Annotated in this window: 174 protein-coding genes and 1 pseudogene; 96 read left to right on the forward strand and 79 right to left on the reverse strand. The window is 70.8% G+C overall.

Features of this window, described 5'->3' with window-relative positions:
• The 12 genes from ACFSCV_RS00005 to ACFSCV_RS00060 form a co-directional block, all read left to right on the forward strand.
• The coding region (locus ACFSCV_RS00005) for an SPOR domain-containing protein (protein ID WP_378795769.1) at positions 1-355 on the forward strand (355 nt) is incomplete at its 5' end.
• A gap of 73 nt (positions 356-428) precedes the next feature.
• Positions 429-1,448 carry a beta-N-acetylhexosaminidase gene (nagZ, locus tag ACFSCV_RS00010; protein ID WP_378795771.1) on the forward strand — a complete coding sequence of 340 codons (1,020 nt, stop codon included), beginning with the start codon at positions 429-431 and terminating at the stop codon, positions 1,446-1,448.
• 21 nt (positions 1,449-1,469) lie between these two features.
• The gene (locus ACFSCV_RS00015) at positions 1,470-2,291 is read left to right on the forward strand and encodes a segregation and condensation protein A (RefSeq protein ID WP_378795773.1); all 822 of its coding nucleotides are present in this window, start codon (positions 1,470-1,472) and stop codon (positions 2,289-2,291) included.
• Positions 2,288-3,016: an SMC-Scp complex subunit ScpB gene (scpB, locus tag ACFSCV_RS00020; RefSeq protein ID WP_378795775.1), complete on the forward strand. Its 729-nt coding sequence runs from the start codon at positions 2,288-2,290 to the stop codon at positions 3,014-3,016. Before ACFSCV_RS00015 ends, scpB begins: the two co-directional genes overlap by 4 nt.
• The gene (locus ACFSCV_RS00025; RefSeq protein WP_378795777.1) at positions 3,013-4,110 is read left to right on the forward strand and encodes an ABC transporter ATP-binding protein; all 1,098 of its coding nucleotides are present in this window, start codon (positions 3,013-3,015) and stop codon (positions 4,108-4,110) included. The genes scpB and ACFSCV_RS00025 overlap by 4 nt, the downstream gene beginning before the upstream one ends.
• Before the next feature lie 78 nt (positions 4,111-4,188).
• Positions 4,189-4,428 (forward strand): twin-arginine translocase TatA/TatE family subunit, encoded by a 240-nt coding sequence (locus ACFSCV_RS00030; RefSeq protein WP_271201137.1) that lies wholly within the window; start codon positions 4,189-4,191, stop codon positions 4,426-4,428.
• 80 nt (positions 4,429-4,508) lie between these two features.
• The gene (tatB, locus tag ACFSCV_RS00035; RefSeq protein ID WP_378795780.1) at positions 4,509-4,997 is read left to right on the forward strand and encodes a Sec-independent protein translocase protein TatB; all 489 of its coding nucleotides are present in this window, start codon (positions 4,509-4,511) and stop codon (positions 4,995-4,997) included.
• A complete protein-coding gene (gene tatC / locus ACFSCV_RS00040; protein WP_378795781.1) occupies positions 4,994-5,788 on the forward strand; it encodes a twin-arginine translocase subunit TatC in 795 nt (264 codons plus the stop codon). The genes tatB and tatC overlap by 4 nt, the downstream gene beginning before the upstream one ends.
• Positions 5,789-5,851: 63 nt before the next feature.
• Positions 5,852-7,285, forward strand: coding sequence for a serine--tRNA ligase (serS, locus tag ACFSCV_RS00045; protein ID WP_378795783.1), 1,434 nt, complete (start codon positions 5,852-5,854; stop codon positions 7,283-7,285).
• 166 nt (positions 7,286-7,451) lie between these two features.
• Positions 7,452-8,219 (forward strand): 5'/3'-nucleotidase SurE, encoded by a 768-nt coding sequence (gene surE / locus ACFSCV_RS00050; RefSeq protein ID WP_378795785.1) that lies wholly within the window; start codon positions 7,452-7,454, stop codon positions 8,217-8,219.
• 11 nt (positions 8,220-8,230) lie between these two features.
• Complete coding sequence (locus ACFSCV_RS00055) at positions 8,231-8,893, forward strand: protein-L-isoaspartate(D-aspartate) O-methyltransferase (RefSeq protein ID WP_378795787.1); 663 nt, start codon at positions 8,231-8,233, stop codon at positions 8,891-8,893.
• Between the two features lie 129 nt (positions 8,894-9,022).
• Positions 9,023-10,537, forward strand: coding sequence for a peptidoglycan DD-metalloendopeptidase family protein (locus tag ACFSCV_RS00060; RefSeq protein WP_378795789.1), 1,515 nt, complete (start codon positions 9,023-9,025; stop codon positions 10,535-10,537).
• Between the two features lie 82 nt (positions 10,538-10,619).
• Here the strand turns inward: ACFSCV_RS00060 and ACFSCV_RS00065 are convergent, their stop codons facing one another.
• Complete coding sequence (locus ACFSCV_RS00065; RefSeq protein ID WP_378795791.1) at positions 10,620-11,504, reverse strand: ATP-binding protein; 885 nt, start codon at positions 11,502-11,504, stop codon at positions 10,620-10,622.
• Between the two features lie 285 nt (positions 11,505-11,789).
• Here ACFSCV_RS00065 and yajC point away from each other — a divergent pair, with 285 nt between their 5' ends.
• Genes yajC through ACFSCV_RS00090 form a run of 5 tightly spaced genes read left to right on the forward strand, consistent with a single transcriptional unit; the run spans position 11,790 to position 16,019 of the window.
• Positions 11,790-12,131, forward strand: a complete 342-nt coding sequence (gene yajC / locus ACFSCV_RS00070) for a preprotein translocase subunit YajC (protein ID WP_378795793.1) — start codon at positions 11,790-11,792, stop codon at positions 12,129-12,131.
• A gap of 52 nt (positions 12,132-12,183) precedes the next feature.
• Positions 12,184-13,794 (forward strand): protein translocase subunit SecD, encoded by a 1,611-nt coding sequence (secD, locus tag ACFSCV_RS00075; RefSeq protein WP_378795795.1) that lies wholly within the window; start codon positions 12,184-12,186, stop codon positions 13,792-13,794.
• A 15-nt stretch (positions 13,795-13,809) separates the two neighbouring features.
• Complete coding sequence (secF, locus tag ACFSCV_RS00080; protein ID WP_378795797.1) at positions 13,810-14,766, forward strand: protein translocase subunit SecF; 957 nt, start codon at positions 13,810-13,812, stop codon at positions 14,764-14,766.
• A 7-nt stretch (positions 14,767-14,773) separates the two neighbouring features.
• On the forward strand, positions 14,774-15,151 hold the full coding sequence (locus ACFSCV_RS00085; protein ID WP_378795799.1) for an Mth938-like domain-containing protein: 378 nt from the start codon (positions 14,774-14,776) through the stop codon (positions 15,149-15,151).
• Between the two features lie 25 nt (positions 15,152-15,176).
• Complete coding sequence (locus tag ACFSCV_RS00090; protein ID WP_378795801.1) at positions 15,177-16,019, forward strand: phytoene/squalene synthase family protein; 843 nt, start codon at positions 15,177-15,179, stop codon at positions 16,017-16,019.
• A 5-nt stretch (positions 16,020-16,024) separates the two neighbouring features.
• Here the strand turns inward: ACFSCV_RS00090 and ACFSCV_RS00095 are convergent, their stop codons facing one another.
• On the reverse strand, positions 16,025-16,630 hold the full coding sequence (locus ACFSCV_RS00095) for an LOG family protein (protein ID WP_378795803.1): 606 nt from the start codon (positions 16,628-16,630) through the stop codon (positions 16,025-16,027).
• A gap of 167 nt (positions 16,631-16,797) precedes the next feature.
• Between ACFSCV_RS00095 and ACFSCV_RS00100 the strand changes: the two genes are divergently transcribed.
• The 4 genes from ACFSCV_RS00100 (at position 16,798) to ACFSCV_RS00115 (ending at position 21,793) form a co-directional block, all read left to right on the forward strand.
• Positions 16,798-18,186, forward strand: a complete 1,389-nt coding sequence (locus tag ACFSCV_RS00100) for a LysM peptidoglycan-binding domain-containing protein (protein ID WP_378795805.1) — start codon at positions 16,798-16,800, stop codon at positions 18,184-18,186.
• Between the two features lie 61 nt (positions 18,187-18,247).
• Complete coding sequence (locus tag ACFSCV_RS00105) at positions 18,248-20,206, forward strand: ABCB family ABC transporter ATP-binding protein/permease (protein ID WP_378795807.1); 1,959 nt, start codon at positions 18,248-18,250, stop codon at positions 20,204-20,206.
• 44 nt (positions 20,207-20,250) lie between these two features.
• The gene (locus ACFSCV_RS00110) at positions 20,251-20,955 is read left to right on the forward strand and encodes a phosphatidylserine decarboxylase (protein ID WP_378795809.1); all 705 of its coding nucleotides are present in this window, start codon (positions 20,251-20,253) and stop codon (positions 20,953-20,955) included.
• Between the two features lie 22 nt (positions 20,956-20,977).
• A complete protein-coding gene (locus ACFSCV_RS00115) occupies positions 20,978-21,793 on the forward strand; it encodes a CDP-alcohol phosphatidyltransferase family protein (RefSeq protein ID WP_378795811.1) in 816 nt (271 codons plus the stop codon).
• 10 nt (positions 21,794-21,803) lie between these two features.
• Here ACFSCV_RS00115 and ACFSCV_RS00120 read toward each other — a convergent pair whose 3' ends face one another.
• Positions 21,804-21,995 (reverse strand): hypothetical protein, encoded by a 192-nt coding sequence (locus ACFSCV_RS00120; protein WP_271201154.1) that lies wholly within the window; start codon positions 21,993-21,995, stop codon positions 21,804-21,806.
• Between the two features lie 147 nt (positions 21,996-22,142).
• Here ACFSCV_RS00120 and ACFSCV_RS00125 point away from each other — a divergent pair, with 147 nt between their 5' ends.
• From ACFSCV_RS00125 to ACFSCV_RS00180, 12 genes are all read left to right on the forward strand, one after another.
• The gene (locus ACFSCV_RS00125) at positions 22,143-22,994 is read left to right on the forward strand and encodes an urease accessory protein UreD (RefSeq protein WP_378795813.1); all 852 of its coding nucleotides are present in this window, start codon (positions 22,143-22,145) and stop codon (positions 22,992-22,994) included.
• 16 nt (positions 22,995-23,010) lie between these two features.
• Positions 23,011-23,313 carry an urease subunit gamma gene (locus ACFSCV_RS00130; protein WP_378795815.1) on the forward strand — a complete coding sequence of 101 codons (303 nt, stop codon included), beginning with the start codon at positions 23,011-23,013 and terminating at the stop codon, positions 23,311-23,313.
• An 11-nt stretch (positions 23,314-23,324) separates the two neighbouring features.
• Positions 23,325-23,630, forward strand: a complete 306-nt coding sequence (locus ACFSCV_RS00135; RefSeq protein ID WP_378795817.1) for an urease subunit beta — start codon at positions 23,325-23,327, stop codon at positions 23,628-23,630.
• A 54-nt stretch (positions 23,631-23,684) separates the two neighbouring features.
• A complete protein-coding gene (locus ACFSCV_RS00140; RefSeq protein WP_378795819.1) occupies positions 23,685-23,942 on the forward strand; it encodes an AbrB/MazE/SpoVT family DNA-binding domain-containing protein in 258 nt (85 codons plus the stop codon).
• Positions 23,939-24,337 (forward strand): PIN domain-containing protein, encoded by a 399-nt coding sequence (locus tag ACFSCV_RS00145; RefSeq protein WP_378795821.1) that lies wholly within the window; start codon positions 23,939-23,941, stop codon positions 24,335-24,337. The genes ACFSCV_RS00140 and ACFSCV_RS00145 overlap by 4 nt, the downstream gene beginning before the upstream one ends.
• Before the next feature lie 17 nt (positions 24,338-24,354).
• Complete coding sequence (gene ureC, locus ACFSCV_RS00150; RefSeq protein ID WP_378795823.1) at positions 24,355-26,067, forward strand: urease subunit alpha; 1,713 nt, start codon at positions 24,355-24,357, stop codon at positions 26,065-26,067.
• 140 nt (positions 26,068-26,207) lie between these two features.
• Complete coding sequence (locus tag ACFSCV_RS00155) at positions 26,208-27,443, forward strand: lytic murein transglycosylase (protein ID WP_378795825.1); 1,236 nt, start codon at positions 26,208-26,210, stop codon at positions 27,441-27,443.
• 155 nt (positions 27,444-27,598) lie between these two features.
• Entirely contained in the window at positions 27,599-28,603 is a 1,005-nt protein-coding gene (locus ACFSCV_RS00160) for a Bug family tripartite tricarboxylate transporter substrate binding protein (protein ID WP_378795827.1), read from the forward strand.
• A 172-nt stretch (positions 28,604-28,775) separates the two neighbouring features.
• Positions 28,776-29,600 carry a serine O-acetyltransferase gene (gene cysE / locus ACFSCV_RS00165; RefSeq protein ID WP_378795829.1) on the forward strand — a complete coding sequence of 275 codons (825 nt, stop codon included), beginning with the start codon at positions 28,776-28,778 and terminating at the stop codon, positions 29,598-29,600.
• A gap of 120 nt (positions 29,601-29,720) precedes the next feature.
• Positions 29,721-29,930 (forward strand): DUF3126 family protein, encoded by a 210-nt coding sequence (locus ACFSCV_RS00170; protein WP_271201164.1) that lies wholly within the window; start codon positions 29,721-29,723, stop codon positions 29,928-29,930.
• 74 nt (positions 29,931-30,004) lie between these two features.
• Complete coding sequence (locus ACFSCV_RS00175; protein ID WP_271201165.1) at positions 30,005-30,310, forward strand: DUF6949 family protein; 306 nt, start codon at positions 30,005-30,007, stop codon at positions 30,308-30,310.
• Positions 30,311-30,365: 55 nt separating this feature from the next.
• A complete protein-coding gene (locus tag ACFSCV_RS00180; RefSeq protein WP_378795831.1) occupies positions 30,366-30,896 on the forward strand; it encodes a gamma carbonic anhydrase family protein in 531 nt (176 codons plus the stop codon).
• 287 nt (positions 30,897-31,183) lie between these two features.
• On the opposite strand, the gene folK is transcribed toward ACFSCV_RS00180, so the two are convergent.
• The 4 genes from folK to ACFSCV_RS00200 are packed head-to-tail and all read right to left on the reverse strand — an operon-like array spanning position 31,184 to position 34,086.
• The gene (folK, locus tag ACFSCV_RS00185; protein ID WP_378795833.1) at positions 31,184-31,693 is read right to left on the reverse strand and encodes a 2-amino-4-hydroxy-6-hydroxymethyldihydropteridine diphosphokinase; all 510 of its coding nucleotides are present in this window, start codon (positions 31,691-31,693) and stop codon (positions 31,184-31,186) included.
• A gap of 2 nt (positions 31,694-31,695) precedes the next feature.
• On the reverse strand, positions 31,696-32,067 hold the full coding sequence (gene folB, locus ACFSCV_RS00190) for a dihydroneopterin aldolase (RefSeq protein WP_378795835.1): 372 nt from the start codon (positions 32,065-32,067) through the stop codon (positions 31,696-31,698).
• A 1-nt stretch (position 32,068) separates the two neighbouring features.
• Positions 32,069-33,130 carry a hydantoinase/oxoprolinase family protein gene (locus ACFSCV_RS00195; protein ID WP_378795837.1) on the reverse strand — a complete coding sequence of 354 codons (1,062 nt, stop codon included), beginning with the start codon at positions 33,128-33,130 and terminating at the stop codon, positions 32,069-32,071.
• The gene (locus tag ACFSCV_RS00200; RefSeq protein WP_378795839.1) at positions 33,127-34,086 is read right to left on the reverse strand and encodes an ATP-grasp domain-containing protein; all 960 of its coding nucleotides are present in this window, start codon (positions 34,084-34,086) and stop codon (positions 33,127-33,129) included. Before ACFSCV_RS00200 ends, ACFSCV_RS00195 begins: the two co-directional genes overlap by 4 nt.
• 111 nt (positions 34,087-34,197) lie before the next feature.
• Here ACFSCV_RS00200 and ACFSCV_RS00205 point away from each other — a divergent pair, with 111 nt between their 5' ends.
• On the forward strand, positions 34,198-34,908 hold the full coding sequence (locus ACFSCV_RS00205; protein WP_378795841.1) for a HisA/HisF-related TIM barrel protein: 711 nt from the start codon (positions 34,198-34,200) through the stop codon (positions 34,906-34,908).
• On the opposite strand, the gene ACFSCV_RS00210 is transcribed toward ACFSCV_RS00205, so the two are convergent.
• Genes ACFSCV_RS00210 through ACFSCV_RS00235 form a run of 6 tightly spaced genes read right to left on the reverse strand, consistent with a single transcriptional unit; the run spans position 34,880 to position 40,744 of the window.
• Positions 34,880-35,710: a triphosphoribosyl-dephospho-CoA synthase gene (locus ACFSCV_RS00210; RefSeq protein ID WP_378795843.1), complete on the reverse strand. Its 831-nt coding sequence runs from the start codon at positions 35,708-35,710 to the stop codon at positions 34,880-34,882. The genes ACFSCV_RS00205 and ACFSCV_RS00210 overlap by 29 nt on opposite strands.
• Positions 35,700-36,638, reverse strand: coding sequence for an ATP-grasp domain-containing protein (locus ACFSCV_RS00215; protein ID WP_378795845.1), 939 nt, complete (start codon positions 36,636-36,638; stop codon positions 35,700-35,702). Before ACFSCV_RS00215 ends, ACFSCV_RS00210 begins: the two co-directional genes overlap by 11 nt.
• Before the next feature lie 34 nt (positions 36,639-36,672).
• Positions 36,673-37,632: a methenyltetrahydromethanopterin cyclohydrolase gene (gene mch / locus ACFSCV_RS00220; protein ID WP_378795847.1), complete on the reverse strand. Its 960-nt coding sequence runs from the start codon at positions 37,630-37,632 to the stop codon at positions 36,673-36,675.
• A complete protein-coding gene (locus tag ACFSCV_RS00225) occupies positions 37,629-38,837 on the reverse strand; it encodes an ATP-grasp domain-containing protein (protein WP_378795849.1) in 1,209 nt (402 codons plus the stop codon). The genes mch and ACFSCV_RS00225 overlap by 4 nt, the downstream gene beginning before the upstream one ends.
• The gene (locus tag ACFSCV_RS00230; protein ID WP_378795851.1) at positions 38,809-39,702 is read right to left on the reverse strand and encodes an NAD(P)-dependent methylenetetrahydromethanopterin dehydrogenase; all 894 of its coding nucleotides are present in this window, start codon (positions 39,700-39,702) and stop codon (positions 38,809-38,811) included. Before ACFSCV_RS00230 ends, ACFSCV_RS00225 begins: the two co-directional genes overlap by 29 nt.
• Positions 39,689-40,744: a beta-ribofuranosylaminobenzene 5'-phosphate synthase family protein gene (locus tag ACFSCV_RS00235; protein ID WP_378795854.1), complete on the reverse strand. Its 1,056-nt coding sequence runs from the start codon at positions 40,742-40,744 to the stop codon at positions 39,689-39,691. The genes ACFSCV_RS00230 and ACFSCV_RS00235 overlap by 14 nt, the downstream gene beginning before the upstream one ends.
• A 153-nt stretch (positions 40,745-40,897) precedes the next feature.
• Here ACFSCV_RS00235 and ACFSCV_RS00240 point away from each other — a divergent pair, with 153 nt between their 5' ends.
• From ACFSCV_RS00240 to ACFSCV_RS00260, 5 genes are read left to right on the forward strand one after another with little or no spacing between them, the layout of a single operon-like run.
• Positions 40,898-41,269 carry a 4a-hydroxytetrahydrobiopterin dehydratase gene (locus ACFSCV_RS00240; RefSeq protein ID WP_378795856.1) on the forward strand — a complete coding sequence of 124 codons (372 nt, stop codon included), beginning with the start codon at positions 40,898-40,900 and terminating at the stop codon, positions 41,267-41,269.
• Entirely contained in the window at positions 41,262-42,506 is a 1,245-nt protein-coding gene (locus ACFSCV_RS00245) for a hypothetical protein (RefSeq protein ID WP_378795857.1), read from the forward strand. Before ACFSCV_RS00240 ends, ACFSCV_RS00245 begins: the two co-directional genes overlap by 8 nt.
• Positions 42,503-44,161: a formylmethanofuran dehydrogenase subunit A gene (locus tag ACFSCV_RS00250; RefSeq protein WP_378795859.1), complete on the forward strand. Its 1,659-nt coding sequence runs from the start codon at positions 42,503-42,505 to the stop codon at positions 44,159-44,161. Before ACFSCV_RS00245 ends, ACFSCV_RS00250 begins: the two co-directional genes overlap by 4 nt.
• Positions 44,158-45,054, forward strand: a complete 897-nt coding sequence (gene fhcD, locus ACFSCV_RS00255) for a formylmethanofuran--tetrahydromethanopterin N-formyltransferase (protein WP_378795861.1) — start codon at positions 44,158-44,160, stop codon at positions 45,052-45,054. The genes ACFSCV_RS00250 and fhcD overlap by 4 nt, the downstream gene beginning before the upstream one ends.
• Positions 45,051-45,836, forward strand: coding sequence for a formylmethanofuran dehydrogenase subunit C (locus ACFSCV_RS00260; RefSeq protein WP_378795863.1), 786 nt, complete (start codon positions 45,051-45,053; stop codon positions 45,834-45,836). Before fhcD ends, ACFSCV_RS00260 begins: the two co-directional genes overlap by 4 nt.
• Here the strand turns inward: ACFSCV_RS00260 and ACFSCV_RS00265 are convergent.
• Positions 45,826-46,281 (reverse strand): hypothetical protein, encoded by a 456-nt coding sequence (locus ACFSCV_RS00265; protein WP_378795865.1) that lies wholly within the window; start codon positions 46,279-46,281, stop codon positions 45,826-45,828. The two genes, ACFSCV_RS00260 and ACFSCV_RS00265, sit on opposite strands and share 11 nt — an antisense overlap.
• A 94-nt stretch (positions 46,282-46,375) precedes the next feature.
• On the opposite strand from ACFSCV_RS00265, the gene ACFSCV_RS00270 reads away from it, so the two are divergent.
• On the forward strand, positions 46,376-47,488 hold the full coding sequence (locus ACFSCV_RS00270) for a PQQ-dependent sugar dehydrogenase (RefSeq protein WP_378795867.1): 1,113 nt from the start codon (positions 46,376-46,378) through the stop codon (positions 47,486-47,488).
• Between the two features lie 2 nt (positions 47,489-47,490).
• On the opposite strand, the gene ACFSCV_RS00275 is transcribed toward ACFSCV_RS00270, so the two are convergent.
• From ACFSCV_RS00275 to ACFSCV_RS00300, 6 genes are all read right to left on the reverse strand, one after another.
• The gene (locus ACFSCV_RS00275) at positions 47,491-48,108 is read right to left on the reverse strand and encodes a Uma2 family endonuclease (protein WP_378795869.1); all 618 of its coding nucleotides are present in this window, start codon (positions 48,106-48,108) and stop codon (positions 47,491-47,493) included.
• A 38-nt stretch (positions 48,109-48,146) separates the two neighbouring features.
• Positions 48,147-48,845, reverse strand: coding sequence for a (5-formylfuran-3-yl)methyl phosphate synthase (locus ACFSCV_RS00280; RefSeq protein ID WP_378795871.1), 699 nt, complete (start codon positions 48,843-48,845; stop codon positions 48,147-48,149).
• Positions 48,842-49,411, reverse strand: a complete 570-nt coding sequence (locus ACFSCV_RS00285; RefSeq protein WP_378795873.1) for a DUF447 domain-containing protein — start codon at positions 49,409-49,411, stop codon at positions 48,842-48,844. The genes ACFSCV_RS00280 and ACFSCV_RS00285 overlap by 4 nt, the downstream gene beginning before the upstream one ends.
• Positions 49,408-50,877, reverse strand: a complete 1,470-nt coding sequence (locus tag ACFSCV_RS00290) for a DUF6513 domain-containing protein (protein WP_378795875.1) — start codon at positions 50,875-50,877, stop codon at positions 49,408-49,410. The genes ACFSCV_RS00285 and ACFSCV_RS00290 overlap by 4 nt, the downstream gene beginning before the upstream one ends.
• Positions 50,874-51,470: an amino acid kinase family protein gene (locus ACFSCV_RS00295; RefSeq protein WP_378795877.1), complete on the reverse strand. Its 597-nt coding sequence runs from the start codon at positions 51,468-51,470 to the stop codon at positions 50,874-50,876. Before ACFSCV_RS00295 ends, ACFSCV_RS00290 begins: the two co-directional genes overlap by 4 nt.
• Before the next feature lie 132 nt (positions 51,471-51,602).
• Entirely contained in the window at positions 51,603-52,052 is a 450-nt protein-coding gene (locus ACFSCV_RS00300; RefSeq protein WP_378795879.1) for a GNAT family N-acetyltransferase, read from the reverse strand.
• A 223-nt stretch (positions 52,053-52,275) separates the two neighbouring features.
• On the opposite strand from ACFSCV_RS00300, the gene ACFSCV_RS00305 reads away from it, so the two are divergent.
• From ACFSCV_RS00305 to ACFSCV_RS00325, 5 genes are all read left to right on the forward strand, one after another.
• A complete protein-coding gene (locus ACFSCV_RS00305) occupies positions 52,276-52,674 on the forward strand; it encodes a c-type cytochrome (RefSeq protein ID WP_378795881.1) in 399 nt (132 codons plus the stop codon).
• Between the two features lie 48 nt (positions 52,675-52,722).
• Entirely contained in the window at positions 52,723-53,667 is a 945-nt protein-coding gene (locus ACFSCV_RS00310) for a quinoprotein relay system zinc metallohydrolase 2 (RefSeq protein WP_378795883.1), read from the forward strand.
• A 305-nt stretch (positions 53,668-53,972) separates the two neighbouring features.
• Entirely contained in the window at positions 53,973-55,781 is a 1,809-nt protein-coding gene (xoxF5, locus tag ACFSCV_RS00315; protein ID WP_378795885.1) for a lanthanide-dependent methanol dehydrogenase XoxF5, read from the forward strand.
• Between the two features lie 151 nt (positions 55,782-55,932).
• Positions 55,933-56,787: a substrate-binding domain-containing protein gene (locus ACFSCV_RS00320; protein ID WP_378795887.1), complete on the forward strand. Its 855-nt coding sequence runs from the start codon at positions 55,933-55,935 to the stop codon at positions 56,785-56,787.
• On the forward strand, positions 56,750-57,358 hold the full coding sequence (locus ACFSCV_RS00325) for a PQQ-dependent catabolism-associated CXXCW motif protein (RefSeq protein WP_378795889.1): 609 nt from the start codon (positions 56,750-56,752) through the stop codon (positions 57,356-57,358). Before ACFSCV_RS00320 ends, ACFSCV_RS00325 begins: the two co-directional genes overlap by 38 nt.
• 42 nt (positions 57,359-57,400) lie before the next feature.
• On the opposite strand, the gene ACFSCV_RS00330 is transcribed toward ACFSCV_RS00325, so the two are convergent.
• The 5 genes from ACFSCV_RS00330 to ACFSCV_RS00350 form a co-directional block, all read right to left on the reverse strand.
• Complete coding sequence (locus tag ACFSCV_RS00330) at positions 57,401-58,174, reverse strand: hypothetical protein (RefSeq protein WP_378795891.1); 774 nt, start codon at positions 58,172-58,174, stop codon at positions 57,401-57,403.
• Positions 58,175-58,263: 89 nt separating this feature from the next.
• Positions 58,264-59,136 (reverse strand): ABC transporter permease, encoded by an 873-nt coding sequence (locus ACFSCV_RS00335; RefSeq protein ID WP_378795893.1) that lies wholly within the window; start codon positions 59,134-59,136, stop codon positions 58,264-58,266.
• Positions 59,133-59,918 (reverse strand): ATP-binding cassette domain-containing protein, encoded by a 786-nt coding sequence (locus ACFSCV_RS00340; RefSeq protein ID WP_378795894.1) that lies wholly within the window; start codon positions 59,916-59,918, stop codon positions 59,133-59,135. Before ACFSCV_RS00340 ends, ACFSCV_RS00335 begins: the two co-directional genes overlap by 4 nt.
• Before the next feature lie 22 nt (positions 59,919-59,940).
• Complete coding sequence (locus ACFSCV_RS00345) at positions 59,941-60,912, reverse strand: PQQ-dependent catabolism-associated beta-propeller protein (RefSeq protein ID WP_378796723.1); 972 nt, start codon at positions 60,910-60,912, stop codon at positions 59,941-59,943.
• Between the two features lie 122 nt (positions 60,913-61,034).
• The gene (locus tag ACFSCV_RS00350; protein ID WP_378795896.1) at positions 61,035-62,252 is read right to left on the reverse strand and encodes an ABC transporter substrate-binding protein; all 1,218 of its coding nucleotides are present in this window, start codon (positions 62,250-62,252) and stop codon (positions 61,035-61,037) included.
• Positions 62,253-62,577: 325 nt separating this feature from the next.
• Between ACFSCV_RS00350 and ACFSCV_RS00355 the strand changes: the two genes are divergently transcribed.
• The 3 genes from ACFSCV_RS00355 to ACFSCV_RS00365 are packed head-to-tail and all read left to right on the forward strand — an operon-like array spanning position 62,578 to position 65,087.
• Entirely contained in the window at positions 62,578-63,603 is a 1,026-nt protein-coding gene (locus tag ACFSCV_RS00355; RefSeq protein ID WP_378795898.1) for an ABC transporter substrate-binding protein, read from the forward strand.
• 3 nt (positions 63,604-63,606) lie between these two features.
• The gene (locus ACFSCV_RS00360) at positions 63,607-64,356 is read left to right on the forward strand and encodes an ABC transporter permease (protein WP_378795899.1); all 750 of its coding nucleotides are present in this window, start codon (positions 63,607-63,609) and stop codon (positions 64,354-64,356) included.
• A complete protein-coding gene (locus tag ACFSCV_RS00365) occupies positions 64,344-65,087 on the forward strand; it encodes an ABC transporter ATP-binding protein (protein WP_378795901.1) in 744 nt (247 codons plus the stop codon). The genes ACFSCV_RS00360 and ACFSCV_RS00365 overlap by 13 nt, the downstream gene beginning before the upstream one ends.
• 16 nt (positions 65,088-65,103) lie before the next feature.
• Here the strand turns inward: ACFSCV_RS00365 and nadC are convergent, their stop codons facing one another.
• The 3 genes from nadC to nadA all read right to left on the reverse strand — a co-directional run bounded on the left by nadC (position 65,104) and on the right by nadA (position 68,904).
• Complete coding sequence (gene nadC, locus ACFSCV_RS00370) at positions 65,104-65,967, reverse strand: carboxylating nicotinate-nucleotide diphosphorylase (RefSeq protein WP_378796725.1); 864 nt, start codon at positions 65,965-65,967, stop codon at positions 65,104-65,106.
• Positions 65,968-65,969: 2 nt separating this feature from the next.
• Positions 65,970-67,577 (reverse strand): L-aspartate oxidase, encoded by a 1,608-nt coding sequence (locus tag ACFSCV_RS00375; RefSeq protein WP_378795903.1) that lies wholly within the window; start codon positions 67,575-67,577, stop codon positions 65,970-65,972.
• A 250-nt stretch (positions 67,578-67,827) separates the two neighbouring features.
• Positions 67,828-68,904, reverse strand: coding sequence for a quinolinate synthase NadA (gene nadA / locus ACFSCV_RS00380; RefSeq protein WP_378795904.1), 1,077 nt, complete (start codon positions 68,902-68,904; stop codon positions 67,828-67,830).
• Between the two features lie 427 nt (positions 68,905-69,331).
• Here nadA and ACFSCV_RS00385 point away from each other — a divergent pair, with 427 nt between their 5' ends.
• From ACFSCV_RS00385 to argC, 3 genes are all read left to right on the forward strand, one after another.
• Positions 69,332-70,552, forward strand: coding sequence for an MFS transporter (locus tag ACFSCV_RS00385; RefSeq protein WP_378795906.1), 1,221 nt, complete (start codon positions 69,332-69,334; stop codon positions 70,550-70,552).
• 93 nt (positions 70,553-70,645) lie between these two features.
• On the forward strand, positions 70,646-71,629 hold the full coding sequence (gene acuI, locus ACFSCV_RS00390) for an acrylyl-CoA reductase (NADPH) (RefSeq protein ID WP_378795908.1): 984 nt from the start codon (positions 70,646-70,648) through the stop codon (positions 71,627-71,629).
• A 157-nt stretch (positions 71,630-71,786) separates the two neighbouring features.
• Positions 71,787-72,839 carry an N-acetyl-gamma-glutamyl-phosphate reductase gene (gene argC / locus ACFSCV_RS00395; RefSeq protein ID WP_378795910.1) on the forward strand — a complete coding sequence of 351 codons (1,053 nt, stop codon included), beginning with the start codon at positions 71,787-71,789 and terminating at the stop codon, positions 72,837-72,839.
• Between the two features lie 130 nt (positions 72,840-72,969).
• Here the strand turns inward: argC and ACFSCV_RS00400 are convergent, their stop codons facing one another.
• The 3 genes from ACFSCV_RS00400 to ACFSCV_RS00410 all read right to left on the reverse strand — a co-directional run bounded on the left by ACFSCV_RS00400 (position 72,970) and on the right by ACFSCV_RS00410 (position 77,028).
• Positions 72,970-73,629 (reverse strand): DsbA family oxidoreductase, encoded by a 660-nt coding sequence (locus ACFSCV_RS00400; protein WP_378795912.1) that lies wholly within the window; start codon positions 73,627-73,629, stop codon positions 72,970-72,972.
• 68 nt (positions 73,630-73,697) lie between these two features.
• A complete protein-coding gene (locus ACFSCV_RS00405) occupies positions 73,698-75,206 on the reverse strand; it encodes an AMP-binding protein (protein WP_378795914.1) in 1,509 nt (502 codons plus the stop codon).
• A gap of 16 nt (positions 75,207-75,222) precedes the next feature.
• Complete coding sequence (locus ACFSCV_RS00410; protein WP_378795917.1) at positions 75,223-77,028, reverse strand: extracellular solute-binding protein; 1,806 nt, start codon at positions 77,026-77,028, stop codon at positions 75,223-75,225.
• 299 nt (positions 77,029-77,327) lie between these two features.
• On the opposite strand from ACFSCV_RS00410, the gene ACFSCV_RS00415 reads away from it, so the two are divergent.
• Positions 77,328-78,053, forward strand: coding sequence for an invasion associated locus B family protein (locus ACFSCV_RS00415; RefSeq protein WP_378795919.1), 726 nt, complete (start codon positions 77,328-77,330; stop codon positions 78,051-78,053).
• Between the two features lie 205 nt (positions 78,054-78,258).
• Here the strand turns inward: ACFSCV_RS00415 and hspQ are convergent, their stop codons facing one another.
• The 3 genes from hspQ to ACFSCV_RS00430 form a co-directional block, all read right to left on the reverse strand.
• Positions 78,259-78,600, reverse strand: coding sequence for a heat shock protein HspQ (hspQ, locus tag ACFSCV_RS00420; RefSeq protein WP_378795921.1), 342 nt, complete (start codon positions 78,598-78,600; stop codon positions 78,259-78,261).
• A 136-nt stretch (positions 78,601-78,736) separates the two neighbouring features.
• A complete protein-coding gene (locus ACFSCV_RS00425) occupies positions 78,737-79,777 on the reverse strand; it encodes an HpcH/HpaI aldolase/citrate lyase family protein (protein WP_378795923.1) in 1,041 nt (346 codons plus the stop codon).
• 100 nt (positions 79,778-79,877) lie between these two features.
• Positions 79,878-80,738, reverse strand: coding sequence for a lysophospholipid acyltransferase family protein (locus ACFSCV_RS00430; RefSeq protein ID WP_378795925.1), 861 nt, complete (start codon positions 80,736-80,738; stop codon positions 79,878-79,880).
• A gap of 209 nt (positions 80,739-80,947) precedes the next feature.
• Here ACFSCV_RS00430 and ACFSCV_RS00435 point away from each other — a divergent pair, with 209 nt between their 5' ends.
• Complete coding sequence (locus ACFSCV_RS00435; RefSeq protein WP_378795927.1) at positions 80,948-81,892, forward strand: AEC family transporter; 945 nt, start codon at positions 80,948-80,950, stop codon at positions 81,890-81,892.
• Here the strand turns inward: ACFSCV_RS00435 and ACFSCV_RS00440 are convergent, their stop codons facing one another.
• On the reverse strand, positions 81,893-83,044 hold the full coding sequence (locus tag ACFSCV_RS00440; protein WP_378795929.1) for an FAD-dependent monooxygenase: 1,152 nt from the start codon (positions 83,042-83,044) through the stop codon (positions 81,893-81,895).
• 305 nt (positions 83,045-83,349) lie between these two features.
• On the opposite strand from ACFSCV_RS00440, the gene ACFSCV_RS00445 reads away from it, so the two are divergent.
• The 5 genes from ACFSCV_RS00445 (at position 83,350) to ACFSCV_RS00465 (ending at position 87,982) form a co-directional block, all read left to right on the forward strand.
• Entirely contained in the window at positions 83,350-84,309 is a 960-nt protein-coding gene (locus tag ACFSCV_RS00445) for a hypothetical protein (protein WP_378795931.1), read from the forward strand.
• Between the two features lie 92 nt (positions 84,310-84,401).
• Positions 84,402-85,376: a quinone oxidoreductase family protein gene (locus ACFSCV_RS00450; protein WP_378795933.1), complete on the forward strand. Its 975-nt coding sequence runs from the start codon at positions 84,402-84,404 to the stop codon at positions 85,374-85,376.
• An 89-nt stretch (positions 85,377-85,465) separates the two neighbouring features.
• On the forward strand, positions 85,466-85,930 hold the full coding sequence (locus ACFSCV_RS00455; RefSeq protein WP_378795935.1) for a type II toxin-antitoxin system RatA family toxin: 465 nt from the start codon (positions 85,466-85,468) through the stop codon (positions 85,928-85,930).
• Positions 85,927-86,925: a thiamine-phosphate kinase gene (thiL, locus tag ACFSCV_RS00460; RefSeq protein WP_378795937.1), complete on the forward strand. Its 999-nt coding sequence runs from the start codon at positions 85,927-85,929 to the stop codon at positions 86,923-86,925. The genes ACFSCV_RS00455 and thiL overlap by 4 nt, the downstream gene beginning before the upstream one ends.
• Before the next feature lie 211 nt (positions 86,926-87,136).
• A complete protein-coding gene (locus ACFSCV_RS00465; protein ID WP_378795939.1) occupies positions 87,137-87,982 on the forward strand; it encodes a lytic murein transglycosylase in 846 nt (281 codons plus the stop codon).
• 106 nt (positions 87,983-88,088) lie between these two features.
• Here ACFSCV_RS00465 and ACFSCV_RS00470 read toward each other — a convergent pair whose 3' ends face one another.
• Positions 88,089-88,676, reverse strand: a complete 588-nt coding sequence (locus ACFSCV_RS00470; RefSeq protein WP_378795941.1) for a septation protein A — start codon at positions 88,674-88,676, stop codon at positions 88,089-88,091.
• A gap of 57 nt (positions 88,677-88,733) precedes the next feature.
• Positions 88,734-89,915 carry a homoserine O-acetyltransferase MetX gene (gene metX, locus ACFSCV_RS00475; RefSeq protein ID WP_378795943.1) on the reverse strand — a complete coding sequence of 394 codons (1,182 nt, stop codon included), beginning with the start codon at positions 89,913-89,915 and terminating at the stop codon, positions 88,734-88,736.
• Positions 89,916-90,140: 225 nt separating this feature from the next.
• On the opposite strand from metX, the gene ACFSCV_RS00480 reads away from it, so the two are divergent.
• Positions 90,141-90,716 carry an NAD(P)H-dependent oxidoreductase gene (locus tag ACFSCV_RS00480; RefSeq protein WP_378795945.1) on the forward strand — a complete coding sequence of 192 codons (576 nt, stop codon included), beginning with the start codon at positions 90,141-90,143 and terminating at the stop codon, positions 90,714-90,716.
• 27 nt (positions 90,717-90,743) lie between these two features.
• On the forward strand, positions 90,744-91,859 hold the full coding sequence (gene sfnG / locus ACFSCV_RS00485; RefSeq protein WP_378795947.1) for a dimethylsulfone monooxygenase SfnG: 1,116 nt from the start codon (positions 90,744-90,746) through the stop codon (positions 91,857-91,859).
• Between the two features lie 104 nt (positions 91,860-91,963).
• Here sfnG and ACFSCV_RS00490 read toward each other — a convergent pair whose 3' ends face one another.
• Entirely contained in the window at positions 91,964-93,457 is a 1,494-nt protein-coding gene (locus tag ACFSCV_RS00490; RefSeq protein ID WP_378795949.1) for a sugar porter family MFS transporter, read from the reverse strand.
• A gap of 127 nt (positions 93,458-93,584) precedes the next feature.
• Here ACFSCV_RS00490 and ACFSCV_RS00495 point away from each other — a divergent pair, with 127 nt between their 5' ends.
• Positions 93,585-95,699, forward strand: coding sequence for a sodium-translocating pyrophosphatase (locus tag ACFSCV_RS00495; RefSeq protein WP_378795951.1), 2,115 nt, complete (start codon positions 93,585-93,587; stop codon positions 95,697-95,699).
• A 45-nt stretch (positions 95,700-95,744) separates the two neighbouring features.
• Here the strand turns inward: ACFSCV_RS00495 and ACFSCV_RS00500 are convergent, their stop codons facing one another.
• From ACFSCV_RS00500 to map, 5 genes are all read right to left on the reverse strand, one after another.
• Positions 95,745-96,581 (reverse strand): transglutaminase family protein, encoded by an 837-nt coding sequence (locus tag ACFSCV_RS00500; protein WP_378795953.1) that lies wholly within the window; start codon positions 96,579-96,581, stop codon positions 95,745-95,747.
• Between the two features lie 24 nt (positions 96,582-96,605).
• Positions 96,606-97,547, reverse strand: coding sequence for an alpha-E domain-containing protein (locus tag ACFSCV_RS00505; protein WP_378795955.1), 942 nt, complete (start codon positions 97,545-97,547; stop codon positions 96,606-96,608).
• Positions 97,548-97,578: 31 nt separating this feature from the next.
• Positions 97,579-98,976 (reverse strand): circularly permuted type 2 ATP-grasp protein, encoded by a 1,398-nt coding sequence (locus tag ACFSCV_RS00510; RefSeq protein WP_378796727.1) that lies wholly within the window; start codon positions 98,974-98,976, stop codon positions 97,579-97,581.
• A 129-nt stretch (positions 98,977-99,105) separates the two neighbouring features.
• Complete coding sequence (gene radC / locus ACFSCV_RS00515; protein WP_378795957.1) at positions 99,106-99,903, reverse strand: RadC family protein; 798 nt, start codon at positions 99,901-99,903, stop codon at positions 99,106-99,108.
• Positions 99,904-99,979: 76 nt separating this feature from the next.
• A complete protein-coding gene (gene map, locus ACFSCV_RS00520) occupies positions 99,980-100,807 on the reverse strand; it encodes a type I methionyl aminopeptidase (RefSeq protein WP_378795959.1) in 828 nt (275 codons plus the stop codon).
• Positions 100,808-100,944: 137 nt separating this feature from the next.
• On the opposite strand from map, the gene ACFSCV_RS00525 reads away from it, so the two are divergent.
• Positions 100,945-101,694 (forward strand): sulfotransferase family protein, encoded by a 750-nt coding sequence (locus ACFSCV_RS00525; protein ID WP_378795961.1) that lies wholly within the window; start codon positions 100,945-100,947, stop codon positions 101,692-101,694.
• A 4-nt stretch (positions 101,695-101,698) separates the two neighbouring features.
• Here ACFSCV_RS00525 and ACFSCV_RS00530 read toward each other — a convergent pair whose 3' ends face one another.
• The 8 genes from ACFSCV_RS00530 to ACFSCV_RS00565 all read right to left on the reverse strand — a co-directional run bounded on the left by ACFSCV_RS00530 (position 101,699) and on the right by ACFSCV_RS00565 (position 109,366).
• Positions 101,699-102,673, reverse strand: a complete 975-nt coding sequence (locus ACFSCV_RS00530; protein WP_378795963.1) for a glycosyltransferase family 2 protein — start codon at positions 102,671-102,673, stop codon at positions 101,699-101,701.
• Entirely contained in the window at positions 102,660-103,874 is a 1,215-nt protein-coding gene (locus tag ACFSCV_RS00535; RefSeq protein WP_378795965.1) for a glycosyltransferase family 87 protein, read from the reverse strand. Before ACFSCV_RS00535 ends, ACFSCV_RS00530 begins: the two co-directional genes overlap by 14 nt.
• Before the next feature lie 73 nt (positions 103,875-103,947).
• A complete protein-coding gene (locus ACFSCV_RS00540; RefSeq protein WP_378795967.1) occupies positions 103,948-104,814 on the reverse strand; it encodes a hypothetical protein in 867 nt (288 codons plus the stop codon).
• Between the two features lie 77 nt (positions 104,815-104,891).
• The gene (gene aat / locus ACFSCV_RS00545; RefSeq protein WP_378796729.1) at positions 104,892-105,581 is read right to left on the reverse strand and encodes a leucyl/phenylalanyl-tRNA--protein transferase; all 690 of its coding nucleotides are present in this window, start codon (positions 105,579-105,581) and stop codon (positions 104,892-104,894) included.
• A 108-nt stretch (positions 105,582-105,689) separates the two neighbouring features.
• Positions 105,690-107,051 (reverse strand): acetyl-CoA carboxylase biotin carboxylase subunit, encoded by a 1,362-nt coding sequence (gene accC / locus ACFSCV_RS00550; RefSeq protein ID WP_378795969.1) that lies wholly within the window; start codon positions 107,049-107,051, stop codon positions 105,690-105,692.
• A gap of 7 nt (positions 107,052-107,058) precedes the next feature.
• Positions 107,059-107,517: an acetyl-CoA carboxylase biotin carboxyl carrier protein gene (accB, locus tag ACFSCV_RS00555; RefSeq protein WP_378795971.1), complete on the reverse strand. Its 459-nt coding sequence runs from the start codon at positions 107,515-107,517 to the stop codon at positions 107,059-107,061.
• Between the two features lie 29 nt (positions 107,518-107,546).
• Positions 107,547-108,017: a type II 3-dehydroquinate dehydratase gene (aroQ, locus tag ACFSCV_RS00560; RefSeq protein WP_378795973.1), complete on the reverse strand. Its 471-nt coding sequence runs from the start codon at positions 108,015-108,017 to the stop codon at positions 107,547-107,549.
• 128 nt (positions 108,018-108,145) lie between these two features.
• Positions 108,146-109,366, reverse strand: a complete 1,221-nt coding sequence (locus tag ACFSCV_RS00565; RefSeq protein WP_378795975.1) for a threonine ammonia-lyase — start codon at positions 109,364-109,366, stop codon at positions 108,146-108,148.
• Between the two features lie 198 nt (positions 109,367-109,564).
• Here ACFSCV_RS00565 and ACFSCV_RS00570 point away from each other — a divergent pair, with 198 nt between their 5' ends.
• The 3 genes from ACFSCV_RS00570 (at position 109,565) to ACFSCV_RS00580 (ending at position 111,757) form a co-directional block, all read left to right on the forward strand.
• The gene (locus tag ACFSCV_RS00570) at positions 109,565-110,095 is read left to right on the forward strand and encodes a TlpA family protein disulfide reductase (protein ID WP_378795977.1); all 531 of its coding nucleotides are present in this window, start codon (positions 109,565-109,567) and stop codon (positions 110,093-110,095) included.
• Positions 110,096-110,127: 32 nt separating this feature from the next.
• Positions 110,128-111,219 carry a transglutaminase-like domain-containing protein gene (locus tag ACFSCV_RS00575; RefSeq protein WP_378795979.1) on the forward strand — a complete coding sequence of 364 codons (1,092 nt, stop codon included), beginning with the start codon at positions 110,128-110,130 and terminating at the stop codon, positions 111,217-111,219.
• A 172-nt stretch (positions 111,220-111,391) separates the two neighbouring features.
• The gene (locus ACFSCV_RS00580) at positions 111,392-111,757 is read left to right on the forward strand and encodes a hypothetical protein (protein WP_378795981.1); all 366 of its coding nucleotides are present in this window, start codon (positions 111,392-111,394) and stop codon (positions 111,755-111,757) included.
• A gap of 66 nt (positions 111,758-111,823) precedes the next feature.
• Here the strand turns inward: ACFSCV_RS00580 and ACFSCV_RS00585 are convergent, their stop codons facing one another.
• A complete protein-coding gene (locus ACFSCV_RS00585) occupies positions 111,824-112,324 on the reverse strand; it encodes a DinB family protein (RefSeq protein ID WP_378795983.1) in 501 nt (166 codons plus the stop codon).
• A 68-nt stretch (positions 112,325-112,392) separates the two neighbouring features.
• On the opposite strand from ACFSCV_RS00585, the gene ACFSCV_RS00590 reads away from it, so the two are divergent.
• From ACFSCV_RS00590 to ACFSCV_RS00605, 4 genes are all read left to right on the forward strand, one after another.
• The gene (locus ACFSCV_RS00590) at positions 112,393-113,073 is read left to right on the forward strand and encodes a glutathione S-transferase N-terminal domain-containing protein (RefSeq protein WP_378795985.1); all 681 of its coding nucleotides are present in this window, start codon (positions 112,393-112,395) and stop codon (positions 113,071-113,073) included.
• 149 nt (positions 113,074-113,222) lie between these two features.
• On the forward strand, positions 113,223-113,645 hold the full coding sequence (gene ndk, locus ACFSCV_RS00595; protein WP_378795986.1) for a nucleoside-diphosphate kinase: 423 nt from the start codon (positions 113,223-113,225) through the stop codon (positions 113,643-113,645).
• A gap of 97 nt (positions 113,646-113,742) precedes the next feature.
• On the forward strand, positions 113,743-114,429 hold the full coding sequence (locus ACFSCV_RS00600) for a TerC family protein (protein ID WP_378795988.1): 687 nt from the start codon (positions 113,743-113,745) through the stop codon (positions 114,427-114,429).
• 99 nt (positions 114,430-114,528) lie between these two features.
• A complete protein-coding gene (locus tag ACFSCV_RS00605) occupies positions 114,529-115,296 on the forward strand; it encodes a TerC family protein (RefSeq protein WP_378795990.1) in 768 nt (255 codons plus the stop codon).
• Positions 115,297-115,410: 114 nt separating this feature from the next.
• Here ACFSCV_RS00605 and purN read toward each other — a convergent pair whose 3' ends face one another.
• Together purN and purM are read right to left on the reverse strand one after the other, a co-directional pair.
• Positions 115,411-116,055, reverse strand: a complete 645-nt coding sequence (gene purN / locus ACFSCV_RS00610; protein WP_378795992.1) for a phosphoribosylglycinamide formyltransferase — start codon at positions 116,053-116,055, stop codon at positions 115,411-115,413.
• A complete protein-coding gene (gene purM / locus ACFSCV_RS00615; protein ID WP_378795994.1) occupies positions 116,052-117,146 on the reverse strand; it encodes a phosphoribosylformylglycinamidine cyclo-ligase in 1,095 nt (364 codons plus the stop codon). The genes purN and purM overlap by 4 nt, the downstream gene beginning before the upstream one ends.
• A gap of 170 nt (positions 117,147-117,316) precedes the next feature.
• Between purM and ACFSCV_RS00620 the strand changes: the two genes are divergently transcribed.
• The 5 genes from ACFSCV_RS00620 (at position 117,317) to ppx (ending at position 123,628) form a co-directional block, all read left to right on the forward strand.
• Positions 117,317-117,874 (forward strand): CDP-alcohol phosphatidyltransferase family protein, encoded by a 558-nt coding sequence (locus ACFSCV_RS00620; RefSeq protein ID WP_378795996.1) that lies wholly within the window; start codon positions 117,317-117,319, stop codon positions 117,872-117,874.
• Between the two features lie 32 nt (positions 117,875-117,906).
• On the forward strand, positions 117,907-119,079 hold the full coding sequence (locus ACFSCV_RS00625; protein WP_378795998.1) for an AI-2E family transporter: 1,173 nt from the start codon (positions 117,907-117,909) through the stop codon (positions 119,077-119,079).
• A gap of 11 nt (positions 119,080-119,090) precedes the next feature.
• Positions 119,091-119,780, forward strand: coding sequence for a P-loop NTPase family protein (locus tag ACFSCV_RS00630; protein ID WP_378796000.1), 690 nt, complete (start codon positions 119,091-119,093; stop codon positions 119,778-119,780).
• 103 nt (positions 119,781-119,883) lie between these two features.
• Positions 119,884-122,085: an RNA degradosome polyphosphate kinase gene (locus tag ACFSCV_RS00635; RefSeq protein ID WP_378796002.1), complete on the forward strand. Its 2,202-nt coding sequence runs from the start codon at positions 119,884-119,886 to the stop codon at positions 122,083-122,085.
• Positions 122,078-123,628, forward strand: coding sequence for an exopolyphosphatase (gene ppx, locus ACFSCV_RS00640; protein WP_378796004.1), 1,551 nt, complete (start codon positions 122,078-122,080; stop codon positions 123,626-123,628). Before ACFSCV_RS00635 ends, ppx begins: the two co-directional genes overlap by 8 nt.
• Positions 123,629-123,689: 61 nt before the next feature.
• On the opposite strand, the gene rnd is transcribed toward ppx, so the two are convergent.
• Positions 123,690-124,934, reverse strand: a complete 1,245-nt coding sequence (gene rnd / locus ACFSCV_RS00645; protein ID WP_378796006.1) for a ribonuclease D — start codon at positions 124,932-124,934, stop codon at positions 123,690-123,692.
• Between the two features lie 145 nt (positions 124,935-125,079).
• On the opposite strand from rnd, the gene aspS reads away from it, so the two are divergent.
• On the forward strand, positions 125,080-126,852 hold the full coding sequence (aspS, locus tag ACFSCV_RS00650; RefSeq protein ID WP_378796007.1) for an aspartate--tRNA ligase: 1,773 nt from the start codon (positions 125,080-125,082) through the stop codon (positions 126,850-126,852).
• 9 nt (positions 126,853-126,861) lie between these two features.
• Here aspS and ACFSCV_RS00655 read toward each other — a convergent pair whose 3' ends face one another.
• Entirely contained in the window at positions 126,862-128,850 is a 1,989-nt protein-coding gene (locus ACFSCV_RS00655) for a hypothetical protein (protein ID WP_378796008.1), read from the reverse strand.
• A gap of 174 nt (positions 128,851-129,024) precedes the next feature.
• On the opposite strand from ACFSCV_RS00655, the gene ACFSCV_RS00660 reads away from it, so the two are divergent.
• From ACFSCV_RS00660 to ACFSCV_RS00690, 7 genes are all read left to right on the forward strand, one after another.
• Positions 129,025-129,762, forward strand: a complete 738-nt coding sequence (locus ACFSCV_RS00660) for a hypothetical protein (protein WP_378796009.1) — start codon at positions 129,025-129,027, stop codon at positions 129,760-129,762.
• Between the two features lie 5 nt (positions 129,763-129,767).
• Positions 129,768-130,811 (forward strand): ELM1/GtrOC1 family putative glycosyltransferase, encoded by a 1,044-nt coding sequence (locus ACFSCV_RS00665; RefSeq protein WP_378796010.1) that lies wholly within the window; start codon positions 129,768-129,770, stop codon positions 130,809-130,811.
• Positions 130,812-130,892: 81 nt separating this feature from the next.
• Entirely contained in the window at positions 130,893-133,193 is a 2,301-nt protein-coding gene (locus tag ACFSCV_RS00670; protein WP_378796011.1) for an NADP-dependent malic enzyme, read from the forward strand.
• Positions 133,194-133,278: 85 nt separating this feature from the next.
• Positions 133,279-134,922, forward strand: a complete 1,644-nt coding sequence (locus ACFSCV_RS00675; protein ID WP_378796013.1) for an EAL domain-containing protein — start codon at positions 133,279-133,281, stop codon at positions 134,920-134,922.
• 68 nt (positions 134,923-134,990) lie between these two features.
• On the forward strand, positions 134,991-135,578 hold the full coding sequence (locus ACFSCV_RS00680; protein WP_378796014.1) for a glutathione peroxidase: 588 nt from the start codon (positions 134,991-134,993) through the stop codon (positions 135,576-135,578).
• Positions 135,538-136,269, forward strand: a complete 732-nt coding sequence (locus ACFSCV_RS00685; protein WP_378796016.1) for a ceramidase domain-containing protein — start codon at positions 135,538-135,540, stop codon at positions 136,267-136,269. The genes ACFSCV_RS00680 and ACFSCV_RS00685 overlap by 41 nt, the downstream gene beginning before the upstream one ends.
• Before the next feature lie 116 nt (positions 136,270-136,385).
• Positions 136,386-136,667, forward strand: coding sequence for a glycine zipper domain-containing protein (locus ACFSCV_RS00690; RefSeq protein WP_378796018.1), 282 nt, complete (start codon positions 136,386-136,388; stop codon positions 136,665-136,667).
• Positions 136,668-136,735: 68 nt separating this feature from the next.
• Here the strand turns inward: ACFSCV_RS00690 and trpE are convergent, their stop codons facing one another.
• Both trpE and ACFSCV_RS00700 read right to left on the reverse strand, forming a co-directional pair.
• Complete coding sequence (gene trpE / locus ACFSCV_RS00695) at positions 136,736-138,253, reverse strand: anthranilate synthase component I (RefSeq protein WP_378796020.1); 1,518 nt, start codon at positions 138,251-138,253, stop codon at positions 136,736-136,738.
• 27 nt (positions 138,254-138,280) lie between these two features.
• Positions 138,281-140,170, reverse strand: a complete 1,890-nt coding sequence (locus ACFSCV_RS00700) for a SurA N-terminal domain-containing protein (protein WP_378796022.1) — start codon at positions 140,168-140,170, stop codon at positions 138,281-138,283.
• A 194-nt stretch (positions 140,171-140,364) separates the two neighbouring features.
• Between ACFSCV_RS00700 and tpiA the strand changes: the two genes are divergently transcribed.
• Together tpiA and secG are read left to right on the forward strand one after the other, a co-directional pair.
• The gene (tpiA, locus tag ACFSCV_RS00705; RefSeq protein WP_378796024.1) at positions 140,365-141,126 is read left to right on the forward strand and encodes a triose-phosphate isomerase; all 762 of its coding nucleotides are present in this window, start codon (positions 140,365-140,367) and stop codon (positions 141,124-141,126) included.
• A 125-nt stretch (positions 141,127-141,251) separates the two neighbouring features.
• Positions 141,252-141,932, forward strand: a complete 681-nt coding sequence (gene secG, locus ACFSCV_RS00710) for a preprotein translocase subunit SecG (protein WP_378796026.1) — start codon at positions 141,252-141,254, stop codon at positions 141,930-141,932.
• A 167-nt stretch (positions 141,933-142,099) separates the two neighbouring features.
• Here secG and ACFSCV_RS00715 read toward each other — a convergent pair.
• Positions 142,100-142,309, reverse strand: a pseudogene (locus tag ACFSCV_RS00715) (BrnA antitoxin family protein); the annotation flags it as partial.
• A gap of 447 nt (positions 142,310-142,756) precedes the next feature.
• On the opposite strand from ACFSCV_RS00715, the gene ACFSCV_RS00720 reads away from it, so the two are divergent.
• Positions 142,757-143,152: a DoxX family protein gene (locus ACFSCV_RS00720; RefSeq protein WP_378796028.1), complete on the forward strand. Its 396-nt coding sequence runs from the start codon at positions 142,757-142,759 to the stop codon at positions 143,150-143,152.
• Positions 143,153-143,212: 60 nt separating this feature from the next.
• Here ACFSCV_RS00720 and ACFSCV_RS00725 read toward each other — a convergent pair whose 3' ends face one another.
• Positions 143,213-143,752, reverse strand: coding sequence for a rhodanese-like domain-containing protein (locus ACFSCV_RS00725; protein ID WP_378796030.1), 540 nt, complete (start codon positions 143,750-143,752; stop codon positions 143,213-143,215).
• Positions 143,753-143,837: 85 nt separating this feature from the next.
• A complete protein-coding gene (panC, locus tag ACFSCV_RS00730; protein ID WP_378796032.1) occupies positions 143,838-144,695 on the reverse strand; it encodes a pantoate--beta-alanine ligase in 858 nt (285 codons plus the stop codon).
• Between the two features lie 116 nt (positions 144,696-144,811).
• On the opposite strand from panC, the gene ACFSCV_RS00735 reads away from it, so the two are divergent.
• Positions 144,812-145,339: a J domain-containing protein gene (locus ACFSCV_RS00735; protein ID WP_378796033.1), complete on the forward strand. Its 528-nt coding sequence runs from the start codon at positions 144,812-144,814 to the stop codon at positions 145,337-145,339.
• Between the two features lie 11 nt (positions 145,340-145,350).
• Here ACFSCV_RS00735 and ACFSCV_RS00740 read toward each other — a convergent pair whose 3' ends face one another.
• Positions 145,351-146,955 (reverse strand): D-alanyl-D-alanine carboxypeptidase family protein, encoded by a 1,605-nt coding sequence (locus ACFSCV_RS00740; protein WP_378796035.1) that lies wholly within the window; start codon positions 146,953-146,955, stop codon positions 145,351-145,353.
• A gap of 382 nt (positions 146,956-147,337) precedes the next feature.
• Here ACFSCV_RS00740 and ACFSCV_RS00745 point away from each other — a divergent pair, with 382 nt between their 5' ends.
• From ACFSCV_RS00745 to ACFSCV_RS00765, 5 genes are all read left to right on the forward strand, one after another.
• Complete coding sequence (locus tag ACFSCV_RS00745) at positions 147,338-147,667, forward strand: phasin family protein (protein WP_378796037.1); 330 nt, start codon at positions 147,338-147,340, stop codon at positions 147,665-147,667.
• A gap of 241 nt (positions 147,668-147,908) precedes the next feature.
• Positions 147,909-148,295, forward strand: coding sequence for an ATP-dependent Clp protease adapter ClpS (gene clpS / locus ACFSCV_RS00750; RefSeq protein ID WP_378796039.1), 387 nt, complete (start codon positions 147,909-147,911; stop codon positions 148,293-148,295).
• Positions 148,296-148,305: 10 nt separating this feature from the next.
• Positions 148,306-150,723: an ATP-dependent Clp protease ATP-binding subunit ClpA gene (gene clpA, locus ACFSCV_RS00755; RefSeq protein ID WP_378796041.1), complete on the forward strand. Its 2,418-nt coding sequence runs from the start codon at positions 148,306-148,308 to the stop codon at positions 150,721-150,723.
• Between the two features lie 55 nt (positions 150,724-150,778).
• The gene (locus ACFSCV_RS00760) at positions 150,779-151,534 is read left to right on the forward strand and encodes an AzlC family ABC transporter permease (protein WP_378796043.1); all 756 of its coding nucleotides are present in this window, start codon (positions 150,779-150,781) and stop codon (positions 151,532-151,534) included.
• Complete coding sequence (locus ACFSCV_RS00765) at positions 151,531-151,878, forward strand: AzlD domain-containing protein (protein WP_378796045.1); 348 nt, start codon at positions 151,531-151,533, stop codon at positions 151,876-151,878. Before ACFSCV_RS00760 ends, ACFSCV_RS00765 begins: the two co-directional genes overlap by 4 nt.
• Before the next feature lie 137 nt (positions 151,879-152,015).
• Here the strand turns inward: ACFSCV_RS00765 and ACFSCV_RS00770 are convergent, their stop codons facing one another.
• The 4 genes from ACFSCV_RS00770 to ACFSCV_RS00785 form a co-directional block, all read right to left on the reverse strand.
• Positions 152,016-152,444, reverse strand: a complete 429-nt coding sequence (locus tag ACFSCV_RS00770) for an HIT family protein (RefSeq protein ID WP_378796047.1) — start codon at positions 152,442-152,444, stop codon at positions 152,016-152,018.
• Positions 152,445-152,505: 61 nt separating this feature from the next.
• Positions 152,506-153,693, reverse strand: coding sequence for a GNAT family N-acetyltransferase (locus ACFSCV_RS00775; RefSeq protein ID WP_378796049.1), 1,188 nt, complete (start codon positions 153,691-153,693; stop codon positions 152,506-152,508).
• Between the two features lie 88 nt (positions 153,694-153,781).
• On the reverse strand, positions 153,782-154,531 hold the full coding sequence (locus ACFSCV_RS00780) for a glycerophosphodiester phosphodiesterase family protein (protein WP_378796051.1): 750 nt from the start codon (positions 154,529-154,531) through the stop codon (positions 153,782-153,784).
• Between the two features lie 6 nt (positions 154,532-154,537).
• Positions 154,538-155,002 carry a RidA family protein gene (locus ACFSCV_RS00785; protein WP_378796053.1) on the reverse strand — a complete coding sequence of 155 codons (465 nt, stop codon included), beginning with the start codon at positions 155,000-155,002 and terminating at the stop codon, positions 154,538-154,540.
• 209 nt (positions 155,003-155,211) lie between these two features.
• Here ACFSCV_RS00785 and ACFSCV_RS00790 point away from each other — a divergent pair, with 209 nt between their 5' ends.
• A complete protein-coding gene (locus tag ACFSCV_RS00790; RefSeq protein WP_378796055.1) occupies positions 155,212-156,063 on the forward strand; it encodes a cell envelope integrity EipB family protein in 852 nt (283 codons plus the stop codon).
• 154 nt (positions 156,064-156,217) lie between these two features.
• Here the strand turns inward: ACFSCV_RS00790 and ACFSCV_RS00795 are convergent, their stop codons facing one another.
• A complete protein-coding gene (locus tag ACFSCV_RS00795; RefSeq protein WP_378796057.1) occupies positions 156,218-157,489 on the reverse strand; it encodes a DNA polymerase IV in 1,272 nt (423 codons plus the stop codon).
• A 6-nt stretch (positions 157,490-157,495) separates the two neighbouring features.
• Positions 157,496-157,792: a DUF3572 domain-containing protein gene (locus ACFSCV_RS00800; RefSeq protein ID WP_378796059.1), complete on the reverse strand. Its 297-nt coding sequence runs from the start codon at positions 157,790-157,792 to the stop codon at positions 157,496-157,498.
• 153 nt (positions 157,793-157,945) lie between these two features.
• Between ACFSCV_RS00800 and ACFSCV_RS00805 the strand changes: the two genes are divergently transcribed.
• Positions 157,946-158,317, forward strand: coding sequence for a response regulator (locus tag ACFSCV_RS00805; protein WP_271201286.1), 372 nt, complete (start codon positions 157,946-157,948; stop codon positions 158,315-158,317).
• Between the two features lie 14 nt (positions 158,318-158,331).
• Entirely contained in the window at positions 158,332-159,702 is a 1,371-nt protein-coding gene (locus tag ACFSCV_RS00810; protein ID WP_378796061.1) for a PleD family two-component system response regulator, read from the forward strand.
• 67 nt (positions 159,703-159,769) lie between these two features.
• Here the strand turns inward: ACFSCV_RS00810 and rpmG are convergent, their stop codons facing one another.
• From rpmG to topA, 7 genes are all read right to left on the reverse strand, one after another.
• Positions 159,770-159,937 carry a 50S ribosomal protein L33 gene (rpmG, locus tag ACFSCV_RS00815; protein ID WP_271201288.1) on the reverse strand — a complete coding sequence of 56 codons (168 nt, stop codon included), beginning with the start codon at positions 159,935-159,937 and terminating at the stop codon, positions 159,770-159,772.
• 90 nt (positions 159,938-160,027) lie between these two features.
• On the reverse strand, positions 160,028-161,197 hold the full coding sequence (locus tag ACFSCV_RS00820) for an MFS transporter (protein WP_378796063.1): 1,170 nt from the start codon (positions 161,195-161,197) through the stop codon (positions 160,028-160,030).
• A gap of 109 nt (positions 161,198-161,306) precedes the next feature.
• Positions 161,307-162,038: an NUDIX hydrolase gene (locus ACFSCV_RS00825; RefSeq protein WP_378796065.1), complete on the reverse strand. Its 732-nt coding sequence runs from the start codon at positions 162,036-162,038 to the stop codon at positions 161,307-161,309.
• Positions 162,035-162,490, reverse strand: a complete 456-nt coding sequence (locus ACFSCV_RS00830) for a DUF983 domain-containing protein (protein ID WP_378796067.1) — start codon at positions 162,488-162,490, stop codon at positions 162,035-162,037. Before ACFSCV_RS00830 ends, ACFSCV_RS00825 begins: the two co-directional genes overlap by 4 nt.
• A complete protein-coding gene (rnr, locus tag ACFSCV_RS00835; RefSeq protein WP_378796069.1) occupies positions 162,490-164,868 on the reverse strand; it encodes a ribonuclease R in 2,379 nt (792 codons plus the stop codon). The genes ACFSCV_RS00830 and rnr overlap by 1 nt, the downstream gene beginning before the upstream one ends.
• Positions 164,869-165,014: 146 nt before the next feature.
• On the reverse strand, positions 165,015-165,362 hold the full coding sequence (locus tag ACFSCV_RS00840) for a hypothetical protein (RefSeq protein ID WP_378796071.1): 348 nt from the start codon (positions 165,360-165,362) through the stop codon (positions 165,015-165,017).
• A gap of 26 nt (positions 165,363-165,388) precedes the next feature.
• Positions 165,389-168,049: a type I DNA topoisomerase gene (gene topA / locus ACFSCV_RS00845; protein ID WP_378796073.1), complete on the reverse strand. Its 2,661-nt coding sequence runs from the start codon at positions 168,047-168,049 to the stop codon at positions 165,389-165,391.
• Between the two features lie 181 nt (positions 168,050-168,230).
• Between topA and ACFSCV_RS00850 the strand changes: the two genes are divergently transcribed.
• Complete coding sequence (locus tag ACFSCV_RS00850; protein WP_378796075.1) at positions 168,231-168,461, forward strand: hypothetical protein; 231 nt, start codon at positions 168,231-168,233, stop codon at positions 168,459-168,461.
• Here ACFSCV_RS00850 and dprA read toward each other — a convergent pair.
• From dprA to ACFSCV_RS00870, 4 genes are read right to left on the reverse strand one after another with little or no spacing between them, the layout of a single operon-like run.
• Entirely contained in the window at positions 168,435-169,559 is a 1,125-nt protein-coding gene (gene dprA, locus ACFSCV_RS00855; RefSeq protein ID WP_378796077.1) for a DNA-processing protein DprA, read from the reverse strand. The genes ACFSCV_RS00850 and dprA overlap by 27 nt on opposite strands.
• Positions 169,560-169,564: 5 nt before the next feature.
• Positions 169,565-170,194, reverse strand: coding sequence for a glycerol-3-phosphate 1-O-acyltransferase PlsY (plsY, locus tag ACFSCV_RS00860; protein ID WP_378796079.1), 630 nt, complete (start codon positions 170,192-170,194; stop codon positions 169,565-169,567).
• A 42-nt stretch (positions 170,195-170,236) separates the two neighbouring features.
• Positions 170,237-171,532, reverse strand: coding sequence for a dihydroorotase (locus ACFSCV_RS00865; protein WP_378796081.1), 1,296 nt, complete (start codon positions 171,530-171,532; stop codon positions 170,237-170,239).
• A gap of 5 nt (positions 171,533-171,537) precedes the next feature.
• Positions 171,538-172,491, reverse strand: coding sequence for an aspartate carbamoyltransferase catalytic subunit (locus ACFSCV_RS00870; RefSeq protein ID WP_378796083.1), 954 nt, complete (start codon positions 172,489-172,491; stop codon positions 171,538-171,540).
• Positions 172,492-172,701: 210 nt separating this feature from the next.
• Here ACFSCV_RS00870 and ACFSCV_RS00875 point away from each other — a divergent pair, with 210 nt between their 5' ends.
• A complete protein-coding gene (locus tag ACFSCV_RS00875) occupies positions 172,702-173,127 on the forward strand; it encodes a hypothetical protein (RefSeq protein ID WP_378796085.1) in 426 nt (141 codons plus the stop codon).
• Positions 173,128-173,147: the final 20 nt, after the last annotated feature.

The raw sequence follows: 173,147 nt of genomic DNA on the forward strand, positions 1-173,147 counted from the left end.
CGCCCAGCCGGCCCCCGCGCCGCAGGCGCCGCGCGAGCAGCAGGTGGCGGCGGCGACCGCTCCCCGCGCGCCTCCGCCGGCCGCGCCTGCGCCGACCACCGCCCGTGGCGGCTTCGTGGTCCAGGTGACCTCGCAGCGCTCCGACGCCGAGGCGCGCGCGGCCTACGCCGCGCTGCAGCGTAAGTATCCGCAGGTGCTCGGCTCGTACTCGGCCTCGATCCAGACGGCGACCGTCGGCGACCGCGGCACCTACTACCGCGTCCGCGTCGGCCCCTTCGCCGACGGCGCGCAGGCCTCCAGCCTCTGCAGCAACCTGCGCGCGGCGGGCGGCGACTGCGTCGTCTCCCGCAACTGACGCCGCACCTTCCGCGCCCGCCACGGAGCCGTAACGGCTCTGCGGCGGGCGCGCCCATGTCGAGGCGCCGTTCATGACCGCGCGTGCTTTCGTCTCCGGCTGCTCCGGCCTGACGCTCACCCTGGACGAGCGCGCGTTCTTCCGCGACGCCGACCCGTGGGGGCTGATCCTGTTCGGGCGCAACATCGCCTCGCACGACCAGATCGCGGCGCTGACCGCGGATTTCCGCGAGGCGGTGGGCCGCGACGACGCCGCGGTCCTGATCGACCAGGAGGGCGGCCGGGTGCAGCGGCTGCGGCCGCCGCTCGCGCGCCCCCATCCGCCCGCCGCGCGTTACGGCGCGCTCCACGCGATCGACCCGCAAGCGGCGGTGGCGGCGGCGCGCGCCGGCGCGGAGCTGATCGCGGGCGAACTCGCGGCGCTCGGCGTCACCGTGGATTGCCTGCCCGTGCTCGACCTGCCGACCGAGGGCATGACCCAGGCGATCGGCGACCGGGCCTACGCCGACACGCCTGAGGGCGTCGCCGCTCTCGGCCGCGCGGTGATCAATGGCCTGCTCGCAGGCGGCGTCGCGCCCGTGATCAAGCATATGCCCGGACACGGCCGCGCGACCGTGGACAGCCATTACCAGCTGCCGACGGTGACCGCCGACCGCGCCACGCTGGAGGCGTCGGACTTCGAGCCGTTCCGACGGCTTGCCGACTGCCCCATCGGCATGACCGGCCATATCGTGTTCGAGGCGATCGACCCCGACCGGCCGGCGACGCTGTCGCCGGTTGTGATCGGCGAGATCGTGCGCGGCCACATCGGTTTCGACGGGCTGCTCTTGAGCGACGATCTGTCGATGAAGGCGCTGTCGGGTCCGGTCGGGGAGAGCGCCGCGCGCGCGCTCGCGGCCGGCTGCGACATCGCCTTGCATTGCAACGGCGAGATGGGCGAAATGCTTCAGGTCGCGGCGGCGGCGCCGCGGCTCGCCGGCCGTTCGGCGGCGCGCGCGTCAGACGCCCTCGCGGCGGCCTCGGGCCGTCGGGCGGGCGATCTCGTCGCGCTCGCCGAGGAGCGCGACCGCCTGCTCGAACGCGCGAGCGCCTGACGCCGCCGGAGGCCGGGCCCCATGGCCGATCCCGCCATGGACGGACGCGAGACGGACGCCTTCGAGGCCGACGAGCGCTTGGGGACCGGTGGCGACGCCTTCGTCGTCGATCTCGACGGTTTCGAAGGCCCGCTCGACCTGCTGCTCGATCTCGCGCGGCGGCAGAAGGTCGACCTCGTCCGCATCTCGATCCTCGAACTCGCCGAGCAGTATCTCGCCTTCGTGGAGCGGGCGCGCGCCGAGCGGCTCGACCTCGCCGCCGACTATCTCGTGATGGCGGCGTGGCTCGCCTACCTGAAATCGCGCCTGCTGGTTCCAAGCCCCCCGCAGGAGGAGGACGAGCCTCCCGCCGCCATGGTCGCCGCCGCGCTGGCTTTCCGGCTGCGCCGGCTCGAGGCGATGCGCGAGGCCGGACGCGCGCTGATGGCGCGGCCGCTGCTCGGGACCGACGCGCTCGCGCGCGGCGCGCCCGAGACGCTAGGCGCCACCGGAACGCAGGGCTGGACCGCGACGCTCTACGATCTTCTGTCGGCCTACGCCCGCCAGCGCGCCCGCGGCCTCAAGACCCAGGTGACGGTGGCGCGGCGGCCGACCTGGTCGCTCGCGGAGGCGCGCGCGGCGCTGGAGCGTCTGGTCGGGCGCTCGGCCGACTGGGCGCGGCTCGACGCGCTGCTGCTCGCCTTCATGACGCCGGAGATGCGCGCCTCCGTGGTGGCGTCGAGCCTCGGCGCGTCGCTGGAGCTCGCCCGCGAAGGCCGAATGGAGCTGCGCCAGGACCGCGCCTTCGGACCGCTGTTCGTGCGGTCCGCCGCCCCGCTCGCGCCGCGCAAGGCCCCGGCGTGAGCGACCGCCTCGCCCAGCCCCGCCTGCCGGTCGAAGGCCTGGACGGGCGGCCGACGCCGGACGAGGCGGCCCGCGTTCCGGCGCTGCACCTGCGCATCGTCGAGGCGGCGCTGTTCGCCTCCGCGGAGCCGCTCGACGAGGCGGCGCTCGCGCGCCTGCTCCCCGTCGGAGCGGACCTCCCGACCATCCTGCGGCTGCTGGCGCATCACTATGCGGAGCGCGGGGTCAATCTGCGCCGGGTCGGCGACGCTTGGGCGTTCCGCACCGCGCCGGACATCGCGGCGGCGCTCGCCGATCACGCGCCCCCGCCGCGCAGGCTGTCGCGCGCCGCGATCGAGACGCTCGCGATCATCGCCTACCACCAGCCGGCGACCCGCGCCGAGATCGAGGAGATCCGCGGCGTCGCCACCTCGCGCGGCACGCTGGAGACGTTGCTGGAGGCGGGCTTCATCCGCCTGCGCGGGCGCCGGCGCTCGCCGGGGCGGCCGGTCACCTTCGGCACCACGCCGGGGTTCCTCGACCATTTCGGCCTGGAGCAGGTGTCGGACCTGCCGGGGCTTGACGAGATGAAGGCGGCGGGGCTTCTCGACGCGCGCCTGCCGCCGGGGCTCGACATGCCGACGCCCTCGGACGACGGGACGCTTGCCCCCGACGAGGAGCCGCTTGGCGACGACGATCCGTTCGCGCCCGGCGAGACCGACGACGCCGGAGACCGTGACGCGTGACCGCCCTTGACGTTTCGCCGCCCGAGCATGCGCCGCGCCCCGCGTCCGTGCGGCCGATGGCGCTCGCCTTCGAAGGGGTGTCGCACTCCTATGGCCGCGGCTGGGCGGTCGAGGACGTCACCTTCTCCGTCGCTCCCGGTGCCGTGGTGGCGCTGCTCGGCGAGAGCGGCTGCGGCAAGTCCACCCTGCTGCGGATCGCGGCGGGCGTCGAGCGGCCGGTCCGCGGCGTGGTCAGCCTCGGCGGGCGCGCGGTCTCCGGCGACGGCGTGTTCCTGCCGCCGGAGAAGCGCGGCGTCGGGCTCATGTTCCAGGACTACGCGCTGTTCCCCCACATGAGCCTGCTCGCGAACGTGACCTTCGGCCTTCGCGGCCGGCCGCGGGCGGACGCGCTCTCGACGGCGCGGGCGCGCCTCGCGCAGGTCGGGCTGTCGACCTACGAACGCAAGCATCCGGGCGAACTCTCGGGAGGCGAGCAGCAGCGGGCCGCGCTCGCCCGCGCCGTCGCGCCGCAGCCCGGCCTCCTGCTGATGGACGAGCCGTTTTCCGGCCTCGACCGGCGGCTGCGCGACAGCGTGCGCGACGACACGCTCGCGGTGCTGCGCGAAACCGGCGCGACCGCGGTGATCGTGACGCACGATCCCGAGGAGGCGATGCGCATGGCGGACCGCATCGTGCTGATGCGCCGCGGGCGCGTGGCCCAGCAGGGCGCGCCCGAGGAGCTTTACCGCGCGCCGGCCTCGCTGTTCGCGGCGCGGTTCTTCTCCGAGATCAACGAGATCCCCTGCGTGGTGAAGGACGGCCGCGCGACCTCGGCGCTGGGCGACGCGCCGGCGCCGGGCGTCAAGGACGGTCCGGCGGTCCTCGCGGTCCGGCCGCATGCGCTCAAGATCGGGCCGCGCGGGGAGGGCGTCGTCGGACGGATCGTGGAGCGACGCTTCCTCGGCGAGACCGAGCAGGCGACCCTCGTCGTCGACGGTCTCGACGCTCCGCTGCGCGCGCGGCGTCCGCCCGGAGAGGCTCCGGTCCCGGGCGCTGACGTCGGCGTGACTTTGTGCGGCGCAGAAACCCTTGTGTTCGCTGCGGACGGCGCCTAGGTTCGCGATCCGAGGCGGTCGTTCGCGGCGCGCTTTGCACAAGCGCGCGCCGCCGTCGCCGTTCGAAAGGGAAGCGTCATGAGTCTCACGCACTGGTTGGTCGTCGCCGTGCTGGTCCTGCTGCTGTTCGGGCGCGGCAAGATTTCCGAGCTGATGGGCGACATGGCCAAAGGCATCAAGAGCTTCAAGAAGGGGCTCGCGGAAGACGACGACGTCGCCGAGGGCATGTCGCAGCAGCGTCCGGCCCAGCCGATCGAGCACCGCGCCGACGCGCAGGTGCGTCCGGGCGTCGGCAGCGTCGACGGCCACAAGTCCTGACGCCTCGCGCGTCCGCGGGCGCCGCCGTCCGGCGTCGTCCGGCCAGCCTCCGTTGATCGCCCCGCAGCGGGGCTGAGCCCATGTTCGATATCGCGTGGTCCGAGTTTCTGATCGTCGCCGTGGTGGCGCTCGTCGTCGTCGGCCCGCGCGACCTGCCGGGCCTGTTGCGCAACGTCGGGCGCATGGTCGCCACGGTGCGGCGCATGGCCGGCGAGTTCCAGACCCAGTTCAACGAAGCGATGCGTGAGGCCGAGCTCGACGAATTGCGTCGCGAGGTCTCCGGCATCAAGGACGCCGCGCGCAAGGCCGCCGGCGGCGATCCGTTCTCCATCGCCCGCGACGAGCTGAAGAAGGCGATCGACGGCGAGGCCAAGCCGCCTGCGGCGCTCGCGGGCGATCCGCCCGCCGCGACGCCGGCCGAGGCGGCGGAGCCGGCTCCGTCCGCGCTCGCTCCGTCCGCGCCCGACGCGGCCGCGCCGGATCAGCAGACCCCGAGCGAGCCGGCCGCTACTCCGTCGCCTCCCGCCTCCAAGCCGGAAGCCTCCAAGAAGCCGGACGCCGCCTCGTGAGCCAGGAAGACATCGACGCCACCAAGGCGCCGCTGATCGAGCATCTGATCGAGCTCAGATCGCGGCTCATCCGCTCGATCCTCGCCTTCATCGTGGCCTTCGCGATCTGCTTCTCGGTCGCGGGGCACATCTTCAACATCCTGCTCGTGCCCTACGAGCTCGCCGCCGGCTCCGCCGAGGCGATCCGGCTGCAGTACACCGCGCCGCAGGAGTATTTCATCACCCAGATCAAGCTCGCCATGTTCGGCGCGGGCTTCATCTCGTTCCCGATCGTGGCGAGCCAAGTCTACATGTTCGTCGCGCCGGGGCTCTACAAGAACGAGCGCGGCGCGTTCCTGCCCTATCTGATCGCGACGCCGATCCTGTTCCTGCTGGGCGCGGCCTTCGTCTATTTCGCAGCGATGCCGCTCGCGATGCGCTTCTTCCTGTCGATGCAGCAGGTGGGCGGCGCCGGCAAAGCCTCGATCGAGCTGATCGCGCGCACGAGCGAGTACCTCTCGCTCATCATGACGCTGATCTTCGCCTTCGGCATCTGCTTCCAGACGCCGGTCATCCTGACGCTTCTCGCCCGCGCCGGCTTCATCGACTCGAAGTGGCTCGCGGAGAAGCGGCGCTACGCCATCGTGATCGTGTTCGCGATCGCGGCCGTGCTGACGCCGCCGGACGTCATCAGCCAGGTCGCGCTTGCGGTGCCGACGATCCTTTTGTACGAGGCCTCGATCCTCGTGGTCCGGATGGTGGAGAAGAGGCGGGCCGCGGCCGAGGCGGTCGCCGACGAAACGTCCCCGTAGCTCCGCAGGTCCGGTCGGCGAAGACGTAAAGCGTCATTTCAAACGATTTCGGGCCATCGCTTCATGCACGACATTCGCCTCATCCGGGACGAGCCCGACGCCTTCGACCGTGGCCTCGCCCGGCGCGGCCTTGATCCGCAGAGCGCGCGGCTAATAGGTCTGGACAAGCGGCTCCGCGAGGTCATCGGCCGGCTGCAGGCGATCCAGGAGCGCCGGAACGCGGCGTCGAAGGAGGTCGGTCAGGCGAAGGCGCAGAAGGACGAGGCGCGCGCCGCGGCTCTGATCGCGGAGGTCGCCAGACTCAAGCAGGACGCGCCGACGGCGGAAGCTGAGCAGGCGCGGCTGGAAGATGAGCTGAAGGCGGCGCTCGCCGAAATCCCGAATATCCCGCTCGACGAGGTGCCCGACGGGCCGGACGAGACCGCGAACGTCGAGCTGCACCGCGTGGGGGCCCCGCGCGAGATCCACGATCCACGAGCGCACTACGATCTCGGCGAGGCGCTCGGCCTGATCGACTTCGAAGCGGCCTCTCGTATGTCGGGCGCGCGCTTCGCGGTGCTGAAGGGGCAGGTTGCGCGGCTTGAACGCGCGCTGACGTCGTTCATGCTCGACCTGCACACGACCGAGCACGGGTACACGGAAGTGGCTCCGCCCCTGCTGGTGCGCGATGAGGCCATGTTCGGCACCGCTCAGCTTCCAAAATTCAAGGAAGATCAGTTTTCTGCAGTCAAAGAGTTAGACCGGCTGATGCTTGAGGCCCACGGTCTGGGCCTCGATCTCACCGCTCTCACCAAACAGAAGGTATCTGAAAGCGCCCCTTATGGGGAGGTAATGACAACCTTTGGCGGCGGTCGGGAGAAGATAAAAGAGATCGTTCAGAACGAGCGGCTCTGGCTCATCCCCACCGCCGAAGTCTCGCTGACGAACCTCGTGCGCGAGCAGATTCTGGGCGAGGACGAGCTTCCGCTGCGCGTCACCGCCGGCACGCCCTGCTTCCGCGCCGAGGCGGGCGCTGCGGGCCGCGACACGCGCGGGCTGATCCGCCAGCATCAGTTCACCAAGGTGGAGCTGGTTTCCGTCACCACGCCGGAGAAGAGCCTTGAGGAGCACGAGCGTATGCTCGCCTGCGCGGAAGAGGTGCTGAAGCGGCTCGATCTGCCGTTCCGCACCGTCACGCTTTGCACGGGCGACATGGGCTTCTCGTCCCGCAAGACCTACGACATCGAGGTCTGGCTGCCGGCGCAGAAGACCTATCGCGAGATTTCGTCCTGCTCGGTCTGCGGCGACTTCCAGGCGCGGCGCATGAACGCGCGCTACCGCCCGGCCGAGGGCAAGGGCCCGCGCTTCGTCCATACGCTGAACGGTTCCGGCGTCGCGGTCGGCCGCGCGCTGGTCGCGGTGCTCGAGAACTACCAGCAGGAGGACGGCTCGATCGCCGTCCCCGCCGCGCTGCAGCCCTATATGGGCGGGCTGACGACGATCGGCCGGGCGTCGTGATGGCAGCGCCGCATTGTCCCAGCCTTGAGCCGGGACCAAGAGCCTCAAGGCTTGCGGAAGAGGGCGCGGCGACCGTTACGGCTTTGTTTGACGCGCTGGCGCGTCTGGGTCCCGGCTCGAGGCCGGGACAAGAAATCGCGGCGCGCTGCGAAGGAGGAGCGAACCCATGAGAATCCTCCTGACCAACGACGACGGCATTCATGCCGAGGGGCTCGAGGCGCTGGAGCAGATCGCTCTGGAGCTGACCGACGACGTCTGGGTGGTGGCGCCCGAGACCGACCAGTCCGGCGCGTCGCATTCGATTTCGCTGAGCGACCCCTTGCGCCTGCGCCAGATCGGCGAGAAGCGCTACGCGGTGCGCGGCACGCCGAGCGACTGCGTGATCATGGGCGTGCGCCACGTGCTCTATGACGCGCGGCCGGACCTGATCCTGTCGGGCGTCAACCGCGGCCAGAACGTCGCCGAGGACGTGACCTATTCCGGCACCATCGCCGGGGCCATCGAGGGCACGCTGCTCGGGGTGCCGTCGATCGCGCTGTCGCAGAACTACGACCGGACCCGCGACCTCGAGGATATGTACGAATCGGCCCGCGCCCATGGCGCGGACGTCGTGCGCCGCATCATCAAGGCCGGCTTCGCGGCCGACCGTCTCGTCAACGTGAACTTTCCCGGCTGCCACGCCGGCGAGGTCGAGGGCGTCGCGGTCACGAGCCAGGGCAAGCGCAATCAGGAGCTGCTCAGGGTGGAGCGGCGCGAGGACGGCCGCGGCAATCCCTATTTCTGGATCGCCTTCGGCCGCGCCCAGGTCGAGGCCGGGGAGGGCACCGACCTCGCGGCGATCCGCGACCGGCTGATCTCGGTGACGCCGCTCAAGATCGACCTGACCGACCGCGACACCTTCGACGGCCTGCGCGCCGTCTTCGCAGACGCCTGAGCGACGCCGCCATGACCGACCCGCGCGACGAGGCCGAACGCATTCGCCGCGCCGAGCTCGTGCTCAAGCTGCGTTCGCGCGGCGTCCGCGACATGCGCCTGCTGCGCGCGATCGAGACCATCCCGCGCTCGCTGTTCGTGCGGCGGGAGCATCTCGCCGTCGCCTACGCCGACCGCGCGCTGCCGATCGACTGCGGCCAGACGATCGAATCGCCGTCGCACATCGCGACCGTCACTGAGGCGCTCGGGGCGGAGGAGGGCCATGTGGTGCTGGAGGTCGGCTGCGGCGCCGGCTACCAGACCGCGCTCCTGTCGCGGCTCGCGGCCCGGGTGATCGCGCTCGACCGCTTCCGCGGTCTGCTGAAGGCCGCCGAAGCCCGGCTCCAGCGTCTCGGCGGCGCCGAAAACGTGACCTTCGTCCTCGCCGACGGCCTGCAGGGCCATGCGGCCGCCGCCCCGTTCGACCGCATCCTGATCTCGGGAGCCGTCGGCGCGCCGCCGTCCGCGCTGCTGAACCAGCTCAAGCCGGGCGGGGTGATGCTCGCAGCCGTCGGGCAGGGGCGGTCGCGCCGGCTGACGCGCTTCATGAAGGGCGCCGACGGCGCGCTCGACGAAACCATGCTCGGATTCGTCTCCGTCGCGCCGATGACCCCCGGCGTCGCCGCCGCCCTCTGACGGGTTAACCCCGCGGGCGACAACACTTGCGGCGTCTTCGTGGCTTTTTCACCCCGAAGATAACCCTCCGTTTACCTCAACGGCTCATTACTACGCTCATGACGGTCGAGTTCGTTGCGAGTGTCCAACATGCGTAAAGTCGTTCCGTGCCTTCGCGCCAAGCTGCTGGCGCGGGCCGCTCTGGTCGCTCTCGCAGCCGGCGGGACCGCCGCCTGCAGCGGGGATTCCAGCCGCTTCGGCGAAAGCCCCTTCTCCAACCCGTTCTCGTCGGCCTCGTCCTCGGAGCCGACCTACCGCGCTCCGGCCGAGCCGCGCTACACCGGCACGGTGCGCGCCGCGCCGTCGAGCCGGGTCGAGCGCGCGCCGCTCGGCTCCCTGCCGCCCGCCCAGTCCGCGCCGATGCGCGGCTTCGATGGCCAGCAGCAGAGCTACAACGAGCCGCGCTCCCGCTCCTACGATCCGTCCACCACGGGCTCGATCCCGTCGGCGAGCCGGACGGCGATCGCCCGCCCCGCGCCGTCGGTCGCGTCGGCGTCCTCCAACTGGTCGGCCGAGGGCGGCTCCACCGTCACGCTCGGCCAGGGCGACACCATCCACACCCTGTCGCAGCGCTACGGCGTACCGGCGAGCGCGATCATGCAGGCGAACGGCCTTCAGAGCGCGAGCAATGTCGGCCCCGGTTCGCAGGTCGTCATCCCGGTCTATTCGTCCGGTCGCGGCCGCGCCGTGGCGGCCGCCGAGCCCCGCATGACCGCGCCTGTCGCCCCCGCGCCGGTTTCGACGCCCGCCCGCGTCGCCTCGTCGTCCGCCGGCCGCACGCATGTGGTCGAGCCCGGTCAGACGCTTTCGGCGGTCTCGCGCCAGTACGGCGTCAGCCGGTCCGCGATCGCGGACGCCAACGGCATCTCGCCCGACACCATGGTGCGCGTCGGCCAGAGGCTTCAGATCCCCGGCGGCGGGACGGCGCAGGTCGCCCGCGTCGCCCCGGCTCCTGCGTCTGCCGCCGGCGAGCCGCGCATGCAGTTCGTGCAGGGCGCGCAGGCGAAGGGCGCCGAGGCCTCTAAGATCGAGGCTTCGAAGCCCGCGTCGCAGAAGGTCGCCGCCGCCCAGCAGGCGCTGAAGCCGAGCGTTTCGGGATCGCCCGCCCCGCAGGCTCCGGCCTTCGCCGGAGCGCCGTCCAAGGCCTCGGACGCGCCGGACCCGTCGGACAACGTGAAGACGGCCTCGGTTAAGGTCGACCCCGCTCCGGCTGCTGCCTCCTCAGGCCCGAACTTCCGCTGGCCGGTGCGCGGCCGCGTCATCTCGGGCTATGGCTCGAAGGCGAACGGCACCACGAACGACGGCATCAACCTGGCTGTGCCGGAGGGCACCGAGGTCAAGGCGTCCGACGACGGCGTCGTGGCCTACGCCGGCAGCGAGCTGAAGGGCTTCGGCAATCTCGTGCTGGTGCGCCACTCGAACGGCTGGGTCACGGCTTACGCCCACAACAGCGCGCTGAACGTGAAGCGCGGCGACACGGTGCGCCGCGGCCAGATCATCGCCAAGTCGGGCTCGACCGGCAACGTGACCACGCCGCAGCTCCACTTCGAAGTCCGCAAGGGCGCGACCGCGGTCGACCCGATGGATCACCTCGCGGGCATCTGACGCGCGAGCGCAGGATCGACGAAAAACGCCCCGGCGCCGCAAGGCGACCGGGGCGTTGCTGTTCGCGGGGCGAAACCTCGGCTCAGCCGCCGACGCGCCCTGCGAGATCCTGAACGAACTGCCAGGCCACGCGGCCGGAGCGCGAGCCGCGGGTCGTCGCCCATTCCAGCGCCTCACGGCGAAGCTGGTCGGGGGCGACGTCCAGTCCGAGATTCGCGACGTAGCCGTTCACCATGGCGAGGTATTCGTCCTGGCTGCAGCGGTGGAAGCCGAGCCAGAGGCCGAAGCGGTCCGACAATGAGACCTTCTCTTCCACGGCCTCGCCGGGATTGATCGCGGTCGAACGCTCGTTCTCGATCATCTCGCGGGCGAGCAGGTGCCGGCGGTTCGAGGTGGCGTAGAGCAGCACGTTCGCCGGCCGTCCTTCGACGCCGCCGTCGAGCACGGCCTTCAGCGACTTGTACGACGTGTCCTCCGCGTCGAACGAGAGGTCGTCGCAGAACAGCAGGAACGGGTAGGGCGCCGGGCGCAGCAGGCCCATCAGCACGGGCAGGCTCTCGATGTCCTCGCGGTGGATCTCCACGAGCTTCAGCGGCGGCTTGCCCTCCGCGACGAGGGAGGCGGCGACCGTGGCGTGGGCGGCCTTCACCAGCGAGCTCTTGCCCATGCCGCGCGCGCCCCAGAGCAGGGCGTTGTTGGCGGGGCGGCCGCGGGCGAAGCGAAAGGTGTTGTCGAGCAACTGGTCGCGGACGCGGTCGATCCCCTTCAGCAGCACCATGTCGACGCGCGACACCTCGGCGACGGGCGCGAGTCGCTTCTCCGTGGCGTTCCAGACGAAGGCCTCGGCGCTGGCGAAGTCCGGCGCTTCGGCGCGCGGCGGCGCCATGCGCTCCAGCGCGTCCGCGATGCGGGCGAGCAGCGCGTCACGGGTGTCCGTCGCTGGCATGGAGTAGAACGGATCGGACATGGAAACGCCTCGAACGCCGGGGTGCGGGAGAGGCCGGACAGCAGGCCGGCGACCGTCGTTAGCCCGCTCGGGGCGGTGCGTCCAGAACGCCGCGTGCATGTCCGGCGCCGCCGCGACGCTGGTTCGACGAAAGGCTGGGGGGCCGCTCATCTGAGCCGTGATTTGATTTCGCAAGGGTCGTGGATATAGTCCGCCGCGTTTTCGCCGGGGCGGCCGTCCCGGCTTTTCGCGTGATCGAGGCCGGGTCCTTCCCGATCGCGGCGCGACCCGCCATCGGAGCCTTAGATGTTCGTCACGTCCGCTTTCGCCCAAGGCGCCGCCCCGGCTGCCGGTGGCGCCGACTTCCTGATCCAGCTTCTGCCGTTCCTTCTGATCTTCGTGATCATGTACTTCCTGATTCTGCGGCCACAGCAGCGTCGGGTGAAGGCGCATCAGGAGATGATCAAGAACGTGCGCCGCGGCGACACGGTGGTCACCTCCGGCGGCCTGATCGCGAAGGTGACGAAGGTCGTCGACGATGGCGAGGTCCAAATCGAGATCGCCGACAACGTCCGGGCGCGACTGTCGCGCGGCATGATCGCCGAGGTGCGCGCCAAGGGCGAGCCGGTGAAGACCGACGCCGCCTGAGGCGCGAGGCGCGCGTGGACGCGCGCCCGTCAATGCGAGGCCTCGAGGGCTCATGCTGCATTTCTCTCCCTGGAAGACCGCCGCGGTGCTCGCGCTCTGCGCGCTCGGCGTCCTGTTCGCGCTGCCGAACGTGCTGCCGAAGTCCGTTCTCGATTCCTATCCGAGCTGGTTTCCGCCGCGGACGATCGTTCTCGGCCTCGACCTGCAGGGCGGCTCCCAGCTCCTGCTGGAGGTCGACGGAGAGGCGCTCGCCCGCGCCCGCGGCGTGGCGCTGCAGGAGGACGCGCGCCGCCTGATGCGCGAAGCCCGGATCGGGACCAGCGAGATCAGGCTCGACGGCAAGACGGTGTCCGTGACGCTCAGGGACCCGAACGACCTCGCCAAGGCGCAGGAACGTCTGCGCACTCTCGCGCAGCCCATCACCAATACGGTGTTCGGCGCGACCGGTGAATTGGACCTGCAGGTCGGCCAGCGCGGGTCCAACGTCGCGACCGCCACGCTGACGGATCAGGGCCTTCAGGCCCGCGTGCGCCAGGCGGTCGACCAGTCGCTGGAGGTGGTCCGCCGCCGCGTCGACCAGCTCGGCACCGTCGAGCCCTCGATCCAGCGGCAGGGCGCCGACCGCATTCTCGTGCAGGTGCCGGGCCTCGAAAACCCGCAGCGCCTCAAGGACATCCTTGGCCAGACCGCCAAGCTCGAGTTCCGGCTCGTGGACCCGAACTTCCCTGTCGGGCAGCCGCCGAGCGGCGCGATCCCCTCGGGGTCGGAGCTGCTCTACGAGGAGGGCGGCGGCCAGAACATTCCCGTCGTGGTCGAGCGACGCGTGATCGTCTCGGGCGAAGACCTGCAGGACGCGCAGCCGAGCTTCGAGCAGAACACCCGCGAGCCGGTCGTCTCGTTCCGCTTCAACAACCGCGGGGCGCAGGCCTTCGCGCAGGTGACGCGCGAGAACGTCGGCCGGCCCTTCGCCATCGTGCTCGACAACAAGGTGATCTCGGCGCCGGTGATCCGCGAGCCGATCACCGGCGGCCAGGGGCAGATCTCCGGCAGCTTCACGGTCGAGAGCGCGAACGATCTCTCCGTGCTGCTGCGCGCCGGCGCTCTGCCCGCCCCGCTGAACGTGATCGAGGAGCGCACCGTCGGCCCCGGCCTCGGCCAGGATTCGATCGACGCCGGCACCCGCGCCACCTGGTACGCCGCCGCCTTCGTCGTGGTCTTCATGTTCGCGACCTACGGCGTGTTCGGCTTCTTCGCCAACATCGCGCTCGTCATCCATGTCATCTTCATCTTCGCGCTCATGTCGCTGCTTGGCGCGACTCTGACGCTGCCCGGCATCGCCGGCATCGTGCTGACGATCGGCACGGCGGTGGATTCGAACGTCCTTATCTACGAGCGCATCCGCGAGGAGTTCCGGGCGGGCCGCAGCATGGTCTCGGCCGTAGAGGCGGGCTTCAAGCACGCCTTCGCCGTCATCATCGATTCGAATTCGACGATGGCGATCGCGGCGCTCATCCTTTTCCTGCTCGGCTCCGGCCCGGTTCGCGGGTTCGCCGTCGTGTTCCTTCTCGGCATCCTGACGACCGTCATCACCGCGGTCACGATGACCCGCATGATGATCGCCTTGTGGTATCGGCGCACCCGCCCGACCACGATGCCGTTCTGATTCAAGGCCCGGCCGATGCGTCTCATTCGCCTGTTCCCCGATGACAGCAAGTTCCGGTTCGTGCGATGGCGCGTGCTGAGCTTCCCGTTCTCGGCCGTCATCTCGGTCATGACCGTCGTGCTGTTCCTGACGATCGGCCTGAATTTCGGCATCGACTTCACCGGCGGCACGCTGATGGAGCTGCAGTCGAAGTCCGGCGTGGCCGACGTCGGCAAGGTGCGCGAGACCGCGCACAGCTTCGAGGCGGGCGAAGTTGAGGTGCAGGAGTTCGGACGCGACGGCCAGGTGTCGATCCGGTTCCGGACCCAGCCCGGCGGGGACGCCGCGCAGAGCGCCCTCGTCAACAAGGCGCGCGCCGCCTTCGAGGGCGACTACGAGGTCCGGCGCGTCGAGACCGTCGGCCCGCGCGTTTCGGGCGAGCTGGTGCAGGCCGGCACGCTCGGCGTCGTGCTGTCGATCGTGTCGGTGCTCGTCTACCTGTGGTTCCGCTTCGAGCTGACGCTCGCGATCGGCGCCGTCATCGGCACGCTTCACGACATCGTGCTCACCGTCGGATTCTTCATCATCACGCGTGAAGAATTCAACATGACGTCGATCGCGGCGATCCTGACGATCGTGGGCTACTCGCTCAACGAGACGGTGGTGGTGTTCGACCGGACGCGCGAGCTGCTGCGTCGCTACAAGAACATCCCGACGGAGGAATTGCTCGACCTATCGATCAATCACACCATGTCGCGCACGGTGATGACGGCGACTACCACGGCGCTGTCGCTGCTCGCGCTGGTGCTGTTCGGCGGACAGGCGATCCAGGGCTTCGCGAACGTCATGCTGTTCGGCGTCGTGATCTGCACCTATTCCGCGATCTTCGTGTCGTCGCCGATGCTGATCTATCTCGGCCTCAAGACCGCCGCGCGCGCCGCGGCCGACGAGAAGGCCGAGGCGGACGCCAAGGCGGCGCAGGCCCGGGCCTAAGCGCGTCGTGGAGCCCGACGGCCGTCACCTGCCGGGCGCCCACCTGATCGACGCTTACGGCGGCGGCGGCTTTCGGTTCGCCGACCTGTCGCACCGGGGCTCGCTGCTGGCGCTGCCCTCCGGCATGTGGGCGTGGCCGTTCGCCCATCCGGCCGAGTTGAACGAAGCCGCCTTCCGGCGCGTTTTCGACGAGGCCGACGCGATCGACACCCTGCTCGTCGGCACGGGCGCGCAGCCCGCGGGTCTCCCGCCGGCGGTGCGCGCGGCGCTCAGGGAGCGCGCCATCGTCGTCGAGACCATGGCGACCGGCGCCGCGGCGCGCACGTGGAACATTCTCTCCGGCGAGAAGCGGCGGGTCGCCGCCGCCCTGCTCGCCATAGCCTGAAGCCGCGCCCGGGGGCGGAACCGCCGTGACCGAAGACGCTGCGGGCGATCCCGTCGCCTCCCTTGTCCGCTCCGCCGATTTCGACCGATACGCCGCGGCCCTGTTCGCGCCCGCCGAGGCGCGGCCCCATCTGCTCGCGCTTTACGCCTTCGACGCCGAACTCGCCCGTGTCCGCGATCTCGTCAGCGAACCGATGCCGGGAGAGCTGCGGCTGCAGTGGTGGCGGGACGCCCTCGCCGATCCCGAGCGGGCGGACGCCGCTTCCCACCCGATCATGCGGGCGCTTGAGGCCGCGATCCGGTACGGCGGCCTGCCGAGGCCGGCGCTCGAAGGTCTGATCGACGCCCACAACGACGGCCTCTACGACGATCCCGTCGCCTCCGTCGAGGAGATGGAGGCGCGCTTCGGGGCGACCCGGTCGGCGGTGCTGCGGCTGGCGACGATCCTTCTGGCGAAGGGCCGCGAGCCGGGCGGCGCCGACGCGGCCGGTTATGGCGGCGTCGCGCTTGGGGTGTCGCGCCTGATCGCCGACATCCGTCTGCGGCCGGAGCGGCTCCGGGGAATGGTTCCGGCCGACCGCATGGCGGCTCGCGGCGTGTCGCTCGCCGATCTTGGCGAGCGGCGAGGCGGAGCGCGCGTCGCAGGGCTCGTGGCCGAACTTGTAGCGGTCGGAACGCGGCGGTTGGGCGAGGCGAGATCGGCCTTCGCCACGGTCGACCCGGAGGCCGGCGCGGCCTTCCTGCCGCTGGCTCCCGTAGCCCGGGATCTCGCCCGCTACGCCAGACAGGATGCACCCGAGGGCGACAGCCCGCGCTGGCTGCGTATGGCCCGCCTCTGGCGGGCGAGCCGCCGCTCCCCGCCGTTCTGACGGCGTCAGAGCTGCTGAAGCGCGGCTTCGTCGGGCGTGGGCTCGGTCTCGACCAGAACGGTCGCGGCCTCGTTGAGCAGAGGCAGGATGTCCTCGACCTTGTCGGCGACCACGTAGGGAACCGTGAAGCCGGGCCGGATGAAGCCTTCGGTCGTCATGTGCTCCAGAAGCGTCAGCAAGGGGGTCCAGAAACCGTCGAAGTCGGCGATCAGGATCGGCTTGTCGTGCCGGCCGAGCTGGGCCCAGGTCATCTGCTCGACCAGTTCCTCCAGCGTGCCGACGCCGCCCGGAAGCGCGACGAAAGCGTCGGAGCGCTCGAACATCAGGCGCTTGCGCTCGTGCATGTCGGCGGTGACCAGCAGTTCCTGAACGTCTGCGAGCATCACCTCGCGGTCGACCAGAAACTGGGGGATGATTCCGGTCACATGGCCGCCGGCCTCCAGCGCCGCGCGCGCGACCGCGCCCATGAGGCCGATGTTGCCGCCGCCATAGACCAGGCCCACGCCGGCCCGGGCGAGGGCGCGGCCGAGGCTGGCCGCATGCTCCATGTGCTGCGGTCGGGCTCCCGTGCTCGAACCGCAGTAAACGCAGACGTTTCGGATTCGTGTCATGGCCTGAGTTGGCGCCGGTCGCGCGCGACGGTCAAGATGACGAGGCGCGCACCATGAGGTTCGGGGCGGCGAAAGGCCAAGGCGATCATGCGTGCGCGGAGGCCGCCGCCGTTGTAGGAGGGGGGACGTGACCGGCGGATGACGGCGCAGCGGCCGCATCCGTGGTCATGTCGGGGACAGGGTGGTTCTTCAAGATGGACGCGGCGGTCAAGCGCGGGTTTGCAATCGGGTTCGTCGTGCTGGCGATCGCCGTCGGCTACGGCTGTGAGCCGCAGATCCGGGACTACGTCGACGGTCTCCGCAACGTCGAGCGCCTGCCGGTTGCGCCGGAGCGCCCGCAGACCGCCATCCCTCCGGCGAACGGCGCCGGCCCTCAGGCGACGGCGCCTCAGGGCGACAAGCCTGCGCCCGACGCGCCGTCGGGGCAGGCCGCAGCTCCTCAGGCGGATGCGCCCAGCTCTCCCTCCGCGGCGCCTGCCGGCGATCCGGCCGCGCAGCCGAACGCCGTCGGCCCCGCAACGGGCGATTCCGCCGCGGCCAAGAGGCGTGAAGGGCCGAAGCCGGCGTTCGACGTGGTGAGGGTCGAGCCGTCGGGCGACATGGTGGTGGCGGGGCGTTGCGTCGCCAACTGCTCCGCGGAGCTGCTTGCGAACGGCAAGCCGCACGCCGCGGCCAAAGCCGACGCCCAGGGCCAATGGGCGATGACGCCCGACCCTCTGCCGCCGGGCGACTACCAGATCGCGCTCCGCGTACGCGACGCCGAAGGGCGCGAGCAGCTTTCCGAGCAAAGCCTGACCGTCGCGGTGCCGACGCCGCCCTCGAAGGACGTGATCGTCGTCCTGAACGAGCCCAACGCGCCGTCCCGTATCCTGCAGCGGCCGCAGGCTCCAACAGCGCAGACGCGTGCGACGTCAGCCCCGCTCGAGCAGGCGTCGACGGCCCGCGCGCCCGCGCGGTCACAGGCGGCGCCCTCCACGACGCGGCTTTCGATCGGCGCGGTGGAGGCCGAGAGCGGTCGGGTTTATGCGCAGGGCGCAGGGCCTTCCGGCGAGCGGCTGCGGCTTTATCTCAACAACGCGCCAGTCGCGACGGCGATCATCGGCGGCGACGACCGCTGGTCGCTCCGGGTCGAGCGCGGATTGGCACCGGGCGATTACGTGGTGCGCGCCGATCAGTTGAAGCGCGGCGGCGAGACCGTGGTGGCGCGGGCGGAGACCCGCTTCACTTACGCTGCTCCCGTCGCGGGACGGGCGGAAGCTCCGGCCGCCGCGAGCCCCGGCGCGCCGTCCATCGGCGCCCAGCCGTCCGCTCCCGACCCGTCGCCGCAAGCCACGGCCGCGGGCGACGCCAACCCGGTCGTCGCGGCGATCGAGACGGCCACCGTGAAGCGCGGCGACAGCCTCTGGCGCATCTCGCGCTCGGCCTATGGCAAGGGCATGCGCTACACCGTCATCTACGAGGCGAACGACGGCCAGATTCGGAACCCGAATCTGATCTATCCCGGGCAGGTGCTGGTGGTGCCGGCCGGCGAGGGGACCCAGGCCGGACAGCCTTGAGCGGCCCGGTCTTCGCGGCCCCTCTCGCATCCGCGCCTTTCAGGCATACGTAACCGTCTCGATGGCGCCTCCTCCCGACAGCAGCTTTTCCGCGTTCCGCCCCAAAGTCGACGGCGGCGGATTAGCGCTGTTCCGCATCCTGCGCGGCCTTCAGCCCTTCATGTGGCCGGCCGACCGGCCGGACCTGAAGCGGCGCATGGCCTTTGCGGTCGTGCTGCTGGTGCTGACCAAGGTCGTCACCGTGCTCGTGCCCTATGGGTTTAAGTGGGCGACCGACGCGCTGGCGGCGGCGAAGGGCGAGGGCGCGGCGGCGACGGGCCCCTGGGAAGCCTTCGCGCTTGGGGCGCCCGTGGTGATGGTGCTGGCTTACGGCGCGGGCCGTGTGCTGATGGTGGCCTTCGCGCAGGCGCGCGACGGCGTCACGGCGCCGGTGGTGACCAACGCCGTCAGGCGGCTGTCGCTGGAGGTGTTCCGGCACATCCACCGGCTGAGCCTGCGATTCCATCTCGGCCGCCGCACGGGCGCGATCAGCCGCGTCGTCGATCGCGGCCGCAACGCCATCGAGACGCTGACGCGCACGGCGATGCTCACCGTCGTGCCGACGATTCTCGAACTGGCGCTGGTGCTCGGCGCGCTCGCCTACCAGTTCGATTGGGTCTATTCCGCGGTGGTCGCCGGCATGGTGGCGGTCTATCTCGCCTTCACCTACGCCGCGACCGAGTGGCGGCTCGGCATCCGGCGCGTGCTGAACGACACCGACACGGATGCGAGCTCCAAGGCGATCGACAGCCTGCTCAACTACGAGACCGTCAAGTATTTCGGCAACGAGGGCCGCGAGACCGCCCGCTACGACCGCGCCATGGGGCGGTACGAGGACGCCTCGATCCGCGCCTACACCTCGCTCGCCTGGCTCAACGGCGGGCAGGCGCTGATCTTCTCCGCCGGCCTGACGATCTGCATGGTCATGGCGGTGTCGGACATCCGAGCCGGAACCAACACCATCGGCGACTTCGTGCTGATCAACGCGATGATGATCCAGCTCTACGTCCCGCTGAACTTCATGGGTTTCATCTACCGCGAGATCAAACAGTCGGTGACCGATCTCGAAGCCATGTTCCGGCTGCTCGGCGAGGATCCCGAGATCGAGGACGCGCCCGGCGCGCCGCCGCTTGCGGTGCGCGGCGGGACGATCCGGTTCGAGAACGTCGATTTCGCCTACGATCCCGAGCGGCCGATCCTGAAGAACGTGAGCTTCGAGGCGCCGGCGGGGAAGACCGTCGCGATCGTTGGGCCGTCGGGCGCGGGCAAGTCCACGATTTCGCGGCTGATGTTCCGTTTTTACGACGTCGGTGCGGGGCGCATCACCGTCGATGGACAGGACATCCGCGAAGTGACGCAGAGCTCCCTGCGCGAGGCGGTCGGCATGGTCCCTCAGGACACCGTGCTGTTCAACGACACCGTTCGCTACAATATCCGCTACGGCCGCTGGGACGCGACCGACGCTGAGGTGGAGGAGGCGGCCTCGCTCGCGCAGATCGACGGCTTCATCCGCGCCCTGCCGCGCGGCTACGACACCGAGGTCGGCGAGCGAGGGCTGAAGCTTTCCGGCGGCGAGAAGCAGCGGGTCGCGATCGCGCGCACCATTCTCAAGGGACCGCCGATCCTGATCCTGGACGAAGCGACCTCGGCGCTTGACAGCGCGACCGAGAAAGAAATCCAGGACGCTCTGGAGCGCGTGTCGAGAGGGCGCACCACGCTCGTGATCGCGCATAGGCTCTCGACCATCGTCGCCGCCGATGACATTCTCGTGCTCGACGCCGGCCGCATCGTCGAACGCGGTCGGCACGCCGAGCTTCTGGCGGCCGGCGGCCTTTACGCCAGCCTCTGGAGCCGTCAGCGCGAAGCGGATGAAGCCCGCGAGACGCTCGCCCGCGTGGACGACGAAGACGGCCGCGACGATTGGGACGACGCGGATCTGCGCGCCCGAAGAGACGTCGCGGAAGCGGGGGCGGCCGAGTGAGCGCGCTTGGTTCGCGCGCTGGCATGGCTTAAGACCGCCCCACCATGATCGACGACGTCACCGCATCCATCCGCAAGGCCGTTCCGCGAATCCATCGCGAAGGCCGCCCGTTCATCGCGATCTTCGCCGCCATCGCCTTCGTGCTGTTCCTGATCTGGCAGCCGCTGGGCTGGATCGGGGTTGGCGCGACGATCTGGTGCGCGCTGTTCTTCCGCGATCCCGATCGCGTGACGCCGGAAGCCGACGGGCTTGTCGTCAGCGGCGCCGACGGCGTCGTGTGCGACGTGAGCGCGGCGGTTCCTCCGCCGGAGCTCGGTCTCGGCGCCGCTCCGCTGCCGCGGGTCGCGGTGTTCATGAACGTGTTCGACGTCCATGTGAACCGCGCGCCGATCGGCGGGACCGTGACCCGGATCGCTTACACCGCGGGCAAGTTCCTGAACGCCGATCTCGACAAGGCGAGCGTGGACAACGAGCGCAACGGGCTCGTGATCGAGGGGCCTTACGGTTCGCTCGGCGTCGTCCAGATCGCCGGACTGGTCGCGCGCCGCATCGTCTGTTTCGTGCGCGAGGGCGACGCGACCGGGCCCGGCGAGCGCTTCGGCTTGATCCGGTTCGGCAGCCGCGTCGATCACTACCTGCCGGCCGGCGCGACGACGCTGGTGGGCGTCGGCCAGCGGACCGTCGCGGGCGAGACGGTCATCGCCGATCTCACAGGCGAAGCTTCGCCCCGCTCGTTCCGGTCGAGCTGAACAGGGCGGGGAGGCGAGGACCATGGACAGCGCGCCGTCCGGACAGCCCGCCCCGCGGCGGGCCCGACTCCGCTTCGTGCCGCTGCGGCTGCTGTTGCCGAACCTCGTCACCCTGCTGGCGCTCTGCGCCGGACTCACGGGCGTCAGGATGGCGATCGAAGGCCGGCTGGAGCTCGCGGTCTACCTCGTGGTGCTCGCCGGCGCGCTCGACGGCGTGGACGGGCGGCTCGCTCGGCTGCTGAAGGGCACCTCCCGCTTCGGCGCGGAGCTCGACAGCCTCGCCGACTTCGTCAGCTTCGGCGTGGCGCCGGCCCTCATTCTCTATGTCTGGGGTCTCAACGGCCTGGGCCATGTCGGCTGGATGGGCGCGCTCGTGTTCGCGATCGCGGGATCGCTCCGGCTGGCGCGCTTCAACGTGGCGCTGGACGATCCCAACAAGCCGGCCTGGGCCGGGCAGTTCTTCGTCGGGGTGCCGGCGCCGGCGGGCGCGATCGCCGCGCTGCTTCCCATCTATCTGGAATTTCTCGGCTTTCCGCGCGTGCCCGTGGCGCTTCCAGTCGTGCTGCTCTACGTGCTCGCGATCGCGCTGCTGATGGTGAGCCCGCTGCCGACCTGGTCCGGCAAGCAGCTCGGACGGCGCGTCCATCTCGCCTATGTGGCGCCGCTGCTCATCGGCGCCGCGCTGATCGTGACCCTGCTGATCAGCTATCCTTGGGCGATGCTGGCGCTGGCGACGCTCGGCTATCTCGGGACGCTGCCCTTCGCCTATCTGCACCGCCGACGGCTCGTGGCGATGGATGCGGCGACGAAGGAAACGCCTACGCCGTCAGAGGGTTGACGTCGTTTACTCAGCTCTCGCAAGCGGCGACGCGCAGGCGGAGCGGAGCGGCGGGGTAGGCGTCGCGCAGCATCCGGAGCGCTTCGGCGGTCGTCGCGGGGCGACGGCGGCGGACGTAGTCGCGCATCTCTTCGAGGCTTAGGCCTGCGGTCGCGAAGATCGGCGCGGTCGATGCGAGCGGAGCGACGTAGACGGATGGCATATCGGCATCCTCGACGGAACGGTATGACGATACGGCCAACATTGTTAACGCCCGGTTAATTTCTGGTTAACGCCCAAGTTAATCCGAGGAAATTCACCCGGACTTGCGGACGTCCGAACGCGCGTCGCATGCTCTTGTTCCATCAAGGTGGAGAAAAATCCGATTCCGGTCGAGGCGACGAAAGTCCGGAGCGACGGACGACAGCGCGCCAAGGGCGCGGCCCGGGTCGCGTTCGCGCGGCGGGGGCCGGCGACGCGGCTCGCCGATCTGGAGCAGGCCGGCGCGCTCCGGGTGCTGTTCCCGCGCCCGGAGCCGGGGACGCCGCCCTGCGCAGTGCTCGCGAACATCGGCGGCGGGGTCGCGGGCGGCGACCGGCTGGACGTCGAGATCGCCTGGGGAGAGGGCGCCGAGGCCGCCGTCACCACCCAGGCCGCGGAGAAGACCTACCGCGCGGTGTCCGACGCGGCGGTCATCGCGAACCGGCTGACGGTCGCGGGGGGGGCTGTGGCGCATTGGCTGCCGCAGGAGACCATCCTGTTCGACGGCGCCCGGCTGGAGCGCAGCTTCGACGCCGACCTTGCGGACGACGCCGAGCTGCTCGCCTGCGACAGCTTCGTGTTCGGCCGCTCCGCCCGCGGCGAACGGGTGGAGCAGGGCCGCGTCTTCGACCGCTGGCGGGTGCGGCGCGGCGGGCGGCTGGTGTTCGCCGACGCGCTGGAGCTCGACGACGCGGTGGCGGAACGGCTCGACCGGCCGGCGGTCGCGGCCGGGGGCCTTGCGACCGCGACGCTGCTGCTCGTCTCGCAGGCCGCCGAAGCCCGACTTTCGGGCTTGCGCGAGGCCTTCGCCTCGGGCTCCTCTGAGGCGGGCGCGAGCGTGTTCGACGGCTGTCTGGTCGCTCGTCTGGTCGCGCGCGACGCCGCCGCCCTGCGGCGGGACGTGGCGGCCGCGATCGGCGTCCTGTCCGGCCGGCCTCCGCCGCGCGTCTTCGCGTTCTGAACGTTCGGGAGCATCGATGAACCTCACCCCCCGCGAGAAGGACAAGCTGCTGATCAGCATGGCCGCGGTCGTCGCCCGCCGCCGGCTGGAGCGCGGCGTCAAGTTGAACCATCCCGAGGCGATCGCGCTGATCGCCGACTTCGTGGTGGAGGGCGCCCGCGACGGCCGCTCCGTCGCCGAGCTCATGGCCGCGGGCGCGAAGGTTCTGACCCGCGATCAGGTGATGGAGGGCGTGCCCGAGATGATCCACGACGTGCAGGTGGAGGCGACGTTCCCCGACGGGACCAAGCTCGTCACCGTCCACGAACCGATCCGGTGAGGAGCCGGCCCATGATCCCCGGAGAGATTTTTCCTGCCGCTGGCGACATCGAGCTCAACACCGGCGCCCCGACCGTGACTCTCGACGTCGCGAACACCGGCGACCGGCCGGTCCAGGTCGGCAGCCACTATCATTTCGCCGAGACCAACGCCGGCCTGTCCTTCGACCGCGCGAAGGCCCGCGGCATGCGGCTCGACATCGCCGCAGGGACGGCGGTGCGGTTCGAGCCGGGCCAGATCCGCAGCGTGACGCTGGTGCCGTTCGGCGGCGACCGGAAGGTGTTCGGCTTCCGGCAGGACGTCATGGGGGCGTTGTGAGAGTAGGGCGAAGAGCGTAAAGTAGGGAGAAGTTGTCGCTTCGGGATTTCAGCAATGGGTAGGTTCGACGCCAAGACGTCGCTCAAAGGGCAGGCCACGATTCCCGTCGAGGTTCGCAGGGCGCTCGGCTTGGAGCCCGGCGGGTCCGTGCAGTTCCTTGTCGGGAGCGACGGGGACGTCCGCGTGATCGCAAAGACGAGAACCATGCGGCACCTGAAGGGGATTTTCGGACCTCTCGACGCGCCGCTCGACGTCGACGACGCCATAGCCCGCACCGTTCAAAGCAAGACGATCCTGGACGCAGACGATTGATCGGCGTCGACACGAACATTCTCGCTCGATACTTCCTTGAGGACGATCCGGTCTGGACGAAGCGGGCCGATCGCTTTCTCGAGGAGGAACTGACGCCCGAGGCTCCCGGTTACGTCAATCCGTTGACGCTCGCCGAGCTCGTCTGGACCGTCAGGAAGCACCCCGGCTACGACCGGCAAGGCATGGCGCGCCTGATTGAAGGGCTGCTGTCGTTCGACCGGCTCGTGATCGGCGAGGCGGACGCCGTCGCCGCCGCCCTGGAGTCGTTTCGCGCAGGCGGAGCCGGGTTCGCAGATCATCTGATCGCTGAGCTGAACAGTCGCGCAGGCGCCGCGCCGACGGTCACGATCGATCGCAAGGCGCGCCAGCGACCCCCCTTCAAACCGCTCACCTGAATCCCGGAGATCCGCCCATGCCCGCAAAGATCTCCCGCTCCGCCTACGCCGACATGTTCGGCCCGACCGTCGGCGACCGGGTGCGGCTTGCCGACACCGAGTTGATCGTCGAGGTGGAGAAGGACTTCACCACCTATGGCGAAGAGGTGAAGTTCGGCGGCGGCAAGGTGATCCGCGACGGCATGGGCCAGAGCCAGGCGAGCCGCGCGCAAGGGGCGGTCGACACCGTCATCACCAACGCGCTGATCATCGACCACGGCGGGATCATCAAGGCGGACGTCGGCCTGCGCGACGGCCGCATCGCCGCCATCGGCAAGGCGGGCAATCCCGACGTGCAGCCGGGCGTGACGATCGTCGTCGGCCCCGGCACCGAGGTGATCGCGGGCGAGGGCAAGATCCTGACCGCGGGGCTGATCGACGCCCACATCCACTTCATCTGCCCGCAGCAGGTCGACGACGCGATCGCCTCCGGCGTCACCACCATGATCGGCGGCGGCACGGGCCCCGCGACCGGCACCACCGCCACCACCTGCACGCCCGGCCCCTGGCATCTGGCGCGGATGATCGAGTCCGCGGAGGCGTTCCCCATGAACCTGCTGTTCTCCGGCAAGGGCAACGCCTCGCTGCCGGCGGCGCTCGAGGAGCAGATTCGCGGCGGGGCGGCGGCGCTGAAGCTGCACGAGGACTGGGGCACGACGCCGGCCGCGATCGACTGCTGCCTCACCGTCTGCGACGCCTTCGACGTTCAGGCCATGCTGCATTCCGACACGCTGAACGAGAGCGGTTTCGTCGAGGACACGATCGCCGCCTTCAAGGGCCGGACGATCCACGCCTTCCACACCGAAGGGGCTGGCGGCGGCCACGCGCCCGACATCATCAAGGTGGCGGGCCTTCCGAACGTCATCCCGTCGTCGACCAACCCAACGCGGCCCTACACGGTGAACACGCTCGACGAGCATCTCGACATGCTCATGGTGTGCCACCACCTCGATCCCTCGATCTCCGAGGATGTGGCCTTCGCTGAAAGCCGAATCCGCAAGGAGACGATCGCCGCCGAGGACATCCTCCACGACATGGGCGCGCTCTCGATCATCTCGTCCGACAGCCAGGCCATGGGCCGCGTCGGCGAGGTGGGCATCCGCACCTTCCAGACCGCGCACAAGATGAAGGTTCAGCGCGGGCGGCTGAAGGACGAGACCGGCGACAACGACAACGTCCGGGTCCGCCGCTACGTCGCCAAGATCACGATCAACCCGGCGATCGCGCACGGAATCTCGACCCATGTCGGCTCAGTCGAGGTCGGCAAGCTCGCGGACCTCGTGCTGTGGTCGCCGGCCTTCTTCGGCGTGAAGCCGGATCTGGTGCTGAAGATGGGCATGATCGCCGCCGCCCCGATGGGCGACCCCAACGCCTCGATCCCGACGCCGCAGCCGATGCACTATCGCCCGATGTTCGGCTCGTTCGGACGCGCGCTGCAGAAATCGTCGGTGATCTTCACCTCGAAGGCGGCGATCGAGGATGGCCTCAGCCAGCGGCTCGGCCTCACGCGCGAACTCGTGGCTGTGACGAACGTGCGCGGCGGGATATCGAAGGCCAGCATGATTCTGAACGACGCCACGCCGGTCATCGAGGTCGACCCCGAGACCTACGACGTGCGCGCCGACGGGGAGCTTCTGACGTGCGAACCGGCCGACGTGCTGCCCATGGCGCAGCGGTACTTCCTGTTCTGAGACTCGCATCGCCGTCATGCCCGGCGGCAGCCGGGCGTCCACGACTTTCTGGGATCGTCGAGCGCTACGCCGAAGTCGTGGATGCCCGCGAAGGCGGGCATGACGGGCGGGCGTCCGTCGCCAGACGGGTCCATCGCAGCGTGAGGCTTTTCGCTGCGGCGCTGGTGATCGCCTTCGCCGCGCCCGCCCACGCCGAAACCCTGCCCGAGGCGCAGCGGCCGAAGGTCGAGGCCCAGTTCCAGAGCTGGCTCGCCTCCACCGTCCGTCCCGCCGCGCTGAAGGCGGGCGTCGGCGCCAAGACGTTCGACGCGGCGTTTTCCGGCGTCGCGCTGGACTGGTCGCTGCCCGACCTCGCGCCGCCCGGCGCGCCGCCGCCGCGCGTCCAGCGCCAGCCGGAGTTCTCCGACCCCGCCCGCTACGTCGCCGAGCCGAACTTTTCAGGGCTGATCCCCGAGGGCCGCAAGCGGCTGTCCGAGAACGCCCGGGTGCTGGCGGAGGTGGAGCGGCGCTACGGCGTTCCGGCCGAGATCGTGGTGGCGATCTGGGCGCGGGAGTCGCGCTATGGCGGCGCCCCGGTGCGGAACGACGCGCTGAGGGCGCTCGCGACCCTGAGCTTCATGGGCGCGCGCAGGCAGCAGTTCCTGCCCGAGCTGATCGCCGCGCTGAAGATCCTCGACGGCGATCACCTCACGCGCGAGGAGATGCGCAGCTCCTGGGCCGGCGCCATGGGCCAGCCGCAGTTCCTGCCGTCGAAGTTCCTCGAGAACGCCGTCGACATGGATGGCGACGGCAAGCGCGACATCTGGCGCTCGACCCCCGACGTGCTGGGCTCGATCGGCCGCTACCTCCAGCTTCACGGCTGGATCGCGGGCCGGCCCTGGGGCGTCGAGATCGACCTGCCGGCCGGCGTCTCCTGCGCCTTCGAGGGGCCGGACCAGGGCAAGACCGTCGCGGAATGGGTGACGCTCGGCGTGAAGCCGAAGCCGGGCGGGGCGCTGCCGAAGGATCCCGGCCGCAGGGTGTTCCTGCTCATGCCCGCGGGCCGGGCGGGGCCCGCCTTCCTCGTGTCCGAAAACTTCTACGTGATCAAAAAGTACAACGAGAGCGACCTCTACGCCCTGTTCGTCGGCCATCTCGCGGACCGCTACGGCGCGGGCCGCCCGATCGCCGGGCGCTGGACCGCGCCGAAGGGCTTCGACCGCGAGGACGTCGCCGCCATGCAGCGGCGGCTGGAGGCGCTCGGCCACAACGTCGGCTCCGCGGACGGGCTCGTCGGCTTCCGCACCCGGGTCGCGATCGGGCGCTGGCAGCAGTCGAAGGGCCTGCCGCCGACCTGCTTCCCCGACGCCACGCTGGTGAAGACCGCGGGACGCTGATCCCGCCTCCCGTCGGCACCGACGCGCTCGTGATCGCGGCCGCGATCGCCGGGCCGCGAACCTGTCGACCGCGGCGCGACGGCATGCCACAGTCCGGCGGCCCGGAACTGGCGACGGCTGCAACGGCCGCGGAAGAAACGAACAAGGGAACGTCGATGTCGAACGATCTTTTCAACCTGACGCGCCGGCGCTTCGGAGGGCTGCTGGGCGGAGCGGCGGGCGCCGCGGCGCTCGGAACGCTCGCCCGGCCGGCGCTCGCGCAGAGCTTTCCGAGCCGCCCCATCACCATGATCGTGCCGTTCGCGCCGGGCGGCTCGACCGACCTCGTCGCGCGCCTCGTGGCGGCGAAGATGGGCGACGCGCTCGGCCAGCAGGTGCTCGTCGACAACCGCGGCGGCGCAGGCGGCAACCTCGGCGCGGGCACGGTCGCGAAGGCGGACCCGGACGGCTACACCATCCTCATGGGCACGGTCGCGACCCACGCGCTGAACCCCGCGCTCTACAAGAAGATCTCCTACAACGCCGAGACCGACTTCGCTCCGATCTCGCTGCTCGTGAACGTGCCGAACGTCCTCACCGTCAATCCGAACTTCGAGGCGAAGACGGTGCAGGAGCTGATCGACCTCGCGAAGGCCAATCCCGGCAAGTACTCCTACGCCTCGTCGGGCAACGGCTCGCCGCTGCATCTGTCCGGCGAGCTGTTCAAGAAGTTGGCCGGCATCGACCTGATCCACATCCCCTACAAGGGCTCGGGGCCGGCGCTGGTCGACGTGATCGCGGGCCAGGTGCCGATCCAGTTCGACAACATGCCGTCCTCGACCGAGCACATCAAAGCGGGGCGCCTCCGCGCGCTCGGCGTGACGACCGCGAAGCGGGTGCCGACCTTCCCCGACCTGCCGGCGATCGCCGAGACGCTGCCGGGCTACGACACCTACTCCTGGAACGCGCTGTTCGCGCCGGCCGGCACGCCGAAGGAGGCGATCGACCGGATGCACGACGCGGCGGTGAAGGCGCTCGCCGACGACGCGGTGAAGGCGAAGCTGTCGGACTTCAGCGCGGTGGTCGTCGGCTCCGGTCCGGACGAACTGGCGGCGCTCGTGAAGAGCGAGCTCGCGAAATGGGCGCCGATCGTCAAGGATTCCGGCGCACAGATCGACTGACGCGCGGCGCGCGTATGACCAAGCGGCCCGGTCCGGCCTCCGCCGGATCGGGCCGCCCGCGTGAGCGGGTGGCGGATATGAGCGGCGCGCGGGGCTTCAAAGCCGGCCCGCCGGGCCCATCTGTGGTACAACGATAAGAACGGGCCTCCGGGCCACGGGAGTTGAGACGATCATGGCGAAGCTCGCGCGCATTGAGAGCCAGAACCTGCTGACGCTCGATCCGATCTGGGCGCGCATCCGCGCCGAGGCGGAGGACGCGGTGCGGCGCGAGCCGGAGGTCGCGGCCCTGCTGTTCGCGACCGTGCTCAACCACGAGACGCTGGAGCAGGCGGTCGGCCATCGCCTCGGCGCGCGGCTCGACCGCGATGAAGTGTCGGGCGACCTGATCCGGCAGACCTTCTCGGAAGCCGCGGCCGCGGACGGCGAGATCGGCGCCGCGATCCGCGCGGACCTCGCCGCCGTGGTCGACCGCGACCCCGCCTGCACCCGCGCCATCGAGCCGCTGCTCTACTTCAAGGGCTTCCACGCCATCCAGACCCACCGTCTGGCGCACTGGCTGTGGACCCAGGGGCGCCGCGACTTCGCGCTCTACCTGCAGAGCCTGTCGTCCTCGGCGTTCCAGGTCGACATCCACCCCGCGACCCGCATCGGCCGCGGCCTGTTCTTCGACCACGCCACCGGCGTCGTGATCGGCGAGACCGCGGTGATCGAGGACAACGTCTCGATCCTGCACGGCGTCACCCTCGGCGGCACCGGCAAGAGCAACGAGGACCGGCACCCGAAGATCCGCCGCGGCGTGCTGATCGGGGCCGGGGCCAAGATTCTCGGCAACATCGAGGTCGGCCACTGCTCGCGCGTCGCCGCGGGCTCGGTGGTGCTGCACGAGGTCGCCCCCAACGTGACGGTCGCCGGCGTGCCGGCGCGCGTCGTCGGCGCGTCGCCCTGCGCCGAGCCGTCCCGCAGCATGGACCAGATCTTCTACGACGCCGGCCTCTGACCGCCCGGCCTTCCCGCCTGCGCCTTGCCTCCGGCGGCGCGGCGTGGCAAGTCGGCGGCCCAGCAGAGACGGCCGCGTCCGCGCCGCGCTCCCCATTCCGACCCATGCCCGGAGGCGATCTTGGACAAGCGCGAACTCGAGCGCGTGCAGACCTACATGCGCAAGCTGTTCCAGAATCAGACGGTCCGCGTCGTTGCGCGCCCGCGCAAGGACGACAGCGCCGAGGTCTATCTCGGCGACGAGTTCGTCGGCGTGCTGTTCCGCGACGACGAGGACGGCGACCTCTCCTACAACTTCCAGATGGCGATCCTCGAGACCGATCTCGACTGAACTGTCCCGCTGCGGGACGGCATGGCGCTTGCTCGACGGAGGCTGAAGCCCTGACGTCGCGCGAAGGAGCCGAGATGCCGCCCTTTCTGACCGGATGCCTGACGCTCGCGCTCGGCTTCGCGCTGTCCGGGCTCACGGCGTCCGCCTTCGAGGCGGCGACGGCGCGGCGGGCGAGCTTCCGGCTGCTGCGCGCGCCGGACCTGCTGGCGGTGGTGGCGGTGCCGCTCGTGACCATCGCGGCGCCTTACATGCTGGCCCGCAATCTGGCCGCGCCGCGCAACCGCGGCCGCTCCGCCGTCGGCGTGTTCGTCGGCACGGTGCTGGCCGGGCTGTGGAGCCTCGCGCTAGGGTCGGCGGCGCTGACTGCGATCGGCGTCTGACCCGCGCCCCGGGCGGGCGCGCCCCAGACCAAGACCAACGAACGGAGCCCGACCCATGGCGCTTTACGAACTCGACGGCGTGAAGCCGCAGACGCCCGCCAGCGGCCGCTATTTCGTGGCGGAGAACGCGGTCGTGGTCGGCGACGTGGTTCTGGAGGAGGACGCCAGCGTCTGGTTCTCTGCCGTGCTGCGCGGCGACAACGAGCGCATCACCATCGGCGCCCGCTCCAATGTGCAGGACGGCTGCATCCTCCACACCGACCCGGGCTTCCCGCTCGACATTGGGCCGGACTGCACGCTCGGCCACGGCGCCGTCGTCCACGGCTGCACGATCGGCGCGGGCAGCCTCGTCGGCATGGGCGCGACCATCCTGAACGGTGCGAAGATCGGGAAGTCCTGCCTCGTCGGCGCCAACGCGCTGGTGACGGAGGGCAAGGAGTTCCCGGATTTCTCCCTCATCGTCGGCTCGCCGGCGAAGGCCGTGAAGACGCTCGGCGGCGAGTGGGAGATCAAGCTGCTCGGCACCTCCGGCCGCTACGTCGCCAACTCTCGCCGCTTCGCCGCTGGCATGAAGCGGGTGGACTGAGGCGGGCGGAGACGGTCGCTCTTGCTTGTCCCGGCCTTGAGCCGGGACCCAGTCCCATGGCGGCGCTGGAAAGCCGCGACGATGTCGTCGCTTAGCTATGAAGCGTCGGCGTTTCTGGGTCCCGGCTCAAGGCCGGGACAAGGGCGCGCGGCGCTTCCAATGCGCTGCGTCGTCCTCCGGCTTGACCGGAGTACCCATCTCGGACGTCGAGCGCTACGCCCGACATGGATGGTCCGGTCAAGCCGGACCATGACGCGGAGTTTCAGAACGAACGGATCAGCCCCTTCTCAGAGCGCTCCCGCCGGCCGCCAGGGCGGGGCGATGATCTCGAGGCCGGCGGTGTCGGCCTCGTCCGTCGCCTTGGCGATCGAGGCGCCGTCGAGCACGAGGTCGGGCCGGATCTCCGCCAGCGGAGCCAGCACGAAGGCGCGGTTGAACATCTCCTTGTGCGGCACGATCAGCCGCGCCGAGGCGACCTTTGCGTCGCCGAGATAGAGGATGTCGACGTCGATCTCGCGCGGCCCCCAGCGGAAGGTCTTGTGGCGGCCGACCTCCTCCTCGACGCTCTGGGTAAAGGCGAGCGCCTCCTCCGGCGAAAGCTCGGTCTCGCCGACCGCGCAGGCGTTGGCGAACCAGTCCTGCTCCACATAGCCCCACGGCGCGCTGCGCCAGAACGACGACGCCGCGAGGAAGCGGATGTGGCGGCCGTCGAACACGCGCTCCATCGCGCGGACGAGGTTCTCGACCTTATCGCCGACATTGCTGCCGAAGCCGAGCCCGATCTCCGTCTTGGCCACGCTCACGCCTCGCCGCGGCGGCGGGTGATCTCGACGCCGACGTCGGAGAACATGCCGGCGATCGGGGCGGCCGGCTTGTGCACCTCGACCCTCACCGCGTTCACCGCGGCGTAGCGCTCGAGGATGACGCCGGCGATGCGCTCCGCCAGCGCCTCGATCAGGTCGAAGCGCTCGGACGTCGCGATTTCGACCACGGTGTTGAACACGTCGTTGTAGGAGACCGCGCCGCCGAAATCGTCGTCGCGGGCGTAAGACTTGGCGTCGAGCCAGTAGTCCACGTCGAACACGAAGCGCTGGCCGAGCTTCTGCTCTTCCGGAAACAGGCCGTGATAGGCGTGCACCTGTACGCCGCGGAGGAAAATGCGATCGCTCATCTCAGTCGAACTCGTGAGGGCGGCGCGAGGTTGCGGACCCCGACGCGAAAAGGCGGGCGACGGCGACGGCCGGCGCGCAGTCCGCGGCGGGAGCCTGGAGCGCGGGATCGTCGGCGAACGCCTTGCCGATGTCGCGATAGCCGAGCCCGAGCCTGCCCGCCAGACGTTTCGCGAGAAAACGACCGACGCCGGCGCCGACGACCGTCCGCGCGGCGGCGTCCGGGCGGCTCAGCAGGCCGATCGCGGCGTCGTGCAGCCGGCGGAGCTGCGCCTCCGCGAGGTAGCGCGCCAGCGTCTCAGCTTGGGGCCATGTCGTCGCGTCGAGATCGGCGCCGACCATGCGGAGCAGCCGCCGGGCGCTGGCTTCGCGCGTCTTCGGGCCGCCGTCGGCCGCCGGGTGCAGGTCCGCGCCCTCGGGCAGGTCGCCGGTCAGACGGTGGACGTCGGCGCTGGTGGCGAAATGCTCGGCCATCGGCGTGACCCAGGCGCCGGCGAAGGGCAGGCGCGGCGCGATCGCCATCACCGGCGTGCGGGCGACGCCGAGATAGACCAGTTCGTCGAGCGCCATGCGCTCCGCGTCGGTCGCGCCGCGGGCTGCGACGCGGCCTTGCGCGAAGGGCACGAGGTCGGAGGTCGTCGAGCCGATGTCGACCATCAGGCCGGCGTCGCCTTCCGCGGCGAGCGCCTCGGCGGTGGCGCGCCAGTTCGCGGAGGCGATGGCCTCCGCGCGCTCGCCGGCGTGGTCCGCCGGGAGGAAGCCTTCGGCGCCGGCGTAGAGCGCGAGCCGGCCCGCGCCGAAGCGGCGGGCGAGGGCGCCTGCGATCGCGGCGACGCCCGTGGCCCGGTCCGGCCAGAGGTCAACCAGTTCGCCCGTCATGGTGGCGGCGACCTGCGCGTCGTCCGGGATGTCGTCCGCGAGCTCGTCGAGCGCCGCTTCCAGCCGGTCGAGCCCGCGCCACAGCGCGCATGGGACGATGCGCACCGCCGCGAGCCGGCCGTCCGCCGCGAGGCGCGCGAGCTTCAGATGCGCGCCGCCGACGTCGAGTCCCACGATCTCCGTCACAGCCGTAGCTCCACCGGCCGGGTCGCCGCCCGCGCGGGCGGCGCGGCGTCGGCGAAGGGCGCGACCAGCCGCAGCGGGTTCAGCCCGAGCGCCTGGCGCAGGCCGGCGTAGGCGGTGGTCGGGCGCGGATTGACCTCGATCACGACGGGACCGTGGGCGCCGAGCGCGAGGTCGATCCCGAACAGGCCGTCGAGGCCGGGGAGGGCGTCCGCCACGGCCTGCGCGACGGCGACGAGGTCGGGGCGCTCGCGATCGAGCGCGCCGACGTCGAGGCCCCGAAAGCGGAAGGCGCCGTCCTCGACCGTGACGAGCTGGCGGTTGGCGGAGAGGATGACGGCGCCGCCGTCGCCGCCGCGGGCGACGAACAGGCTCGCCGCGTCGCCCTCGACGAAGGGCAGGGCGATATGGTCCGCGGGAACGGCGCCCGGAAGCGGCCTGTCCAGCCAGTACCGCGTGTCCTCGCAGCCGGCGCCGTCGTCGGGCTTCGTCACGAACGGGCCCTGCGCGTCGCTCGGGATCGCGTCCGCCGGCCAGGCCGGCGGCGTGGCGACGCCGGCGGCCCGGAGCCGCGTCGCGGTCTCGCGCTTCGAGGTGGTGATGCGGATCGTCTCGTCGTCCGGCCCGAACACCTGGGCGCCGGCCTGATGGCCGAGCGCGGCGAGGCGGGCGAGCAGCCCGCCGGTCTCGGGCGCGACCGCTATGAGGAGGTCGGCCTCCGCGGCGAGGTCGGCCCAGAGCCGCCACGGATCGTCGGCCTCACCGAGCGTCGCCACGCGGCCTGCGGGCGGCGCGGGGAGGCGCGGGTCGGCGGTCGTGGTCAGGGCGACGTCGCCGAGCTCCGCGAGGTCGCGGGCGAGCGCGTCGCGCATCAGCAGGCCCTCGCGCGCCAGCGACGCCGGCAGGGGATTGCCATGCATGCCGCCGCCGGTCACGAATTCGCAGAGAAGCACGCGCACGGGGATTCGTTCCGAAACCGCCGGCGACGCTTCGCCGGCAACCGACCGGGCCGGACCATAGGCGCGCGCGGCCGCGGGCGAAACCGCCGGCCGCCGGGGAGTGCTTGGATTTTGGACGTCATCCCCGTGATCGACCTGATGGGCGGCAAGGTCGTGCATGCGCGGCGCGGCGAGCGCGACGCCTACCAGCCGATCGAATCGCGGCTGGTCCGGGGCTCCGCGCCGCTCGCGATCGTCGCCGCGCTGCTCGCGCTGGCGCCGTTCCGCCGGCTCTACGTCGCCGACCTCGACGCCATCCGGGGCCGGGGCTCCCACGACGTCGAGATCGCCGCCATCGCCGCCACGTTTCGCGATCTCGAGATCTGGGTCGACCGCGGCGAGACCGACGTGATGGCGTTGCGGCGGCGGGCCGCTGCGGGGCCGGGGCTGTCTATCCTCGGCACGGAATCCTTCGCCGACGTGTTCGCGCTGAAGCGCGCGCTCGGCGCCGGCGAGGCCGTGCTGTCGCTCGACCACGACGCCCGCGGCAGGCTCGGGCCGGTCGAGGCGCATGACGATGTTCGGCTCTGGCCGCGGCGGGTGATCGTCATGACGCTGGCGCGCGTCGGCGCCGGGCTCGGGCCGGACCTCGAGCGCGTGGGCGCCGCGGCGGCGCGCGCGGGCGCGCGGCGGCGGGTGTTCGCCGCCGGCGGCGTGCGCGGCATCGACGACCTGCGCGCGCTGCGGGCCGACGGCACGGCCGGCGCGCTGGTCGCGAGCGCGCTGCACGACGGGCGGCTGGACCACGCCGCGCTCAGCGGTTTCGCTGCAGAAGCGCGGTGAACACCGCGGCCACCGTCAGGTCGGCGGTGGTGCCGGGGTTCAGGCCGCGCGCCTTGAGGTGCAGGTCGAAGGCGTCGAGCGCGCGGTCGCGGTCCGGCTCGGCGTCGAGCGAGGCCGCGAAGGCCGCCGCCTCCCGCCGGAGCGTCTCGGCGGTCTCGGCGCCGAACTTCCGGGCGACATGGCTGTCGGGGAACAGGCTGAGCAGGCCGAGATAGACGTCCTCGACCGCGGCGCGGCCGGAAGGCCTCGCGTCATAGGCGGCCGCGGAGGCGAAGACGTCCTCGAAGTCGGTGACGTATTGCAGCGCGATCCGGTCTCGGTGGGCGGCCTGGGACATGGCGGCGCGCAGCGTCACGGTCGGCGCGTCCGCGACGTCCTGGTCCGGCGCCGAGCCGAGCCCGCCGGGATTGGCGGCGGCGATCGCGCGGTAGGCGGCCTCCGCGTCGGCGACGGTCAGGCGCGACAGCGTCCGCGCCAGCGCAGGCCGCAGCTCCTCGTCCGGTCCGAGCGACAGCGCGGCCTCCGCGAGCGGCGCGCACAGCAGGATGATGCCGAGATTGGCGTTGCAGCCGACCGCCGCGAGCGAGGCCTTGACCGCGCCCTCGATCCGCTCGCCCACGTTGCGGCCGGCGACCAGCCGGACGGCCGCGACTTCCGCGGCCTTCTCGAAGGTCGCGACCGTCATGCCGTGGCCGCCGCGGAAGACGTGGACGTTGCCGGGCTTGAACGCGCCGAGTTCGGCCTGGCACGCCGCGCGGAACAGCGCGGCGACCTCCGCGAGGCCGAAGCCCTCAGGCGGCATCGGCGCGGGCCAGCCGGCGGGCGACGTCGCGCGCGAGCTCTGCGGCGATGTCGAGGCCCGTCGCGGCGTTGAGGCCCTTCCAGGCCGGCATGGAGTTGACCTCCAGCACCAGGAAGCGGCCGTCCTCGTCCTCGATCAGGTCGATGCCGGCGTAATCCGCGCCGACCGCCGCCGCCGCGCGCACGGCGAGCGCCGCCGCCTCGCCGTCGACGGGCGCCGGCTCGCCGGTCGCGCCCTGGAAGATGTTGGTGATCCAGCCCTTCTCGGCGTGCCGGATCATGGCGCCGACGGCGCGGTCGCGGATCGTGAACACGCGCCAGTCGTGGGCCCGGCCGCTCGCGCGCGAGCCGCGCGCCTCCACGAAGGCCTGCAGGTAGAAGACGCCGCCCACCGGTTCCGGCAGCGGTTCGCCGGGGCGGACCAGCGCGACGCCCTTGCCCTGCGCGCCGAACAGCGGCTTCAGCACCATCGGCGCGCCGTGGGCGTCGAGCGCGGCCTGCGCGTCGGCGCGGCGCTCGCGCACGATGGTGAGCGGCGTCGGCAGCCCGGCCTGCGCCAGCACGAAGGTGGTCATGGCCTTGTCGACGCAGACCTCGATGGCGCGGGCGTCGTTGACGACCGGCACGCCCATGGAGCGCGCCGCGTGCAGCAGGCCGAGCCGGGAGGTGATCTGCTCGGTGTCGCCGGCCGGGATCAGCCGCACGAATATGGCCTCGGGCAGGCCGTCGACGCCCGGGACGTGCAGGCCCGGCGCGCCGCTTGCGAGCGTGAACCCGCACTCCGTCATCGACCGGATCAACGGCCGCAGGCCTTCCCGCTCCAGCGCGCGGGCGAGCCCGTGGCTGTGCCAGTCGGCCTTTTCGGTGAAGATGACGACGGCGGGATCGGGCATGGCGGCGCGGTGCTGGGAGACGTCGGACGCCGTCACGCCCGGCGTTCGCCGGGCGTGACGGAAAAGCGGATCAGCCGCGGAACGACTTCTCCACCAGCTCCGGCACGAAGGCGCCGGCGCTGAAGCTCTTGCCGGTGGAGAGCGCGGTCACGGTCACGACGGCCGGCGAGAACAGGCCGGCGTCGCAGGCGTAGAAGTCGAAATTGTAGCCCGCGAAGATCTCGCCGAACGGACGGCCGTGGTCACGCGAGGTCGAGGAGGGCAGGCCCTTCGCGAGCTGCTCGGCCTCGTCCTCGGGGCCTTCCACATAGAGCGTGATCTCGCCGCCGTAGAGCACGGCGTCGTTGGTGCGGCCCATGCCGCCGAGGAAGTCGGCGGCCGGCGGCGCGACCGGCGCCACGCCGACGCCGTCGACGATGCGGTCCAGCGGGAAGTGGATGGCGTGCGCCTTGTGCAGCGCGACCTCGAGCACGCGGCCGACCACCTGCACCGAGCCCGCGAGGCTGGTGGTGGGGGTGAGGATCAGCGTGAGCTTGTCCTCCGCCACGCCGGTCTCCTTCGCGATGAAGGCGATCAGCGAGTCCGGCGGGCGCTTGTCGGTCTCCAGCACCAGCGCGGCGCTGCCGCCCGCGTCCTTGTAGCCGAGCTCGCCGAACAGCTCCTCCTTGGCCCACAGCGCGCGCGCCGGGCCGGAGCCGAGCGCGAAGAAGTCGCCTTCCGACAGGCTCCAGCCGGCGTACTGGCTGCCGAGGCAGGCGATGACCGGGTCGGCGGTGGTGATCTGGATCGCCGTCTGCCAGCGCGGGAAGCGGAGGTCGGGGACGAAGCGCGCGGTTCCGAGGCCGCCGAGGCAGATCTCGGTGATGCGGCGGCCGGCTTCGAGCCCGCCGCGCACGTCGATGCCGGCGTCGACGATGGTCGCGCCGGTCGCGGTGCGCTCGATCCCGAGCCGCAGAATCTGCGCGTCGGCGATCAGGGACTCGACGAGAGGAGCCGAGAGCGCGCTCACGCTCGGGCGGGACTGGGTCATGCGGGCACCGTGGGTTCGAGATCCTGGAATGCGGAATCTTGGGGTTCGGGGGCCGCCTTGCCGCGGACGGAAGGCAGCGCGGCGAGCAGGGCGAGGCGCCGGCGTTCGACAAGCGCCCGGGCGGCTTCGGGCGTCGCCGCCGCCGCGAGCGCGGTGCAGACCGGCGCGCCGCGCGGAATGAGGTCCTGCGAGGCGGGCCAGTCCGCCGTCCACGCCGGCCGGGAGACGCCGGCCGTCGTGGTCGCATGCGGCGCATAGACGACGGCGGCGGCGCGCGCGTCAACGGGACGAGGCGCCGCGTCCGGAAGCCGTCCGTCGCAGGCGGTGAGATGGGCGGCGAGCAGCGAGGGCGACGGCGCGTGGTCGAACAGGTCGAGCGTGGCGCCCGGCCGCGGGTTGATCTCGATCAGCGCGAAACCCGCCTCGTCCGCGCCGGTCGCGATCATGTCGGCGCTTGCGAGGCCGACGAGGCCGGAGGCCGCCACGAGCCGGTCGAGCATGGCCGCGACCGCCTGTTCGCGCTCGGGCGGAAGGACGAGCGGGCCGACGGCCCCGCCGTAGCGGAACGGGGCGGCGGGCGTCGGATCGGCCCATTGCGCGGAGAAGGCGACGACGCGCGCGCGCCGTCCGTCGGCGAGGAACAGCGCCGAGAACGGCGATCCCGCCACACGGGCCTGCGCGTAGCGCCCCCGGACGGCGCGTCCGTCGACGCTACGGATGTGGGCGCCGCCCGATCCGCCGACGCGCTTCGAGAGCCAGCCGGGGGGGAGGTTAGCAAGGTCGCGGATGTCGGCGACGTCGGGATGCGCGACGCCGAGGCTCCGGAGCAGCGCGGCGAAGGCGAACGGGTCCTTGAGCCGGCGCACCGTCTCGGGCGCCGCGCCGCGGATGGGATGGCGGCGGCCGACCGCGGCCATCAGCCCGGTCGCGTCCTCGAAGCCTGCGCCGAACACCACCGGCAGGCCCGCGGGCGCATGGGCTTCAAGCGCGGCCATCAGCGCGGCCGGATCGAGGCCGACCCCGCGCCGGCGCGGACGCACGCGGACGACGCAGGCCGCGTGCTCGCGCGTGTCTGCGTCCGCGAACAGGTCGAGCGCGAGCGCCGCGAGGCCGGCCCGCCGGGCGGAGCGCGCGAGCGCGCGCGTCGACAGCCCGATCAGGGCGACGCCGAACGGCTTACGCCGCGAGCTTGCGGGCGAGCTCATAGGCCTCGAGGAAGCCGATCCTGAGCGCCGTGTCGGAGGCGCGGATCCGCTTCAGGATCTGGTGCTGCACCTGATACTTCACCTGTCCGATCACGAGCGCGCCGATGCCGACGCCATAGGGCAGGGCGACGCCGTCGTCATTGGCGCCGACGCCCGCGATTCCGGTCGGCGGCACCGCGTTGATGTCGGCCGCCACCAGCAGGCTCGTCGCCGCCTTCAGCACCTCGGTCGAGATCACCTCGACGCCGGCCGAGGCCGCGGTCAGGATCACCTCGGCGTCGGCGACGAGCGCCTTCTTCTCCTCGTCGTTGGTCGCGACGGCGCAGTTCAGGATGACGCCGAAGCGCTTCTTGAAGTCGATCGCCTTGACCTCGACGTCCTCGATCACGCGGTGGCTGACGATGGTGACCTCGGCGCCGGCCTGCGCCGCGATCACCGCGGCGATGCCGCCGACGATGCCGGTGGCGCCGTAGACCTGCACCTTCGCGCCCTTCAGCCCCTCGGGCCGCGTGGCGGCGAGCTTCTTCTCCACCAGCGCGATCATGGCGGCGGCGGTGGTGAACGAGCCCGCGGGGTCGGCGAAGATCGAGATCTCGAACGGCGGGAACAGCGCGGAGCCCGCGGCCTTCATCTGGTCAAGCGCGAGGCTCGCGTCCTTGCCGCCGATGAACAGCACGGTGCGCTTGGCGGCGTCGGGCGAGCGCGAGAACATGGCGTCCTGCGTCAGCGGGACGACGTCCTGCAGGCCCACCTCGACATTCGCGGAGATGATGTGGAAGCCGGCGTCCACGGCCATGTTCACGTCGAACGGGCTCGTGTGCTTCAGCGGCGTGATCATGTGGAAGATCGGTTCAGCGTCGGACATTTGCGTCTCCGGTAAGTGCGAGCCCGTCCGGCGCGGCGGCGGAGCGGAGGGCGATGTCGGCGCCGCGGCTCGCGCCGCGGACGATCTCGAAGGCGAGGTTCGGGCGGTCGGCGAAGCGGCGGCGCATGGCGGCGGCGAGCTCGGCGGCTTCGCCGGCGTCGCCGAGGATGGCGAAGCCGGTCGGTCCCCAGGAGCTCTGCCCGACGCCGGGCACGCCGGCCTGTTCGATCGCGGCGAGCGCGTCGGCGACGTCCGGGCTCGTGAAGCGGCCGCCCTGCGCGCGGGCGAAATGGTCGCCGAGCAGGCGTTGCATCTCGCCGACGGCGCGGCCGAAGGCGTTGGCGTCGCCCTCCGCCGCGGCCGGCAGCGCGCCGAGCGTGGCGAGCCGGCACAGCCGGTCGGCGAGGCTTTCGGGAAAGGGCGGCAGCGACGCCATCGCGGTCGTCTCGCGCGAGCCGCTGAGGCCGGCGAGCCCGCGGTCGTAGATCAGCAGGATGCGCCAGCCTGCGGGGATCGGGATGCGTGAGATGATCGGCGGCGGCGCGTCGAGCGCCCCGCGCCCGCCGTCGAGGATGACGCCGCCGCTCTCGAAGGCGCCGAGGCCGATCGACGAGCGCTGCCCGCGGCCGAGCGCCTCGGCGACCTGCCGGGGCGTCAGGTCGACGCCGCGCAGCCGCGCGAGCCCGACGCCGACCGCGAGGCCGAGCTGGGTGCCGGAGCCGAGGCCGGAATGGGCGGGCAGGGCCTCGTTGACCGTCACGGCGACGCGGTCGTCGAGCCCGAAGGCGTCCGCGACGGCGCTAAGCGCCGCCTCGGCGCGGTGCGCGTCGGGCCCCTTGGCCGAGCGCCGCTTCGCCGCTTCGAGCGTCACCACCGTCGCCGGCGAATCGAGCGAGACGCCGAGCCCGCCGAAGCGTCGCCCCAGCGCGCCGCCGAGGTCGAGGAAGCCCACATGCAGCCGGCCCGGCGCGCGCACGGTTACGGCGTGCGGCGCCTCGGCGCCGGGGGGCGGCGGCTGGCTGTGGGGATCGTGTTCGGTCATGGCGTTCCGCGCGCACCATAGGGGTCGGAAAAGCCGCACGCCATCCTTGGGGAATGCGCCAAAAGCCTAGCCGGACGAAACGTCGCGCCGCGTTGCGCGGGGTCAGCCGCCCATGTAACGGTCCCGGTCAAATCAAAACCCCGAGGAGCGCCCGTGGCCGATCCGAAAGCGATCATCCCGGAAGACGAGGTGGCGGCACGCCTCGCCGCCGAGCTGCCGAAATGGCGGCTCGAGGACGGCTGGATTCGCCGTACCTACAAGACCAACAGCTGGAAAGGCACGCTGATGGTGATCAACACCGTCGGTCATCTTGCCGAAGCGGCCTGGCATCATCCGGACATCACCGCCTCCTACGCCTGGGTCGAGGTGCGGCTGATGTCGCACGACGCCAAGGGGATCACCGCCCGCGATTTCGAGCTCGCGGCCAAGATCGAGAGCGTGGTGCAGTGGAAGCCGTCCGAGGACGACGCGCTCGAAGGCACCCCGCAGACCGACATGCGCTTTTCCTACGTGAAATATGACTGACGCCGCCCCGGCTGCGACGACGAGCCAGAACGTCGTCTGCCCGTTCTGCGGCCTCGGCTGCGACGACGTCGCGCTCAAGGTCGAGGGCGCCAAGGTCACGCCGGTCGGCGGCTCGTGCGGACGGGGCGCGGCGCTGTTCGCCCGCTCCGGCGCGCCCGCTCCGGACCCGCGCGTCAACGGCCGCGAGGCGAGCCTCGACGAGGCGATCGCTGCGGCGGCCGAGCTGCTGGCCGAGGCGCGCTCGCCCGTCCACGCCGGCCTCGCGATCGACGTCGACGGCGTCCGCGCGGTGCTGAAGCTCGCGGCGCGGATCGGCGGCAGCGTCGATCATCACGCTTCGGAAGGCCTCGTCCGGAACCTCGCGAGCTCGCAGCGCAAGGGCTGGATCGCGACCACCTTCGCCGAGGTGCGCAACCGCTGCGACGTGCTGGTGGTGGTCGGGCCCGACCCGGAGAAGGCGTTCCACCGCTTCTACGCCCGCGTCGCGCCGAAGACCGGCCGGTTCTTCGAAGGCCCGCGCCGCGTGATCTTCCTCGGCGGCGCGCCGGCCGAGGGCTCGCTGGCGCAGCTCGAGGGCTCGACGGTCGAGACCGTCGCCGTGCCGGAGGGCGGCCTGGTCGACGCGCTGTCCCGGCTCGCGGCGCTGGCCGCCGGCGGTTCGCCGCTGAAGGGCGAGCCGGACCTCGCGCCGCTCGTGGACACGCTGAAGGCCGCGAAATACGCGGTGCTGGCCTGGAGCGCCTCGTCGCTCGACGCTGACGCCGACCTCGTGATCGAGCGTGCCGTCGCCGTGGTCGATGCGCTCAACGTCGAGGGCCGCGCCGCCTGCCTGCCGCTGTCGGGCAAGGACAACCTCACCGGCGCCTACCACGCCACGCTCTGGAACATCGGCTTCCCGCTCCGGGTCGGCTTCCGCGGCGGCGTCGCGGATCACGACCAGCGCGCCTACGCCACCGAGACGGCGGTCAAGACCGCGGACGTGGTGGTCTGGACGCAGGCCTTCCGCCCCGACGCGCCGCCGGAGAGCGAGGCGCGCCTGATCGCGCTCGCCCATCCCGACACCGAGTTCGAGCGGGAGCCGGACGTGTTCATCCCCGTGGGCCAGCCGGGCCTCGACCATGCGGGCCTCGCCTTCCGCGCGGATTCGGTCGTCGGCCTGCCGCTCGGGAAACACCGCGACGCCGGCCTGCCGAGCGTCGCCGACGTCCTCGCGCGCATTCTGGAGCGCCTTCCATGAGCGCGGTGCGCATCACCAACGGCAAGGTCGTCGATCCCGCGAACGCGGAGACCGGCGTCGTCCGCGACGTCGTCATCCGTGACGGCCGCGTGGTCGACGCCGCGGCGGCCGAGGGCGTGACAGAGACGATCGACGCCAAGGGCGGCGTCGTCATGGCCGGCGCGATCGACATCCACAGCCACATCGCCGGCGGCAAGTCGAACCTCGCCCGCCTGCTGATGGTGGAGGAGCAGAGCGCCAACCGCGAGCCAGAAGGCCCGTTCTGCGGCTGCGGCGGCGGCCTCGGCACCATGACCGCGCACGCCATCGGCTGCCGCTACGCCGAGATGGGCTACACCGCCGTGTTCGAGCCGGCGGTGGTGGCCGCGAACGCGCGCCACATGCACGCCGAGATGAAGGACATCCCGTTCCTCGACACCGGCGGCTATCTGGTGCTCGGCAACGACGACTTCCTGCTGGACCTGATCGCGAGCGGGGCGGGGCAGTCGGCGGTCAACGACTACGTCGCCTGGATGCTGGCGGCGACGAAGACCTTCGCCATCAAGATCGTCAATCCGGGCGGCATCAACGCGTTCAAGTTCAACGCGCGCAAGCTCGACCTCGACGAGAAGAACCCGCATTACGAGCTGACGCCGCGCAAGATCCTGACGACGCTGATCGACGCCGTCACCGAGCTCGGCCTGTCGCATCCGATCCACCTGCACGGCTGCAACCTCGGCGTCCCTGGCAACGAGGACACCACGCTCGCGACCATCGCGGCGACGGAGGGGCGGCCGCTGCACCTGACGCATGTGCAGTTCCACTCCTACGGCACGGAAGGCGATCGCAAGTTCTCCTCCGGCGCGGCGAAGATCGCCGAGGCGGTGAACAAGAACCCGAACATCACGGTCGACGTCGGCCAGGTGATGTTCGGCCAGACGGTCACCGCCTCCGCCGACTTCATGTCCCAGTACCGCAACCGCGGCATCGCCAATCCGAAGCGCTGGATCGGCATGGACATGGAGATGGACGCGGCCTGCGGCGTGGTGCCGTTCGCCTACAAGGACAAGTCCTTCGTCAACGCGCTGCAATGGGCGATCGGGCTGGAGCTGTTCCTCCTGATCGAGGACCCCTGGCGCGTGTTCCTCACCACAGACCATCCCAACGGCGCGCCCTTCACCACCTATCCGCACCTGATCCGGCTGCTGATGGACAAGGCGTTCCGCGACGAGCAGTTCGCCAAGCTGCCGAAGGCGGTGCGGAAGCACTCGATCGTCGGCGAGCTCACCCGCGAGTACACGCTCGAGGAGATGGCGATCGTGACCCGCGCGGCGCCGGCCAAGATTCTCGGCTTCAAGGACCGCGGCCATCTCGGCGCCGGCGCGGTCGGCGACGCGGTGATCTACGCCGAGGCGAGCGACTACGAGGCGATGTTCGCCACCCCCGCCTATGTGCTGAAGAACGGCGAGGTGATCGTGAAGGACGGCGAGATCGCGGGCCTCGCCTACGGCCAGACCCACCAGGTCGCGCCGGACTACGACAAGGGCATCGAGACGAAGCTCGACCGCTGGTTCGACGAGGCGGTCGGCTATAAGGCCTCGACCTTCAAGCTGTCCGATTCCGAGATCCGCGACGGGCAGGGCGCCGTGGCGCACGCGACGACGAGGGCGTCATGATCCTGAACGGCGTCGAGATCCGCGACAGCTTCGCGGAAGCCTTCCCCATGGTCGGCACGCGGCTGATCATCACCGCCGACACGGCGAAGTGGGCCATGATCGCGGCGAAGACCATGACGGGCTTCGCCACCTCCGTGATCGGCTGCGGCTGCGAGGCGGGCGTCGAGCGCGAGGTTCCGGCCGAGGAGACCCCGGACGGTCGTCCGGGCGTGGCCGTGCTGATCTTCGCGATGGACATCAAGGGCCTGAAGTCGGTCGTTCCGAACCGCATCGGCCAGTGCGTGCTGACCTCGCCGACCTCGGCCTGCTACGCCGGCATCGAAGGCGGCGAGCCGATCTCGATCGGCAAGGCGCTCAAGTATTTCGGCGACGGCTGGCAGATCGCGAAGAAGGTCGGCGATAAGCGCATCTGGCGCGTGCCGGTGATGGAGGGCGAGTTCGTCTGCGACCACGAGACCGGCTCGGTGTCCGGCGTCGGCGGCGGCAACATCCTAATCCTCGGCGCCTCGCGCCGCGAAGCGCTGGAGGCGGCGGAGGCGGCGGTCGAGGCCATGAGCAAGGTGCCTGGCAACATCCTGCCCTTCCCGGGCGGCGTGGTGCGCTCCGGCTCCAAGGTCGGCTCGAAGTACAAGGGCATGTTCGCCTCGACCAACAATTTCTACTGCCCGACGCTGCGGTCCCAGACCGAGACCAAGCTGCCGCCGGAGGTCGCCTCGGTGCAGGAGATCGTGATCGACGGCGTGAGCTTCGACGCGGTCTCGGCCTGCACCCGCGCCGGCATCGAGGCGGTGGTGAAGCTCGGCCGCGACAAGGGGATCATCGCGATCGACGCCGGCAACTACGGCGGCGATCTGGGACCGTTCCACTTCAAGCTGCGGGAGATCATGGCGTGAGCGGGATCGTCCTCACCCCCCGCGGGGCCTTCGAGGCGCGGGTCGACCTGACCGGCGCGCTGCCGGGAGCCGATCTCGCAAGCCTGAAGATCGGCTATGGCGGCCAGCGCGTCGCGCTCGTCGAGCTGTTCGAGATCTCGGGCGCGGCCTCCGGCCGGCTCACCCTCGCCGGCGGCGGGGCCGAGCTCGACAATGTGGCGGCAGGCCTTGCCGAGGGCGAAGTCGTCGTCGAGGGCGACGTCGGCGCGAGGCTCGCCCAGGGCGCGACCGGCGGCGTGGTCCTCGTCAAGGGATCGGCCGGCGACTACGCCGCGAGCGAGCTCGCGGGCGGCAAGGTCACGGTCGAGGGCGACGTCGGCGAGCGGCTCGGCGCTGCGAGCGCCGGCGCGCGCCGCGGCATGAGCGGCGGCGTCGTGACGGTCGGCGGCTCCGCCGGCGTCCGCGCGGCCGAGCGCCAGCGCGGCGGCGTCATCGTCGTCAAGGGCGCTGCGGGCGAGGGCGCCGCGACCGACATGATCGCCGGCACGCTCGCCGTCGGCGGCGCGCTGGGCGCGAAGGCCGGGCGCGGGATGAAGCGCGGCACGCTGCTGCTGCGTTCGCCCGAGGGCCTCGCCGCGGGCTTCGCGGACGCCGGCGAGCACGACTTCGTCATGCTGCGCGTGCTGGTCCGCCGCTCCGCCGAACTCGCCGCATTCCTCGGCGCGGACGCGACCAGGGCGCGCCGTTTCGCCGGCGACCTGAACGCGGGCGGGCAGGGCGAGGCGCTGGTCTTCAGCCGCTGACGGCGGACGGCGCGCGGCTGAGGCGGGCGAAGACCAGCCCTCCGGCCGCGCCCGTGGCGCAGATCAGCGCAAGGCCGCCCGCGCCGCGCGCGGCGGCGACCAGCGTCGGCATCGGCGTGAAATATCCCATCAGGGCGAAGGCGGCCCACAGCCCGGCGACGCCCGCGGCCGCGCAGACGATGGCGCGGGCGCCCGGCGCGAACCGCGTCACGAGCCACGCCGCGGCGAAGGCCGGCAGCAGGGCCGCCGCGGCGATCGCCGCCATCACCGGGCCGAAGCGCACGAGGTCCTCCGCGGTGGTCAGCGCCCGGAGCGCGGGCGTCAGCGGCGCGCCGAGCGACGACAGGGCGGCGAGGTTGATCTGCGACTGCGCCACGCTCGCGAGCGCGGCGGTGACGCAAGTCGCGGCGAGAAACGCGAGCGCCGGGCGGAGAATCGCGGTCATGCGTCGGGGTCTCGCGTTCGTGTGGCGCGCGGGAGCTTGCCGCCGGTCGCGGCGGCCCGATGCTTTGTAGCGCGCAATCGTTCCGGAGCGACCTGTGTTACGGCTTTTCCTCGTCGGCGCCGCCATCCTCATGCTTGGCCCCGTACCGGCGCGCGCCGTCGAGCAGGTCGATCCCGCCCGCTACGTGGTCGAGACCGTCGCGGGCGGTCTCGACCGGCCATGGGCGGTCGCCCCGCTGCCGGACGGCCGCACGCTGCTGACCGAGGCGCCCGGCCGGTTGAAGATCGTCGACGCGGCGGGCGGCGTCACGCCCGTGTCGGTCGCGGGCCTGCCGCCGATCCATACGGGCGGGCAGGGCGGGCTGATGGACGTGGCGGTCGATCCCGACTTCGCGGCCTCCTCCCTCGTCTTCCTCACCATGATCTACGGGACCGACGACGCGAACAACGCCCGGCTCGTCCGGGCGCGGCTCGCGGGCGACCGTCTGGAGGACGTCCGCGTGCTGTTCGACGCCACGCCCAAGGCGGGGAACTCGAACAACGGCGCCCGGATTGCCTTCCTGCCCGACCGCACGATGATCCTGACGCTGGGCGACGGCTTCGACCGGCGCGAGGACGCGCAGGACCTGTCGAACCATCTCGGAAAGCTCGTGCGGCTCGACCGGGACGGAAACGCGCCGGCCGACAACCCCTTCGTGGGGCGTGCGGGGGCGGCCCCCGAGATCTACAGCCTCGGCCACCGCAACGTGCAGGGCGTCGTGGTCGATCCGGACGACGGCGTGATCCTCGCGTCCGAGCACGGGCCGCGCGGCGGCGACGAGATCAACCGCCTACGCGCCGGCGGCAACTACGGCTGGCCGGTCGTCACCGGCGGGCTGGACTACACTTTCGCGCGGGTGACGCCGTTTCGGGACCTGCCGGGCTACGAGCAGCCGCTGCTGGAGTGGACGCCGTCGATCGCGCCGGCGGGCCTCGCGCTCTACGATGGCGCGCTGTTCCCGGAGTGGCGGGGGGCGTTGCTGGTTCCGGCCCTGAAGGAACGAGCAGTGCGCGTCGTGCGTCGCGCGAACGGTCGCATCGTCGGCGAAGAGCTTCTGCTCGGCGAACGCGGCGATCGCATGCGCGACGTGGCGGTCGCGCCGGACGGTTCGATTCTCGTGCTGACCGACGGCGAGAACGCCGCCCTGCTCCGGGTCGCCCCGCGCTGACGCTACGCCGCGTCCTCGGGACGCGCCGGGAACGCGACGTCCTCGTAGACCTCGGCGAGCGGAAGCGAGAGGCCGACGGCCGTGAGCTCGGCCGAGGCATCGAGGCCGCGCAGTTCGGTCTGCTCCCAGCCGTCGGCGCCGCGCGTCCAGACCGCCGCCTGCGGGTCGTTGGGGTCGATCAGCACGACATGGTCGATGCTGTCGACGGCGCGGTACTCGTCGAGCTTCTGGAACATGTCGAAGTCGCGCGTCGAGGGCGAGAGCACCTCCACCACCACCTTCGGCTCGCTCGCCATCGTGGAGCGGTCGACGCGCGGCCCGCAATCGACGCCGGAGTCGGGACGGCGGATGCGCCGAGCGCTGGTGCGCACCGACATGTCCGGCGAAAACGCGCGGCATGCGCGGCCGCGCAGCCTCGTGCCGAGAGCGATGATCACATTGACGACGATCTGGTCGTGGCGCTGGCTCGCGCCGGACATCATCGTCCACTCGTCGCCGTAGCGGATCCATTCGCCCCGCAGCACGGGAACGCCGTCGACGAGCTCGTGGCTCTCCTCCTGGGTCTCCTCCCAGGCGAAGAACTCCTCGACCGTCATCCGCTTGACCGCAGGCTCCGCCATCGCGCGACCTCACCCGAACAGGCGGAGCCTAGCACGGCTCAGGCCGCGGCGCGCGGGGACCTGAGCGCCGCGCGGACCGTCGCGACGCGGGCCGCCGTGAGCGTGCCTGTCCGGCCGCCGTCGCAGAGCGCGCCGCGGAAGCCGAGATAGTCCGGCTCGAAGCGCGCGAGCGGCGCGATGTCGTCGGCCGCGAGCGAGCCGGCGAGGCCGGTCAGCAGCCCGCGGGCGCGGGCCGTGCGGACGAAGGCGGAGATGGCGTCGTCCGCCATGCGCCGGCGCAGGGCCCCGGCGCCCTTGTCGGCAGTGTCGACCATGACGCCGTGGAAGCCGGCCTCGGCCGCGGCGGGAATCAACTCGAGCGACACGCCGAGATCGGCGAAGAGCACCGCGATCAGGCGCGTCCGCCGGGCGAGGGGCGTGAGCGCCGCCAGGCATGCGGCCGCGTCGCCGTCCGCGAACAGGCCGAGCTTCACCAGCGGAACGCCGGTCGCGGCGACGGCCTCGGCGGCGCGCAGCACGGTCTCCGGGTCCATCGGCTGGTCGCCGATGGTGGCGCTGAGCGCCGGCGCCCCGTCGCCCCAGCTCCGCCAGCGCGCCACGGCGGCGCGGAGCCCGTCCGGTTCCCACGCGCCCAGCGCGCCGCGCGACGGGTCCTTCAGGTCCACGATGTCGGCTCCGCCGGCGCGGACGACCTCCATCTCGTCGAGGGTCGCGACGCTCGCGAGCAGGCCGGTCATGGCCGGGCCTCGCCGCGCCGATGGTCGCGCACCGCGTCCAGCAGCCAATCCCAGGCCTCGCGCTCGTCCGCGCCTGCGGTCTTGTCGATGGCGATCTGGAGGTAAGCCAGCTCACGGTCGATCTTGTCGTCCGGCAGCATGGACAGGCGGCTGACCAGGACGGCGCCTTCGAGCACGGCGGCGATCGCCCGGTTCAGGCCGGGGAACGGCTTGTAAGCCGTCTCGCGGACGATGCGGCAATGGAGCTTCGGACGCTGGCCGTCGTCCTCGATGCGGGCCACCTCGATCTCGTGGGTGGCGAGCGCGCCCGCGAGCCGGACGGCGGCGACCTGCTCCGCGGGGACCGTCGGCCAGTCGCGCCGGCGCTTGGTGACGCAGCCCGCGAACACCCGCGCGTCGTCGGTGAAGTTCACGACGCCGCAGCGGGTTGCGAGAAAATTCTCAAGCGTCGTGGAAGGCCGGAACGGCTGCAGCAACCAGCCGCCCTCGATCGGCGTCGCGCCCATCGGAGCGATGTGCGGAACGCCGTCGGGCGACAGGGTGGTGACGATCGTCTCGCGGATCACGTGTCGCTGTCCTGCCCGGCGTCGGAGGCCGCCGGCTCGGCGTCGGCGCGTCTGGCGCGCTTCGCCCGCTTGTCCTGCAGCGTCGCGCCAGCGTTCTTGAAGCTCAGCTTGTGCGCCTCTTCAAGGCTTTCGGCGGTTTCGCCGGCGACGCCGAACTTCAGCGCCTCGTCCTGCGCGTAGCGCTTGCCGAGGCGGTAGGCGATCTCCGCCCGCGCCGTCTCGACGCCGAGATAGAAGGCGTGGCCGGCGTCGCCCTCGACGGCGAGATGCGGGAAATGGTCGAACGGGTCGACGCCGACATGGTGGCCGTCGCGGTTGTAGACGTGGACGCCGTCGTCGCTGACCTCGATGCGGTAGTTGCGGTCGCGGACCTCGCTCGCGAGCGTCGCGATGTCGGCCGGACTCGACGCCACCGGCCGGCGGTCGCGCAACGCCATCAGCCCGCCGCCGAAGCCCTGCGGCAGCGAGCCGGCTTCGCGCGCGGCGAAGAATTCGCGGCGCGCGCGGTCGAACTCGCGCACGGCCGTGCGGCAGTGCGGGCTGACCTGCACCGCGAGCACCGCCTCGATCCTGAGTTCGGAGATCATCCCCATCAGGATGGCGTTGATCCCGGTCGTGTCGGCGTCGGTGAGCTCGGTGACGTTGCCGATGCCCATCAGGATCGGCGCGTCCGGCCGCAGCCGGCGCAGCTCCGCGTAGCGCACCACCGAGGCGGTGAAGCCGAAATGGATGGGATCGAGGATCGGGTCGGCGAGGTAGCGCCGCCCCTTGGCCTCCAGCGCGTCCATGGCGCGTAGCAGCGAATCCATGTCGGCGGGCGCGGCCGGCACGAGAATCGGAACGGCGTCGCCCTCGTCGGCGATGGCGAGCGTGGCCTCGCTGAGGCTCAGCAGGTAATGCGCGCCGGCGCGGTTGGCGCGGGCGAGCTCCTCCGGGTTCGCCGAATCGACGCTGACCTTTGCGCCGTCGGCGATCAGGGCGGCGATGCAGGCCTCGAGATTTGGGAACGGCGTGTCCGGCAGGCAGCCGAGGTCGATCACGTCGGCGCCGTCGGCCCGCAGCGCGCGGGACTTCGCCAGCAGCTCGTCGGCCGAGAGCATCGTGGCGTCGACGATTTCGGCGAAGATCGTGCAGTCGTGGCGCGACAGGTCCGGCTCCACGCCGCCGCGGCCGAAGAAGCCGGGGAGGTCGGCGAGCTCCTCCGGCCCGCGCTCGAAGGGCACGCCGAAATGCCGGCTGAGCCGTTCGAGATCGCCGCGGAATCGGCCGGGCAGCACCGCGCGCGAGGCGTTCTCGGGCAGCTTCAGCCGGCGCTCGAGAATCTCGGCCGTCATCAGCGCAGCCACCTTGACGCCCACATTGACGACCTGCGGCTGCAGCGTCTCGCTGCGCAGCTCGTCCGCGAGCCGCGCGAGCCGGGCTTCCGCAAGCGATCCGGTGACGAGCGCGACGGTCTCCGCGCTCACGCCGCGCGCCTTTCGAGGCCGTCGAGCGCCTGGTCGAGCGCTGTCGGCGAGGCGTCGCCGACGAGCGCCACCCGGCCCTCGTAGCGGGCCGCGAGGACGGGGAGATAGGGATCGACGAGGCCTGCTTGGGCCCACGATTCCGGGTCCTCGGCGGCAGGGGCAGGCGCCGCCTTCACGAACACCGCCTGCGCCGCGCCGAGCGTGATCGCGAGCCACAGGGCGAGGCTGTCGGAGGTCACGTCCCAGCTCGCCGGCACGTCGGCCTCGAGCGCCATGCGCGCGGGCAACCAGATCGCGCCGCGGCTGCGGGCGGCGGCGAAGGCCTCGGGGGTCGCGCAGGGGCGGAGGTCCGGCCGGCGCGCCGCCAGCATCAGCGCGCTCTGCTCCATGGCGAGGATCGCCATGCGGTGCGCCGTGGCGTCGTCGAAGCCGCGCCGCGTCTGCGCCGCGCGCACCGTGTCGGCGAACGGCCCGCCGCCGGCGACGACGACCGCGCCGCGCCAGGCCGAGGCGTCGAGCAGCGCGTCGAGCGCGTCGGCCTCGAACAGGCTGCCGCCGAGCTTGACGACGGAAAGGGGCGGGCGGCGTTTCATACGGGCGGGCGACGATCCCAAGGGTCAACTGAACGCAGAGGCGTACCGCCCCCGCGCCCGTATTCCAAGCGGCGCGCCGCCGCAGCGGTCGTCCGGCGAGGCGAGGCCCGGTCCTCGAAGCCGCCGGCCCTTTCAGCCGCCGCCGCGCGGCCGATGCTTCTCGAACCTCGCATCGCCCCCCTCCAGCTCCCGAACACGCTTCCATCCCAGCCGTTCGTAGAAGCCCGCGGCTCGCGACGAGCCGTCGGTTTCGAGCCAGATCAGGGGATGACGCTCGAACAGGAACGCTTCCGCCCGCGCCACGAGCCGGCGGCCGACGCCTGAGCCCTCGCGTTCGGGACGAACGAAGGCCGCGAACATGCAGGCGTCCTCGACGTCCGCCATCGAGAAGCCGAGGATGTCGCCTTCATGCTCGGCGACCCAGATGCAGGGTTGCTCGCGAAGGGCGTCCCGGATCGTCTCGAACGTGACGCCCATCTCGGCCATCTGCTCGACCGACAGATGGTTTTCCCGCACGCTCGCGCGGATCTCGAAAATCGCGGGAAGGTCGTCTTCGACGGCGTCGCGGATGGAGATCGTCATGGGCGCCCGGATCGACCAACGAATCGACTGCGAGCCTCCGAGGAGGGGCCGCGTTCCGGTCTTACCTGAAAGCAGACAGGCGGAAACCACCCCAAAGCGCTCATTGACCGACGCCCGACCGCCGCCTGTCGGTCACGCGCCTGTCACTGGTCGCAGTCTGAAACAATTCTAGTTTCGGGCCGATATGCCGCGTCACGGCGGCATGACGATCAGGAGAATTCCCATGAAACCGCATGTCGTCACCGCCGCCGCGGCGCTCGCCCTGGCTTCGTTCGCCGCGCCCTCGGCCGCTCAGGACGCCGCGGCCGGCGAGAAGGTCTTCAAGCGCTGCGTCGCCTGCCACGCCGTGGGCGAGGGCGCCGCCAACAAGGTCGGTCCCGAGCTGAACGGGCTGATCGGCCGGAAGGTCGCTGGCCTCGACGGCTACGCGTACAGCGCCGCGCTGAAGACCTATGGCGAGGGCAAGACCTGGGACGAGGCGACGCTCGACCAGTTCCTCGCCGATCCGCGCGGCTCGGCCCCCGGCAACAAGATGGCCTTCGCCGGGCTGAAGAAGGACGACGAGCGCAAGAACGTCGCCGCCTACCTCGCCCAGTTCGACGCAGGCGGCGCAAAGAAGTAAGCCCGCTGGCGCGGCGGTCGTCGCCGCCTGTCGAGCGAGGAGCCTTCCATGCGCGCAACGTCGTGTTTCCGGGGGCTTCTTCGCCTGACCGCCGCCGTCGTCGCCGGCCTCGGGCTCGGCGGCCCGGCCCGCGCGGCGGAGCCGCTGCCGACCGCCGAGATCGCGCCCGGGGTGTTCGTCTATCAGGCGCCCTACGAGCTGCTGGCGCCGGGGAACGGCGGCGCGATCGCCAATGTGGGATTCGTGGTCGGCCGCGACGCCGTGGCGGTGATCGACACGGGCAACACGCTGCAGGCGGGCGAGCGCCTGCTGGCCGCCGTGCGGGCCCGCACGGCGCTGCCGATCCGCTATGTCATCAACACCCACATGCATCCGGACCATACGCTGGGCGACGCCGCGTTCCGGGGGGAGGGCGCGCGCTTCGTGGCGCACGCCAAATATCCCCGCGCGTTGCAGGCCCGCGCCCAGTCCTACATCGAGGCGGGTCGGCGGGCGATCGGCGACGGATTCGCGCCCGACGCCGTGGTGATGCCCGACACGACCGTCGCCGACCGGCTCACGCTCGATCTCGGCGGCCGTTCGCTCGAGCTGCAGGCGGAGCCGACCGCCCACACCGACAACGACCTCACCGTGTTCGACCCGAGCACCGGCACCTGGTTCCTCGGCGACCTGCTGTTCATGGGGCACCTGCCGAGCGTCGACGGCTCGCTCGAAGGCTGGCTCCGGGTGATGTCGCGCGTGAAGGCGCGGCCGGTCGAGCGCGTCGTGCCGGGGCACGGGCCTGCCTCCGCGCCCTGGCCGCAGGCGCTGGAGCCGCAGCAGCGCTACTTCGACCGCCTGCGCGCGGACGTGAAGGCGCTGCTCGACGCGGGCGCGAGCCTGCGCGAGGCATCGGAGAAGGCCGGCCTTTCGGAGCGGGACGCCTGGGCGCTGTTCGACGAGTTCAACGCCCGCAACGCGATCGCCGCTTACCGCGAGCTCGAGTGGCGATAATGCGACGCAATATAATAAGTGTGCATTCGCAGCAAAATCATAATAATCCTCTTATATCTTAAAGTCCTGTTGCGTGGTCCGGCGAAGCGATCTAGGGTCCGCTCGTCTTCAGCTGCAACGCCTGCATGCCCTTGGGGTTGCAGTCGGTTCGTAGGTCTAGCCGGGCGCCGTCCGGCAAAGGGTCGAGCAACAAGTCCCGACTGGCCGTGACACGAGCGGAAGACGCAGGTCCAATAATAAAGATCATGCCTTTGCGGCGCGCCGCGGGGGCCGCCTAAAGGACTGCGTTTTAGAGGGAGAATACAATGCGCAAAGTCGCACTCGCGGCGGGCCTGCTCGGCGCCGCCGCCATGGTTTGGCCGGCGATGGCCAATGACAGCGTCACGAAGATCCTGAAAGACCCCAAGCAGTGGGGCATCCAGACCGGCGACTACGCCAACACCCGCTACTCCAAGCTCGACCAGATCACGGCGAAGAACGTCGACAAGCTCCAGGTGGCCTGGACGTTCTCGACCGGCGTTCTGCGCGGCCATGAGGGCGGCCCCCTCATCATCGGCGACGTGATGTACGTTCACACGCCGTTCCCGAACAACGTGTTTGCGCTCGACCTGAACCAGGACGGCCGCATCATCTGGAAGTACGAGCCGAAGCAGGATCCGAGCGTCATCCCGGTGATGTGCTGCGACACGGTTCACCGCGGTCTGGCTTACGCCGATGGCCTGATCCTGCTGCACCAGGCCGACACCACGCTCGTCGCGCTCGACGCCAAGACCGGCCAGAAGAAGTGGTCGGTGGTGAACGGCGACCCGAAGAAGGGCGAGACCAACACCGCGACCGTTCTTCCGGTCAAGGACAAGGTCATCGTCGGCATCTCGGGCGGCGAGTTCGGCGTGCGCGGCTCCGTGACCGCCTACAACCTCAAGGACGGCTCCAAGGCGTGGCGCGCCTACTCCATGGGTCCGGACGAGGATATGCTGTTCGACCCGGAGAAGACCACCGAGCACGGCAAGCCGGTCGGCAAGGACTCGTCGCTGAAGACCTGGGAAGGCGACCAGTGGAAGATCGGCGGCGGCTCCACCTGGGGCTGGTACTCGTACGATCCGAAGCTGAACCTCGTCTACTACGGCTCGGGCAACCCCTCGACCTGGAACCCGAAGCAGCGCCCCGGCGACAACAAGTGGTCGATGACCATTTTCGCGCGTGACGCCGACACCGGCGTGGCGAAGTGGGTCTACCAGATGACGCCCCACGACGAGTGGGACTTCGACGGCATCAACGAGATGATCCTCACGGATCAGAAGATCGACGGCAAGGACACCCCGCTCCTCACGCACTTCGACCGTAACGGCTTCGCCTACACGGTGAACCGCGAGACGGGCGAAGTCCTGGTCGCCGAGAAGTATGACCCGGTCGTGAACTGGGCCACCAAGGTCGACCTCGACAAGTCGTCCAAGACCTACGGCCGTCCGCTCGTTGTCGCCAAGTACTCGACCGAGCAGAACGGCGAAGACGTGAACTCGCAGGGCATCTGCCCGGCGGCTCTCGGCACCAAGGACCAGCAGCCGGCGGCCTACTCGCCGGAGACCGAGCTGTTCTACGTGCCGACCAACCACGTCTGCATGGACTACGAGCCGTTCCGCGTCTCGTACACGGCCGGCCAGCCTTACGTCGGCGCGACCCTCTCGATGTACCCGGCGCCCAACAGCCATGGCGGCATGGGCAACTTCATCGCCTGGGACAACAAGAAGGGTAAGATCGTCTGGTCGAACAAGGAGCAGTTCTCGGTGTGGTCCGGGGCGCTCGCGACGGCCGGCGGCGTGGTGTTCTACGGCACGCTGGAAGGCTACCTGAAGGCGGTCGACGCCAAGTCGGGCAAGGAACTCTACAAGTTCAAGACCCCGTCCGGCATCATCGGCAACGTCACGACCTACGAGCACAAGGGCACGCAGTACATCGCCATCCTGTCGGGCGTCGGCGGTTGGGCGGGCATCGGCCTCGCGGCCGGCCTGACCAACTCGACGGACGGCCTCGGCGCGGTCGGCGGCTACGCGGCTCTGTCGAGCTACACCGCCCTCGGCGGCCAGCTCACCGTGTTCAAGCTGCCGAAGTCGTAAATCCGGCACGGCGCCTCCGGGCGCCGCGCCTTTTCTCAGGGGGCCCGGCCATCGGCATCGTCCGACGGTCGGGCCTTTCCGCGTCCGGGGGAGACCCCAGAATCTCATGAAAGCGCGCGGCCCCGCCAGCGCGTTCAGGAGGACTGACACGATGACTTCCGCATTCGGGCGTTCGGTCGCGGCCGGCGTTCTGGCCGCAGGCGCGATGATCGCCGCAGGCGCGTCCACCGCTCACGCGCAGACCTCGGACCTCGTCAACCGCGCGACGCTGCGCGTCTGCGCCGACCCCGCCGACATGCCGCTCTCCAACGAGAAGGGCGAAGGGTTCGAAAACAAGATCGCGGAGCTACTGGGCAAGGATCTCGGGATCCCCGTCGACTACACCTGGTTCCCGCAGGCGACCGGCTTCTACCGCATGACGCTCGGCAGCAAGCGCTGCGACGTCGTGATGGGCTATGTCGCCGCCGGCGATCCGGTGCTGAACACCAACCCCTATTTCAAGTCGGCCTGGGTGCTGGTGACCAAGAAGGGCGCCGCGCTCGACGGCGTCGACACGCTCAGCGACGAGCGCCTGAAGTCGAGCCGGATCGGCGTGGTCGCCGGCACCGCGCCGGCGAACCATCTCGCGCGCTACGGGCTGCTCGGCCGGTCAAAGCCCTATTCGCTGATGGTCGACCGCCGCTACGAGTCGCCGGCGGAGGAGATGCTTAAGGACATCGATTCCGGCGCGATCGACGCCGGCATCCTGTGGGGGCCGATCGGCGGCTATTACGCCGCCCAGACCGGCAAGGACAGCCACACCGTGACCCCGCTCGTGAAGGATCAGGGCTTCCCGCCGCTGATCTATCGCATCACGATGGGCATCCGGCCGAACGAGCTGAACTGGAAGCACCGCCTGAACGACTTCATCGCGAAGAACCAGAACGAGATCAACAAGATCCTGCTCAGCTTCAACATCCCGCTGCTCGATGAACAGAACAGGCCGATCGTCGCTCCGGCGGACTGAGGCGATCGCGGCCGCCTGCCTCGCGGCCGTTCTGGCCGCGGGCGTCGCGCGGGCGCCCGAGGACCCGGTCGACGGGCCGACGCCGCCCGAGCCGGCCGACTACCGCATGGACGGCTACCGCACGCCGACGCCGGCGACGCTGAAGGGCGCCGTCGTGCTCGACACCGCCGCCGCCGAGCGGCTGTGGCGCGACGGGCGGGCGGTGTTCGTCGACGTCATGCCGCGGCCGGAGAAGCCGGCGAACCTGCCGGCCGGCACCATCTGGCGCGACGCGCCGCGGGACCACCTGCCGCGGAGCGCCTGGCTGATCAATGTGGGCTACGGCGCGCTCGAGCCGCGGATGGAGGCGTTCTTCCGCGCGAGCCTTCGGGAGCTCACCGGCGGGGACGCGGCGAAGCCGCTGGCGTTCTATTGCCGCCGGGCGTGCTGGATGTCGTGGAACGCCGCCAAGCGGGCGATGGAGTGGGGCTACTCCGCCGTGTACTGGTACCCCGACGGCTCCGACGGCTGGGCCGAGGCCGGCCTGCCGCTGGAGGCGGCGCAGCCCTATCGGACCGGCGCGAGGGAATAGTCGGGGCCGCGGACGCCGCTCGGGACGTCCGCGGCGCAGCGCCTAGTTGTCGAGCTTCGCCTGGATGTCCCGGCCGCGCTCGAAGGCGAGCTGCTCCAGGATCACCGGGCTTTCGCAGACATAGGTGAGGGCCTGGGCGCGCTCGTCATAGATGCGCGTGTCCCAGTTCAGCGCCTCTTCCTTCTTCTGGAACTCCGGAGACATCTGCGTCGCCATGTCCTTGCGGTCGGCGGCGAGCTTGAGGCTCGCCTCCTTGATCCGCTCCGACAGCGCGCGCTGCTTGCGGGCGTAACGCTCGATCCCGGTGATGACGGCCGAGCGCGTGGCGTTGATCTCGCTGAACACGCCGGCGAACAGCAGCGTGAGCTGCGCGTTCTTCTCCGGGCCCGCCGCCGCGGCGAAGCGGTCGATCGCGGCCTGCGCCTCGTCCCGCTTGGTGCGCCGCGCGACCAGCAGCGGCACGAGGTCCGCCACATGCGGATCGTCGCGCCACTTGGCGATGGCCTCGTCGAGCGGCGGCCCGGCCCACATCTGCCCGTAGCTCAGCGCGCCGACCTTCGGCTGGATGCATGGCCAGTCGCTGTCCGGGCCGGGCTTGCCCTGCGCGGCGCGGCCCTGTCCGGGCTGCTCGGCGCGCGGCGTGGGGGCGGGCAGGGGCGTCTTAGGCCCGCCGCCCGCGCCGGCCTGCGCCAGCGTGGCCGGCCCGGCGGACGTCTGGTCCTGCGCCGCGGCGCCGCCCGCGGCGACCGCCGCGATCAGGGCGCCCGCCGCGAACCGCGCCGTCGCGGCGCGGCGGACGCGTTGCGTGATGGTCATGAGCATCGTCTCCCGAGGAGTCTCGCGGCCGGGCGGCCGGGTCTGGCCGCCGGTCGTCCTGTTCGTTCAGGCGTCACGTCGCGCCGCCGTCATCTGGCCGCGTCCGGCCCGCCGCGCCGCGCCGTCAATCCGGCCGAAGGATCGTAGGCGAATACGGCGGCGACGAGGAAGACCGTCGCGCAGCCCGCGACCACGGCGAGCGAGGTCCACTCGACCTGGCCGTAGAGCGCGAAGCGGATCAGCTCGACCGCGTGGGTGAAGGGATTGTAGCTGCAGATGTACCAGAGCGGCACGCTCGCCTGCTGGATGCGCCACAGCGGATAGAGCGCGGAGGAGGCGAAGAACATCGGGAAGATGACGAAGTTCATCACGCTCGCGAAGTTCTCGAGCTGCTTGAACACTGACGACATCACGAGGCCCATGGCTCCGAGCATCAGCCCGGTGAGCACAAGCGCCGGCAGCACGGTGAGATAGCCCCAGTGGCTGTCGGGCTGAACGTCCCAGAACCAGGCGACGAGAAGGAAGGCGTAGACCTGCAGCAGCGAGACGAAGATGCCGGCGACGAGCTTCGACAGCAGCAGGTGCCAGCGCGGATAGGGGCTGACCAGCAGGATGCGCATCGCCCCGACCTCGCGGTCGTAGACCATGGAAAGCGAGGACTGCAGCCCGTTGAACAGCTGGATCATCGCGATCAGGCCCGGCGCGATATAGACCTCGTAGAGCACGTAGGTCTCGTAAGGCGGGATGATCGACACGCCGAGCACCGCGCGGAAGCCGGCGGCGAAGATGAACAGCCACACCAGCGGGCGCACAAGCGCCGACAGGAAGCGGCCGCGCTGGTGCACGAAGCGCAGGCCCTCGCGCCAGACGATGCCGTAGAGCGCGATCATGTAGCCGCCGAAGGTCAGGCGGCGGTCGTCGCGGGCGGCAGGGCTCGGGGAGCGAGGTTCGGTCGCGCTCATGCCGCGTTCGCCCCCGCAGCGGCCGCGTCGGCCTCCGTGACGACCGCCATGAAGGCCGCCCCCACGTCGTCGGTTCCCGCGCGATTCCTGAGCGCCGAGACGTCGCCCGAAAGCAGCATCCGGCCCTTGTGCAGCACCGCCACGCGGTCGGCGGCCTCGATCTCGTCGACGAGATGGGTCGCCCACAGCACGCCGATGCCCTCGTCCGCGATCAGCCGGCGCACCTCGGCGATCAGCGCCCGCCGGGAGCCGATGTCGAGGCCGACGGTGGGCTCGTCCAGCAGCAGCAGGCTCGGTCGGTGGAGCAGGGCGCGCGCGATCTCGACGCGGCGCATCTGGCCGCCGGACAGCGCCCGCACGCGCTCCTTCGCGCGAGCCTCGAGCCCGACGCGCTCGAGCAGCGCCAGCCCGCGCCGCTTCGCCTCGGCCGGGCCGACGCCGTGGAGCGCGGCGTGGTAGAGCAGGTTCTGCAGCACGGTGAGCTCGAGATCGAGCGTGCGCGCCTGGAACACGACGCCGAGGCGCGACAGCGCGCCGGCGGGGTCGCGGCGCACGTCGTGGCCGAGCACGGCGATCGAGCCGCTGCGGTTCTGGTAGAGCCGCGTGATCAGCGAATAGAGCGTGGTCTTGCCGGCGCCGTTCAGGCCGAGCAGCGCCGTGAAGGCGCCGGACGGAGCCTCCAGGCTGACGCCGTCGAGCGCCTTGCGCGATCCGAAGCTGTGGCTGACGTCGCGCACGCTGAGCGCGGGCGGGGCCCCTGCGTCGGGCGTCGCCGCGGTCATGCCGCCACCATGGAGGCGGGGGTCACGGCACGGCCACCGCGCCCCAGGGAGACCGGCCGGTGGTGATCGACTTCAGCACCTTCTCGCTCGCGATGTCGATGATCGAGATGTCGTTCGAGTTGCCGTTGGTGGTGTAGAGCCGCTTCTGGTCGGGCGAGAAGGCGAGCTGCCACACGCGCTGGCCGACGAGCAGATACTTCTTGATCTCGAAGGTCTCGGTGTCGATCACCGCCACGCGGTTCGCCGGCCCGAGAGCGACGAAGGCGGTCGAGTTGTCCTGCGTGATGCGGACGCCGACCGGCTGGATCGCCTCGGGCGTGACGCCGGGAATCTCGAAGGTGATGCGTTTCACGATCTGATGCGTCTTCGGGTCGATCACCGACACCGTGCCGCCGACCTCCGCCGACACCCACACATGCTTGCCGTCGGGGCGGAACTCGGCGATGCGCGGGCGGCTGTCCACCAGCACGTTCTCCACGATCTCGTTCGTGTCCGTGCTGATGAAATGGGCCATGTTCGTCGTTTCCGACGTGTTGACGAGGACCTTGCCGTCCGGGCTGATGCCCATGCCCTCCGGCTCCACGCCGACCGGCACCTCGGTGACCTTCTGGCCGGTCGCGGTGTCGACGATCGTGACCATGTTGTCGTCTTCGTTGGCGATGTAGAGCGGATTGCCCGACGGGTGCAGCACGAAAAGCTCCGGGTCGGGGCCGGAGGGCAGCGTCCGCAGCAACTTGTAGGTCGCCGCGTCATAGACCTCGACGCGGTTGTCGTCGCTGGCGCAGACATAGATCAGCTTGCCGTCCGGGCTCGCCGTGATGCCGCGCGGCCGGCGGCCGGTCTTCACCGTCTCGACCACCTTCAGCGTCTCGCCGTCGATCACCGTCATGGTGTGGTCGCGCTCGTTCGAGACGAAGATCTTTTCGGCGGCGGCCGGGGCGGCGGAGCCCAGCAGGGCGGCGGCGGCCACGCCGGCCAGCCACAGCCTCGCCATCGTCGCGGACGGGCGGCGGTCAGCGAAAGCGGTCATCCAGAGGTTCTCCCAACCGGCGCGGCTCATAGGCGCGCGCATCTTATTGTCCGAGATCGGGCGGGGGTCGTCCCCGGCGCCCGCCGTCACTGCAGTTTGCACTTCGTCTCGGGCTGGTCGAAGCCCATCGTGTCGAGCAGGTTCGTCTGGTGCAGGAAGCCCTCCTGCGGCGACACCGTCACGACCGCCGCCGGCTGCGCCAGCACGATCGGCTGCCGGAGCTGGTTGTCCCAGGGGCGGTAGGTGAAGGACTGCCCCTTGAAGCCCGCGAGCTCGAAATGCGGGCCGAAGATGTAGTCCCGCAGCGCCTTGACGTCGTTCGACTTCGTCCGCGTCCCGGCCTCGCCGATGGTCCGCATGGCGAGCCACATCTGGAAGTCGAGCGGGCGCATGACGCGCTTCGACTGCCGGTAGAAGCGGTTCTGGAGCTGCGAGGCGCCCCAGTTCTCGAGCGTCGAATGCCAGGTCGTGGGCGTCAGGCCCGCCGTGCCGGCCGTCGGCCGCGGGTCCCAGGTGCGCCAGCCGATCAGGTCGCCGAACTCGCCCAGCTCGTCGGCGATCACCGCGATGTCGTAGGACACGTTCTGGGTGAACACCGGCACCTCGTTCTGCGCGGTGGCGCGGGCGTCGGGCCCGAAGTTCCACACCCGCTCCTCGACGATCTTCGCGCCGAATTTCTTCGCCGAGCGCTTCACGTCGTCGGCGTATTTGCGGTCCTCGGGCGTGCGGCCGGTGAGCAGCAGCCAGTTCGACCACCGCCGGGTGACGAGGTACTGCGCCAGCGCGTCGGTCAGCATGGCGCGGTTCGGCGCGGTGTGCAGCACGTTGGCCCGGCAGTTCTCCTGCCGCAGCTCGTCGTCCGGCGCGCCGGCGTTGAACAGGATGACGTCCTTGTCCTTCGCCGCGTCGGCCATCTTCAGCAACTGGTCGGCAGGGACCGCGAGCACGATGAACTTCGCGCCGCCCTCGATCAGCCGGTTGAACGCCGGAATCGGGTCCTCGCCGAACGGAACCAGCTCCTCGGCGAGCTGGAAGTCCTGCTTCATGAACCGGCCGGTGGTGTTGTTGTCGACGACGCCGAGCCGCGCGCCGGCGATGCCGTCGTCCTGCGGCGGCAGGGTCGCGATCGTGTTCCACCACGGCGGGGGCGGCGGGAACTGGCGCAGCACGCCGAACTTGAACGGCAGCGGGGCGGGCTTCGCCGCCGCCGGCGTCTCGGCCGGAGCCGGCTGGGCCGCGGACGGGCCTGCGAACGCAAGCGCGGCGGCGAGCAGCGCGATCGACGTCAGGCGCGCAGCGATCACGCGGCGTCCCCGGAACGAAGGCGGGCGGCGAGGGGCATCGGGGTCTCCCGGACGGCGGTTCGCTCCGCCGCTTCCTTTAGTTGGCGCGCCGTCGCCGTTTTGGCGATAGCGGCGTTTCCACCGACGTGGTATCGCGGTTCGGGAACAATTCCACCCCTCCGATGGCATCATTGCAATATATAAGAACATAATAAGTTCTGACGATTGCTTGAAGCGGAGGGCGCGCGAGCGCGTCGCGCAAGGATTTAGACGACGCAAACGCCGGTCGCACGGGCGGATATCGTTCCGTCCGTAGATGAATGCCGGCGATGCAGGGCAGGAAGACATGACGATGCCGGGAGACATCATGCGCGACCGGGCCTGCGGGATCGAACGGCGAGGCTTTCTGGCGGGGGCGGCGGCGCTCGGCGCGGCGGCCGCGCTCGGCGCGACCCCGGCCCGGGCGTCGCGGGCGCTGAGCGTCACGACCCTGAAGTTCGGAACGGTCAACTGGCTGCTCGACACCGTCGAGGCCGAAGGCTTCGCGGCGCGCGAGGGCGTCGAGCTGCGGCGGCAGACGCTGGCGTCGCCGCAGGCGCTGACCGTCGCGCTCCAGGCCGGACAGGCCGATCTGATCGTCAGCGACTGGGCCTGGGCGATGCGTCGGCGCGTGGACGGCGAAGCGCTTCAGTTCGCGCCCTATTCGACCGCGCTCGGCGCGATCATGGTGGGCAAGGACAGCAAGATCGCCAGCCTGAAGGATCTCAGGGGCAAGAAGCTCGGCGTCGCGGGCGGGCCGATCGACAAGAGCTGGCTGCTGTTCCGGGCGCGGGCGCAGAGCGAGGTCGGCGGCGACATCGCCACCATGCTGGAGCCGGTGTTCGGCGCGCCGCCGCTTCTGTCGGAGCAGTTGCGGCTCGGGCGCGTCGACGCGGTGCTGACCTACTGGCACTTCGCCGCCCGGCTCGACGCGGAAGGCTTCCGCAAGCTCGTCGACGTCTCCGACATCCTGCGCGATCTGGGCGTCTCTCCGCCGCCGCCGCTGGTCGGCTTCGTCTGGCGCGAGGCGCTGTCGCGCGAGGCGGGCGGGGAGCTCGCGGGCTTCTTCCGGGCGGTCGCGGCGGGGAACGAGACCCTGAAGACCTCGGACGCCGCCTGGGAGCGGCTGAGGCCCTCGATGCAGGTCAAGACCGACGCCGAGTTCACGCGGCTGCGCGACTATTTCCGCGCCGGCGTGCCCGGTCCCTGGAGCCAGGCGGACGTGGCAGCCTCCGAGAAACTGCACAAGCTGCTCGCGGATTTCGGGGGCGCCGACTTCGTGGGGCCCGATCCGCGCTTCGACCCCGCGCTGTTCTGGTCGCCGAAGGCCTGAAGCGTGGCGACGCTCAATCGGCTCGGCTGGTCGGCCGTCTCGCTCGGCGCGTTCATAGCGGTATGGTGGCTTGCGGCCGCGCTGATCGACAGCGCGCTGCTGCCCGATCCGCCGAAGGTGCTGGAGGCGCTGTTCGCCGCCGCCCGATCCGGCGAGCTCGCGACGAACCTGCTCGCGACGCTCGCGCGCGTGCTCGCGAGCTTCACCATCGCCATGGTTCTGGGCTCCGCGCTCGGCATCCTGCTCGGCCTGTCGCCGGCGGCGGACCGGCTGCTCGGCCCCTGGGTCGTGCTGTTCCTCAACCTGCCGGCGCTGGTGATCATCATCCTGGCCTATGTCTGGTTCGGCCTGAACGAGTGGGCGGCGATCATCGCGGTCGCGATCAACAAGATCCCGAACGTCGCGGTGACGCTGCGCGAGGGCGCGGTCGCGCTCAGCCGCGACCTCGCCGAAATGGCGGCGATCTACCGCTTCGGGCGCTGGAAGACGCTGCGCCACGTCATCCTGCCCCAGCTCGCGCCGTTCTTCGCCGCGGCCGCCCGCTCGGGCCTCGCGCTGGTCTGGAAGATCGTGCTGGTGGTGGAGCTGCTCGGCCGACCGAACGGCGTCGGCTTCGAGCTCCAGACCTCGTTCCAGCTGTTCGACGTGGCGACCATCCTCGCCTACGCGCTCGCCTTCGGGCTGATCGTGCAGGCGATCGAGCTCGGCGTGGTGCAGCCGTGGGAGCGGGCCGCCAACAGGTGGCGCCGATGAGCGCGGTCAGCGTCGAGATCGTCTCGAAGACGTTTCCCGCGGCTGGCGGCGCGCCGCAGCGCGCGCTCTACCGCGACTTCCGGCTCGACGTGGCCGACCGGTCCTTCGTGGCGCTGCTCGGGCCCTCCGGCCTTGGCAAGACCACGCTGCTCAACATGATCGCGGGCGTGGACCGCGACTTCGTCGGCCGCGTCGGCTTCGGCGCCGGCGGGTCGCCGCGGATCGGCTACGCCTTCCAGACGCCGCGGCTGCTGCCGTGGCGCACCGTGCTCCAGAACGTGACGCTGCCGCTGCCGGCGGGCGAAGGCTCGCGTGAGCGCGCCCTGCGCGTGCTGTCCGAGATGGGGCTCGCCGACGCCTCCGACGTCTACCCCGAGCGGCTGTCGCTCGGCATGCAGCGCCGGGTCGCTCTCGCCCGCGCCTTCGCGCTGGAGCCCGACCTGCTGCTGATGGACGAGCCTTTCGTCTCGCTCGACGAGGCCAACGCCGACCGTCTGCGTGACCTGCTGACGGAGCTGATCGCCCGCCGGCCGACCACGGTGCTGTTCGTCACCCACGACAGCCGCGAAGCGTTCCGGCTCGCCGACCGGGTCGTCGCGCTCGACGGGCCGCCGGTGCGGATCACCGACGACGTCGCGGTGACGCTGACGCCCGAGCAGCGCCGCGTTCCGAGCGAGATCGAACGCATGCGCGCCGCCCTGCTGGGGCTGAAGCGCGGCGCGGTGGCGTAAGGGCGCTCGCGCCGCCTCACCCCACCGCCACGTCCAGCCCGAGATCGAGCGTGGGGGCCGAGTGGGTGATGCGGCCGATCGAGATCAGGTCGACGCCGGTCTCCGCAATGGCGGCCACCGTCTCCAGCGAGACATTGCCGGAGGCCTCCGTCGCCATGCGGCCGCCGACGCGGGCGACCGCCTCGCGTAAGAGGTCCGGGCCCATATTGTCGAGCAGCACCACGTCCGCGCCGCCATGGGCGATGACGCGGTCGAGCTGCTCGAGCGTGTCGACCTCGATCTCGATCTTCACGAGATGCCCGATGTAGGCCTTGGCGCCGTCGAGCGCGGCCTCGATCGAGCCGGCGACGGCGATGTGGTTGTCCTTGATCAGGATGGCGTCGTCGAGCCCGAAGCGGTGGTTCGCGCCGCCGCCGCAGCGCACCGCGTATTTTTCGAACACGCGCAGCCCCGGGGTGGTCTTGCGGGTGCAGCAGATCTTCGCCGCGGTGTGGGCGACGCGGTCGGCGTAGGCCGCGGTCGCGGTGGCGACGCCTGACAGCCGGCCGAGGAAGTTCAGCGCCGTGCGCTCGGCCGACAGCGCGGGCCGGGCGGGGCCTTCGACGCGCGCGATCACTGCGCCGGGCGCAAGCTTCGCGCCGTCGACGAGCTCGGCGGCGAAGACGATCGACGGGTCAAGCGCGGCGAAGGCGGCCTGCGCGAGCTGCAGCCCCGCGAGCCGGCCGGGCTGGCGCGCGGCGATCACGAGCCGCGCGGTCGCGGAGGCCGGGATCGTCGCGGCGGTGGTGATGTCGCCGGCGCGGCCGAGGTCTTCAGTGAGCGTCGCCTCGACGGCGCGGCGCACCGCGATCGGGTCGAGGCCCCCGAGCGGGCCCGACACGGTCACGAGGCGGCCTTCGCGAGCGGCGCCTCGGCGCGCGCCAGCGCCTCGTCGAGCGTCAGCAGGGAGCGATGGGCGAGCGCAGGGACCGCGTCGGGCGCGTCGGCGCGGAAATGGCCCCCGCGGCTCTCGCGCCGGCGTTCGGCGGCGACCGCGATCATCAGCGCTGTGGTCGCCATGTTGCGGGTGTCGGCGTCCTGCGCGGCGCGGCGGATGCGGGCGAAGGTCTCGACCGCGCGTCCAAGTCCGACCGCGTTCCGCACCACGCCGACATGGTCGGCCATGGTCCGGCGCAGCTCGACGATCGCGGCGCCGTCCGGCGGCGTCGCGGCGGGCGCGTTGCGCGAAGGCGCGGCGCGGGCTGAGAGCGGCGGGGCGGGCATGAGGCCGAGAATGTCCTCGGCGATCCGCGCGCCGAACACCACCGCTTCCAGCAGCGAGTTCGAGGCGAGGCGGTTCGCGCCGTGGGCGCCGGTCGAGGCGGTTTCGCCGCAGACCCACAGACCGTCGAGGGAGGAGCGCCCGTTCGCGTCCACCAGCACGCCGCCCATGTGGTAGTGCGCGGCGGGCGCGACGGGGATCGGCTGCGTCACCGGATCGACGCCCGCCGCCATGCAGGCGGCGTAGACGGTCGGGAACCGCGCGGGGAAGCGCTCGCCCACCTTCTCGCGGGCGTCGAGGAAGGCGCCGCCGCGGCGGTCCGCTTCGAACACGGCGCGGGCGACGATGTCGCGCGGGGCGAGGTCGAGATCGGGATGGACGCCGTCCATGATGCGGCGGCCGAGCGCGTCGACCAGCACGGCGCCTTCGCCGCGCAGCGCTTCGGTCGCGAGCGGGGCCGGGTCGCGGCCGACGGCGATCGCGGTCGGATGGAATTGCACGAACTCAAGGTCCGCCAGCGTCGCGCCGGCCTCCGCCGCCATGGCGAGGCCGGCGCCGCGCGCCTCGACCGGGTTGGTGGTGACGGCGTAGAGGTGGCCGACGCCGCCGGACGCCAGCACCACGGCGCGGCCGATGATGCGGACCGGCTTCGCCGAGCCCGCCGGACGCGCCATGACGCCGACCACGAAGCGGCCCTCGGTGACGAGCTCCTCGGCGACGAGGCCCTCCAGCACGCGGATCGACGGCGTGCGGCGCACCGCGGCGACGAGCGCGCCCATGATCGCGCGGCCGGCGAGGTCGCCGTTGACGCGCACGATGCGGCGCTCCGAATGGGCGGCCTCGCGCGAGAGCTGGAGCTTGCCTTCGAGATCGCGGTCGAACGGCACGCCATAGGCGAGCAGGTCCGCGATGCGGGCGGGGGCTTCGCTGGTCATCAGCCGTGCGACCGCTTCGTCGACGATGCCGGCGCCGGCCGCCACCGTATCGGCGGCGTGGGACTCCGCGCTGTCGCCGAGGCCGACGGCGGCGGCGATCCCCCCTTGCGCCCAGGCCGACGACGCGCCGTCGCCGAGCGGCGCGGCGGTGACGATGGTGACGGGCCGGGGGCTGAGCTTCAGCGCGGTGAACAGGCCCGCGAGCCCGCCGCCGACGATGACGACGTCGTCCACGCCCGCCCAGGACAGCGGGGCGAGATCGTCGGGGTCGAGAGGGTCGGGGGCGTCGGTCATGGCGTTTCACCCGTCATCCCGGCCAAGCGGCGGCGCCGCGAAGAGCCGGGACCGTTCCAAATGAAAGCGCGTCATGGTCCGGCTTGACCGGACCATCCATGCCGGACGTCGGGCTCGACGTCCGAGATGGGTCCTCCGGAACCTCGAATGCATTCGAGTTTCCTTCTCAAAGTGGTTCAGGTCGGCAAAAGCCGATCTGAACGCAAGCCGGAGGACGACGGCGCGGAGGGTTTCGAGGGCCGTGGGGCCTTCAGATCTTCAGGTTCACCATGCGCTCGACGCTCATGCGGGCGCGCTCGGCGATCACCGGGTCCACCACGATCTCCTCGCGCATGTGAACGAGGCTCTCGAGGATCTTCGGCAGCGTGATCCGCTTCATGTGCGGGCAGAGGTTGCACGGCTTCACGAACTCGGTGTTGGGCGCCGAGGTCATGATGTTGTCCGCCATCGAGCATTCGGTGATCAGCACCACCTTCTTCGGCGACTTGTACTTCACGTAGTCGGCGAGCTTGGCGGTGGAGCCGGTGAAGTCCGCCTCCGCGATCACGTCCGGCGGGCATTCCGGATGGGCCAAAATGGTGACGTCCGGATCGGCCTCGCGATAGGCGCGCAGCTCCTCCGCGGTGAAGCGCTCGTGCACCTCGCAGGCGCCGTTCCAGGTGATGATCTTCACCTTGGTCTGGGTCGCGATCCAGGCGGCGAGGTACTGGTCCGGCAGCACCATAACCTCCGGAACGCCGAGCGACTCCACCACGGCGACGGCGTTGCCGGAGGTCAGGCAGATGTCGGCCTCGGCCTTCACCTCGGCGGTGGTGTTGACATACACGGCGACCGGCACGCCGGGGTGCTTGCGGCGCAGCTCGCGCACGTCGGCGGCGGTGATCGAGGTCGCGAGCGAACAGCCGGCGCGGGCGTCCGGGATCAGCACGGTCTTGTCCGGGTTCAGGATCTTGGACGTCTCGGCCATGAAGTGCACGCCGCACTGGACGATGACCTGGGCGTCGGTCTTCGTCGCCTCGCGGGCGAGCTGGAAGCTGTCGCCCACCACGTCGGCGACGCAGTTGTAGATCTCCGGCGTCTGGTAGTTGTGCGCCAGGATGACCGCGTTGCGGACCTTCTTGAGCTCGTTGATCGCCTTGACGTAAGGCGCGAAGAACGGCCACTCGACCGGCGGGATGACGGTCTTCACCCGGTCGTAGAGATGCGCGGTCGCGGCCTCGACCTCGGGCGTCCATTCCAGCGACGGCATGGCGACGGGAGAGAAGCGGCGCGGCTCCGCGATCGTGCGGAGGGGCGCGGAGGAGGCGAGGGCGGCGAGCGGGGACATGGCGTCCTCCCAGGATCGAACCGTTCCAATATGCTCATTTCGAGCATAACTATGATAATGCGTCGCAGGCCGGATTAAAAGGCCCGCAGACATGAAAACGTCATCTGGCATGCCAGTGACGTTGGGGACGTTTTCTTCGCCGGGTTCGCCACGCGAGCCCGCGTTCTTGGCGACAGCCTCCTTGTCCCGGCCTTGAGCCGGGACCCGGATACGCGCCGGTTGGTGCAGCCCGTGCTTCGGCGATCGAGCTCTCGCTGGGACGTGGGAGCCTCTGGGGCCCGGCTCAAGGCCGGGACAAGGAGGCCGACGCTCCGATGCGTGGCGTTTTCCATCGATTCCGGCGATGCGCGGGATCATGGAGTTTCATGAGATGCGGCGGCGTCGCGCCGCTACACTGCGGCGACGATACGCTCCTCAGGAAGCCCCTATGTCCGCCGTCGCCCGCGCCGCCCGCTCGCCGCTCGTCGTCATCCTGTGCGGCTGCGCCATCGCCGCGCTCACCTTCGGTCCGCGCTCCGCGGCGGGCCTGCTGCTCGCGCCGATCTCCGACAGCCACGGCTGGGGCCGCGACGTGTTCGCGATGTCGTTCGCGATCCAGAACCTGCTCTGGGGCGTCGGCCAGCCCTTCGCGGGCGCGGTCGCCGATCGTTTCGGGGCGGTGAAGGTGCTCATGGTCGGCGGCCTGCTCTACGCCGCGGGCCTCGCGCTGATGCCGTTCTCGAGCGATCCGCTCGCCATGCATTTCTCCGCGGGCGTGCTGATCGGCTTCGGCCTGTCGGGCGCCTCGTTCTCGCTGGTGATCGGCGCCTTCGGCAAGCTGCTGCCGGACGAGTGGCGCAGCATCGGTTTCGGCTTCGGCACGGCGGCCGGGTCGTTCGGCCAGTTCGTGTTCACGCCGTTCGCCTCGGCGCTCGTGGCGAACTACGGCTGGCAGTCGACCGTGCTGGTGTTCGCCGCGCTCATGCTGCTGGTCGTGCCGCTCGCGCTGGCGCTCGCCGCCCCGAAGGCCTCGGGAGCGTCCGGCCCGAAGGCCGCGGACCAGACCATCCGGGAGGCGCTGAAGGAGGCCTTTGCGACGCCGAGCTACTGGCTGCTCGTGATCGGCTTCTTCACCTGCGGCTTCCACCTCGCCTTCGTGACGGCCCACCTGCCGCCCTACCTCATCGACAAGGGAATCGCGCCCGCGATCGGCGGCTGGACGCTGGCGCTGATCGGGCTGTTCAACATCGCCGGCTCGCTCGGCTCCGGCGTGCTCGCGGGCCGCATGCCGAAGCGGGTGCTGCTGTCGGCGATCTATTTCGCGCGCGGCGCGCTGATCGCGGCCTTCATCCTGCTGCCGACCACGCCCGCGACCTCGCTCGCCTTCGGCGCCGGCATCGGCCTGCTGTGGCTCTCCACGATCCCGCCGACCTCCGGCATCGTGGCGACGCTGTTCGGCACCCGCTACCTGACGATGCTCTACGGCTTCGTGTTCTTTTCCCACCAGGTCGGCTCGTTCTTCGGCGTCTGGCTGGGCGGCCTGCTCTACGAGCGCACCGGCTCCTACGATCTGGTGTGGTGGATCGCGATCGGCCTCAGCATCATGTCAGGGCTCGTGAACCTGCCGATCCGCGAGCGCCCGGTCGCGCGGCTCGCGCCGGCCACCTGAACGGCGGCGTCGCGCCGGCGGGATGACGGACGGCCTCGTCTTCCCTATCTAGCGCCGACGACCCCATTCACCGATCCCGGAGCCCCGCGCCCCATGTCCACATTCCGCGCCCTGCGCATCGACAAAGGCGACGCCGGCCAGACGCTGGCGACGGTCGACTTCCCCGAGGCCGAGCTGATGGACGGCGACGTCGTCGTCCGCGTCTCGCATTCGACGGTGAACTACAAGGACGGGCTCGCGATCACCGGCAAGTCGCCGGTGGTGCGGCGCTTCCCCATGATCCCGGGCATCGATTTCGCCGGCAAGGTGACGGCCACCGAGAACCCCGAGTTCAAGGTCGGCGACGAGGTCGTGCTGAACGGCTGGGGCGTAGGCGAGACCCATCTCGGCGGCTACGCCGAGATCGCCCGCGTGCCGGGCGCCTGGCTGGTGCCGCTGCCCGAAGGTCTGAGCGCCGCCGAGGCGATGGCGATCGGCACCGCCGGCTACACCTCGATGCTCTCCGTGATGGCGCTGGAGCGCCACGGCGTCACGCCCGACCGCGGCCCGGTGCTGGTGACCGGCGCCGCCGGCGGCGTCGGCTCGGTCGCGGTCGCGCTGCTGGCGAAGCTCGGCTACGAGGTTGTGGCCTCCACCGGCCGAGAGAGCGAGGCCGGCTATCTCCGCGAGCTTGGCGCCGCGCGCATCCTGCCGCGCGAGGAGCTGGCCGCGCCGGGCAAGCCGCTGCAGAAGGAGATCTGGGGCGGCGTGATCGATTCCGTCGGGTCGGTTCCGCTCGCCAACGCGCTCGCCCAGACCAAGTCGGGCGGGGCGGTGGCCGCCTGCGGCCTCGCCGCCGGCATGGACCTGCCGACCTCGGTCGCGCCGTTCATCCTGCGCGGCGTGTCGCTGCTCGGCATCAACAGCGTGACCGTGCCGAAGCCGATCCGCATTGAGGCCTGGGGCCGGCTGGCGAAGGATCTCGACCGCGCGAAGCTCGCCGCCATGACCCGGACCGTCGGCTTCGACGACATCGTCCCCACGGCGACGGCGATCGTCGAGGGCAAGGTCCGCGGCCGGGTGGTGGTGGAGATCTGAAGAGGCCAGAAGACGTCATCCCGGACGGCCGCAGGCCGAGCCGGGATCGTCATTCGCGCAAGGCGAAGGTCTGCTATAGCGCTGCAATCGCGCGACGGTCCCGGCTCTCCGCTCGCGCTGCGGCCGGGATGACGACTTCAACGTAAGGCTTGAGACAATGACCGCCCCCCTGAACGTCGCGATCCTTGGCGCCTCCGGCTACACCGGCTCCGAGCTGGTGCGCCTGCTCGCGCGCCATCCGCGCGTGGCGATCCGGGCGCTGACCGCCGACCGCAAGGCGGGGCAGGCGATGGCGGACGTCTTTCCGCAGTTCGCGGGTCTCGACCTGCCGAGGCTCGTCACCATCGCGGAGCTCGACCTCGCGGGCGTCGACCTCGTGTTCTGCGCGCTGCCGCACGGCACGACGCAGACGGTGATCAAGGACCTGTTCGCGAAGAAGCCCGAGCTGAAGGTGGTTGATCTCTCGGCCGATTTCCGGCTGACCGATCCGGAGGCCTACGCCACGTGGTACGGCCACGCGCATCAGGCGCTGGAGCTGCAGGCCGAGGCGGCCTTCGGGCTCGTGGAGCTGAACCGCGAGGCGATCCGGGGCGCCCGGCTCGTCGCCAATCCCGGCTGCCACTCCTCGACCTCGATCCTGCCCGTGGTCCCGCTGCTCAGGGCGGGGCTGATCGATCCGGCGAACATCGTGATCGTCTCCTCCACCGGCATGTCCGGCGCGGGGCGGGCGGCGAAGGAGGAGATGCTGTTCTCGGAAGTGTCCGAGGGCGTCCACGCCTATGGCGTCGGCAAGCACCGGCACACTTCCGAGCTCGACCAGGAGTTCGGCAAGGCGGCGGGCCGGCCGTCGCTCGCGACCTTCACGCCGCAGCTTCTCCCGATGAACCGCGGTATCTACGCCAACATCACCGTGACGCTCGCGGCCGGCGCGACTGCGGAGCGGCTGCATGAGGCGCTCGCCGCGACCTACGCCGGCGAGCCCTTCGTGCAGGTGCTGCCCTTCGGCAAGGTCCCGCAGTCGCGCCACGTGCGCGGGTCCAACAACGTCCAGCTCGGCGTGGTCGCCGACCGCGGCCCGGACCGGGCGATCGTGATCTCGACGCTCGACAATCTGGTCAAGGGCGCCTCGGGCCAGGCGGTGCAGAACATGAACCTGATCTCCGGCTTCCCGGAGACAGAAGGGCTCGACCAGCTCGCGATCTTCCCGTGAGGCTTTCTCAAGCGCGCTGGCATCCTCCGGCTTGACCGGAGCACCCATCTCGGCCGTCGGGCTCCAGTCGGAGATGGATGGTCCGGTCAAGCCGGACCATGACGAGGCGTACGGGAAAGCGCTTCGCCGCTCACGCCTCGGCGTCGTCCTCGTCGCCGAGCGCGCGGTCGATGGCCTCGACCAGCACCTCCGGCGGATGGGCGCCCATCACCACGAGTTTCTCCGCGAAGATGAAGCAGGGCACGCCGTCGATGCCGATCGCGCGGGCGCGGGCCATCTCGTCGCCCACGTCCTCTGCGTCCTCGTCGCCGTCGAGGCGCGTCATCAGTGTGTCGGCGTCGAGCCCGGCCTCGTCGGCTGCGCGCGCGATCACGGCGTGGTCGGAAATGTCCTCGCCCTCGGTGAAGTAGAGCTCGAACAGCCGTTCGACGAAGGCGCCCTGCGCGGTCGGGCCTTCCTCCTCCGCGAAGCGGATCGCCCGATGGCAGTCGAGCGTGTTGGGAAAGCGCTCGATCTCGCCGAACAGGAAGGCGATGCCCTCGTCGCGGCCGATGGCGACGAGCTGCTCCTGGGTCGCGCGGACGCGGGCGGGGTCGCCGAACTTGGTCTCGAGATACTCGGCGCGGTCGAAGCCTTCCGGCGGCGTCGACGGATCGAGCTGGAACGGCCGCCAGCGGACGATCGCGTCCACGTCGGGCCGCGCGGCGAGCGCGGTGTCGAGCCGGCGCTTGCCCAGCCAGCACCACGGGCAGACCGGGTCTGCGTAGACGTCGATGGTTAGCTTTTCCATGGGGCGCGCCGTTTCGTTCGCTGCGGGATCGTCGCCCGCATATAGGCGGCGCCGGCGGCGCGGTTAAGTCAGGCCGTGCGCCGGACCGGCTCCGCGACGACGGCGCGCGGGAACAGCGCGGGCCCGAAGCCCGCTTCCTCCAGCGCCACGGCGGCGGTCTCGGCCGACAGCGCGTCGGCGCCGGGCTTCAGCGTCAGGCGCAGGCGCGCGCCCAGCACGGGATCGTCCTGCAGGTCGACCGAACCGTCGATTCCGGCGGCCGCGAAGGCGCGTTCGGCCTCGACCTGCGTCACCGACACGCCGCCCACCTGCAGCGCGCCGCGTCGCCGCCCGCCGAGCATGACGCGGCCGGCGGCGCGGTCCGCGACCCCGACGAAGCCGGTCTCCACGAAACCCTCGGCGTCGATCGCGACGGCCGCGCCTTCGGGCGAGGCGAACACGTTGGCCGGGCAGACCGGTCCGCGCGCGAACAGCCGTCCGTCCGGCCCGACGCGCGTCTCGATCAGCGGCGCGAGGCCATCCGGCGCGAAGGTTCCGAGCGGAACCGCCGCGAACCGCGCCGGTCCCGCGCGCAAGGAGGCGACGAGGGCGATCTCGCCGAGCGCGATCACGTCGACCATCTCGGCGCCGGGAACCGCGACCGGCGAGGACAGTCGCGGCTCGGGCGCGCGCCAGGCGGCGAACACGGCCTTGGGGCTGAGGCTGTCGAACGCGCCGTCGGCGACGAGCCGCTCCACAATCCGGCCCGGCAGCGCCACATGGGTCGCGTCGCGCGCGGCCTCGATCAGGGCTTCAAACGTGGAGGGCTGGTGGAAGGTCGCGGTCGCCCGCGTCACCAGCCAGGGCGCGAGGCCGGTGGCGAGACCGGGCAGGCCCGCGAGGTCGAGCGTCGACAGCAGCCGGTCGCCGCCGCCGAGCCGGCCGGCGAGCAGCGGGGCGAGGCCTAGCGCCACGAGCTCGTTGTGGCTGCGCGCGATCGGCGTCGCGGCTGGATCGAAGGTGATCACGGCGACATGGTCGGCGGCGTCGTCCGGTCGGTCTGGCCGCTCGCCCGCAGACGGCGCGGCCGAATCGAGCAGATGGTCGAGCGGCGTGGCGCCGTCCGGCGCGTCCGGCCCGAAGGTCGCGACGAAGCGCAGCCGGTCGAGCTCGAAGGCCGCCTCGCAGGCGCTTTCGCCGGGCCGGCCGCCGGCGGCCTCGGTGCGAACGACCACCGCCTGCGCGCCCACGGCTGCGAGCGCCGCCGTCATCTCGCGCCGCCGCCACGGCAGCGGCAGCAGCGCGGCGATCAGGCCGGCGCGCCAGAGCGCGAGACAGGTCAGCGCCGCCTCCGGCCCCGAGCCGAGCTGCACGCCGACGACCGCGTCGGGTCCGAGCCGCCAGCCCGCGAAGGTCTCCGCCAGCGCCGAGACGGCCCGGTTGGTCTCGCGCCACGTGCCGCGGAACGGCAGCGCCTCGTCCGCCAGCGCGGACCCGTCGGGATCGCGGAAGGCGTTGTGCGACAGCACCTCGTCAAGGGTCGCGATCCCCGCGACCGGGTTCGGCATCGGATCGGGCGAAGCCGCGTGGAGGCGCATGATCCGGGTTCCTTCGTCAGCGCGGCGTTGCAGGCGGGGCACGCCACCATGTTTCGGGCAGCGCGCCATAGAGAGGCACCTTTTCTGGGCGCTCGATTCGGGTCCACCGCGCAAGCCATTGCCGCTCCACGTGCAGCAACGGCACGACGTAGAAGCCCGAGAGCAACACTCGGTCGAGCGCGCGCACGGCGGAGACGAACTCCGGCCGCTCCTCGGCGGCTAGCAGCGCGGCGATCATCGCGTCCACGGCCGGCTGCTTCACGCCCATGTAGTTGCGCTCGCCCGGCGTGTCGGCGGCGACGGAGCCCCAGTATTTGCGCTGCTCGGCGCCGGGCGACAGCGTCGAGACCCAGTTGTACTGGATCATGTCGAAATCGTAGGTCTGCTGCCGGCGGAACGCCTGCACGCTGTCGACCAGCCGCACGGTCGCGCGCACGCCGGCCCGTTCGAGCGCGCGGGCGTAGGCGAGCGCCAGCCGCTCCTGGTCCTTGGTGCTGACGAGGATCTCGAACCGGAACGGCGCGTCGTCGCTCTCCCGCCGCAGCTCGCCGCCCTTCACGCGCCACCCCGCCGCGGCGAGCAGATCGAGCGCCTGCCGCAGCAGGTCGCGGTCGCGGCCCGTGCCGTCGGAGGAGGGCGGCGCCCAGCGCCCCTCGAGGATGTCCTCGCGCACAGCGCCTGGAAACGGCGCCAGCAGCTCGCGCTCGCGGGCGTCGGCGGGCCGGCCGGAGGATGACAGCTCCGAGCCCTCGAAATAGCTCGAGGTTCGGGTCATGGCGCCGCCGAACATGTTGCGGTCGACCCATTCGAAGTCGAACAGCAGGCCGAGCGCCTCCCGCACCCGCACGTCCTGGAACAGCGGCTTGCGGGTGTTGAAGACGAAGGCGTTCATGCCCCAGGGCAGGCCGGGCGTGAAGCTCTCGAGCGCGACCTCCCCGCGCCGCGCGGCGGGGAAGTCGTAGCCGGTGGTCCAGCGGATCGGATCGCTTTCGGGCCGGACGTCGATCAGCCCCTTCCGGAAGGCCTCGAACATCGTGTTGCCGTCGCGGTAGTAGTCGTAGCGGATCTCGTCGAAATTGTTCAGGCCGCGGTTCACCGGCAGCGCGGCGCCCCAGTAGTTCGGGTCGCGGCGGAACGTGATCGAGCGGCCCGGCTCGACGTTGCTGATGATGTAGGGCCCGGTGCCGACGAGCGGCTTCAGGCCTGTCTCCTCGAACGTCTCCGGGTCGGTCGCGTGCGCCGGCAACACCGGCATCAGCCCGAGGATCAGCGGCAGCTCGCGGTCGTCCGTGTCGGCGAGCTCGAACCGGACGGTGTGGTCGTCGGGCGCCGAGACCGTCCGCACGCGCCGGTAGTTGGCGCGGAACGAGGGATGGCCGTGGTCGCGCAGCAGGCCGAAGGTGAAGGTCACGTCCTCCGCCGTCACCGGCTCGCCGTCGGAGAAGCGCGCCTTCGGGTTGAGGTGGAAGGTGATCGACGAGCGGTCCTTCGGCATGGTCACGCTCTCGGCGATCAGGCCGTAGAGCGAGAACGGCTCGTCATAGTTGCGCGCGAGCAGGCTCTCATAGACGGGGCCGCGCAGCCCCTGCGGGCGCTGGCCGCGGAAGCCATAGGGGTTGAGCGTGTCGAAGCCGCCGAGCCAGCCGAGCGTCAGGCGGCCGCCTTTGGGCGCGTCCGGGCGCGCATAAGGCAGATGGTCGAAGTCGGGCGGCAGCGCCGGCTCGCCGTGCATCGCCAGCCCGTGCCGCGGTTCGCCGGCGTCCGGCGCGGCGCGGGCGGGGCCGGCCACGCCCGACGCCGCCCAGCCGAGGACGGCGATCATCGCCGCGCGCCGAAGCCGGCGCATGCGCTGAAGAGGAAACATTGGCCTGCGCGTCCGCCGAAGGTCCAAGGTCGACCCTGATTCGCCGCTCACCTCGCGAAGATACCACGGCGTCTGCATTTCCCCGGTCAGGACACGGTGAAAACTCCGTCACTCTCCTGCCGTATTTGCTCGACAGACAGCCGTTTCGCCGAGTAACGAAGCGCTCGGCTCCGCGCTTGCGCGCGACGCGCGTTCCGATGTTTCAGCGCGGCGGCCGCGGCGAAGCCGGTCGTCCAACGACAGGAAGGAAATGCTGCATGACCTTGGGTAGGTACTCGCGCCTCGCCGCCGCCGTGGCGGCCGTCTCTCTCGGCGCGGCGCTGCCCGCCGCCGCGCAGCAGAACAACGCTCCGGCGCCGGCCGCCCCGAAGGCTCCCGCGGCTGCGGCCCCGGCCGCTCCGGCGGGCCCGGGCCCGATGTCGGCCACGCCGCCGGCCGCCCCGCAGCCGAACTGGGTCAAGATCTGCAACACCGATCCGCAGGCGAAGAAGGAGGTCTGCCTGACCTCCCGCGACGTCAAGGCCGACACCGGCCAGACCATCGCCTCCGTCGCCGTGCGCCAGATCACCGGCGAGCCGAAGAAGTTCTTCCTCGCCGCCGTGCCGCCCGGCCTGCTGATCCAGCCGGGCGTGCGCATCGCGGTCGACCAGAACGCGCCGGCCAACGGCAAGTATTCGATCTGCTTCCCGAACGCCTGCTACGCCGAGATCGACATCAACGACGCCTTCTTCAACAACCTGAAGAAGGGCACTAACCTCGTCCTGCAGGCGATGAACCAGCAGGCCAAGACGGTGAACTTCCCGGTCAGCCTCACGGGCTTCACCAAGGCCTATGATGGCCCGGCGCTCGACCCGAAGCTCGTCGAGGCCGAGCGCGAGAAGGCCAACGAGGAGCTGAACAAGAAGGCGCAGGAGATGCGCGACAAGCTGCAGATGCAGGGCGGCGCGCAGGCCCCGGCCGTGCCGGCGAATCCGGCGCAGTGATCCGCGCCGGGCGCGTTCGCCCGGCGGCTCAGCTTTCGAAGGACGCGGGCTCCGCTTGGGGCCCGCGTTTTTTTTACGCCCGCGAACGGGCAGGGGCGTCGAGCGATCGACGCCTGCCTTTGGTCGCGCGGGTCGGGCGCGGCCTCGGACGCAGGGATTGGGGTAAAGTCATGGACGCCGGCGCGGGGCGTCGGCGCCGCCCGCGTCAGTGGCGGACGTCGCGGCGCACGCGGTAGGAGCCGTCCACCGTCCGCTCGAACATGGCCTCCACCTGCGGATGGCGCACCGGATCGCCCGAGGTGTCGGGCAGCAGGTTCTGCTCGGAGACATAGGCCACGTACTCGGTCTCCGCGTTCTCGGCGAGCAGGTGGTAGAACGGCTGGTCGCGCTCGGGGCGCACGTCCTCGGGGATAGACAGCCACCATTCCTCGGTGTTCGAGAAGGTCGGATCGACGTCGTAGATCACGCCCCGGAACGGGTAGACCCGGTGCCTGACGACTTCTCCGATCTTGAATTTCGCGTTCCGTGAGCGCGTCTGGCCGGCCATGATGACGATACTGTCCCGTTTCGGGCGCGGAACGGAGCGCGCCGCCGCGTCCAAGTCAATGGGATGCGACGGATTTGCGACGCGATCATGGCCTTGAGGCGGGACGGCGCCGGCGAGGCCGGCGCGGTCGGCGTCGTCAGAGCCCGTAGGCGGCGGCGAACTCGGGCTCGCGCTCGGCGATCTGCTTGGCGAGGTCCACGATGACCTTGGCCTGCTTCCAGGTGGCGTCGTCCTGCATCTTGCCGTCCAGCATCACCGCGCCGGTGCCGTCCGGCATGGCGTCGACGATGCGCTTGGCGAACTTCACCTCCTCGACGTCCGGCGAGAACACGCGCTTGGCGATCTCCACCTGGCTCGGATGCAGCGTCCAGGCGCCGACGCAGCCCAGCAGGAAGGAGTTGCGGAACTGGGCCTCGCAGGCGTCCGAATCCGAGAAGTCGCCGAACGGGCCGTAGAACGGCTTGATGTCGTTGGCGGCGCAGGCGTCCACCATCTTCGCGATGGTGTAGTGCCACAGGTCCTGCTGGTAGAAGGCGCGGGCCTCGTCGCCCTGCTTGTCGGTCAGCACGCCGTAGCCGGGATGGCCGCCGCCGACGCGGGTGGTCTTCATGCGGCGCGACGCGGCGAGGTCGGCGGGGCCGAGGCTCATGCCGTGCATGCGCGGAGAGGATCGGGCGATCTCCTCCACATTCATCACGCCCTGCGCGGTCTCGAGGATCGCGTGGATCTGGATCGGCCGGGTCAGCTTGTGGCGCGCTTCGAGCTGGGCGAGCAGGCGGTCGAGATAGTGGACGTCCCAGGGACCCTCGACCTTCGGCAGCATGATGACGTCGAGCTTGTCGCCGACCGCGCCGACGATCTCGATGACGTCGTCCAGCGCCCACGGGCTGTCGAGCGCGTTCATGCGGATCCAGAGGCCGGTCTGGCCGAAGTCGTTGGCCTTCGCCATCTCGATGAAGCCGGCGCGCGCGGCCTCCTTGGCGTCCGCCGGGACGGCGTCCTCCAGATTGCCGAGCACGACGTCGACCTCGGACGCCAGCTTGCCGACGCGGGCGCGGATCTTCTCCACATGCGGCGGCACGAAGTGGATCATGCGCTCCACCCTGACCGGCTGCTCCCGGAGAGGGGCGGGGGCGCCCAGCGCGAGAGGACGGTAGAACGCGCTGGGAACGATCATCGGGCAGGGCCTTTCGCGGGGAGGAAGCAGGATCGCCGGCACCTTCCCCGCGCGCGTGCTGCAGCGCAACGCTGCTTTCGTCGGAACGGGATCGGCCCGTTCAGCTCCAGCGGCGCATGCCCCAGAACCACTGCTCCGGCGTCTCGCGGATCCAGCGTTCGAAGGTCGCCTGAAGGGCGGCCGTCGCGGCCATCACGTCGGCGTCGCGGTCGGCCGTGCGCGGCGCCTCCACGATCTCGCTCGATACGACGAAATGGGCCCCGCGCGTGCGGGTGACGCGGCCCGCGACCAGCGGAACGTCGAGCAGGCGCGCCACGAGCGCCGGGAAGGTGGTCGAGCGCGCCGGCCGGCCGAAGAACGGAACGTCGACGCCGCGGGCCTCGCGCAGGTCGGCGAGGATGCCGAGCGCGTGGCCCGACCGCACCCAGGAGATGATCCGGCGTGGCGTCTCGGCGGACGGCGTGTAGAGGCCGCCGGGATAGAGGAAGGCGCGCCGCCGCGTGATCATCCGCTCGACGATCGGGTTGCGCATCGCCTTGTAGACGCCGGCTGGCTCGAAGCCGGCGGCCGCGGTCGAATGGATGCCGATCTCCCAGTTGCCGAAATGGGCGGAGACCACGACGACGCCCTGGCCGGCGCGGCGTTGGGCTTGGAACCGGGAGGCCGTGTCGTCCGCGACGCGCGCGGGATCGCCGACGATCCGGTCCATGAGGAAGCCCTCGGCCATGGTGCGGCCGATGTTCTCCCAGCTCGCCCGTGCGATCCGCTCGCGCTCGGCGAAGCTCATGTCGGGAAAGGCGACCGCGAGATTTTCGAGCGCGCGGCGATGGCGATGGTTCCACGGCGCGAGCGTGCGCCACAGCCAGCCGAACGCCGCGGAGGCGGCGTCGACCCCGAGCAGGCGGCAGAGGCCGATGATGGCGGCGACGCCCGCGGCCTCCAGCCGGTTCTGGAGCCACATCCGGGCGCCGCGCCGCGGCGGTCGGCGGCGCGTGACCCGTCGGCGGAACTGGCGAAGACCGCGTGGGGCGTTGGGTGCTTCTGGGGTTCTGTCAGGCATGCGTTCCGCGGGCGTTGACCCCTCTTGGCAACTCCGTTAGCCGCACGTCAAGCGGTCCGATCCTCGCAGTCCGGGGCCGTCGGCGAGCGGCGCGGGAGAGATCGGCAGATATGGCGGACGTCGCTTCTCTCGCCATGCCGTTCTTCGGGCTGATCCTGCTCGGCTTCCTGTGCGGGCGGTTCGCCACCGCCGCCGAGGGCGGGCTCGACTGGTTCAACGTCTACATCGTCTATGTGGCGGTGCCGGCGCTCTACTTCACGCTGATCTCCCGCACGCCGTTCGAGGAGCTCGCGAACGTCGACTTCATCGCAGTCACGACCGGCTCCACGCTGACGGCCTTCCTGATCGCGCTCGGCATCGGCCTTTTTGCTTCCCGCGGCAGGCTTCCCGAGGCGACGATCCAGGCGGCCGCGGGCAGCTACTCCAACGTCGGCTATATGGGCCCCGGACTGACGCTCGCGGCCCTCGGGCCGGCGGCCTCGGCGCCGACCGCGCTGATCTTCGTGTTCGACTGCATGCTGCTGTTCACGCTGGTGCCGTTCCTGATGTCGGTGGCGAGCGACCGGCGCGAGAGCCTGTGGGCGACGGCGGCGCTGGTGGTCCGGCGCATCGCGCTGCACCCGTTCAACATCGCGACCCTGATCGGCGGGCTGGCGGCCTACTTCCGTTATGTCCCGCCGAAGCCGGTGGAGCAGATCGTGACCCTGCTCAGCGGCTCGGCCGCGCCGTGCGCGCTGTTCGTGCTGGGCGTGACCGTGGCGCTCAGGCCTGTGGGCCGCGTTCCCGTCGAGCTGCCGGCGCTGCTCGCGGTCAAGCTCATCGCGCATCCACTGATCGTCTATGGCGCGCTGACCCTCGTCGGCGGCTTCGACCGCGTCTGGGTCGCGACCGCGGTGCTGATGGCCTCGCTGCCGCCGGCGCTGAACGTGTTCGTCATGGCGAGCCAGTACCGAACGTACGTCGAGCGCGCCTCGAGCACGATCCTGATCGGGACCGTGCTCTCGGTCGTCACGGTGACCGGCGTGCTCTGGCTCGTGGTTTCCGGCGCGCTCTGATCAGCGGCCCAGCCCCTGCCGCATGACGAACCGCCGCAGCGGACCGATGGCGGCGAGCGCGCGGACGCCGGCGCCGCGCGCGGCGTGCGCCGCGGGCCATCCGCTCATCAGCGAACGGTTCAGCGCGTCGGTCGCGACGGTGCGGCTCCAGACGTCGGACGCGCGGTCGCGGGAATAGGCGCCGAGGGTCGCGAGGCCGCCGACGTCGCGGCGTTCGGCGATCGCGGCTGCGATGGCGCGGGCCGCGGCTGCGGCGTCGCGCACGCCGAGGTTCAGCCCCTGCGCGCCGATCGGCGGCAGCACATGGGCGGCTTCGCCGACGAGCAGCGTGCGGCGCGCCGCCATCCGCGTCGCGGCGCCGACCTCCACCGGGAAGGCGCCGATCGGGCCGTCCGGCCGCATCGCGCCCAAGAGCCGCCCCGCGCGGCGGGTCAGCGCCTCGCCGAAGGCCTCCGGTCCAAGCGCGCGCAGCTCCTCGGCGCGCTCCGGCGTGACCACCCAAACGACGCTCGACCTCAGGCCCGGCATCGGCACCAGCGTGAACGGGCCTTCCTCGCAGTGGAACTCGGTCGACACCCCCTCATGGGCGCGCTCGTGCGTCGCGCAGAAGGCGAGCGCGGTCTGCGGCTGGCGGCGCAGCGAGAGCTCGATCCCCGCGGCCTCGCGCATCAGCGAGCGGCGGCCGTCCGCGGCGATCACGAGCCGCGCGGCGAGGGCGGACCCGTCCTCCAGCGTGATCGCGACCTGGTCCTCGTCGGGCCGGCTGGCGACGGCCGAGCCGGCGATCACGCGGGCGCCGGGCTCGGCCGCGAGCGCTTCGCCGAGAACGGCGGTGAGCGCCGCGTTGGGCACGTTCCAGCCGAAGGCGTCGAGCCCGACTTCGGACGAATCGAAGGTGATCTCGGGCGCGCGGAACAGCCGGCGGCCGCCGTCGACCAGCCGGAGACGCCGGAGCGGCGCGGCGGCGCCTTCGAGACGCGGCCACAGCCCGGCGTCGCGCAGGATCGCGACGGAGCCGTCGAGCAGGGCGGTGGTGCGGGTGTCGGCGCGCAAAGGAGCCGCGACCAGCGCGACCTCCGCCCCGGCGCGGGCGGCGAGCAGCGCGGCGAGCAGGCCCGCCGGCCCGCCTCCGATCACCGCGACGTCAATCATCTGCGCCTCCCTCCGGGCGGTATCCTTGCGCCGGGATTCGCGTCCGGCTTGTCCTCAACATGGGGCGCCCGCCGCGTCCTGTCGCCGGCCGGCGCGACTTGAGGCGCGGGCGAGACGGTCTATCTCACAGCGCCTGTGCGCCAGGCGACGATCTGACGCCCGCGGGAGGCGCCGGCCATGACGTGGATCAAGGCCAGGCCGGCCCTGCGGCTCTTGTCGGGCGCCCGAATCCTGTGTCACCGGAGTCGGGCTCCCGCGTCGTCGGCGGGCGCCGAGAAGCTGGAGCGGTTAAAGCGAACATGTCCATGATCAAGCTGTCCCGGCTCGCGCTTGCGGGCGTCGTAGCGGCCGCGCTCGCCGGCTCCGCCCACGCCGCCTCCGACGAGACGCGCGCGCGGGTCGACAATCTCAGCCATCCGACGAAATGCGCCGAGTTCGACAACGTCTATTTCACGCTGACCAATCCGAAGATCCGCGCCTTCCGCATCGAGGTCACGCCGCCAGTCTATCTGCCGGACCTCAAGGTCGACGACACCGCGCCGAACTTCGACCATTGCGAGGCGATGAAGGACGACCCGAAGTTCAAGTTCCAGCCGAAGAACCTGACGCTCTACGAGGACGACCACATCCGCATCCTCGGCTTCACCCATGAGGTGTCGTGGCGGGCGAGGGGAGCCGAGGTTGTCATCGGCGGCGTCGACGAGACCGACATCCACCTGATCCAGCTTCAGGAGAAGATCGACGGCAAGTGGACCGAGTATCTCGTGTTCTACCCGTTCGACGGCTACTGGCGCGCCAAGCCCATCCCGCCCGAGCGCTTCCCCGAGGCGGCCTACGGCTCGTCGTTCCTGATCGGCCCGATCGAGGAGCAGCACCGGCCGATCGTCGATGTGACGCGGCTCGAGATCGACGGCAAGGCGCGGGTCTTCCGCATGACCTTCGCCCGCGGCGGAACCGGCGAGCTCAAGGTCGAGAAGGTCTCCCGCGAGGGCGCGACGCTGTCTGTGAAGCTCGACGGCCTGCCGGAGGACGGCGACAAGACCGCCCCCTTCGCGGGCATCCGCTCGATGTTCGTGACGCCGGACAACGCCGACACGGCGCGGGTGGTCTGGCGCATGGACGGCGGGCTGTTCACTGAGAACGTCATGGATTTTAAGACCTCTGTGACCGACGACGTCCGCTTCGACCGCGTCGAGCTCTCGAAGCACAACACCAGCGCCCCGGACGTCAGCTTCCGCGGCTTCACGGGCGCCGCGAAGCCCTGAGCTTTCCGCGCGGCGTCCACGTGCGCCGCCCCGTCCTCGTCCGCGCCGCTTCGTCCGGAGCGCGGCCATCAACCGCCGACAGGAACATGCCCATGCCCAAAGCGATCCGCGTCCACCAGACGGGTGGCCCCGAGGTCCTGACCTTCGAGGACGTCGAACTGCCGGCGCTGAAGAAGGGCGACGCCCATATCCGCCAGACCGCGATCGGCGTGAACTTCATCGACGTCTACCACCGCACCGGCCTCTACCCGCAGCAGACGCCGTTCGCGCTCGGCTCGGAAGGCGCGGGCGAGGTGGTTGCGGTCGGCGAGGGCGTGACCGACGTCAAGCCGGGCGACCGCGTCGCCTACGCCGGCGGCCCGCTCGGTTCCTACGCGACCGAGCGCGTCATTCCGGCGGACAAGCTGGTGAAGATCCCGGCGGGCGTGTCCGACGAACTCGCGGCGGCCGCGATGCTTAAGGGCATGACGGCGCAGATGCTGCTGCGCAGGGTGTTCCGCGTTGGCCCGGAGCACACCATCCTGTTCCACGCCGCGGCCGGCGGCGTCGGCCAGATCGCCAGCCAGTGGGCCGCGCATCTCGGCGCGACCGTCATCGGCACCGCCGGCGGCCCGGACAAGGTGGCGCTCGCCAAGACCAAGGGCTGCGCCCACGTCATCGACTACCGCTCGGAAGACTTCGTCGAGCGCGTCCGCGAGATCACCGGCGGCAAGGGCGTGGACGCGGTCTACGACTCCGTCGGCAAGGACACCTTCCCGGGCTCGCTCGACTGTCTGAAGCCGCGCGGGATCTGGGTCAGCTTCGGCCAGTCCTCGGGCCCGGTCGCGCCGTTCAGCATCGGGTTGCTGGCGCAGAAGGGCTCGCTCTTCGCCACCCGCGCCAGCCTGTTCCACTACACCGCCACCCGCGCCGAACTGCTGGAGACGGCGGAAGACCTGTTCGGCGTGATCGCCTCAGGGGCCGTGCGCATCGACATCGGCGCGCGCTTCCCGCTGGCCGAGGCCGCCGACGCGCATCGCGCGCTTGAGGGCCGCGGCACCACCGGCTCGACGATCCTCATCCCGTAAGCCTAAGGCGCGGGATCGGCGCGGCCCCGCGACAAGCGCGCCGATCCCCCCTATATCGGAGCCACAGGCCCACGAGACTCCGACCGCGCATGCCGAGCTTCCGCACCACGCGCCGCGTGCGCCACTCCGCCGAGGAGATGTTCGACCTCGTCGCCGACGTGGAAAAGTATCCGCTGTTCCTGCCGCTGTGCGAGGGACTTCGGGTGCGCTCCCGCGAGGAGCGCGACCGGCTGCCGGTGCTGATCGCCGACATGACGGTGGCCTACAAGATTTTCCGCGAGACCTTCACCAGCCGGGTGACGCTCGACCGCGAGGAGCGGAAGATCCAGGTCGCCTATCTCGACGGACCGTTCAGCCATCTCGAGAACCGCTGGACCTTCGCGCCGCTGCCGAACGGCGGCTGCGAGGTCGGCTTCTACATCGAGTGGGAGCTGCGCAGCCGCACGCTGGCGATGCTGGTTGGCGCGGCGTTCGAGCGGGTGTTCCGACGTTACGCCGAGGCGTTCGAGCAGCGCGCCGACCGCGTCTACGGCTCCCGGCCGGCGCTCGCGTGAGCGGCGGCCGCGCGCGCCCCGACGAAGCCGGCCTGATCGCGCGGTTCTTCCGGCCGCTCGCGACCTCGCCGGGCGCGGCCGAACTGCTCGACGACGCCGCGACCGTGCCCCACGCCTTCGGCAAGGAGCTGGTGGTGACGACCGACGCGATCGTCGCGGGCGTGCATTTTTTCGCAGACGATCCCGCCGACGCTGTCGCCCGCAAGGCGCTCAGGGTCAATCTGTCGGACCTCGCCGCCAAGGGTGCGCGTCCGTTCGGTTATCTGCTGACGCTCGCTCTGCCCGGCCGCTGGGACGAAGACTGGCTCGAAGGCTTCGCCGAAGGCCTCGCCGCGGACCAGGAGGAGTTCGGCGTCTCGCTGCTCGGAGGCGACACCGTGCTGTCCCCCGCCGGCCTGTTCGTCTCCGTCACGGCCTTCGGCCATGCGGGCGAGGGGCAGGTGCCGCGGCGCGGAGGCGCGGCGCCCGGCCAGCGGCTCTACGTCACCGGCGCGATCGGCGACGCGGCGCTCGGGCTGATGCTGCGGCGCGACGACCGGCTCGCCGCCCATTGGGACCTGAGGCGCGCCGACCGGGAGGCGCTGCTCGACCGCTATCTCCTCCCCGAGCCGAGGGTCGCTCTGGCGGGCGTGGTCGGCTCCTACGCCACCGCCGCGATGGACGTTTCGGACGGCCTCGTCGGCGACGCGGGTAAGCTCGCCGACGCCTCGCGCGTGGGCGCGGTGATCGACGCGGCGCGGATACCGCTGTCGCCGGCGGCGGCGCGGGCGACGCGCGCGGACCCCGCGGCCCTCGCGACCGCGCTCACCGGCGGCGACGATTACGAGATCCTGCTCGCGATCGATCCCGACGACGCCGACGCCTTCGAGGCCGAGGCGGCGGGCGCCGGCGTGCGGGTCACCGACATCGGCGCGCTGGTCGAGGAGAGCGGCGTGCGGATCGAGCGGCAGGGCGAGGCGCTGAGCTTCGGCGCGGGCTCCTACAGCCACTTCTGACGCGGACGTGTTGCCGGCAGGGCACGACGTGCGCCGAAGCGCCGCCCGTCATGATTGAATCGGTAACCATGGACCATCAAAATGCCGCGGTCGCCGACGTTCTGTCGACGACGCTTCCGCTGCGGCGGATCGACGGCGGCGTGGCCTGCGTTCGGCGGGCCGGCGTCGCTTGAAGCGACATAACAACAGCGAAAGAGCCGGCGGAGCCCCCATGACGTCAACCCCCAAACGATTTGTCGCCGCCCTGTTCGGGCTGGGCGTCGCCCTTTCTGCGAGCGCGGCTTCGGCTGCGCCGTGCGGAGGCAACAACGGCGAAGGGTTCGACGCCTGGGTCCAGAACTTCCAGGCCGAGGCGATCTCGCGCGGCATCTCCCCGCGCGTCGCCAGCGCGGCGCTGTCGGGCGTGTCCTACGACCGCCGCCTGATCGCCTACGACCGCACCCAGCGGCCGTTCAAGCTCACCTTCGAGCAGTTCGTGGCCAAGCGCGCGCCGGCGTCGCTCATCAGCCAGGCCCGCTCGCGCATCCAGCGCAACAAGGCGCTGTTCGACCGCGTCGAAGCCAAGTACGGCGTACCGGCGCCGATCATCGCCACGATCTGGGGCATGGAGACCGCCTTCGGCGCGATCCAGGGCAACAAGAACGTCTTCAACGGCCTCGCGACGCTCGCCTATGACTGTCGCCGGACCGAGATGTTCCAGGGCGAGCTGATCGCCGCCATGCAGCTCGTCGACCGCGGCGACCTGACCATGTCCGAGATGCGCGGCGCCGAGCACGGCGAGATCGGGCAGGCGCAGTTCCTGCCGTCGTCCTATCTGAAATACGCCGTCGACGGCGACGGCGACGGCCGCGCCGACATGGTGCGCTCGTCGGCCGACACGATCGCCTCGATCGCCAACTATCTCCGGGCCAAGGGCTGGCGCGCGGGCGGCGGCTGGGAGGAAGGCTCCGCCAACTTCGGCGTGCTGGCCGAATGGAACAAGGCGCGGGTCTACCAGCGCGCGATCGCCTACGCCGCGACCCAGATCGACCAGGGCGGCTCGCGCGCGCAGCGCTGAGCCGCGTCCGACCGCAATAGAAAGAGCCGCGGCCCTCGGGTCCGCGGCTCTTTTCGTTTCGCTATGGGCGACGGGGCCTGGCGCCCCGACGTGGCGGAGCCGGCCGTTACTTCGCGCCTTCGGCCCGCGGCGCCTGGGCGTAGCGCTGGAGCAGGGGCGCCTGGGCCATGGCGAAGACCATCGTGATCGGCATCACGCCCCAGACCTTGAAGGCGACCCAGAAGTCGGTGGTCTGGGTCCGCCACACCACTTCGTTCAGCGCGGCGAGGAACACGAAGAAGAACGCCCAGCGCCAGGTCAGCTTCATCCAGCCTTCGCGGGTGAGCTGGAACGCCTCGTCGAACACGATCGCGAGCAGCGCCCTGCCGAAGGCGAGGCCGCCGAACAGCGCGCCCGCGAACAGCAGGTTCACGATCGTCGGCTTGAGCTTGATGAACAGCTCGTCCTGCAGCGCGAGCGTGAGGCCGCCGAACACCAGCACCACGACGCCTGACACCAGCGGCATCACCGGCACGCGCCGGACGAGCGCCCAGGACGCGGTCAGCGACACCAGCGTCGCCACCATGAAGGCGGCGGTCGCGGTGAACAGGTCGGCGCGGTTGTTGGCGATGAAGAAGACGACGAGCGGCCCGAGTTCGAGCGCGAGCTTGAGCACGGGATTGGCGGCGCGCGCCGAAGCTTTCTCTGAGGTCATGGAATCAGGTCTGCTCCCGCGAGACGGCGCGATCAAGGCGAAACTGGCGATGTCGACTCATGGCGTAGCCAGCCCGCGCACGCGCGCCGCCGCCTCGATGAAGCCGCGCGTCGTCGCCATCAGCTCGGGAACGTCGAGCAGGAAGGCGTCGTGGCCCTTGTCGGTCGCGATCTCGACGAAGCTCACATTGGCGGCCGCGGCGTTCAGCGCGTGGACGATCTGGCGGGAATCCTCGGTCGGGAACAGCCAGTCGGAGGTGAAGGAGACGACGCAGAACCGCGTCTTCGTGCCCTGGAACGCCTTGGCCAGCACGCCGCCGTGGTCGGCCGCGAGGTCGAAATAGTCCATGGCGCGGGTGACGTAGAGGTAGGAGTTGGCGTCGAAGCGCTCGACGAAGCTGGCGCCCTGGTGCCGCAGATAGCTCTCGATCTGGAAGTCCGCGTCGAAGCCGAAGGTGCGCGCCTCGCGGTCCTGCAGGTTGCGGCCGAACTTGGTCTGGAGCGCCGGCTCCGAGAGATAGGTGATGTGCGCCGCCATGCGCGCGACCGCGAGCCCCTTGCGCGGGATCGCGCCCTCGAGCAGGTAGCGCCCGCCGCGCCAGTCCGGATCGGCGGTGACCGCCTGCCGGCCGACCTCGTGGAACGCGATGTTCTGCGCGGAGTGCTTCGCGGCGGTCGCGATCGGCAAGGCCGCGAACACGCGGTCGCCATAGCTCGCCGCCCATTCCAGCACCTGCATGCCGCCCATCGAGCCGCCCACGACCGCGAACAGGTCGGGGATGCCGAGATGGTCGATCAGCATCGCCTGCGCCGCGACCATGTCGCGGATGGTGACCAGCGGCAGGTCGAGGGCGTAGGGCTCGCCGGTCGCAGGGTTGTTCGAGGCGGGGCCGGTCGTGCCCATGCAGCCGCCGAGCACGTTCGAACAGATCACGAAGAAGCGATCCGTGTCGATCGGCCGGCCGGGGCCGATCATGGTCGACCACCAGCCGGGCTTGCCGGTGACGGGATGGACGCTCGCCACATGCTGGTCGCCGGTGAGCGCGTGGCAGACCAGCACGGCGTTGGAGCGGTCGGCGTTCAGGACGCCGTAGGTCTGGTAGGCGATCCGGAGCGGGCTGAGCTCGCGGCCCGATTCGAGCGTCAGCGGCGGCGCGATTCGGGCGACGAGGCTGTGAGGCGCGTCGGCTTCGCGCCGCGCGGCCTCGTTCACCGTCAGCTCGATCGTCGCTTCGTTCACGTAACGCCGCCTCTTCGCTGGCGGATGGTGAAGCGCTGTCGCGGCCGGGAGTCAAGGCGAAGCGGCCGTTCCGCCGGGCCGTGGAGCTCGTCCTCCGGCGCGCCAGTCCGACTTCAGGCGGCTTGACACTCGTAATCTTTTAATTCTATCGAATATATGTATTGATAAGGAGCAAGCGATGTCCGTCACGCTTCAGGATCCTCGCGCCGACTGTAGGCGCTCCGCATGACCGCGCCGCGCATCGTCGCCATCAGCGGCAGTCCCTCTCCGCATTCCCGCACGCGGGTGCTGCTCGAGGACATCGTCGAAGCGGTGGTGCGCATCGCAGGCGGGCAGGTCAGGCTGATCGACATCGGCGAGATCGCGGCGGAGCTCGGCCCGGTCCGCTCCCGCGCGGAGGCGCCGGCCCTGATCGAGGAGCTGGTCGCCGAGGTCGAGCGCGCCGATCTGATCCTCGCCGCCACGCCGATCTACAAGGGCTCGTATTCCGGCCAGTTCAAGCACTTCGTCGACCTGGTCGACCACCGCGCGCTCGCCGGCGCTCCGGTCGGCCTGATCGCGACGGGCGGCGGCGACCGTCACGCGCTCGCCGTCGAGCACCAGCTCCGGCCGCTGTTCGGCTTCTTCGGCGCGCGCACGCTGCCGACAGGGCTCTACGTCTCCGAAACGCAGCACCGGCAGGGCCGCATCATCGACCCGCTGGTGCGCATCCGCGCCGATCTGCTGATCGGCGAGGCCGCCGACGCGCTCAGCCGGGCCCCCGTGCCCGCCCGCGCGGCGCAGCTTTTCCCGAACCGCTGACGCAGCAACGCGACAAAGGAGGCCGCCATGGCCGACGCACGCACGACGCATCACGGCTCCGAGCCGATCAAGTTCGCCTATTGGGTCCCGAACGTCTCGGGCGGGCTGGTGATCTCGGACATCGAGCAGCGCACCGGCTGGGACATCGGCTACAACCGCAAGCTCGCGCAGATCGCCGAGGCGGCGGGCTTCGAATACGCGCTGACGCAGATCCGCTTCACCGCCGGCTACGGGGCGGAGAACCAGCATGAATCGGTCGCCTTCAGCCATGCGCTGCTGGCCGCGACGGAGCGCCTGAAGGTCATCGCGGCGATCCTGCCCGGACCGTGGAACCCGACGCTCGCCGCCAAGCAGATCGCGACCATCAACAACCTCACCGAAGGCCGGGTCGCCATCAACCTCGTGTCCGGCTGGTTCTCCGGCGAGTTCCGCGCCATCGGCGAGCCCTGGCTCGACCATGACGAGCGCTACCGCCGCTCGGAGGAGTTCATCCGCGCGCTGCGGGGCATCTGGACCGAGGACAGCTTCACCTTCGCCGGCGACTTCTACCGCTACCGGAACTATTCGCTGAAGCCGAAGCCGATCGACCCGCAGCCGGAGATCTTCCAGGGCGGGTCCTCGCGGGCCGCGCGCGACATGGCCGCCCGGGTGTCGGACTGGTATTTCACGAATGGCAATACGCCTGAGAACGTCGCGAAACAGGTCGACGACGTGCAGGGCAAGGCCGCCGCCGAAGGGCGTCGCGTGAAGATCGGCGTCAACGCCTTCGCGGTGGCGCGGCCGACCGAGGCCGAGGCGCGCGCGGTCGTCGACGAGATCATCGCCAAGGCCAATCCGGAGGCGGTCAACGCATTCGGCCACGAGGTGAAGAACGCCGGCAAGGCCTCGCCGGAGGGCGAAGGCAACTGGGCGAAATCGAGCTTCGAAGACCTCGTCCAGTACAATGACGGCTTCAAGACCAACCTGATCGGCACGCCGCGCCAGATCGCCGAACGCATCCTCGACCTGAAGGACGCGGGCGTCGACCTCGTGCTGCTCGGCTTCCTGCACTTCCAGGAGGAGGTCGAGTTCTTCGGCCGCGAGGTCATCCCGCTCGTGCGCGCGCTCGAGGCCGAACGCGGACGGTCGCGCGCGGCCGCCTGACGGGTCTCTGACAACGAGACGCCCCCGCTCCTCCGTTCAGGAGTCGAGCGGGGCGCGCAGGGGTCGGCCGGAGGGGCGCTCCGGCCGACCCTCAGCGCCTTGGGTCAGACGCGCGCGGGCGTGCGCTCGCCGGAAAAGTCGGCCTCGATCTCCTCGAGCGTGCGGCCCTTGGTCTCCGGCACGAGCGCGAGCGTGAACAGCAGCGCGCCCACGCTCATGACCGCGAACAGGCCGAAGGTCGCGGCCGAGCCGAGGCCTGCGATCAGCATCAGGAAGATCTGGCTCACGATCAGGTTCGCGCCCCAGTTCGCGACCGTCGCGACGCCCATGGCGCGCCCGCGCACCGCGAGTGGGAAGATCTCGGAGATCAGCAGCCAGAACACCGGCCCGAGGCCGATTGCGAAGAAGCCCACATAGGCCGCGACCGACAGCGTGGCGATCCAGGCGAGCGGTCCCTCCGTGCCAACGGCGAAGCCCGCGGTGAGGATCGCGAGCATCGCCGTCATGCCAGCGAGGCCGACGATCAGCAGCTTCCGCCGGCCGGCCGTGTCGAGCAGCTTCAGCGCCACGTAGGTCATGATCACGTTGACGACGCCGACGCCGGCGGTGGCGAGGATCGCGGCCGAGGTCGAGCCCATGCCGGCCTGCTCGAAGATGATCGGCGCGTAGTAGATCACGGTGTTGATGCCGGTGACCTGCTGGAACACCGCGAGGCCCACGCCCACGATCAGCGGCAGCCGCACGCGCGGCTCGAGCAGCGCGGACCAGGGAACGAGCGCGCCGTTCTCCCGCGTCAGGTCCGTGCGGAGCTGGTTGAGCTCGGCGGTCACGTCCTGTCCGCCGCGCAACGTGCGCAGCGCCGCCGCGGCCTCGTCGATACGGCCCTGGCCGGCGAGCCAGCGCGGGCTGTCCGGCAGGCCCAGCATGCCGAGCCCGAGCACCACGCCCGGCAGGCAGCCGATCGCGAGCATCCAGCGCCAGCCTCCGTCGACCTCCGACAGCAGGTAGGCGACGATGTAGGACAGCAGGATGCCGACCGTGATGCACATCTGGTTCAGGGAGACGACGCCGCCGCGCTTGTCGGCGGGGGCCATCTCCGCGAGGTAGAGCGGCGTCAGCATGGAGGCGACGCCGATCGCGACGCCGAGCGTGAGGCGGCCGAGCAGCAGCACCGGCACGTTGGTGGCGATGGCGCAGAGCAGGGCGCCCACGACGAACAGCGCCGCCACCACGAGGATGACACGCCGGCGGCCGTAGGCGTCCGCGAGCTGGCCCGCGACGCCCGCGCCCGCCGCCGCTCCGCCAAGCGCGATCGAGACGAAGAAGCCCTGCATCGCCTCCGATAGCTGGAACACGTCGCGCACGAAGGGCAGGGCGCCCGAGACCACGCCGGTGTCGTAGCCGAACAGCAGCCCGCCGAGCGACGCGGTCGCCGCCACCACCTTGAAGTTCATGTCCGAAACCCCTTCGACGCGCGGGAGAAGCCCCCGCCTGGCCCGGTTGCGATCATAGCGCAGCGTCGCGCGGCGAAACCCTCGGCATATCGGCGGGGTTTCCGCGGGCGCGTTGCGCAGGGTGCGACGTTCTGGCAGCCTCACCTGCGACCAAAAGGTCGCGCGGGCGGAGTCGAACTCCAGACAAGCAAGAACCAAGAGGGCGCGGCGCGAGCCGGCAAGCCCTTATCCGTCCCGCGCACGAGGAAACGCAATCCAAGGATCCCAGTCTATGGCGCTGACGTTGATCATCATCTTGGGGCTGCTGTCGATCGTCTATGGCGTGTGGGCGATCCGCTCCGTCGTCGAGGCGGACGCCGGCACCGCCCGCATGCAGGAGATCGCCGGGGCGATCGCCGAAGGCGCGCAGGCCTATCTGCGCCGGCAGTACACGACGATCGGCGTGGTCGGCGCCGTCATCTTCGTCCTCGTCGCGATCTTCCTGTCGGTGCCGGTCGCGATCGGCTTCCTGATCGGCGCGGTGCTGTCGGCGGTGGCGGGCTTCATCGGCATGAACGTGTCGGTGCGCGCCAACGTGCGCACCGCGCAGGCGGCGTCCCACTCGCTTGGGGCTGGCCTCGAGATCGCGTTCAAGTCGGGCGCCGTCACCGGAATGCTGGTGGCCGGGCTCGCGCTGCTCGGGGTCGCGGTCTACTACGCGATCCTCACCGTCATCCTGGGCTACTCGATCGGCGACCGCGTGGTGGTCGACGCGCTGGTGGCGCTCGGCTTCGGCGCTTCGCTGATCTCGATCTTCGCGCGTCTGGGCGGCGGCATCTTCACCAAGGGCGCGGACGTCGGCGGCGACCTCGTCGGCAAGGTCGAGGCCGGCATCCCCGAGGACGATCCGCGCAACCCGGCCACGATCGCCGACAACGTCGGCGACAATGTCGGCGACTGCGCCGGCATGGCCGCAGACCTGTTCGAGACCTACGCCGTCACCGTGGTCGCGACCATGGTGCTGGCCGCGATCTTCTTCGCCGGGAACGCGGCGCTCGGCAGCCTGATCCTCTACCCGCTCGCGATCTGCGCCATCTGCATCGTCACCTCGATCGCAGGCACCTTCTTCGTGAAGCTGCCGGCGAACAATTCGATCATGGGCGCGCTCTACCGCGGCTTCGGCGTCTCGGCGGCCCTCTCGCTCGTCGGCATCGCGCTCGTGACCGCGACCCTGATCGGCTTCGGCACGGAATACGCCACGGCCAGCGGGCTGACATTCACGGGCTTCGACCTGTACCTGTGCGCGGTGGTCGGCCTCGTCATCACCGGCCTGATCGTGGTGATCACCGAGTACTACACCGGCACCGGCTACCGGCCGGTCCGCTCGATCGCGGCCGCCTCCGTCACCGGCCACGGCACCAACGTCATCCAGGGCCTCGCCATCTCGCTGGAGGCGACCGCTCTGCCGGCGCTGGTCATCATCGCCGGCATCATCGTGACCCACTCGCTCGCAGGGCTTTTCGGCATCGCCATCGCCGTCACCGCCATGCTGGCTCTCGCGGGCTTCGTCGTCGCCCTCGACGCCTTCGGTCCGGTGACGGACAACGCCGGCGGCATCGCCGAGATGGCCGGACTGCCCTCCGAGGTGCGGACCTCGACCGACGCGCTCGACGCGGTCGGCAACACCACCAAGGCGGTCACCAAGGGCTACGCGATCGGCTCCGCCGGCCTCGGCGCGCTGGTGCTGTTCGCCGCCTACACGTCCGACCTCAACCACTTCATCCAGAATTCGACGCAATACCCTTACTTCGAAGGCGTAAAACTCGATTTCTCGCTGGCGAACCCCTACGTCGTCGTCGGCCTGCTGTTCGGCGGCATGCTGCCCTTCCTGTTCGGCGCCATGGGCATGACCGCGGTCGGCCGCTGCGCCGGCGCGATCGTCGAGGAGGTCCGCCGCCAGTTCCGCGAGAAGCCGGGCATCATGGAGGGGCGCGACCGTCCGGACTACGGGCGCGCGGTCGACATCCTGACCAAGGCCGCGATCAAGGAGATGATCGTGCCGTCGCTGCTGCCGGTGCTGTCGCCGATCTTCGCCTATTTCGTCGTGCTCGCCGTCGCGGGCAAGAGCGAGGCGTTCTCGGCCGTCGGCGCGATGCTGCTCGGCGTGATCGTGACCGGCCTGTTCGTGGCGCTGTCGATGACGTCCGGCGGCGGCGCCTGGGACAACGCCAAGAAGTACATCGAGGACGGCAACCACGGCGGCAAGGGCTCCGACGCCCACAAGGCGGCGGTGACGGGCGACACGGTCGGCGATCCCTACAAGGACACCGCCGGACCTGCGGTGAACCCGATGATCAAGATCACCAACATCGTCGCGCTGCTGCTGCTCGCCGTGCTCGCGCACTGAGGGCTCGCGAAGGACGCGCCGCGGAGCCCGCGGCGCGTCCCGTTCTCAGAAGCGGCGGTAGCCGCGTCCCTTGGAGACGTCCTCGACCTTGACCTTGATGTCGAAGGTCTCGGCCGCGCCGCCGTAGCGCACGCCGCGGATCGGCGCCGCGCCGAGCGAGTCCAGACCTATGGCGACGCGCGCATGCGCCTCGGTGGCGCAGAGCCTGTGGGCGGGGTCGAACCCGACCCAGCCGAGGCCCGGCACATGGGCCTCGACCCAGGCGTGCCCGGCCTCGTGCTCCGGCATGTCGCCGGTCGCGAGCAGGTAGCCGCTGACGTAGCGCGCGGGAACGCCGATCGCGCGGGCGGCCACGATGAACACGTGGGCGAGATCCTGGCACAGGCCGCGCTTGAGGCGGAACGCCTCCGCCGCCGTGGTCGCGCTCTCCGCCGGCTTCGGATCGAAGGTCATCTCGCGGTGGAGCGCCCCAAGCAGGGCGTGGAGCTGCGACAGCGGATCGTCGCTGGCGTCCTCGCGCACGGCTTGCGCGAAGGCCGCGATGTCGAGATCGAAGCCGGTCAGCTCGGTCTCGCGCAGGTAGAGCGCCGGCGGGAAGCGCTCGACCGCGCCGGCCACCACGCCCGATGTGTCCTGCGTGTCGATCTCGCCCTCGACCAGCACCGTCATGTCGTCCACCGGCCCTTCGACGGAGAACACGTGGGTCTGGTTGCCGAACGCGTCCTCGGCGGAGCGCAGGCGGCAGTTGCGGTCGATGTCCACGCGCCAGCGGATGACGTGCTGGCCCTCGTGGTTGCGCGGCGTGACGCGCAGCGTCTGCGTCACCGCGGCGGCGGGCGTCTCGAAACGATAGACCGTCTCATGACGGATCTTCAGGCGCATGTCGTCGCGTGCTCCGCCATCGCCTCAGGCGAGGTACTGCTCGTGGATGGCCGCGCCGAGCCGGTTGTTCTCGCCGATGAACCCGGTGATGAACTCGTGCAGGCCGTTCTGGAAGACCTCTTCGATGCCGGCGTTCTCGAGCCTGGCCCGCGTGGCGCGGGCGATGCGCTGGCTCGGGCCCTGCCGGCCGTAGCCGCGCGACAGGTCGTCGAGATGGCGCACCATGTCGCCGTAGCAGGCGGCGAGCGACCGCGGCATCTGGTCGTTGAGGATCAGCAGGTCCGCGATCAGCCAGGGCTTGAGGCTCTGGCGGTAGACCCAGTGATAGCTCGTCTGCGCGGAGACGGCCCGCAGGATCGCCGACCACTGGTAGTAGTCGAGGCCGCCGCCGACCTTCGTCTCCTCGGGCAGGAGCAGATGGTACTTCACGTCGAGGATGCGGGCCGTGTTGTCGGCGCGCTCCAGCAGCATGCCGAGCCGCGAGAAGCTGTAGATGTCGTTGCGCAGCATGGTGCGCGAGGCCGAGCCGTCGAACCTCAGGCCGATCTCCTTGACCCAGCCGAGGAAGCGCGTGAACTCCTCGCCCACGAGCTTGCGTTCCGGCCGGCGGCGCAGCTCCAGCCACGCGCCGTTGATCGTCTCCCACATCTCGATGGTCAGCGCCGTGCGGACCGCGCGGGCGTTGTGGCGGGCGACCTCGAAGCAGTTGACGATGGAGGAGGGGTTGTCCTTCTCGAACACGAGATAGTCGACCACCGTCTCGGCGGTCGCCTCCTCGTGCTTGGCGAAGAACGCCGCGGAGCAGCCGGCGCTGTTGACCGCGCTCTCCCACTCGTTGGTGGAGCCGGCGTAGGCCACGGGCAGGGAGGCCAGCCGCTGCGTCGCCTCGAGGATGCGCGCGAGCGCCTCCGCGCGTTCGACGTAGCGGGACAGCCAGAACAGATTGTCGGCGGTGCGGCTCAGCATGGGCTGGCGTCCTCGTTCCGGAATGCGCCGCTCATTCGTCCAGCACCCATGTGTCCTTCGTCCCGCCGCCCTGGCTCGAATTCACCACCAGCGAGCCTTCCTTCATCGCGACGCGCGTCAGCCCGCCCGGCACGATCCGCACCCCGTCCGAGCCCGTCAGCACGAACGGCCTCAGGTCGACGTGCCGGGGCGCCACGCCGGAATTGACGTAGGTCGGGCAGGTCGAGAGCGCGAGCGTCGGCTGGGCGATGAAGCCGCCCGGCGAGGCCTTCAGCTTGGCCCGGAACAGCTCCACCTGCTCCTTCGAGGCGTGCGGCCCGACCAGCATGCCGTAGCCGCCGGAGCCGTGGACCTCCTTCACGACCAGCTCCTCGAGATGGTCGAGCACATAGGCCAGCGCCTCCGGCTCGCGGCAGCGGTAGGTCGGCACGTTCTTCAGGATCGGTTCTTCGCCGAGGTAGAATTTGATGATCTCCGGCATGTAGCTGTAGATCGCCTTGTCGTCCGCGACGCCGGTGCCGATGGCGTTGGTCAGCGTGACGTTCTGGGCGTGATAGGCGGAGATCAGGCCGGGCACGCCGAGCGCGCTGTCGGGCCGGAACACGAGCGGATCGAGGAACTCGTCGTCGAGGCGGCGGTAGATCACGTCGACCCGCTGCGGACCTTCGGTCGTGCGCATGTAGACGACGTCGTCGCGCACGAACAGGTCGCGGCCCTCGACCAGCTCGATGCCGAGCTTGTCGGCCAGGAACGAGTGCTCGTAGTAGGCCGAATTGTAGATGCCGGGCGTCAGCAGCACGACGTTCGGGTCGGCTGGAGCGGAGCGGGGCGCGAGCGAGCGCAGCGTGGCGAGCAGTTCGTCGGCGTAGCGCTCGACCGGGGCGACGCGGTGCTGGGCGAACAGCTCCGGGAACAGCCGGATCATCACCTCGCGGTTCTCGAGCATGTAGGAGACGCCCGACGGCGTGCGGGCGTTGTCCTCCAGCACATAGAACGTGTCGGCGTCGACGCGCACGATGTCGATGCCGGCGATGTGGACCCACAGGTCGTGCGGCACCGACTTGCCGGCCATCTCGGGCCGGAACGCCGCGTTCTGGAACACGAGGTCGTTCGGGATGACGCCGGCCTTGAGGATCTCGCGGCGGCCGTAGACGTCGGCGATGTAGCGGTTGAGCGCGTCGACCCGCTGCTCCAGCCCCTTGGCGAGCCGGGTCCACTCGTCGTTGGTGATGATGCGGGGGATGATGTCGAACGGTATCAGGCGCTCCTGCGCCTGCTGGTCGCCATAGACCGCGAAGGTGATGCCGATGCGGCGGAACAGCAGCTCCGCCTCCTCGACCCGGTAGTTCAGAAGATCTGCGGGCGCCTCCTTAAGCCACCGCGCGAGCTTGGCGTATGCCGTCCGGACGGACCCGTCGGCCAGCGACATCTCGTCGAATAAGGCGGTGCTCAAGCGGTGGCCCTTCGGTTGTGATCCCGACTGATGCTAATCCCGAACGACGGCGGGAAAAGGGGGCGTCTGAGCATTTTTACGGCAACCGTCGCGATTATTTTGTAATCAGAATAGCTTCAGCGCCCTGAAACTGGCGTGTCCGTCGCGGCCGACGACGACATGATCGTGAACGGCTATTCCGAGCGGCTTAGCGATGTCGACGATGGTGCGCGTCATTTCGATGTCGGCCCGGCTCGGCGTCGGGTCGCCGGAAGGGTGATTGTGCACGAGGATCAGCGCGGTCGCGCGCAACTCCAGCGCGCGCCGGACAACCTCGCGAGGATACACTGGCGTGTGGTCCACGGTGCCGGTCTGCTGCACCTCGTCGGCGATCAGCGCGTTCTTCTTGTCGAGGAACAGGATGCGGAAGCGCTCGCGGTCATCGAAGGCCATCGCCGTGCGGCAGTAGTCGAGCACGGACGACCACGAGGAAAGCACCGGCCGCTTGCCGATCGCGCCCTTCGCGAAGCGGCGCGCGGCGGCCTCCACGACCTTGAAGTCGGTCGCTGTCGCCTCCTTGACGCCCTTGATCTCGACCAGCCGTTCGATCGGCGCGGCGAGCGCCTCGGCGAACGAGCCGAAGGTCGTGATCAGCGACTTGGCGAGCGGCTTTACGTCGGCGCGGGGGATGGTGCGGAACAGCACCAGCTCCAGCAGCTCGTAGTCCGGCAGGCTTTCCGGCCCGCCTTCCAGAAAGCGCGCTCGGAGCCGTTCGCGATGTCCGGCGTAGTGCGGCGGCGCCGCATTCTGAGGCGCCGATTTCGACGCTGATCGGCCGGCCCGGGCCGGCGATCGCGGCGCGGCCTCGCTCAGGCCGGGCAGGAACGGCCCGTCGGAGCCGTCCGAACCATCGCCCTGAGCCATGCGTCGTCCTCCTCCGCCGACGCCATGGTGGCAGGCCGGCGCGACGAATCGCAAGACGCGATGCGGCGGAGGGCGGTCAGGCGGTCGCGAACACGGGCGCGTGGAGACCCTTGGGCGAGAGCGTGAAAATCTCACACCCGTCCTCGGTCACGCCGATCATGTGCTCGAACTGCGCCGACAGGGAGCGGTCGCGGGTGACGGCCGTCCAGCCGTCGGCGAGCACCTTCACGTGCGGGCGGCCGAGATTGATCATCGGCTCGACCGTGAAGAACATACCGGGCTTCAGCGGCGCGCCTTCGCCAGGGCGGCCGTAATGCAGGATGTTCGGCTCGTCATGGAACAGGCGCCCGATGCCGTGGCCGCAGAAGTCGCGCACCACCGACATGCGCTCGCCCTCGGCGAATGTCTGGATCGCCGCCCCGATGTCGCCGGTCGTCGCGCCCGGCCGGATCACCGCGAGGCCGCGCATCAGCGATTCGTGGGTCACCTCGATCAGACGCTCCGCGCGCCGCGGGATCGCTCCTACCGCGTACATCCGGCTCGAATCCCCGTGCCAGCCGTCGAGCACGAAGGTGACGTCGATGTTGAGGATGTCGCCCTCGCGCAGCGGCTTGTCGTTCGGGATGCCGTGGCAGACGACGTGGTTGAGCGAGGTGCAGATGGTCTTGGTGTAGCCGCGGTAGAACAGGCAGGCCGGCAGCGCGCCGTGGTCCATCGCGAACTCGAGCGCGAGCCGGTCGAGCGCCTCGGTGGTGACGCCCGGCGCGACGTGGTCGTTCATGAGGTCGAGCGCCTCCGCCACGAGCCGTCCGGCGCGGCGCATGCCGTCGAACGCTTCCGGCCCATGGATCTTGATCGCGCCGTTCTTCCGGAGCGGCGCGTTCTCGGCTTCGACGAAGGTCATTCGGTTCTCGAGGTTCAAAGGACGCCGCAATCTAGTCGCGCGGCCGGCCTGCGCCAAGAGGGCGGGACCGTAGCGAATTACCCTGCGGCTTCGAAGACCGCGACGTTCGAGACTGGCGTGTGTTATTCTTTGTCCAAATGCCGAAGGTCGCTCATCTGCGCCGCGCGTTCGACGCGGCCGTCGACGCCGTCGCCGCGCCGGCGCTCGGCCGGCGTCACTTCATCGTGTTCCGCGACTATCCCATCGCCTACGGCCGGGTGCCGAAGGTCGCGAACACGTCGATCAAGGACGCGCTGACGCGACTGCTGCCGGAGGGCGAGGCGCTGCGCCGCAAGGCGTCCCACGATCGCGTCTGGGCGCACGAGACCTGCGGGCGCACGCGAATGGTCCGCACGGCCGCCGCCGCCCAGCTCAACGGCGTGTTCGCCTTCGCCTTCGTGCGCGATCCGTTCGAGCGGGTGGCGTCCTACTACGACAACAAGGTCATCGGCCGCCCGATCCTGCCCGCCATCGCGCGGCGCGACGGCGTCCGCAAGGGCATGGGGTTCGGCGCCTTCCTCGAACGGCTCGCCGTGATGAAGGACGGCGACATGGACGACCATCTCGCGCCCCAGGCGGAGATCCTGGTCCATCGCGGCCGGCTGGTGCCGTCCTTCGTGGGGCGCTACGAGCGGATCGAGGACGACTGGGCCGCGCTTCAGGCCCGGCTCGAGGCGATCGGCGTGCCGGCGCTCGGGCCCCTGCCGACCCGGAACCGCCGGGCCCCGGACGGCCATCCCATGGTCGCCTACTTCGCCGACCCCGCCCATGTGCGCATGGTGCGGGAGCGCTACGCCCAGGATTTCGAGCTGTTCTACCCCGACGCCGAACCCTGCCGCCCCGCGTGAGCTTTCAGGCGCTTCTCAGCTCCAGATAGCGCAGGCGCTTCGCTTCGCGGCGCGCCTCCGAGACGCTCTCGACGATCACGCCGCAGACGAGGCTGAGCGTCGCGAGCTGCATGACAGAGGCCGCAAGCACAGCGGTCGGCAGGCGCGGCACCAGCCCGGTTTCAAGGAAGGTCGCCACCACTGGCGCGCCGAGCAGGACGGCGATCGCCGCGAAGCCCGCCGCGATCGCGCCGAAGAAGCGGAAGGGCTTCACCGCCCGGTACATCATCGCGATGGTCCAGAGGATGCGGAGGCCGTCGCGGTAAGTGGAGAGCTTGCTTTCCGAGTCCGCCGGCCGCCGCCCGTAGCGCACCGGAATCTCCTCGACCGCGAGCCTGAGGTCGAGCGCGTGGATCGCGAGCTCGGTCTCGATCTCGAACCCGCCGGACGCGGCCGGGAACGATTTCGCGAACCGCCGCGACACCACGCGGTAGCCGGACAGGATGTCGGTGAAGCCGTCGCCGAACAGGCGACCGACCATGGCGTTGAACATGCGGTTGCCGGCCTGGTGCCCGCGCCGCGACAGCAGGCCCTCGCCCTCGCGGGTCGCCACCACCATGTCGAGCTGGCCGGTCACGAGACGGTCGATCAGCAGCGGCGCCGCGAGCGGGTCGTAGGTCAGGTCGCCGTCCGCCATCAGGTAGATGTCGGCCTCGACGTCGGCGAGCATCCGGCGCACGACGTTGCCCTTGCCCTGCCGGCGCTCGCGCCGGACGATCGCCCCGGCCTCGATCGCGCGCTCGACGGTCCGGTCCTTCGAATTGTTGTCGTAGACGTAGATGTCGGCCGCCGGCAGCGCGGCGCGAAAGCCGCGCACCACGTCTCCTATCGCCGCCTCCTCGTTGTAGCAGGGCAGCAGCACCGCGACCTTCAGCGGGGCGGGGGCGCTGTCGCGGGCGACGCCGAAGGAGGTGTCGCGCAGACGCTCAATGTTGGACATAGGAGAGCTTCCGGTGGGGCGCGGCGAGGCGGACACCGCCCGCGCAGGCTAGCGTGAAGACGGCGAGAGTCGCCAGAAAGCCGAAGGGAACGAGGGTGGCCGCCGCGGCCGCGCGCGCGAAGGCCGGCGCGGCGTAGGCGAACAGCAGCAGCGCCGCCGCCTTCGGGGCCCAGCCGCGCAGCAGCGCGTCGCGCACGAGGAAGGCGATCGCCGGGCCGAGCAGCATCATGTCGTAGTCGAGCGCGTAGGGCGTCACCAGCAGCGAGCCGGCGAGCAGGGCGGCGGCCTTGCGCTCGAAGGCGGCGTCGCCTCGCCACAGCCGCACGCAGGCGGCGATGGCGCCGAGCGTCACGGTCGCCTGGACCGCGTAGCCGGTCGCGACCGAGCCGCCGAGCGCGCGCGCGGCGGAGAAGGCGCTGACGATCTTGGCCCAGCCGGTGTTGCCCTCCTCCAGAACCACGCCGCGCGTGAACGCGGCGCTGGCGCGGAACGCGTCCCAGGTCTCGGGCCCGAAGGCCGCGAGCGAGAGCGCGCAGAGGCTGACGACGGAGCCCGCGGCGCCCGCCACCGCCCGCCATCGGCCGGTCGCGACCAGCACGAAGGGGAGCAGCAAGCCGAATTGCGGCTTGTAGCAGAGCAGGCCGAGGACGGCGCCGGCGAGCATCGGCCGGCGGTCGAGCAGCAGCAGCCCGATCCCGAACAGGCCGGCCGTCAGGAAGCCGTTGTGGCCGTGGGTGAGGTTGACGAACACCGCGGGAAAGGCGAGCGCCGCGAGCAGGACCTCGCGCCGGTTCCGGCCGACGATCGCGACGACCGCGCCGAGATAGAGCGGCAGGGTCGCGGCCTGCCAGACCACGAGGGCGCCGAGATAGGGCAGCGTGGCGAGCGCCGCCGCAACGCCGAGGAACATCGGCGGATAGTGCCAGCCGAAGAAGGGGGTCTCCGCGCCGAAGCGGGCCTGCTGCACGCCGTAATGCCGGACGAGGTCATAGGCGGCCTCGGGCGACCCCTCCAACACCAGCCGGCCGGCGGCCCAGACATTGGCGAAGTCGGTGCCGAGCGGGCGCGCCATGGCGTCCACGCCGTCGTGGGACGTCGCCCACATCGCCACGAGCGTGACCGCGTAGCCGGCGACCAGCATCAGCGACACCGGGACGAGCCGTTCGGCGATGGCGGCGGGCAGGCGGTCGGACGGCGCCATCGGGCCCCGCGCTCCTTGGGATCGTTTCACTTTTGCGACGATCCCACGGCGCGTTTAAAGGCGGCTTAAGCCGTCACGGCCGTTGGAGCACGACGCCGCGGTCGGTCACGACCACCCACTGCCGGTCGCGGCGCTCGATCGAGCGGATACGGCCCAGGCCGGGCGCGCGGGCGCCGCGCATCACCTCGATCACGCCGTCGCGGCCGTCGAGCAGCGCGACGCCGTCATAGACCTCGCGCACGGTCCAGTTGCGCACGACCCGGCCGCCGGCGTCGGGCGCCGCAGCGATGCTGCCCGTGGTTTCGGGATCGGCCGGCTTCGCCCCGGCCAGCGCGGGAGCGGGCTTGTCCGCGGCCTTCTCGATGCGGTCGAGGCGCGCCTGGAGCTCGGCGAGCTTGCCGGCGTCCTCCTTGGGCTGCTCGACCCTGCTCGCGAGGGCCTCGATCTTCGCGGCGGAGGCCGCGCGGGTCTCGTCCAGCGTCTTCTGAAGACCGGCGATCTCGGTCTTGAGCGCTTTCACGTCGGCGTCGCCGGCGGCGGACTTCGCGAGCGCCGCCTGGTTCGCACGGGAGCGGTCGAGCGCGCGCTGGAGGCGGGCGATCTCCGCCTTCATGGTCGAGACGTCGCGGCCGACGGCCGCCTGGCGCGCGGCGGCGCCCGAGGCGTCGAGGCTGCGGGCGAAGCCCATGTCGCGGGCGTCGAGGGCGCTGATCTCGTCGACGCCGTCGGTCATGGCCGGCGCCGTCGCGAAGGTCGCGGCGCCGGCCCCGACGACGAGCGCGAGCGTCAGCACGGCGGCGTAGGGCGCGAAGCGCTTCAAGCGATCGAGGAGGTCGGGCTCGGGGGTCAGGTCGATGGTCGGGCGAGGCCGCTGCGTCGACCAGACCGCGACGGTCCGGCCGGGGCGGGGCGAAACCATAGGGCTCGGTTCGGCGGTCATGGGCGGCTCGGGAACGGCGCAGGCGCGAAAGAATGCGCGACGCCTCCGACTGTCGGCCCGGGATGGTTACCGAAACGTTAGCTTCCGGCAGCCGGCGGCTCCGACAGGGCGGCGAGCGCCTCCGCTCCCGACACCCTCCGGTCCTTCGGCCAGGCGAAAAAGTCCGCCTCCGCCATGAGCGCGTCGTCCAGCAGGCGGTGGTAGTCGCGCCGCGGCGTCTCGATCGCTCCGAAGCGCCGCAGATGATCGGTCACGAACTGGGTGTCGAGCAGCCGGAAGCCGCCCTGGCGCAGCCGCGCCACGAGATGCACGAGCGCCACCTTCGAGGCGTCGCGCTCCGTGTGGAACATGCTTTCGCCGAAGAACGCCGAGCCGAGCCGGACGCCGTAGAGCCCGCCGACCAGCCGGTCGTCGCGCCAGACCTCGACGCTGTGGCAGTGGCCGATCTCGTGCAGGCCGCCATAGAGGCCGCGGATGCGGTCGTTGATCCAGGTCTTCATGCGGCCGGGCGCGGGCGCCGCGCAGCCGTCGAGCACCGCGTCGAAGGCGGTGTCGATCCGGATCTCGAAGGCGTCCGCGCGCACCGTGCGGGCGAGGCGCTCCGAAACCACGAAGCCGTCGAGCGGGATGACGCCGCGCACCTCCGGCTCGATCCAGAACAGGCCGGGATCGTCCGCGCTCTCGGCCATCGGGAAGATGCCGCAGGCGTAGGCCTTCAGCAGGACTTCGGGGGTGAGCTCGACCAGGACGTCGTTGATGCGGGTCATGGGCGGGATGCTACGGCGCATGCGCGCCGGCGGGAAGGAGGACCGTGTGATCGCTCTCCCTTGTCCCGGCCTCGATACGCGACAAGGGAGAGCGCGCGTCGCGTCGTCTCAGTCCGCGCCGCCCGCCGTCTGCGCCAGCATGGTCTCGAGCCAGTGGATGTCGTAGTCGCCGTCCTGGATGGACGGGTTGCGCACCAGCCGGCGGAACAGGGGCAGGGTGGTGTCGACGCCGTCGACCACGAACTCGTCCAGCGCGCGCCGGAGCCGCATCAGGCATTCGGTGCGGTTGCGGCCGTGGACGATCAGCTTCCCGATCATGCTGTCGTAGTTGGGCGGGATCGAATAGCCCTGATAGGCGGCGGAATCGACGCGCACCCCGAGCCCGCCGGGCACGTGGTAGTAGGCGATCCGGCCGGGCGAGGGGCGGAAGGTCTCGGCGTTCTCGGCGTTCACCCGGCACTCGATGGCGTGGCCGCGGAACACCACGTCCTCCTGCGCGATCGCGAGCCGCGCGCCGCTCGCGATGCGGATCTGCTCGTTGATCAGGTCGATGCCGGTGATCATCTCGGTCACCGGATGCTCCACCTGGATGCGGGTGTTCATCTCGATGAAGTAGAACTCGCCGTTCTCGTACAGAAACTCGATCGTGCCGACGCCGCGGTACTTCAGCTCGCGCATGGCGCTGGCGACGGTCTCGCCGATCCGGTCGCGCTCGTCGGCGTTGAGCGCGGGCGAGGGCGCCTCCTCCCACACCTTCTGGTGCCGGCGCTGCAGCGAGCAGTCGCGCTCGCCGAGATGGATCGCCGCGCCTTCGCCGTCGCCCAGCACCTGCACCTCGATGTGGCGCGGGTGGATCAGATATTTCTCGAGATAGACGGCGTCGTCGCCGAAGGCGGCCTTCGCCTCGGAGCGCGCGGTCTGCAGCGCCTCGACGATGTCGTCCTCGGTCATCGCGACCTTCATGCCGCGTCCGCCGCCGCCCGAGGCCGCTTTGACCAGCACGGGATAGCCGATCTCGAGCGCGACGCGCTTGGCCTCGTCGTCGTCGGTGATGCCGCCGTCGGAGCCGGGCACCACCGGGATGCCGAGGCGCTTCGCGGTCTGCTTGGCGGCGATCTTGTCGCCCATGATGCGGATGTGCTCGGGCTTCGGCCCGATGAAGGTCAGCCCGTGCTCCTCGAGGATTTCGGCGAAGCGGGCGTTCTCCGACAGGAAGCCGTAGCCGGGATGCACCGCGTCGGCGCCGGTGATCTCGGCGGCGGCGAGCAGGGACGGGATGTTGAGGTAGCTGTCGCGGGCGGCGGGCGGCCCGATGCACACGCTCTCGTCGGCGAGGCGGACATGCATGGCGTCGGCGTCGGCGGTGGAGTGCACCGCCACCGTCGCGATGCCGAGCTCCTTGCAGGCGCGCAGGATGCGCAGCGCGATCTCGCCGCGGTTGGCGATCAGGACCTTGTCGATGGTCGACATCGCCGGGTCAGTCCACGATCAGCAGCGGCTCGCCGAATTCGACCGGCTGGCCGTCGGCGACCAGGATCTCGCGCACCGTGCCGGACTTCGGGGCCGGGATCGCGTTCATGGTCTTCATCGCCTCGACGATCAGCAGCGTCTGACCCTGCCGCACGGTCGAGCCGACCTCGACATAGGCGCGCGCGCCGGGCTCCGGCGCGAGATAGGCGGTGCCGACCATCGGCGACAGCACGACGCCCGGATGCTTGGCGGGGTCGGCGACGGCATCCACCGCGACCGGGGCGGCCGTGGCCGCGGGCGGCGGGGCGACGACGGTGGCGTGGGTCGGCGCGAGATGGCGCGCGACGCGGACGCGCAGATCGTCGTTCTCGATCTCGATCTCGCTGAGGTCGTTCTCCGACAGCAGCTTTGCGAGCTCGCGGATCATGTCCTGGTCGATGGAGGCGCGGGTCGGGGGCTTGCTCATGGGGTCTCGATCTCCGAAGGCGCGAAGGCTCACGCCGTGATCGGTTCGGATGAAGGGTCGCGCGGCAGAAGTCGGCGGGCGAGCGCCTGAAGCGCGAAGTCGTAGCCGTCCGCGCCGAGGCCGACGATCACGCCGGCGGCGACGGGCGACAGGTACGAGTGGTGACGAAAGCTTTCGCGCGCGTGAACGTTCGAAAGATGCACCTCGATCATCGGCAGTCCTACGGCGCGCACGGCGTCGTGGATCGCGACCGAGGTGTGGGTCAGGGCGCCGGCGTTGATCACCAGCCCGACAGCCTTGGTCCGTGCCTCCTGGATCCAGTCGACGAGGTCGCCCTCGTGGTTCGACTGCCGGAAGTCGATGGCGAGGCCGAGGCTTTCGCCCGCCCGGCGCGCGATCTGCTCCACGTCGGCGAGCGTCGCGGAGCCATAGATCGCGGGTTCCCGCAGGCCGAGCAGATTGAGGTTCGGGCCGTTGAGGACGAAGACGACGGGGGTCAAGGCTTGGCCGTTGCGCGGACAGCGTCGGAACGCGCCCCTCCCGCAGGGGAAGGACGCAGCGAGCGGCCCTTATAGGCAAGGCCGGCGCGGAACCCAAGCGATTCCGCCCGACGAAGGTCGATGTCCGTTCAGCCGGCCGCGCCGCCGTCGAGGCGCCGGCAGGGCATGCCGCTCTCGTTGAAGGCCGCGAGAATGGCTTCCGCATGGGCCTGGTCGCGGGTCTCGACCGTGACGTCGAGGGTCGCGCCCTTGGCGGGGACGTCGAGGAACTGCCGCTGGTGGTGGACCTCGATGATGTTGGCGCCGAGCTCGCCGAGCTTGCCCGCGATGATCCCGAGCATGCCCGGCCGGTCGGCGATCGTCATGCGGAAGGCCATGATCTTCTGCTCGCGCTCCAGTTCCCGCGTCATGATCGAGGCGAGGATGCGCGGGTCGATGTTGCCGCCGCACAGCACGAGGCCGACGCGCCGGCCCGCGAACTTGTCCGGCCGCGCGAACAAGGCGGCCAGGCCCGCCGCGCCCGCGCCCTCGGCGAGCGTCTTCTGGTGCATGAGGTAGGCGTTGACCGCGCGTTCGAGCTCGGTCTCGCTCACCAGCACGATGTCGTCGACGAGGCTTTCGACGATCGGCCGGGTGAGGGCGCCGACGTTCTTGACCGCGATGCCTTCGGCGAGCGTCGGGCCGCCGACCGGCAGTTCCGCTCCCTTCAGCGCGTTCCACATCGAGGGGTAGAGCGCGGCCTCCACCCCGACGATCTCGATCGACGGCTTGAGCGCCTTGGCGGCGACCGCGACGCCGGAGATCAGGCCGCCGCCGCCGATCGGGACCACGATCGCGTCGAGGTCGGGCGCCTGCTCCAGCATTTCGAGCGCGATGGTGCCCTGGCCGGCGATGATGTCCGGGTCGTCATAGGGGTGCACGAAGGTCAGGCCGCGCTCCAGCGCGATCGCGCTCGCGCGGATCTGGCTTTCGGCCACCGTCTCGCCGTCCAGCACCACCTCGGCCCCAAAGCCGCGGGTCGCGGCCACCTTCACGTGCGGAGTCGTGTCCGGCATCACGATGGTGGAGGGAACGCCGAGCCGGGTGGCGTGGTAGGCGACTGCCTGGGCGTGGTTGCCGGCCGACATCGCGATGACGCCGCGCGCCCGCGCCTCCGCCGGCAGGCGCGACAGCTTCACCACCGCGCCGCGCTCCTTGAACGCGTTGGTGACGTGCAGGTTCTCGTATTTCACCAGCACGTGCGCGCCGGTGAGCGCCGAGAGCTTCGGGGCCGCCAGCATCGGCGACGGCGTCACCGCGCCTTCGAGCGCCGCGCGCGCGGCCGTCACATCGGCGAGCGTCACCGTCATGTCCGTCTCGTCCCATCAGCCGACAAGGCGGCGCCGGGAGGCGCCGCGGAGCGCGGGACCATATGCGACGCGCCCGCGCGCCGCATCCTCGTTCTGCGCATTGCGGAACGGTCACGATCGCTTGCGTCCGGCCGCGCGGCTTGACCTGACGGCGGGGCGGGGCCCATCGTCCCGGGACAGGAACGGGAGGTCTGCCGCGTGACGGCGATCCAGCAACTTCGACGCTCCGCGCTCGCTGCGGCGATCGCCCTGCCGGCGCTGGCCGGCGCGGCGGAAGCGACGCCCGAATACGCAACGTTCGAGCCGGTCGAAGCCGCTCCCTCAGCAGGCTCCGCCCGCGCGCTCGACGGCGAGACGGTGACGCTCGGCCCCACCGCGGACCGGCCGGTTCTGGTGCACTTCTTCGCCACGTGGTGCGCGCCCTGCAAGGAGGAGCTGCCGGAGCTGGCGCGGTTCGCCGCAGCGCGCCGGGAGACGGTCCGCGTGGTCGGGGTCGACGTGGCGGAGCCCGCCTCGCGGGTGGCGGCCTTCGTCGCGCCGCTCGGTCTCGGATTTCCGGTGGCGCTCGACGAGGACCGGGCCATCGCGCGCGCGTTCGGCGTGCGCGCGCTGCCGAGCACGGTGCTGATCGCGCCGGGCGGCCGGTCGGCGCTGCGCGCCGCCGGTCCGGTCGACTGGAGCGCGGCCGCGATCGAGAATCTGATCGAAAATCATCGCATAAGAAATTGATCTAACGACAAAAACAGAGGGATGAGACTGTCATGATCGATCGCAGAACCGCCCTGAAGGGGGCCGCGGCGACCGCGGTCGCCGCGCTCGCCTGTCCGTCGCTGGCGCGGGCGACGCCTGCGGCCTTCGCGCCGAAGCCGGGCGACTGGCGCACCTTCGAGATCCGCACCAAAGTCACGCTGCCGCCGTCGAAAGGCGTGGCGCGTGTGTGGGTCCCGACGCCGAGCTTCGTCGCGGACGACTGGACGCGGCCGGAGCGTTCGACCTTCAGCGGCGACGCCGCCAAGGCGGACCTGATCGAAGGGCCGATCGGCATGGTCGTCGCCGAGTGGCGCGAAGGCGCCGCGGCCCCGACGCTGGAGGTCGTGAGCCGCTTCTCGACGCGGGACCGCGCCGTCGACCTCTCGGCGAGCGGCGCGACGCTTTCGGCAGCGGACCGGGCGCTCTACCTCGCGCCGACCGAACTGATCCCCACCGACGGCATCGTCGCCGAGACCGCGAAAAAGGCCGTCGGCGACGCCTCGACGGACCGCGCCAAGGCCGAGGCGATCTACCAGTGGGTGGTGGCGAACACCTTCCGCGACGCCAAGGTGCGCGGCTGCGGGCTCGGCGACGTCGCCACCATGCTCGAAAGCGGCAATCTCGGCGGCAAGTGCGCCGACCTCAACGCGCTGTTCGTGGGCCTCGCCCGCGCGGCCGGGCTGCCGGCGCGCGACGTCTACGGCATCCGCGTCGCGCCCTCGCGCTTCGGCTACAAGAGCCTCGGAGCGAATTCGGAGACCATCACCAAGGCCCAGCACTGCCGCGCCGAGGTGTGGCTGGACGGTCCGGGCTGGACGCCGGTCGACCCGGCCGACGTCCGCAAGGTCGCGCTCGAGGAGCCGCCGGCCAATCTGCCGCTCGACGATCCCAAGGTCGCGGCCGCGCGGAAAACGCTTTTCGGGGCGTGGGAGGGCAACTGGCTCGCCTTCAACGACGCCCACGACGTGGCGCTGCCGGGATCGGCGGGCCCGAAGCTCGGCTTCCTGATGTATCCGCAGGCCGAGACCGTCGCTGGCCGGCTCGATTGCCTGGACGCCGACAGCTTCAAATACGCCATCACCACGCGCGAGATCGTGGCTTGATCCATGTCCTTCGCCGTCATTCCCGGCTCTGCGGGCGTGACGGCGAATGCGGTCATGATCGCGCCTAGGCCTGCCGATGCGTTTCGTAAAACTACGAATTGCGGAGCATGCGCCACGAAATCAGTGTTGCGGTCTATGGAGAGGGGCGGCGGTGAACGGAAAAGTTTTCGGTATGGTGGCGATGACCATTGCGCTGTTCGCCTCGGGTGCGCCGGCGAGCGCAGGTTCGTCGGACATCGACCGCGTGTTCGGCGCCATGGCCCCGCTGATCCGTGAGACCTTCCGCACCCGCGATGCGCCCTCACGCTACGAGCATGGATATGCGCGCCAACGGTCCGATCGGGGCCGTGCGTCGCAGCGGGGGGCACAGTCCCGCAAGAGCGCGCCGGTCAAGTCGCGCAGCGCCTCTACCCGGAGGGCGGCTCCCGTACGGTCGGCGCGCCAGCCTGCGCCGCAGTACTATACGCGCGGCCAATTTGACGGCGGCTACTATAAGTGCGGCATGGTCTGCCCCGCCAACGTCAGCGCGGACTACTGAGCGCGAAAGTGCGTGGGCACCAGACCCGCTCTTGAGCCGCCGAGGGCCTGAACCAGCCTTCCGCGGTCACAGGCCGCGCTGGAAGAAGGCGAGATCGAGCGCCGGCCCGGCGTCCGGCCCGCCGAACTGCGTCAGCAGCGCATGCGCCTGCCCGCGGTGGTGGGTCTGGTGGTTGAAGAGATGCGCCAGCGCGAACTCCAGCGGCTGGCGAATCTCCTCTGGAGACGTCTGGCGGCGGTAGACGATCATGCGGTCGGCGTCCTTCTCATCCAGCCCGCCGACGAAGGCGCGGAGTCGGGCGTCCTCGGCCTCGCGCGCGGCCGTCAGATCGCCGAGGTCGTCGTAGAGGATCTGGTCGAGCTTGAGGTCGGAAGCGGGCTCGCCCTCAAACCGGCCGAGCCAGATGCGGTCGGCGACGAGGATGTGGTTCAGCGTGCCGCTCAGGCTGCGGAAGAACGCGCCGCCGTCGCGGCTGAAGTCGGTCGGGGGCAGGGCCGCGACCGCCGCATAGAGCCGCCGGTTCGCCCAAGTGTTGTAGTCCCCGAACATGATCCAGCGTTTCATCATCACCTCGCCTTGATGGCATCTGGCATGCCAGTGTGCGTCGTCAGACCAAGAAACGTGGAAGGAACGCCATGACCGCCCATCTCTACGATCTCGTCCTCGCGGACGGCCGCCGGCTGTCGCCCTATTGCTGGGCCGCCAAGCTGGCGCTGGCCCATAAGGGCGTGACGCTCGAAACCACGCCGACGCGGTTCGTCGACATCTCGACCGTCGCGGGCGGTGGTTTCAAGACCGTCCCGGTGACGGAGATCGACGGGGCGACCATCGGCGATTCGTTCGCGCTCGCGCTTCATCTGGAAACGACCCGGCCCGAGGCGCCGCCGCTGTTCGCGGGCGAGGGCGCCGTCGCGCTCACCCGCGGCGTGGCCGCCCAGGGCGCTTATCTCCTCGGCAAGATGTCCCGCCCGATGGTCCTCGCGATCCACGACGCGCTCGACGCGGAGACCCAGGCCTACTTCCGCGCCTCGCGCGAAAAGATGTTCCGGCGCACGCTCGAGGAGGTCGCGGCGAACCCGGACGCGAGCGTTGCCGCGGCGAAGGACGCCATGACGCCGTTGCGCATCCTGCTGCGCGGCCAGCCCTTCCTCGGCGGCGACGCGCCGTTGTTCGCGGATTTCCTGATCGCGGGCCTGTTCCAGTGGGCGAGGGTGGTCGGCGCGGTCGACTATCTCGACGGCGAGGAGCGGATCGGTCCGTGGTTCGGCCGGCTCGAGGAGCGCTACGGCGAAACGCTCGCCGCCGTGAAGGGCTGAGGCCGCGGACAGGTCGAAGCCGCGGGGCGCTTCCGCCTCGCGGCGCCCCGCGCTATAAGCCGCGCGCTTTCCGCGGTTTCCCGCGCGCGGCGGGCGTTCCGCCCAGGGCGACGCCGGCGCGCACCCTTCCAGACGACAAGGCTGTTTCCATGGCTATCGAGCGCACCTTCTCCATCATCAAGCCCGACGCGACCCGCCGCAACATCACCGGCAAGGTGCTGACCTACATCGAGGCCGCCGGCCTGCGCGTCGTCGCCCAGAAGCGCCTGCAGCTCACCAAGGAGCAGGCCGAGGGCTTCTACGCGGTCCATAAGGATCGCCCGTTCTTCAACGACCTCGTCGGCTTCATGATCTCGGGCCCGGTCGTCGTCCAGGTGCTCGAGGGCGAGAACGCCGTCGCCAAGTACCGCGAGGTCATGGGCGCGACCAACCCGGCGAACGCCGCCGAGGGCACCATCCGCAAGGACCTCGCCGAGTCGATCGAGGCGAACTCGGTGCACGGCTCCGACGCTCCGGAGACCGCCAAGGAAGAGATCGCCTACTTCTTCAAGGACGACGAAATCGTCGGCTGAGGCCGACGAAAGTTAAAAATCCGGCATGCCAAGACTGGCGGCCCTGCGACCGGCGTGCGACAAAACGCGCCGGTCGTTTTTTTGTGAGGCAGGCGTGATGGGCCTCGGTTCGGTGGACTGGCTGGCGTTCGGCGAGATCGTCTGGATCAACGCCCTGCTTTCGGGCGACAACGCCGTTCTGATCGCGATGGCCTGTCGCGCTCTGCCCGCCGGGCAGCGGCGCATGGGCATGATCCTCGGCGCCGGGGTCGCGATCGCGCTGCGCATCCTGTTCACGCTGGTCATCGTCGCGCTGCTGGGCGTGCCGTACCTGAAGGTCGTGGGCGCGCTCGCCCTGCTCTACATCGCGGTCGACCTGCTCGCGCCGGGCGACGAGACGGAGGGCGAGGTCAAGGGCTCCGAGAGCCTCCTGCGCGCCGTCGGCACCATCGCTGTCGCAGACGTGGTCATGAGTCTCGATAATGTGATCGCCATCGCGGGCGTCGCCGGCGATCACTTCGGGCTTCTCGTCGCGGGGCTTGTTATCTCGGTGCCGATGATCGTCGCCGGCAGCGCGGTCATTCTCGCCGTGATGGATCGGTTTCCGCTCATCGTGTGGGCGGGCGCCGCGCTCCTCGGCTTCGTGGCCGGCGAGATGCTGATCTCCGACGCGGCCCTGGTCGACAGGCTCGGCGCCGCCGTCGTCCACGACTGGGAGACGACGACCGCGGTGACGCTCGCGGCGCTGGTCGTCGCGGCAGGGTGGCTCGTGCGGCGCATGAAGCGCCGCGCCGCTCTGTCCTGACGGAACGTGGCGGAGCCGGCGGACCGAACCGAAACGATCCGATTGGTTTTCCTGTAACGAAGATCGTGCGCCGCGAGAGCGCGACACAAGGGGACACGAATGGAATTCAGCTTCGCCTTCGACCAGCCGACGTTCTGGATTTCGCTGCTTCAGATCATCTGGATCGATCTGCTGCTGTCAGGCGACAACGCCGTGGTCATCGCGCTGGCGTGCCGGAAGCTGCCGCCGAAACAGCGCAAGATGGGCATCCTGCTCGGCGCCGGCGCCGCGGTCGGCCTGCGCATCATCTTCGCCTTCTTCATCACCTTCCTGCTCGGCGTGCCCTTCCTGAAGATCGCCGGCGGCCTGCTGCTGTTCTGGATCGCGGTCAAGCTCGCGACCGACGAGCATGAGGACCACGCCGACGTCGCTGCGAGCGAGAACCTGTGGGGCGCGGTGCGCACCATCGCCATCGCCGACGCCGTTATGAGCCTCGACAACGTGGTCGCCATCGCCGCCGCCGCGAAGGGCCATCCCGAGCTCTTCATCTTCGGCCTGCTGCTGACGATCCCGCTGATCATCGCCGGCTCGACGCTGCTCTCCGCGATCCTGCAGAAGTACCCGTTCCTGGTCTGGCTCGGCGCGGCCCTTCTCGGCTGGATCGCCGGCGAGATGATCCTCGGCGACGTCATCGTGCTGAACTGGCTGAACGGCCTGAACGCGGGATACGTCATCCCCGATCCGGAGCACGCGGGCGGTCTGACTGCCGTGAAGTGGCTGCACTACGCCGCGGCCGCTGCGGGCACGGTCGTGGTCCTGGCGATCGGCTACGGCCTGAAGCGCCGCCGTCACGCCACGGCGGAAGGGACCATCAAGGACGCAAGCTGACGTTTTCCGGCGGGTCCGGTTCGTCCGGGCCCGCCGGGGGCGCAGCCTCCTGAAACGAAAAAGGGCGCGGCCTCGGCCGCGCCCTTTTTGCATTTAAACTCCGAAAATCAGCGCTCAGGGCCAGAGGTAGGGTCCGGGCGTCGCCTCGGCGCTCTCCGTGATGACGCGGCCGTCGGCCAGTCGTGCCGCGCCCGTCGCCCACAGCCGCAGCGCGCGGGGATAGAGCCGGTGCTCCGCGGCCAGCACCCGGGCGGCCAGGGTGTCCTCGTCGTCGCCGTCGAGCACCGGCACGGCGGCCTGCGCGATGATCGGGCCGGAATCCATCTCCGGCGTCACCACATGCACGGTGCAGCCGTGGAGCTTCACCCCGGCCTCGAGAGCGCGCGCGTGGGTGTCGAGCCCCTTGAAGCTCGGCAGCAGGGCCGGATGGATGTTGATCATCCGGCCGGCCCATCCGGCGATGAAGCCGTCGGTCAGGATGCGCATGAAGCCGGCGAGGCAGACGACGTCCGGCGCGAAGCCGCGCAGCGCCCGGTCGAGCTCGGCGTCGAACGCCTCGCGGCTCGGAAACGCCTTATGGTCGACCACCGCCGTCGCGATTCCGGCCCGCTCCGCGATCGCGAGCGCGCCCGCGTTGGGTCGGTTCGAGATCACAGCGACGATCTCGGCTGGAAAATCCGGCTCCGCGGCGGCGTCGATCAGCGCCGCCATGTTGGAGCCGCGCCCCGAGACGAGGATCGCGACGCGGACGCGGCTCATGCGGCCGGCGCGGCGAGGTTGAGCGCGCCTTCGAAGCGCACGGGGTCGTCGGCTAGGGTGATCGGGACGATCTCACCGATGGTCGCCACCTGCTCGCCCTCGTCGGCGAGCTTGGCGGCGACGGCCTCGGCGTGCTCGGCCGCGGCCACGACGACCATGCCGACGCCGCAGTTGAAGGTGCGCAGCATCTCGGCCTGGGCGACGCCGCCCGCGGCGGCCAGCCAGCCGAACACCGGAGGCACCGCGATCGCGGAGAGGTCGATCCGCGCGCCGAGCCCGTCGGGCAGCACGCGCGGCAGGTTGTCGGGCAGGCCGCCGCCGGTGATATGGGCGAGCGCCTTGACGCCGTCGCCGGCCTTCAGCGCCGCGATCAGCGGCCGGACGTAGAGCTTGGTCGGCGCCAGCAGCGCGCGGCCGAGCGACTTCTGGGGCTCGAACGGGGCGGGGGCTTCGAGCGGCAGCCCGGAGCGCGCCACGATGCGGCGGACGAGCGAATAGCCGTTGGAGTGGACGCCAGAGGAGGCCAGGCCGAGCAGCACGTCTCCGGCCTTGACGTCGCGGCGCGGCAGCAGCCTGCCGCGCTCCGCGGCGCCGACCGCGAAGCCCGCGAGGTCGTAGTCGCCGTCGGCGTACATGCCGGGCATCTCGGCGGTCTCGCCGCCGATCAGCGCGCAGCCGGCCTCGATGCAGCCGGTGGCGATGCCCTTCACCACCTCGTAGGCGGTGTCGCCCGAGAGCTTTCCGCAGGCGAAATAGTCGAGGAAGAACAGCGGCTCGGCGCCCTGCACCACAACGTCGTTGACCGACATGGCGACGAGGTCGATGCCGATCGTGTCGTGGTGTCCGGTTTCGATCGCGATCTTGAGCTTGGTGCCGACGCCGTCATTGGCCGCGACGAGGATCGGGTCCACGAAGCCGGCGGCCTTCAGGTCGAACAGTCCGCCGAAGCCGCCGATCTCGGCGTCCGCCCCGCTCCGGCGGGTGGCGCGCACCAGCGCCTTCAGGCGTTCGACCAGCGCGTTGCCGGCGTCGATGTCCACGCCCGCGTCCGCATAGGTCAGGCCGCCGCTTGTCTTCGTCGTGTCGGCCATGGTCTCCCGGCTCCGCGTCGCGTCGCCGACCCCTTAGACCGCGTCCGTTCGGGGCGCAACACGAAGCCGGCGTTCTCCCCGCGCGGGCATCGTCGAAGGGCGAAGTGGCCCGCGGCGCGTCACGTGCTTATCTCGCGGCTGGAGGCGGCGACAGCGCCTCCGGAGCGCGCATGGTGAACCTGCCCAACCTGCTGACCATCGGCCGGCTGTTCGCGACCCCGCTGGTGATCTGGCTGATCGCGACCGGCGAGCATCTGGCGGCGTTCTGGGTGTTCGCGATCGCTGGGGCGACGGACGCCGTCGACGGCGCGCTGGCGCGGGCGCTCGACCAGCGCACGAAGCTCGGCGCCTATCTCGACCCCGTCGCGGACAAGGCGCTGCTCGTCTCGATCTACGTGACGCTGGCGCTCGCCGGCGAGATACCGGCAGGGCTCGCCGCGGCCGTGGTGGCGCGCGACGTCCTGATCGTGGGCGCCGTCGTCCTGGGCTGGGCCCTGCAGCGGCCCCTGCCGATCGAGCCGCTGCGGATCAGCAAGGCCAACACCGCGGCCCAGATCGTGTTCGCGGGCCTCGTGCTCGGGGGCGACGGATTCGGGCTGCGTTTCGGCATGCTCGAGGCCGCCGCGGGCTGGGTGGTCGCCGCCTTGACGCTGGCTTCGGCGGGGGCATATCTGCTCTCATTCGCAAAGCACATGGCGCGCGCGGAGCCCGGCCGGCGGGACCCGTGACCGCGGGCCGTCGCGGGAGAGACGAGACCACGATGGCCTTGCAGCGTCAGGTATTGTTCTGGATCGGACTGGCGGCGGTCGTCGTCCTCTTTCTCTACCTGTTCTCCGGCATCCTGCTGCCGTTCGTCGCGGGCCTCGCGCTCGCCTATCTTCTGGACCCGCTGGCCGACCGGCTCGGACGCATGGGGCTGCCGCGCGTCTGGGCGACGGTCGTGATCCTCGTCACGGTGGTGCTGGCCTTCGTGCTGCTGATCATGCTGATCGCGCCGCTCTTGGCCGAGCAGCTCGCCAATTTCGTCGAGCGGCTGCCGCAGACCATCGCCCGCCTGCAGGAGCTGATCGCCCAGCAGAACCAGCCTTGGATCGAGCGGCTGCTCGGGCAGGGGCTCGGCCAGGTCCGCTCCTCCATCGGGACGATCGTCAGCCAGGGCCTGAACTGGATGACGACGTTCCTCGCCTCGCTCTGGACGGGCGGGCAGGCGGTGATGTCGGTGGTCAGCCTGCTGGTGGTGACGCCGGTCGTCGCCTTCTACATGTTGATCGACTGGGACCGGATGGTGGAGACCATCGACGGCTGGGTGCCGCTGCGCCACAAGGTCACCATCCGCCAGCTCGCGCGCGACATCGACAAGGGCGTCGCGGGCTTTGTGCGGGGCCAAGCGCTGGTCTGTCTGCTGCTCGGCACGTTCTACGCCATCGCGCTGAGCATGGTCGGGCTGAACTTCGGCCTGCTGATCGGCCTCGGCGCCGGCCTGATCGGCTTCATTCCCTATATCGGCTCGATCACCGGTCTGCTGGTGTCGCTCGCCGTCGCGATCGTCCAGTTCTGGCCCGACTACAGCATGGTGGCGATCGTGCTCGGCATCTTCGTCTTCGGGCAGTTCGTCGAGGGCAACTTCCTGCAGCCCCGACTCGTCGGGCGCTCGGTCGGGCTGCACCCGGTGTGGCTCATGTTCGCGCTCGTCGCCTTCGGCTACCTGTTCGGCTTCGTCGGCCTGCTGGTCGCGGTGCCTCTGGCGGCGGCGGTCGGCGTGCTGGCGCGGTTCGGGCTGGACCGCTACCTCGAGAGCCCGTTCTACACCGGCGACGAGGGCGAGCCCGACGTGCTCCCGGGCGGCCCCAAGGGCGCGAGCCTGTTCGGGCCGCGCACGACGATCGCCCCTCCTTCTCCTCCGCCGGCCGCCCCTCCCGCCGAGGGGCGCTGAGGACCGCCGTCTTGGCCCGTGACATTCCGCGCCAGATTCCGCTCGTCCTGCCGCACGCCCCGCGCTTCGGCGCCGAGGATTTCCTCGTCACGCCGGCGAACGCCGCGGCGCATGCGATCGTCACCTCGTGGCCGCGCTGGCCGGATCGCTCGCTGCTGCTGGTCGGCGCGGGCGGCGCGGGCAAGAGCCATCTCGCCGAGATCTGGCGCGCCGCGAGCGGGGCGGAGGCCGCCGCGTCGGCCGAGGACGCGATCGAGCGCCTGCGGGGCGGGGCGGATGGCGCAGCGCTGCTGCTCGACGACGTCGATCGTGACGGCGCGGACGAAAACGCGCTTTTCCACCTGCTCAATCTGGCGCGCGAGCGCGCCGCCCGGCTGCTGCTGACCGCGCGCCAGGCGCCCACGCTGCTGTGGCCGACGCTGCCCGACCTTGCGTCGCGGCTTCGCGCGCTGCCGGTCGCGCGGCTTGAGGAGCCCGACGACGAGACGGTCCGCGCCGTCCTGCTGAAGCTGCTCGACGACCGGCAGCTCAAGGTCGAGGCGGGGGTGATCGACTATGTCGCCCGACAGTGCGACCGTTCGCTCGGCGCCGTCCGCGAACTGGTGGAAGCGCTCGACCGGGAATCGCTCGCGCGCGGCCGATCGATCGGCCGGGGACTCGCGGGCGACGTCCTGCACCGCCTGAGGGGAGACGATGACTGAGAGCGCCGTTGCGAAGTCGTCACACAACCGTCGTATGCAGCCTCGCCGCGCCCGCGCCAAGCCGAGCGCCGCGGCGACGGTTTCGCCGGTGAAGGGTGACGACATGGCCGAGATTGCAAGCGTGACGCCGCGAGCTGCGATCGCCGAGGCGAAGCTGGAGAGCACGCCGGCGGCGCCTGCGCCGGAGAAGACGGGCGACCCGTCGCGCTTCGTGAACCGCGAGATTTCGTGGATCTGGTTCAACCGCCGCGTGCTCGAGGAGGCGGCGAACCAGAGCCATCCGGTGCTGGAGCAGCTCCGCTTCCTCTCGATCTCGGCGAACAATCTCGACGAGTTCTTCATGGTGCGCGTCGCGGGCCTGCGCGGCCAGCTCCGTTCCGGCCTGACCGAGCTCAGCCCCGACGGCCGGACGCCGGCCGAGCAGCTCGCGCGGATCGGCGAAGTGGTGTCCTCGCTCGCCCACGACCAGCAGATCCGCTGGCTCGAACTGCGCGCGGCGATCGAGAAGGCCGGCATCGTCCTCGTCGAGGGGGCCGGTCTGACCAAGGCCGAACTGGTCTGGCTCGAGGAGCATTTCCTGAACTACGTGTTCCCGATCCTGACGCCGCTCGCGGTGGATCCGGCGCATCCGTTCCCGTTCATCCCCAATCTCGGGTTCACCATCGCGCTGCAGCTCTCCCGCCATTCGGACGGCCGCCCGCTGAACGCGCTGATCCGTATGCCGGCGCGCATCGAGCGCTTCATCAAACTGCCGGACGGCGAGCCGGGCGTGACCCGCTTCATCAGCCTCGAACAGGTCATCGGCCTGTTCACCCGTCGGCTGTTCCCCGGCTACGACATCAAGGCGCAGGCCGCCTTCCGCGTCATCCGCGACAGCGACCTCGAGGTGGAGGAGGAGGCCGAAGACCTCGTCCGCGTGTTCGAGAGCGCGCTGAAGCAGCGTCGCCGCGGGTCTGTGATCCGGCTCGAGATCGAGAACGCCATGCCGCCGGAGCTGCGCGCCTTCGTGGTCGCCGCGCTCCACGTGGCGGACGACGAAGTGTTCGTGGTCGACGGCGTGCTGGCGCTGGCCGACCTCAGCCAGATCGTTTCGGTCGACCGCCCGGAGCTCAAGTTCAAGCCCTACAATCCGCGCTTTCCTGAACGGGTGCGCGAGCACGCCGGCGACTGCTTCGCGGCGATCCGCGAGAAGGACATCGTCGTCCATCACCCCTACGAATCGTTCGACGTCGTGGTGCAGTTCCTGAACCAGGCGGCGCGCGATCCGAACGTGGTCGCGATTAAGCAGACGCTCTACCGCACCTCCTCCGACAGCCCGATCGTGAAGGCGCTGGCGGAAGCCGCCGAGGCCGGCAAGTCCGTCACCGCGCTGGTGGAGCTCAAGGCCCGCTTCGACGAGGAGGCCAACATCCGCTGGTCGCGCGATCTGGAGCGCGCCGGCGTGCAGGTGGTGTTCGGCTTCATCGAGCTGAAGACCCACTCCAAGCTGTCGCTTGTGGTGCGGCGCGAGAGCGGCGGGCTCACCAGCTACTGCCACGTGGGCACGGGCAACTACCACCCGATCACCGCGAGGATCTACACCGACCTGTCGTTCTTCACCGCCGATCCGGTGATCGGGCGGGATGTGGGCCGGCTGTTCAACTTCATCACCGGCTACGCCGAGCCGGACGCGCTGGAGCGCATGGCGGCCTCGCCGCACACGCTGCGCAAGCGCTTCCTCCAGCACGTCCATGAGGAGATCGCGCACGCCAAGGCCGGCCGGCCGGCCGCGATCTGGGGCAAGTGCAACAGCCTCGTCGACCCCGAGTCGATCGACGCGCTCTATGCGGCGAGCCAGGCGGGCGTGCAGGTCGATTTCGTCGTGCGCGGCATGTGCTCGCTCCGTCCCGGCGTGCCGGGCCTCAGCGAGAACATCCGCGTCAAGTCGATCGTCGGCCGCTTCCTGGAGCACAGCCGCATCTACGCCTTCGGCAACGGCCACGGTCTGCCGTCGCCGAACGCGCATGTCTACATTTCGTCCGCGGACCTGATGCAGCGCAATCTCGACCGGCGCGTCGAGGCCATGCTGCCGATCCTCAACCCCACCGTCCACGAGCAGGTGCTCGACCAGATCATGGTGGCGAACCTCAAGGACAACCAGCAGAGCTGGACTCTGTTGCCCGACGGAACCTCGCGACGCATAGTCCCGGCCGACGGCGAGGAGCCCTTCAATGCGCATCAGTATTTCATGACGAACCCCAGCCTCTCGGGACGCGGCAAGTCGTCCAAGACCAGCTCGCCGCGCCGCCTGGCCAAGCGTGGCTAAGCCCAAGCTTCCTCCGGCGGGGCCGTCCGCGAATGGACGCGCCCTGCCGCCCGGGCGCCTGCCCTACGGCCCGCCCGTCGCCATCGTCGACATCGGCTCGAACTCCGTCCGCCTCGTCGTCTACGAGGGGCTGTCGCGCGCCCCGACGCCGATGTTCAATGAAAAGGAGCTGTGCGCGCTCGGCCGCTCCGTCGCCGTCACGGGCCGGCTGTCCGAGGACAGCATGGCGAAGGCCTACGCGGCGCTCCGGCGGTTCCGCGCGCTCGCGGACGCGATGGGCGTTGGCAGCATGTTCGTGCTCGCGACCGCGGCCGCCCGCGACGCCGCCAACGGCCCGGAGTTCATCGCCGAGGCCGAGCGCCTGTGCCGGACGGAGATCCAGCTCCTGTCGGGGAAGCGCGAGGCCAGGCTCTCCGCGCTCGGCGTGGTCTCCGGCTTCTTCAAGCCGGACGGGATCGTCGGCGATCTCGGCGGCGGCAGCCTTGAGCTGATCAGCGTCTCGAAGACGCGGCTGTCGGACGGCGCCACCTTCCCGCTCGGCGGCATCCGCCTGCAGGACGTGTCGGAGCAGTCGATCAAGAAGGCGGACCGTATCACACGCGACGCCCTCGACGACGCCCGTGAGCTGGAGAAGCTCAAGGACCGCACGTTCTACGCCGTCGGCGGCACCTGGCGCGCGCTCGCCCACATGCACATGGTGCAGAAGAACTACCCGCTGCACGTGCTGCATGGCTACACCATCCCGGCCAAGGAGGCGCTGGAGTTCTGCCGCCTCGTGCGGCGGGTCGACCCCGAGACGCTGCCGGGGATCAGCGTGGTGTCCTCGGAGCGGCGCCCGCTGCTGGCCTATGGCGCCGTGGTGCTCGAACACATCCTGCGCATCGGCAAGCCGCGCGAGGTGGTGCTGTCCTCCCTCGGCGTGCGCGAGGGCCTGCTCTACGAACTGCTCGACGACGACGGCCGCCGCGAGGACCCGCTGCTCTCGTCGGCGCGCGATCTCGGCTATCTCCGCGCCCGCGCGCCGCGGCACGGCGACGACCTCGTGGAATGGACCGATCGGCTGTTCCGCTCGGTCGACATCGACGAGACGGTGGAGGAGCGGCGCTGGCGGCACGCGGCCTGCCATCTCGCCGACATCGGCTGGCGCGCCCACCCGGACTACCGCGGCGAGCAGAGCCTCGACACGATCGCCCATGGCAGCTTCGCCGGCGTCGACCATCTCGGCCGCGCCTACATGGCGCTCGCCATCTTTTACCGGCACATGGGCCTGCTGGACGACGAGGCCAGCCCGCGCATCCGGGAGCTGGCCTCCACCCGCATCCTCGACCGGGCGCGGACGCTCGGCGCGGCGATGCGCGTCGCCTATCTCGTCTCCGCCGCGGTCGCCGACGTGCTGCCGCGCGCGCCGCTGACGCTGAAGCGCGACGTGCTCACGCTCCGGCTGCCGACCGAGCTCGGCGAACTCGCCAGCGACCGCCTGCGCAACCGGCTGAACAAGCTCGGCAAGCTGCTGGCCCGCCCGACCGCGATCGAGACGATCTGAAGCGCGAGTCGCCGCTGCGGCCGCGGTTTTCGATCCGCGCCGATGGCGGCGAGGCGGCGGCTCAGTCGGCGGACGCTGCCGCCGGCTCTTCGTTGCGGCGTTCGCCGCCGCCGCGGCGCTTGCGGCGCTGGGGGGCGGGCAGGGGCTCGTCGCTCGATGGGTCGCGCTCCACCGCGACGACGCGGCCGCGCTCCAGCGCCAGCGCCAGCGTGCCGGCCTTCAGGCTCAGCGCGCGCTGGCCGAACAGCTCCCGCCGCCATCCCGCGAGCGCGGGCACGTCGGCGTCGTCGTCGGACGCGATCCGCTCCAGATCGTCGGCGGTGGCGATGATCTTGGCGGCGACGGCGTTCTGCTCGGCGATCATCCGCAGCAGCACCTTCAGAAGTTCGACGGTCGCGCCGCTCGCGGGCGTCGCGCCGCGTTCGCGGTCGATCGGCGGCAGCGAGGCGGGATCGCGCTCGAGGCCGCGGGCGACCGCATCGAGAATGTCCTGTCCGGCGCGGGAGCGTTCGTAGCCCCGCGGGAAGGTGCGCAGGGAGCCGAGCGCGTCGACGGTCTTCGGCGCGCGCATCGCCACCTCGACCAGCGCGTCGTCCTTCAACACGCGAGAGCGGGGGACGTCGCGCCCCTGCGCCTCGCGCTCGCGCCAGGCCGCGACCTCCATCAGCACAGCGAGATCGCGCGGTTTCCTCACGCGGTTCGCGAAGCGCCGCCAGGCGTCCTCCGGATCGGCGCGGTAGGTGGCGGGCGAGGTCAGCACCTCCATCTCCTCCACCAGCCATTCGGCGCGGCCGCGGCGCTCGAGATCCGCCGACAGCTTGGCGTAGACCGTGCGCAGATGGGTCACGTCGGCGATCGCGTAGGTGATCTGCTCCTCGGACAGCGGGCGACGGCTCCAGTCGGTGAAGCGCGAGGACTTGTCGAGCGTCACGCCGGCCGTGCGCTGCACGAGTTGGTCGTAGGAGATCGAGTCGCCGAAGCCGAGCACCATCGCGGCGACCTGGGTGTCGAACACCGGATGGGGCACGAGGCCCGCGAGATGGTGGAAGATCTCGATGTCCTGTCGGCCGGCGTGGAAGACCTTGAGAACGGTCTCGTTCGCCATCAGCTCGAACAGCGGCTGCAGGTCGATGTCCGGCGCGAGCGCGTCGACCACGACCGGCCCCTCGGCGTCCGCGATCTGCACCACGCAGAGCTTCGGCCAGAAGGTCGTTTCCCGCAGGAACTCGGTGTCGACGGTGACGAAGTCGGCGCGCGCGAACCGCGCGCAGGCGGCCTGAAGGTCTTGGGTCGTAGTGATCATCATGTCGTCTCCGCATATAGCGGAGTCGGGGCGACGTGTCTCGCGTCCGTCGGGCCATTCGCCTTGACAAGCCGCGCGCGCGCATGCCGTGGTCCGGCGGCTTTTTCAGGCGCCTTACGGGCGCCGACCGATCCGGGACCTATCGACGATGCACCGCTACCGCACCCACACCTGCGGCGAACTCAGGACCGAGCATGTCGGCCAGAACGTCCGCCTGTCCGGCTGGGTGCACCGCGTGCGCGACCACGGCGGCGTGCTGTTCATCGACCTGCGCGACCATTACGGGCTCACCCAGGTCGTGGTCGATCCCGACAGCCCCGCCTTCGGGCTCGCCGAGACGGTGCGCTCCGAATGGGTGATCCGCATCGACGGCGCCGTGCGGACGCGGCCCGCAGGGACCGAGAACGCCGAGCTGCCGACGGGGCAGGTCGAGATCTACGCCCGCGACGCCGAGGTGCTCGGGCCCGCGGCGGACCTGCCGCTGCCGGTGTTCGGCGATCAGGACTATCCGGAGGAGACGCGGCTCAAGTACCGGTTCCTCGATCTGCGCCGCGAGAAGCTGCACCGGAACATCATGACCCGCGGCGCGATCATCGACGCCATGCGGGCGAAGATGAAGGGGCAGGGCTTCTTCGAGTTCCAGACCCCGATCCTGACCGCGTCGAGCCCTGAGGGCGCGCGCGACTTCCTGGTGCCGAGCCGCATACATCCCGGCGCGTTCTATGCGCTGCCGCAGGCACCGCAGCAGTACAAGCAGCTCATCATGATGAGCGGCTTCGACCGTTACTTTCAGATCGCGCCCTGCTTCCGCGACGAGGACCCGCGCGCCGACCGCCTGCCCGGCGAATTCTACCAGCTCGACCTCGAGATGAGCTTCGTCGAGCAGGAGGACGTGTTCGCCGCCGTCGAGCCGGTGATCACCGGCGTGTTCGAGCAGTTCGCGAATGGCAAGCCGGTGACGAAGAACTGGCCGCGCATCCCCTACGCCGAGGCGATCGCGAAATACGGCACCGACAAGCCGGACCTGCGCAACCCGCTGATCATGCAGGACGTCTCCGAGCATTTCCGGGGTTCGGGCTTCAAGGTCTTCGCCCGCATGCTGGAGACCGAGGGCAATCAGGTCTGGGCGATCCCCGGGCCGACCGGCGGCAGCCGCGCCTTCTGCGACCGCATGAACTCCTGGGCGCAGAGCGAAGGCCAGCCGGGGCTCGGCTATGTCATGTGGCGCGAGGGCGGCGAGGGCGCGGGTCCGATCGCCAACAACATCGGGCCGGAGCGCACCGCCGCGATCCGCGACCAGCTCGGCCTCAAGGAGGGCGACGCGGCCTTCTTCGTCGCGGGTGACCCGGAAAAGTTCTGGAAGTTCGCCGGCCTCGCCCGCACGCGCGTGGGCGAGGAGCTAAAGCTCGTCGACCACGACCGCTTCGAACTCGCCTGGATCGTCGACTTCCCGTTCTACGAATGGAGCGAGGAGGAGAAGAAGGTCGACTTCTCCCACAACCCGTTCTCGATGCCGCAGGGCGGGCTCGACGCGCTGAAGGGCCAGGACCCGCTCACCATCAAGGCGTTCCAGTACGACATCGCCTGCAACGGTTTCGAGATCGCCTCCGGCGGCATCCGCAACCACCGCCCCGAGGCGATGGTGAAGGCGTTCGAGATCGCGGGCTATGACGAGCAGACGGTGATCGATCGCTTCGGCGGCATGTACCGCGCGTTCCAGTACGGCGCGCCGCCCCATGGCGGCATGGCGGCGGGCGTGGACCGCATCGTCATGCTGCTCACGGGCGCGCAGAACCTGCGCGAGATCTCGATCTTCCCGATGAACCAGCGCGCCGAGGACCTGCTGATGGGCTCGCCTTCGCCTGCGACGCCGAAGCAGCTCAAGGAGCTGCACATCCGGCTCAACCTGCCGCAGAAGTAGGACGGGCGCTCAGAGCGCCCGGCTGAGCACCGACACGTCGAGCGCCTGGGCGACGCCTTCCGGGCCGAGCCGGATCAGCCCCAGCAGCCGGAGCAGCGTGGTGTCGGGCGAGCGGGGAACGATCCGGGCCTCGAGCGTTCCGCCGGTCCGCAGGAACAGCTCGGTCGCGGTCGCCGAGGCTTCGGCGCTCGGGCCCAGCACCGCCTCCATCCGCTGCTTCGCCTCCTGCGCGAAGACGTTGCGATAGGCGGTCGGGTCCGTCCCCTGCGCCTTTGCGGCGGAGGCGAGCGCCCCCGCGATCCCGCCCTTGTCGGTCAGCCGCAGCGTGAAGGGCTGCAGCGTGACGCGGGACAGCTTGTCGACGAACTCGGCCCCGGTCGCGACCGCGAGCGTCGGGTCCACCTGCGCGAGTTCGCCTTCGAGGTGCAGGTCGGCGATCTCGGGCGAGGAGTAGTCGAGGCCGTCGAGCTTCAGAATCTGCGTGGTGGGATCGAGCGACAGCAGCACCCGGAAGTCGAGGTCGAGGCGCTCGACGCCTGCGTCGGCGAGATACTTCGAATACCAGCGGTCGGTCGGCGCCGCCGCCTCGAAATCCTCGACCCGGAGCCCGATGCGGTTCGGAACCGTGTCGTTCTCGCCGCGCGCTCCGGTCCGGATCATCCCGACCCGGACGACGCCATGCCGGCGCGTCAGCAGCTCGACGCCCGAGACGCCAGCGCGGCGCGCGCGCGGAACAAGCCCGAGCATCTCGTCGGGCGCAGGCGTCGTGGTGAGCAGGATCTCGTCGCGGCCGACCCGCTCGGCGTGGGCGAGCAGGTTCGCGGCGTCGATCTGGTCGACATAGGCCTCGCCGATCGTGGCGCTGCGGCCGTCCCAGGCGATGCGGGCCCCCATCGTGACCACACGCTCCAGCGCGGCGTCGGCGTAGCCCGCGAACACCACGCGCTCCGCCGCGAGCGTCAGGGGCGTGGAGGCCGGGCGCTCCGCGTCGAGCGAGGCGTCGAACGCGCCGACGCGCGCGAAGGCCACGGCGCGGGTGGCGTCGGTCATGAGGGTGATCTTCCGGCGCGTTTCCGCGGGCGTCAGCGGTTCGCCGCTCTCCGCCTTGCTCTGCAGCAGCTCCAGCGTCTCGCCGGGGGCCGCCAGGGCGCGCAGGCGCAGGTCGTCGATCTCGAGCCGCCCGATCGCGCCCTTGACCAGCCCCATCGTCGCCGTCGGCGCCGAGAAGGCGATCCGCTCGATCGAGGCCTTGGCGATGGCGGCCTCGCGTTTGCCTTGCCCATCGCCGGCGAGGAAGCGCAGCAGCGCCGGCACGCTCAGGCCTTCGAAGCTCATCGCGCCCGTCGAGGCCTCGAAATCGAGGCCGCCGCGGGTCGAGAACAGGCGCGCCGGCGCCCGCGCGCTCGCTCCCCCGACGTCGACGCGCTGCGCGACGCCGGCCTCTGTCGGCCCGAAAACGACGTCCGTAACCCGCCGCCGCACTCCGGCCTTGTCATTGTCGATCTCGATCAGGGGGATCGTCGCGCCGTCGGCCCAGACGCCCGCCGCGATCTCGGCCTGCGTGCGGGCGACCACGCCCGAGCCCGTCGCGGTCACCAGCCCTTGGGGCGGCCCCGCATAGCCCGTCAGCGTGACCGACGGGACGCGAACGGTCTCGCGCCCGAGGCTCATGACGACGTCGTCGAAACGCACCTTCGCCGCTGTGATCCGGCCGCCGCTCTCGCTCGGGCGCTCGATCGTCACAAGCGCGATCCGCAGCCGGGCGCCGTTCTCACCCGGCGTGTCGACGGCGACGTCGCGCACGGCGACGGAACGTCCGCCGATGTCCACGGAGACAGCGCCGCGGGTGACGACCGCGGTGCTGCGGACGCGGACGTCGTCAAGCGCCTTGTCGACCTTGGCCGTCGCGTAGCGGTCGACCGCCCAGGGCAGGGCGGCGAAGCCGGCGAGCAGAAGCAGGCAGGCCGCCGCGGCGATCGTGATGGCGCGTGTGTTCATCAGCCCTCGGAGCGTCTTTTACGTCGGCGCGTTTCGCAACGCCCCTGACACGCGTCGAGGTAGGACGCCCTTCGCCGCCGTCCATCGCTTGAAGGGGCGATCGTTCGGCGGCATGGTGCCGCCCTCGCTCGGCCGCCGCGGCCGCAGCCCCGCCCGCGCTTCCCGGACTTCGATGTGACCCAGACGTTCATCTGCATTCGCTGGGGCGAGCTCTACGGACCCGATTACGTCAACAAGCTCTATGCCATGATCGCGCGGAACACCGCGCGGCCGATGCGGCTCGTCTGCTACACCGACGACGCTTCCGGCATCCGGCCTGAGGTCGAGACCTACCCGCTGCCGCCGATCGACATGCCGGCGAGCCACATGTGGAAGTCCTGGCGCAAGGTGTCGCTGTGGGGCCCGGCGCTCGAAGGAATCTCGGGCCGCGTGCTGTTCACAGACCTCGACGTGGTGATCACCGGCGACCTCGACGCGTTCTTCGACTTCGCGCCCGAAGCGGACTTCGTGGTGGCCGAGAACTGGACCCAGATGGGGCAGGGCGTCGGCAACACCTCGGTCTATCGCTTCGACGTGGGGTCGAAGGCCCATATCTACGAGGCGTTCCGCAAGGACCCCGAAGGCACGATCGCGGGTTACGACAACAGTCAGACCTACATCTCGCGCACGATCGGCGAGCGGCGCTACTGGCCCGCGCCTTGGTGCGTCAGCTTCAAGCACAGCTTGATGCCGCGCTGGCCGCTCAACTTCGTCAGGACGCCCGCGCTGCCGGCCGACGCCCGGATCATCTGCTTCACCGGGCGTCCCAATCCGGACGAGGCGCGTGACGGGCGCTGGCCGGCCACGCCCATGAAGCGGATCTACAAGCACGTGCGGCCGACGCCCTGGATCGCCGAGCACTGGCGGGAGTAGGTCCGGTGGACGACGGCGCGGCTCCGCTCCGCGCGCTCGTGCTGACGGACGGCGTCGCGGGCCACGACCGAATCAATCTCGGCGTGCTGGCGGCGCTCGGCCGTCTGGCGCGCGTCGAGGCGCGCTGGCTCGGCGTGCGGGAGACGGGCTCGCGCTCGCGCGGCTTCGATCGGATCGCAGGGCGGTTCGCGCCCTTTGAGCGGTTCTTCCACGCCCGCTACGACATCGAGGACGCTGAAGCCGACCGACTCGGTCCGGCGGAAGGGGCGCGCTTCGACGTCGTGGTCTCGGCCGGGCCCTCGACGGGCGCCGCGAACATCGCGCTCGCGCGTCATGCGGGCGGGCGCTCGATCTTCTTCGGCTTTCCGAAGCTGCCGCTGGTTCCGGAGTTCGACGTGCTGCTGCGGCCCGATCGGCCGGCGGTGCGGCTCGGCCGCGGCGTCACCGTGCTGCGGCCGAGCGAGATCGATCCCGACGCCCTTCCGCGTCCGCGCCGCGGCGGGGAGGCGCGCACGATGGCCGCGCTGATCGGCGGCGACACCAAGCATTACGCTTTCACCGCCAAGGACTTCGCGCTCCTCGCCGAAGGCCTGCGCCGCGCGGGGGCGCGGGGCGTGACTGTCACTGCCTTCAACTCCCGGCGAACGCCTGCGGCCCATTTCGACGCCTTCGTCGCGGCTTTCGCCCCGGACGGCGTCACGCGCCGCGTGGTCGATTTCCGCCGCGAGGGCTTCCGCTCCAATCTCCAGGCCTACGCCGCCGACGTCGTGGTCGCGACGGCGGATTCCATGTCGATGATCGCCGAGGCGCTCGCAGCGCGGCGGCCGACTCTGATGGCGAGGCCGGCCGGATATCGTCCGCCGGCGCGCGACGTGGCGGAGCTTGCGGAGCACGTCCAGGCGGGCGTCGCCGCCTTCGTCGGCTTCGACGAATTCGCCTTCGACCACTGGCTTGATCGCGCGGCGGAGCTCCGCGAGCTACCCTATCATCCGCTCGCCCGCCTGGCCGAAGCCGTCCGTCCCGCGATACGACGCGCAGGCGCGAGATAGCCGCTGGCAATTCGCTCGATCTGTGCGAAAAGGCCGCATTAGACGTCCGACGTAGAACGACGCCGTCCTGGGAGAGTCCGCATGCCGATCCAGATGTCCGACGACCTGCGCACGGGCGCGCTGGTCTATCACCGCGGCTCGGCTGCGACCGGCGCCCGACCGGGCAAGATCGAGATCCAGGCGACCAAGCCGCTCGGCAACCAGCGCGACCTCGCTCTCGCCTATTCGCCCGGCGTCGCCGCGGCCTGCGACGCGATCGCCGAGGACCCGGACCAGGCGGCCGAACTCACCGCGCGGCAGAATCTGGTGGCGGTGCTCTCCAACGGCACCGCGGTGCTCGGTCTCGGCGACATCGGCCCGCTCGCCGGCAAGCCGGTGATGGAGGGCAAGGCGGTCCTGTTCAAGAAGTTCGCCGGCATCGACGTGTTCGACATCGAGGTGGCGGAGAAGGACGCGGCGCGCCTCGTGGAGGTGGTCTGCGCGCTGGAGCCGACCTTCGGCGGCATCAACCTCGAGGACATCAAGGCCCCTGAGTGCTTCGAGGTCGAGGAGGCCTGCAAGAAGCGGATGGGCATCCCGGTCTTTCACGACGACCAGCACGGCACCGCGATCATCGTGGCGGCGGCGATCGTCAACGGGCTGGAGCTCGCGGGCAAGTCGCTCGGCTCCGTCAAGATCGTGACCTCGGGCGCCGGCGCCGCTGCGCTCGCCTGCCTCAACCTGCTGGTCACGCTCGGCGCGAAGCGTGAGAACATCTGGGTCACCGACATCGACGGCGTCGCCTACAAGGGCCGCGAGACGCTGATGGACCGCTGGAAGGCGGTCTACGCGCAGGAGACGGACAAGCGGACGCTGGGCGAGGTGATCGACGGCGCCGACGTGTTCCTCGGCCTGTCGGCCGGCGGCGTGCTGAAGCCCGAGATGGTGAAGCGCATGGCCGACAAGCCCATGATCCTGGCGCTCGCCAACCCGACGCCGGAGATCATGCCCGACGTGGCGCGCGAGGCGAGCCCCGGCGCCATGATCTGCACCGGCCGATCGGACTTCCCGAACCAGGTCAACAACGTCCTCTGCTTCCCCTACATCTTCCGCGGCGCGCTCGACGTGGCCGCGACCGAGATCAACGAGGAGATGAAGGCCGCCGCGGTCCGCGCCATCGCCGCGCTTGCGCGCGAGCCGTCGTCCGACGTGGTCGCCAAGGCCTATGGCGGCGAAACCCGGCTGTTCGGGCCGGAATCGCTGATCCCGAGCCCGTTCGATCCGCGCCTGATCCTGCGCATCGCGCCCGCGGTCGCGCGCGCGGCGATGGAGAGCGGCGTCGCCCGCCGGCCGATCGCCGATTTCCGGGCCTACGAGGACCAGCTCAACCGCTTCGTGTTCCGCTCGGGCTTCGTGATGAAGCCTGTCTTCGGCGCCGCGAAGGCCGCGCCGAAGCGCGTGATCTACGCCGACGGCGAGGACGAGCGCTCGCTGCGCGCCGCGGAGGTCGCGCTGGAGGAGGGGATCGCGACGCCGATCCTCATCGGCCGCCCCCACGTGATCGAGGTCCGCGCCAAGCGCTGGGGCCTGACCTTCAAGCCGGGCGACGTCGAGGTGATCAATCCCGAGGACGACCGGCGCTACCGCGACTATGTCGCGCTCTACCTGGAGCTCGCCGGACGCCGCGGCGTGACGCCGGAGCTCGCCCGCACGGTCGTGCGCACCAACGCGACCGCGATCGCGGCGCTCGCCGTCGTGCGCGGCGACGCCGACGCCATGATCACCGGCCTCGAAGGCCGCTTTCACGACCATCTCGAGATCATCGATCAGGTGATCGGTCGATCGGACGCGGCGCCGGACTATTCCACGCTGTCGCTGCTGATCACCGGGCGGGGCGTCTACTTCCTGACCGACACCTACGTCACGCCCGATCCCGACGCGGACAGCGTCGCTGAAAGCGCGATCCACGGCGCGCGCAGCGTGGAGCGGTTCGGCATCACGCCGAAGATCGCGCTGCTGTCGCACTCCTCGTTCGGATCGCACGACACGCCGTCGGCGCGGAAGATGCGAGACGCGCTGCGGATCATCCAGGAGAAGGCGCCGCAGCTCGAGGTCGACGGCGAGATGATGGGCGACGTCGCCCTGCTGCCGTCGCTCAGGGAGCGGCTGCTGCCGTCCTCGACGCTGACGGGGGAGGCGAACCTGCTGGTGTTCCCGAACCTCGACTCCGCCAACATCGCGGCGCAGCTCATCAAGGCGCTCGCCGACGCGCTGCCGGTCGGCCCCATCCTGGTCGGCGCCAAGCGCCCGGCGCACATCCTGACGCCGTCCGTCACCGCGCGCGGCGTGGTCAACATGACCGCGATGGCGGTGGTTGAGGCGCAGGTCGGGCGCGCGGATTAGGCCGCCGTTAAGCGCGTCTGGCATATCTGAGACAGGGAATCGGGAGCTGACGCCGTCCCGTCGGATGAGCAGGGACAGGCCAGCGTTGCGCGACGTCGCAAGCTCTTGGAGAAAGGCCTTACTCACGGGGATCGCGCTCGCCGCGGTCCCGATCGTCGGCCTCAACCTCGTTCTCGGCGCCAACATCGTCACCACCGCCCAGGACGAGGCCGACGGCGTCGCGGCGGAGGTTCTCGCGGTCGTCGAGCAGCGGATCGACGACGCGGCCACCGCCCTCGTCAAGCTCGGCCTCAGGAATCCGCAGGGCTGCGGCGACGGAACCCGGGCGGCGCTCATATCCGCGACGCTTCGCTCCGGCGACGGCGCGGAGGTCGTCGCGGTGGACGAGAACGATCGCGGCGAATGCGGCGCCTACGCGCCGCCGCGGATCGTCCGGCGAATATCGGCCGAGCACGGCACGCGCAGCCCCAATGTCACGTTCTCGGCCGCAGGCTATGGCGCGTCGGGCGGGCCGCAGCTCATCCGGCTGCTCTGGCGGGCGACCCCCGGGGGCCCCGGCTACCGTGCGCTGCTGCTCGGCGAGAACCTCGTGCCGCTGATCCTGAAAAGCCGTCTGACGGGCGACTTCTCGATCAGCGCCGTGATGATCGACGGGGCGACGGTGTTCCGGAAGTCGCTGGGCGCGCCGCCGTCCGAGGAGGCTTCGGCCTGGCATCTGCCGGCCGTCTCGGCCTCCGTCGTCTCCGAGCGCTACCCGCTGCGGATCGACGTGACGGCGCCCGGCGAGGAGCTGCTCGCGGCGAACGCGAGCCTTTTCCTCTACGCGAACTTCGGCGGGCTCGCCTTCGCCCTGTTCGTCATCGGCGCCTCGGTGCTGCTCACCCGCCGCGGGGCCGGGCCGTTGCGCGAGATCGCGGACGGCATAAGGCGCCGGGAGTTCGTGCCTTACTACCAGCCGGTGATCGACATCGCGGCCGGCAAGCTCGTGGGCTGCGAGGTGCTCATGCGCTGGAAGCGGCGGGACGGCGCCGTGCTGGCGCCGGGCCGGTTCATCGCGCTCGCGGAGGCGAGCGGCGAAATCTTCCCCATGACGCTGTCGGTGATGGAGGCGGCGCGCGACGATCTCTCGGAGGTGTATTCCCAGCTTCCCCAGCTCGAGCTCGGCTTCAACCTCGTCGCCGGCCATTTCGACAGCGCCGCCATCGTCGACGACGTCGTGCGCATCTTCGGCTCCTCGCCGATCCGCATGAACCAGCTCATGTTCGAAGTGACCGAGCGCCAGCCGTTGCAGGACATCACCCGCGCCCGGCTCGTCATCGCCCGGCTCCAGGCGCTTGGCGCCCGCGTCGCGCTCGACGACGTCGGCACCGGCCACGGCGGCCTGTCCTACCTGCTGAAGCTCGGCGTGGACGTGATGAAGATGGACAAGATGTTCGTCGACGCCATCGGCACGGAGCGCTACTCGGTGGCGATCGTCGACAGCCTCGTGAAGCTCGCCGACGACATGCGCCTCGAGCTGGTGGCGGAGGGCGTGGAGACCTTCGAGCAGCTCGAGTACCTGCGGGCGAAGGGGGTGCGGCGCGCCCAGGGCTACGTGTTCGCGCCGCCCCTGCCGGCGTCCTCGTTCGTGGCGCTCGTGCGCGCGATGCATCCCGGCCTCGCTTCCGCCGCGGGGCCGACGCCCATGCGGGACTATGTCGGGCCGCTGCGGCGGACAAGTTCGGTTTGATCCGGCGGCCGCCTTCCGCGTAAGCAGGAGGGGCGGCGACCACGCGCCGCGCCGCGCGGGAGGGTTGGATGACCGTCGATCGCCGCACGTTCCTTGGTTTCGCCTGCGGGCTCCTCGGCTGCGCGCCTGCGATCCCGGCGCTGGCGCAGGTCTCGTCCCGGTCCAGCGCCGCCTCGTTCTCGTTCGAGGCGCTCGACGGCGGACGCATCAACCTCGGCGCCTATCTCGGCAAGCCTGTGCTGGTGGTGAACACCGCCTCGCGCTGCGGTCTGGCGGGCCAGCTCGGCGATATGGCCGAGCTCTGGACGCGGTACCACGATCGCGGGCTCATGATCGTGGCGGTTCCCAGCAACGACTTCCGGCAGGAGCCCGGCGACCCGGCGGCGATCCGCCAGTCCGGCGCGGCCCATGGCGCGAACTATCCCTTCGCGGCCGTGCAGAAGGTGACCGGCGCGGACGCCCACCCGTTCTATCGCTGGGCCGCGCGGCTCGCGCCCGAATCGACCCCGAGCTGGAACTTCCACAAGTATCTCGTCGGGGCTGACGGAGGCCTCGCCGGCAGCTTCTCCTCCCGGACGAGCCCGACCGACCCGAAGATCGTCGCGGCGATCGAGCATGAACTGGCGTCGCCTGCTCAGGCGCCCGCCGTCCGCTGACGCCGCCGGTCGCGCCGACATGGACCTTTGGGCGCCGGTGCTGGGCGTCTACTGCGAACGGCAGGACGCGAGCTTCTGGGCCGAGCCCGTCAACGCCGTCACCAACCTCGCCTTCGTGATCGCCGGCCTCGTCGCGTTCCGGCGCTCCGGAAGCGATCGCGCGGCCGCGGCGCTCGGCCTGGTCGTGTTCGCGATCGGCGTCGGCAGCTTCCTGTTCCACACCTTCGCGACCCGCTGGGCCCTGATCGGCGACGTCGCGCCGATCCAGCTCTTCATCGCAGCCTATTTCGTCCTGGCGATGCGGCGCTTCCTCGGACTGTCGCGCGGCGGCGCGATCGTCGCGATCGCTGTCTTCCTCGCCGCCGCCGCAGGCCTTGGCGCCGCTCTGGCGCAGGGGCCGCTTCGCGGCGCTGGCGGCTACGCCGGAGGCCTCGCGGGGCTCATTGGCGTGGGTGTGAGCTGTCTCATCCGTGCGCGAAGCGGCCCGCCCGGACCGGCGGCCGGGATATCGCACCGCACGGGCCGCGCGCTGCTTGGCGCGGCGGCGCTGTTCGCGGTTTCGCTCGGCTTCCGCACGGTCGACGGCCTCGCCTGCGCCTATGTGCCGACCGGGACCCACCCGCTCTGGCACCTGCTGAACGCGGTGACGCTGTTCTGGCTGGTCGAAACGTTCCGGCGCTCCCGCGCCTGACATTGCCACGCGTGGGGCGTCGTCACGTCACGGCTTATCACTTTTGGCGAAGCCTCTGGCCGGCGGGCGCTTTCGGCCTAATTCCGCCCGCATCGACCACGGGAGCCAGGACGCCCATGAAGAAGATCGCCACTCTCACCCTCGTCGCCGGCCTTGGGCTTGGCCTCGCCGCCTGCGGCGAGACCCGCAACGAACGCACGCTCAGCGGCGCGCTGATCGGCGCGGGCACCGGCGCCGTCATCGGCGGCGCGGCCACCGGCAAGGCCGGCGGCGCCCTGGTCGGCGGCGCGCTTGGCGCGGGCGCCGGCGCGGTGATCGGCTCGCAGACCCGCGGCCCGCGCCGCTGCTACGCGACCAACCGCTACGGCGAGCGCTACCGCACCCGCTGCCGCTACTGAGACCACGCGTCTCCGGTTCTTCCGCTACGGGCGCCCCGCAAGGGGCGCCCGTTTCGCGTCAGGGGGCTTTACTGTCCGCGGCGCGCGGCGTGAGCGAAGCGACGGGCTTCCTCGGCCGCACGGAACAGCGCCTTGGCCTTGTTGACGCACTCCGCCTGCTCGGACGCCGGCACGCTGTCGGCGACCACGCCTGCGCCGGCCTGCACATGGATGCGGCCGTCCTTCACCACAGCCGTCCGCAGCACGATGCAGGTGTCCATCTCGCCATTGGCGCCGAAATAGCCGACGCAGCCGGCGTAGACCCCACGCTTGTGCTTCTCGAGTTCGTCGATGATCTCCATCGCGCGCACCTTGGGCGCGCCCGAGACGGTGCCGGCGGGAAAGCCCGCGATCAGCGCGTCCAGCGCGTCGAGCGAGGCCTTCAGCCGCCCTTCGACGTTCGAGACGATGTGCATGACCTGGCTGTAGTATTCGAGGAAGAACTGGTCGGTCACCTCCACGGAGCCGATCTCGGCCACGCGGCCGACGTCGTTGCGGCCGAGGTCGAGCAGCATGAGATGCTCGGCCCGCTCCTTGGGGTCCGCGAGCAACTCCTCCGCCAGCGCGCGGTCGTCCGCCGGCGTCGCGCCCCGGGGCCTCGTGCCGGCGATCGGGCGGATCGTGACCCGGCCGTCGCGCATGCGGACCAGGATTTCGGGGCTCGATCCGACGATCTGGAAGTCGCCGAAGTCGAGATGCACGAGGAACGGCGCAGGGTTGGTGCGGCGCAGCGCGCGGTAAAGCGCGAAGGCCGGCAGATCGAACGGCGCCTCGAACCGCTGCGACAGCACCACCTGGAACACGTCGCCCGCGGCGACGTACTCCTTGGCGCGCAGCACCATCGCCTCATACTCCTGAGGCGTGGTGTTCGAGGTCAGCTCGTAATGGTCGGCGCCGGCGTTCGGCGCGGCCGGTTCGCGCGGGGCGGGACGGTCGAGGCCCTCGACGATCTCGGTGAGCCGATCGACCGCGCGGGCGTGCGCGGCCGCGGCCGGAACGCCGGGCTCAGGCCGGACCGGCGTGATGACGGTGATCTCGTCCTTCACGCCGTCGAACACCAGCATGACCGTCGGTCGCATCAGGATCGCGTCCGGAACCTGCAGCACGTCGGGATTGGGGGAGGGCAGCTCCTCCATCTCGCGCACCATGTCGTAGCCGAGATAGCCGAAGACGCCGGCCGCCATCGGCGGCAGGCCCTCGGGCGTGTCGATGCGCGAGCCGGCGAGCAGTTCGCGCAGCGCGTCGAGCGGCTTCCCGGCGCAGGGCTCATAGGCGGCGAGGTCGGTCAGCGCGGTCCGGTTGATCTCGGCGGCCCCGCCGCGCGAACGCCACAGCACGTCCGGCTTGAGGCCGATGATCGAGTAGCGGCCGCGCGTCGCGCCGCCTTCGACGGACTCGAGCAGGAACGCGTTCGGCCGGCCTTCGGCGAGCTTCAGATAGGCCGAGACCGGCGTCTCGAGGTCGCCCACCAGAGTCGTGAAGACCACCTGCGGCGCGCCGGCGTCATAGGTTGGAGCGAACGCCTCCAGCGGCGGCGATATCAGCATGGCGGAAACTCTGGGGGTGTGGGCGCGTCAGCCTTCGCCGCCGCCGACGACCTGCGACACGGCGCCGGCGTTGATCGTGGCGCCGAGATCGTCGCGCAGGCGGCGCACGAACGAGGTGACGAGATCGGCGCCGAGCCCTTCGGCGATGCGGTCGGCCTGGCCGCTCGGATCGGAGGCGTTGGGGTCGAAAGGCCGGGTGTTCTCGGCCGTGACCTTGAACACGAGCCGCGCGCCCTGCTCGTTGGGGGCGGTCTTGCCGAAGCCGTCGACCGGGGTCGCGAACACGGCGGTCGCCTGTTCGGCGGTGATGTCGGGCGCGCCGCCGGAGCGGGTCGTCTCGGACTGGTCGACCTCGAGCTTCTGCGCCTGCGCCACCTGCTCGAGCGTGCGGCCGCCCTTCAGCTCCGCGATGATCGCGTCGGCGCGCGCGGCGAGGCGCTTGCGCGCCTCCTCCTCACGCCAGCGCGCCTCGGCGACCGTCCTGGCCTCATCGAAGCTGCGGTCGTGGGCGGGCGCGATCTCGCGCACCTCGTACCAGACATAAGCGTCGCCGGCCGCGACCGCCTCGTTCTCGGCCCCGACCTGCGCGGCGAAGGCGGCCTCGGCCACCTTGGCGAACTCGGGAACGTCAGTGACCGGATTGCCGGCCTTGTCGGCGCCCTGAGCGTCGATTTCGAGCGTGCGGACCTTGAGCCCTTGGGCCTTGGCGATCTCGTCGAGCGTCTGGCCGCCGAGCCGGGCTTCGTCGATCTTGTCGTGAAGGCCGCGCAGTTCCGAGCGCGCCTGCTGGTCCGCGATCACCTTGCGGATGTCGCCGCGGACGTCCTCGAAGCGACGGGCCTGCTCCTGCTGGACGCCGGTGACGCGCAGCAGGACGGTGGAGAAGGACCCTTCGACCGGCTCGCTCACCGTGTTGGGCGCCAGCCCGAACGCGGCGTCGGCGATCTTCTTGTCGAACATCTCGGCCTTGGTCAGGTTGCCGAGAAAGGCGTCGTTGGGCGCGAGCTTGCGCGCGATCATCTCCTGCTCGAACAGGCCGCCGGCCTTGATGCGGTCCGAGGCCGCCTTGGCCTCCTCGAGCGACGGATAGGTGATCTGCTCGATCGAGCGCTTCTCGGGAGTGACGTATTTCGGCTTGTTCTGGTCGAAATAGGCCCGGAGGTCCTGCTCGCTCACCTGCTTGGTCGCGGCGATGGCGGCGGGGTCGAGCGTGAGGATCGCGAGCTTGCGGTACTCCGGCGCGGCGAAGCTGCCCTTGCGCTCCTCGAAGAAGGCCTTCAGCGCCTGCTCGGACGGCGCAGGCACGGCCGACGGCGCCTCGGGCGCGAGCGTCAGGTAGGAGATGGTCCGGCTCTCGGAGCCGAAGGCGTGCAGCGCCTCGCGCATCGCGGCGGGGGCGGCGACCGCGCCGGTGAGAGCGTCGGTGAGCTGGCGGCGGGCGGTGAAGGCGCGCTGCAGCGCGACGTAGTCGCTCTCGCGCAGGCCGTTGCTGCGCAGGATCTCGTTGAAGCGGTTGCGGTCGAACCGGCCGTCGAGGCCCTTGAAGATCTGGTCGTCGGCGATCTCGCGCGCGACCTCGTCGTCGGAGATGGCGAGGCCGAGCGCCTGCGCGCGCTGGTCAAGCGCCGCCTCGTTGATCAGGTTGCCGAGCACGCGGTCGCCAAAGCCCGCCATGCGGGCGATCTCGGGCGTGATCGGGCGGCGGGCCTGCTCGCTGACGCGCTGGATCTCGTTGCGGTAGGACTGCCGGAAGGTCTCGACCGAAATCTCCCGGTCGCCGACCTTGGCCGCGACGTTGGGAGAGCCGCCGCTGCGGAACACGTCCTCGATTCCCCACACCGCGAAGCTCAGCACCAGCGCGCCGAGAAAGATCTTGGCGAACCAGCCGGCGGCGCCTTTGCGGAGAAGCTGCAGCATTGCGGATCACATGTCGTTTCGTTCGAGGGACGGCGGCGCGTGACGCCGTCCGCCGGGGAGCGCGACCTTAAGCATCACCGGCGGACGGCCGCAAATCGCAAGAGCGCGCGCGATTTGCAAGCGCGTCGCGTTTCGCTTAACCCGCGGAGCGAGAGAAGCGCCAGACTTTTCAGGACATGAGAGGACGCCGACGCATGGCAGACGCCGCACGCAAGCCGCTGGTCGCAGGCAACTGGAAGATGAACGGCCTCGCGGCCTCCGCGCCGGAGTTCGTCCGCATCGTCGGCGGCCACGCCGCGCTGAAGGACAAGGTCGACCTGATGGTGTTCCCGCCGGCGACGCTGCTGACCAGCTTCGCGACCGCGACGCGGGGCTCCAGCGTCATCGTCGGCGCGCAGGACTGCCACGCCAAGCCCTCCGGCGCGCACACCGGCGACATATCCGCGGAGATGATCGCCGACGTCGGCGGCCGGGCCGTGATCGTCGGCCATTCGGAGCGCCGCGCCGATCACGGCGAGACCGACGCCGTCGTCCGCGCCAAGGCGGAAGCCGCGCTGCGGGCGAAGCTCGTCGCGGTCGTCTGCGTGGGCGAGACGCGCGAGGAGCGCGACGCAGGCCGCGCGACCGAGGTGGTCGGACGCCAACTCGCAGGGTCGCTGCCGGACGCCGCCACGGCCGCGACCGTGGTCGTCGCGTACGAGCCGGTCTGGGCGATCGGGACGGGTCTGACGCCCACCGTCGCCGACGTCGCCGAGATGCACGGCTTCATCCGCGCCGCGCTGGCCGAGCGCTTTGGGGAGCAGGGGACCGCGACGCGCGTCCTCTACGGCGGCTCGGTGAAGCCCGACAACGCCGCGGAGCTGTTGCGCGCCGGGGATGTCGACGGCGCTCTGGTCGGCGGCGCGAGCCTCAAGGCGGACGACTTCCTCGCGATCGCGCGCGCCGCGATCGCTTAAAGCCGCCGGGAACCCGGTTTCGACTTCGCCGTTTCGCCATGGTGGTAACGGCGGGGCGCGTGGTGTAAACAGCGCGCCAACTTTGTCCGGCCCCTCTTTTAATCCAAGACCGTATCGCGAGCGTCATGCAGACCGTTCTCATCGTCCTCCATCTGATGATCGTGCTCGCGCTCGTCGTGGTCGTGCTGCTCCAGAAGTCGGAGGGCGGCGCCCTCGGCATCGGCGGGGGCGGCGGTTTCATGGCCGGCCGCGGGCAGGCCAATCCGCTGACGCGGCTCACCGCCTATCTCGCCGCGGGCTTCTTCGCGACGAGCCTCGCGCTGACGATTCTCGCGGGCTACGGCGGCGGCTCCGTGCTCGACCGGCTGCAGCCGACCTCCTCGACGCTGAACCCGGCCAACGCGCCCGCCGGCGCCGCGGGTCCGCAGGCGCCGCTCGGCACGGGGCAGGGCGGCATTCTGCCGGCGCTGCGCAAGGCGACCGAGGAACAGCAGGGCGCCGCCGGCGCGCCGCCGCAGCCGCAGGCTCCGATCGGCGGAGCGCAGCCGCCTTCGCCTGAGACGGCGCCGGCAGCGCCCACCGGGACGCCGCCCGGCACGCAGACCGACGGCTCGGTGACGCCGCAGTCGGCGGACCCCGCGCAGCAGGAGCAGGGCGCCGCGCCTGCGCTGAAGGAGGAGCCGCTGCAGGCGCCGGCGCAGGCGACCTCTCCGGCCCAGGAGGGAACCGACGCGTCATCCCCGCCCTCGCCGGCGACCCCGCCCGCCGCGACCGAGGACCCCGCCAAGCCTCAGGGGCAGCAGTAATCGGAGCCTTCTGCGGCTCGAACCGCGATTAAAGAAAAAGCCGGCGCTCAGCGCCGGCTTTTTTGTGATTGCGAGGGCGCTGGATGTCAGCCGACGCCGTCGTCGTTCGCGCTGGACAGATCGTCGACGGCGATCGACTGCGGTTCGCCGAATCCGCCGTGGTTCTGGACGTAGTCACGCAGGGCCGCGTTGATGCGGTCCTGCCAGCCGGCGCCGTCCTCCTGAAAGTAGAGCAGCACGTCCTGATCCAGCCGCAGCGTCACCTGCTCGCGGGCGCCGGGAATCGCGGAGGCCTTCGGAGCCGGCGGGGCGGCTGGCGCCTTCGGCTTGAACGCGGCTTCCGCGGCGGCGCGGGGGTCGGACGGGCGGCGGGCCATGGCGGTCTCCTGGCGTCGGAATCGCGCCCGACGGGCGCAGCGTCGCTTCATTATGTGGCCGCCTGGCCGTGGATTACGAGCCGAATGGCCCGGCAAACCTTCCGACAGGCCGGCGGCGTGGCGCCCACGCGATCGTGTTCGAAACCGGAGCCCGATCCACGCCGTTGCGATGCAGGCCTCGTCAGAGGCGACAAGGGTGCGCGAGGCCGTCCGGCATGCAAGGCCCGATCCATCGGACCTGCAAGGCGAATCCAGCCTTTCCTGCAACCGCTCCATCCCTGGGATAGACGCGACAAGCCACGAATTTCATCCCCAAGCCTGGGCAGGTCCGCCGCGGAAAAAGGCTTTTTGCACGTGTGAACGCTGGAGATTGCGCCGCGGCGCTCTCGCCGCAAGGCTGCGCCCCCGCTAGCTTTCGCCCCTGGTTCTGTAATTGGAGGACGCCCGATGAACACCACCGCCCTCGCCGCATGGACGCCACGCGTCCTGAGCGTGCTGCGCATCATGGCCGCGCTGCTCTTCATCCAGCACGGCACGGTGAAGCTGCTCGGCTTTCCGGTGGCCTATCCTAACGCGCTGACCCCGCTCAGCCTGACGGCTGGCATCCTCGAACTGTTCGGCGGCGTGCTGCTGGCGATCGGCCTGTTCACGCGCCCGGTGGCCTTCATCCTGTCGGGCATGATGGCGGTCGCCTATTTCATCGCCCATGCCGGGAGCAGCTTCTATCCGATCGTGAACAAGGGCGAGCTCGCGATCCTGTTCAGCTTCGTGTTCCTGTACATCTTCTTCGCCGGCCCGGGGCCGTGGAGCGTGGACGCCAAACGCGGTTCGGGCGCGGTCTGACCCACACAAAAAAACGGCCGGCGTTCACGCCGGCCGTTTTCCGTTCGAGCGTCGGGCGATTCAGGCGAACCGGCGCTTCAGGCGCGCGATCCGCCGCTTCACGCCGGAGAGGCTGTAGCGCCAGGCCGTGCGGAGCGACGACCTCAGCGCGGGCAGGGCGCTTTCGGGATGACCCGCGACGCGCCCGCCCGCGTCGCGCCAGGCTTGCAGGCCGCCGCGCATGGCGCGGGCGTCGAGGCCCATGGCGCGGGCCTTCCGCGCTGCCGCAAGCGGAGACGCGTTCGGGCCTCCGTAGAACACGATGGTCGCGCCCGGCTCGAACAGCCGGACATGCAGCGGGCTCGACGGATCGATCAGCGCCGCGAACTCGCCCGGAGGACAGTGCAGGGAGCCGCTGACCCAGCCGGTGCGGTCGAGCACCTCCCAGTCCCGCAGATCGACGATCGCGCACGCCTGCCTGCGCTTGAGGGCGATCACGCTGCGAGCGTCGATCGCCACCGGGCGGCGCGAACGGCGCGCGCGCGCTGTCTGGGGGGTGGAGCCGAAGCCGGCGGTGAAATTGAGCATGTCGGGGGCGGCGGGGGCGGTTGTCGAGGTCATGCGCATCATCCTCTCGGATCAGCGTTCTTGTTGTGTGGTTAGAATGACCCAAGCGGTGGATGGTTCCAGCCCGACTATGGTTTTGCTAAAGTTGTCCGTAGTGCGGCGCGGCGATGTTGTCGATCAGCCGGACGCCTTGAATGCGGGCGGCGACGAGGAGCCGGCCCGGCCTGCCGGGTTGCGGACGCCCGAGCGTCTCGGCGTCGCGGTGCTCCACATAGTCGATGGCGAAGCCCGCCGCGGCGATCTCCGCTGCGGCCGTGGCGACTGCGGCCTCCGAGGGCTGCCCCGCGCCGATCGCGGCCGCCGCACGCGTCAGCGCGGCGTAGAGCGCCGGCGCCCTGCTCCGGCTTTCGGCGTTGAGATAGACATTGCGCGACGACATTGCGAGGCCGTCCGGCTCGCGCACCGTCGGACGCCCTTCGACGCTCACCGGCAGGCTGAGGTCGCGCGTCAGCCGGCGGACCACCGCGAGCTGCTGGAAGTCCTTCTCACCGAAATAGGCCACGTCCGGCAGGCACTGCGCGAACAGCTTCGTCACGACGGTCGCGACGCCAGCGAAGAAGTGCGGGCGCGCGTCGCTCTCGAGGCCGGTCGCCGGGCCGCCGACGGTGACCGTGGTCGCGGCGCCTTCCGGATACATCTCTCCCGTCTCCGGCGCGAAGACGAGATCGACGCCTGCGCCCGCGAGCTTGACGAGGTCGCCGTCGAGGTCGCGCGGATAGGTGGCGAGATCCTCGGTCGGCGCGAACTGGGTCGGGTTGACGAAGATCGAGACCACGACCCGATCCGCGCCGCGGCGTGCGGCCTCCACCAGCGAGAGGTGCCCGTCGTGCAGCGCGCCCATGGTCGGGACCATGCCGATGCGGGCGCCGTCGCGCCGCCACGCGGCGACGCGGGCCCGCAATTCGGCGACGGTCGTGACGACGTCGGGACGGGACATGCTCGGCTCCAGGCTGTCGCGGCCGACAGGCCGCTTTGGGCCGAGCGGATTATCAGGATAGGAAGCCTGACGCCACGCGACATCCGCGGGGCGGACCCGCGGCGTCGGAGTGGGCGATGATCTGGATCCTGCTTGGAGCGATGGCGGTGGCGGCCTTCCTGGCCGTCGGCCGCATCGTCATCCGGACCGATCCGCGCCGGCTGCTGCGGGCGGTGAGCTTCGCGTCGAGCGCGGCCTGGGCGGTCGGGCTCGCTCTCACCCTGTCCGGCAAGCCGGTGTTCGGCCTGACGCTGCTGGGGCTCGGCGCGATGGGCCTCGGGCTCGCGGCGCTGCCTAAGGCCTCAGGCGGACGGGGGGCGTCCGCAGGTCACGGACGCGGCCCGTCGGCCGGTCGGGGTCCAGACGTCGAGGGTGATGCGCACCGGCGGCAGAGCCGGGGCGGCGGGATGTCCCGTCCGGGCGTAATGACGGAACAGGAAGCGTATCAGGTCCTTGGCCTGGAGCCGGGGGCGAGCGCGGAACAGATCGTCCGTGCGCATCGGACGCTGATGAAGAAACTCCATCCCGACCATGGGGGGACGACGGCGCTCGCCGCCCGCGTCAACGCCGCCAGGGATCTTCTGATGCGGCCGAGCCATCGCTGACCCTCCCTGCGTCAGTTCTTGATCGCGAAGCAGCTCATGGAGCTGCGCTTCAGCGCCTTGCAGGCGGCGTCGGCCGAGCGCTCGTTCAGGCCGGCGAAGCGCGCGCGGTAGAAGGTGGTGTCGCCCTTCGCGTAGACCTCGGTGTAGGGCTCAGCGGAAGCGAGAGCGCGGCCGGCCTTGGACTTGGCGTCCGAGAGCAGCGCCTGCGCCGCATCGGCCGCCGTGGTCGCGCCGATCTGGATCATCCAGCCCTTGCGGACAGGCTGGCGCTCGGCGACCGGCGCGACGCTGGGCGCGCCCTCGATGTCGGAGATCTCTTCGCGCGGAGCCTGCGCGGCGTAGGCGGCGACCGTTGACGGCTTGTCGGCGGCCACGCTGCCGGTGGTCGCAGGCGCGCCGACGACCCAGCGCATCGGCTGCGGGGTGCGGGTCGGGCCGGTCGAGGCGATCACGGGCTCGGCGTCCGCGGCGACGGCGCGCGGAGCCGACGGCGTGGTGGCGGCCGCCTGGGCGACGCGCACGGGCGCGGGAGCCGGGGTCGGAAGCGGAACGGGGTCCGGCGCGGCCGCGGCGACGCGGGCTTCGACAGGAGCCGGCGCAGGGGCGGGCGTCGGGACCGGAATCGGAGCGGCGGCGACCACAGCGGGCCGGGCGCGGACGGGCGAGCGATCCTCGACCTCGGCGACCAGCGGCGCGACGCGCGAGCCGGTCGACGCCTTCGGCAGATTGAGCGCGATCAGCTCGCGCATGTGGGCGTCGCGCGCGGCGCCGGTGCGGCCGCCCATGACCACTGCGACGATGCTGCGGCCGTTGCTCTTCACGGAGGTCAGCAGATTGAAGCCGGAGGCGTTGGTGTAGCCGGTCTTGATGCCGTCGACGCCTTCAACCCGGCCAAGCAGCCGGTTATGGTTCGGCATGGTGCGTCCGGCGAAGTTGAACGACCGGGTGCCGAAGTAGCCGTAGTAGCGCGGGAAGCGGTCCTGGACGGCGCGTCCGAGCACCACGAGATCGCGCGCGGTGGTGACGTGCGCCGGGTTCGGCAGGCCCGAAGCGTTGCGGTAGACGGTGTCGGTCATGCCGAGCGCGCGCGCCTTGCGCGTCATGCGGTCGGCGAAGGCGAGCACGGAGCCTTCGAGATTCTCGCCGACGGCGCAGGCGACGTCGTTCGCGGATTTGGTGACCAGCGCGCGGATGGCGTCGTCGACGCGCAGGGACTGGCCCGGACGCATCCCGAGCTTGGACGGCGCTTCGGCGGCGCAATGGGCGCTCATGGTGAGGCGGGTGTCGAGTTTGATCCGCCCGCGCTCGAGATCCTCGAACATGAGGTAGACGGTCATGACCTTGGTGACCGAGGCCGGGAAGCGCCGGGCGTCGGCGTTGCGCTCGAACAGCACCTTGCCGGTCTTGGCGTCGACCACGAGCGCTGCGTAGGTCGGTCCGCCCGTGAACGGCGTGGCCCGGGCGGCGATCGCGGGCCGCTTGGACTTCACGACCTTGCGCTTCGACCTCGCCTCGGCGTCGCCGACGCTTGCGGCCAGAGCCCCGAAGACGACGCTCGCCGCCAGAACGCAGGAGAGGGCGCGCCCGCCCCATTTCGTTACGCAACTCGCAGTCATCACGCCGTCCCGCCTGGTCTCGGCCCGACCGTTCTGGCCGGCCTCGTCGCACCTCCGCGGCGGGGTGATTTGTCCCGTAATGCGCCTGGGCTTCCGAACAAGGCCAAGCGCCCGTTGACGAATCCGTTTCCGTCGCGGCCTCCGCCACGTGGGCGAAGCTGTCAACGAGGTTAGGAAGACGCGGTTACGGAGCGGTTAAGGGCCGAACAATTGTGCGCTGCAAAAAGCATGTCATTGACATTCATGTTGCAGTGCATATAAAACAGTCGGCGGGAGCGATCCCGCACCGCATCCGTCGAACGGGTCGAACCGGCATCGACGGCGCCGCCACATCTGGCGCGGCGTTCGGGCAAGACGCCGACGACCGCAGGAGGAAGCTATCATGACCGCCACTTTTGAAGACGCTCAGAAGTTCAGCAAGGAAAACGTCGACCTCGCCCTCAAGAGCTTCGGCGCCGTGTCGAAGGGCTTCCAGGCGATCGCCGTCGAGGTCGCCGACTACTCCAAGAAGTCGTTCGAGGACGGCGCCGCCCACGTCGAGAAGCTGCTGGGCGTGAAGTCGCTGGACAAGGCCGTGGAAGTGCAGTCGGCCTTCGCGAAGTCGGCCTACGAGGCCTACATCGCCAAGGTGACGAAGCTCGGCGAGCTCTACGCGGACATCGCGAAGGAGTCCTACAAGCCGGTCGAGACCGCGTTCGCCAAGGTCAAGTGACCGCGCCCGTCGCGACGGGGCCGCGTTGAGCGGCCCAATCCGATCAAAGAATGCCAGCCCGGCTCGCGCCGGGCTTTTTTTTGGCCTCGTGCGACCATACCTGCCAATTGGCCGCCGGGGTCCGCCCGGTCTGGCGCACCTGAAAAAGCAGAGTTAGGATCGCTGCATCGGACGCGTGCGCCGCAGCAGCGGCGAGCTTCGCGAGAGGCGGGCGGCGCAAGCGAGGAACCATCGCGGAACGATGCACGACCGAACGATCGACACTGCGGCCGGCGTCCCGACGTCGGCGTCCCGGCTCCCGGCGCTCGCCGGCCCCCGTCGAGCCGACGACGGGCCGGGGACGGCCGTGGTCACCAAGACGCGGCCAAAGGTCAAACGGCCGAGCCTGTACCGCGTCCTCATCCTCAACGACGACTACACCCCGATGGAGTTCGTCGTTCATGTGCTCGAGCAGTTTTTCCAGAAAGACCGTGAGGCGGCGACGCGGATCATGCTCCACGTCCACAACCACGGCGCGGGAGAGTGCGGCGTCTACACTTACGAAGTCGCCGAAACCAAAGTGACGCAGGTGATGGATTTCGCCCGAAAGCACCAGCACCCCCTGCAGTGCGTCATGGAAAAGAAGTGAGGTTCGTCCATTGCCGTCATTCTCGCGCAGCCTCGAACAGTCCCTTCACCGCGCTCTCGCCTTCGCCAATGAGCGCCGCCACGAATACGCGACGCTGGAGCACCTGCTGCTGTCGCTGGTCGACGACCAGGACGCGGCGGCGGTCATGCGCGCGTGCAACGTCGATCTCGAGATCCTGCGCCGCAACCTCGTCGAATATGTCGACACCGAACTCGACAACCTCGTCGGCGACACGTCCGAGGACTCCAAGCCGACCGCCGGTTTCCAGCGCGTCATCCAGCGCGCGGTGATCCACGTCACCTCGTCGGGCCGCGAGGAGGTGACGGGCGCGAACGTGCTCGTCGCGATCTTCGCCGAGCGCGAGAGCCACGCCGCGTTCTTCCTGCAGGAGCAGGACATGACGCGCTACGACGCGGTCAATTACATCAGCCACGGCATCGCCAAGCGGCCGGGCCTCAGCGAGACGCGCCCCGTGCGCGGCGCCGAGGAGGAGACCGCGACCAGCGGCGACGAGGCGGCCGGCGCCAAGAAGAAGGCCGACGCTCTGGAGGCCTACTGCGTCAACCTCAACAAGAAGGCGCGGGACGGCAAGGTCGACCCGCTGATCGGCCGCGACGCGGAGGTCACGCGCACGATCCAGATCCTCTGCCGCCGCACCAAGAACAATCCGCTGCTGGTGGGCGACCCCGGCGTCGGCAAGACCGCGATCGCCGAGGGCCTCGCGCTGCGGATCGTCCGCAGCGAGGTGCCGGAGGTGCTCGAGGACGCGATCGTGTTCTCGCTCGACATGGGCGCGCTGCTCGCCGGCACCCGCTACCGCGGCGATTTCGAGGAGCGGCTGAAGCAGGTCGTGAAGGAGCTCGAGGCCACCCCCGGCGCGATCCTGTTCATCGACGAGATCCACACCGTGATCGGCGCCGGCGCCACCTCGGGCGGGGCGATGGACGCCTCGAACCTGCTGAAGCCGGCGCTCGCCTCCGGCACGCTGCGCTGCGTCGGCTCGACCACCTACAAGGAGTATCGCCAGTACTTCGAGAAGGACCGGGCGCTGGTCCGGCGCTTCCAGAAGATCGACGTGGCGGAGCCCTCGATCCCGGACGCGATCGAGATTCTCAAGGGCCTCAAGCCCTATTACGAGACCTACCATCAGGTCCGCTACACCGCCGAGGCGATCAAGGCGGCGGTCGAGCTGTCGTCGCGCTACATCAACGACCGCAAGCTGCCGGACAAGGCGATCGACGTCATCGACGAGACCGGCGCGAGCCAGATGATCCTGCCCGAGGCCAAGCGCCGGAAGACGATCGGCGTGAAGGAGATCGAGGCGACGATCGCGACCATGGCGCGCATCCCGCCGAAGTCCGTCTCCAAGGACGACGCCGAGACGCTGAAGACGCTGACCACGAGCCTGAAGCGCGTGGTCTACGGTCAGGACGCGGCGATCGAGGCGCTGTCTTCGACCATCAAGCTCGCCCGCGCCGGCCTGCGCGATCCGGAGAAGCCGATCGGCTGCTACCTGTTCTCGGGGCCTACCGGAGTCGGCAAGACCGAGGTCGCGAAGCAGCTCTCCTCGCTGCTGGGCGTGCGGCTGCTGCGCTTCGACATGTCGGAATACATGGAGCGGCACACCGTCAGCCGGCTGATCGGCGCGCCTCCCGGCTATGTCGGCTTCGACCAGGGCGGCCTGCTGACCGACGGCATCGACCAGACGCCGCACTGCGTGCTGCTGCTGGACGAGATCGAGAAGGCGCATCCCGACCTGTTCAACATCCTTCTGCAGGTGATGGACCACGGGAAGCTGACCGACCACAACGGCAAGCAGGTCGACTTCCGCAACGTCATCCTGATCATGACCACCAACGCCGGCGCGTCCGACCTGGCGAAGGAGCCGATCGGCTTCGGCCGGACGAAGCGCTCCGGGGAGGACACGGAGGCGATCAACCGTCTGTTCGCGCCCGAGTTCCGCAACCGTCTCGATTCGATCATCGCCTTCGGCAACCTGCCGATCGAGGTGGTGCGTCAGGTGGTCGAGAAGTTCGTGCTCCAGCTCGAGGCGCAGCTCGCCGACCGCAACATCACGATCGAGCTGTCGGACGAGGCGCGGGACTGGCTGGCCGAGCGCGGCTACGACCCGCAGATGGGCGCGCGGCCGCTCGCCCGGCTGATCCAGGAGACGATCAAGACGCCGCTCGCCGAAGAGGTCCTGTTCGGCAAGCTCAAGAGCGGCGGCGCCGTGCGCGTCGTGGCCGTGACGAAGGAGGACGGCCAGGCTGGCCTCGGGTTCGAGTTCCCGGAAGGGCCCGTGACGCCGAAGCCCGAGCCCGTCGGACGCGGCGACAAGGCCGAGCCGAAGGAGCCGAAGAAGCGCGGCTCCCGCGACGGCGACCGCAAGGCCTCCGCGAGCCGGACGCCGCCGCTCGTGCGGACGTGAGCCGCCTCGCGCCGCCCGCGGCGATGAGCGCTGACCGAGGCGGCGTCTTGGCGGCATGAGTCGGAATGACGAAGGCGGGACGGCGCTCGACGCCGCCTCGCACAGTCCCAAAGGATGGGCGTTGCGCGGGGCGCGGGCGGCGATCGCCGTCCCGGGCGTGGTGCTGTTCGGCAGCTTCATCGGCTTCGGCGCGATGACGCACGACTATGGCTGGCCGCTCTGGATCGCCGTGCTGTCGACCCTCCTGGTCTGGGCCGCGCCGGCGCAGGTGGTGCTCGCCGGCGCCCTCGCGAGCGGCGCCGGAATCGCCGGCGCGACGCTCGCGGTCACGGTTTCGGCCGTGCGGCTGCTGCCGATGGTGGTGTCGATCCTGCCGGTGCTGCGCTCGGAGCGCACCTCGGTCTGGATGCGTCTTCTCGCCGCCCACTATGTCGCCGTCACCGCCTGGTTCGAGGGGCTGCGGCTCACGCCGACCCTGCCCAGGGCGGCGCGCATGCCGTTCTTCCTCGGCCTCGCCAACGCGCTCGTCGTGGGCAGCGCGCTCGCGACCGCCGCCGGCCATGCGCTCGCGGGCGTGCTGCCCACCGCGCTTTCGATCGGCCTGCTCGGGCTGACGCCGCTCTACTTCCTGATGTCGCTGGAACGGGGCTCGAAGGGCTTGGGCGAACGCGTCGCGCTCGTGCTCGGGCTTGCGCTCGCGCCGCTCATCGCGCCGTTCACGCCGCAATACGACATCCTGCTGACCGGCGTCGTCGGCGGCACGATCGCCTTCGCCGTCGAACGCGCCGCGCGGCGGGGGCGCGCCGCATGAGCCACGTCTCGCTCGACGCCGGCTACCTGCTGCTGGCGGTGGCGCTGGCCTTCGTCGCGAACGACCTCTGGCGCGTGCTCGGGGTGGCCCTGTCCGCGCGGATCGACGAAGACAGCGGCCTGTTCGCCTGGGTGCGGATGGTGGCGACCGCGCTGGTCGCGGGGCTGGTGGCGAAGCTGATCCTCGCGCCGGCCGGCGGCCTCGCGCTCGCGCCGCTCTGGCTGAGGCTGTTCGCCGTCGCGGGCGGCCTCGCGGCCTATGCGATCGGCCGCCGCTCGCTCGCTCTCGGCGTCGCGGCCGGAGAAGCGGTCCTGATCGGCGGCGTGCTGCTTCTGGACGCCTGAAACGCGACAGTCGCCGTCAAACGCCGCGTCAGGGTCCGGCTTAACCGGACCATCCATGCCCGGCGTGGCGCTCGGCGTCGGAGATGGGTCCTCCGGTCGAGCCGGAGGACGACGGAGCGTTTTATCTCGCCCGCCCGTCAGTCGGCCGCGAGCGCGACCCGGATCTTCTCCGCCAGCGCCGCCAGCGCCTCCGGAGCCTCCATCTTGCCGGTGTGCGGCTTCAGCGGCACATCGGTCCAGCGCGGGATGACGTGGACATGGGCGTGGAACACGCTCTGGCCCGCGGGCGCCTCGTTGAACTGGGTGATCGTCACGCCGTCCGCGCCGAGCGCGGCCTTCACGGCGCGCGCGATCTTCTGGACCGCCGCGAACAGCGGCGCAATCGTCGCCTCGTCCATGTCGAGCAGGTTGCGCGAGGGCGCGCGCGGGATCACCAGCGCATGGCCGTCGGCCTGGGGCATGGCGTCCATGATCGCGACGACGGCGTCGTCCTCGTAGATCTTGTGGGACGGGAGATCGCCGCGCAGGATCTTCGCGAAGATGTTGTCGGGATCGTAGTCGGCCATCGGGACGGTCCTCGGAGACGGGGCGTCGGGCGCAAACCCATCGCGGAGCGGCGCGCCGACGTCAAGCGTCGGGCGCGACGCCTTCGGTCGCATGCCGGAATGGGGCCGCCGCCTCCAGTTCGTCGGTGACGGCGGCCATGTAGGCGCGTTCGCGCGCGAGATAGTCGGCCACGGCGCGCTGCAGGCCGGGATCGGCGAAGGCGTGGGCGGACCAGGTGGTGACGGGCCGGTAGCCGCGCGCGAGCTTGTGCTCGCCCTGCGCTCCTGCCTCGACGCGCGCGAGTCCGCGGGCGATCGCGGCGTCGATCGCCTGATGGTAGCAGACCTCGAAATGCAGGAACGGCCGTTCCTCGAGCGCGCCCCAGTAGCGGCCGTAGAGCGCGTCGTCGCCGATGAAGTTGAGCGCGCCGGCGATCGGGCGGCCGCCGGCCTCGGCGAGCACGAGCAGGATGCGTTCCGGCATCGCCTCGCCGACGAGGCTGAAGAAGCGCCGCGTCAGATAAGGACGTCCCCACTTGCGCGCGCCGGTGTCCATGTAGAAGGCGAAGAACGCGTCCCAATGGGCTTCCGTCAGCTCGGCCCCGGTGACGTGGCGGATCGTGACGCCGTCGGCGAGCGCCTCGCGCCGCTCGCGCTTCAGCTGCTTGCGCTTGCGCGAGGCGAGGGCGGCGAGGAAGTCGTCGTAGGAGCCGTAGCCCTCGTTGCGCCAGTGATACTGCTTGTCGACGCGCGGCAGGAAGCCGGAGCGGACGAGCGCCTGCTGCTCGGCCTCGCTCGCGAAGGTGACGTGGATCGAGGAGGCGTCAGTCTGGCGCATCAGGCCGCGGAGAGCCGCCGCGAGCGCGCCGCGGACCGTGTCCGGATCGCGTCCCGGCGCCGGCATCAGCCGCGGGCCGGTGACGGGCGTGAAGGGCGCCGCCACCTGCAGCTTCGGATAATAGCTGCCGCCGGCCCGCTCATAGGCGTCGGCGAAGGCGTGGTCGAAGACGTACTCGCCCTGGCTGTGGCTCTTCAGATAACAGGGCGCGAGACCCGCGAGGCCCGCCCCGTCCTCCAGCACGATGTGGGCCGGCGCCCATCCGGAGCGGCCGCCGACCGACCCCGAGCGCTCGAGCGCCAGCAGGAAGCGGTGGTCCACGAACGGGTTGTACGCCGCCCCGCCGGCGCGCGCGCAGGCGTTCCAGTCATCGGGGGAGATCGCGGCGAGGTCCTCGACGACGCGCGCGCGGAAGGTCGGTTCTGTCGGCATTCCGGAATCCGGGAGCAGGCTCCGTCGCCGCCGCACGCGGCTTGACCCACGCTCCCAACTTAATCCGGCCGGCGCGACTTCCAAGCCGTCAGGCCGGGCGAAAGCCTTCGAACACGATCTGGTCGGCGCCGGCTGCGGCGCGCGCGACGTCCTCCGGCGTGCGCACGGTCCATGTCGTGACCGGCCGGCCGGCCTTGCGCGCCATGCGGACGGCCCGGCGGTCGAGGTCGCGCACGTTCCAGGACAGGAAGTCGGGCCGCGTCGCCCGCCAATGCAGCAGGTTGCGGGCGAAGAAGCGCTTGGCGGGCGACAGGTGCGCCCAGTGCGCGTCGGCGTCGGCGAAGGCGTCGCCCACGATCCCGCGCGGCACGTGCGGCGCGAGCTGCCGCATCAGCGCGAGCACGCGCGGGTCGAAGGACTCGACCACGACCGGCCCGCCGCGGCTGCCCACCACCTCGGCGACGCGCCGGGCGAGCCGGGTGTCGCCGGTCGCCGACGATTTGACCTCGACCACGAGCGGAACCCGGCCGCCGACGATGTCGAGGCACTCGTCGAGCGTGATGAGGCGCTCGCCGCAGTCGCGGAAGGGCAGGCTGCGAAGCTCGGCGATAGTGCGCTTCGCGACCGGCCCGGTGGCGTCGATCAGGCGGTCGAGATCGGCGTCGTGGAACACCACCGCCTCACCCTCGGCGGTGGAGCGCACGTCGATCTCGATCCCGTAGCCGGCGGCGGCCGCGGCCTCGATCGCGGCCGCGGTGTTCTCGATCACCCCAGCCGCGCGATCATGCAGCCCGCGATGGGCGATCGGGCGGGCGATGAGCCAGTCGAGCCCGGCCATGGCGGATCAGGCGAATTCGATGATCGCGTCGATCTCCACCGCCGCGCCGAGCGGCAGGGCCGCGACGCCGACCGCGGAGCGGGCGTGGCGGCCCTTGTCGCCGAGCGCCTCCACGAGGAAGTCGGACGCCCCGTTCACCACTTTGGCGTGATCGGCGAACTCGGGCGTGGAGGCCACGAAGGCGCCGAGCTTGACGATGCGGGTGACGCGGTCGAGATCGCCGAGCGCGGCGCGCGCCTGCGCGAGGATGTTGATGGCGCAGAGTTTGGCGGCGGCCTGCGCGTCCTCGATCCGGACGCCGTCGCCGAGCCGCCCGGTCAGCGACACGCCGTCGGGGCCCATCGGGAGCTGGCCCGAGATGAAGAGCTGCTGGCCGGTCCGCACGGCGGGAACATAGTTCGCGACCGGCGCGGCGGGCGTCGGCAGGGTCACGCCCAGTTCGCCAAGTTTCGCTTCGATCTGTCCGGCCATGCGCGTGAGGCTCCATTCGATGACGTCGCGGCTTAAGGCTTGCGGGTTTGGCGCAAGCCGCTCGCCGCCGCAAGCCTCGAGACCCGCGGCCGCGACCCATTTCCGCCACTTCGGCCGTTGAATGCTGGTGGCGCGCAGCCGCGACGCGTTTGCGTTCGCGGCCCGGCGCCGCATGATGATCCCCGATAGGTTCACGCGAGGCAGATTTCGTGGCGACGTCGACACTCCCGAATTCCCGCTCCCTCCTGATCGCCGCGGCGGTCGCGACGGCGTCCGTCTGGTCCGGCCAGGCGAGCGCCGACGCCGCGCTCGCGCCGCACCGCGCCATCTACGAGCTGAAGCTGCGGGAGGCCCGTAACTCCACCAACGTCGACCGTATCCGCGGCCGCATCGTCTACGAATTCACCGGCGACGCCTGCGAGGGCTATGCGCTCAGCTTCCGGCAGGTGACCGAGATCGGCAACGGCGAGGGCGAGACCAACGTCTCCGACCTCAGGGCCGCGACCTGGGAGGACGGGCAGGCGCAGAGCTTCCGCTTCACCGCGCAGAACTATCTGAACCAGGTGCTGGACAAGGACACCGACGGCCGGGCCGAGCGCGCCGACGCGGCGCTCAACGTCGCGCTGTCGAAGCCCAATAAGGACAGCAAGACCTTCGACGGCCGGACGCTGTTCCCGACCGAGCATCTCAAGTCGATCATCTCGGCGGCCGAGAAGGGCGAGACCCTGCTCGAGGCGCCCGTCTATGACGGCTCCGAGAACGGCGACAAGAGCTACGACACGCTGACCGTGATCGGGAAGCAGGAGCAGGGCGAGCCGGCGGGAATCGAGGAGGCGGCCAAGACGCCGGAGCTCCAGAAGGCCAAGCGCTGGCCCGTCTCCGTGAGCTATTTCGAGAGGGGCAAGCGCGACGCCAACGGCGAGCAAACCCCGGTCTACGCCATGAGCTTCGACCTCTACGACAACGGCGTCAGCCGGGCGATGAAGATCGACTACGGCGACTTCGTGCTCGACGGCGAGCTGAAGGAGCTCAAGTTCCTGAAGGCGTCAGCCTGCAAGTGAGCTGAGCGTCGTCGAGCGATCTCAGCCGTCATCCTCCGGCTTGACCGGAGGATCCATTTGGGAGGTTACGCGCGGCGTATGGATGGTCCGGTCAAGCCGGACCATGACGGGGAGTGGTTGCGAACCACCCCCGCCTCCCACGCCGCGCGACCTCTCACTCGCGCTTCGGCCGTCTCGCGAAGGCGCGGTCGACGGCGTCGCGGCCGAAGCGGTCGCGCAGGGCCGCGACGGCGGTCTCGACCGCCGCGAGCCGCTCGCCGCGGTCGTCGACAAGGTCGCGCGGGTCGGCTTCCGCGGCCGGACCGAGGTCGGACAGCGACACCCCGATCAGCCGGAACGCCGAGCCGTCCGCCTCGCGGCGCAGCATGGCGGAGGCGGCCTCGTACAGCCGGCCGGCGAGCCGGGTCGGGTGCGGCAGCGCGCCGGCGCGGGTTCTGAGCCGGAAGTCGGCGGTCTTCAGCTTCAGCGTGACGGTGCGTCCGGCGATGCCGTCCTTGCGCAGGCGGTCCGCCACCCGCTCGCACATCCGGTAGAGGTGGACCGAAAGCTCATCAAAGGTCTTAAGATCGACGTCGAAGGTCGTTTCCGCGCCGACGCTTTTGCGTTCGTGGACCGGGTTCACAGGCCGCTCGTCGCGTCCGAAGGCGAGGCGCGAAAGCCTCAGGCCGCCGTCGCCGTAGCGCCGGGCGAGGTCCTTCGGGTCGGCGCGCTGCAGGTCGCCGATGGTGCGGAACCCGTCCCGGACCAGAGAGCCGGCGAAGGCGGGCCCGACGCCCCACAGGAACGACACAGGCCGAGGGGCGAGGAAGGCCGGCGCCTCGTCGATCGACAGCACGGAGAAGCCGCGCGGCTTGTCGAGGTCCGAGGCGATCTTGGCGAGAAACTTGTTGGAGGCGAGGCCGATCGACACCGAGATGCCGATCTCGCGCTCCACCTCCTGTGCGAAGCGCGCGAGCGTGACGGCGGGCGGGGCCTTGTGCAGCGCGGAGGTGCCGCCCAGATCAAGAAACGCCTCGTCGATCGACAGCGGCTCCACCAGCGGCGTCAGCGCGAGCATCTTCGCCCGCACGGCGCGCCCGGCTTCGACGTACTTGGCCATGTTGGGCTTCACGACCACCGCATGCGGACAGAGCTTCAGCGCCTTGAACATCGGCATCGCCGACTTCACGCCGTAGATTCGCGCGATGTAGCAGGCGGTGGAGACGACGCCGCGCCGGCCGCCGCCGATGATGACCGGCTGATCGGCGAGGCTCGGGTCGTCGCGCTTCTCGATCGCGGCGAAGAAGGCGTCGCAGTCCACATGCGCGATGGTCATGCGCGCGAGTTCGGGATGGCGCGCGACCCGCGGGCTGCCGCAGGACGGGCAGCGCGGCGCGGGGCCGGCCGGCGAGAGGCAGTCCCGGCAGAAGGCGAGGGCGGCCTCCACCTCGGGTCAGAGCGAGGTTCCGGGCGTCGCGCCGCCCAGCAGCCGGCGCGCCTCGGAGACGGTCTCCGGCGCAAGCGCCTCGGCCTCCGCGAAGTCCAGCAGCAGCCGTTCGTCGGCGAGCACATGGTCGAGGACCGACGGCAGGAAGCCGGGATCGGCGGCGGCGGCCCGCACGTTCGAGGGATCGAGGCCGGACAGGGCGAAGAATCGGCCGAGGCGGTCGGGGTCGGCGGCGAGGAAGCCGAGCGCCCGGGCGGCGACGCCGCCGGCGGAATCGAGATCGAGGCGAAGCGGCCGGATCATCTTTGCGTTCGTCCTTTCTCAATGAATCTTCAGTAGAAGTCTCGATAGCGTCGAACGGGCACAACCGCCGCGCACGGGCGGGCTCTCCAGCCAGCGCGCGCGCAAGGCGCATGTTCGAACCGCGTGTCGCGTAAGGCGGGAGAAGAACGGCTCATGCCCAAGACAGTCCTGATCGTGGAGGACAACGAGCTCAATATGAAGCTCTTCCACGATCTTCTGGAAGCGCATGGCTACGCGACGATCGAGACCCGGAACGGCGTCGAGGCGCTGGAGCTCGCGCGCACGCATATGCCGGACCTCATCCTCATGGACATCCAGCTGCCCGAGGTCTCCGGCCTCGACGTGACGCGCTGGATCAAGGAGGACGAGCGCACCCGCGCGATCCCCGTCATCGCCGTCACCGCCTTCGCGATGAAGGGCGACGAGGAACGCATCCGCGGCGGCGGCTGCGAGGCCTATCTGTCGAAGCCGATCTCCGTCGCGAAGTTCCTGGAGACGGTGCGGCACTATCTCGGCGACCTCTGACCGGAGCCGCAGGCATGACCGCACGCGTCCTCGTCGTCGACGACCTTCACAGCAACCGCAAGCTGCTCGATCAGCGGCTCACCGCCGAATATTTCGAGGTCATCACCGCCTCGAACGGGCAGGAGGCGCTGGACATCTGCGCCCGCGCCCAGTGCGACATCGTCCTGCTCGACGTGATCATGCCGGGCATGGACGGGTTCGAGGTGTGCCGCCGGCTCAAGATCGATCCCAAGACGCACCACGTGCCGGTCGTGATGGTGACCTCGCTCGACCTGCCGGCCGACCGCGTGCGCGGGCTCGAAGCCGGCGCCGACGACTTCCTGACCAAGCCTGTCGCCGACGTGCCGCTGTTCGCGCGCGTACGATCGCTCGCCCGCCTCAAGATGCTCGGCGACGAGCTCCGGCTGCGCGCCCAGACCACGCGCGAGCTCGGCATGAGCGACATGCTGATGGACGTCATCAAGGACGACGGCCTCAACGGGCGCGTCCTTGTCGTCGACGACCGCCCGAGCTCCTCGGACCGCGTCGCCGCCGCGCTGGCGGGCCAGCAGCGGGTGGAGATCGAGCCCGACCCGCACGAGGCGCTGTTCCGCGCCGCGGAAGGCGACTTCGATCTCGCGATTGTCGCGCTCGGGCTCGAGGGCTTCGACGCGCTGCGGCTGTGCGCCCAGCTCCGTTCGCTGGAGCGGACCCGGACGCTGCCGATCCTGCTGCTGGCCGACCCCGACGACAACGGGCGGGTGCTGCGCGGGCTCGAGGTCGGAATCAACGACTACCTTGCGCGCCCGATCGATCCGAACGAGCTGGTGGCGCGCGTCCGCACGCAGGTGCGTCGCAGGCGCTACACCGAGCGGCTCCGCTCCAACGTCCAGGCCAGCATGGAGCTCGCGATCACCGACGGGCTCACCGGCCTGCACAATCGCCGCTACCTCGAGATGCACCTGCAGAGCCTCCTGGACCAGGCGACGGCGCGCAACCGGCCGCTGTCCGCGCTCGTGGTCGACATCGACCACTTCAAGGCCGTGAACGACACCCATGGCCACGACGTCGGCGACGAGGTGCTGCGGGAGGTCGCGAGGCGCCTGAAGGCCAGCGTGCGCGGCATCGACCTCGCCTGCCGGCTCGGCGGCGAGGAGTTCGTGGTGGTGATGCCGGAGACCGACGCCGCGGTGGCGCGCCTCGTGGCCGAGCGCATCCGCGGCCGGCTGGCCTCGGAGCCGGTCGCGAGCCGGGTCGCCGCGCCGCTGGCGGTCACGGCGTCGATCGGCGTCGCGACGTTCCATCCGGAAGCCGACGACGCCGCGGCGCTGATCAAGCGCGCCGACGTCGCGCTCTACCGCGCCAAGCGCGAGGGCCGGAATCGCGTCGTCGACGACGCCGCCTGACCGCCGCCACGACCCGCGAACGAAAAAGGCGCCCCGGAGGGCGCCTTTTGCGTTCAGAGATCCAAGATCACTTGATCTTGGTCTCCTTGAAGTCGACGTGCTTCTTGGCGACCGGATCGTACTTCTTCAGCACCATCTTCTCGGTCTTGGTGCGGGAGTTCTTGCTGGTCACGTAGAAAAAGCCGGTGTCGGCCGTGCTCAGCAGCTTGATCTTGATGTTGGCGGCTTTCGCCATGGCATGGACCTCGAGCGGGCGGGCGCGCGAGACGCCAGCGTCAGAATGTGAGCGCGCAACCTACTCACGCGCGCTCGGCTGTCAAGGGCGTCAGGCGCTGCGCAGCCGCGCGGCGGCCACCGCGACGAACAGCGCCATCAGCACGGCGATCGCGACGGGCACGCCGTAGGGCGGCCACAGGTCGAAGCCGACGCCCAGCGTCGGCGGGCCCGCGATCAGCCCGAGCGAGTACATCACCACGAAGGCGGCGTTGGCGGTGGCGAGGTCGACGCCGGAGAAGCGCGCTCCGAGATGGGCGAGCGCCACGGTGTAGAGCCCGCACACCACGCCGCCCCAGGCCGCGACGGTGACGTAGAGCCCCCAGCCGGAGCCTGCGAACGGCAGCGCGATCGCGCCGAGCAGCCCGACGACGCCGATGATCAGCAGCAGCAGGCGGCGGTCCATCCGGTCGCTGACGAGGCCGAGCGGAATCTGCAGCGCGACGTTGCCGACCTCCATCGCCGTGACCAGCAGCGCCGCCGACAGCGGCGCGAGGCCGACGTCGACGCCATAGAGCGGCAGGAAGGCGAAGGCCCCGGTCTCGACCGCGCCGAAGGTGAAGCCGGACAGGGTCGCGACCGGCGCGACGGCGAGGAAGAACAGGATGCCGCGGCCCGGCGCCGCGCGCTCGATCGGGGGCGCCGCGACGCCGGCGAAGAGCAGCGGCGCGCCGGCGACGAGGAACAGCGCCGCGCAGGCGAAGTAGGGCGCGAGCGAATCCATGCCGACGCCCGCGAGAATCAGCGGCCCTGAGCCGAGGCCGATCGACAGCGCGGTCGCGTAGACGCCCATCACCAGCCCGCGCGAGGCGGGCGGCGCGAGCGCGTTGATCCAGAACTCCGACAGCACGAACAGGATGGCGAGCGCGACGCCGAAGGCGAATCGCAGCGGGAACCACGCCCAGAGCGGCGCGACGAAGGCGAAGCCGAGAATCGACAGCGCGCCGAGCGCCAGCGCCGCGAACAGCGTCGCCCGAACCCCGAACCGGGACGCGACGCGGGGAATGAAGGGCGCGGTCACGACCGTCGCGATGCCGCCCATGGCGGTGTTGAAGCCGATCAGCGCCCCGCTCGCCCCGCGGCTTTCCATCGCGAAGGCGAGCAGCGGGATGGACAGGCTGAGGCCGACGCCCACCAGCGCGATGCAGGCGATGGCGACGCCGATGCCGACCTTGCGGTCGCGGGCGCTGAAGGCGGCGAGGGGATCGATCACGGCGGACATGGCGGCGGCGAGAAAGCACGCCCGCGCCCGCCGCGCCAGCCTCCGCCGCGCGCGGCCGGATTGCTCGGCGTTCCCGGTGGTCGAGCCGGAGGGGCGCCGGACGAGCGTGCTACAGCAGCTCCTGCTCCGACTTCGAGCCCTGGCGGTAGAAGGGAACGGGCAGGTCGCGCTCGAGCCCCTCGTCGAGGCGGCGCGCAAGATCCTTGAGCACGATCCGCGTGATCGGCGGCAGGTCGAGGTCGAGCGCATCGTCGAAGGTCACCCAGACCAGCTCCACCAGCTCCGCGTCCGGCGTGACGATTCCCTCGACGCGGCCTGCGACGAGGCTGGCGTCGGCGGCGAAGAAGCGGGTGTCGAACCGGCGCGGGCGGCCGGGCGGCGTGATCGCGCGCGCCACGAAATGCAGCCCTTCGAGCGAGGGGAACACGTCGGCCTCCGCGAACGGCTTCCAGGCCTCGCTCCGGGCTGCGAACGCGCCGGTTTCGCGCTCGCCGATCAGCAGCCCGGTCTCCTCGGCGAGTTCGCGCAGCGCCGCGAGGCCATAGGCGCGGGCGCGCGAGATGGTGGGGCGGCGCACCTGCGTCTGCAGCCGGCGCTCCACATGGGGGGCGTAGGCGCCGGCGATGTTGACCCGGCCGTCCTCGGTCTCGACGCGGCCGCCGGGGAAGACGTACTTGCCCGGCATGAAGCGCACGCCCTCGTGGCGCTTCCCCATCAGCAGCTTCGGCGACGCAGCCTCGCGGTCGACGAGGATGATGGTCGCGGCGTCCTTCGGCACGAGCCGCTGCGGCGCGGCGGCCTTCGCGGGCGGGACGACGCCCTGCTCCTCGCCGGCGCTCACGCCCGCGCGCCCCTGCGGGCGGGCGCGGGCGCCAGATGGGCGTCGTCGTCGGCGCCGCCGAAGCCGTGCATGCGCAGCGCCCATTGCAGGCCGACGAGCGCGCCCTTCACCGGCGGCAGCAGCGCCAGCGACATGGCGATGGTGAGCGGGATCCACAGGACGAGATGCACCCAGATTTCGGGCTTGCACGTCAGCTCGACCGCCATCAGCGCCGCCACGACCACATGGGCGACGATGCTGATGACGACGTAAGGCGGAGCGTCGTCGGCGCGCTGGTGGTGAAGCTCCTCGCCGCAGGCGGGGCAGGCGTCGTTCACCTTGAGATAGGCGCGGAACAGCCGGCCCTCGCCGCAGGCCGGGCACCGCAACTTCAAGCCGCGGCCCATGGCCGGCGCGACAGAGCGCGGAGGTCCTTCGGCCGCCTCGTCATGGCGGTGAAGCTCGAGCGTCATCAGCGTCGTCCTTTCGCCTTGCGGCCAGCTTTGGCTTTGGAGGCGGTCTTCCTGGCCCCCGAGCGGGCGGACTTCGCTCCGTCGCCGCCCGGCTTCGAGGCGCTCGCGGCCCGCCGCAGCCCGCGCTTGCCGCGCCCGACGGGCTTCGCCTGCCGGCCTTCCGACAGCATCTCGAACCGCAGCGCGCCCGCGACCGGCGCCGCCTCCACGAGCTTCACCCGCACCGTGTCGCCGAGCCGGAAACTCTCGCCGGTGGCGCTGCCGGTGAGCGCGCGGGCGGCTTCGTCATGCACGAAGTAGTCGTTTCCGAGCGAGCCGATCGGCACGAAGCCGTCCGCGCCGGTGCCTTCGAGCTTCACGAACAGGCCGGAGCGGGTGACGCCCGCGATGCGGCCGGTGAAGCTCGCGCCGACGCGGTCGGCGAGGAAATGCGCGATCAGCCGGTCGACGGTCTCGCGCTCGGCCGCCATCGCCCGGCGCTCCGACGCCGAGATGCGCGCGCCGATCTCGCCGAGCGTCTCGGGCGTCGCGCCGTCGGGCAGGCCGTCGGAGCCGAGATCGAGCGCGCGGATCAGCGCGCGGTGCACGATCAGGTCGGCGTAGCGGCGGATCGGCGAGGTGAAGTGAGCGTAGCGCCGCAGGTTGAGGCCGAAATGGCCGTAGTTCTCCGCGGCGTACTCGGCCTGCGCCTGGGTGCGCAGCACCACCTCGTTGACGAGCGTGGCGTTGTCCGAGCCTTCGACGCGGGCGAGGATGCGGTTGAAATGCATCGGCCGCAGGTTGCCCGCCTTCGGGGCCTCGATGTCGAGCGTCGCCAGCAGCTCGCGCAGCGCCTCGAGCTTTTCGAGCGAGGGCGCGTCGTGCACGCGGTAGATCAGCGGCGTCCGCCTCTGCTCCAGCGTCTCGGCGGCCGCGACGTTGGCGAGGATCATGCATTCCTCGATCAGCTTGTGGGCGTCGAGGCGGACCGGCGTGATGACGTCGTCGAGCGAGCCGTCCGGCTTCAGCAGCAGCTTGCGCTCGGGAATGTCGAGGTCGAGCGGCCCGCGGCCTTCGCGCGCGACCTTCAGCGAGGCGTAGGCCGCCCAGAGCGGGCGCAGCGCGACGTCGAGCAGCGGGCCGGTGGTCTCGTCCGGCGCGCCGTCGATCGCGGCCTGCGCCTGGGTGTAGGACAGCTTCGCCGCCGACTTCATCATCACGCGGTGGAAGGAGTGGCGGAGCTTGCGCCCGTCCTTCGCCAGATACATGCGCACCGCGAGCGCCGGCCGGTTCTCCAGCTCCCGCAGCGAGCACAGGTCGTTCGAGATCCGCTCCGGCAGCATCGGCACGACGCGATCGGGGAAATAGACCGAGTTGCCTCGGTCGAGCGCGGCGCGGTCGAGCGCCGAGTTCGGCCGGACATAGGACGCCACGTCCGCGATCGCGACGGTCAGGATGTGGCCGCCCGGATTGTTCGGGTCGGGGTCCGGCTCGGCGTGGACCGCGTCGTCGTGGTCCTTGGCGTCGTGGGGGTCGATGGTGACGAGCGGCAGCCGGCGCCAGTCCTCGCGGCCTTTCATCGTCGCCGGCCGCGCGGCCTCCGCCTCCGCCAGCGCCTCGCGGGCGAAGACGTGCGGGATGGCGTGGGCGTGGATCGCGATCAGGCTGACCGCCTTCTCGCTCTTGAGCGAACCGAGCTTCTCGCGCACCCGCGCGGTCGGCAGGCCGTAGCGCCCCTGCTTGACGATGTCGGCCGCGATCAGGTCGCCGTCCTGCGCGCCGTCGGCGAAGTCGGCGGGGATGGCGAGCTCCTTGCCCATGTTGCGCTTGTCGACGGGCACGAGCCGGCCGGACCCGTCGGGAAGCCCGCGGAACACGCCGAGCACGCGGGCCTGCGGTTTCGACAGCACCTTGACGACGCGGCCCTGGTGCGTCGGGCCGTCCGGCTCGATCTCGTCGAGCGGCTCGACCCGGATCAGAATGCGGTCGCCCACGCCCGGCGCAAGGCCCGGCGCGCGGCCGCGGGACGGGATCTGCACCAGGATGCGCGGGGAGGGGCCGAGATCGTCCTCGTCCCAGTCGGCCGGCGTCGCGATCAGCTCGCCGTCGTCGTCGCGGCCCGTCACATCCGCCAGCACCACGGACGGGAGGTGGCCGGCGCGGCCGATGGTCTTGCCGCGGCGGTTGACCACGCCTTCGGTCTCGAGCTCGGCCAGCAGGCGCTTGAGCTCGATCCGTTCCGCGCCGGTGATGTGGAAGGCGCGGGCGATCTCGCGCTTGCCGGTCTTGCCGCCCTGCGACGCGATGAAGGCCACCAGCTCCTCGCGCGAGGGCAGGCCGCGCGGCAGGACGGGCGGCGTCTTCGAAGATCTGGCGCTGGCGGCGGGTTTGCGGGCCAAGGTTTCCCTGCGGGCGATTATGCGATCAGGGCCGACCCTATACGATTTTCGCGCGCCGGGCGGCGAGCCCGCCGATCGGCGACGTCATCCGGGGCCGGACGCCGCCTGGGGTCAGATCATCCGGGGTCGGATCACTTGGGCTGGGTTCACTTGGGCGCGTCGGCCAGATGCTCCAGCAGCGCCACCGACGCCCGCTCCACCGTCATGCGCGGGTTCTTGTCGCACCAGTCGTCGACCCACTTGGTCAGCGCCTCGGCGTTGATGTCGACGTCCTTCTTGAGCGCGAGGCCCTGCCGGCCGAAGGCGGCGCCGGTGACGAAGGCGTGCGCCCAGGACTGGTAGGCTTCGTACCGGCCCTTGTCCGTGCGCTGGGCGTCGGTCCAGGCGCCGCAGGTCTTGGAGCCGATGCCCCACACGACATAGGCGCCGTCGGCCTTCGCCGGAGCGGACGCGAAAACGGCGGCGACCGCCGCGGCGAACATGATGCGTCGCATGATCCCGATTCCTCCCGGGGCCGCTCTTACTCGGCGGCCTTGCGCGTGGTCTTGGCGGCGGCGGGCTTCTTGGCCGCCTTTTTCGCCGCCGGCTTCTTCGTCGCGGTCTTCTCGGACGCCGGCTTCTTCGCTGCGGCCTTGCGCGCCGGCTTTTTGCCGCCGCCGGCCGCGGCCTTGGCGTCCACCAGCTTGATCGCGTCCTCGAGCGTCAGCGCGTCCGCTTCCGTGCCCTTGGGCAGCGTGGCGTTCACCGAGCCGTGCTTGACGTAGGGGCCGTAGCGCCCGGCGTGGACCGTGATGGCGCCGCCGTTCGGATGGTCGCCGAGCGCGCGTCCGGCGGGCGCAGCGCCGCGTCCGCGGCCGCCGCGCTCCTTCTTCTCCGCGATCACCGTGACGGCGCGGTTGAGGCCGACCGTGAACACCTCCTCGGGCGAATCGAGGTTGGCGTAGGAGCCGTCATGGCTGACATAGGGGCCGTAGCGGCCGAGATTGGCCTCGATCGGCTTGCCCGTCTCCGGGTGCAGGCCGACGAGCCGCGGCAGCGACAGCAGCTTGAGCGCGCCTTCGAGGTCGAGCTCCGCGGCCGACCAGCCCTTGGGCAGCGAGGAGCGCTTGGGCTTCTCCTTCTCCGCCGGCTCGCCGAGCTGGACGTAGGGGCCGAAGCGGCCGGCCCGCAGGGTCACGTCGAGCCCGGTCTCGGGGTCCTGGCCCAGCACCTTGACGCCGTCCGGCCCGGTGGCGGCCCCGTCCTCGCCGCCGGAATCGGCGCCGAGCGGCCGCGTGTAGCGGCATTCCGGATAGTTGGAGCAGCCGACGAAGGAGCCGAACTTGCCGAGCTTCAGCGACAGCGTCCCGGTGCCGCAGACCTGGCAGGTGCGCGGGTTCGAGCCGTCCGGCCTCGGCGGGAAGATGTAGGGGCCGAGAATCTCGTTCAGCGCGTCGATGACCTGCGCGAACCTGAGCTCCTTGGTGCTCTCGACGGCGCCGGCGAAGTCCTTCCAGAAGGCGCGCAGCACCTCCTTCCAGTCCAGCTCGTGGTTCGAGACCTTGTCGAGCTGCTCCTCGAGCGCCGCCGTGAAGTCGTACTCGACGTAGCGGTCGAAGAAGCTCTGCAGGAAGGCGGTGACGAGCCGGCCCTTGTCGTCCGGCACCAGCCGCTTCTTGTCGATCTTGACGTATTCGCGGTCGCGCAGGACGGCGAGCGTGGCGGCGTAGGTGGAGGGACGGCCGATGCCGAGCTCCTCCATGCGCTTGACGAGCGCAGCCTCGGTGTAGCGCGGCGGCGGCTCGGTGTGATGCTGCGTGGCGGCGACGGGACCGAGGCGCTTCAGCGGATCGCCCGCGGCCATGGCCGGCAGGCGCTTCGCCTCTTCGTCGTCCTCGTCGTCGCGGCCTTCCTGGTAGAGCGCGAGGAAGCCGTCGAAGGTGACGACCGTGCCGCTGGCGCGCAGCTCGATCGGGCGGCCCGATCCGACCGCCGCGATGTCGACCGTGGTCCGCTCGACCTCGGCAGACTCCATCTGGCTCGCGACGGTGCGCTTCCAGATCAGGTCGTAGAGCCGGGCCTGGTCGTCGTCGAGGCGCTTCGCCATCTCCTTCGGCGTGCGGCGCGGATCGGTCGGGCGGACGGCCTCGTGGGCCTCCTGCGCGTTCTTCGCCTTCACGGCGTATTTGCGCGGCGCGCCGGGAACATAGCGGTCGCCGTAGTCCGCGCCGATCACCGCGCGCACGGCCGTGACCGCGCTCGGGTCCATGTCGACGCCGTCGGTCCGCATATAGGTGATGAGGCCGACCGTCTCGCCGCCGAGGTCGATGCCCTCGTAGAGCCGCTGGGCGATCTGCATGGTGCGGTTCGGGGCGAGGCCGAGCTTCCGGCTCGCCTCCTGCTGCAGGGTCGAGGTGGTGAAGGGCGGCGGCGGGTTGCGCTTGCCGGGCTTCGCCTCGACGCTCGACACCTTGAGATCGGAGGCCTCGATCGCGGCCTTGAGCGCCTTCGCGGTCGCTTCGTCGGGAATGTCGAGGCGGCCGATCCTGCGGCCGTCGGCGGAGGAGATGCGGGCCTCGAAGGCCTCGCCCTTCGGCGTCGCGAGATTGGCGACGAGCGACCAGTATTCGCGCGGGACGAAGCGCTCGATCTCGGCTTCGCGCTCGCAGACGAGCCGTAGCGCGACCGACTGCACCCGGCCGGCGGAGCGGGCGCCCGGCAGCTTCCGCCACAGCACCGGCGAGAGGTTGAAGCCGACGAGATAGTCCAGCGCCCGGCGGGCGAGATAGGCGTCGACCAGCGCGACGTCGATCTCGCGCGGCTTCTTCATCGCGTCGAGAATCGCCTGCTTGGTGATGGCGTTGAAGACGACGCGCTCGACCGGCTGGTCCTTGATCGCCTTCTTGGCCCGCAGCACCTCGAGCACATGCCACGAGATGGCCTCGCCCTCGCGGTCCGGGTCGGTCGCGAGGATGAGCCGGTCGGCGCCCTTCACGGCGCGGGCGATCTCGTTCAGCCGCTGGGCGGACTTGCCGTCGACCTCCCACAGCATCGCGAAGTCGGCCTCCGGATCGACCGAGCCGTCCTTGGCCGGCAGATCGCGCACGTGTCCGTAAGAGGCGAGGACCTCATAGTCGGAGCCGAGATACTTGTTGATCGTCTTCGCCTTCGCAGGCGATTCGACGATGACGACGTTGTGCATGAAACGGAAGCCCTTCCGCGACGCCCGGGCCATTCGGCGGCGGCGGCGAAAATGGGGAAGCGCCCTGCCGGTGTCAAATCCAGGGCGCGGGGCGGTTATGCAACCTATATGCACGTCTGTTCATAACGTGCAATCAAAGGTATATATCGCGATCATTTTAGGGATCGGAGGATGGCCGTCGATGGTGAAGGTCGCGCGCGGAACGCAGTCGATGTCGCCGCCGGTCGGGGCGGAAGAGACCGCGGCCTATGTCGCGACGTTGGCCGGGGAGCTGTCGCGGCTTTCGCGGCGGTCGGGCCTGCCGACGCTCGCCTATCTCCTGGACATGGCGCGGCTTGAGGCCGAAGGGCATCTGGCGGGCGAGGCGGCGTTGCGCGCGCGACCCTCAGACCCAGGCGTCGGGCTGCCGTAGCGCCACGCGCCCGCCGGCCATCCGCTCCAGCCGGCCGGCGAGCTCGAGCTCCAGCAGCACGAGCTGGACGCCGCGGGCGTCGACGCCGGACTGGCGCACGATCTCGTCCACGGCGGCGGGGGCGGGACCCAGAAGCTCCAGCACCCGGGCGCGCTCGTCGGCGGCGGGCTCCGCGGGGCGGAAGCCGGCGGTCTCTGCCTGCGCCAGCGAAATCGGCTTCGGCTCCGGCGGCCCGCGGTCGACCATGGGGGACAGCGCCTCCAGCACGTGCTCGGCGCGGGTGACAAAGGTGGCGCCGTCGCGCAGCAGCGCGTTCGAGCCCTCGCAGCGCGGATCGAGCGGCGAGCCCGGCGCGGCCATGACCTCGCGGCCGATCTCGGCGGCGAGGCGCGCCGTGATGAGCGAGCCCGACCGCGTCGCGGCCTCCACGATCACGACGCCGAGCGACATGCCGGCGATGATGCGGTTGCGGCGGGGGAAGTCGCGGCCGCGCGGCTGCCAGCCGAGCGGCATCTCGGTGACGAGCGCGCCGTGCTCGATGATGCGTCGGGCGAGGTCGGCGTGCTCGGGCGGATAGATCCGGTCGAGCCCGCCCGCGCAGGCCGCGACGGTGCCGCTCTCGATCGACGCGGCGTGGGCCGCGGCGTCGACGCCGCGGGCGAGGCCCGAGGCGATCACCCATCCGGCCCCGCCGAGGTCGGCCGCGAGGCGGGCGGCGAAGCTGCGGCCGGCGGAGGAGGCGTTGCGCGCGCCGACGATTCCGACCGCCGGACGATGGAACACGGAAGGATCGCCTGCGACCGTCAGCAGCGGGGGCGCGCCGTCGGCGGCGGCGAGCGCGCGGGGATAGTCCGCCTCGCCGAGCGCGATCATGCGGGCGCCGAGGCGCTCGACCTCGGCGAACTCGTCCTCGGCCTCCGCGCGTGACGCGACCCGGATGGCGCGTCCGCCGCGGCGCGCGAGGGTCGGCAGCGCGTCGAGCGCGGCCGAAGCGCCGCCGAAATGGTTCACAAGATCACGGAACGCGCGGGGGCCGACGTTCTCGGACCGGATGAGCCGCAGCCAGGCGACGCGCTGTTCGGGCGTCAGGCGCGGCATGGCGGTCAGGCCCCGGCGCCGGGCGAGGGCGAGGACCGCTCGCCGATGCGGCCTTCACGCCCCTCCAGCAGCCGCCCGATGTTCTCGCGGTGGAGCAGCCAGAGCGCCGCGGTCATGGCCCCGAACACGCCGGCCGCGACTGGGCCTTCCCCGAACAGCAGCAGGAGCAGCGGCGCCAGTAGGCTCGCCGTCAGCGCCGAGGCGGAGGAGTAGCGCGTCGCCGCGGCGACCGCGATCCATGTGGCGGCGAAGGCGAGGGCGACCGGCCACGCCACGCCGATCAGCGCGCCGAGATAGGTCGCGACGCCCTTGCCGCCCTTGAACCTCAGCCAGACGGGGAAGACGTGGCCGACGAAGGCGGCCGCGCCGGCGACGAGGCCCGCCGTAGGTCCCCAGAGAGGCGCCGCGATCAGGACCGCGGCGGTCGCCTTCAGCATGTCCCCGAGCAGCGTCGCGGCGGCGAGGTCCTTGCGCCCGGTGCGCAGCACGTTGGTGGTGCCGATGTTGCCGGAGCCGATCTTGCGGAGGTCGCCCGCGCCGGCCGCCCGGGTCACGATGACGCCGAACGGAATCGAGCCGAGCAGGTAGCCGAGGACGGCGGCTGCGATCAGTGCGGCTGCGGAGACATCCGGCATGGCGGGAGCTCGAAATGACGGCGGGGCGGCGCGCGCCGCCGCTCAACCGTAGGGATAGACGGGGCGGCCGGCAACGACCGTGCGGAGCACGCGGCCCTGAAGCCGGGCCTCGTCATAGGGCGTGTTCTTCGACTTGGACTTGAGCGTCGCGGCGTCGAGGACCCAAGGGGCCTCGAGGTCGAACAGCACGAGGTCGGCCGGCGCTCCGGCCTTGAGGGCGCCGCCGGGCAGGCCGAGCATCTCGGCCGGCCGGGTCGACATCGCGGCCAGCAGCCGGTGCAGCGTGACGTCGCCGGAATGGACGAGACGCAGCGCCGCCGGAAGCATGGTTTCGAGCCCGATCGCGCCGTCGTCGGCTTCCGCGAACGGCCGGCGCTTGGTCTCCACGTCCTGCGGGTCGTGCGCGGAGCACACCACGTCGATCAGCCCGTCGGCGAGCGCCTGCACCAGCGCGCGGCGGTCGTCCTCGTGGCGGAGCGGCGGCGCGAGCTTGAAGAACGTGCGGTACTCGCCGACGTCGTTCTCGTTCAGCGTCAGATGCGCGACGGAGGCGCCGCAGGTCACAGTCGAGCCCGCGGCCTTGGCGCGACGCACCACGTCGAGGCTCTCCGCGCAGGTGACGAGGCTCGCGTGGTAGCGGGCGCCGGTCAGCGCCGCGAGGCGGACGTCGCGCTCGATCACGATCGCCTCCGCCGCCGTCGGGCGGCCGGGCAGGCCGAGCCGGCTCGCGAACTCGCCCTCGTTCATGGCGCCGCCGGAGGAAAGCTCGGCGTCCTCGGCGTGATGGCAGATCAGCGCGCCGAAATCGCGGCCGTAGGCCATGGCGCGGCGCATCACGCGCGCGCTCGCGATCGAGCGCGGCCCGTCGGTGAAGGCGACAGCGCCGGCTTCGAGCAGCAGCCCGATCTCCGTCATCTCGTTGCCGGCGAGCCCCTTGGTGAGGGCCGCCATCGGATGGAACCGGACGCTCGCGGTGTCGCGGGCGCGGCGCATCAGGTAGTCGACGATCTCCGGCGCGTCGACCGGAGGCGTCGTGTCGGGGCGCGCGACGATGGTCGTCACGCCGCCGGCCGCCGCCGCCCGGCTCGCGGCTTCGATGGTCTCGCGGTGCTCGGCGCCCGGCTCGCCGACGAAGGCGCCGAGATCGACGAGGCCCGGCGCCAGCACATGGCTGCGGCAGTCGATCGTCTCGGCCCGCGCCGAGGGCGCGACCTTCGCGCCGACCTCGGCGATGACCCCGTCGTCGACCAGCAGCGAGCCGATCTCGTCGCGGCCGCTCGCGGGGCAGATGAGGCGGGCGTTGACGTAGAGGGTGGGACGGTCGGCGGGCGGCTGCATCTTGGTCACGCGTCCGGCAGGTGCTGCGCGAGCGTTTCGAGCACGGCCATGCGCACCGCGACGCCCATCTCGACCTGGTCGCGGATCAGCGAGCGCGGGCCGTCGGCGACCTCGGAGGCGATCTCGACGCCGCGGTTCATGGGGCCGGGATGCATCACGACCGCGTCCGGCGCGGCGTAGGCGAGCTTGACGGCGTCGAGCCCGAAATGGGCGAAGTACTCCTTCACCGAGGGCACGAACGAGCCGTTCATGCGCTCGAGCTGCAGGCGCAGCATCATCACCACGTCGGCGCCGGCGAGGCCCTCGCTCATAGTGCGGAACACCTTGACGCCCATCCGCTCGATCCCGACCGGGAGCAGCGTCGACGGCGCGATCACGCGGACCTCGGCCCCGAGCGCGTTCAGCAGCAGGATGTTGGAGCGCGCCACGCGGCTGTGGAGCACGTCGCCGCAGATCGCCACCACGAGGCCGTGGATCCCGCCCTTGGCGCGCTTGATGGTGAGGGCGTCGAGCAGCGCCTGGGTCGGGTGCTCGTGGGCGCCGTCGCCGGCGTTCACGACCGAGCAGTCGACCTTCTGCGCCAGCAGCGCGACCGCCCCGGCGGCGTGGTGGCGCACGACGATCACGTCCGGCCGCATCGCGTTCAGCGTGGCGGCGGTGTCGAGCACCGTCTCGCCCTTCTTCATCGACGAGTTGCCGACCGACATGTTCATGACGTCGGCGCCGAGGCGCTTGCCGGCGATCTCGAACGAGGACTGGGTCCGGGTCGAGTTCTCGAAGAACAGGTTGATCTGGGTGCGTCCGCGAAGCGTGGCGCGCTTCTTCTCGACCTGCCGGTTGAGCGCGACCGCGTCCTCGGCGGCCGCGAGCAGATGGGAGATATCGGCCGGCGACAGCCCGGCGATGCCGAGCAGGTGCCGGTGCGGGAACAGCGCGGGGGAAGCGGCGGGCGTGGGCATCGAGGAGCGGTCATAGCCTCTGCGCGCGCGCTCCGGCAAGCGGCCCGGGCGCACGCTCCACCGCCGCTTTGCCGCGAATGGCCGCGTAGGTTATCATCTTGTTCGGGAGCGCGGCGTTACCGTCTGCGATCCGCCGGCCGTGCCGGCGGCGTCGGGCGGGGGCCGCATGAGGGCGGCGACGACACGACTACGCGACAGGAGATTGCGCGAATGACGTCCTTCATCAAGCTTGGTCTGGCCGGCGCCTGCGCGTTCGGCATGGCGTTCGGCAGCCTGCCGGCGCAGGCGGCGTGGGTCGGCTCAGCCGCCGCCGTCCAGACCGCCAAAACGTCCTCGATCGAGACGGTCGGCTGGCGCGAGCGCCGCGGCTACTATCGGGGCGGCGGCCGCCACTATCACTACCACCGCCATCGCCGCGGCGGCGGGAACGCGGCGGGCTACGCCGCGGCCGGCATTCTCGGCCTCGCGGCGGGCGCCGCCATCGCCGGGTCCGCGAGCCGCGACCGCTACTATGACGAGGGCCCGCGCCGCGTCTATGTCGAGGAACCGCGCCGCTACCGCCAGTGCCGGGTCACCCGCTGGGGCGAGAACCGCTACGGCGACCCGGTGCGGGTGACGAGCTACCGTCCCTGCTGATCCGAACCGCGCCTCATGGC

The organism is Methylopila henanensis (assembly GCF_042681025.1).
Lineage (GTDB): Bacteria > Pseudomonadota > Alphaproteobacteria > Rhizobiales > Methylopilaceae > Methylopila > Methylopila henanensis.

Excerpts from the sequence above, each read along its gene's own strand:
- nagZ (WP_378795771.1), top strand. The coding sequence starts at position 429 with ATGACCGCGCGTGCTTTCGTCTCCGGCTGCTCCGGCCTGACGCTCACC.
- ACFSCV_RS00015 (WP_378795773.1), top strand. The coding sequence starts at position 1,470 with ATGGCCGATCCCGCCATGGACGGACGCGAGACGGACGCCTTCGAGGCC.
- ACFSCV_RS00030 (WP_271201137.1), top strand. The coding sequence starts at position 4,189 with ATGAGTCTCACGCACTGGTTGGTCGTCGCCGTGCTGGTCCTGCTGCTG.
- tatB (WP_378795780.1), top strand. The coding sequence starts at position 4,509 with ATGTTCGATATCGCGTGGTCCGAGTTTCTGATCGTCGCCGTGGTGGCG.
- serS (WP_378795783.1), top strand. The coding sequence starts at position 5,852 with ATGCACGACATTCGCCTCATCCGGGACGAGCCCGACGCCTTCGACCGT.
- surE (WP_378795785.1), top strand. The coding sequence starts at position 7,452 with ATGAGAATCCTCCTGACCAACGACGACGGCATTCATGCCGAGGGGCTC.
- ACFSCV_RS00055 (WP_378795787.1), top strand. The coding sequence starts at position 8,231 with ATGACCGACCCGCGCGACGAGGCCGAACGCATTCGCCGCGCCGAGCTC.
- ACFSCV_RS00060 (WP_378795789.1), top strand. The coding sequence starts at position 9,023 with ATGCGTAAAGTCGTTCCGTGCCTTCGCGCCAAGCTGCTGGCGCGGGCC.
- ACFSCV_RS00065 (WP_378795791.1), bottom strand. The coding sequence starts at position 11,504 with ATGTCCGATCCGTTCTACTCCATGCCAGCGACGGACACCCGTGACGCG.
- yajC (WP_378795793.1), top strand. The coding sequence starts at position 11,790 with ATGTTCGTCACGTCCGCTTTCGCCCAAGGCGCCGCCCCGGCTGCCGGT.
- secD (WP_378795795.1), top strand. The coding sequence starts at position 12,184 with ATGCTGCATTTCTCTCCCTGGAAGACCGCCGCGGTGCTCGCGCTCTGC.
- secF (WP_378795797.1), top strand. The coding sequence starts at position 13,810 with ATGCGTCTCATTCGCCTGTTCCCCGATGACAGCAAGTTCCGGTTCGTG.
- ACFSCV_RS00095 (WP_378795803.1), bottom strand. The coding sequence starts at position 16,630 with ATGACACGAATCCGAAACGTCTGCGTTTACTGCGGTTCGAGCACGGGA.
- ACFSCV_RS00100 (WP_378795805.1), top strand. The coding sequence starts at position 16,798 with ATGTCGGGGACAGGGTGGTTCTTCAAGATGGACGCGGCGGTCAAGCGC.
- ACFSCV_RS00105 (WP_378795807.1), top strand. The coding sequence starts at position 18,248 with ATGGCGCCTCCTCCCGACAGCAGCTTTTCCGCGTTCCGCCCCAAAGTC.
- ACFSCV_RS00110 (WP_378795809.1), top strand. The coding sequence starts at position 20,251 with ATGATCGACGACGTCACCGCATCCATCCGCAAGGCCGTTCCGCGAATC.
- ACFSCV_RS00115 (WP_378795811.1), top strand. The coding sequence starts at position 20,978 with ATGGACAGCGCGCCGTCCGGACAGCCCGCCCCGCGGCGGGCCCGACTC.
- ACFSCV_RS00120 (WP_271201154.1), bottom strand. The coding sequence starts at position 21,995 with ATGCCATCCGTCTACGTCGCTCCGCTCGCATCGACCGCGCCGATCTTC.
- ACFSCV_RS00130 (WP_378795815.1), top strand. The coding sequence starts at position 23,011 with ATGAACCTCACCCCCCGCGAGAAGGACAAGCTGCTGATCAGCATGGCC.
- ACFSCV_RS00135 (WP_378795817.1), top strand. The coding sequence starts at position 23,325 with ATGATCCCCGGAGAGATTTTTCCTGCCGCTGGCGACATCGAGCTCAAC.
- ACFSCV_RS00140 (WP_378795819.1), top strand. The coding sequence starts at position 23,685 with ATGGGTAGGTTCGACGCCAAGACGTCGCTCAAAGGGCAGGCCACGATT.
- ureC (WP_378795823.1), top strand. The coding sequence starts at position 24,355 with ATGCCCGCAAAGATCTCCCGCTCCGCCTACGCCGACATGTTCGGCCCG.
- ACFSCV_RS00160 (WP_378795827.1), top strand. The coding sequence starts at position 27,599 with ATGTCGAACGATCTTTTCAACCTGACGCGCCGGCGCTTCGGAGGGCTG.
- cysE (WP_378795829.1), top strand. The coding sequence starts at position 28,776 with ATGGCGAAGCTCGCGCGCATTGAGAGCCAGAACCTGCTGACGCTCGAT.
- ACFSCV_RS00175 (WP_271201165.1), top strand. The coding sequence starts at position 30,005 with ATGCCGCCCTTTCTGACCGGATGCCTGACGCTCGCGCTCGGCTTCGCG.
- ACFSCV_RS00180 (WP_378795831.1), top strand. The coding sequence starts at position 30,366 with ATGGCGCTTTACGAACTCGACGGCGTGAAGCCGCAGACGCCCGCCAGC.
- folB (WP_378795835.1), bottom strand. The coding sequence starts at position 32,067 with ATGAGCGATCGCATTTTCCTCCGCGGCGTACAGGTGCACGCCTATCAC.
- ACFSCV_RS00210 (WP_378795843.1), bottom strand. The coding sequence starts at position 35,710 with ATGCCGCCTGAGGGCTTCGGCCTCGCGGAGGTCGCCGCGCTGTTCCGC.
- mch (WP_378795847.1), bottom strand. The coding sequence starts at position 37,632 with ATGACCCAGTCCCGCCCGAGCGTGAGCGCGCTCTCGGCTCCTCTCGTC.
- ACFSCV_RS00225 (WP_378795849.1), bottom strand. The coding sequence starts at position 38,837 with ATGAGCTCGCCCGCAAGCTCGCGGCGTAAGCCGTTCGGCGTCGCCCTG.
- ACFSCV_RS00230 (WP_378795851.1), bottom strand. The coding sequence starts at position 39,702 with ATGTCCGACGCTGAACCGATCTTCCACATGATCACGCCGCTGAAGCAC.
- ACFSCV_RS00235 (WP_378795854.1), bottom strand. The coding sequence starts at position 40,744 with ATGACCGAACACGATCCCCACAGCCAGCCGCCGCCCCCCGGCGCCGAG.
- ACFSCV_RS00245 (WP_378795857.1), top strand. The coding sequence starts at position 41,262 with ATGACTGACGCCGCCCCGGCTGCGACGACGAGCCAGAACGTCGTCTGC.
- ACFSCV_RS00250 (WP_378795859.1), top strand. The coding sequence starts at position 42,503 with ATGAGCGCGGTGCGCATCACCAACGGCAAGGTCGTCGATCCCGCGAAC.
- fhcD (WP_378795861.1), top strand. The coding sequence starts at position 44,158 with ATGATCCTGAACGGCGTCGAGATCCGCGACAGCTTCGCGGAAGCCTTC.
- ACFSCV_RS00265 (WP_378795865.1), bottom strand. The coding sequence starts at position 46,281 with ATGACCGCGATTCTCCGCCCGGCGCTCGCGTTTCTCGCCGCGACTTGC.
- ACFSCV_RS00275 (WP_378795869.1), bottom strand. The coding sequence starts at position 48,108 with ATGGCGGAGCCTGCGGTCAAGCGGATGACGGTCGAGGAGTTCTTCGCC.
- ACFSCV_RS00280 (WP_378795871.1), bottom strand. The coding sequence starts at position 48,845 with ATGACCGGCCTGCTCGCGAGCGTCGCGACCCTCGACGAGATGGAGGTC.
- ACFSCV_RS00295 (WP_378795877.1), bottom strand. The coding sequence starts at position 51,470 with ATGAAACGCCGCCCGCCCCTTTCCGTCGTCAAGCTCGGCGGCAGCCTG.
- ACFSCV_RS00300 (WP_378795879.1), bottom strand. The coding sequence starts at position 52,052 with ATGACGATCTCCATCCGCGACGCCGTCGAAGACGACCTTCCCGCGATT.
- ACFSCV_RS00305 (WP_378795881.1), top strand. The coding sequence starts at position 52,276 with ATGAAACCGCATGTCGTCACCGCCGCCGCGGCGCTCGCCCTGGCTTCG.
- ACFSCV_RS00310 (WP_378795883.1), top strand. The coding sequence starts at position 52,723 with ATGCGCGCAACGTCGTGTTTCCGGGGGCTTCTTCGCCTGACCGCCGCC.
- xoxF5 (WP_378795885.1), top strand. The coding sequence starts at position 53,973 with ATGCGCAAAGTCGCACTCGCGGCGGGCCTGCTCGGCGCCGCCGCCATG.
- ACFSCV_RS00320 (WP_378795887.1), top strand. The coding sequence starts at position 55,933 with ATGACTTCCGCATTCGGGCGTTCGGTCGCGGCCGGCGTTCTGGCCGCA.
- ACFSCV_RS00325 (WP_378795889.1), top strand. The coding sequence starts at position 56,750 with ATGAACAGAACAGGCCGATCGTCGCTCCGGCGGACTGAGGCGATCGCG.
- ACFSCV_RS00330 (WP_378795891.1), bottom strand. The coding sequence starts at position 58,174 with ATGACCATCACGCAACGCGTCCGCCGCGCCGCGACGGCGCGGTTCGCG.
- ACFSCV_RS00335 (WP_378795893.1), bottom strand. The coding sequence starts at position 59,136 with ATGAGCGCGACCGAACCTCGCTCCCCGAGCCCTGCCGCCCGCGACGAC.
- ACFSCV_RS00340 (WP_378795894.1), bottom strand. The coding sequence starts at position 59,918 with ATGACCGCGGCGACGCCCGACGCAGGGGCCCCGCCCGCGCTCAGCGTG.
- ACFSCV_RS00345 (WP_378796723.1), bottom strand. The coding sequence starts at position 60,912 with ATGGCGAGGCTGTGGCTGGCCGGCGTGGCCGCCGCCGCCCTGCTGGGC.
- ACFSCV_RS00355 (WP_378795898.1), top strand. The coding sequence starts at position 62,578 with ATGACGATGCCGGGAGACATCATGCGCGACCGGGCCTGCGGGATCGAA.
- ACFSCV_RS00375 (WP_378795903.1), bottom strand. The coding sequence starts at position 67,577 with ATGACCGACGCCCCCGACCCTCTCGACCCCGACGATCTCGCCCCGCTG.
- nadA (WP_378795904.1), bottom strand. The coding sequence starts at position 68,904 with ATGTCCCCGCTCGCCGCCCTCGCCTCCTCCGCGCCCCTCCGCACGATC.
- ACFSCV_RS00385 (WP_378795906.1), top strand. The coding sequence starts at position 69,332 with ATGTCCGCCGTCGCCCGCGCCGCCCGCTCGCCGCTCGTCGTCATCCTG.
- acuI (WP_378795908.1), top strand. The coding sequence starts at position 70,646 with ATGTCCACATTCCGCGCCCTGCGCATCGACAAAGGCGACGCCGGCCAG.
- argC (WP_378795910.1), top strand. The coding sequence starts at position 71,787 with ATGACCGCCCCCCTGAACGTCGCGATCCTTGGCGCCTCCGGCTACACC.
- ACFSCV_RS00400 (WP_378795912.1), bottom strand. The coding sequence starts at position 73,629 with ATGGAAAAGCTAACCATCGACGTCTACGCAGACCCGGTCTGCCCGTGG.
- ACFSCV_RS00405 (WP_378795914.1), bottom strand. The coding sequence starts at position 75,206 with ATGCGCCTCCACGCGGCTTCGCCCGATCCGATGCCGAACCCGGTCGCG.
- ACFSCV_RS00410 (WP_378795917.1), bottom strand. The coding sequence starts at position 77,028 with ATGATCGCCGTCCTCGGCTGGGCGGCGTCGGGCGTGGCCGGCCCCGCC.
- ACFSCV_RS00415 (WP_378795919.1), top strand. The coding sequence starts at position 77,328 with ATGACCTTGGGTAGGTACTCGCGCCTCGCCGCCGCCGTGGCGGCCGTC.
- hspQ (WP_378795921.1), bottom strand. The coding sequence starts at position 78,600 with ATGGCCGGCCAGACGCGCTCACGGAACGCGAAATTCAAGATCGGAGAA.
- ACFSCV_RS00425 (WP_378795923.1), bottom strand. The coding sequence starts at position 79,777 with ATGATCGTTCCCAGCGCGTTCTACCGTCCTCTCGCGCTGGGCGCCCCC.
- ACFSCV_RS00430 (WP_378795925.1), bottom strand. The coding sequence starts at position 80,738 with ATGTGGCTCCAGAACCGGCTGGAGGCCGCGGGCGTCGCCGCCATCATC.
- ACFSCV_RS00435 (WP_378795927.1), top strand. The coding sequence starts at position 80,948 with ATGGCGGACGTCGCTTCTCTCGCCATGCCGTTCTTCGGGCTGATCCTG.
- ACFSCV_RS00440 (WP_378795929.1), bottom strand. The coding sequence starts at position 83,044 with ATGATTGACGTCGCGGTGATCGGAGGCGGGCCGGCGGGCCTGCTCGCC.
- ACFSCV_RS00445 (WP_378795931.1), top strand. The coding sequence starts at position 83,350 with ATGATCAAGCTGTCCCGGCTCGCGCTTGCGGGCGTCGTAGCGGCCGCG.
- ACFSCV_RS00450 (WP_378795933.1), top strand. The coding sequence starts at position 84,402 with ATGCCCAAAGCGATCCGCGTCCACCAGACGGGTGGCCCCGAGGTCCTG.
- ACFSCV_RS00455 (WP_378795935.1), top strand. The coding sequence starts at position 85,466 with ATGCCGAGCTTCCGCACCACGCGCCGCGTGCGCCACTCCGCCGAGGAG.
- ACFSCV_RS00465 (WP_378795939.1), top strand. The coding sequence starts at position 87,137 with ATGACGTCAACCCCCAAACGATTTGTCGCCGCCCTGTTCGGGCTGGGC.
- ACFSCV_RS00470 (WP_378795941.1), bottom strand. The coding sequence starts at position 88,676 with ATGACCTCAGAGAAAGCTTCGGCGCGCGCCGCCAATCCCGTGCTCAAG.
- ACFSCV_RS00480 (WP_378795945.1), top strand. The coding sequence starts at position 90,141 with ATGACCGCGCCGCGCATCGTCGCCATCAGCGGCAGTCCCTCTCCGCAT.
- sfnG (WP_378795947.1), top strand. The coding sequence starts at position 90,744 with ATGGCCGACGCACGCACGACGCATCACGGCTCCGAGCCGATCAAGTTC.
- ACFSCV_RS00495 (WP_378795951.1), top strand. The coding sequence starts at position 93,585 with ATGGCGCTGACGTTGATCATCATCTTGGGGCTGCTGTCGATCGTCTAT.
- ACFSCV_RS00500 (WP_378795953.1), bottom strand. The coding sequence starts at position 96,581 with ATGCGCCTGAAGATCCGTCATGAGACGGTCTATCGTTTCGAGACGCCC.
- ACFSCV_RS00505 (WP_378795955.1), bottom strand. The coding sequence starts at position 97,547 with ATGCTGAGCCGCACCGCCGACAATCTGTTCTGGCTGTCCCGCTACGTC.
- ACFSCV_RS00510 (WP_378796727.1), bottom strand. The coding sequence starts at position 98,976 with ATGTCGCTGGCCGACGGGTCCGTCCGGACGGCATACGCCAAGCTCGCG.
- radC (WP_378795957.1), bottom strand. The coding sequence starts at position 99,903 with ATGGCTCAGGGCGATGGTTCGGACGGCTCCGACGGGCCGTTCCTGCCC.
- map (WP_378795959.1), bottom strand. The coding sequence starts at position 100,807 with ATGACCTTCGTCGAAGCCGAGAACGCGCCGCTCCGGAAGAACGGCGCG.
- ACFSCV_RS00525 (WP_378795961.1), top strand. The coding sequence starts at position 100,945 with ATGCCGAAGGTCGCTCATCTGCGCCGCGCGTTCGACGCGGCCGTCGAC.
- ACFSCV_RS00530 (WP_378795963.1), bottom strand. The coding sequence starts at position 102,673 with ATGTCCAACATTGAGCGTCTGCGCGACACCTCCTTCGGCGTCGCCCGC.
- ACFSCV_RS00535 (WP_378795965.1), bottom strand. The coding sequence starts at position 103,874 with ATGGCGCCGTCCGACCGCCTGCCCGCCGCCATCGCCGAACGGCTCGTC.
- ACFSCV_RS00540 (WP_378795967.1), bottom strand. The coding sequence starts at position 104,814 with ATGACCGCCGAACCGAGCCCTATGGTTTCGCCCCGCCCCGGCCGGACC.
- aat (WP_378796729.1), bottom strand. The coding sequence starts at position 105,581 with ATGACCCGCATCAACGACGTCCTGGTCGAGCTCACCCCCGAAGTCCTG.
- accC (WP_378795969.1), bottom strand. The coding sequence starts at position 107,051 with ATGTCGACCATCGACAAGGTCCTGATCGCCAACCGCGGCGAGATCGCG.
- accB (WP_378795971.1), bottom strand. The coding sequence starts at position 107,517 with ATGAGCAAGCCCCCGACCCGCGCCTCCATCGACCAGGACATGATCCGC.
- ACFSCV_RS00565 (WP_378795975.1), bottom strand. The coding sequence starts at position 109,366 with ATGACGGTGACGCTCGCCGATGTGACGGCCGCGCGCGCGGCGCTCGAA.
- ACFSCV_RS00575 (WP_378795979.1), top strand. The coding sequence starts at position 110,128 with ATGATCGATCGCAGAACCGCCCTGAAGGGGGCCGCGGCGACCGCGGTC.
- ACFSCV_RS00580 (WP_378795981.1), top strand. The coding sequence starts at position 111,392 with ATGGTGGCGATGACCATTGCGCTGTTCGCCTCGGGTGCGCCGGCGAGC.
- ACFSCV_RS00585 (WP_378795983.1), bottom strand. The coding sequence starts at position 112,324 with ATGATGAAACGCTGGATCATGTTCGGGGACTACAACACTTGGGCGAAC.
- ACFSCV_RS00590 (WP_378795985.1), top strand. The coding sequence starts at position 112,393 with ATGACCGCCCATCTCTACGATCTCGTCCTCGCGGACGGCCGCCGGCTG.
- ndk (WP_378795986.1), top strand. The coding sequence starts at position 113,223 with ATGGCTATCGAGCGCACCTTCTCCATCATCAAGCCCGACGCGACCCGC.
- ACFSCV_RS00600 (WP_378795988.1), top strand. The coding sequence starts at position 113,743 with ATGGGCCTCGGTTCGGTGGACTGGCTGGCGTTCGGCGAGATCGTCTGG.
- ACFSCV_RS00605 (WP_378795990.1), top strand. The coding sequence starts at position 114,529 with ATGGAATTCAGCTTCGCCTTCGACCAGCCGACGTTCTGGATTTCGCTG.
- purN (WP_378795992.1), bottom strand. The coding sequence starts at position 116,055 with ATGAGCCGCGTCCGCGTCGCGATCCTCGTCTCGGGGCGCGGCTCCAAC.
- purM (WP_378795994.1), bottom strand. The coding sequence starts at position 117,146 with ATGGCCGACACGACGAAGACAAGCGGCGGCCTGACCTATGCGGACGCG.
- ACFSCV_RS00620 (WP_378795996.1), top strand. The coding sequence starts at position 117,317 with ATGGTGAACCTGCCCAACCTGCTGACCATCGGCCGGCTGTTCGCGACC.
- ACFSCV_RS00625 (WP_378795998.1), top strand. The coding sequence starts at position 117,907 with ATGGCCTTGCAGCGTCAGGTATTGTTCTGGATCGGACTGGCGGCGGTC.
- ACFSCV_RS00635 (WP_378796002.1), top strand. The coding sequence starts at position 119,884 with ATGGCCGAGATTGCAAGCGTGACGCCGCGAGCTGCGATCGCCGAGGCG.
- rnd (WP_378796006.1), bottom strand. The coding sequence starts at position 124,934 with ATGATGATCACTACGACCCAAGACCTTCAGGCCGCCTGCGCGCGGTTC.
- aspS (WP_378796007.1), top strand. The coding sequence starts at position 125,080 with ATGCACCGCTACCGCACCCACACCTGCGGCGAACTCAGGACCGAGCAT.
- ACFSCV_RS00655 (WP_378796008.1), bottom strand. The coding sequence starts at position 128,850 with ATGAACACACGCGCCATCACGATCGCCGCGGCGGCCTGCCTGCTTCTG.
- ACFSCV_RS00670 (WP_378796011.1), top strand. The coding sequence starts at position 130,893 with ATGCCGATCCAGATGTCCGACGACCTGCGCACGGGCGCGCTGGTCTAT.
- ACFSCV_RS00680 (WP_378796014.1), top strand. The coding sequence starts at position 134,991 with ATGACCGTCGATCGCCGCACGTTCCTTGGTTTCGCCTGCGGGCTCCTC.
- ACFSCV_RS00685 (WP_378796016.1), top strand. The coding sequence starts at position 135,538 with ATGAACTGGCGTCGCCTGCTCAGGCGCCCGCCGTCCGCTGACGCCGCC.
- ACFSCV_RS00690 (WP_378796018.1), top strand. The coding sequence starts at position 136,386 with ATGAAGAAGATCGCCACTCTCACCCTCGTCGCCGGCCTTGGGCTTGGC.
- trpE (WP_378796020.1), bottom strand. The coding sequence starts at position 138,253 with ATGCTGATATCGCCGCCGCTGGAGGCGTTCGCTCCAACCTATGACGCC.
- ACFSCV_RS00700 (WP_378796022.1), bottom strand. The coding sequence starts at position 140,170 with ATGCTGCAGCTTCTCCGCAAAGGCGCCGCCGGCTGGTTCGCCAAGATC.
- tpiA (WP_378796024.1), top strand. The coding sequence starts at position 140,365 with ATGGCAGACGCCGCACGCAAGCCGCTGGTCGCAGGCAACTGGAAGATG.
- secG (WP_378796026.1), top strand. The coding sequence starts at position 141,252 with ATGCAGACCGTTCTCATCGTCCTCCATCTGATGATCGTGCTCGCGCTC.
- ACFSCV_RS00720 (WP_378796028.1), top strand. The coding sequence starts at position 142,757 with ATGAACACCACCGCCCTCGCCGCATGGACGCCACGCGTCCTGAGCGTG.
- ACFSCV_RS00725 (WP_378796030.1), bottom strand. The coding sequence starts at position 143,752 with ATGACCTCGACAACCGCCCCCGCCGCCCCCGACATGCTCAATTTCACC.
- panC (WP_378796032.1), bottom strand. The coding sequence starts at position 144,695 with ATGTCCCGTCCCGACGTCGTCACGACCGTCGCCGAATTGCGGGCCCGC.
- ACFSCV_RS00735 (WP_378796033.1), top strand. The coding sequence starts at position 144,812 with ATGATCTGGATCCTGCTTGGAGCGATGGCGGTGGCGGCCTTCCTGGCC.
- ACFSCV_RS00740 (WP_378796035.1), bottom strand. The coding sequence starts at position 146,955 with ATGACTGCGAGTTGCGTAACGAAATGGGGCGGGCGCGCCCTCTCCTGC.
- ACFSCV_RS00745 (WP_378796037.1), top strand. The coding sequence starts at position 147,338 with ATGACCGCCACTTTTGAAGACGCTCAGAAGTTCAGCAAGGAAAACGTC.
- clpS (WP_378796039.1), top strand. The coding sequence starts at position 147,909 with ATGCACGACCGAACGATCGACACTGCGGCCGGCGTCCCGACGTCGGCG.
- ACFSCV_RS00760 (WP_378796043.1), top strand. The coding sequence starts at position 150,779 with ATGAGTCGGAATGACGAAGGCGGGACGGCGCTCGACGCCGCCTCGCAC.
- ACFSCV_RS00765 (WP_378796045.1), top strand. The coding sequence starts at position 151,531 with ATGAGCCACGTCTCGCTCGACGCCGGCTACCTGCTGCTGGCGGTGGCG.
- ACFSCV_RS00770 (WP_378796047.1), bottom strand. The coding sequence starts at position 152,444 with ATGGCCGACTACGATCCCGACAACATCTTCGCGAAGATCCTGCGCGGC.
- ACFSCV_RS00775 (WP_378796049.1), bottom strand. The coding sequence starts at position 153,693 with ATGCCGACAGAACCGACCTTCCGCGCGCGCGTCGTCGAGGACCTCGCC.
- ACFSCV_RS00780 (WP_378796051.1), bottom strand. The coding sequence starts at position 154,531 with ATGGCCGGGCTCGACTGGCTCATCGCCCGCCCGATCGCCCATCGCGGG.
- ACFSCV_RS00785 (WP_378796053.1), bottom strand. The coding sequence starts at position 155,002 with ATGGCCGGACAGATCGAAGCGAAACTTGGCGAACTGGGCGTGACCCTG.
- ACFSCV_RS00800 (WP_378796059.1), bottom strand. The coding sequence starts at position 157,792 with ATGATCCGGCCGCTTCGCCTCGATCTCGATTCCGCCGGCGGCGTCGCC.
- ACFSCV_RS00805 (WP_271201286.1), top strand. The coding sequence starts at position 157,946 with ATGCCCAAGACAGTCCTGATCGTGGAGGACAACGAGCTCAATATGAAG.
- ACFSCV_RS00810 (WP_378796061.1), top strand. The coding sequence starts at position 158,332 with ATGACCGCACGCGTCCTCGTCGTCGACGACCTTCACAGCAACCGCAAG.
- rpmG (WP_271201288.1), bottom strand. The coding sequence starts at position 159,937 with ATGGCGAAAGCCGCCAACATCAAGATCAAGCTGCTGAGCACGGCCGAC.
- ACFSCV_RS00820 (WP_378796063.1), bottom strand. The coding sequence starts at position 161,197 with ATGTCCGCCGTGATCGATCCCCTCGCCGCCTTCAGCGCCCGCGACCGC.
- ACFSCV_RS00830 (WP_378796067.1), bottom strand. The coding sequence starts at position 162,490 with ATGACGCTCGAGCTTCACCGCCATGACGAGGCGGCCGAAGGACCTCCG.
- ACFSCV_RS00840 (WP_378796071.1), bottom strand. The coding sequence starts at position 165,362 with ATGCGACGCATCATGTTCGCCGCGGCGGTCGCCGCCGTTTTCGCGTCC.
- topA (WP_378796073.1), bottom strand. The coding sequence starts at position 168,049 with ATGCACAACGTCGTCATCGTCGAATCGCCTGCGAAGGCGAAGACGATC.
- ACFSCV_RS00850 (WP_378796075.1), top strand. The coding sequence starts at position 168,231 with ATGGTGAAGGTCGCGCGCGGAACGCAGTCGATGTCGCCGCCGGTCGGG.
- dprA (WP_378796077.1), bottom strand. The coding sequence starts at position 169,559 with ATGCCGCGCCTGACGCCCGAACAGCGCGTCGCCTGGCTGCGGCTCATC.
- plsY (WP_378796079.1), bottom strand. The coding sequence starts at position 170,194 with ATGCCGGATGTCTCCGCAGCCGCACTGATCGCAGCCGCCGTCCTCGGC.
- ACFSCV_RS00865 (WP_378796081.1), bottom strand. The coding sequence starts at position 171,532 with ATGCAGCCGCCCGCCGACCGTCCCACCCTCTACGTCAACGCCCGCCTC.
- ACFSCV_RS00870 (WP_378796083.1), bottom strand. The coding sequence starts at position 172,491 with ATGCCCACGCCCGCCGCTTCCCCCGCGCTGTTCCCGCACCGGCACCTG.
- ACFSCV_RS00875 (WP_378796085.1), top strand. The coding sequence starts at position 172,702 with ATGACGTCCTTCATCAAGCTTGGTCTGGCCGGCGCCTGCGCGTTCGGC.